Origin of the sequence: Streptomyces sp. NPDC007856 (assembly GCF_042868225.1) — a bacterium.
GTDB lineage: Bacteria > Actinomycetota > Actinomycetes > Streptomycetales > Streptomycetaceae > Streptomyces.
This window is the reverse complement of the sequence record NZ_JBIAEC010000007.1, coordinates 1-224,822: the sequence shown is the minus strand read 5'-3', so window position 1 is coordinate 224,822 and position 224,822 is coordinate 1. Positions and strand designations below refer to the sequence as shown.

General features: G+C 71.4%; 199 protein-coding genes, 3 tRNA genes, 11 pseudogenes and 2 riboswitches (1 of these 215 running past the window's edge). Of the genes and pseudogenes, 114 read left to right on the top strand and 99 right to left on the bottom strand.

Annotated elements, in window-relative coordinates; all coding sequences use genetic code 11:
• The 17 genes from ACFYOH_RS19075 to ACFYOH_RS18995 all read left to right on the top strand — a co-directional run.
• Positions 1 to 311: the 3' end of a DUF5941 domain-containing protein gene (locus tag ACFYOH_RS19075; RefSeq protein WP_388626933.1), read on the top strand. The gene continues 1,489 nt to the left of window position 1, outside the view; only the last 311 of its 1,800 coding nucleotides appear in the window; its start codon lies off the left edge, out of view; it ends in the stop codon at positions 309 to 311.
• Positions 308 to 1,060, top strand: coding sequence for a sugar phosphate nucleotidyltransferase (locus tag ACFYOH_RS19070; RefSeq protein WP_388626931.1), 753 nt, complete (start codon positions 308 to 310; stop codon positions 1,058 to 1,060). Before ACFYOH_RS19075 ends, ACFYOH_RS19070 begins: the two co-directional genes overlap by 4 nt.
• Positions 1,048 to 2,109, top strand: a complete 1,062-nt coding sequence (locus ACFYOH_RS19065) for an iron-containing alcohol dehydrogenase family protein (RefSeq protein WP_388626930.1) — start codon at positions 1,048 to 1,050, stop codon at positions 2,107 to 2,109. The genes ACFYOH_RS19070 and ACFYOH_RS19065 overlap by 13 nt, the downstream gene beginning before the upstream one ends.
• Positions 2,087 to 2,866 (top strand): CDP-alcohol phosphatidyltransferase family protein, encoded by a 780-nt coding sequence (locus tag ACFYOH_RS19060; RefSeq protein WP_388626928.1) that lies wholly within the window; start codon positions 2,087 to 2,089, stop codon positions 2,864 to 2,866. The genes ACFYOH_RS19065 and ACFYOH_RS19060 overlap by 23 nt, the downstream gene beginning before the upstream one ends.
• 8 nt (positions 2,867 to 2,874) lie before the next feature.
• Positions 2,875 to 3,747: a glycosyltransferase family 2 protein gene (locus ACFYOH_RS19055; protein ID WP_388627206.1), complete on the top strand. Its 873-nt coding sequence runs from the start codon at positions 2,875 to 2,877 to the stop codon at positions 3,745 to 3,747.
• Positions 3,748 to 3,807: 60 nt separating this feature from the next.
• Complete coding sequence (locus ACFYOH_RS19050; protein WP_388626926.1) at positions 3,808 to 4,737, top strand: ABC transporter permease; 930 nt, start codon at positions 3,808 to 3,810, stop codon at positions 4,735 to 4,737.
• A 79-nt stretch (positions 4,738 to 4,816) separates the two neighbouring features.
• Positions 4,817 to 5,557 (top strand): ABC transporter ATP-binding protein, encoded by a 741-nt coding sequence (locus tag ACFYOH_RS19045; RefSeq protein ID WP_388627204.1) that lies wholly within the window; start codon positions 4,817 to 4,819, stop codon positions 5,555 to 5,557.
• 361 nt (positions 5,558 to 5,918) lie between these two features.
• Positions 5,919 to 6,815 (top strand): squalene synthase HpnC, encoded by an 897-nt coding sequence (gene hpnC / locus ACFYOH_RS19040; RefSeq protein ID WP_388626924.1) that lies wholly within the window; start codon positions 5,919 to 5,921, stop codon positions 6,813 to 6,815.
• On the top strand, positions 6,812 to 7,774 hold the full coding sequence (gene hpnD, locus ACFYOH_RS19035) for a presqualene diphosphate synthase HpnD (protein WP_388626923.1): 963 nt from the start codon (positions 6,812 to 6,814) through the stop codon (positions 7,772 to 7,774). The genes hpnC and hpnD overlap by 4 nt, the downstream gene beginning before the upstream one ends.
• 205 nt (positions 7,775 to 7,979) lie before the next feature.
• Positions 7,980 to 9,413 carry a hydroxysqualene dehydroxylase HpnE gene (gene hpnE / locus ACFYOH_RS19030; protein WP_388626922.1) on the top strand — a complete coding sequence of 478 codons (1,434 nt, stop codon included), beginning with the start codon at positions 7,980 to 7,982 and terminating at the stop codon, positions 9,411 to 9,413.
• Positions 9,413 to 10,549, top strand: a complete 1,137-nt coding sequence (locus ACFYOH_RS19025; RefSeq protein ID WP_388626920.1) for a polyprenyl synthetase family protein — start codon at positions 9,413 to 9,415, stop codon at positions 10,547 to 10,549. Before hpnE ends, ACFYOH_RS19025 begins: the two co-directional genes overlap by 1 nt.
• Positions 10,550 to 10,670: 121 nt before the next feature.
• On the top strand, positions 10,671 to 12,698 hold the full coding sequence (gene shc / locus ACFYOH_RS19020) for a squalene--hopene cyclase (RefSeq protein ID WP_388626918.1): 2,028 nt from the start codon (positions 10,671 to 10,673) through the stop codon (positions 12,696 to 12,698).
• 1 nt (position 12,699) lies between these two features.
• Complete coding sequence (locus ACFYOH_RS19015; protein WP_388626917.1) at positions 12,700 to 13,341, top strand: 1-hydroxy-2-methyl-2-butenyl 4-diphosphate reductase; 642 nt, start codon at positions 12,700 to 12,702, stop codon at positions 13,339 to 13,341.
• A 5-nt stretch (positions 13,342 to 13,346) separates the two neighbouring features.
• Positions 13,347 to 14,372 carry an adenosyl-hopene transferase HpnH gene (gene hpnH, locus ACFYOH_RS19010; RefSeq protein WP_388626915.1) on the top strand — a complete coding sequence of 342 codons (1,026 nt, stop codon included), beginning with the start codon at positions 13,347 to 13,349 and terminating at the stop codon, positions 14,370 to 14,372.
• A 4-nt stretch (positions 14,373 to 14,376) separates the two neighbouring features.
• Positions 14,377 to 15,504, top strand: a complete 1,128-nt coding sequence (gene ispG / locus ACFYOH_RS19005) for a flavodoxin-dependent (E)-4-hydroxy-3-methylbut-2-enyl-diphosphate synthase (protein WP_388626913.1) — start codon at positions 14,377 to 14,379, stop codon at positions 15,502 to 15,504.
• 39 nt (positions 15,505 to 15,543) lie between these two features.
• Positions 15,544 to 17,442 carry a 1-deoxy-D-xylulose-5-phosphate synthase gene (gene dxs, locus ACFYOH_RS19000; protein WP_388626912.1) on the top strand — a complete coding sequence of 633 codons (1,899 nt, stop codon included), beginning with the start codon at positions 15,544 to 15,546 and terminating at the stop codon, positions 17,440 to 17,442.
• Complete coding sequence (locus ACFYOH_RS18995) at positions 17,439 to 18,824, top strand: aspartate aminotransferase family protein (RefSeq protein ID WP_388626911.1); 1,386 nt, start codon at positions 17,439 to 17,441, stop codon at positions 18,822 to 18,824. The genes dxs and ACFYOH_RS18995 overlap by 4 nt, the downstream gene beginning before the upstream one ends.
• 82 nt (positions 18,825 to 18,906) lie before the next feature.
• On the opposite strand, the gene ACFYOH_RS18990 is transcribed toward ACFYOH_RS18995, so the two are convergent.
• Complete coding sequence (locus ACFYOH_RS18990; protein ID WP_388626909.1) at positions 18,907 to 20,505, bottom strand: alpha/beta fold hydrolase; 1,599 nt, start codon at positions 20,503 to 20,505, stop codon at positions 18,907 to 18,909.
• A 225-nt stretch (positions 20,506 to 20,730) separates the two neighbouring features.
• Here ACFYOH_RS18990 and ACFYOH_RS18985 point away from each other — a divergent pair, with 225 nt between their 5' ends.
• Both ACFYOH_RS18985 and ACFYOH_RS18980 read left to right on the top strand, forming a co-directional pair.
• Positions 20,731 to 21,354 carry a helix-turn-helix domain-containing protein gene (locus ACFYOH_RS18985; RefSeq protein WP_388626908.1) on the top strand — a complete coding sequence of 208 codons (624 nt, stop codon included), beginning with the start codon at positions 20,731 to 20,733 and terminating at the stop codon, positions 21,352 to 21,354.
• Positions 21,351 to 21,473, top strand: a complete 123-nt coding sequence (locus ACFYOH_RS18980; protein ID WP_388626906.1) for a DUF6126 family protein — start codon at positions 21,351 to 21,353, stop codon at positions 21,471 to 21,473. The genes ACFYOH_RS18985 and ACFYOH_RS18980 overlap by 4 nt, the downstream gene beginning before the upstream one ends.
• Before the next feature lie 12 nt (positions 21,474 to 21,485).
• Here ACFYOH_RS18980 and ACFYOH_RS18975 read toward each other — a convergent pair whose 3' ends face one another.
• Entirely contained in the window at positions 21,486 to 22,283 is a 798-nt protein-coding gene (locus ACFYOH_RS18975) for a tyrosine-protein phosphatase (protein ID WP_388626905.1), read from the bottom strand.
• Positions 22,284 to 22,456: 173 nt separating this feature from the next.
• Between ACFYOH_RS18975 and ACFYOH_RS18970 the strand changes: the two genes are divergently transcribed.
• Positions 22,457 to 24,529: an alpha-galactosidase gene (locus ACFYOH_RS18970; protein WP_388626903.1), complete on the top strand. Its 2,073-nt coding sequence runs from the start codon at positions 22,457 to 22,459 to the stop codon at positions 24,527 to 24,529.
• Positions 24,530 to 24,686: 157 nt separating this feature from the next.
• Entirely contained in the window at positions 24,687 to 25,472 is a 786-nt protein-coding gene (locus ACFYOH_RS18965; RefSeq protein WP_388627202.1) for an SGNH/GDSL hydrolase family protein, read from the top strand.
• Positions 25,473 to 25,618: 146 nt separating this feature from the next.
• Here ACFYOH_RS18965 and ACFYOH_RS18960 read toward each other — a convergent pair whose 3' ends face one another.
• Positions 25,619 to 26,233 carry a TetR/AcrR family transcriptional regulator gene (locus ACFYOH_RS18960; RefSeq protein ID WP_388626901.1) on the bottom strand — a complete coding sequence of 205 codons (615 nt, stop codon included), beginning with the start codon at positions 26,231 to 26,233 and terminating at the stop codon, positions 25,619 to 25,621.
• Positions 26,234 to 26,423: 190 nt separating this feature from the next.
• On the opposite strand from ACFYOH_RS18960, the gene ACFYOH_RS18955 reads away from it, so the two are divergent.
• Complete coding sequence (locus tag ACFYOH_RS18955; RefSeq protein ID WP_388626899.1) at positions 26,424 to 27,977, top strand: APC family permease; 1,554 nt, start codon at positions 26,424 to 26,426, stop codon at positions 27,975 to 27,977.
• Between the two features lie 198 nt (positions 27,978 to 28,175).
• Here the strand turns inward: ACFYOH_RS18955 and ACFYOH_RS18950 are convergent, their stop codons facing one another.
• The 4 genes from ACFYOH_RS18950 to ACFYOH_RS18935 are packed head-to-tail and all read right to left on the bottom strand — an operon-like array spanning position 28,176 to position 34,472.
• Positions 28,176 to 30,482: an acetate--CoA ligase family protein gene (locus tag ACFYOH_RS18950; RefSeq protein WP_388626897.1), complete on the bottom strand. Its 2,307-nt coding sequence runs from the start codon at positions 30,480 to 30,482 to the stop codon at positions 28,176 to 28,178.
• Positions 30,479 to 31,663, bottom strand: coding sequence for a Glu/Leu/Phe/Val dehydrogenase dimerization domain-containing protein (locus tag ACFYOH_RS18945; RefSeq protein WP_388626895.1), 1,185 nt, complete (start codon positions 31,661 to 31,663; stop codon positions 30,479 to 30,481). The genes ACFYOH_RS18950 and ACFYOH_RS18945 overlap by 4 nt, the downstream gene beginning before the upstream one ends.
• Positions 31,660 to 33,315 (bottom strand): thiamine pyrophosphate-dependent enzyme, encoded by a 1,656-nt coding sequence (locus ACFYOH_RS18940; protein WP_388626893.1) that lies wholly within the window; start codon positions 33,313 to 33,315, stop codon positions 31,660 to 31,662. Before ACFYOH_RS18940 ends, ACFYOH_RS18945 begins: the two co-directional genes overlap by 4 nt.
• Positions 33,315 to 34,472 (bottom strand): acyl-CoA dehydrogenase family protein, encoded by a 1,158-nt coding sequence (locus tag ACFYOH_RS18935; protein WP_388626892.1) that lies wholly within the window; start codon positions 34,470 to 34,472, stop codon positions 33,315 to 33,317. Before ACFYOH_RS18935 ends, ACFYOH_RS18940 begins: the two co-directional genes overlap by 1 nt.
• Before the next feature lie 232 nt (positions 34,473 to 34,704).
• Here ACFYOH_RS18935 and ACFYOH_RS18930 point away from each other — a divergent pair, with 232 nt between their 5' ends.
• From ACFYOH_RS18930 to ACFYOH_RS18870, 13 genes and pseudogenes are all read left to right on the top strand, one after another.
• Positions 34,705 to 35,871 carry an MBL fold metallo-hydrolase gene (locus tag ACFYOH_RS18930; RefSeq protein ID WP_388626890.1) on the top strand — a complete coding sequence of 389 codons (1,167 nt, stop codon included), beginning with the start codon at positions 34,705 to 34,707 and terminating at the stop codon, positions 35,869 to 35,871.
• Positions 35,872 to 36,435: 564 nt separating this feature from the next.
• Positions 36,436 to 38,757, top strand: coding sequence for an ATP-binding protein (locus tag ACFYOH_RS18925; protein ID WP_388626888.1), 2,322 nt, complete (start codon positions 36,436 to 36,438; stop codon positions 38,755 to 38,757).
• Positions 38,758 to 38,851: 94 nt separating this feature from the next.
• Complete coding sequence (locus ACFYOH_RS18920; RefSeq protein ID WP_388626886.1) at positions 38,852 to 39,286, top strand: roadblock/LC7 domain-containing protein; 435 nt, start codon at positions 38,852 to 38,854, stop codon at positions 39,284 to 39,286.
• 2 nt (positions 39,287 to 39,288) lie between these two features.
• The gene (locus tag ACFYOH_RS18915) at positions 39,289 to 39,660 is read left to right on the top strand and encodes a DUF742 domain-containing protein (protein WP_388626884.1); all 372 of its coding nucleotides are present in this window, start codon (positions 39,289 to 39,291) and stop codon (positions 39,658 to 39,660) included.
• Positions 39,638 to 40,237 carry an ATP/GTP-binding protein gene (locus tag ACFYOH_RS18910; protein ID WP_388626882.1) on the top strand — a complete coding sequence of 200 codons (600 nt, stop codon included), beginning with the start codon at positions 39,638 to 39,640 and terminating at the stop codon, positions 40,235 to 40,237. Before ACFYOH_RS18915 ends, ACFYOH_RS18910 begins: the two co-directional genes overlap by 23 nt.
• A gap of 62 nt (positions 40,238 to 40,299) precedes the next feature.
• Positions 40,300 to 40,875 (top strand): GAF domain-containing protein, encoded by a 576-nt coding sequence (locus tag ACFYOH_RS18905; protein WP_388626881.1) that lies wholly within the window; start codon positions 40,300 to 40,302, stop codon positions 40,873 to 40,875.
• Positions 40,876 to 41,065: 190 nt separating this feature from the next.
• Positions 41,066 to 42,094, top strand: coding sequence for an L-threonine 3-dehydrogenase (gene tdh / locus ACFYOH_RS18900; protein ID WP_388626879.1), 1,029 nt, complete (start codon positions 41,066 to 41,068; stop codon positions 42,092 to 42,094).
• Positions 42,095 to 42,139: 45 nt separating this feature from the next.
• The gene (locus ACFYOH_RS18895) at positions 42,140 to 43,333 is read left to right on the top strand and encodes a glycine C-acetyltransferase (RefSeq protein WP_388626877.1); all 1,194 of its coding nucleotides are present in this window, start codon (positions 42,140 to 42,142) and stop codon (positions 43,331 to 43,333) included.
• A gap of 31 nt (positions 43,334 to 43,364) precedes the next feature.
• Positions 43,365 to 44,267, top strand: coding sequence for a LysR family transcriptional regulator (locus tag ACFYOH_RS18890; RefSeq protein WP_388626876.1), 903 nt, complete (start codon positions 43,365 to 43,367; stop codon positions 44,265 to 44,267).
• A gap of 154 nt (positions 44,268 to 44,421) precedes the next feature.
• Positions 44,422 to 45,006 (top strand): helix-turn-helix domain-containing protein, encoded by a 585-nt coding sequence (locus ACFYOH_RS18885; protein ID WP_388626875.1) that lies wholly within the window; start codon positions 44,422 to 44,424, stop codon positions 45,004 to 45,006.
• Positions 45,003 to 45,533 (top strand): GNAT family N-acetyltransferase, encoded by a 531-nt coding sequence (locus ACFYOH_RS18880; RefSeq protein ID WP_388626874.1) that lies wholly within the window; start codon positions 45,003 to 45,005, stop codon positions 45,531 to 45,533. Before ACFYOH_RS18885 ends, ACFYOH_RS18880 begins: the two co-directional genes overlap by 4 nt.
• A gap of 30 nt (positions 45,534 to 45,563) precedes the next feature.
• Positions 45,564 to 45,923, top strand: a complete 360-nt coding sequence (locus tag ACFYOH_RS18875; RefSeq protein ID WP_388626872.1) for an MmcQ/YjbR family DNA-binding protein — start codon at positions 45,564 to 45,566, stop codon at positions 45,921 to 45,923.
• Positions 45,924 to 46,033: 110 nt separating this feature from the next.
• Positions 46,034 to 46,474, top strand: a pseudogene (locus ACFYOH_RS18870) (MFS transporter); the annotation flags it as partial.
• Positions 46,475 to 46,539: 65 nt separating this feature from the next.
• Here the strand turns inward: ACFYOH_RS18870 and ACFYOH_RS18865 are convergent.
• Entirely contained in the window at positions 46,540 to 47,454 is a 915-nt protein-coding gene (locus tag ACFYOH_RS18865; RefSeq protein ID WP_388626871.1) for a transketolase family protein, read from the bottom strand.
• A 28-nt stretch (positions 47,455 to 47,482) separates the two neighbouring features.
• On the bottom strand, positions 47,483 to 48,190 hold the full coding sequence (locus tag ACFYOH_RS18860; RefSeq protein WP_388626870.1) for a transketolase: 708 nt from the start codon (positions 48,188 to 48,190) through the stop codon (positions 47,483 to 47,485).
• A gap of 125 nt (positions 48,191 to 48,315) precedes the next feature.
• Between ACFYOH_RS18860 and ACFYOH_RS18855 the strand changes: the two genes are divergently transcribed.
• Positions 48,316 to 48,392: transfer RNA gene (locus ACFYOH_RS18855), tRNA-Pro, on the top strand.
• Between the two features lie 28 nt (positions 48,393 to 48,420).
• On the opposite strand, the gene ACFYOH_RS18850 is transcribed toward ACFYOH_RS18855, so the two are convergent.
• The 8 genes from ACFYOH_RS18850 to ACFYOH_RS18815 form a co-directional block, all read right to left on the bottom strand.
• On the bottom strand, positions 48,421 to 49,485 hold the full coding sequence (locus ACFYOH_RS18850) for an MASE1 domain-containing protein (RefSeq protein WP_388626869.1): 1,065 nt from the start codon (positions 49,483 to 49,485) through the stop codon (positions 48,421 to 48,423).
• Between the two features lie 102 nt (positions 49,486 to 49,587).
• Positions 49,588 to 49,902: a SpoIIE family protein phosphatase gene (locus tag ACFYOH_RS18845; RefSeq protein ID WP_388627200.1), complete on the bottom strand. Its 315-nt coding sequence runs from the start codon at positions 49,900 to 49,902 to the stop codon at positions 49,588 to 49,590.
• Positions 49,903 to 49,909: 7 nt separating this feature from the next.
• Positions 49,910 to 50,947, bottom strand: coding sequence for a GAF domain-containing protein (locus ACFYOH_RS18840; RefSeq protein WP_388626867.1), 1,038 nt, complete (start codon positions 50,945 to 50,947; stop codon positions 49,910 to 49,912).
• Positions 50,948 to 51,105: 158 nt separating this feature from the next.
• On the bottom strand, positions 51,106 to 51,900 hold the full coding sequence (locus ACFYOH_RS18835; protein ID WP_388626865.1) for a hypothetical protein: 795 nt from the start codon (positions 51,898 to 51,900) through the stop codon (positions 51,106 to 51,108).
• Between the two features lie 182 nt (positions 51,901 to 52,082).
• On the bottom strand, positions 52,083 to 52,610 hold the full coding sequence (locus tag ACFYOH_RS18830; RefSeq protein WP_388627198.1) for an NUDIX hydrolase family protein: 528 nt from the start codon (positions 52,608 to 52,610) through the stop codon (positions 52,083 to 52,085).
• A 16-nt stretch (positions 52,611 to 52,626) separates the two neighbouring features.
• A complete protein-coding gene (locus ACFYOH_RS18825; RefSeq protein WP_388626863.1) occupies positions 52,627 to 53,802 on the bottom strand; it encodes an amidohydrolase family protein in 1,176 nt (391 codons plus the stop codon).
• A 2-nt stretch (positions 53,803 to 53,804) separates the two neighbouring features.
• Positions 53,805 to 55,208 (bottom strand): glutamine synthetase, encoded by a 1,404-nt coding sequence (locus ACFYOH_RS18820; protein ID WP_388626861.1) that lies wholly within the window; start codon positions 55,206 to 55,208, stop codon positions 53,805 to 53,807.
• Positions 55,209 to 55,301: 93 nt separating this feature from the next.
• Entirely contained in the window at positions 55,302 to 56,114 is an 813-nt protein-coding gene (locus ACFYOH_RS18815; protein WP_388627196.1) for an SAM-dependent methyltransferase, read from the bottom strand.
• A gap of 194 nt (positions 56,115 to 56,308) precedes the next feature.
• Here ACFYOH_RS18815 and ACFYOH_RS18810 point away from each other — a divergent pair, with 194 nt between their 5' ends.
• Complete coding sequence (locus tag ACFYOH_RS18810; RefSeq protein WP_388626859.1) at positions 56,309 to 57,169, top strand: Cof-type HAD-IIB family hydrolase; 861 nt, start codon at positions 56,309 to 56,311, stop codon at positions 57,167 to 57,169.
• A 27-nt stretch (positions 57,170 to 57,196) separates the two neighbouring features.
• Here the strand turns inward: ACFYOH_RS18810 and ACFYOH_RS18805 are convergent, their stop codons facing one another.
• From ACFYOH_RS18805 to ACFYOH_RS18785, 5 genes and pseudogenes are all read right to left on the bottom strand, one after another.
• Positions 57,197 to 58,000, bottom strand: a complete 804-nt coding sequence (locus ACFYOH_RS18805) for an SAM-dependent methyltransferase (protein WP_388626858.1) — start codon at positions 57,998 to 58,000, stop codon at positions 57,197 to 57,199.
• Positions 58,001 to 58,063: 63 nt separating this feature from the next.
• A complete protein-coding gene (locus ACFYOH_RS18800) occupies positions 58,064 to 58,711 on the bottom strand; it encodes an endonuclease (protein WP_388626857.1) in 648 nt (215 codons plus the stop codon).
• A gap of 2 nt (positions 58,712 to 58,713) precedes the next feature.
• A complete protein-coding gene (locus ACFYOH_RS18795) occupies positions 58,714 to 59,058 on the bottom strand; it encodes a DUF3140 domain-containing protein (RefSeq protein ID WP_388626856.1) in 345 nt (114 codons plus the stop codon).
• A 30-nt stretch (positions 59,059 to 59,088) separates the two neighbouring features.
• Positions 59,089 to 59,581: pseudogene (locus ACFYOH_RS18790) on the bottom strand (Dps family protein).
• 84 nt (positions 59,582 to 59,665) lie between these two features.
• Positions 59,666 to 60,475: an alpha/beta hydrolase gene (locus ACFYOH_RS18785; protein ID WP_388626854.1), complete on the bottom strand. Its 810-nt coding sequence runs from the start codon at positions 60,473 to 60,475 to the stop codon at positions 59,666 to 59,668.
• A gap of 154 nt (positions 60,476 to 60,629) precedes the next feature.
• Here ACFYOH_RS18785 and ACFYOH_RS18780 point away from each other — a divergent pair, with 154 nt between their 5' ends.
• From ACFYOH_RS18780 to ACFYOH_RS18770, 3 genes and pseudogenes are all read left to right on the top strand, one after another.
• Positions 60,630 to 61,817, top strand: coding sequence for a thiolase family protein (locus ACFYOH_RS18780; RefSeq protein WP_388626852.1), 1,188 nt, complete (start codon positions 60,630 to 60,632; stop codon positions 61,815 to 61,817).
• A gap of 69 nt (positions 61,818 to 61,886) precedes the next feature.
• Positions 61,887 to 62,493 (top strand): annotated as a pseudogene (locus tag ACFYOH_RS18775) (AMP-binding protein); the annotation flags it as partial.
• A 156-nt stretch (positions 62,494 to 62,649) separates the two neighbouring features.
• Positions 62,650 to 63,423: a sulfite exporter TauE/SafE family protein gene (locus ACFYOH_RS18770; RefSeq protein ID WP_388626850.1), complete on the top strand. Its 774-nt coding sequence runs from the start codon at positions 62,650 to 62,652 to the stop codon at positions 63,421 to 63,423.
• Here the strand turns inward: ACFYOH_RS18770 and ACFYOH_RS18765 are convergent.
• Entirely contained in the window at positions 63,412 to 64,191 is a 780-nt protein-coding gene (locus ACFYOH_RS18765; protein WP_388627194.1) for an HAD-IIA family hydrolase, read from the bottom strand. The two genes, ACFYOH_RS18770 and ACFYOH_RS18765, sit on opposite strands and share 12 nt — an antisense overlap.
• Positions 64,192 to 64,262: 71 nt before the next feature.
• Between ACFYOH_RS18765 and ACFYOH_RS18760 the strand changes: the two genes are divergently transcribed.
• Positions 64,263 to 65,009, top strand: a complete 747-nt coding sequence (locus ACFYOH_RS18760) for a cobalt-precorrin-6A reductase (protein ID WP_388626849.1) — start codon at positions 64,263 to 64,265, stop codon at positions 65,007 to 65,009.
• On the opposite strand, the gene ACFYOH_RS18755 is transcribed toward ACFYOH_RS18760, so the two are convergent.
• The 3 genes from ACFYOH_RS18755 to ACFYOH_RS18745 all read right to left on the bottom strand — a co-directional run bounded on the left by ACFYOH_RS18755 (position 64,996) and on the right by ACFYOH_RS18745 (position 66,927).
• Complete coding sequence (locus ACFYOH_RS18755) at positions 64,996 to 65,490, bottom strand: hypothetical protein (protein WP_388626847.1); 495 nt, start codon at positions 65,488 to 65,490, stop codon at positions 64,996 to 64,998. The genes ACFYOH_RS18760 and ACFYOH_RS18755 overlap by 14 nt on opposite strands.
• Positions 65,491 to 65,574: 84 nt before the next feature.
• Positions 65,575 to 66,348 carry a precorrin-6A synthase (deacetylating) gene (cobF, locus tag ACFYOH_RS18750; protein ID WP_388626845.1) on the bottom strand — a complete coding sequence of 258 codons (774 nt, stop codon included), beginning with the start codon at positions 66,346 to 66,348 and terminating at the stop codon, positions 65,575 to 65,577.
• Positions 66,349 to 66,420: 72 nt separating this feature from the next.
• A complete protein-coding gene (locus ACFYOH_RS18745; protein ID WP_388626843.1) occupies positions 66,421 to 66,927 on the bottom strand; it encodes a DUF309 domain-containing protein in 507 nt (168 codons plus the stop codon).
• Positions 66,928 to 67,032: 105 nt separating this feature from the next.
• On the opposite strand from ACFYOH_RS18745, the gene ACFYOH_RS18740 reads away from it, so the two are divergent.
• A tRNA-Pro gene (locus ACFYOH_RS18740) sits at positions 67,033 to 67,106 on the top strand.
• On the opposite strand, the gene ACFYOH_RS18735 is transcribed toward ACFYOH_RS18740, so the two are convergent.
• Positions 67,072 to 67,935 carry a hypothetical protein gene (locus ACFYOH_RS18735; RefSeq protein ID WP_388626842.1) on the bottom strand — a complete coding sequence of 288 codons (864 nt, stop codon included), beginning with the start codon at positions 67,933 to 67,935 and terminating at the stop codon, positions 67,072 to 67,074. The two genes, ACFYOH_RS18740 and ACFYOH_RS18735, sit on opposite strands and share 35 nt — an antisense overlap.
• 627 nt (positions 67,936 to 68,562) lie before the next feature.
• Between ACFYOH_RS18735 and ACFYOH_RS18730 the strand changes: the two genes are divergently transcribed.
• Complete coding sequence (locus ACFYOH_RS18730; protein ID WP_388626840.1) at positions 68,563 to 69,117, top strand: NAD(P)H-dependent oxidoreductase; 555 nt, start codon at positions 68,563 to 68,565, stop codon at positions 69,115 to 69,117.
• 688 nt (positions 69,118 to 69,805) lie between these two features.
• Here ACFYOH_RS18730 and ACFYOH_RS18725 read toward each other — a convergent pair.
• Positions 69,806 to 71,397: pseudogene (locus ACFYOH_RS18725) on the bottom strand (ISAzo13 family transposase).
• Between the two features lie 242 nt (positions 71,398 to 71,639).
• A complete protein-coding gene (locus ACFYOH_RS18720; RefSeq protein ID WP_388626838.1) occupies positions 71,640 to 71,870 on the bottom strand; it encodes a hypothetical protein in 231 nt (76 codons plus the stop codon).
• A 273-nt stretch (positions 71,871 to 72,143) separates the two neighbouring features.
• Here ACFYOH_RS18720 and ACFYOH_RS18715 point away from each other — a divergent pair, with 273 nt between their 5' ends.
• Positions 72,144 to 73,124, top strand: coding sequence for an Lrp/AsnC family transcriptional regulator (locus ACFYOH_RS18715; RefSeq protein ID WP_388626837.1), 981 nt, complete (start codon positions 72,144 to 72,146; stop codon positions 73,122 to 73,124).
• A gap of 222 nt (positions 73,125 to 73,346) precedes the next feature.
• Here ACFYOH_RS18715 and ACFYOH_RS18710 read toward each other — a convergent pair whose 3' ends face one another.
• From ACFYOH_RS18710 to ACFYOH_RS18665, 10 genes are all read right to left on the bottom strand, one after another.
• On the bottom strand, positions 73,347 to 74,861 hold the full coding sequence (locus ACFYOH_RS18710; protein WP_388626835.1) for a GMC family oxidoreductase: 1,515 nt from the start codon (positions 74,859 to 74,861) through the stop codon (positions 73,347 to 73,349).
• A 114-nt stretch (positions 74,862 to 74,975) separates the two neighbouring features.
• Positions 74,976 to 76,367: an aldehyde dehydrogenase family protein gene (locus tag ACFYOH_RS18705; protein WP_388626834.1), complete on the bottom strand. Its 1,392-nt coding sequence runs from the start codon at positions 76,365 to 76,367 to the stop codon at positions 74,976 to 74,978.
• Entirely contained in the window at positions 76,367 to 77,467 is a 1,101-nt protein-coding gene (locus ACFYOH_RS18700) for a phenazine antibiotic biosynthesis protein (RefSeq protein ID WP_388626833.1), read from the bottom strand. Before ACFYOH_RS18700 ends, ACFYOH_RS18705 begins: the two co-directional genes overlap by 1 nt.
• Before the next feature lie 106 nt (positions 77,468 to 77,573).
• Complete coding sequence (gene phzG / locus ACFYOH_RS18695) at positions 77,574 to 78,221, bottom strand: phenazine biosynthesis FMN-dependent oxidase PhzG (RefSeq protein WP_388626831.1); 648 nt, start codon at positions 78,219 to 78,221, stop codon at positions 77,574 to 77,576.
• A gap of 13 nt (positions 78,222 to 78,234) precedes the next feature.
• A complete protein-coding gene (locus ACFYOH_RS18690; protein ID WP_388626829.1) occupies positions 78,235 to 79,056 on the bottom strand; it encodes a PhzF family phenazine biosynthesis protein in 822 nt (273 codons plus the stop codon).
• Positions 79,057 to 79,067: 11 nt separating this feature from the next.
• Complete coding sequence (locus ACFYOH_RS18685) at positions 79,068 to 79,421, bottom strand: hypothetical protein (RefSeq protein WP_388626827.1); 354 nt, start codon at positions 79,419 to 79,421, stop codon at positions 79,068 to 79,070.
• On the bottom strand, positions 79,418 to 81,283 hold the full coding sequence (locus tag ACFYOH_RS18680) for an anthranilate synthase family protein (protein WP_388626826.1): 1,866 nt from the start codon (positions 81,281 to 81,283) through the stop codon (positions 79,418 to 79,420). Before ACFYOH_RS18680 ends, ACFYOH_RS18685 begins: the two co-directional genes overlap by 4 nt.
• Complete coding sequence (locus tag ACFYOH_RS18675) at positions 81,280 to 81,903, bottom strand: isochorismatase family protein (protein WP_388626824.1); 624 nt, start codon at positions 81,901 to 81,903, stop codon at positions 81,280 to 81,282. The genes ACFYOH_RS18680 and ACFYOH_RS18675 overlap by 4 nt, the downstream gene beginning before the upstream one ends.
• Positions 81,904 to 81,926: 23 nt before the next feature.
• Positions 81,927 to 83,108, bottom strand: coding sequence for a 3-deoxy-7-phosphoheptulonate synthase (locus ACFYOH_RS18670; protein WP_388626822.1), 1,182 nt, complete (start codon positions 83,106 to 83,108; stop codon positions 81,927 to 81,929).
• A gap of 32 nt (positions 83,109 to 83,140) precedes the next feature.
• Complete coding sequence (locus ACFYOH_RS18665; RefSeq protein ID WP_388626820.1) at positions 83,141 to 83,650, bottom strand: PhzA/PhzB family protein; 510 nt, start codon at positions 83,648 to 83,650, stop codon at positions 83,141 to 83,143.
• A gap of 354 nt (positions 83,651 to 84,004) precedes the next feature.
• Here ACFYOH_RS18665 and ACFYOH_RS18660 point away from each other — a divergent pair.
• The 5 genes and pseudogenes from ACFYOH_RS18660 to ACFYOH_RS18640 all read left to right on the top strand — a co-directional run.
• Positions 84,005 to 84,767, top strand: a pseudogene (locus tag ACFYOH_RS18660) (IS5 family transposase).
• Between the two features lie 475 nt (positions 84,768 to 85,242).
• A complete protein-coding gene (locus ACFYOH_RS18655) occupies positions 85,243 to 86,601 on the top strand; it encodes an FAD-dependent oxidoreductase (protein ID WP_388626818.1) in 1,359 nt (452 codons plus the stop codon).
• Positions 86,602 to 86,614: 13 nt separating this feature from the next.
• A complete protein-coding gene (locus ACFYOH_RS18650) occupies positions 86,615 to 87,727 on the top strand; it encodes a hypothetical protein (protein ID WP_388626816.1) in 1,113 nt (370 codons plus the stop codon).
• A 402-nt stretch (positions 87,728 to 88,129) separates the two neighbouring features.
• A complete protein-coding gene (locus ACFYOH_RS18645) occupies positions 88,130 to 88,993 on the top strand; it encodes an oxidoreductase (protein ID WP_388626815.1) in 864 nt (287 codons plus the stop codon).
• A gap of 198 nt (positions 88,994 to 89,191) precedes the next feature.
• A pseudogene (locus ACFYOH_RS18640) lies at positions 89,192 to 89,566 on the top strand (aminoglycoside phosphotransferase family protein); the annotation flags it as partial.
• A gap of 3 nt (positions 89,567 to 89,569) precedes the next feature.
• Here ACFYOH_RS18640 and ACFYOH_RS18635 read toward each other — a convergent pair.
• From ACFYOH_RS18635 to ACFYOH_RS18615, 5 genes are all read right to left on the bottom strand, one after another.
• Positions 89,570 to 91,582, bottom strand: a complete 2,013-nt coding sequence (locus ACFYOH_RS18635) for a beta-galactosidase (protein ID WP_388627193.1) — start codon at positions 91,580 to 91,582, stop codon at positions 89,570 to 89,572.
• A 26-nt stretch (positions 91,583 to 91,608) separates the two neighbouring features.
• Positions 91,609 to 92,496, bottom strand: coding sequence for a carbohydrate ABC transporter permease (locus ACFYOH_RS18630; protein ID WP_388626814.1), 888 nt, complete (start codon positions 92,494 to 92,496; stop codon positions 91,609 to 91,611).
• Positions 92,493 to 93,473 carry a carbohydrate ABC transporter permease gene (locus ACFYOH_RS18625; RefSeq protein WP_388626812.1) on the bottom strand — a complete coding sequence of 327 codons (981 nt, stop codon included), beginning with the start codon at positions 93,471 to 93,473 and terminating at the stop codon, positions 92,493 to 92,495. The genes ACFYOH_RS18630 and ACFYOH_RS18625 overlap by 4 nt, the downstream gene beginning before the upstream one ends.
• 8 nt (positions 93,474 to 93,481) lie before the next feature.
• Positions 93,482 to 94,795 carry an ABC transporter substrate-binding protein gene (locus ACFYOH_RS18620; protein WP_388626811.1) on the bottom strand — a complete coding sequence of 438 codons (1,314 nt, stop codon included), beginning with the start codon at positions 94,793 to 94,795 and terminating at the stop codon, positions 93,482 to 93,484.
• 308 nt (positions 94,796 to 95,103) lie between these two features.
• A complete protein-coding gene (locus ACFYOH_RS18615) occupies positions 95,104 to 95,895 on the bottom strand; it encodes a GntR family transcriptional regulator (protein ID WP_388626810.1) in 792 nt (263 codons plus the stop codon).
• Positions 95,896 to 96,073: 178 nt separating this feature from the next.
• On the opposite strand from ACFYOH_RS18615, the gene ACFYOH_RS18610 reads away from it, so the two are divergent.
• From ACFYOH_RS18610 to ACFYOH_RS18590, 5 genes are all read left to right on the top strand, one after another.
• On the top strand, positions 96,074 to 97,093 hold the full coding sequence (locus ACFYOH_RS18610) for a sugar ABC transporter substrate-binding protein (protein ID WP_388626809.1): 1,020 nt from the start codon (positions 96,074 to 96,076) through the stop codon (positions 97,091 to 97,093).
• Positions 97,093 to 98,169, top strand: coding sequence for an ABC transporter permease (locus ACFYOH_RS18605; RefSeq protein ID WP_388626808.1), 1,077 nt, complete (start codon positions 97,093 to 97,095; stop codon positions 98,167 to 98,169). The genes ACFYOH_RS18610 and ACFYOH_RS18605 overlap by 1 nt, the downstream gene beginning before the upstream one ends.
• Positions 98,170 to 98,172: 3 nt before the next feature.
• Positions 98,173 to 99,078, top strand: a complete 906-nt coding sequence (locus tag ACFYOH_RS18600; RefSeq protein WP_388626806.1) for an ATP-binding cassette domain-containing protein — start codon at positions 98,173 to 98,175, stop codon at positions 99,076 to 99,078.
• A gap of 2 nt (positions 99,079 to 99,080) precedes the next feature.
• Positions 99,081 to 99,989 (top strand): sugar phosphate isomerase/epimerase family protein, encoded by a 909-nt coding sequence (locus ACFYOH_RS18595; protein WP_388626805.1) that lies wholly within the window; start codon positions 99,081 to 99,083, stop codon positions 99,987 to 99,989.
• Positions 99,990 to 100,136: 147 nt separating this feature from the next.
• Positions 100,137 to 100,331 (top strand): hypothetical protein, encoded by a 195-nt coding sequence (locus ACFYOH_RS18590; RefSeq protein WP_388626804.1) that lies wholly within the window; start codon positions 100,137 to 100,139, stop codon positions 100,329 to 100,331.
• A 46-nt stretch (positions 100,332 to 100,377) separates the two neighbouring features.
• Here ACFYOH_RS18590 and ACFYOH_RS18585 read toward each other — a convergent pair whose 3' ends face one another.
• From ACFYOH_RS18585 to ACFYOH_RS18575, 3 genes are read right to left on the bottom strand one after another with little or no spacing between them, the layout of a single operon-like run.
• Positions 100,378 to 101,382 carry a Gfo/Idh/MocA family oxidoreductase gene (locus ACFYOH_RS18585; RefSeq protein ID WP_388626802.1) on the bottom strand — a complete coding sequence of 335 codons (1,005 nt, stop codon included), beginning with the start codon at positions 101,380 to 101,382 and terminating at the stop codon, positions 100,378 to 100,380.
• A gap of 35 nt (positions 101,383 to 101,417) precedes the next feature.
• Positions 101,418 to 102,206 carry an SDR family oxidoreductase gene (locus ACFYOH_RS18580; protein ID WP_388626800.1) on the bottom strand — a complete coding sequence of 263 codons (789 nt, stop codon included), beginning with the start codon at positions 102,204 to 102,206 and terminating at the stop codon, positions 101,418 to 101,420.
• 18 nt (positions 102,207 to 102,224) lie between these two features.
• Positions 102,225 to 103,394, bottom strand: coding sequence for a phytanoyl-CoA dioxygenase family protein (locus ACFYOH_RS18575; protein ID WP_388626798.1), 1,170 nt, complete (start codon positions 103,392 to 103,394; stop codon positions 102,225 to 102,227).
• Between the two features lie 120 nt (positions 103,395 to 103,514).
• On the opposite strand from ACFYOH_RS18575, the gene ACFYOH_RS18570 reads away from it, so the two are divergent.
• Both ACFYOH_RS18570 and ACFYOH_RS18565 read left to right on the top strand, forming a co-directional pair.
• A complete protein-coding gene (locus tag ACFYOH_RS18570; RefSeq protein ID WP_388626796.1) occupies positions 103,515 to 104,546 on the top strand; it encodes a LacI family DNA-binding transcriptional regulator in 1,032 nt (343 codons plus the stop codon).
• Positions 104,547 to 104,560: 14 nt separating this feature from the next.
• Positions 104,561 to 105,148: a poly-gamma-glutamate hydrolase family protein gene (locus ACFYOH_RS18565; RefSeq protein WP_388626794.1), complete on the top strand. Its 588-nt coding sequence runs from the start codon at positions 104,561 to 104,563 to the stop codon at positions 105,146 to 105,148.
• A 95-nt stretch (positions 105,149 to 105,243) separates the two neighbouring features.
• On the opposite strand, the gene ACFYOH_RS18560 is transcribed toward ACFYOH_RS18565, so the two are convergent.
• Positions 105,244 to 105,588: a cupin domain-containing protein gene (locus tag ACFYOH_RS18560; protein WP_388626793.1), complete on the bottom strand. Its 345-nt coding sequence runs from the start codon at positions 105,586 to 105,588 to the stop codon at positions 105,244 to 105,246.
• Between the two features lie 129 nt (positions 105,589 to 105,717).
• Here ACFYOH_RS18560 and ACFYOH_RS18555 point away from each other — a divergent pair, with 129 nt between their 5' ends.
• Positions 105,718 to 106,233: a hypothetical protein gene (locus ACFYOH_RS18555; protein ID WP_388626791.1), complete on the top strand. Its 516-nt coding sequence runs from the start codon at positions 105,718 to 105,720 to the stop codon at positions 106,231 to 106,233.
• A gap of 97 nt (positions 106,234 to 106,330) precedes the next feature.
• On the opposite strand, the gene ACFYOH_RS18550 is transcribed toward ACFYOH_RS18555, so the two are convergent.
• Positions 106,331 to 106,924 (bottom strand): TetR/AcrR family transcriptional regulator, encoded by a 594-nt coding sequence (locus ACFYOH_RS18550; RefSeq protein WP_388626790.1) that lies wholly within the window; start codon positions 106,922 to 106,924, stop codon positions 106,331 to 106,333.
• A 193-nt stretch (positions 106,925 to 107,117) separates the two neighbouring features.
• On the opposite strand from ACFYOH_RS18550, the gene ACFYOH_RS18545 reads away from it, so the two are divergent.
• Both ACFYOH_RS18545 and ACFYOH_RS18540 read left to right on the top strand, forming a co-directional pair.
• Positions 107,118 to 108,545, top strand: coding sequence for an MFS transporter (locus ACFYOH_RS18545; RefSeq protein WP_388626788.1), 1,428 nt, complete (start codon positions 107,118 to 107,120; stop codon positions 108,543 to 108,545).
• A gap of 45 nt (positions 108,546 to 108,590) precedes the next feature.
• Positions 108,591 to 108,664: transfer RNA gene (locus ACFYOH_RS18540), tRNA-Pro, on the top strand.
• A gap of 126 nt (positions 108,665 to 108,790) precedes the next feature.
• Here the strand turns inward: ACFYOH_RS18540 and ACFYOH_RS18535 are convergent.
• The 7 genes from ACFYOH_RS18535 to ACFYOH_RS18505 all read right to left on the bottom strand — a co-directional run bounded on the left by ACFYOH_RS18535 (position 108,791) and on the right by ACFYOH_RS18505 (position 114,066).
• Entirely contained in the window at positions 108,791 to 109,504 is a 714-nt protein-coding gene (locus ACFYOH_RS18535) for an SDR family NAD(P)-dependent oxidoreductase (RefSeq protein WP_388626786.1), read from the bottom strand.
• 59 nt (positions 109,505 to 109,563) lie between these two features.
• Positions 109,564 to 109,968 (bottom strand): YybH family protein, encoded by a 405-nt coding sequence (locus ACFYOH_RS18530; RefSeq protein ID WP_388626784.1) that lies wholly within the window; start codon positions 109,966 to 109,968, stop codon positions 109,564 to 109,566.
• Positions 109,969 to 109,991: 23 nt separating this feature from the next.
• A complete protein-coding gene (locus ACFYOH_RS18525; RefSeq protein ID WP_388626782.1) occupies positions 109,992 to 110,294 on the bottom strand; it encodes a muconolactone Delta-isomerase family protein in 303 nt (100 codons plus the stop codon).
• Between the two features lie 148 nt (positions 110,295 to 110,442).
• Positions 110,443 to 111,063 carry a TetR/AcrR family transcriptional regulator gene (locus ACFYOH_RS18520; RefSeq protein WP_388626781.1) on the bottom strand — a complete coding sequence of 207 codons (621 nt, stop codon included), beginning with the start codon at positions 111,061 to 111,063 and terminating at the stop codon, positions 110,443 to 110,445.
• Between the two features lie 126 nt (positions 111,064 to 111,189).
• The gene (locus ACFYOH_RS18515) at positions 111,190 to 112,275 is read right to left on the bottom strand and encodes an ABC transporter substrate-binding protein (RefSeq protein ID WP_388626780.1); all 1,086 of its coding nucleotides are present in this window, start codon (positions 112,273 to 112,275) and stop codon (positions 111,190 to 111,192) included.
• 55 nt (positions 112,276 to 112,330) lie between these two features.
• Positions 112,331 to 113,209: an ABC transporter permease gene (locus ACFYOH_RS18510; RefSeq protein WP_388626778.1), complete on the bottom strand. Its 879-nt coding sequence runs from the start codon at positions 113,207 to 113,209 to the stop codon at positions 112,331 to 112,333.
• On the bottom strand, positions 113,206 to 114,066 hold the full coding sequence (locus ACFYOH_RS18505; protein ID WP_388626776.1) for an ABC transporter ATP-binding protein: 861 nt from the start codon (positions 114,064 to 114,066) through the stop codon (positions 113,206 to 113,208). Before ACFYOH_RS18505 ends, ACFYOH_RS18510 begins: the two co-directional genes overlap by 4 nt.
• A gap of 237 nt (positions 114,067 to 114,303) precedes the next feature.
• Here ACFYOH_RS18505 and ACFYOH_RS18500 point away from each other — a divergent pair, with 237 nt between their 5' ends.
• Positions 114,304 to 115,968, top strand: a complete 1,665-nt coding sequence (locus ACFYOH_RS18500; RefSeq protein WP_388626774.1) for an ATP-binding protein — start codon at positions 114,304 to 114,306, stop codon at positions 115,966 to 115,968.
• On the top strand, positions 115,968 to 116,657 hold the full coding sequence (locus ACFYOH_RS18495; protein WP_388626773.1) for a response regulator: 690 nt from the start codon (positions 115,968 to 115,970) through the stop codon (positions 116,655 to 116,657). The genes ACFYOH_RS18500 and ACFYOH_RS18495 overlap by 1 nt, the downstream gene beginning before the upstream one ends.
• 34 nt (positions 116,658 to 116,691) lie before the next feature.
• On the opposite strand, the gene ACFYOH_RS18490 is transcribed toward ACFYOH_RS18495, so the two are convergent.
• From ACFYOH_RS18490 to ACFYOH_RS18460, 7 genes are all read right to left on the bottom strand, one after another.
• Positions 116,692 to 118,143 (bottom strand): amino acid permease, encoded by a 1,452-nt coding sequence (locus ACFYOH_RS18490; RefSeq protein WP_388626772.1) that lies wholly within the window; start codon positions 118,141 to 118,143, stop codon positions 116,692 to 116,694.
• 235 nt (positions 118,144 to 118,378) lie between these two features.
• Positions 118,379 to 119,074, bottom strand: coding sequence for a GntR family transcriptional regulator (locus ACFYOH_RS18485; RefSeq protein WP_388626771.1), 696 nt, complete (start codon positions 119,072 to 119,074; stop codon positions 118,379 to 118,381).
• Between the two features lie 33 nt (positions 119,075 to 119,107).
• Positions 119,108 to 120,109, bottom strand: coding sequence for a proline racemase family protein (locus tag ACFYOH_RS18480; RefSeq protein ID WP_388626769.1), 1,002 nt, complete (start codon positions 120,107 to 120,109; stop codon positions 119,108 to 119,110).
• Positions 120,110 to 120,130: 21 nt separating this feature from the next.
• A complete protein-coding gene (locus tag ACFYOH_RS18475; protein ID WP_388626768.1) occupies positions 120,131 to 121,027 on the bottom strand; it encodes a dihydrodipicolinate synthase family protein in 897 nt (298 codons plus the stop codon).
• 100 nt (positions 121,028 to 121,127) lie between these two features.
• Complete coding sequence (locus ACFYOH_RS18470; protein ID WP_388626766.1) at positions 121,128 to 122,516, bottom strand: FAD-dependent oxidoreductase; 1,389 nt, start codon at positions 122,514 to 122,516, stop codon at positions 121,128 to 121,130.
• A complete protein-coding gene (locus ACFYOH_RS18465; RefSeq protein WP_388626764.1) occupies positions 122,509 to 122,811 on the bottom strand; it encodes a (2Fe-2S)-binding protein in 303 nt (100 codons plus the stop codon). The genes ACFYOH_RS18470 and ACFYOH_RS18465 overlap by 8 nt, the downstream gene beginning before the upstream one ends.
• The gene (locus ACFYOH_RS18460; protein WP_388626763.1) at positions 122,808 to 123,977 is read right to left on the bottom strand and encodes an NAD(P)/FAD-dependent oxidoreductase; all 1,170 of its coding nucleotides are present in this window, start codon (positions 123,975 to 123,977) and stop codon (positions 122,808 to 122,810) included. The genes ACFYOH_RS18465 and ACFYOH_RS18460 overlap by 4 nt, the downstream gene beginning before the upstream one ends.
• A 152-nt stretch (positions 123,978 to 124,129) precedes the next feature.
• Between ACFYOH_RS18460 and ACFYOH_RS18455 the strand changes: the two genes are divergently transcribed.
• From ACFYOH_RS18455 to ACFYOH_RS18415, 9 genes are all read left to right on the top strand, one after another.
• The gene (locus ACFYOH_RS18455) at positions 124,130 to 124,252 is read left to right on the top strand and encodes a putative leader peptide (RefSeq protein ID WP_388626761.1); all 123 of its coding nucleotides are present in this window, start codon (positions 124,130 to 124,132) and stop codon (positions 124,250 to 124,252) included.
• Positions 124,253 to 124,316: 64 nt separating this feature from the next.
• Positions 124,317 to 125,207 carry a glutathione S-transferase C-terminal domain-containing protein gene (locus ACFYOH_RS18450; protein WP_388626759.1) on the top strand — a complete coding sequence of 297 codons (891 nt, stop codon included), beginning with the start codon at positions 124,317 to 124,319 and terminating at the stop codon, positions 125,205 to 125,207.
• A gap of 78 nt (positions 125,208 to 125,285) precedes the next feature.
• Positions 125,286 to 125,397, top strand: a riboswitch (SAM riboswitch).
• Between the two features lie 33 nt (positions 125,398 to 125,430).
• The gene (locus ACFYOH_RS18445) at positions 125,431 to 125,580 is read left to right on the top strand and encodes a hypothetical protein (RefSeq protein ID WP_388626757.1); all 150 of its coding nucleotides are present in this window, start codon (positions 125,431 to 125,433) and stop codon (positions 125,578 to 125,580) included.
• Positions 125,581 to 125,766: 186 nt separating this feature from the next.
• Positions 125,767 to 126,747, top strand: coding sequence for an amino acid ABC transporter permease (locus ACFYOH_RS18440; protein WP_388626755.1), 981 nt, complete (start codon positions 125,767 to 125,769; stop codon positions 126,745 to 126,747).
• Positions 126,744 to 127,535: an amino acid ABC transporter ATP-binding protein gene (locus tag ACFYOH_RS18435; RefSeq protein ID WP_388626753.1), complete on the top strand. Its 792-nt coding sequence runs from the start codon at positions 126,744 to 126,746 to the stop codon at positions 127,533 to 127,535. The genes ACFYOH_RS18440 and ACFYOH_RS18435 overlap by 4 nt, the downstream gene beginning before the upstream one ends.
• Positions 127,536 to 127,577: 42 nt before the next feature.
• Entirely contained in the window at positions 127,578 to 128,603 is a 1,026-nt protein-coding gene (locus ACFYOH_RS18430; RefSeq protein ID WP_388626751.1) for an ABC transporter substrate-binding protein, read from the top strand.
• Positions 128,604 to 128,647: 44 nt separating this feature from the next.
• Positions 128,648 to 129,439, top strand: a complete 792-nt coding sequence (locus tag ACFYOH_RS18425) for a GNAT family N-acetyltransferase (RefSeq protein ID WP_388626749.1) — start codon at positions 128,648 to 128,650, stop codon at positions 129,437 to 129,439.
• A gap of 286 nt (positions 129,440 to 129,725) precedes the next feature.
• A complete protein-coding gene (locus tag ACFYOH_RS18420; protein ID WP_388626747.1) occupies positions 129,726 to 130,961 on the top strand; it encodes an LLM class flavin-dependent oxidoreductase in 1,236 nt (411 codons plus the stop codon).
• Between the two features lie 24 nt (positions 130,962 to 130,985).
• Positions 130,986 to 132,368 carry an NtaA/DmoA family FMN-dependent monooxygenase gene (locus ACFYOH_RS18415; protein WP_388626745.1) on the top strand — a complete coding sequence of 461 codons (1,383 nt, stop codon included), beginning with the start codon at positions 130,986 to 130,988 and terminating at the stop codon, positions 132,366 to 132,368.
• A gap of 112 nt (positions 132,369 to 132,480) precedes the next feature.
• Here the strand turns inward: ACFYOH_RS18415 and ACFYOH_RS18410 are convergent, their stop codons facing one another.
• On the bottom strand, positions 132,481 to 133,563 hold the full coding sequence (locus ACFYOH_RS18410; protein ID WP_388626743.1) for a M12 family metallopeptidase: 1,083 nt from the start codon (positions 133,561 to 133,563) through the stop codon (positions 132,481 to 132,483).
• 94 nt (positions 133,564 to 133,657) lie between these two features.
• Between ACFYOH_RS18410 and ACFYOH_RS18405 the strand changes: the two genes are divergently transcribed.
• The gene (locus ACFYOH_RS18405; protein WP_388626741.1) at positions 133,658 to 135,367 is read left to right on the top strand and encodes a LuxR C-terminal-related transcriptional regulator; all 1,710 of its coding nucleotides are present in this window, start codon (positions 133,658 to 133,660) and stop codon (positions 135,365 to 135,367) included.
• A gap of 8 nt (positions 135,368 to 135,375) precedes the next feature.
• Here the strand turns inward: ACFYOH_RS18405 and ACFYOH_RS18400 are convergent, their stop codons facing one another.
• Positions 135,376 to 137,979, bottom strand: coding sequence for a CHAT domain-containing protein (locus tag ACFYOH_RS18400; RefSeq protein WP_388626739.1), 2,604 nt, complete (start codon positions 137,977 to 137,979; stop codon positions 135,376 to 135,378).
• An 85-nt stretch (positions 137,980 to 138,064) separates the two neighbouring features.
• Between ACFYOH_RS18400 and ACFYOH_RS18395 the strand changes: the two genes are divergently transcribed.
• Genes ACFYOH_RS18395 through ACFYOH_RS18385 form a run of 3 tightly spaced genes read left to right on the top strand, consistent with a single transcriptional unit; the run spans position 138,065 to position 140,600 of the window.
• Positions 138,065 to 139,489 (top strand): S8/S53 family peptidase, encoded by a 1,425-nt coding sequence (locus tag ACFYOH_RS18395; protein ID WP_388626737.1) that lies wholly within the window; start codon positions 138,065 to 138,067, stop codon positions 139,487 to 139,489.
• A complete protein-coding gene (locus ACFYOH_RS18390) occupies positions 139,486 to 140,124 on the top strand; it encodes an RNA polymerase sigma factor (protein ID WP_388626736.1) in 639 nt (212 codons plus the stop codon). The genes ACFYOH_RS18395 and ACFYOH_RS18390 overlap by 4 nt, the downstream gene beginning before the upstream one ends.
• A complete protein-coding gene (locus ACFYOH_RS18385) occupies positions 140,121 to 140,600 on the top strand; it encodes a hypothetical protein (protein ID WP_388626734.1) in 480 nt (159 codons plus the stop codon). The genes ACFYOH_RS18390 and ACFYOH_RS18385 overlap by 4 nt, the downstream gene beginning before the upstream one ends.
• 22 nt (positions 140,601 to 140,622) lie before the next feature.
• Here ACFYOH_RS18385 and ACFYOH_RS18380 read toward each other — a convergent pair whose 3' ends face one another.
• The 3 genes from ACFYOH_RS18380 to ACFYOH_RS18370 form a co-directional block, all read right to left on the bottom strand.
• Entirely contained in the window at positions 140,623 to 141,846 is a 1,224-nt protein-coding gene (locus ACFYOH_RS18380; protein WP_388626732.1) for a cytochrome P450, read from the bottom strand.
• Between the two features lie 91 nt (positions 141,847 to 141,937).
• The gene (locus tag ACFYOH_RS18375) at positions 141,938 to 142,717 is read right to left on the bottom strand and encodes an N-formylglutamate amidohydrolase (RefSeq protein ID WP_388626731.1); all 780 of its coding nucleotides are present in this window, start codon (positions 142,715 to 142,717) and stop codon (positions 141,938 to 141,940) included.
• 205 nt (positions 142,718 to 142,922) lie between these two features.
• Positions 142,923 to 145,142: an NADP-dependent isocitrate dehydrogenase gene (locus tag ACFYOH_RS18370; protein WP_388626729.1), complete on the bottom strand. Its 2,220-nt coding sequence runs from the start codon at positions 145,140 to 145,142 to the stop codon at positions 142,923 to 142,925.
• A gap of 135 nt (positions 145,143 to 145,277) precedes the next feature.
• On the opposite strand from ACFYOH_RS18370, the gene ACFYOH_RS18365 reads away from it, so the two are divergent.
• Both ACFYOH_RS18365 and ACFYOH_RS18360 read left to right on the top strand, forming a co-directional pair.
• Positions 145,278 to 145,691 carry a hypothetical protein gene (locus tag ACFYOH_RS18365; protein WP_388626727.1) on the top strand — a complete coding sequence of 138 codons (414 nt, stop codon included), beginning with the start codon at positions 145,278 to 145,280 and terminating at the stop codon, positions 145,689 to 145,691.
• A gap of 47 nt (positions 145,692 to 145,738) precedes the next feature.
• The gene (locus ACFYOH_RS18360) at positions 145,739 to 146,140 is read left to right on the top strand and encodes a hypothetical protein (protein WP_388626725.1); all 402 of its coding nucleotides are present in this window, start codon (positions 145,739 to 145,741) and stop codon (positions 146,138 to 146,140) included.
• A 41-nt stretch (positions 146,141 to 146,181) separates the two neighbouring features.
• Here ACFYOH_RS18360 and ACFYOH_RS18355 read toward each other — a convergent pair whose 3' ends face one another.
• From ACFYOH_RS18355 to ACFYOH_RS18345, 3 genes are read right to left on the bottom strand one after another with little or no spacing between them, the layout of a single operon-like run.
• Positions 146,182 to 146,586, bottom strand: a complete 405-nt coding sequence (locus ACFYOH_RS18355) for a DUF4186 domain-containing protein (RefSeq protein ID WP_388626723.1) — start codon at positions 146,584 to 146,586, stop codon at positions 146,182 to 146,184.
• A gap of 31 nt (positions 146,587 to 146,617) precedes the next feature.
• The gene (locus ACFYOH_RS18350) at positions 146,618 to 146,959 is read right to left on the bottom strand and encodes an SHOCT domain-containing protein (protein ID WP_388626721.1); all 342 of its coding nucleotides are present in this window, start codon (positions 146,957 to 146,959) and stop codon (positions 146,618 to 146,620) included.
• Positions 146,960 to 147,009: 50 nt separating this feature from the next.
• Positions 147,010 to 147,468, bottom strand: coding sequence for a DUF6325 family protein (locus ACFYOH_RS18345; protein ID WP_388626719.1), 459 nt, complete (start codon positions 147,466 to 147,468; stop codon positions 147,010 to 147,012).
• A gap of 293 nt (positions 147,469 to 147,761) precedes the next feature.
• Here ACFYOH_RS18345 and ACFYOH_RS18340 point away from each other — a divergent pair, with 293 nt between their 5' ends.
• From ACFYOH_RS18340 to ACFYOH_RS18315, 6 genes are all read left to right on the top strand, one after another.
• The gene (locus ACFYOH_RS18340; RefSeq protein ID WP_388626717.1) at positions 147,762 to 148,640 is read left to right on the top strand and encodes a YhjD/YihY/BrkB family envelope integrity protein; all 879 of its coding nucleotides are present in this window, start codon (positions 147,762 to 147,764) and stop codon (positions 148,638 to 148,640) included.
• Positions 148,641 to 148,752: 112 nt separating this feature from the next.
• Positions 148,753 to 150,744, top strand: coding sequence for a hypothetical protein (locus ACFYOH_RS18335; protein WP_388626716.1), 1,992 nt, complete (start codon positions 148,753 to 148,755; stop codon positions 150,742 to 150,744).
• A gap of 232 nt (positions 150,745 to 150,976) precedes the next feature.
• Positions 150,977 to 153,589, top strand: a complete 2,613-nt coding sequence (locus tag ACFYOH_RS18330; RefSeq protein WP_388626714.1) for a LuxR C-terminal-related transcriptional regulator — start codon at positions 150,977 to 150,979, stop codon at positions 153,587 to 153,589.
• Positions 153,590 to 153,687: 98 nt separating this feature from the next.
• Positions 153,688 to 155,316 carry an MFS transporter gene (locus ACFYOH_RS18325; protein ID WP_388627191.1) on the top strand — a complete coding sequence of 543 codons (1,629 nt, stop codon included), beginning with the start codon at positions 153,688 to 153,690 and terminating at the stop codon, positions 155,314 to 155,316.
• Between the two features lie 16 nt (positions 155,317 to 155,332).
• Entirely contained in the window at positions 155,333 to 155,851 is a 519-nt protein-coding gene (locus tag ACFYOH_RS18320; protein ID WP_388627189.1) for a hypothetical protein, read from the top strand.
• Between the two features lie 102 nt (positions 155,852 to 155,953).
• Positions 155,954 to 156,151 carry a hypothetical protein gene (locus ACFYOH_RS18315; RefSeq protein WP_388626712.1) on the top strand — a complete coding sequence of 66 codons (198 nt, stop codon included), beginning with the start codon at positions 155,954 to 155,956 and terminating at the stop codon, positions 156,149 to 156,151.
• A 33-nt stretch (positions 156,152 to 156,184) separates the two neighbouring features.
• Here the strand turns inward: ACFYOH_RS18315 and ACFYOH_RS18310 are convergent, their stop codons facing one another.
• The gene (locus ACFYOH_RS18310; protein ID WP_388626711.1) at positions 156,185 to 157,594 is read right to left on the bottom strand and encodes a DUF2252 domain-containing protein; all 1,410 of its coding nucleotides are present in this window, start codon (positions 157,592 to 157,594) and stop codon (positions 156,185 to 156,187) included.
• Between the two features lie 240 nt (positions 157,595 to 157,834).
• Between ACFYOH_RS18310 and ACFYOH_RS18305 the strand changes: the two genes are divergently transcribed.
• The 3 genes from ACFYOH_RS18305 (at position 157,835) to ACFYOH_RS18295 (ending at position 159,543) form a co-directional block, all read left to right on the top strand.
• On the top strand, positions 157,835 to 158,482 hold the full coding sequence (locus tag ACFYOH_RS18305; protein WP_388626709.1) for an HdeD family acid-resistance protein: 648 nt from the start codon (positions 157,835 to 157,837) through the stop codon (positions 158,480 to 158,482).
• 120 nt (positions 158,483 to 158,602) lie between these two features.
• The gene (locus ACFYOH_RS18300) at positions 158,603 to 159,070 is read left to right on the top strand and encodes an SHOCT domain-containing protein (protein WP_388626707.1); all 468 of its coding nucleotides are present in this window, start codon (positions 158,603 to 158,605) and stop codon (positions 159,068 to 159,070) included.
• Between the two features lie 41 nt (positions 159,071 to 159,111).
• A complete protein-coding gene (locus ACFYOH_RS18295; protein WP_388626705.1) occupies positions 159,112 to 159,543 on the top strand; it encodes a hypothetical protein in 432 nt (143 codons plus the stop codon).
• Positions 159,544 to 160,039: 496 nt separating this feature from the next.
• Here the strand turns inward: ACFYOH_RS18295 and ACFYOH_RS18290 are convergent, their stop codons facing one another.
• From ACFYOH_RS18290 to ACFYOH_RS18275, 4 genes are read right to left on the bottom strand one after another with little or no spacing between them, the layout of a single operon-like run.
• Positions 160,040 to 160,582: a hypothetical protein gene (locus tag ACFYOH_RS18290; RefSeq protein WP_388626703.1), complete on the bottom strand. Its 543-nt coding sequence runs from the start codon at positions 160,580 to 160,582 to the stop codon at positions 160,040 to 160,042.
• Positions 160,582 to 161,265 carry a hypothetical protein gene (locus tag ACFYOH_RS18285; RefSeq protein ID WP_388626701.1) on the bottom strand — a complete coding sequence of 228 codons (684 nt, stop codon included), beginning with the start codon at positions 161,263 to 161,265 and terminating at the stop codon, positions 160,582 to 160,584. Before ACFYOH_RS18285 ends, ACFYOH_RS18290 begins: the two co-directional genes overlap by 1 nt.
• Before the next feature lie 25 nt (positions 161,266 to 161,290).
• Positions 161,291 to 161,653 (bottom strand): hypothetical protein, encoded by a 363-nt coding sequence (locus ACFYOH_RS18280; RefSeq protein WP_388626699.1) that lies wholly within the window; start codon positions 161,651 to 161,653, stop codon positions 161,291 to 161,293.
• A complete protein-coding gene (locus ACFYOH_RS18275; RefSeq protein ID WP_388626697.1) occupies positions 161,650 to 162,297 on the bottom strand; it encodes a YqjF family protein in 648 nt (215 codons plus the stop codon). The genes ACFYOH_RS18280 and ACFYOH_RS18275 overlap by 4 nt, the downstream gene beginning before the upstream one ends.
• Positions 162,298 to 162,592: 295 nt before the next feature.
• Between ACFYOH_RS18275 and ACFYOH_RS18270 the strand changes: the two are divergent.
• A pseudogene (locus tag ACFYOH_RS18270) lies at positions 162,593 to 163,292 on the top strand (L-threonylcarbamoyladenylate synthase); the annotation flags it as partial.
• Positions 163,293 to 163,314: 22 nt separating this feature from the next.
• Here ACFYOH_RS18270 and ACFYOH_RS18265 read toward each other — a convergent pair.
• Positions 163,315 to 163,956, bottom strand: a complete 642-nt coding sequence (locus tag ACFYOH_RS18265) for a carbonic anhydrase (RefSeq protein WP_388626695.1) — start codon at positions 163,954 to 163,956, stop codon at positions 163,315 to 163,317.
• Between the two features lie 438 nt (positions 163,957 to 164,394).
• Here ACFYOH_RS18265 and ACFYOH_RS18260 point away from each other — a divergent pair, with 438 nt between their 5' ends.
• On the top strand, positions 164,395 to 165,657 hold the full coding sequence (locus ACFYOH_RS18260) for a SpoIIE family protein phosphatase (protein WP_388626693.1): 1,263 nt from the start codon (positions 164,395 to 164,397) through the stop codon (positions 165,655 to 165,657).
• A gap of 310 nt (positions 165,658 to 165,967) precedes the next feature.
• On the opposite strand, the gene ACFYOH_RS18255 is transcribed toward ACFYOH_RS18260, so the two are convergent.
• The 4 genes from ACFYOH_RS18255 to ACFYOH_RS18240 form a co-directional block, all read right to left on the bottom strand.
• Positions 165,968 to 166,444: an ATP-binding protein gene (locus tag ACFYOH_RS18255; RefSeq protein ID WP_388626691.1), complete on the bottom strand. Its 477-nt coding sequence runs from the start codon at positions 166,442 to 166,444 to the stop codon at positions 165,968 to 165,970.
• 266 nt (positions 166,445 to 166,710) lie between these two features.
• Positions 166,711 to 167,802: a mechanosensitive ion channel family protein gene (locus ACFYOH_RS18250; protein WP_388626690.1), complete on the bottom strand. Its 1,092-nt coding sequence runs from the start codon at positions 167,800 to 167,802 to the stop codon at positions 166,711 to 166,713.
• Between the two features lie 182 nt (positions 167,803 to 167,984).
• On the bottom strand, positions 167,985 to 169,517 hold the full coding sequence (locus tag ACFYOH_RS18245) for an amino acid permease (RefSeq protein ID WP_388626688.1): 1,533 nt from the start codon (positions 169,515 to 169,517) through the stop codon (positions 167,985 to 167,987).
• A gap of 42 nt (positions 169,518 to 169,559) precedes the next feature.
• Positions 169,560 to 170,546 carry a hypothetical protein gene (locus tag ACFYOH_RS18240; RefSeq protein WP_388626686.1) on the bottom strand — a complete coding sequence of 329 codons (987 nt, stop codon included), beginning with the start codon at positions 170,544 to 170,546 and terminating at the stop codon, positions 169,560 to 169,562.
• Positions 170,547 to 170,797: 251 nt separating this feature from the next.
• On the opposite strand from ACFYOH_RS18240, the gene ACFYOH_RS18235 reads away from it, so the two are divergent.
• Genes ACFYOH_RS18235 through ACFYOH_RS18225 form a run of 3 tightly spaced genes read left to right on the top strand, consistent with a single transcriptional unit; the run spans position 170,798 to position 175,130 of the window.
• Positions 170,798 to 172,228 (top strand): FGGY family carbohydrate kinase, encoded by a 1,431-nt coding sequence (locus ACFYOH_RS18235; RefSeq protein WP_388626684.1) that lies wholly within the window; start codon positions 170,798 to 170,800, stop codon positions 172,226 to 172,228.
• Positions 172,225 to 173,703, top strand: coding sequence for an FAD-dependent oxidoreductase (locus ACFYOH_RS18230; protein ID WP_388626682.1), 1,479 nt, complete (start codon positions 172,225 to 172,227; stop codon positions 173,701 to 173,703). Before ACFYOH_RS18235 ends, ACFYOH_RS18230 begins: the two co-directional genes overlap by 4 nt.
• Positions 173,700 to 175,130 (top strand): NAD(P)/FAD-dependent oxidoreductase, encoded by a 1,431-nt coding sequence (locus tag ACFYOH_RS18225; RefSeq protein ID WP_388626680.1) that lies wholly within the window; start codon positions 173,700 to 173,702, stop codon positions 175,128 to 175,130. The genes ACFYOH_RS18230 and ACFYOH_RS18225 overlap by 4 nt, the downstream gene beginning before the upstream one ends.
• Before the next feature lie 32 nt (positions 175,131 to 175,162).
• On the opposite strand, the gene ACFYOH_RS18220 is transcribed toward ACFYOH_RS18225, so the two are convergent.
• Positions 175,163 to 175,927: a crotonase/enoyl-CoA hydratase family protein gene (locus tag ACFYOH_RS18220; protein ID WP_388626678.1), complete on the bottom strand. Its 765-nt coding sequence runs from the start codon at positions 175,925 to 175,927 to the stop codon at positions 175,163 to 175,165.
• Positions 175,928 to 175,966: 39 nt separating this feature from the next.
• Positions 175,967 to 176,941, bottom strand: a complete 975-nt coding sequence (locus tag ACFYOH_RS18215; protein ID WP_388626676.1) for a YbhN family protein — start codon at positions 176,939 to 176,941, stop codon at positions 175,967 to 175,969.
• A 96-nt stretch (positions 176,942 to 177,037) separates the two neighbouring features.
• Between ACFYOH_RS18215 and ACFYOH_RS18210 the strand changes: the two genes are divergently transcribed.
• From ACFYOH_RS18210 to ACFYOH_RS18180, 7 genes and pseudogenes are all read left to right on the top strand, one after another.
• A complete protein-coding gene (locus ACFYOH_RS18210) occupies positions 177,038 to 178,957 on the top strand; it encodes an ABC transporter ATP-binding protein (protein ID WP_388627187.1) in 1,920 nt (639 codons plus the stop codon).
• Positions 178,958 to 179,176: 219 nt separating this feature from the next.
• The gene (locus tag ACFYOH_RS18205; protein ID WP_388626675.1) at positions 179,177 to 180,535 is read left to right on the top strand and encodes a lectin; all 1,359 of its coding nucleotides are present in this window, start codon (positions 179,177 to 179,179) and stop codon (positions 180,533 to 180,535) included.
• 71 nt (positions 180,536 to 180,606) lie between these two features.
• Positions 180,607 to 180,865: pseudogene (locus tag ACFYOH_RS18200) on the top strand (coagulation factor 5/8 type domain-containing protein); the annotation flags it as partial.
• An 81-nt stretch (positions 180,866 to 180,946) separates the two neighbouring features.
• Positions 180,947 to 181,486 (top strand): (2Fe-2S)-binding protein, encoded by a 540-nt coding sequence (locus ACFYOH_RS18195; protein WP_388627186.1) that lies wholly within the window; start codon positions 180,947 to 180,949, stop codon positions 181,484 to 181,486.
• Entirely contained in the window at positions 181,483 to 182,478 is a 996-nt protein-coding gene (locus tag ACFYOH_RS18190; protein ID WP_388626673.1) for an FAD binding domain-containing protein, read from the top strand. The genes ACFYOH_RS18195 and ACFYOH_RS18190 overlap by 4 nt, the downstream gene beginning before the upstream one ends.
• Positions 182,479 to 182,887: 409 nt before the next feature.
• The gene (locus ACFYOH_RS18185) at positions 182,888 to 184,999 is read left to right on the top strand and encodes a xanthine dehydrogenase family protein molybdopterin-binding subunit (protein ID WP_388627185.1); all 2,112 of its coding nucleotides are present in this window, start codon (positions 182,888 to 182,890) and stop codon (positions 184,997 to 184,999) included.
• A complete protein-coding gene (locus tag ACFYOH_RS18180) occupies positions 184,996 to 187,371 on the top strand; it encodes a glycoside hydrolase family 65 protein (RefSeq protein WP_388626671.1) in 2,376 nt (791 codons plus the stop codon). The genes ACFYOH_RS18185 and ACFYOH_RS18180 overlap by 4 nt, the downstream gene beginning before the upstream one ends.
• Positions 187,372 to 187,388: 17 nt before the next feature.
• On the opposite strand, the gene ACFYOH_RS18175 is transcribed toward ACFYOH_RS18180, so the two are convergent.
• On the bottom strand, positions 187,389 to 188,432 hold the full coding sequence (locus ACFYOH_RS18175) for an NUDIX domain-containing protein (RefSeq protein ID WP_388626669.1): 1,044 nt from the start codon (positions 188,430 to 188,432) through the stop codon (positions 187,389 to 187,391).
• Positions 188,433 to 188,581: 149 nt separating this feature from the next.
• Here ACFYOH_RS18175 and ACFYOH_RS18170 point away from each other — a divergent pair, with 149 nt between their 5' ends.
• The 4 genes from ACFYOH_RS18170 (at position 188,582) to ACFYOH_RS18155 (ending at position 193,035) form a co-directional block, all read left to right on the top strand.
• Positions 188,582 to 189,397: a LytR/AlgR family response regulator transcription factor gene (locus ACFYOH_RS18170; RefSeq protein WP_388626668.1), complete on the top strand. Its 816-nt coding sequence runs from the start codon at positions 188,582 to 188,584 to the stop codon at positions 189,395 to 189,397.
• 124 nt (positions 189,398 to 189,521) lie between these two features.
• A complete protein-coding gene (locus ACFYOH_RS18165; protein WP_388626667.1) occupies positions 189,522 to 189,887 on the top strand; it encodes a hypothetical protein in 366 nt (121 codons plus the stop codon).
• A gap of 31 nt (positions 189,888 to 189,918) precedes the next feature.
• Positions 189,919 to 191,655: a cation acetate symporter gene (locus ACFYOH_RS18160; protein ID WP_388626665.1), complete on the top strand. Its 1,737-nt coding sequence runs from the start codon at positions 189,919 to 189,921 to the stop codon at positions 191,653 to 191,655.
• A 159-nt stretch (positions 191,656 to 191,814) separates the two neighbouring features.
• A complete protein-coding gene (locus ACFYOH_RS18155; protein WP_388626663.1) occupies positions 191,815 to 193,035 on the top strand; it encodes a sensor histidine kinase in 1,221 nt (406 codons plus the stop codon).
• Here ACFYOH_RS18155 and ACFYOH_RS18150 read toward each other — a convergent pair.
• Positions 193,032 to 193,898: a GNAT family N-acetyltransferase gene (locus ACFYOH_RS18150; protein WP_388626661.1), complete on the bottom strand. Its 867-nt coding sequence runs from the start codon at positions 193,896 to 193,898 to the stop codon at positions 193,032 to 193,034. The genes ACFYOH_RS18155 and ACFYOH_RS18150 overlap by 4 nt on opposite strands.
• Before the next feature lie 272 nt (positions 193,899 to 194,170).
• On the opposite strand from ACFYOH_RS18150, the gene ACFYOH_RS18145 reads away from it, so the two are divergent.
• Positions 194,171 to 194,440, top strand: coding sequence for a hypothetical protein (locus tag ACFYOH_RS18145; protein WP_388626659.1), 270 nt, complete (start codon positions 194,171 to 194,173; stop codon positions 194,438 to 194,440).
• A 90-nt stretch (positions 194,441 to 194,530) separates the two neighbouring features.
• Here the strand turns inward: ACFYOH_RS18145 and ACFYOH_RS18140 are convergent, their stop codons facing one another.
• Positions 194,531 to 195,295, bottom strand: coding sequence for an alpha/beta hydrolase (locus tag ACFYOH_RS18140; RefSeq protein ID WP_388626658.1), 765 nt, complete (start codon positions 195,293 to 195,295; stop codon positions 194,531 to 194,533).
• Positions 195,296 to 195,558: 263 nt separating this feature from the next.
• A riboswitch (cobalamin riboswitch) is annotated at positions 195,559 to 195,697 on the top strand.
• A gap of 35 nt (positions 195,698 to 195,732) precedes the next feature.
• Here ACFYOH_RS18140 and ACFYOH_RS18135 point away from each other — a divergent pair.
• Positions 195,733 to 195,954, top strand: coding sequence for a CbtB-domain containing protein (locus ACFYOH_RS18135; protein WP_191875862.1), 222 nt, complete (start codon positions 195,733 to 195,735; stop codon positions 195,952 to 195,954).
• Positions 195,955 to 195,975: 21 nt separating this feature from the next.
• A complete protein-coding gene (locus tag ACFYOH_RS18130; protein ID WP_388626655.1) occupies positions 195,976 to 196,728 on the top strand; it encodes a CbtA family protein in 753 nt (250 codons plus the stop codon).
• Between the two features lie 63 nt (positions 196,729 to 196,791).
• Here ACFYOH_RS18130 and ACFYOH_RS18125 read toward each other — a convergent pair whose 3' ends face one another.
• The gene (locus ACFYOH_RS18125) at positions 196,792 to 197,379 is read right to left on the bottom strand and encodes a histidine phosphatase family protein (RefSeq protein ID WP_388627183.1); all 588 of its coding nucleotides are present in this window, start codon (positions 197,377 to 197,379) and stop codon (positions 196,792 to 196,794) included.
• Positions 197,380 to 197,599: 220 nt separating this feature from the next.
• Between ACFYOH_RS18125 and ACFYOH_RS18120 the strand changes: the two are divergent.
• The 4 genes and pseudogenes from ACFYOH_RS18120 to ACFYOH_RS18105 form a co-directional block, all read left to right on the top strand.
• Positions 197,600 to 198,316, top strand: a pseudogene (locus ACFYOH_RS18120) (GMC oxidoreductase); the annotation flags it as partial.
• 163 nt (positions 198,317 to 198,479) lie between these two features.
• Positions 198,480 to 199,319, top strand: a complete 840-nt coding sequence (locus ACFYOH_RS18115; RefSeq protein ID WP_388626654.1) for an SDR family oxidoreductase — start codon at positions 198,480 to 198,482, stop codon at positions 199,317 to 199,319.
• Between the two features lie 35 nt (positions 199,320 to 199,354).
• A complete protein-coding gene (locus tag ACFYOH_RS18110) occupies positions 199,355 to 200,782 on the top strand; it encodes a cytochrome ubiquinol oxidase subunit I (protein ID WP_388626653.1) in 1,428 nt (475 codons plus the stop codon).
• Entirely contained in the window at positions 200,779 to 201,819 is a 1,041-nt protein-coding gene (locus tag ACFYOH_RS18105) for a cytochrome d ubiquinol oxidase subunit II (protein ID WP_388626651.1), read from the top strand. The genes ACFYOH_RS18110 and ACFYOH_RS18105 overlap by 4 nt, the downstream gene beginning before the upstream one ends.
• A gap of 89 nt (positions 201,820 to 201,908) precedes the next feature.
• Here the strand turns inward: ACFYOH_RS18105 and ACFYOH_RS18100 are convergent.
• Positions 201,909 to 203,748: pseudogene (locus ACFYOH_RS18100) on the bottom strand (glycoside hydrolase family 15 protein).
• Between the two features lie 231 nt (positions 203,749 to 203,979).
• Between ACFYOH_RS18100 and ACFYOH_RS18095 the strand changes: the two are divergent.
• Positions 203,980 to 204,315 carry a hypothetical protein gene (locus ACFYOH_RS18095; RefSeq protein WP_388626649.1) on the top strand — a complete coding sequence of 112 codons (336 nt, stop codon included), beginning with the start codon at positions 203,980 to 203,982 and terminating at the stop codon, positions 204,313 to 204,315.
• A 94-nt stretch (positions 204,316 to 204,409) separates the two neighbouring features.
• Here ACFYOH_RS18095 and ACFYOH_RS18090 read toward each other — a convergent pair whose 3' ends face one another.
• On the bottom strand, positions 204,410 to 205,333 hold the full coding sequence (locus tag ACFYOH_RS18090) for an alpha/beta fold hydrolase (protein ID WP_388626647.1): 924 nt from the start codon (positions 205,331 to 205,333) through the stop codon (positions 204,410 to 204,412).
• A 439-nt stretch (positions 205,334 to 205,772) separates the two neighbouring features.
• On the opposite strand from ACFYOH_RS18090, the gene ACFYOH_RS18085 reads away from it, so the two are divergent.
• Positions 205,773 to 208,586 (top strand): SpoIIE family protein phosphatase, encoded by a 2,814-nt coding sequence (locus ACFYOH_RS18085; protein WP_388626645.1) that lies wholly within the window; start codon positions 205,773 to 205,775, stop codon positions 208,584 to 208,586.
• Between the two features lie 201 nt (positions 208,587 to 208,787).
• Here the strand turns inward: ACFYOH_RS18085 and ACFYOH_RS18080 are convergent, their stop codons facing one another.
• From ACFYOH_RS18080 to katG, 7 genes are all read right to left on the bottom strand, one after another.
• Entirely contained in the window at positions 208,788 to 209,777 is a 990-nt protein-coding gene (locus ACFYOH_RS18080; RefSeq protein WP_388626643.1) for a zinc-dependent alcohol dehydrogenase family protein, read from the bottom strand.
• Complete coding sequence (locus ACFYOH_RS18075; protein ID WP_388626641.1) at positions 209,774 to 210,649, bottom strand: carbohydrate ABC transporter permease; 876 nt, start codon at positions 210,647 to 210,649, stop codon at positions 209,774 to 209,776. The genes ACFYOH_RS18080 and ACFYOH_RS18075 overlap by 4 nt, the downstream gene beginning before the upstream one ends.
• On the bottom strand, positions 210,649 to 211,611 hold the full coding sequence (locus tag ACFYOH_RS18070) for a carbohydrate ABC transporter permease (protein WP_388626640.1): 963 nt from the start codon (positions 211,609 to 211,611) through the stop codon (positions 210,649 to 210,651). The genes ACFYOH_RS18075 and ACFYOH_RS18070 overlap by 1 nt, the downstream gene beginning before the upstream one ends.
• A gap of 85 nt (positions 211,612 to 211,696) precedes the next feature.
• Positions 211,697 to 213,061: an ABC transporter substrate-binding protein gene (locus ACFYOH_RS18065; RefSeq protein ID WP_388626638.1), complete on the bottom strand. Its 1,365-nt coding sequence runs from the start codon at positions 213,059 to 213,061 to the stop codon at positions 211,697 to 211,699.
• A 155-nt stretch (positions 213,062 to 213,216) separates the two neighbouring features.
• Positions 213,217 to 213,978 carry a DeoR/GlpR family DNA-binding transcription regulator gene (locus tag ACFYOH_RS18060; RefSeq protein WP_388626637.1) on the bottom strand — a complete coding sequence of 254 codons (762 nt, stop codon included), beginning with the start codon at positions 213,976 to 213,978 and terminating at the stop codon, positions 213,217 to 213,219.
• A 709-nt stretch (positions 213,979 to 214,687) separates the two neighbouring features.
• Complete coding sequence (locus ACFYOH_RS18055; RefSeq protein ID WP_388626635.1) at positions 214,688 to 215,155, bottom strand: pyridoxamine 5'-phosphate oxidase family protein; 468 nt, start codon at positions 215,153 to 215,155, stop codon at positions 214,688 to 214,690.
• 283 nt (positions 215,156 to 215,438) lie between these two features.
• Positions 215,439 to 217,631: a catalase/peroxidase HPI gene (gene katG / locus ACFYOH_RS18050; RefSeq protein ID WP_388626633.1), complete on the bottom strand. Its 2,193-nt coding sequence runs from the start codon at positions 217,629 to 217,631 to the stop codon at positions 215,439 to 215,441.
• Positions 217,632 to 218,076: 445 nt separating this feature from the next.
• On the opposite strand from katG, the gene ACFYOH_RS18045 reads away from it, so the two are divergent.
• On the top strand, positions 218,077 to 218,307 hold the full coding sequence (locus ACFYOH_RS18045) for a hypothetical protein (protein ID WP_388626632.1): 231 nt from the start codon (positions 218,077 to 218,079) through the stop codon (positions 218,305 to 218,307).
• 152 nt (positions 218,308 to 218,459) lie between these two features.
• Here ACFYOH_RS18045 and ACFYOH_RS18040 read toward each other — a convergent pair whose 3' ends face one another.
• From ACFYOH_RS18040 to ACFYOH_RS18030, 3 genes are all read right to left on the bottom strand, one after another.
• Complete coding sequence (locus tag ACFYOH_RS18040) at positions 218,460 to 219,680, bottom strand: metallophosphoesterase (RefSeq protein WP_388626630.1); 1,221 nt, start codon at positions 219,678 to 219,680, stop codon at positions 218,460 to 218,462.
• Between the two features lie 293 nt (positions 219,681 to 219,973).
• Entirely contained in the window at positions 219,974 to 221,944 is a 1,971-nt protein-coding gene (locus ACFYOH_RS18035) for a potassium transporter Kup (protein WP_388626628.1), read from the bottom strand.
• 152 nt (positions 221,945 to 222,096) lie between these two features.
• Entirely contained in the window at positions 222,097 to 222,291 is a 195-nt protein-coding gene (locus ACFYOH_RS18030) for a hypothetical protein (RefSeq protein ID WP_388627224.1), read from the bottom strand.
• A 187-nt stretch (positions 222,292 to 222,478) separates the two neighbouring features.
• Here ACFYOH_RS18030 and ACFYOH_RS18025 point away from each other — a divergent pair.
• The 3 genes and pseudogenes from ACFYOH_RS18025 to ACFYOH_RS18015 form a co-directional block, all read left to right on the top strand.
• Positions 222,479 to 223,596, top strand: a pseudogene (locus ACFYOH_RS18025) (amino acid permease); the annotation flags it as partial.
• A gap of 247 nt (positions 223,597 to 223,843) precedes the next feature.
• The gene (kdpF, locus tag ACFYOH_RS18020; RefSeq protein ID WP_037770757.1) at positions 223,844 to 223,933 is read left to right on the top strand and encodes a K(+)-transporting ATPase subunit F; all 90 of its coding nucleotides are present in this window, start codon (positions 223,844 to 223,846) and stop codon (positions 223,931 to 223,933) included.
• 8 nt (positions 223,934 to 223,941) lie between these two features.
• A partial coding sequence (locus tag ACFYOH_RS18015) for a potassium-transporting ATPase subunit KdpA (protein ID WP_388626626.1) occupies positions 223,942 to 224,822 on the top strand: 881 nt, incomplete at its 3' end.

Sequence of the window (224,822 nt, the reverse complement as noted above, 5' to 3'; positions counted from 1 at the left end):
CAGGGGTGAACGGTGCTCTCCCTGCGGCTTTCGGCCTGGCGGCGGCCGTCGCCTACCATCACTACGACACGGTGTACCGCATCCGCGGCAACGCCGGAGCGCCCCCGGCCTGGCTGGTGCGCGTCATCGGGGGGCACGAAGGGCGGACGCTGCTCGTCACCGTCCTGGCCGCGGTGCTCACCGCCTCGCAGTTCACGGTCGCGCTCACGGTCCTCGCCGTGGCCGTCGCCCTCGTGGTGCTCGCCGAGAGCATCCGTTTCTGGGTCTCCGCAGGGGCCCCAGCCGTACACGACGAAGGAGAACCTGCATGATCGGCCTCGTGCTGGCGGCCGGCGCCGGCCGGCGTCTGCGCCCCTATACCGACACCCTGCCCAAGGCGTTGGTGCCGGTGGGGCCCGCGGGCATAGAGGGCGAACCCACGGTCCTCGACCTGACCCTAGCCAACTTCGCCGAGGTCGGTCTGACCGAGGTCGCGATCATCGTCGGCTACCGCAAGGAGGCCGTGTACGAGCGCAAGGCGGCCCTGGAGCAGAAGTACGGCCTCAAGCTCACCCTCATCGACAACGACAAGGCCGAGGAGTGGAACAACGCCTACTCCCTGTGGTGCGGCCGTGACGCCCTCAAGGACGGCGTGATCCTCGCCAACGGCGACACCGTGCACCCGGTCTCCGTCGAGAAGACACTGCTCGCGGCTCGCGGCGAGGGCAAGCGGATCATCCTCGCGCTGGACACCGTGAAGTCCCTCGCGGACGAGGAGATGAAGGTCGTCGTCGACCCCGAGAAGGGCATGACGAAGATCACCAAGCTGATGGACCCGGCCGAGGCCACCGGCGAGTACATCGGCGTCACCCTGATCGAGGGCGACGCCGCCCCCGAGCTGGCCGACGCGCTGAAGACGGTCTGGGAGGCGGACCCGCAGCAGTTCTACGAGCACGGGTACCAGGAGCTGGTCAATCGCGGCTTCCGGATCGACGTGGCGCCGATCGGCGACGTCGAGTGGGTCGAGATCGACAACCACGACGACCTCGCCAAGGGACGGGAGATCGCGTGCCGCTACTGACCCGGCTGATTCCCTCGCCGGTCGTCGTGGACATCCGCCCGGGTGCCCTGGACGACCTGGCCGGTGTCCTCGCCGACGAGCGCATCGCGCAGTCCGGCCGGCTCGCCGTCGCCGTCAGCGGTGGCTCCGGCACCAAGCTGCGCGAGCGCATCGCCCCCTCGTTGCCCGGCGCCAGCTGGTACGAGGTCGGCGGCGGCACCCTCGACGACGCGATCCGGCTGGCCGGCGAGATGAAGTCCGGCCACTACGACGCCGTGGTCGGCCTCGGCGGCGGCAAGATCATCGACTGCGCCAAGTTCGCCGCGGCCCGTGTCGGCCTGCCCCTGGTCGCCGTGCCGACGAACCTCGCGCACGACGGCCTGTGCTCACCGGTCGCCACGCTCGACAACGACGCGGGGCGCGGCTCCTACGGAGTGCCGAACCCCATCGCGGTGGTCATCGACCTGGACGTGATCCGCGAGGCCCCGGCCCGCTTCGTCCGGGCCGGCATCGGTGACGCGATCTCCAACATCAACGCGGTCGCGGACTGGGAGCTGTCGAACCGGGTCAACGGCGAGAAGATCGACGGTCTCGCCGCGGCCATGGCCCGGCAGGCCGGCGAGGCGGTCCTCAGGCACCCCGGCGGCATCGGCGAGAACGAGTTCCTGCAGGTGCTCGCCGAGGCGCTGGTGCTCAGCGGTATCTCGATGTCGATCTCCGGTGACTCCCGCCCGTCCTCCGGCTCCTGCCACGAGATCAACCACGCCTTCGACCTGCTGTTCCCCAAGCGCGCGGCCGCCCACGGCGAACAGTGCGGGCTGGGCGCGGCCTTCGCGATGTACCTGCGCGGCGCCCATGAGGAGTCGGCGTACATGGTCGACGTGCTGCGCCGGCACGGGCTTCCGGTGCTGCCGGAGGAGATCGGCTTCAGCGTGGACGAGTTCGTCCGCGTCGTGGAATTCGCCCCGGAGACCCGTCCCGGCCGTTACACGATCCTCGAACACCTCGACCTCAAGACGAACCAGATCAAGGACACCTACGCCGACTATGTCAAGGCCATCGGTAGCTGAACTCCGTCCGGTCGTCCACCCCGCGGGGGTGAAGGACCGGCGCAGCGGTGAGCACTGGATGGGACGCCTCTACATGCGAGAGGTCTCCCTGCGCGTCGACCGCTACCTGGTGAACACCAGGGTCACGCCCAACCAGCTCACGTACCTGATGACCGTCTTCGGCGTGCTCGCGGCCCCCGCACTTCTGCTGCCGGGGATCCCGGGCGCCGTGCTCGGCGTGGTGTGCGTCCAGATGTATCTGCTGCTGGACTGCGTCGACGGCGAGATCGCCCGCTGGAAGAAGCAGTACTCGCTGAACGGCGTCTACCTGGACCGGGTAGGCGCCTATCTGACCGACGCCGCGGTGCTCACCGGCTTCGGCCTGCGCGCCGCCGACCTGTGGGGCGGCGGCCGTATCGACTGGCTGTGGGCCTTCCTCGGCACCCTGGCCGCGCTCGGTGCCATTCTCATCAAGGCCGAGACCGACCTGGTCGGCGTCGCCCGCCACCAGGCGGGCAAGCCCCCGGTCAAGGAGGCCGCGTCCGAGATGCGGTCCTCCGGCATGGCACTGGCCCGCCGTGCCGCCGCCGCGTTCAAGTTCCACCGGCTGATCCTCGGCATCGAGGCGTCCCTGCTGATCCTGGTCCTGGCGATCGTCGACCAGGTGCGCGGCGACCTGTTCTTCTCCCGGCTGGGTGTCGCGGTCCTGGCCGGCATCGCCCTGCTGCAGACCCTGCTGCACCTGGTGTCCATCCTCGCCTCCAGCAGGCTGAAGTGAGCACGGCCATGCGGGTCGGGGCCGTCATCATCACCATGGGCAACCGGCCCGATGAGCTGCGGGCCCTGCTCGACTCGGTCGCCAAGCAGGACGGCGGGCCCGTCGAGGTGGTCGTCGTCGGCAACGGCTCGCCGGTCCCGGACGTGCCCGAAGGCGTACGGACGATCGAGCTGCCCGAGAACCTGGGCATCCCCGGCGGCCGCAATGTCGGCATAGCGGCCTTCGGCCCCGGCGGCCGAGATGTCGACATATTGCTGTTCCTCGACGACGACGGCTTGCTCGCCCGCCACGACACCGCCGAGCTGTGCCGCGAGGCCTTCGCCGCGGACCCGGAGCTCGGCATCATCAGCTTCCGCATCGCCGACCCCGAGACCGGCGAGACCCAGCGCCGCCATGTGCCCCGGCTGCGCGCGTCCGACCCGATGCGCTCCTCCCGGGTCACCACCTTCCTGGGCGGCGCCAACGCCGTCCGTACCCGGGTGTTCGCCGAGGTCGGCGGGCTGCCGGACGAGTTCTTCTACGCCCATGAGGAGACCGACCTGGCCTGGCGGGCCCTCGACGCCGGCTGGATGATCGACTACCGGTCGGACATGGTGCTGTACCACCCGACGACCGCGCCCTCGCGGCACGCGGTCTACCACCGCATGGTCGCCCGCAACCGCGTGTGGCTGGCCCGCCGCAACCTCCCCGCCCTGCTGATCCCCGTCTACCTCGGGGTCTGGATGCTGCTCACGCTGGTCCGCCGCCCCTCGCGTCCGGCCCTGCGGGCCTGGTTCGGCGGGTTCAGGGAGGGCTGGACCACTGCGTGCGGTCCTCGCCGCCCGATGAGCTGGCGCACGGTGTGGCGGCTGACCCGGCTGGGCCGGCCTCCGGTGATCTGAGAAGCTTCTCTTACCAGAAGAGAGCAAGCTTCTTACTCAAGAGAGTCCGGATTTCCACTCGTGAGTCACACAACCCATGACGGCGGTGTCGCGGTGAGCGCGGTACCGTCGCCCGACGACGGGCTGACGGCGGCACAGCTCGCCGCCAAGTACGGGCTCGCCGTGAGCGGCGCCCGGCCCTCGCTGCCCGAGTACGTTCGCCAGCTGTGGGGGCGGCGCCACTTCATCCTCGCCTTCTCCCAGGCGAAGCTGACGGCGCAGTACAGCCAGGCCAAGCTCGGCCAGCTGTGGCAGGTGGCGACGCCTCTGCTGAACGCGGGCGTGTACTACTTCATCTTCGGTGTGATCCTGCACGCGAGCCGCGGCCTGTCCCAGGACGTGTACATCCCGTTCCTGGTCACGGGCGTGTTCGTGTTCACCTTCACGCAGAGTTCGGTCATGTCGGGTGTCCGGGCGATCTCCGGCAACCTGGGCCTGGTGCGCGCCCTGCACTTCCCGCGCGCCTCGTTGCCCATCTCCTTCTCGCTGCAGCAGCTCCAGCAGCTGCTGTTCTCAATGATCGTGATGGTCGTCGTGGCGATCGGCTTCGGCAGCTACCCGAGCCCCGCCTGGCTGCTGATCGTGCCGGTCCTGCTGCTGCAGTTCCTCTTCAACACCGGGCTTGCGCTGATCGTGGCCCGCATGGGCGCCAAGACGCCGGACCTCGCCCAGCTGATGCCGTTCATCCTGCGCACCTGGATGTACACGTCCGGCGTGATGTTCTCCATCAACAAGATGATGGAGGGCCGCTCCGAGATCGCGGTCCGGCTGCTCCAGGTCAACCCGGCCGCGGTCTACATGGACCTGATGCGCTACGCACTGATCGACGGCTACGGCGCCTCGAACCTGCCCCCGCACGTGTGGGCCATCGCGCTGTTCTGGGCCGTGGTCGTGTTCGCCGGCGGTTTCGTGTACTTCTGGAAGGCGGAGGAGAGGTACGGCCGTGGCTGAGCAGAACGCCGGGCGGAGCACCGAGCGGAACGCCGACCAGCACACCGGCGAGCACACCGGGGAGCGTCGTCCCACTGTCATCGCGGACGACCTGCACATCGTCTACCGCGTCAACGGCGCCAGGACCGGCAAGGGCAGCGCGACGGCCGCCCTGAGCCGCATCGTCAAGCGCGGTGAGGGGCGCGGGGTGCGCAAGGTGCACGCCGTGCGCGGCGTGTCCTTCGTGGCCTACCGCGGCGAGGCCATCGGCCTGATCGGCTCCAACGGCTCCGGCAAGTCCACCCTGCTGCGTGCCATCGCCGGCCTGCTGCCCGCCGAGAAGGGCAAGGTCTACACCGACGGCCAGCCCTCGCTGCTCGGCGTCAACGCGGCCCTGATGAACGACCTGACCGGTGAGCGCAACGTCATCCTCGGCGGTCTCGCCATGGGGATGTCCCGGGAGCAGATCAAGGAGCGCTATCAGGAGATCGTCGACTTCTCGGGGATCAACGAGAAGGGCGACTTCATCACACTTCCGATGCGCACATACTCCTCCGGTATGGCAGCCCGGCTGCGGTTCTCCATCGCCGCCGCCAAGGACCACGACGTCCTCATGATCGACGAGGCGCTCGCCACCGGTGACCGCAAGTTCCAGAAGCGCTCCGAGGAACGCATCCGGGAACTGCGCAAGGAGGCCGGCACGGTGTTTCTGGTCAGTCACAACAACAAGTCCATCCGTGACACCTGCGACCGCGTCCTGTGGCTGGAGCGCGGCGAGCTGCGCATGGACGGACCGACCGAAGAGGTCTTGAAGGAGTACGAGAAGTTCACGGGCAAGTAGCCCGTTTCGGCCAGGGCCCCGCCGGAAACCGTCCGGTGAGGCCCTGGCCTGCGCAAAGGAACCGTCAACTCCGTTTTCCGGCAGGAATCTTGGAGCCAATCGGTGTGTTGTTGTGATGTGCAGGACACCCCGACGGACCTTGCTGCGTTGTACAACGTAAGCTGTACCGGTGCCGGAAAGCGGCAAGTGGGGCGATAATGCGCGACACCCTGCGCCAGGGCGACCCCGCCGATTGCCGGGCGGCGTGTCCGAAATAGTGTCTATTGGGTCGGCAGTGTAGAACGGGAGATGTGACGGCAATGGCTACGGAAACTCCCCAGCTCAACGCAGCATGTGCCGTCCCCGCGCCGGGCAGCGCCCGATGACGGCCACCGAAACGGCGCCGGATCCGGAACGCGCCACCCTGGACAAGGCCACGAGCGAGAACTTTCCCGTGGCCCCCTTCTTCCTGCCCAGGGCCTGGCGCGACGACCTCATGGCCGTCTACGGCTTCGCCCGCCTCGTCGACGACATCGGCGACGGCGACCTCGCCCCCGGCGGCGCCGACGCCCGGCTGCTCGGCGTGTCGCCCGCCGAGGCCGAGGACCGGCTGGTCCTCCTCGACGCCTTCGAGGCCGACCTGCGCCGCGTCTTCGGCGGCACCCCGCACCACCCGCTGCTGCGCCGCCTCCAGCCCACCGTCCGCCGCCGCTCCCTCACCCCCGAGCCGTTCCTCGGTCTGATCGCCGCCAACCGCCAGGATCAGCTCGTCACCCGCTACGAGACCTACGACGGCCTGCTCGCCTACTGCGAACTGTCCGCCAACCCCGTCGGTCGCCTCGTCCTCGCCGTCACCGGCACCTCGACCCCCGAGCGGATCCGGCTGTCCGACGCGATCTGCACCGCGTTGCAGATCGTGGAACACCTCCAGGACGTCGGGGAGGACCTCGGCCGCGACCGGATCTACCTCCCGGCCGAGGACATGAAGCGCTTTCATGTCCAGGAAACGGATCTCTCCGCGAAAACCGCGAGCGCATCGGTGCGCGCCCTGGTTGCATACGAGGCAGAACGCGCCCGCGTTCTGCTGAATGAAGGCGCCCCCCTGGTGGGTAGCGTCCACGGCAGGTTGAAGCTGCTGCTCGCAGGGTTCGTGGCGGGGGGAAGGGCGGCGATCAGGGCGATCGCCGCCGCCGAATACGACGTACTTCCCGGCCCGCCCCGACCCGGCAAGGTCCAGTTGCTGCGTGAGGCGGGCGTGATCCTGCGAGGAGAGGGGTGATCCGGACCGTGGATTCTCCGTCGCACGTGTCCGCACCGGTACTCGCCGCCTACAGGTACTGCGAGACCGTCACCGGCCAGCAGGCACGCAACTTCGCCTACGGCATCCGCCTGCTGCCCACGCCCAAGCGCCGCGCCATGTCGGCGCTGTACGCGTTCTCCCGGCGCGTGGACGACATCGGCGACGGCGACCTGGCCGACGAGGTGAAGCTGAAGCGGCTGGAGGACACCAGGGCGCTGCTCGCCCGGGTCCGCCAGGACGAGGTCGAGGAGGACGACACCGACCCGGTCGCGGTCGCTCTCGCCCATGCCGCACGCGCTTTCCCGATCCCGCTCGGCGGCCTCGACGAGCTGATCGACGGCGTCCAGATGGACGCACGCGGCGAGTCCTACGAGACCTGGGACGACCTGAAGGTCTACTGCCGCTGTGTCGCCGGTGCCATCGGCCGGCTCTCGCTCGGCGTGTTCGGCACCGAACCGGGCGCGCGCGGCGCCGAGCGCGCACCCGAGTACGCGGACACGCTCGGCCTCGCCCTGCAGCTGACCAACATCCTCAGGGACGTCCGCGAGGACGCGGCCGGCGGCCGTACCTATCTGCCCGCCGACGACCTCGCCAAGTTCGGCTGTTCGGCCGGGTTCGACGGGCCGACGCCGCCGGAGGGTTCCGACTTCGCGGGCCTCGTGCACTTCGAAGTACGGCGGGCCCGAGCCCTTTTCGCCGAGGGCTACCGGCTGCTGCCCATGCTCGACCGGCGCAGCGGCGCCTGCGTCGCCGCCATGGCCGGCATCTACCGCCGGCTGCTGGACCGCATCGAGCGCGACCCGGAGGCCGTGCTGCGCGGCCGGGTCTCGCTGCCCGGACACGAGAAGGCCTATGTCGCCGTACGCGGTCTGTCCGGTCTGGACACCCGGCATGTGAGCCGCCATGTCTCCCCGCGTTCCGTCAGGAGGCGTGCCTGATGGACCTCACCGAACCAGGAGCCATGCGGCAGGCAACCCTCGCCGGCGCCGCGGCGTCCCTGACTGCAGCGCCCCAAAGGGGCGCGGGGCCGTATCCGACATGCGGCTACCGCCGCGTGGGCGCGACCAGCCACGACGGGCCCGCAGACGACCGACGGCCCATCACGGCACAGCCCGCTCAGCGCACCGCACGGAAGGACGCACCATGAGCGACGGCTCCCGTCCCGCACCGGCGCACGGCATCGCGGAACCGGAAGGCGCCGCAGGCCGCCGCGCCGTCGTGGTCGGCGGCGGGCTCGCCGGGATCACCGCGGCGCTCGCGCTCGCCGACGCGGGCGTCCGCGTCACCCTGCTCGAAGGCAGGCCCAGGCTGGGCGGCCTCGCCTTCTCCTTCCAGCGCGGCGACCTGACCGTCGACAACGGCCAGCACGTGTACCTGCGCTGCTGCACCGCCTACCGCTGGTTCCTCGACCGGATCGAGGGCGCGGCGCTGGCACCGCTGCAGGACCGCCTGGACGTGCCCGTCGTCGACGTCGCCAAGCCCGAGGGCAGGCGGCTCGGCCGGCTGCGGCGCGACCCGCTGCCCGTCCCCCTCCACCTGGGGCGCAGCCTGGCCGCCTATCCGCACCTCTCGCTCGCCGAGCGCGCCGCGGTCGGGCGGGCCGCGCTCGCGCTGAAGGGGCTCGACCTCGCCGATCCGACCCTGGACACCCAGGACTTCGGCAGCTGGCTGGCCGCGCACGGCCAGTCGGCGCGCGCCGTCGAGGCCCTGTGGGACCTGGTCGGGGTCGCCACCCTCAACGCGGTCGCGGGCGACGCCTCGCTGGGGCTCGCCGCGATGGTGTTCAAGACCGGTCTGCTGTCCGACCCGGGCGCGGCCGACATCGGCTGGGCCCGCGTCCCGCTGGGCGAACTGCACGACCGGCTGGCCCGCAAGGCGCTCGACTCCGCGGGCGTCCGTACCGAGGTCCGTACACGCGTCACCTCCGTCTCTACCAACGAAAACGGCACGTGGAGCGTTCAGGTTCCCGGCGAGAACCTGGAAACCGACGCGCTCGTCCTCGCCGTACCCCAGCGCGAGGCCCACGACCTGCTGCCGCCGGGTGCCCTCGACGCGCCCGGGCAACTGCTGGAAATCGGCACCGCGCCGATCCTCAACGTCCATGTCGTCTACGACCGCAAAGTGCTCGCGCGCCCCTTCTTCGCGGCCCTCGGCACGCCCGTGCAGTGGGTCTTCGACCGCACCGACGCCTCGGGGCTGACCGAGGGTCAGTACCTGGCGCTGTCCCAGTCGGCCGCGCACGGAGAGATCGATCTGCCGGTCGCCGAACTCCGCGAGCGCTATCTGCCGGAGCTGGAGCGGCTGATTCCGGGTACCCGGGGCGCCGTGGTGAAGGACTTCTTCGTGACCCGGGAGCGCACCGCCACGTTCGCCCCCACCCCCGGCGTCGGGCGGCTGCGGCCCGGCGCCCGCACCAAGGCCCCCGGCCTGTACCTGGCCGGAGCGTGGACCGCCACCGGGTGGCCCGCGACCATGGAGAGTGCGGTCCGCAGTGGAGTGAGCGCGGCCGACGCGGCGCTCAGCGCCCTGGGCCGGCCCCGCCCCCGCCATCTCTTCGAGTTCGAGGAGGCGGCCTGATGCTCGATCAGGAGCCCGCGGCAGGCCCCCGCACCCCCGGTACCGCAACAAGAGGAGAGACTGTGCCCACTGTGCCCCCGGCCTCGACGCCCGTCCCACGGGCCGCGGTGGACGTGACCGCGCTGCTGGAGCGCGGCCGGACCCTGGCCACTCCGGTCCTGCGTGCGGCCGTCGACCGGCTGGCGTCTCCCATGGACACCGTCGCCGCCTACCACTTCGGCTGGATCGACGCCCAGGGCAATCCGGCCGACGGCGACGGAGGCAAGGCCGTGCGTCCCGCGCTCGCCGTGCTCTCCGCCGAGGTCACCGGCGCCGCGCCCGAGGCGGGCATCCCCGGCGCCGTCGCCGTCGAACTCGTCCACAACTTCTCGCTGCTGCACGACGACCTGATGGACGGCGACGAGCAGCGCCGGCACCGCGACACCGTCTGGAAGGTGCACGGCCCCGCCCAGGCGATCCTGGTCGGCGACGCCCTGTTCGCCCTCGCCAACGAGATCCTGCTGGAGCTCGGCACCGTCGAGGCCGGCCGCGCCACCCGCCGGCTCACCACCGCCACCCGCGCCCTCATCGACGGTCAGGCGCAGGACATCTCCTACGAGCACCGCGACCGGGTCAGCGTCGAGGAGTGCCTGGAGATGGAGGGCAACAAGACCGGCGCGCTGCTCGCCGCCTCCAGCTCCATCGGCGCGGTCCTCGGCGGCGCGGACGACGCCACCGCCGACGCGCTGGAGCGGTACGGCTACCACCTCGGCCTCGCCTTCCAGGCGATCGACGACCTGCTCGGCATCTGGGGCGACCCGGAGGCCACCGGCAAGCAGACCTGGAGCGACCTGCGCCAGCGCAAGAAGTCCCTGCCGGTCGTCGCCGCCCTCGCGGCCGGCGGCTCCGCCTCCGAGCAGCTCGGCGAGATCCTCGCCGCGGACGCCAAGAGCAGCGACTTCGAGAACTTCTCCGAGGAGGAGTTCGCGGCCCGCGCGGCTCTCATCGAGCAGGCCGGCGGCCGCGACTGGACGGCCGAGGAAGCACGCCGACAGCACACCATCGCCATCGAAGCCCTCGACGCCGTCGACATGCCCGGCCGGGTACGCGACTCCTTCACGGCGCTCGCCGACTTCGTCGTCGTACGAAAGAGATGATCACTATCGGCCCAACACGCCTCGCGTAGTCGCCGGCCGGTGTCCGAGGATCGACATCAGGACACCGGCCGACGGCGGACCCACAGCAGCACGACTTGCACGACTGCACGAAGGGGAAGCCATGACAGCGACGACTGACGGAAGCACCGGGGCGACTATGCCGTCCCGCGCTGCCGCGGCCAGCGAAACCACCGCCATCACCACACCCGAGGCGGCCGGGGTACAAGAAGCCGCCGCACGCGCCGCCCGGCGCGCCACCGACTTCCTGCTCGCGCGGCAGGACGCCCAGGGCTGGTGGAAGGGCGACCTGGAGACCAACGTCACCATGGACGCCGAGGACCTGCTGCTGCGCCAGTTCCTGGGAATCCGCGACGAGCGGACCACGCAGGCCGCCGCGAAGTTCATCCGCGGCGAGCAGCGCGAGGACGGCACCTGGGCCACCTTCTACGGCGGCCCCGGCGAACTGTCCACCACTGTAGAGGCCTATGTCGCCCTGCGCCTGGCCGGCGACACACCCGACGACCCGCACATGGCGAAGGCCTCCGCCTGGATCCGTGAGCGCGGCGGTATCGCCGCCTCCCGGGTGTTCACCCGTATCTGGCTCGCCCTGTTCGGCTGGTGGAAGTGGGAGGACCTGCCCGAGCTGCCGCCGGAGCTGATCTACTTCCCCACCTGGTTCCCGCTCAACATCTACGACTTCGGCTGCTGGGCGCGGCAGACGATCGTGCCGCTCACCGTCGTCTCCGCCAAGCGCCCGGTGCGCCCGGCGCCGTTCCCGCTGGACGAGCTGCACACCGACCCGGCGAACCCCAACCCGCCGCAGCCGCTCGCCCCCGTGGCGAGCTGGGACGGGCTGTTCCAGCGGCTCGACAAGGTGGTCCGCGGCTACCGCAAGGTCGCCGTGCGCAGACTCCGCAGGGCCGCGATGAACTCGGCGGCCAGCTGGATCATCGAGCGGCAGGAGAACGACGGCTGCTGGGGCGGCATCCAGCCCCCGGCCGTGTACTCGGTCATCGCCCTGCACCTGCTGGGCTACGACCTCGAACATCCCGTGATGCGCGAGGGCCTCGCCTCGCTGGACCGGTTCGCCGTCTGGCGCGAGGACGGCGCCCGGATGATCGAGGCCTGCCAGTCCCCGGTGTGGGACACCTGCCTGGCCACCATCGCCCTCGTCGACGCGGGCCTGCCCGTCGACCATCCGCAACTGGTCAAGGCGGCCGACTGGATGCTCGGCGAGGAGATCGTCCGGCCCGGCGACTGGGCCGTACGGCGGCCCGAACTCCCGCCGGGCGGCTGGGCGTTCGAGTTCCACAACGACAACTACCCCGACATCGACGACACCGCCGAGGTCTCCCTCGCGCTGCGCCGGGTCAGGCACCACGACCCCGAACGCGTGGACCACGCGATCGGCCGCGCCGTGCGCTGGAACCTCGGGATGCAGTCGAAGAACGGCGCGTGGGGCGCCTTCGACGTCGACAACACCAGCCCGTTCCCGAACCGGCTGCCGTTCTGCGACTTCGGCGAGGTCATCGACCCGCCGTCGGCCGATGTCACCGCGCACGTCGTGGAGATGCTCGCCGCAGAGGGCCTCGCCCACGACCCGCGCACCCGGCGCGGCATCGACTGGCTGCTCGCCGAACAGGAGCCGGACGGCTCGTGGTTCGGCCGCTGGGGCGTCAACTACATCTACGGCACGGGTTCGGTGGTGCCCGCGCTGACCGCGGCCGGGCTGCCCGGCTCGCACCCGGCGATCCGGCGGGCCGTGGCCTGGCTGGAGAGGGTGCAGAACGACGACGGCGGCTGGGGCGAGGACCTGCGCTCCTACAAGTACGTCAAGGAGTGGAGCGGCCGCGGCGCCTCCACGGCCTCGCAGACCGCGTGGGCGCTGATGGCACTGCTCGCGGCGGGGGAGCAGGACTCCAAGGCCGTCGAGCGCGGCATCCGGTGGCTCGCGGAAACCCAGCGGGAGGACGGCACCTGGGACGAGCCGTACTTCACCGGCACCGGCTTCCCCTGGGACTTCTCCATCAACTACCACCTCTACCGGCAGGTCTTCCCGCTCACCGCGCTCGGCCGGTATCTGCACGGCGACCCCTTCGAGCGCGGCCTCCTCACCCGGAAGCCGCTGTCCGAGGCGAAGGGGAGTTGACTTGACCACCCGGCCCGCACCCGTCCCGCTGCTGATCGCCTGTGCGCTCGGCATCGAGCGCCTCGCCCTGCGCACCGGGGACACGAGCGGGGCGGACGGGCCGGTCAGCTTCCTCCGTACGGGCATGGGCCCCCGTGCGGCGGAACGCTCCCTCACCCGGCAGCTCGCGGTCCCGGCGCTGGCCGGCGCGGCCGTACTGGCCACCGGCTTCTGCGCCGGGCTCGCCCCCGGCATGCACCCCGGCGACCTGGTGGTCGCGGAGGAGACCCGGGACCCGCGCGGCGCCGTCCCCTGCGTCGGCACCGAGCTGCTCGTCAAGGAACTCGTGCGCATCCTGCCCGGACGCACGGTCCACACCGGCCCGCTCACCGGCTCCGACCATGTCGTCCGGGGCCATGAGCGGTCCGACCTGCTCGCGACCGGCGCGATCGCGGTCGACATGGAGTCGGCGGCCACGCTCCTCACGGCCGTCCGCGGCGCTGAGCGCCCGGTCGCGGCCGTACGGGTGGTCGTGGACGCTCCTGAACATGAACTCGTCCGGATCGGCACCGTACGCGGTGGAATATCGGCTTTCCGTGTTCTTCGTTCTGTTCTTCCCGCATTCTTCGAATGGCACCGTTCTTTGCTGCTCCCCCGGAGGTGAGCCAGATGGCCATGCCGTTGCGTCAGACCGTCAAGGTCGCTACATACCTGCTCGAACAGAAGCTCAAGAAGAGGGACAAGTTCGCCCTGCTGGTCGAGCTGGAGCCGCTGTTCGCGTGCAACCTCAAGTGCGAGGGCTGCGGCAAGATCCAGCATCCGGCGGGCGTCCTCAAGCAGCGCATGCCCGTCGCCCAGGCCGTGGGCGCGGTGCTGGAATCCGGTGCGCCGATGGTGTCCATCGCCGGTGGTGAACCGTTGATGCACCCTCAGATCGACGAGATCGTACGGCAGTTGGTTGCCAAGAAGAAGTTCGTGTTCCTGTGCACGAACGCGCTTCTCATGCGCAAGAAGATGGACAAGTTCAAGCCCTCGCCGTACTTCGCGTGGGCCGTGCACATCGATGGGCTGCGTGAGCGGCACGACGCCTCCGTGGCGAAGGAGGGCACCTTCGACGAGGCGGTCGAGGCCATCAAGGAGGCCAAGCGGCGCGGCTTCCGGGTGACCACCAACTCCACCTTCTTCAACACCGACACCCCGCAGACCGTCATCGAGGTGCTGAACTACCTCAACGACGACCTGAAAGTGGACGAGATGATGCTCTCGCCCGCCTACGCCTACGAGAAGGCCCCCGACCAGGAGCACTTCCTCGGTGTGCAGCAGACCCGCGAGCTGTTCAAGAAGGCCTTCGCGGGCGGCAACCGCAGGAAGTGGCGGCTCAACCAGAGCCCGCTCTTCCTGGACTTCCTGGAGGGCAAGGTCGACTTCCCCTGCACGGCGTGGGCGATCCCGAGCTACTCGCTCTTCGGCTGGCAGCGCCCCTGCTACCTGATGAGCGACGGATACGTGTCCACGTACCGCGAACTCGTCGAGGAGACCGACTGGGACAAGTACGGCCGCGGCAAGGACCCGCGCTGCGCCAACTGCATGGCGCACTGCGGCTACGAGCCGACCGCCGTACTCGCCACGATGGGCTCCCTGAAGGAGTCGCTGCGGGCCGCGCGCGAGACGATGACGAGCGGAAAGCAGGGCTGACGCGATGACCGCCGTGCCCTTGGGCGTTCCCGAGGTACCGGCCCGGCCCGTCGCGCCGCGGCGGCAGTCGCGGCAGATCCACGTCGGTCCGGTGGCGGTCGGGGGCGGGGCCCCGGTGTCGGTGCAGTCGATGACGACGACCCGTACGTCGGACATCGGCGCCACCCTGCAGCAGATCGCTGAACTCACCGCGTCCGGCTGCCAGATCGTCCGCGTCGCCTGCCCCACCCAGGACGACGCGGACGCCCTCGCGACCATCGCGCGCAAGTCGCAGATCCCGGTGATCGCGGACATCCACTTCCAGCCGAAATACGTCTTCGCGGCCATCGAGGCCGGCTGCGCGGCGGTCCGGGTGAACCCGGGCAACATCAAGAAGTTCGACGACCAGGTGAAGGAGATCGCGCGCGCCGCCAAGGACCACGGCACACCGATCCGGATCGGCGTCAACGCCGGCTCCCTGGACCGACGGCTGCTGCAGAAGTACGGCAGGGCCACCCCGGAGGCGCTGGTCGAGAGCGCTCTCTGGGAGGCCTCCCTCTTCGAGGAGCACGACTTCCGGGACATCAAGATCTCCGTCAAGCACAACGACCCGGTCGTGATGATCGAGGCCTACCGGCAGCTCGCCGAGAGCTGCGACTACCCGCTGCACCTGGGGGTCACCGAGGCCGGCCCGGCGTTCCAGGGCACGATCAAGTCGGCCGTCGCCTTCGGGGCGCTGCTGTCCCGGGGCATCGGGGACACGATCCGGGTGTCGCTCAGCGCTCCGCCCGCCGAGGAGGTCAAGGTCGGCATCCAGATCCTGGAGTCGCTCGGCCTGCGGCAGCGGCGCCTGGAGATCGTCTCCTGTCCGTCCTGCGGGCGGGCCCAGGTGGACGTCTACAAGCTCGCGGAGGAGGTCACGGCGGGCCTGGACGGCATGGAAGTGCCGCTCAGGGTCGCGGTCATGGGGTGCGTGGTGAACGGTCCCGGCGAGGCCCGTGAGGCCGACCTCGGAGTTGCCTCGGGCAACGGAAAGGGGCAGATCTTCGTCAAGGGCGAGGTCATCAAGACCGTCCCCGAGTCGAAGATCGTGGAGACCCTGATCGAGGAGGCCATGAAGCTCGCCGAGCGGACGATCCCCGCAGACGAATGAGTTGAGCACAGCACGGCATGGACCGAGAGGGGGCCCAGCGTGAGCATTCTGGAGACCATCCGGACACCACGCGACCTGAAGGCGCTGTCCGAGGCGAAACTCGGCGAACTGTCACACGAAATACGTGAGTTCCTGGTGCAAGCGGTATCGAGGACCGGCGGTCACCTCGGACCCAATCTGGGGGTGGTGGAACTCTCCATCGCACTCCACCGGGTCTTCGAGTCACCGGTCGACCGCATCCTGTGGGACACCGGCCACCAGTCCTACGTCCACAAGCTGCTGACCGGGCGTCAGGACTTCTCCAAGCTGCGCCGCAAGGGCGGACTGTCCGGCTACCCCTCGCGCGAGGAGTCCGAGCACGACGTCATCGAGAACAGCCATGCCTCCACGGCGCTCGGCTGGGCCGACGGCCTCGCCAAGGCCAACCAGGTGCAGGGGGAGAAGGGCCATGTGGTCGCGGTCATCGGCGACGGCGCGCTGACCGGCGGCATGGCCTGGGAGGCGCTGAACAACATCGCGGCCGCCAGGGACCGCCCGCTGATCATCGTCGTCAACGACAACGAGCGCTCCTACGCCCCGACCATCGGCGGCCTCGCCAACCACCTGGCCACCCTGCGCACCACCGACAGCTACGAGAAGGTCCTCGCCTGGGGCAAGGACGTACTGCTGCGCACCCCGATCGTCGGGAACACCATCTACGAGTCCCTGCACGGCGCGAAGAAGGGCTTCAAGGACGCCTTCGCCCCGCAGGGCATGTTCGAGGACCTGGGCCTGAAGTACGTCGGCCCGATCGACGGCCACGACATCAAGGCCGTCGAGTCGGCGCTGCGCCGCGCGAAACGCTTCCACGGCCCGGTCCTGGTCCACTGCCTCACCGAGAAGGGACGTGGCTACGAGCCCGCCCTCGCCCACGAGGAGGACCACTTCCACACCGTCGGCGTGATGGACCCGCTGACCTGCGAGCCCCTCGCACCGGCGGGCGGCCCTTCCTGGACCTCGGTGTTCGGCGACGAGATCGTGCGGATCGGCGAGGAACGGGACGACGTCGTCGCCATCACGGCGGCCATGCTGCACCCGGTCGGTCTCGGCCGGTTCGCCGAGCGCTTCCCCGACCGCGTGTGGGACGTGGGCATCGCCGAGCAGCACGCGGCCGTCTCCGCGGCCGGCCTCGCCACCGGCGGGCTGCACCCGGTCGTCGCCGTGTACGCCACCTTCCTCAACCGCGCCTTCGACCAACTGCTGATGGACGTCGCGCTGCACCGCTGCGGGGTCACCTTCGTCCTGGACCGGGCCGGCGTCACCGGCGTGGACGGGGCCTCCCACAACGGCATGTGGGACATGTCCATCCTCCAGGTCGTCCCCGGTCTCAGGATCGCCGCCCCGCGCGACGCGGGCCAGCTGCGGGCCCAGCTGCGCGAGGCCGTCGCCGTGGACGACGCGCCCACCCTGGTGCGCTTCCCGAAGGAGTCGGTCGGCCCCGACATCCCGGCACTCGACCGGGTCGGCGGCATGGACGTCCTGCACCGCGCCGAACGCCCCGAGGTGCTGCTCGTCGCCGTCGGCGTGATGGCCCCGGTGTGCCTGCAGGCCGCCGATCTGCTCCAGGCGCGCGGCATCAACTGCACGGTGGTGGATCCCCGGTGGGTCAAGCCCGTCGACCCCTCGCTGCCGGGCCTCGCCGCCGAACACCGGCTGGTGGCCGTGGTGGAGGACAACAGCCGCTCCGCGGGCGTCGGTTCGGCCGTGGCGCTGGCGCTCGGCGACGCCGACGTGGACGTGCCGGTACGGCGGTTCGGCATTCCGGAGCAGTTCCTCGCGCACGCCAAGCGCGGCGAGGTGCTGGCCGACATCGGTCTCACGCCCGTCGAGATCGCCGGGCGGATCAGTGGGAGCCTGGCCGTCAAGGACGCGGGCGGCCCGGCCAAGGAGAGTGAATGAGCACGGAGTTCGACCTCGGCGCGCTGCTCGCCGAGCGCGGAGCCGAACGCTACGAGCTGCACACCAAGTACCTCAATCCGCAGCTCCCCCGCATGCTGCACACCATCGGCTTCGACAAGGTCTACGAGCGGGCCGAGGGCGCCCACTTCTTCGACGCGGACGGCAACGACCACCTGGACATGCTCGCCGGGTTCGGGGTGATGGGCCTCGGCCGCCACCACCCGGTCGTCCGCAAGGCGCTGCACGACGTGCTCGACCTGGACCTCGCCGACCTCACCCGGTTCGACTGCCAGCCGCTGCCCGGACTGCTCGCCGAACGGCTCCTCGCCCACAGCCCGCACCTGGACCGGGTGTTCTTCGGCAACAGCGGCACGGAGGCCGTGGAGACGGCGCTGAAGTTCGCCCGGTACGCCACCGGCAAGCGCCGCATCCTCTACTGCGACCACGCCTTCCACGGCCTGACCACCGGCTCCCTGTCGGTCAACGGCGAGAGCGGCTTCCGGGACGGCTTCGCCCCGCTGCTGCCCGACACCGCCGTACCGCTCGGGGACCTCGACGCCCTGGCGCGGGAGCTGAAGAAGGGCGACGTGGCCGCCCTGATCGTGGAGCCGATCCAGGGCAAGGGGGTGCACGAGGCGCCACCCGGCTATCTGCGCGCCGCCCAGGAACTGCTGCAGAAGCACAAGGCACTGCTCATCGCCGACGAGGTGCAGACCGGTCTCGGCCGCACCGGCGACTTCTACGCCTACCAGCACGAGGACGGCGTCGAACCCGACCTGGTGTGTGTGGCCAAGGCGCTGTCCGGCGGATACGTACCGGTCGGCGCCACCCTCGGCAAGGACTGGATCTTCAAGAAGGTCTACTCGTCCATGGACCGGGTCCTGGTCCACTCGGCGAGCTTCGGCTCCAACGCGCAGGCGATGGCGTGCGGGCTCGCCGTGCTGTCGGTCATGGAGAACGAGCAGATCGTCGCGGGCGTGCGCAAGACGGGCGAGCTGCTGAAGTCCCGGCTGACCGCACTGATCGACACCTACGAGCTGCTCGCCGACGTCCGGGGCCGGGGCCTGATGATCGGCATCGAGTTCGGCAGGCCCTCCTCGCTGAAGCTGCGCAGCCGCTGGACCATGCTCCAGGCCGCCCGCAAGGGCCTGTTCGCGCAGATGGTCGTCGTACCGCTGCTGCAAAGGCACCGGATCCTCACCCAGGTCTCCGGGGACCATCTGGAGGTGATCAAGCTGATCCCGCCGCTGATCATCGACGAGGCGGACGTCGAGCGGTTCGTGGACGCGTTCACGGCCGTGATGGACGACGCCCACAGCGGCGGCGGCCTGATGTGGAACTTCGGCAAGACCCTGATCAAGCAGGCGGTGGCCAACCGCTGACCGCGCGGTCCGTGCCCGCGCCCGGCACCGGCACCGGCCCGGTGCGGAGCGCGGGCACGGACCCGCCGCGCGAGTCGTACCGCTAGGGTCCGATCTCGAACTGCGGCGGCTTGACGTCCTTGAGGCATCCGGTGTCCGGCGCGGCCGGGGTGTCGAGGAACGAGCGGGTGATCGCCTGCGCGCACGGCGACGCGGCGAAAGTCACATGGGCGGTGTAGGGGACCGTGACGACGGTGGCCCGGCTCAGCGTCCGGGCGACGTACGGCCCGTTGTCCGCCCCCGTCTGGGAGTCGAACCCGCCGGACAGGGCGAGGGTGGGGATGTCGCTGCGCGTGACGTTGCGGACCGAGCGCGGCGCCGCGGGGACGTTCCAGACGGCGCAGTCCGGGCGGAGGAAGGTGAGCTGCGGAGCCTGGGCCAGCACCGAGCGGGGGAACGACGGGAACGCCTCCCGCCCTCCTCGGATCGCCTCGGCCCGGCTCTCGTACGGCACCCATTCACTGCAGAAGACGCCGTAGGCGAGCCCGTGGGACACCCTTCCGGCGGCCTGGGGGCTGAGCTTGCCGCCCGCCCACTGCACGGCGATCCGCTGCGGCCTGCCGTGGGCCAGCTCGTCGAGCGAGCGCGGCACCCCCGGCGCCACGTGGGTGGCGGAGGTCAGCCAGTTCACCAGGGCCCCGCCGTCCAGTACGACCTTCACCGGCGCCCTGCGGCCGGGGACCGTGACCGTCGTGGTGACCGGACGCGCCTCGAGCTCGCGGACGAGGCGGTCGAAGGTGGCCGACAGGTGGGGATAGCGGCGGGCGCACGCGGGCTGTGCGGCGCAGGCCTTGAACAGACCGTCGAAGCCCTGCCGGGCGCTGCTCCAGGTCAGGGCCGAACCGGCCCTGGACGGCGGCAGGATGCCGTCGATGCCGACCGAACGGATGCCCTCCGGGTGCAGCCGCAGGTAGAGGAGCGCCAGGTCGGTGCCGTAGGAGATGCCGAAGACGTTCCACTGCTCGAGGCCCAGGGCGAGACGCAGGTCCGCGTAGTCGGCGGCGCTCTCGGTGCCGTTGTAGGAGCTGAGGCCGATCCCGCGGCGTGCCAGCCGGCCACGGCAGGTCCGGGTCGCCTCGACGTGCAGGCGCTCGGTGGACGGGGCGTCATGGACCAGGCCGACCGCGCGTGCGTTGAACGCGTCCACGCCGGGACAGGTGAGCGCCGGGTCGGCGGAGTACGTCCCCCGCTGGGACATGAGGATCAGGTCCCGGTCGCGGTTCAGGCCGCCGTCGACCGCCATCCGCGCCTCCCCGACCGCGTCGTCGCCGGGTCCGCCGGCGAACCACACGACGGGGTCGGCCTTCGGCTTGGCCGCGGTCGCCGGGACGATCGCCACGCCGAGGGTGATCGTCCGGCCGCCCCGCCGGGTGCGGTTCTCGGGCACCCTGAGCGTGCCGCAGCGGGCTCCCTTCAGCGCGGGGACCGGCTCCGCGGTCTTCGGGCAGGCGCCCGGCACGAAGCGGGCATCACCCACCGTCCGGGCGACGGTGCCGATCGCCGTCCCGCTGCCGGTGCCCTGCTGTGCGTGCGCGGGCGCCGCGAGCAGGCCGATGACGAGGATCCCGGTCGCGACCCGGGCCGACCCGGCCCGGAGCGGAGGCAGCGTGCGGCGACGGCGGCCCGTGGGGGTGAGTGCCATCTGCCCTCCGGTCGCTTCGGGACGATGGTGAACGATCGGGAGGGCGCCCGGGTGATCTGGGCAGGGCGCACCTTTGGACCATAACGGGACCCGCGATGGCGCGCATACGGAGCGCGGATCGTCCGGCGGCCGGATCACGAGGGACAGAGGCGCGCCCAGAACTGGCTCCTTTGCCTCAGAGGCAAGAAAATTGCCCACTGGGCAAGAACGGGGCTGAATGGAGGCATGAACGCCTCAGACGCCGGGCCGCCGGCAGGCCCGGGCGGCGAGTTGCCCGCCGTCGCACCGCAATTGCGGGCACTGCGGCGGCGCGCCGGCCTCACTCTGGAGGTCGCGGCCCGCGCCGCCGGGCTCTCACCGGCCCATCTGTCCCGGCTGGAGACAGGACAGCGGCAGCCGTCGTTGCCGATGCTGCTGGCCCTCGCCCGTATCTACAGTACGACCGTCTCCGAACTGCTCGGCGAGACGGCCGCCGACCGGGACGCGATCGTGCGGGCCGGGGACATGGAGCCGACCCGGGCGGGCGGCTGGACGTACTTCCAGGCCGGGGCGCCCGGCCGCGCCATGCAGGCCCTGCGCGTGCGCGTGCCGTACGGCTCACAGGGCGACGTCGTGCGGGTCCACCCCGGCGAGGAGTGGCTCTACGTCCTGCGGGGCCGGCTGCGGCTGCGCCTCGGCGACACGGTGCACCTGCTCGCGCCCGGCGACAGCGCGCACTTCGACTCGCTCACCCCGCACCGCCTCGCCGCCGAGGACCACGACGGCGTCGAGCTGCTGTTCGTCCACACCCTGCTACAGAGCCCCACGGCCACGCTGTGCCTGGGGCCGCTGACCGGAGAGCTGCCATGAGCGACCTGGAGACGAAGTTCCCCCGTTCCCTGTGGATCCGCCTGATCATCTACATCGCCCTCGGCCATGTCCTGGCCGGGTTCCTCTTCCTGCTGTTCGCGCTGGGCGCGAAGAACTGACGCGCCGGCCGGTCAGTCCAGCAGGCGCTCGCGCAGCGCGTCGCGGGACGCCGGGGTGAGACCGAGACCCCGTTCCAGGTAGGTGTCCACCCCGCCCCAGGTCTCCTCGATGGTCTCGAACGCCGCGTGGAGGTACTCGGCGCGGGCGTCGAAGAGCGGGCTGAGCAGCTCCATGATCTCCGGGGTGTACGCGGTGTCCGCGCTGCCGTTGCGGCGGACCTTGTAGCGCCGGTGCTTGGCGTTGGACTCCAGGTAGTCGGCGACGATCGCCTCGCGCTCCACGCCGAGCGCGAGGAGTGTCACGGCTATGGAGATGCCGGCGCGGTCCTTGCCCGCCGCGCAGTGCATCAGCGCGGGCACGCTCTCCTCGACGAGCGCTCGCAGCACCTGGGAGTGCTCGGCGGTGCGCTCCATGACGATCGACCGGTACGAGGCGATCATCCGGGCCGCCCCCTTGCCGTCGGACAGGATGCCGCGCAGCTGGTCGAGATCGCCGTCGCGGACCATCTTCCAGAACTCGGCGCCGTCCGCCGGGTCGCTCAGCGGCAGGTTCACGTTCCGTACGCCGGGCAGCTCGACGTCCGGGCCCTCCAGCTTCTGGTCGGCCGCGTTGCGGAAGTCGAAGATCGTGTGCAGGCCCAGGGAGGCGAGGAAGGCCGCGTCGTCCTCCGTCGCGTGCGCCAGGTGCCCGCTGCGGAACAGCACGCCGTGACGAACCCGTCGTCCGTCCGTGGTGGGCAGTCCGCCCACGTCACGGAAATTGCGCACACCGGCCAGCTCCGGCTCGGTCGACGGGACCTGCTGCGTCACGGGGGCTCCTCGCGGTCGGGCCCCGCCGTCGCGACTCGCCGGCGGGCACTCCGTCGACCATACGACATCGGTTTCCTCGGGCAAGGAGTTGTCCACAGGCATTGTCACCAGGGGCTGCGTCACCTGATGATGTTGGCACTTGAGCGGATCTGTTGGCACCTGTGAGGTCTTACGTGGTGGACATCGCCGAAGACGGTCGTACCTGGCTCCTCTCGGGGCCCACCAGTAGCTATGCCCTGCATCTCACCGACGCGGACGAGCTGCTCCACCTGCACTGGGGGCCACGCATCGCCCTCGCGGACGCGGACGCCCTCGCCGAGGCCCCACTGCCCGGCTACTGGCCCTTCGAGTCCCCGTTGGACGGCCGCGAGGAGTACCCCGTGGAGGGCGGCCCCCGCTTCGTCCGCCCCGCCCTGTCCGTGCGCACCGAGGAGCGCCGCGGCACCGAGTGGCGTTTCGTGTCGTACGAGACGGAGGGCGACGAGCTGCGGCTGCGCTTCGATGACGACGGCCTCGCCGTCACCCTGCACTACCGGATGCGCGGTGACGTCGTCGAGCGCTGGGTCACGGTGGCGAACGGCACGCACACGCGCGTGGAGCTGCTGCGGGCCGACGCGGCCACCTGGACGCTGCCCGACCGCGACGGCTGGCGGCTGTCCCAGCTGCACGGCCGCTGGGCCGCCGAGTCCCGCCTCACCACCGCCCCGCTCACCTACGGCGAGAAGGCCATCGGCAGCCGCCGCGGCCACACCGGCCACCAGCACCTGCCCTGGGTGGCGCTCGACACCGACGCCACCGAGGAGCTGGGCGAGGTCTACGGCTGCGCGCTCGGCTGGTCCGGCTCCTGGCGTATCGCGGTCGCGCAACTCCCGGACGCGCGCGTGCAGATCACGGGCGGCGCCGGCTACGACGACTCGGGGCTGCTGCTCCTCGAGCCGGGGGAGTCGTACACCACCCCCGTCTTCGCCGGGCTGTGGAGCGACGGCGGTTTCGGCGGCGCGAGCCGCACCTGGCACGCCTACCAGTGCGCGTACGTCATCCCGGACGCCGAGCGGGACCGGCCGGTGCTCTTCAACTCCTGGGAGGCGACGACCTTCGACATCTCCGAGCAGCAGCAGCTCGCGCTCGCCCGCCGGGCGGCCGGGATCGGCGTGGAACTGTTCGTCGTGGACGACGGCTGGTTCGGCGCCCGCACCAGCGACCGCGCAGGCCTCGGCGACTGGACCCCCAACCCCGACCGCTTCCCGCACGGCCTGAAGCCCCTCGCCGACCAGGTGCACGGCCTCGGCATGCAGTTCGGCATCTGGGTCGAGCCCGAGATGGTCAACCCGGACAGCGACCTGTACCGCGCCCACCCCGACTGGGTGCAGTACCAGCCGGGACGGAAGCGGACGGAGCTGCGCAACCAGCTCGTCCTCAACCTCGCCCGCGAGGACGTCCAGGAGTACCTCTGGGAGCAGCTGGACACCCTGCTCTCCAGCGCGCCGATCGACTATGTGAAGTGGGACTTCAACCGCTGCTTCACCGACGCCGGCTGGCCCGGGGAGCCGTATCCGCAGCGCCTGTGGGTGGACCATGTCCGCGCCTTCTACGCCTTGCTGGACCGGCTGCGCGCCGCCCACCCGCAGGTCGCCTTCGAGTCCTGCTCGGGCGGCGGCGGCCGGATCGATCTCGGTGTGATGAGCCGCACCGACCAGGTGTGGACCTCCGACAACACCGACCCGCTCGACCGGCTCGCCATCCAGTACGGCTTCAGCCAGATCCACCCCGCCCGGGTCATGGCCGCCTGGGTCACCGACAGCCCGAACACCCAGCTCAACGGCCGGGTCAGCTCCCTGCGGTTCCGGTTCGTCAGCGCCATGGCGGGCGTCCTCGGGGTCGGCGGCGACCTCAACGAGTGGACCGAAGAGGACCTGGCCGAGGCCGGGCGCTGGGTCGAGCTCTACAAGGAGATCCGCCCGGTCGTCCAGCAGGGCGAGCTGTACCGGCTGCGGCCCCCGGCCGGCGGTCTGAGCGCCGTCCAGTACCTCCTGGGCGAGGAGACGGTGGTCCTCGCCTGGCTCCAGGCGCAGAGCCACGGCGAGCCGGCGCCGGCGCTGCGTCTGCGCGGACTCGATCCCACGGCATCGTACGAATGCCGCGAAACGGATGAGGTTCACCGTGGTGCCGTCCTGCTGCACCACGGCCTGCGCACCGGACTCAAGGGCGACCTGGATGCGACGGTTCTCCGACTGCGCCGCATCTGAGATTCCGGCGCGGGACCAGCGCTATTCCCGAATGGCAAATTATTTGAGGGTGTCACATCTCACCGTTCGTCAACCCCTCCTTACGGTCGCGTAGGTCACATCCGAAGGGGAATCATGGTCCGACGTGGCAGACGATTCGAAGAATGACAACAGATCAGTGATCGGGTCGTACGTGGCGGTGGGGGACAGCTTCACCGAGGGCGTCGGCGACCCGGGGCCCGACGGGGCGTTCGTCGGCTGGGCCGACCGGTTCGCGGTACTGCTCGCCGACCGGCGGCCCGAGGGCGACTTCAACTACACCAATCTCGCGGTCCGCGGGAAGCTGCTCGACCAGATCGTGCAGGACCAGCTCCCGAAGGCCGTCGAACTGGCCCCGGACCTGGTCTCCTTCTGTGCGGGCGGCAATGACGTCATCCGGCCCGGCACGGACCCGGACGAGGTGGCCGAGCGCTTCGAACGGGCCGTGGTCCGGCTGACCGAGACGGCCGGCACGGTCATGGTGACGACCGGCTTCGACACCCGTGGCGTCCCCGTGCTCAAGCATCTGCGCGGCAAGATCGCCACGTACAACGGGCACGTCCGCGCCATCGCGGACCGATACGGATGTCCCGTGCTCGACCTGTGGTCCCTGAGGTCCGTGCAGGACCGCAGGGCGTGGGACAGCGACCGGCTGCACCTCTCGCCCGAAGGGCACACGCGCGTGGCGCTGCGCGCCGGTCAGGTCCTCGGTCTGGAGGTCCCGGCCGACCCGGAGCAGCCGTGGCCGCCGCAACCGCCCCGCGGCACCCTGGAGATCCGCCGCGACGACGTCCACTGGGCCCGCGAGTACCTCGTCCCGTGGATCGGCCGCCGACTGCGCGGCGAGTCCTCCGGCGACCATGTGACGGCGAAGGGCGCCATGTCGCCCGACGACATCAAGATGCGCATCGCCTCGGTGGCCTGACCGCATCGCCGTGCCCCCCACCGTGTGACCTGCGGTGCGGGGCACGGGTGTTCGTGGGTGGTGCGCCCGGCTCAGCCGTCGGCGAGTGTGCCTGCCCGGAGACGGCCCCGAAGCGCGCGTGGCCCCGGCCTCACAGGGCAATGCGCCTAGCGCTCCGTCAACGCCTCCCGGTCCAGGCCCAGTTCCCGTGCCAGCGCGTCGTCGACCCATTCCTGCGCGCGCGTCCGCGGCACCGCTCCCGGGTACGACGTCAGCTGCACGGCGAGCCCGTCCAGCAGCGCGGTCAGCCGCAGCGCGGCGCCGGCCGGATCGGCACAGGCGAACTCGCCCGCCGCCACGCCCTCGGCGATGACCTCGGTGATCGCGGCCTTCCACTGCTTGTCCAGGTCCCGGGTGACCTCCCGCAGGGCGGGCTCCCGCAGGGCCACGGCCCAGCCCTCGATCCACAGCCGCCAGCCCTTGGCCTGCCCGGTCGGCGCGTACCAGCGCACCGCGGCCCGCAGCCGGCGCAGCGCGGACGTCCGCCGGCCCAGCAGCTTGCGCAGGTGCGCGAGATCGTCCTCGGCCGCGTAGGTGAACGCGGCGGCGACCAGCTTCTCCTTCGTCGAGAAGTGGTACAGCACCAGCGCGTTGCTCACCCCGAGCGCCGCCGCGACGTCGGCGATCCTGACCGCCGCCACGCCCCGCGCCTCGATCTGCCCGATGGCGGCCCGCAGCAGTTCCTCCCGCCGCTCGGCCACGCTCAACCGCACTCTCGCCACGCGGTCACCCTACACAGCCGCCTGGACATGCGCCGACGACCTCTTGACACCCCTGTGCGGCCGGGGTCACAGTACCCGCACTACTGACTGCTCGTTCAGTCAGTAAGCGGTCCGCCGCCACAGTCGGCCACCGTGCCAACGCCACCCCCCGCCGTCATAGGAGTCAGCCCGCGCCCGTAGGAGTCCGCCCGTGACCCACGCCCCGACCACCTCCGCGCACCCACAAGGCCCCGACACACCCGATCTCTCCGCCGGCTGGGGCGAGCAGCGCATCCGGCTCCGCAAGGAGCTGCGCCGGCGCGACGTGCTGTTCTTCCTCATCTGCAGGCTCGTCGGCCTGGACACCATCGGCTCGGTGGCCGCCCAGGGCCCCCAGGGCCTGACCTGGATGGCGATCCTCGCGCTCGCGTTCTTCGTGCCGTACGGCCTGCTCGTCGCCGAACTCGGCGCCGCCTTCCCGGTGCAGGGCGGCCCGTACGTGTGGACCCGGCTGGCCCTCGGTCGGCTCACGGCGGGCGTCAACCAGCTGCTGTACTGGATCTCCAACCCGGTCTGGGTGGGCGGCAGCCTGTGCATCATCGCCCTGACGACCTGGGAGGAGTTCTTCACCCCGCTGCCCGGCGCCTGGAAGTACCTCGCCGGGTTCGTGTTCATCTGGGGCGGCGCGCTGGCCGTCGTCCAGTCGGTGCGGATCGGGAAGTGGGTGCCGATCGCCGGTGCCGCCGCCCGGGTCGTGCTGCTGGGCTTCTTCCTCGTCTCGGTCGTCGTCTACGCCGTCCGCAACGGCGTGCACGCCCTGCCCGCCGGCGGCTTCACGCCGACCTACACCGGCTTCGTCGCCCTGGTCCCCGTGCTGATCTTCAACTACGTCGGCTTCGAACTCCCCAGCTCGGCGGCCGAGGAGATGCGCAACCCGCGCCGGGACATCCCGCTGTCCATCCTCCGCTCCGGCCTCGCCGCACTCGTGCTCTACGGCGGCCCGATCCTCGGCATCCTGTTCGTCCTGCCGAGCGAACGCATCGGCAGCCTCGGCGGGTTCATCGACGCCTGCAAGGCCGTCTTCACGGTCTACGGCGGCTCGATCGCGGCGGACGGCACGGTCACCCTCACCGGCTTCGGCGCGGTGTGCGGCGGGATCGCGGCCGCCGGACTCATTGTCGGGCTGCTCACCTCGGGCGTCACCTGGGCCATGGGAGCCCACCGCGCCCAGGCCGTGGCCTGCGCGGACGGCGCCGGCCCCGCCTGGCTCGGCCACATCTCCGCCAAGCACGGCACTCCGGTACGGGTGAACCTGCTCTCCGCCGTCCTCGCCTCCGCGCTGTTCGTGACCGCCCTCAACCTCACCGGCGGCGACGGCGAGAAGTACTTCGCGGCGGGCCTGGGCCTGACCATCTCCACCACCTTCATCTCCTACGTCATCACGTTCCCGAGCCTCGCCGTCCTGCGCCGCAAGCACCCGGACGTGCCCCGCCCCTACGCCGTCCCCGGCGGGCTGCTCGGCGCCCGCCTCATCAGCGGCCTCGCCACCGCCTTCGTGGCCTTCACGGTCGTCGTCCTGATCTGGCCCGGCTTCGGCGTCGGCTGGTTCGGCACCGGCGGCAGCCCCGCGGACTCACTCCCGCACTCCTTCGCCGGGCAACGGGCGGCCTACACCCTCAGCCAGGTCGTACCGCTGGTGCTGTTCGTGGCCATCGGGTTGGGCTTCTATGCGGCGGGGGCGCGAACGCGCAGGGAGAAGGGGTAACGGGCGCTCCGCGCTTGTTTCGACATCGCGGGCGGGCGATCGCGGAGGGCTTCGCGGCCGAGGGGCGCCGGGAGGCCCTCCGTGATCGCATGTCGTCGTTTCGGGCCGCAGCGCAGGCGTGGCACTTCCGCCGGTATTCGTCCGCGCCATGACATCGTCGTACAGGGTCGCCGAGGCGCCCCCCGCTGTCAGCTTCCGTCATGCGCCCCGGACGACCGCATGCGCGTCCAGGGCGAGCGCGCCGTCCGCATGCACCAGCAGCGGGTTGACCTCCAGCTCGGTGAACTCCGGGTGTGCGGCGGCCACTTGAGTGATCACGCACAGGGCGGTCGCGGCGGACTCCAGGTCGACGGGCGGGGCGCCGCGCCAGCCGGTCAGCAGGGGTGCGTGGCGCAGCCCGACCAGCAGCGCACGCGCGCGTGCCGGGGTGAGCGGGGCCAGGGCGAGCGCGGTGTCGGCGTGCAGTTCCGCGGTGACGCCGCCGATGCCGGCCAGGGCGACCGGGCCGAACGCCGGGTCGTGCCGGACGCCGACGATCAGCTCGTGGGCGTGTGCCGGTGCCGCCATGGCCTCGACGGCGTAGCGTGCGGCGCCGGTGGACGCGCGCATCCGGGCCAGGGCCGCGCGTACGGCATCCGGGTCGCCGAGGCCCAGCGCGACCCCGCCGGCCTCCGTCTTGTGCGCGAGGCCCATCGCCTTGAGCACGACCGGGAAGCCCACGCGCCGGGCCGCCGCGACCGCCTCCTCCTCGGAGTCGGGCACGAACTCGGCCTGGGGAAAGCGCAGTCCGTGGGCGGCGAGCAGGGCGCGGACGGTCTCGTAACCGCCGTCGGGCGCGGGTGGCGCGGAGCGGGGGAGAGGTGGCGGGTCGGTCGCCGCCGCGGCGGCGAGCCGTACGGCCCCGGTGAGGGCTGTGGCCGCCTGCTCGATGCGCTCGTACACGGGTGTCCCGCGCTCGCGCAGGACGGCGAGGGCAGGGGTGTCGCGGGCCATGGTGTGCACGAGCAGCGGGCGTCCGGTACGGGCGGCGGCGTCGGCGAGCGCGCCGGCCACCTCGCACTCGTGGGCGGTGCGTTGGGGGTCCGCGCTGGCGTAGTCGCCGAAGTAACCGGTCAGGACGACCGCGTCGGCCTCCCCGCTGCCCAGCAGTGTCTCCGCCACGCGCGCGTAGCTGCCGAGATCGGCCTCGCCCGCGCCCGCCAGGTCGACGGGGTTGCTGCAGCCGGCGGCGGGTGGCAGCGCCTCGGCCACGCGGCGCACCGTGGCGGCCGACAGTTTCGGCACCCGGGCGCCGCGCATCGCGAACGCGTCGGCGGCGAGGGCGCCCTGACCGCCGCTGTCTCCTACGATCGCGATGCGGAGGGCGGCGGGACAGCGGGTGTCGGTCAACGGCGGTTGGCCAACGGGCGTTGGCGGGGATGGGGTTGGCTGGGGAACGCCGACCCCGGCCGGGGGGTGTCGACGGTCGCCGGCCGACGCGGCCAACGCCTGTTCGCCAACGTCTGTTTGCCCACATGCGTTGTCCCCCGCCGCGGTCTGCCCACGCCTGTTCGCCAACAGACGTTGGCCATGGAGCGTTTGCCCACCGGCGTTGTCCGACCCCCGCCCGCTCCTCCCGGCCCCCGGCAACCACCCGCGCACGGCCGGCAGACACACCGCCGTGTCCACCAGCTCGCCCGCCGAATCCAGCAGCAGCGCGCCGCTGTCCCGGCAGACGGCCGCCACCGTGTCGTACGAACTGACCATGGCGCCCGTGTGGGAGGCGGCGGCGCCCGCGGCGGCGGGGCTGCGGCCGACCGTGAGCAGCAGGACCGGTTTGCCCGCCGCGTGCGCGGCCCGCAGCACCCGGGCGAGACGGCGGCCGTCGCGGAAGTCCTCCACGTAGGCGGCGAGCACCCGGGTGGGCGCGTGCGTGACGAGCGTCTCCAGGGCCTCCGCCGCGTCGATGTCGCGCTGGTTGCCGAGCGAGACGAACCGGGAGAAGCCCTGTCCCGCGCGGGCGAGCAGCCGCCCGATCTCCAGCGCGAGGTTCCCGCTCTGCGACACCAGGCCAACCGCGCCCGCCGGGAACTCGCCCCAGCTGAGCCGCAGTTCGCTGCCCGTGTCGACCAGACCCATGCAGTTGGGGCCGAGCAGCCGGGCGCCCCGGGCGGTCACCTCGCGGGCCAGCGCGCGCTCCCCGGCCGGGTCCCCGCCGGAGGTGATGACGGTGAAGTGGCGGGCGCCGGCCGCCAGGCCCTCGGTCACCACGGGCCGTACGTGCGCGGGCGGCACGGCCACCACGACGTGCTCGCAGGCGAGCCCGGTGAGCCCGGCCCGGAACGGCACGCCGTCCAGGCTGCCGCCCCGCCGGTTCACCAGGTGCACCGCCCGCCGCGCCCGCCCGGCCAGTGCCCCCTTGGCCAGCCAGTAGCCCCACTTCCCGGGCTGCGCGGAGGCGCCGACGACGGCGACCGAGGCGGGGTCGAACAGCGCGTCCGGGGAAGGCGCGCCGGAGCCCCTCACCGGTACCACCCGAAGCGGTCCGCGATCATCGGCAGCCGGTCGGTCACCAGGGCGTGGGCGGCCGCGCGCGGAGTCGTGCCGTCGGCGTCCGCACGGTCGAGGATCAGGCCGATCAGGGCGCGCATGGAGCGCCGGATGTGCGCGAAGGCCTCGTCGGCGTCCGCGCCGATGTCGCCGAACAGGGTCCACCACCACCAGGCGTTCGTACCGGAGTTGACCACCACGTCCGGCAGCACGGTGACCCCCCGCGTGGCCAGCAGCTCCTCCGCCTCCGGAAGTACGGGCATGTTGGCGGCCTCCACGATCCAGCGGGCGCGGATCCGGTCCTGGTCGGCGGTGTCGATCGCGTACGACACGGCCGCCGGTACGAGCACCTCCGCGTCGGCGGACAGCCAGGCGTCGCCGGGCAGTTCGCGGTCGCCGGGGCGCAGCACACGGCGGTCCACCGCGCCGTAACCGTCCCGCGCGGCCAGCAGGGCCTCGACGTCCAGCCCGGCGGGATTGGCGATGGTCCCCTTGATGTCGGCGACCGCCACCACCGTCAGCCCCGCGCGTGCGAGGAACCGCGCGGTGGCCCCGCCCATCGTGCCGAGCCCCTGTACGGCCACCCGGGTGCCCGGGTAGGGGACGCCCGCGCGGTCCAGCGCCGCGAGCACCGACTCGGCGACCCCGCAGCCGCCGGCCAGTTCGTCCAGACCGATGCCGTCCACCTCGACCGCGAAGGCGGCCGCGAGCCGCTCGCGGGCCGCCGCCTCGTCGTCCAGCAGCGGGTACACGGCCTGGATGGAGGAGACCAGACCCGCCTCGGCCGCCGCGCGGTCGACCAGGTCCTGGGTGAGGCCGAGGTCCTCGCCGGTGGTCCAGAAACTCTCGATGTACGGGCGCATGGCGCGCAGATAGCGCACCAGAAGTCCGTACGCCTGCGGGTCCTGGGGGTCGCAGTCGATGCCGCCCTTGGCGCCGCCGAGGGGCACATAGCGCGCCTCGGGGTCGTAGTGCAGCGCCTCCTTCATCGTCATGCCGCGGGCGAGCCCCGCCACCTCCTCCAGCGTGCAGCCGGGGCGCATCCGCAGTCCGCCGCTGGCCACGCCGCGCACCAGCCGGTCCACGACCAGGAAGCCCCGGCGGCCGGTGACGTGGTCGGTCCAGACGAGCGACATCAGGGGAGCGGTGGCGGTCATGGGGTCTCCTCGGGGACGGTGATCAGGGTGGGGCCGGGCCGGTCGAGGGCCTCGGTCACGGCACCCGCCAGCGCGGCCGGGTCGCACGCGCGCGTGCCGTGTCCTCCATAGGCGCGGGCCAGGGCGGGCAGGTCGACCGGCGCGAGGTCCACCGCGGCCGGCGCGTCGCCGCGCGCCCGCATCTCGTCGCGGATCTCGCCGTAGCCGCCGTTGTCGAACACCACTATGGGCAACGGGAGTCGGAGCTGTGCGGCGGTCGCCAGTTCCTGCACCGTGAACTGCAGTCCGCCGTCCCCGCTGAGTGCGAGCACCTGTCGGTGCGGCTCGGCGACCTTGGCGCCCAGCGCTGCGGGCAGCGCGTAGCCGAGGGTGCCGAAGCCGGTGGGGTGCAGATACCGGCCCTCGGGGCCGACGGGCAGGTGGGGGAGAGCGCCGTAGTAGCAGCACTGGGCGCTGTCGGAGGTGATGACGGCATCGGCCGCCAGCACCGCACGCACCGCCCGCAGATACGGGATCCAGCGGGCGTCCCGCGCGGCCGTCTCGGTATCGCGCGCGGCGCGCAGGGCGGCCACCTCGCCGGCCACGCGCGTGTGCGGCTTCTTTCGGGGTACGCGCGCGTGCCGGTCGTCCGGCAGTTCCGTCAGCAGGGCCTCCAGGGCGAGCCGCGCGTCCGCCACGAGCGGTACGTCCACCGCGGCGCCCGCGTACATCTGGTCCGGGTCGAGATCGACGCGTACGAGCGTGCCGTCCAGGGGCGGTGGGGCGGTCCAGAAATCGGACTCGGACAGCTCCGTGCCGACGGCGAGGACGGCGTCCCGCGTGGCGAGCCACTTCTGCACGGCCAGGCTGTGCAGGGAGACGCCGAGGGACAGCGGATGGGTCTCCGCGACCGTGCCCTTGCCGGCCGCCGTGGTCACGACGGGCGCGCCCAGGCGCTCGGCGAGGGCGAGACACTGCGCCCGCGCGCCGACGGCTCCGCCGCCGAGCACGAGCGCGGGGCGGCGGGCGCCGGAGAGGGCCGTGACGGCGCGTCGTACGGCCGCCGGGGCGGGCGCGGGCAGTAGGGCGCACGGGGCCCGCCGGACGGGCCCCAGCACCTGGGTCGCCGTCAGCAGGTCCAGCGGCACCTCGATGTGGGCGGGGCGCGGGCGCCGGATGCGGAACAGGGTGAAGGCCCGGGCCACGGCCGCGTCGATCTCCGCGACCGACGAGACCCGGTGACTGAACGCGGCGACCCCGCGCAGGGCGTCGGTCTGGCTGCGCATCTCGTGCAGCGCGCCGGTGGCCAGCCGGGGATGGCCGAGCGGCATGCCCGGCGAGACGACCAGCAGCGGCACGCTGTCCGCGTAGGCCTCGCCGACGGCGGCCGCCGCGTTCAGCAGGGCGGGCCCGGTCGTGGTGAGCACGACCCCCGGACGGCCCGTCACGCGCGCGTACCCGTCGGCCGCGTACCCGGCACCCTGCTCGTGGCGGGGCGTCACATGGTCGATGCCGTAGGCGGGCAGATGCCGGTGGATCTCCAGATTGTGGGTGCCCGGGATGCCGAAGACGCGGGTCACGCCGTGCGCCCGCAGGGCCCGTACGAGCGCCTGGCCGCCCGTCAGCAGGCCGTCGGCGGCGGCCTGGGACACCGGCTCGGCGAGAGCGCCCATCACAGACTCCGCGCGATGACGAGCCGCATGATGTCGGAGGTGCCCTCCTCGATCTCCTCCAGTTTGGCGTCCCGCATCCACTGCTCCACCGGGAACTCCCGCGAGTAGCCCCAGCCGCCGAGCGTCTGCACGGCCGCCCAGGTGCAGTACGCGGCTGTCTCCGACGCCGTCAGTTTGGCCATCGCGGCCTCCGCGGTCGCCTCCAGACCCGCGTCCAGCCGGCGGGCCGCCCGCCAGGTCATCAGCCGGGCCTGCTCCACGCGCGTGCGCATGTCGGCGAGCCGGAAGGCGACCGCCTGGTGCTCGATGACCGGCTTGCCGAACTGCCGCCGCTCACGGGCGTAGTCGCGCGCGTACTCGTACGCCGCCCGGGCCACGCCCGTCGCCGCCGCGCCCAGCACCGTACGGGAGATGTCGAAGGTCCGCATCAGCCCGACGAAGCCCTCGCCCTCCGCGCCGAGCCGGTGCTCCTCGGGTACGAACGCGTCCTCGAAGAAGATCTCCCGGCAGACGATCGCCCGCTGCCCCATCTTGCGCATGGGCTCGCCGAAGGTCATCCCCTCGGTGCCCTTGCGCAGCAGGAAGGCGCTGACCCCGCGCGAGCGCCGGGTGGGGTCGGTCTTGGCGAAGACCACGTAGCTCTCGGCCTCGCCCGCGTTCGAGATCCACGCCTTCTGGCCGTGCAACCGGTAGCCGCCGGCCGTGCGGTGTGCGGCGGTGACGATCGACGCGGCGTCGGAGCCGGCGCCGGGCTCGGTCGTCGCCAGCGCCGTCATCGGGGTGTCCGGTCCGGCGAGGGGCGTCAGCCACTCCTGCTTCTGCTCCTTGGTTCCGAGTTCGAGGACGGGGTCGGCGAAGAAGCCGTTGGAGCACAGCAGGTTGCCGATGCCCAGGTCGCCCACGCACAGCTCCTCCTGGACCAGGCACTGGGTGAAGACGTCGGTGAAGCCGCCCCCGCCGTACTCCTCCGGCAGCATGAACCCGGTGATGCCGACCTCGGCGGCCCTGCGCCACAGGTCCCAGGGTGTCTCCACGTCGGCCTCGTCCACGGCACGCGCGCGTGGCCGTATCTCCTCGCGGGCGAAGGCACGGGCGAGATCGACGACGTCGCGCTGTTCGGGGCGGAGCGGGACCAGCTCGGTGGGGAGGTCGGACATGGTGCCTCCAATGCGGCCGCGGACGGTGGTCGGCGAAGGGCGCAGGGCAGAGCTCCACTGAACGCTCTACTGAATCGTGAGTCAGTATCCGGAGCCGGTCCGTGACCTGTCAACGTGCTGAACCGAGGTTCAGTAGCGTGCCGCCGGGCCCGCTGAGGTGCCCCCGCCGGGGCCGGACTGTCGGAGGGGCCGACCATAATGGGGAGCCTCACCCACTCCACCGGGAGGTACCGTGACCGGACTGCGTTCCTCGAGCTCCGGGCTCCGCGCCCTGCGGCCCGCGGCCTTCGGCGCGGAACCGGGCGGAGAGCGCCTGGCACGCATCCGCCGCTCCCTCCACTTCAAGGACGGTGTCTTCCAGAACCCGGGCGGCACCGCGCGCACCCGGCCCTCCGGCTCCACGCTGGACCTGGCGAAGGTGTTCCTCGACAAGGAAACCCGGCCCCTTCGGGCCCCGAAGGGCACCGTCCCGGTGCATCCCACCACCTTCGCCGACCTGGCCAAGCCGCCCGCCACCGGACTGCGGCTGACCTGGATGGGCCATTCCAGCGTCCTCGCGGAGATCGACGGTCACCGGGTGCTGTTCGACCCCGTATGGGGCGAGCGCTGCTCCCCGTTCCCCTTCGCCGGCCCCAGGCGGCTGCACCCCGTGCCGCTGCCGCTGGCCGCGCTCGGCGAGGTCGACGCGGTCGTCATCTCGCACGACCACTACGACCACCTGGACCTGCCCTCGATCAAGGCGCTGGCCGGCACCGACACCGTCTTCGCCGTGCCGCTCGGCGTCGGCGCCCACCTCGAACACTGGGGCGTCTCCCCGGACCGCCTGCGCGAGCTGGACTGGCACGAGTCGACGCGGGTCCGCGGCCTCACCCTCACCGCGACGCCCGCCCGGCACTTCTGCGGCCGCGGCCTGCGCAACACCCAGCACACGCTCTGGGCGTCCTGGGCCGTCGCCGGCGAGGAGCACCGGATCTACCACAGCGGTGACACGGGCTATTTCGAGGGCTTCAAGGACATCGGTGCCGAGCACGGCCCGTTCGACGCCACGATGATCCAGATCGGCGCCTACAGCGAGTTCTGGCCCGACATCCACATGACCCCCGAGGAGGGCCTGCGCGCCCACCTCGACCTGCAGGGCGGAGCACCGCACGGCGCGCTGCTGCCGATCCACTGGGGCACCTTCAACCTGGCCCCGCACCCCTGGGCCGAGCCGGGTGAGTGGACGAAGGAGGTCGCCGAGGAGGCCGGCCAGGCGGTGGCCCTGCCCCGCCCGGGCGAGCCCTTCGAGCCGGCGGGCAAGCTCCCGGCGGAGGCGTGGTGGCGCGGCGTCTCCGGGGAGCTGCGGCGCACCTGGCGCTCGGTCGGCGCGTTCGTGGCGGAGCCGCCCGCTCGCAGGTGACGCCGCTGAGCCGTCAACTCCGAGGGGCGGGGACGCCTCGGTCGCCCGCCGGGCCTCAGCGTGGCTGTCGCCCTCGGCGACCGTGACGGGCTCGCTGCCCTGACCATGCGCCGCCAGGCGGCCGACCTGGGCGGCCCCGCGCCGACGCCGGCGCCGTACCGGCCGAACCGCCCCCGCGGGCCGGACTGCGCCGGGTGGCCCGGCGCCCGAGGACCTGGCTCCAGCTGACCGAGCCCATGCTCGCCGTCCTCGCTCGCGCCGGATTCGACGACGCCGTACGGAGGTCTTCAGTCCCCACGCCCCAGCCAAGGCCAAAGCGGATACTCTCCGTAATAGTCCGCCGCGACGACGATCGCGTCGTCGTGATGGATTCTGCACGAGTCGTATCGATGTGTTTCGGGTTCAACTCCCGTGCTTGACCGGGTAATCGGTCTGTCGTACGAGGCCTCATACCAGAGCGGGACCAATCCTGCGGGACTTTGTCAACTGCCCCCCGCACATGAGGGGGAGGCGACTACTGTCAGTGGCCGCATGGCAGCCCGACGGACTAGTACGAGGACGCAGATGTCTCACCTCCGAGCACCGGTCGCCCGTGCCGACCGCCGCGAGGGCGGCCGGCACGGGCGACCGGTCGCCCGACCCGCTCCCGCACTGCCCGAGACGCACATACGGCCCCAGCTCATGCGGCTCGCCGTGCTGCCGCCCCTCGCGGTCGCGCTGAGCGCCACCGCCGCCGTGCTGTTCAGCATCCGCTCCTCCGGCGCGCGCACCGGGCCCGTGCTGTGGGCCGTACTGGCCGGAGCGGTCACCGTGGCCGTCGCCGGCATCCTCATCGCCGCCGTGGCCGCCGACCGGGCCGCCCGTTCGGTCTCCGACCGCGTCGACGCGCTGCGCCGCACCGCCGCGCGCGGCGAGGCCGACCTGCACGCCCTGGTCGACGCGCTGCGCCAGGGGGAGGCCCCGCCGCAGCGCACATCGCGCCGCCGCCCGCCCGAGGACGCCGACGACTTCGAACTGCTCGCCGCCGACCTGGCCCGCGCGCACGACGGCGCCGTCACCGCCGTCGTGCGCGCCGCCCAGCTCTCCAGCCAGGCGGGCAGCGAGCAGAAGCTGGAGGTCTTCGTCAACCTCGCGCGCCGGCTCCAGTCCCTCGTGCACCGGGAGATCTCGATCCTCGACGACCTCGAGAACGAGATCGAGGACCCCGACCTGCTCAAGGGCCTGTTCCACGTGGACCACCTGGCCACCCGCATCCGGCGCCACGCCGAGAACCTCGCCGTGCTCGGCGGCGCCGTCTCCCGGCGCCAGTGGAGCAACCCGGTCAGCATGACCGAGGTCCTGCGCTCCGCCATCGCCGAGGTCGAGCAGTACTCGCGGGTGAAGCTGGTGCCGCCGATCGACGGCGAACTGCGCGGCCACGCCGTCGCGGACGTCATCCATCTGCTCGCCGAACTCATCGAGAACGCCTCGGTGTTCTCCGCCCCCCACACCCAGGTGCTGCTGCGCGCCAACCTCGTCACCTCCGGGCTGGCCGTGGAGGTCGAGGACCGCGGGCTCGGCATGCCCGTCGGCGAGCAGAACCGGATGAACGCCCTGCTCGCCGACCCCGACCAGGTCAACGTCGCCAGCCTGCTGGCCGACGGCCGGATCGGCCTCTACGTCGTCTCCCAGCTCGCCCGGCGGCACGGCATCCATGTGCGGCTGCAGACCAACATCTACGGCGGTGTGCAGGCCGTACTCGTGGTTCCCCAGGCGTTGTTGGGCACGGTGCCCGGGGCGGGCGGCGTGGTCGCCGGCACGATCGCCGATGCCGCCACCGGGGCGGGCGTGCACCGGCCGCAGGATCCGGCGGACACCGGGGCGTCGCCGCAGGTACGGCTGCCGGGCCAGAGCGGTGCACAGGGTCAGGGGCAGGCCGGTGGGTTCGGCCGGCGGCAGGGGCACGGGCTGGGGCAGGAGCGGGGGCCCGCGCCGGCGCCCGCAGCTGCGCCTGCGCCTGCGCCTGTGCCGGGAGCGCGGTCCGGGGATGCCGGCTCCGCGCGCGGCGGTGCCGGGCCGGACGCCGAGCCCGCCGCCGGCTCGAGGGCCGTGGCCGGGGCAGGCCCCGTAGCGGGTTCCCCGGGAGAGGGCGGCTCACCGGGCGACCCGGCTCAGCTGACCGGCCGGCGGCGGCACGCCCAGCGCGGGAGCGGGCGGCGCGACGCCGGGAGCGGGGACGTACGGCCCGGTGAGAGCGGTGACGGCCGGCGGAACGGAGGTGGCCTCGCGCCGCTTCCGGTGCGGGGCGCCCGGCAGGACCGGCCCACCCCCGCCGAGGCCGTGCCCGGCATCGGCAGCGGGGACCGGGCGGCGATCGAGGCGCACGCGGGCATCCTGCCCACCCCGCGCAGCGGCACCGTGCGCGGCACCATGAACAAGCCCCAACTGCCCCGGCGCCGCGCGCAGGAGCACATCGTCCCCCAGTTGCGCGGCGGCCCCGTACCCCGCCCGGAGGGCGACACCGTCCCGGGTCACGACCCGGGGCTGATGGCGGCCTTCCAGCGCGGGATCGGACTCGCCGAGGCGCAACAGCACATGGCGAGCCGGGAGCCCGCCCGTCCGGACGCCGACCAACTGGACTCCGCCCTCCTGGGCTCAGCCCACATGGACGCCAGCCATGCCGCAGTCCCCCTGATGAGCCATCACATCCGGCCCGCAGCAACAGAGTTCACCGACCCACCCCGTGTGCAGCCGGACCCCATGGGCTCAGACCATACGAGCTTGGACCACATGGGCCCCGACCACATGGACCCCACCCCCATATCGCAGGGGCGGCGCACCCACGCGCCCGCATCCGACGGTGCTCGTGGCGCCGGCCGGCCCGACGGGAGCGCCCCGGCCGGCTGACGCCCGCACCGTACCCACCCCCCCATCACCGACGACCATTCCCCCCAACCGCCAGCGCTCCCGAAGACCTCGTACCCCAAGGAGTCGATCCACCATGGCGAGCGATGCGCCGACCGCCCACGCATCCGACCTCGACTGGCTGCTGAGCGGCCTCGTGCAGCGCGTACCGCACACCACCAGCGCGGTGCTCCTGTCCTGTGACGGGCTGGTGAAGTCCGTGCACGGCCTCGACATCGACAGTGCCGACCACATGGCGGCCCTGGCCTCCGGCCTGTACTCCCTCGCCCGCAGCGCGGGCGTCCGGTTCGGCGACGGCGGGGAGGTCCGCCAGGTCGTCGTCGAGCTGGACTCGACCCTGCTGTTCGTCACCACCGCCGGCTCCGGCACCTGCCTCGCCGTGCTCGCGGGCCGCGAGGCCGACGCCGCCGTGCTCGGCTACGAGATGGCGATGCTCGTCAAGAGCGTCCGCCCCTACCTGGTGACGGCCCCCCGGCAGCACGCCGTCGAACCCACGGCGACGAGGCCTTGAGCGTGGCCGCAGCCGGCGACGGGCCGTGGCTGGACGACGCGGCCGGACGGCTGGTGCGCCCGTTCACGGTCAGCAACGGACGCACCGAGCCCAGCATCGCCCTGGACCTGATGTCACAGGTGATGGCCACCGGCGTCACCCCGCTCGGCTATCTCGGCCCCGAGCACGCCCAGGCGCTCGACCTGTGCCGGGCGCCCGTCTCGGTCGCCGAGGCCGCCGCGCATCTGAAACTGCCCGCGGTGGTCACCAAGGTGCTGCTCTCGGACCTCGTCGACTGCGGGGCGCTGACCACCAAGCCCCCCGCTTTCCACCACACACCCACTGACCGGTCTCTGCTGGAGGCAGTGCTCGATGGACTACGACGACAGCTCTGACCCGTTCCCGACCGCGCTGAAGATCCTGGTGGCGGGCGGGTTCGGGGTCGGCAAGACGACCTTCGTGGGCGCGGTCAGCGAGATCGCGCCGCTCAGCACGGAGGAGCTGCTCACCACGGTCAGCGTCGGCACGGACAGTCTCGACGGCGTCGAGAACAAGATGGAGACGACGGTCGCCATGGACTTCGGCCGGATCACCCTCGATCCGGACCATGTGCTGTACCTGTTCGGCACGCCGGGGCAGGAGCGGTTCTGGTTCATGTGGGACGAGCTGTCCGAGGGCGCGCTCGGCGCGGTGATCCTCGCCGACACCCGCCGGCTGCAGGACTGCTTCGCGGCCGTGGACTTCTTCGAGGAGCGCGGACTCGGCTTCATCGTCGCCATCAACGAGTTCGACGGCGGCTACCGCTACGACCCCGAGGAGGTGCGTGCCGCCATCGACCTGGACCCCGCGATCCCCGTCGTCAGGTGCGACGCCCGGATCTCCAGCTCCGGCGTGCAGACCCTGCTCACGCTCGTACGCCACCTCCTCGCCCACGCCCCCGCGACGGCGCCGAGCCATGGCGCCCACATGTGATCCCGCACTACCGTCCACGGAGTTCCCCCCATGAGGTACGCCCACAGCGCCGGAGCCCGGCCATGACCTACGAGCCGCCCCGGCCGGTCCGGGGTCTGCTGCTCACTCCCGAGGACAAGGAGGCCCCGGCCCGCGTCCACCGACTGCGCCTGCTCGGCCTGGCGGACCGTCCCGACCCGGCGCTGGACGCCTTCGCGGACCATCTCGCCCGGCTCACCGGCGCGCCCTACGCCATGGTCAACTTCGTCGGCGAGGACCACCAGTTCTTCGCCGGCCTGTGCGTCCCCGCCGTCGCGCCGCCGGTCCGGGAGGACGGCAGCAGGCCGGAGTTCGGCCGGGTCCTGCCGCGCGAGCACGGGTTCTGCCCCCATGTGGTGGTCCGCCGCAAGGCGCTGGTGCTCGAGGACGTCCGCGACTATCCGCGGTTCGCCGGAAACCCCGTGGTGGACGAGTACGGCATCCGCTCCTATCTCGGCGCCCCGCTCATCGACAGCTCCGGCATGGCGCTCGGCACCGTGTGCGCGGCCGACACCGAGCCCCGCGTCTGGGGCCGGTCCGGCCTGGAGACGATCAAGGCGCTGGCCGCCGATCTCGTCGTACGCCTCGAACGGAGCGCCGAGGACGGGTTGCCCCTGTGACGGGCCGGGGCGGCCCTTTGGCCGCCGGTACCTGAGGCGTGAAGGAAAGCTGAGGCGGCGGTTAAGAAAAGCTCGATGGACCCGCGGCCCGCGCATACGGCAGATTGCAGGGTGATTCCACCCCTCTGACCCGGTGCGGGCGTCTTCGGCATGCCCGCGGGCCGGGATCTCACCCACAGGAGCCGCACGCGTGAAGGCGCTGGTCAAGGAGAAGGCGGAGCCGGGGCTCTGGCTGACGGACGTCCCGGAGCCCGAGATCGGCCCGGGTGACGTACTCATCAAGGTCATGCGGACCGGTATCTGCGGCACCGACCTGCACATCCGGGCCTGGGACGGCTGGGCGCAGCAGGCGATCAGGACCCCGCTCGTGCTCGGCCACGAGTTCGTCGGGCAGGTCGTCGAGACCGGCCGGGACGTGAGTGACATCCGCATCGGCGACCGGGTCAGCGGCGAGGGCCATCTGGTGTGCGGCAAGTGCCGCAACTGCCTGGCCGGCCGTCGCCATCTGTGCCGAGCCACGGTCGGCCTCGGTGTCGGCCGGGACGGTGCCTTCGCCGAGTACGTCGCCCTGCCCGCGAGCAATGTCTGGGTGCACCGGGTCCCCGTCGACCTCGATGTCGCCGCGATCTTCGACCCCTTCGGCAACGCCGTGCACACCGCGCTGTCGTTCCCGCTGGTCGGCGAGGACGTGCTGATCACGGGCGCCGGACCGATCGGCCTGATGGCCGCCGCCGTGGCCCGGCACGCGGGCGCCCGCAACGTCGTCATCACCGACGTCAGCGAGGAGCGCCTGGAGCTGGCCCGCAAGATCGGCGTGAGCCTCGCCCTGAACGTCGCGGAGACCTCCATCGCCGACGGACAGCGGGAGCTGAGTCTGCGCGAGGGCTTCGACATCGGCCTGGAGATGTCCGGCCGCCCCGAGGCCATGCGGGACATGATCGCCAACATGACGCACGGCGGCCGTATCGCCATGCTCGGCCTGCCGGCGCAGGAGTTCCCGGTCGACTGGGCCCGGATCGTCACCTCGATGATCACCATCAAGGGCATCTACGGCCGCGAGATGTTCGAGACCTGGTACGCGATGTCGGTGCTGCTGGAGGGCGGCCTGGACCTCGCCCCCGTGATCACCGGCCGTTACGGCTACCGCGACTTCGAGGCGGCCTTCGCCGACGCCGCGATCGGCAAGGGCGGCAAGGTCATCCTCGACTGGACCGCGTAAGCGACGTCAATCCCCAGCCGCGCCAGCACTTTCAGGAGCTTCCCCATGTTCGACACCGTCCGCGACGATCTGCGCGCCACCCTCGACGAGATCCGCGCCGCCGGCCTGCACAAGCCCGAGCGGGTCATCGGCACCCCGCAGTCCGCGACCGTCAACGTCACCGCCGGCGGCCGCCCCGGCGAGGTCCTCAACTTCTGCGCCAACAACTACCTCGGCCTCGCCGACCACCCCGAGGTGATCGCCGCCGCCCACGAGGCCCTGGACCGCTGGGGCTACGGCATGGCCTCGGTCCGCTTCATCTGCGGCACCCAGGAGGTGCACAAGGAGCTGGAGGCCCGGCTCTCCGCGTTCCTCGGCCAGGAGGACACGATCCTGTACTCCTCCTGCTTCGACGCCAACGGCGGCGTCTTCGAGACCCTGCTCGGCGAGGAGGACGCGGTGATCTCCGACGCCCTCAACCACGCCTCCATCATCGACGGCATCCGCCTGTCCAAGGCCCGCCGCTTCCGCTACGCCAACCGCGACCTCGCCGACCTGGAGGCGAAGCTCAAGGAGGCGTCCGACGCGCGCCGCCGGCTGATCGTCACCGACGGCGTGTTCTCCATGGACGGCTATGTGGCCCCGCTCCGCGAGATCTGCGACCTCGCCGACCGCTACGACGCGATGGTCATGGTCGACGACTCGCACGCCGTCGGCTTTGTCGGCCCCACCGGCCGCGGCACCCCCGAGCTGCACGGCGTCATGGACCGCGTCGACATCATCACCGGCACCCTCGGCAAGGCCCTCGGCGGCGCCTCCGGCGGCTATGTCGCCGCCCGCGCCGAGATCGTCGCCCTGCTGCGCCAGCGCTCCCGCCCGTACCTGTTCTCCAACACCCTGGCCCCGGTGATCGCCGCCGCCTCCCTGAAGGTCATCGACCTGCTGGAGTCCGCCGACGACCTGCGGGTCCGGCTGAACGAGAACACCGCCCTCTTCCGCCGCCGTATGACCGAGGAGGGCTTCGACATCCTCCCCGGCGAGCACGCCATCGCCCCCGTGATGATCGGCGACGCGGCGAAGGCGGGCCGCATGGCCGAGTTGCTGCTGGAGCGCGGTGTGTACGTGATCGGCTTCTCGTACCCGGTCGTCCCGCAGGGCCAGGCCCGCATCCGCGTCCAGCTGTCCGCCGCGCACTCCACCGAGGACGTCAACCGCGCGGTCGACGCCTTCGTCGCGGCCCGCGCCGAGCTGACGGCCTGAGCAGGGCGGACGCCTTGCGATAATTGACGGCATGATCGAGGCACGGCGGCTCCACATCCTCCGTGCGGTGGCCGACCACCGCACGGTCACCGCGGCGGCCGCCGCGCTCTATCTCACCCCCTCGGCCGTCTCCCAGCAGCTCACGGCCCTGGAGCAGGAGACCGGCCACCGCCTGGTCGAGCGCAGCGCCAAGGGCGTACGGCTCACCCCGGCCGGCGAGATCCTGCTCAGCCACACCAACGCGGTCCTCGCCCAGCTGGAGCGGGCCGAGGCGGAGCTGGCCGCCTACGGCTCGGGTGAGGCGGGCACGGTCACCGTGGCCGCCTTCGCGACCGGCATCGCCCAGGTCGTGGCCCCGGCCGTGGCCCGGCTCGCGCACACCGCGCCCGGCATACGCATCCGCGTCCAGGACGCCGAGGGCGACGCGAGCCTGCCCATGGTCCTGGACCGGCAGGTCGACGTGGCGGTGGCCGTGGAGTACCGGGGCGCCCCGCCCGCCGACGACCCCCGGCTCACCCACGTCTCGCTCTACGCAGAGCCGTTCGACGCGGTCGTACCCGTCGGCCACCGCCTCGCGGACGCAGCCGAGGTGCCCCTCGCCGAGCTGGCCAAGGACCCCTGGATCGGCCCGTACCCCGGCAACCCCTGCCACGACGTGGTCGTCCTCGCCTGCGAGAGCGCCGGCTTCCAGCCACGCCTGGAGCACTCCTCCGACGACTTCCGCGCGGTCGTCGCCCTGGCCTCGGCCGACGCGGGCGTGGCCCTCGTACCGCGCTCCGCGCTGAACGGCATGGACCTCACCGGCGTCGTCGTACGCCCCGTCGACGGCGTGGCCCCGACCCGCCGCGTCTTCGCCGCCGTACGGCGCGGCGCCGAGGGGCATCCGCTGATCCGCCAGGTGCTGGACGCCCTGCGGGAGGCGGCCCGGGCGTAGGGAACCGGCATCGGCCGCACGCAGTCTGGGAGGCCATGCGTGTGACGATGAGCCTCCCGGCCCGTCCTTCTACACCCAGGGCGTGTTCGACGGCATGCGGGGATGGGCCGGCATCCTCCGGAGCTCGTCTCATATATGGCATAGCATCTCTGATATGAAACAGGACGATGTCGCAGCAGGCCCGGAGCCCGTCGACGCCCGGCTCGGCGCCCGCCTCGCCGAGCTGCGCGCCGACCACGGCTGGTCCCTGGGGGAGCTGGCCGAGCGCAGCGGGGTGAGCCGCTCGACCCTGTCACGCGCCGAACGCGCGGAGATCAGCCCCACCGCCGCCGTGCTGAACCGGCTCTGCCATGTCTACGGCCGCACGATGTCCCAGCTGCTCAGCGAGGTCGAGGCGGCACCCGCGCCGCTGGTCCGGGCCGCCGACCAGCCGATCTGGGAGGACCACGGCTCCGGATTCGTCCGGCGGTCCGTGTCCCCGCCGCACGCCGGGCTCCGCGGCGAACTGGTCGAGGGCCGGCTCGCACCGGGTACCGACATCGCCTACGACCGCCCGCCCGTGACCGGTCTGGAACAGCATCTGTGGCTGCTCGACGGCGCCCTGGAGGTGTCCGACGGGGAGCAGGTCCACCATCTGGACCCCGGAGACTGCCTGCGGATGCGCGTCTTCGGCCCCACCCGGTTCCGGTGCGCCGGCCCCGTCGAGGCGCGGTACGCGCTGGCGGTGGTGCGGCCATGAGGGTGGAGCGCTGGAACGCCGCACAACTATGCGAGCGGGCGGGGGAGTTGGCGCAACTGCTGACCGACACCGTGGCCGGTGGCGCCTCAGTCGGCTTCCTCGCGGCACTGACGCACGAGGAGGCCACCGCCTGGTGGCGGCGGCGGGCCGAGGCGACGGCGGCGGGCCGGCTCGCCGTCTGGGCGGCGCTCGACGGCACCGGCCGCCCGGCCGGAACCGTGAGCCTGGCCTACCCCGACAAGCCGAACAGCCGCCACCGCGCGGAACTGGTGAAGCTGATGGTGCACCGCAGCGTGCGCGGGCAGGGTCTCGGCCGCCGCCTCCTCGCCACTGCCGAGGACGCCGCCGCGGCCACGGGCATCACCCTGCTCCACCTCGACACCGAGACCGGCAGCCCCGCCGAGCGCCTCTACCGCTCGGCCGGCTGGACCCGGGCCGGTGTCATCCCCGACTACGCGGAGAGCCCCGGCGGCGAACTGCGTCCGACGACCCTGTACTACAAGCGGCTGGAGCCGCCGGCCGGGTGACTGTCAGTGCCGGGAGCTACCGTGCGTTGCATGCCGGATGCCGAAGACGTACGCCGTATCGCCCTGTCCCTGCCGGACACCACGGAGAAGGTCGCGTGGAGCATGCCCACGTTCCGGGTGGCCGGGAAGATGTTCGCGACCCTGCCGGAGGACGAGACGTCCATCGCCGTGCGCTGCCCCAAGGAGGAGCGCGACGAACTGGTCCTGGCCGAGCCGGAGAAGTTCTGGATCGCCGACCACGAGGCCCAGTTCGCCTGGGTCAGAGCGAGACTCGCCGCGCTGGAGGACGAGGACGAGCTGCGCGATGTCCTCGCCGACTCCTGGCGGCAGGCCGCACCGCCCCGACTCCTCGACGAGCACCCCGAGTTGGGGCTGCCTTCCGGGGAGTGAAATCCCCCGTGCGCGGGCGCCGGGCGTGGCATCATCCCGCGCGGCGCAGCCGGGCGCGGCACCGCAGCAGACGGCGGGGAGGGAGCATCCGCGATGACAGGAACGGACTCACCGCCCTCGGCGCGGGCACGGTGGTCGGCGGCCTGCTCGCCCTGCGGCTGCGGCCCCGCCGGATGCTCCGCGCCGGCGCGCTCTCCCTGTTCGCCTTCTTCGGCTTCCCGGCGGCCGTCGGCGCGGGCCTCGGTGTGCCGGCGATGGCGGCGGGGGCGGCCGTGGCGGGCGCCGGGATGTCGTTCTGGGGCGTGATGTCGGCGACCAGTGTGCAGACCCAGGCCCCGCCGGACGTCCTCAACCGCATCCACGCCTACGACGTGGCCGGCTCCCTCGCCATGATGCCGGTGGGCCAGGCCCTCGCCGGCCCGGCGGCCGATGCCCTCGGCGCCGGACACGTCCTGCTCATCTCCGCCGCGACCAGCCTGGCGGTGGCCATCGCGCTGCTCGCGGTCCCCGCGATACGCGACCTGGTCCGAGCGGACGCGCCCGCGCGCTGAGCGCCCCGAAGGGTCGCGGGGAACTGCGCGATCAGCCCCTGCGCACCCGCAGTCGCGCACGGTGCTCAGCCGGTCCGGCGGGTGGGTGCCAGGAAGCGCCCGATCCGGTCGCGCAAGGACGCCGGGTCGAGCCCGTGCGCGGCCACATGCTCCTCGACCGTCCCGTAGCGGCGCAGCTCGCGGCGGCCCACGCCGAGGCCCAGGACCCGGTGCGGCACGTCCGTGAGCGCTTCGCTCACCGCGGTCGTCGAGGTGCCCGCGAGATACGGCTCGACCAGGACGACATCGGTGCCGGCCGACTCCGTGGCCCGGCGCAGGCCCGCCGCGTCGAAGGGCCGTACGGTCGTGGCATACAGGACCGACATGTCCAGGCCCTCCGTGGCGGCGAGGACCGAGTCCAGCACCGGGCCCACCGCGAGGACCACACCGCGACGGCCCTCGCGGACCGTGACGAAGTGCCGGCCGTCGATCCGCCGCCCCTGCCGGTTGGCCTGCACGGACAGCCGCACGTACACCTTGTCGTCGCCCGCGGCGACCGCGTGGTGCAGCAGTGTCTCGGCCTCGTCCGGATGCCCGGGCACGTGCACGGTCCAGCCGTCCAGCGTGTCGAGGAGCGCCACATCGCCCGGCGCCATGTGCGTGTAGCCGCCGGCCGGCCAGTCGAAGGAGGCGGCCGCGCTCACCAGCACCGCCCCGGTGTCCTGATGCCCGAGATCCAGCTTGACCTGCTCGAACGGCCGCTCCACGAGGAAGCTGGCGAAGGTGTGCACCACGGGCCGCAGCCCGGTGAGCGCCAGCCCTGCCGCCGCCCCGACCAGCAACTGCTCGCGGATGCCGACGTTGATGACCCGGTCCGGATGTCGGGCCATGGCCTCGCGGAAGCCGTCCTTGCCGATTTCGGCGAGGACCACCGCGACGTGCGGGTCCTCGTCCAGCAGCCGGGAGACGACGGGTGCGAAACGGTCACGCATGGTGTCCATCAGGGTCTGCCTTTCCAAGGGGTGGGAGTCAGGCGTTCTTCGGCTCGACGCGGGCCACGACCACATGCGGCCGCCCGGGATGCGGCGCGGTGAACGCGGCGTACAGCGCCTCGTGATCGCGCCCGTCGACGGTCACCGCCGACCAGCCCGCCGCCTCGAACCGGGCGGCGATCCCGCCGGGCAGGGCGTGGCTGGCGGAGGAGTTGTCGACCACGATCGTGTGCAGCCGCTCCAGGCCGGCCGGCCCGGCGAAGGCGATCGCCTCGTGGTTGCTGCCCTCGTCCAGCTCCGCGTCCCCGATCAGCACCCAGACCGCCGGGTCGTGCAGCCCCTGCGCCCGCAGTCCCAGCGCGCTGCCCACCGCGATCGGCAGCCCGTGCCCGAGCGAGCCGCTGCCGATCTCGGCGCCCGGCACCAGCACCCGGTCCGGGTGATGCCCGAGCGGGGAGTCGTACGCCCCGAACCCGGGCAGCCAGTCCACCGGCACGAAGCCCTTCGCGGCCAGCACCGCGTAGTACGCCATGGGTCCGTGCCCCTTGCTGAGCAGGAACCGGTCGCGGGCGGGATCGTCCCGCCGGTCCGGTGTCACCCGGAGCACCCGGTCGTAGAGCACCCACAGCACATCGAGGGTGGAGGTGGCCGCCGGTCCGTGCTTCTCGTCGCCGGTCATCAGACTCATCAGGCCGGGCAGGTCGTCGTAGCCGTGCGCGTGGCTTTCGTCCGCTGTGATCGTCATGCCGACGATCGTGCAACCTCAACCAAACTTGAGGTCAACCGGGAAACCGGTGCGCGATCAGTGAGCCGAGTGCGGTATTGTTTCCCTGCGCGTTTCGACCGGGGAAACCCCAGGTCAAACGGCACCGGGACGTGGCGCAGCTTGGTAGCGCACTTGACTGGGGGTCAAGGGGTCGCAGGTTCAAATCCTGTCGTCCCGACCAGCTTTCCTGCCGGTCGGAGGCCGTTTCCTCAGAGATGGGGAGACGGCCTTTGTCGTGTCCGCCCGTCTCCGGCCGCCTTCTCGCCGTTCGCCTTCTCCTCGTCCGCGTGGGGGAGGGCGGGGCGGTGGTCGCCGGCGGCGATCCTGGCCGCCAGCGCGGCGAGCTGCCCGACGGCCCACGCGATCTCCCGCTGGTTCTGGCTGCGCTCGCTGACGACCGCCGCGAGCAGCAGCGCCGTCAGCGCGGCGGAACCGTTGAAGGCCTGCAGGGTGATCATCTTGGTGAGCAGGTCGTGCCCGGCGAACGGGCCCGATCTCTCGGCACCGGCGATGATGGCGAAGGTCGACACGGCCAGCGCGCAGGGCGCGGCCCCGGCCAGCTGGAAGCGGAAGGCCGCCCAGATCAGCAGCGGGAACCCGAGGAACAGCAGGGGCGTGTGACCGGTCACGAGGAATCCCACCACGCCCGTGGTCGCCACGAGCAGCAGCGCCTCCGCCCACCGGGACGTCCGTGCGTTCCTCGGCCGGTGTGCCGAGCGGAGGACGAGCAGGACCGGCGTGACCACCAGAACGCCCATCGCGCCGCCGGTCCACCAGACCGACCACGTCGGCCAGAAGTCGCCGGGGCGCAGCACCCCGGCGAGGGCCAGGGTCCCGCTGCCCGTCGTGGCGCTGACCAGCATCCCGGTGAACGCACCGAGAAAGATCAGCGCGAGCGCGTCCCGCAGACGGTCCAGCTCCGCACGGAAGCCCGTACGGCGGAGCAGCAGATAGGAGCAGACGGGCGCGAGGGTGTTCCCCGCCGCGATGGCGAGCACGGCCGGGAGCGACGGCCCGAGCGAGATGTTGACCAGGAAAGCGCCGAGTGCGATACCGGGCCAGACCCGTGGGCCGCGCAGGAGCAGGCTCGCCACCGCGATACCGCTCGGCGGCCACAGCGGGATGACCTGGCCGCGCACCAGCTGCTGGAGCAGCCCCAGCCTGGCCGAGCCGTAGTACAGCGCGGCGATGACACATATCTCCGGGGCTCCGGACCACTGGTCCGGAGCCCCGGATGCCGCGCGACAGCCATTGGGCGACCTCCGCTCCGACATCGCCCCGAACACTCGTCCGAACCCATCGTCCGTCGGATCCCCCGGATCCTCCACACGGGCCGACCGGCCCCGAAGCGGTGACGGGTGCGGTGACCCGCGAGGTCAGGCGGGCGGGGTGCGCAAGGCGAGGATGGCCATGTCGTCGTGACCGTCGCTGGGTGGTGATCGGCCAGTGTCCGGACGAACTCCGGCAGGGGGAGGTCGGCATGAACCGAGGCGAGACCCGCCAGTTCGCTCAGACTCTCGTCGATGGAGTGGCCGGGATGCTCGATCAGCCCGTCGGTGTAGAAGACGACGCAGCCCGTCGGTGTAGAAGACGACGGTGGCCTCCGGGGGCAGGAGGCGGGTGTGGTCCGGGCGGGGCTGCTCGGTGTCGACACCGAGGGGCAGTCCGGGCTCGGCGAGCAGATAGGTCACTCGGCGCTCACGGGTGACCACCAGCGGCGGAACGTGACCTGCGGTGCTCCAGTTCAGTCACCAGCCGGATCCCTCCGGTTGGATGCGGGCCAGGGTCGTGGTCGTGACGCGGTTGTTCGTGATCATCTCCAGGGTCCGGTCGAGCTGGGCGAGGACCGCGCCGGGCGGGACTGCTCTGCTCGAACACGAGAGCGCGCAGCATGTTCCGGGTGGCGGCCATGGCGGCCGCGGCCTGCAGATCGTGGCCGACCACGTCGCCGATCACGACCGCCACGACGTGGTCGGGCAGGGGGATGGCGTCGTACCAGTCCCCGCCGAGCTGACTGGGCTCGGCGGCGGGCCGGTAGATGGCGGCGGCGGCGAACGGCCGCAGGCCGGGCAGGGTCGGCAGCAGAAGCCGCTGGAACTGCTCGGCCCCGAGACGAATCCGTTCGAACAGGCGGACGTTCTCGATCGCGATGCCTGCCGCACTGGCCAGGGCCACGACGACGCGCTCGTCGTGCATGTCGAAGGGCTGTCCGTCGGTTCGCTCGGAGAGGTAGAGGTCGCCGTAGATCTCGCCGCGCACGCTGATGGCGACGCCGAGCAGGGTGCGCATGTGCGGGTGGCCGGCCGGGAATCCGGCGGAGGAGGGATGGGCCTGGATGTCGTCGATCCGCAAGGGGTCGGGGTATCGGATCAGGTGCCCGAGGACGCCCAGACCACGAGGCAGTCCGGCCTCGGCCAGCGCCTCGCGTTGCCGCTCGGTCACACCGGCCGAGATGAACTGCCCCAGGCGTTCTCCGGACTCGTCGAGCACGCCCAGGGCGCCGTAGCGGGCGCCGACCAGCTCCGTCGCGGTCGTCACGATGCGATGCAGCACCGCGGGCAGCTCCACCTCACGGCTGATGGCCATCACCGCGTCCAGCAGGCCCTGCAGCCGGTCCATGGAGGACAGCAGGGCACGCAACTGCTCGTCGATCCGGCCCAGCTCGGACCGCAGACGCATGTGCAGGTCGGGGACATACGGCTCGCCGGTCCGTCTCCCTGCCTTCTCTCCCGCCATTCCGGCCTGCTGACACGACCCTGGTCCGTGCGGGACGGCGGCATCACCTTCGATTGTGGCATCGGCGCCCTGATCGCGGGGTGTGACGGCGGCCCGCACCGCAGGGGAAGGGCCTCGCCGGCGCTGCCGAGCGAGGCCCTTCACCGTGCCGGGCGGGTTCAGGCGTTCTGGACGTCCTGACGTGACACGGCGAGGTAGCCGACCAGCGCGAGAATGGCCACCGTCCAGGACAGCGTCACCGGGCCGAGTCCCCAGTCCAGGCCGCCGCGCTTGCCGGGCAGGGCCATCCAGTCGGCGATGGAGGCGCCGAGCGGGCGTGTGATGACGTACGCCGTCCAGAACGCGGTCACCGCGCCGAGCACGCGGGCGCGGTGGGCGAGGGCCGGGACGCAGATCGCCACGGCGAACAGCACGACCGAGCCCAGGTAGCCGAGGCCGATGGTCGCGGTGAGGTCGCCCGCCGCGGTGCCCAGCGCGAACGTCGCGAGGACGGCCGCCCAGTAGAAGGTCTCGCGGCGCCGGGTGCGGATGGTGTGGATGGACAGGGTGCGCTCGGACGCGTACCAGAGGGCGAAGACGGCGGCCAGGGCGATCATGAACAGCGGGGTGGACAGGGTGTACGGGATGCCGACGACGACGTGGAGCGCATCCGCGGCCATCGTGCCGAACACGCTGACCATGACGATCGCCGTCCAGTAGATCCAGGCCACGTACCGGCGGACGGCGAACTGGAGCACGAGCGAGGCGACGAACGCAAGGCCGCCGAGGCCGACCGCGGGGATGTTGCCCAGCGTGTGGGCCAGGAAGTCGGAGGCGGTCTCGCCCATGCCGGTGGTGAGGACCTTGATGATCCAGAAGTAGACGGTGACCTCCGGCACCTTGTTCGCGCTCTCACGTATGCGCGCGCGTACGTGCCCGCGGGGGCGGTCGTCCAGGACCTGCTCTGTGCTCATGGCCTGCACTTTCGCACGCCCAACTGACGTTGCCCCAGATGCCTTTGCCATTGTTTTGAGGCTTCTGGTGCTGCTGTTGCCACGCGCCGCCGCGAGCCTGAACGCAACCTGAACGCGTCGGGGAAGCCCCTGGCCGGCGGCCTGACCGCCTGATAGACAGGCAGGTCAGGCGGCCGGGGGCGTCACAAGGCCAGCCCCACGTGGGCGAGCGCCTGCTTCAGCAGCACCCCGTGCCCGCCCGGCATCTCGCTCTGCACCGCCGGGGAGACGGCCTCCTGCGGGCTGAACCAGACCAGGTCCAGCGCGTCCTGCCGGGGGCGGCAGTCGCCGCTGACCGGGACGATGTAGGCGAGGGACACCGCGTGCTGGCGTGGGTCGTGGTACGGCGTGATGCCCGCGGTCGGGAAGTACTCCGCGACCGTGAAGGGCTGCAGGGAGGCGGGGACCCGGGGCAGGGCCACCGGGCCCAGGTCCTTCTCCAGGTGGCGCAGCAGGGCGTCGCGGACCCGCTCGTGGTGCAGGACGCGGCCGGAGACCAGGGTCCGGCTGACCGTCCCGTCCGGGCCGATCCGCAGCAGCAGTCCGATGCTGGTCACTTCGCCGCTGTCGTCCACGCGCACGGGCACGGCCTCGACGTAGAGGATCGGCATCCGGGCCCTGGCCATTTCCAGCTCGTCCGTGGACAGCCAGCCGGGCGTCGTCTCGGTCATGTCAGACATTGCTTGATCATACTTTCCGGGTGGGGCGCCCGCTGGGATCGCGGGCCGGGTCGGATACGGGCGGTCCGTACAGGCGCAGGGCGTTGTCGCGGCCGGTCCAGGCCGCGATCCGCAGGGCGTCGGGCAGACTCAACTCGTCGGCGTCGACACGGGCTTGCAGCAGATCGGCGAGCCCCTGCCGGAAACACAGGGCGCCGAGGTGGTGGAATTCGGCCACCCCGTAGGCGTCGGAGCTGTACAGCAGTTTGCGGAACGGGGTGATCTCCAGGGCCTCCTCCAGGACCGCCCGGCAGCGGGCCGGGCCCGTGTGGTGCAGGGCCAGGCCCACGTCCAGGTACACCTGCTCGAACACCGCGGCCAGATAGGCGGCCTGGCGGTGGTACGGCCAGCAGTGCAGCAGCAGCACCGGGACCGTGCCGGACGTGAGCCGCAGCCAGTCGGTCAGCAGGGCCGGGTCGGCGTGGTGCAGCCGCAGGTCGGCGTCGCCGAAGCCGGTGTGCAGCTGCAGCGGCAGGCCGAGGTCGACGGCGGTCCACAGCAGATGCCGCACCAGGACCGGATCGGTGAGCCGGCCCCCGTTCTCGAGCCAGCGCCGGGCGGCCCCGGTCACCTCGGCGTCCGCCGGGCGCGCCGGGTCCAGGGCGAAGCCGGTGCGGTAGGCGGCCACCGACTTCACCGCCACCACGCCCGGCCGGCGTACGGCGTCCTCGGCGGCGGCACGGAAGCGGGTCGCGTACTCGCCCGGCTCGACGCCCCCCGCCGCCACCGCCTCCGCCACCTGCTCCAGGCGTACGACCTCGAACGCGGCGGCGCCGGACGTCTCCGCCAGCTCGGCCGGTGAGGTGAGCGGGTGCGGGGCGTAGCCGGTGTCCACGAGGAACACCCCGGCTCCCGCGGCGCGCAGGAAGCGGCGGTTGACCTCCTGCGGGCCCAGTTCCGCGCGGCGGGCCGCATAGTCGGCCGGCGGCGCGTGCCGGGGCAGGTCCAGCAGGGGCGCGCAGTGGCGGCGTACGGCCACGCCGGCCGGTGTGTCGAACGGCGAGACGCCGGGCCAGGCCGCGCCCTCGGTCAGCAGCGAGGCGAATTCCCCGGGCGCGAGGCCGGCCGTCACGGCGCCGTGGCAGTGGTGGTCCACCAGCTCCAGCTCGGCGAGGGCCTCGTGGACCGGTCCCTGCGTCGCCATGGTCAGTACACCCAGCGGTAGGCCGCCGCCACTCGCGCTTCGTCCAGGTCCTCGACGGCCGCCGCCTCCCCGAGCCGTACGGCGGTCACCGCGTCCGCGAGGACCGGGCCCAGCGCGGCCCGCAGCACCTGGTCGGCCCGGAACCGCTCGACGGCCTCCGGCAGCGACTGCGGCAGCCGCCGTACCCCGAGAGCCGCCGCCTCGTCCGGGCCGTAACGGGCCGGGTCGCCGGTGATCTCCTCCGGGAGGGCCAGGGACGAGTCGATCCCGTCCAGGCCGGCGGCGATGACACAGCCGAGGGCGAGATAGGGGTTGGCGGCCAGGTCGACCGGTTTCACCTCCAGGTTCGCCTCCTGCTCCCGGCGGCCCGCCGAGCCGGTGATCACCCGCAGCGCGGCCTCACGGGTCTCCCGGCCCCAGGCGGTGAACACGCCCGCCCACTGGGAGGGTCTGAGCCGCAGATAGCTGGCGGGGCTCGGCGCGGTGACCGCCGTCAGCGCGGGCAGGCGGGCCAGGATCCCGGCCGCGAAGGACTCCGCCTCGGGCGTCATGCCGTGACGGCGCTCCCCGCCCGCGTGCAGGTTCACGCCCTCGCGCCAGCAGGAGACGTGGACATGGCCGCCGTTGCCGACGCCCTCGGCGGACACCGCGGGCGAGAACGACACCCTCAGGGCATGCCGCTGCGCGACCGCCCGGATGGTCTGCCGGACCAGCACGCTGCGGTCGGCCGCCGCCACCGGGTCCAGCGCGCCCGCCGAGACCTCGAACTGCCCGGCGGCGTACTCGGGATGCAGCTGGTCGACGGGCACGCCCTGGGCGTCGAACGCGGCCAGCAGATCGGCGGTGTAGTCGCTCAGCTCGACCTGCCGGATCGCGCCGTACGCCGGGCCGGACACCGCCGACACGAACTCCCCGGGCGGTGCCGAGCCGAGCCCGACCGCCCACTCGACCTCGATCGCCGCCTTGAAGGCGAGGCCGTGCCGCTCGGCGGCGTCGGCGACGATCCGGCGCAGAAAGGTTCGGGCACAGCCGGGGTGCCGCTCTCCCTCCTGGGTGATCCGGTCCACCGGCGCCCACGCCCAGCCGGGCTGCCCGGCCAGCTCCACCAGCCGGTCCAGATCCGGATACAGCCGCAGGTCACCGTCCGGGGAGCCGAGGACGTCGGTGGTGACGATCGAGTCGTCGGCCAGAAAGGTGTCGAACACCGGCGACATGCCGACACCCCAGGACACGGCCGCTTCCAGCCGCGCCGTCGGGACCGTCTTCACCCGGCAGACGCCCGCGGTGTCCACATAGGCCAGCACGATCCCGCGTACGCCCCGCGCGGCGAGGTCGGCCGTGAGCCCCGCGACCCGGCGCAGATCCTCCGGGCGCCCGCCGGGCACGGGGTCGGCAAGCGTGGTCATACGTCCTCCTCGGCCATATGTCGTCCTCGGCCATACGTGGTCCTCGGCGCCGGTCCGTCCGTGCCGGCGCCGGTCCACCTGCCCGTGCCGGCCTCAGGGTTTCACGGCCACGGCGCCGAACTGCGGCACCGCGGCGGCGGATTCCGCCCCGGCGCGCCACTGCGAGCAGGGCACCAGACCCGGCTCGACCAGCTCCAGGCCGTCGAGGAAACCGGCGATCTCCTCGCGGCTGCGGGCGGTGATCGGCGGGGTGGCGTTGGCGTTCCAGAACTCCATCGCGGCCCGGTTGCCCTCGCCGCCCACGTCGGCGTCGTACGTCGGGTGGGTGAGGACGAGGTGGCTGCCCGAGGGCAGCGCCGCCAGGAGCCGCCGCACGATGTCCCGCGCCTGGCCGGTGTCCAGGACGAAGTTCAGGATGCCCAGCATCATCAGCGCGACCGGCCGGGTCAGGTCCAGGGTCTCGGCGGCGCGCTGCAGGATGCCTTCAGGGTCGTGCACATCGGCGTCGATGTAGTCGGTGACGCCCTCGGGGGAGCTGGTGAGCAGCGAGCGGGCGTGCACGAGCACGATCGGGTCGTTGTCGACGTACACGATCCGGGACTCGGGGGCGATCCGCTGCGCGATCTCATGGGTGTTCTCGACGGTCGGCAGGCCGGTGCCGATGTCCAGGAACTGCCGCATCCCGCGCTCGGCGGTCACGAACCGCACCGCCCGGGCCAGGAACGCCCGGTCCGCGCGGGCCACGGCCCGGATCACCGGGAACATCCCGGCGACGTGCTCACCGACCCGCTGGTCGACCTCGTAGTTGTCCTTGCCGCCGATCCAGTAGTTCCACACCCGGGCGTTGTGCGCCACGGAGGTGTTCAGCCTCTCCGGTCCGGCCGTCGGGGAGTGGCCCTCGGTCACGTCGCCGCCCTTCTCCGGTTCTCGGTTCTCCGCCGTCATTGTGCCGCCCGGTGATCGCGCTGTCCCGGGAAACGCGCACCGTGGGCGGTTCGGGGCGGGTCCGGGACGTTTCGGTGCATCGGGGACCGGCTCCGGGACGTTTCGGCCCATGAGGAAGACTGGACCGGTACGCCGTCCCCGACCGGAAGCAGGACATGCCCGCCACGCCCACGCCCCTCCTGGACCACCCCGGCCCGCCCGCCGGCCGCGCCGACATCCGGCTGATCGTCACCGACATGGACGGCACGCTGCTGGACGACGCCAAGCGGATCCCCGACGGGCTGTGGCCGATGCTCGCCGAGCTGCGCCGGCGCGGTGTGCTGTTCAGCCCGGCGAGCGGCCGCCAGTACGCCACGCTGGCCCGGCAGTTCGCATCGGTCGCCGAGGGGATGGTGTTCATCGCGGAGAACGGCACGTATGTGGTCCGCGACGGCGTGGAGCTGAGCTCCGACACGATGCAGAAGTCCGTCGCCGCCGGGGTGGCCCGTACGGTACGACGGCTGGTCGCGGACGGCGAGGACGTCGGCGCCGTGGTGTGCGGCAAGCGGTCGGCCTACGTCGAGCGGACCGACGAGGCGTTCCTGGCGGAGGTCCGCAAGTACTACGCCGTGCACCGGATCGTCGAGGACGTCACCGCCGTCGAGGACGACGTGATCAAGGTCGCGCTGTTCGACTTCGGATCCGCCGAGCACACCACCGCCCCGGCGCTCGCCGAGTTCGCCGCCGGCCACCAGGTCGTGGTCTCCGGCGAGCACTGGGTGGACGTCATGAACCGCACCGCGGACAAGGGCACCGCGCTGCGCGGCCTGCAGCGGGCGCTCGGCATCACACCGGCGCAGACCATGGTCTTCGGCGACTACCTCAACGACCTGGAGATGCTCGACGCCGCCGAGTGGTCCTTCGCCATGGCGGGCGCCCACCCCGAGGTCGTCCGCAGGGCCCGCCACCTCGCCCCGTCCAACAACGACAACGGCGTGCTGCGCACCATCGCCCATGTGCTCGGGATCACCGTGTAGCGGTGTGCGCGACCCGGGCGGTGCCGGTCAGCGGACGATGCCGACTCCGCCGTACAGGGAGACCGGGCCCGCGCCGTCCGGTGCTTGCGCGTGCCGCCAGCCGTCGACCGGGACGACACCCGGTTCCAGCAGGTCGAGTCCCTCGAAGAAGGCGGCCACCTCGTCCCGGGAACGCGCGATCAGGGTCACCCCGCCGGCGGCGTACGCGGCGATGCCCTTCCCGACGTTCTCCGGCTCGAAGTCGGCCGTCATCATCGACACCACCAGGCAACTGCCCGGTGCCAGCGCCTCGACCAGCGTCGACACCACCTCGTGCGCGCCGTCCTCGTCGGCGACGAAGTGCAGCAGCGCGATCAGGGACAGGGCCACCGGACGGCCGAAGTCCAGGAGGTGGGCGGCCTGTTCGAGGATGGCGCGCGGATCGCGGGCGTCGGCCTGCACATACTCCGTCACGCCCTCGGGGGTGCCGCGCAGCAGCGCGCCCGCGTGGGCCAGCACGATCGGGTCGTTGTCGACGTAGACCACGCGGGCGTCGGGCGCCACCGACTGGGCGATCTGGTGCAGGTTCGGCTCGGTCGGTATGCCGGTGCCGATGTCCAGGAACTGGCGGATGCCGGCCTCGGCGAGCGCGCGCGTGGCCCGCTGCATGAACGCGCGGTTGGCGCGCGCGGCCCGGGGTGCGCCGCCGCCGTCCACCGCAGCGATCTGCCGGCCGAGCCGCTCGTCGACGGGGTAGTTGTCCTTGCCGCCGAGGAACCAGTCGTACACCCGCGCCGGATGCGGCCGTGTGGTGTCGATGTGCTGTGCGGCCGCCGGCTCGGTCCCCGTCACGTGCTGCTCCTTCACGCCCGCCGAATGCACTCCCGATCGAATGCGAGCAGCAGTCTGACACGATCATGATGCGCGGCGCAGACAGTCTTCGGCCACCTCCTTGTCGAGTGCGGCCCGCACCAACGCGGCGGCCAGCACGGCCGGTTCGGTCTTCCCCCCGAGCTCGGTGAGCTTGTCCGGGTCCTTCGGCAGGCCGAGCCGCTGTGCCCCGGAGAGTGCCTTGTCGTCCAGATAGGGCGCCACTTCCGGCCATACGCGCTGGGCCTCGCGCAGGAAGATGTCGGCACCGGCCGGACCGACCCCCGGCTCCTCCTGGAGCAGCCGCTTGAGTTCCCCGGTGTCGCCGTGCGCCTCCGCGTGCAGCCGGCGCAGGTCGCCGGACCAGCGGTCCAGCAACAGCGCGGCGCCGTCGCCCAGTTGGGTGGCGGTGCGCTCGTCGTAGCGCCGGTAGCCGCCGCGGCCGAGCGTGTCCACCCGCTGCTGCCAGTCCGCGTCGGCCATGCGGCGCGGGCTGTCCAGGTGGTCCTCGTGCAGGGCCTGCGCGGCGGCCACCGCGACGGAGGCGCGGATCCGGGCGCTGAGCAGCAGGGCCAGCACCAGCAGCCGGTACAGCGGCTGCGGTGTGTCCTTCAGCTCGATGCCCGCTTCCTCGGCGTAGGTCCGCCCGTATTCCGACAGCAGTTCGTGCAGGACCCTCTCGTCGCGGTTCATGGCTACGGCTTGAGCGGATCGTGGCCCAGTGTCATCAGCTGGTGCCGGCGGCGGGTGTCCTCCGGCGCCCTTTCGGGCTCCGGCTCGTCCGCCATGTCCACCAGGTCTCCGACCGTGTCGACGACCTTGTGCATCACGCGGACGTCGTCGTCGGTGAGGTCGGTACGGCGCTTCTGGAGGATAGCGAGGACATGCTGTCCGGTCTCCGTGCCCGCCTCATCGGGCAGTGGCTCGGTCGCCTCGTCGGCGTCCCGGACCCGCAGCCAGGCCGCGAGCTCCGCCGAGGTCATGTTCACCACGCGGTGGAAGTCCTCCCACAGCGCTTCGATTTCGAGGGAGTCGGCCATGGGTCTCCCCTTCCGTCCGGAGGTGTCGGGCTAGCTGGAGGCGGGCTCGCGCGGATGGTTCTCGGCCTCGAACATCCAGCGCTGCTTCTCCAGGTCGGCGGTGACGGAGATCAGCAGGTCCTGGGTGACCGGGTCGGGCTCCGCCGTGGCGGCGATCCGCTCACGGAGCCGGCCGACGGCCGCTTCGAGCGCCGACACCATCAGCTCCACGACCTCGGTGTCGCGCAGCCGGCCGTCCTTGGTGCCGGGCAGTGCGAAGGTCGCGGCGACGGTCTCGGGCCGGCCGTTCCGGGGGCACGCCCAGTGCGGCGGCGCGCTCGGCGACCGTGTCGGAGTGGGCGCGGGCCGTCGCCACCACCTCGTCGAGCTGGAGATGGATCGACCGGAACCGCGGGCCCACGATGTTCCAGTGCGCCTCCTTCCCGATCAGGGAGAGTCCGAGCAGGTCCACCAGGGTGTTCTGCAGGGCGGTCCCGGTGACGCCGAGCGCCTCCTCGGGCAGCGTGCTCTTCATCACCGCCATGGTGCGTCCGTCCCCTTTCGTCGCTTGCGTTCGGTCGTGTCCGAAACGGCGGGTGCCCAGCGCTCGGGGGAGCAAACAGCCTGATCAGCGGGGCAGTGACCGGTCCAGGAAGCGGATCACCTCGGCGAAGACCGCCTTCTTGTCGGTCTCGTGGAACACCTCGTGCCGCGCCCCGGCGAAGACCCGCTCGGTCAGCCCGGAGCCGGCCAGCCGCTCCACGCCGATCCGGCTGCCGGGCAGCGGCACCAGCCGGTCGTCGTCCCCGTGCAGCCACAGCAGCGGCAGCGGGCCGATGTCACCGCCCCGGTCGACGGTCTCCAGGGTGCGCGCGAACGCCTCGAGCGTCGGTCGCTTCATGGGCCCGTGCCACACCAGCGGATCGGCCGCGTACTCGGCGCCGACGGCCGGGTCCCGGGAGAGCGCGGCCGGGCTCACCGGGGTGTCCGGGATCTCCGGCAGGGCCAGCAGCCGCCCGGGCAGCTCCCAGGCGCCGATCACCGGCCCGGACAGGATCAGCACGCTCAGTTCGGTGCCGTACCGCTGGGCGTAGCGGGCCGCGATCAGCCCGCCCATGGAGTGGCCGACCAGGACGAGCGGCAGGCCAGGGTGCGCGCCCCGGGCGAGGTCCGCCACCGCGTGCACATCGGTGACCACGTCCTCGAAGTCCTCGATCAGCACCCGCTCCCCGGCCGACCTGCCGTGGCCGACGTGATCGGGCCCGTACACGGCCGCCCCATGCCCGGTGAGCACGGCCGCGAGCTCGTCGTACCGGCCCGCGTGCTCGCCGTATCCGTGCACCACCAGGGCCAGGTACCGGGGTGCCGGGTGCGGCCACTCGCGTACGGCGACCGGGCCGTGGGCGCCGTCGAGGGTGTGTTCGCGGACGTGGTGCATGTCTCCTCCGGGTGTGTCGGTGAAGCTCCGGGGGGATCTTCCCAGCGGGCCGGTCGGAGGTCTATAGTCCAAAACTAGCAGTGCTAATTAAGTGTCCCGAGTGGTCCGCCGATCGACAGCGCCGTCGATCGGTCGTAGGTCAGGAGTCGAAGCCGTGCGTCCCGTCCACTTCGCGGCCGCCCGCCGCACCCCCATCGGCAAGCTGCGTGGAGCCCTGTCCTCCGTCCGGCCCGACGACCTGGCGGCGACCGTGATCCGCCACCTTGTGGCCGAGGTGCCCGCCCTCGAACCGGCCCGGATCGACGACGTCTACTGGGGCGCGGCCAACCAGGCCGGCGAGGACAACCGCAACGTCGCCCGCATGGCCGCCCTGCTCGCCGGACTGCCCGAGTCGGTGCCCGGCGCCACCGTCAACCGGCTGTGCGCCTCCGGCCTCGAAGCGGTCACCGCCGCCGCCCGCACGATCGCCGCCGGCGAGGCCGACATCGTGATCGCGGGCGGCTCCGAGTCCATGAGCCGCGCCCCCTTCGTGCTGCCCCGGCCCGACGAGGCGCTGCCGCAGCGCATCGAGACCTACGACACCCGGCTCGGCTGGCGCCTGGTCAACCCCGCGATGAAGGACCTGCACGGCCTGCTGTCCATGGGCGAGACCGCCGAGGAGGTCGCCGAGCGGTACGGCGTCTCCCGCGCCCGCCAGGACGAGTTCGCCCTGCGCAGCCACCAACTCGCCGCCGCCGCCCGCAAGAACGGGCACTTCGACGACGAACTCCTGTCCGTGGAGCGGCCGGACGGCATCACGGTCGAGCAGGACGAGTGCGTCCGCGAGGACACCTCGCTGGATAAGCTGTCCAGGCTGAAGCCGGTCTTCCGCGAGGGCGGCACGGTCACCGCGGGCAACGCCTCGCCGATGAACGACGGCGCGGCCGGGCTGCTCCTGGTCAGCGAGGAGGCACTGAACGAGCTGGGCCTGGAGTCCCTCGGTCGCTATGTCGCGGGTGCCTCCGCAGGCGTCCACCCCGACGTGATGGGCATCGGCCCGGTCCCCGCCACCCGCAAGGTCCTGGCCCGGGCCGGCTGGGACATCGCCGATCTCCAGGAGGCCGAGTTCAACGAGGCGTTCGCCGCCCAGGCGCTCGCCTGCGTCGACCAACTGGGCATCGACCCCGACCTGGTCAACCCCACCGGCGGAGCCATCGCCCTCGGCCATCCCCTCGGCTGCTCGGGCGCCCGCATCCTGACGACGCTCCTGCACCGCATGCGCCGCACCGGCGCCGCGCGGGGGCTCGCGACCATGTGCGTGGGCGTGGGGCAGGGGAGCGCGGTGCTGGTCGAGCGGCACTAGCGCCTTTCCTGCCGGGGGGGCCGGTCAGTCGAGCCGCAGCAAGGAAACGGAGCAGCACTCCAGGCAACCCTGTCCGTCGCCGCCGTCCTCGCCGAGAACGCCCGGCGTCGCCCCGAGAAGACGGCGCTCGTCGAAGGCGAGCTGCGGCTGTCCTTCGCCCAGGTGTGGCACAGGTCCCCGGCCCGGGCGGGCGCGCTCACCGGGCTCGGGTACGGCCGGGCGACCGGGTGGCGTTGATGGCCCCGAACACCGCCGAGTTCCCGGTCGCCTACTACGCGATCGCCGCGCCGGGCGGGGTGGTCGTCCCCGTGCACCTGCTGCTGTCGGCCGGCGAGGTCGAGCACGTGCTCCGGGACAGCGGGGCGACGCTGCTGCTCGTGCACCCGGCCCAGGCGGCGACCGGCCGGGCCGCCGCCGAGGCCACCGGCGTCGAAGTGGTCGTCCCGGGCGAGGAGTTCGACAAGCTCGCCGCCGACGCCGAGCCCCTGCCGTCGTACGTCACCCGTGCCACCCGGCGGTGATCTTCTACACGAGCGGGACGACCGGAGTGTCGAAGGGCGCTGTGCTCAGCCACTTCAACCTCGTGATGAACGCGACCTCCCCCAGCTCTCGGCTTCGCTCGAGCCGAGGGGCCCCCATCGCCTTCGACGCCAACGACATCCGTGCCGACGACATCTGAAGGTGCTCGAGCGGGAGCTGCGGGCGCAGTACGCGGAACGGTCATAGCGGGCGGCACGAACGGGTCATAGCGGCTGAAGCGGTCGCGGCAGGGGCCACCAGGCGAGACGGTCCTTACGCCGGAGGCTTGTCAGGACATAGCATCGGCCCCCGCATGAACACGATGACGCTCTGGCACATATCCGGCTGGGGGTTCGCGGCGCTCGCCTTCGCGGCCCTCCTCGTCGGCTTCTCCAAGACCGCGGTGAGCGGGGCCAACACGGTCAGCCTCGCCGTCTTCGCCGCGGTCCTGCCCGCCCGCGCCTCCACCGGCGTCCTGCTGCCCGTACTGATCGCCGGTGACGTCCTCGCCGTGCTCACCTACCGGCGGCACGCCCACTGGCCCACCCTGTGGCGGCTGTTCCCGGCCGTCGCAGCCGGGGTGGTGGTCGGCACGCTGTTCCTGATGTGGGCCGACGACGGGATCGTACGGATCTCGATCGGCGCGATCCTGCTGCTGATGGCGGGGGTGACGGTGTGGCGGCGGCGCACGGCGGACGGCGGGGCGGCACCGGAGCAGGTCACCTCGCGCGCCGGCCGCGCGAAGGCCCGCTCGTACGGCGTGCTCGGCGGGTTCACCACGATGGTCGCCAACGCGGGCGGCCCGGTGATGTCGATGTACCTGCTGTCCGCCGGGTTCCGGAAGCTGGGCTTCCTGGGTACCTCGGCGTTCTTCTTCCTCATCGTGAATGTCTCGAAGGTGCCGTTCAGCGCGGGCCTGGGCCTGATCGACGGCCGTTCGCTGCTCCTCGACGCGGCACTCGCCGTGTTCGTCGTCCCCGGTGCGCTGTTCGGCAAGTGGGCTGTGAGCAGGATCAACCAGCGGCTCTTCGAACAGCTCGTGATCGCGGCGACAATCGTGGGCGGGGTGCAACTGCTACTGCGCTAGCCCCAGCAGAGCCGGGAGGTCCGCGAAGGAGTCCAGCACCCGGTCCGGTGTGCCGCTCGCCCCCTCCAGCGTCTCCTGCTGGAACTTCCCCGTGCGCACCAGCACCCCGGTGAGCCCCGCCCGTTGCGCCGCGAGCACGTCCGACTCCACGTCGTCGCCCACCATCAGCGCCTGCCCGGCGTCCACCCCCAGCCGGGCCAGCGCCGCCTCGAAGAACGCCCGGGACGGCTTGCCCGTCACCTCCGCCTCTGTACGCGCGGCCTGCTCCAGCCCGAGCAGAAAGGCACCGGAGTCCAGCTGCAGCCCGGCGTCGGTCCGCCAGTACAGGTTCCGGTGCATGGCGACCAGCCGCGCACCCCGCTGGAGGAACCCGAACACCCGGTTGAGCGAGGCGTAGTCCAGCTCCGGCCCGGCACCGCCGAACACGACCACCTCGGGATCGTCGTCCACCAGGGTGACATCGCCCAGGTCCTCCGCGATGTCCCCGCTGTTGAGCAGCGCGCAGCGGGCGCCCGGGAAGTGCTCGGCGAGGTGTGCGGCGGTGACCGCGGGCGCGGTGAGGACGTCCTCGGCGCGCACCTCGAAACCGGCCCCGCTCAGCGTCTCGGCGATCGACGCCCGGGTCCGGGACGTCGTGTTGGTCACCAGCGCCACGCCGAGCCCCGCCGCGCGGATCGCGCGCAGCGCCTCCACCGCGCCCGGCAGCGGCTTCCAGGAGACGGTGAGAACACCGTCGATATCGATCAGCACGCCACGCACGGAATCCATGACCTCCATGACCCAAGACCGTAGCGACCCGCCCCGCGGACCGTCCCGTACCACCTCGTACCCTCACCCCTATGCCCGCGCACGTCCTGATCCTCGGCGGCACCACCGAGGCCCGCCGACTCGCCGCCGATCTCGCCGCACGGCCCGGGATCCGGGTGACGACGTCCCTGGCCGGCCGGGTCGCGCGGCCGGGAGCGGTGGCGGGCGAGGTACGGATCGGCGGCTTCGGCGGTGCGCAGGGCCTGGCCGACTGGCTGCGCACGCAGCACGTGGACGCCCTGGTCGACGCCACCCATCCCTTCGCCGAGGCGATCACGGCCAACGCGGCGCACGCGGCGGCGGCCACGGGAGTTCCCCTGGTCGTCCTGCGCCGCCCCGGCTGGCGACCGGGCCCCGGCGACCGCTGGTACGACGTCCCGTCCCTGGCCGGCGCCGCCGAGGCGCTGCCCGGCCTCGGCCGCCGGGTGTTCCTCAGCACCGGACGCCTGGGCCTCGCCGTGTTCGCCCACCTGACGGATCTGCACTTCGTCGTACGGTCGGTCGACCCGCCCGAGCCGCCCATGCCGCCGGACACCGAACTGGTCCTCGCCCGCGGCCCGTTCACCGTCGCCGACGAGACGGAGCTGCTGCGCGCCCATCGCATCGAGGTGCTGGTGACCAAGGACAGCGGCGGCGAGGCCACGGCCGCGAAACTGACGGCGGCGCGTGAACTCGGCCTGCCCGTCGTCGTCGTACGGCGCCCCCCGCTCGCGCAGGGCGTGACGGCGGTGTCCGGCGTGGCGGGCGTACGGGAGTGGCTCGGGATCAGCCCTGAGTGAGGACCGACTTCCGGATCCGGTCGACGGTGCGCAGCACCTCGTCCCGGTTCTTGGCGGACTTGATCCACACCGGCAGCCTGGCGACCAGGGTCATCTTCTGCCCGGTGTCGTACCAAGGAGCGCGCTCGCGCAGATCGGCGGCGGCACAGCGGCGGATCAGGTCGAGGTGCCGCAGGTCGTACGCCCACAGCCGGCCGTGCCGGGTTTCCCGCTGGAGCCACAGACGGGTGCGGAAGTAGGGGTCCTCGGCGGGTCCCCCCGAGCCCGCCCACGGGCCGATGCCCCGGCCCTCCCACGTCCGGGACAGACCGCAGGAGCGGCAGACCAGACGCCGGGGCGCGAACAGCGGCCGTGCTTCGGGGTGCGGTTGCCGCTCGACGCGGGCGACGCGGTCACAGCGCGGGCAGTGGACCAGGATCGAGTCCAGGAAGTCGTACTCCGTGCTGCGTGGATCGCGGAAACGGACGGGAGAGCCGGACATGGCCCGAGTATGACCAAGCCCGGTGCCCTGCTCACCCGGTTTTCGGCTTCATACGACCGTTTCCCCGGCCCGGGGCCGGCGCCGCTACTGATCCCCGGGGTTTCTGCGCAGCAGATACGTGTCCATGATCCAGCCCTTGCGCTCGCGTGCCTCGGCCCGCACCCGCTCGATGCGCGGACCGGCCTCGGCGATCGGGCCGGAGACGAGGAGCTCGTCCGGGGTGCCGATGTAGGCCCCCCAGTAGATGTCGATGTCCTCCCCGGCGTACTCCCGGAAGGCCTGGTGCGCGTCCAGCATCACGACCACGTCGTCCACGCCCTCGGGGAAGCCCTCGGCCAGCCGCCGCCCGGTGGTGATCTGCACCGGCCGGGCCACCCGGTTCAGGCCCGTGCGATGCCGGGCGACCAGCGCGGAGACACTGCTGATGCCGGGTATGACGTCGTACTCGAACGCGACCGCGCCGCGCTCCAGCACCTCCTGCAGAATCCCGAGCGTGCTGTCGTACAACGCCGGATCGCCCCACACCAGGAAGGCGCCGGTGCCGTCCTCGCCCAGCTCCTCGGCGATCAGGCGCGCGTAGATCCCGGCGCGGGCGCTGCGCCAGTCCTCCACCGCCGGCGAGTACGCCGACCCACCCGCCTTCCGGTCCCGCTCCGGGTCACGGGCCTCCACCACCCGGTAAGAGCCCGCGGGCAGATGCGCTTCCAGCATGTCCCGGCGGAGCTGGGTCAGATCGCTCTTCACCTCGCCCTTGTCGAGCACGAAGAACACGTCCGTGCTCCGCAGCGCCTTGACCGCCTGCAGGGTCAGCTGGTCGGGGTCGCCCGCGCCGATACCGATGACATGAATCTTTCGCACGCCCCGAGTCTGCCGCATGCCACTGACAGCGGGTGCACCGCGTCCACACACCCTGCGACGGCACCGGTTCCGTCAGGAACGGAGCCGGGGCGCCTCGCCCTCCGCGTCCACGGGTCCGCCCCCGCTCTCCACCCGCGCCGCCAGCTCGCGCGCCCACCGGGTGAGCCCGGCGAGATCGATCCCGTACGGCCGGTCCTCGCCCTGCTCCGTCTCCCAGTCCGCAAGCGCCCCCGCGCCCCTCCGCAGCAGCCGTGCCCCGCCGACGGCGTTCCCACGCGCCGCGTGAGTGAGGCCCACCGCCAGCTGGGCGAGCCCCCGCCACAGCGCGCGCTCCTCCTCGGGCCCCGACTTCCAGGCGTCCTCGAACACCTCGTGCGCATGGAACGGCTTCCCGGTGTCCAGCAGCGCCTGCGCCTCGGTGACCGTCTCCTGCGGCCGCCGCACGACACCCTCCGGCTGCCGGGGAACCCCCTCGGTGCCGTAGGGCAGCGGCCGGCCGAGCCCGTCCCGGGGCCGCGCGCTGCGTGCCCTCCCCTCCGGGTCCCGGTCCCTGGCATCCGATGCACCCATGTTCGTCATACGACCGATTGTCCCCGGCTCTCCCCGGGCCCTCTTCGGCCCACCCCCGAAGGTGGGGTAAAGTTCTGTTCGCGCGATCACGCGGGTCACCGCGAGTGAGCGCAACGGGACGTGGCGCAGCTTGGTAGCGCACTTGACTGGGGGTCAAGGGGTCGCAGGTTCAAATCCTGTCGTCCCGACTGTGAAGTCGGTTGGGCCGGTACTTGGGAGACCAGGTGCCGGCTCTTTCTGTTGCCGGGTCAGCTGGTGGTCGCATGGTGGTCGCCGGGCCACATCGGCCAGTCCGCGGTGGGGTCGTCGGTGGGCGGGTTCGGGTAGGGGGCGCGGCCGGTGGGGGCGGGGACGTGGGCGTCCGGGGCGGCGGGCGCGGCAGGCGGGTGTGCCGAGTTCTTCGCGGTCGGCGTTGTCGAGGATCCAGGGGATGCCGTCCCCGGGGAACGGCAGGTTGTTCACGGTGGCCACCTTGATCCGGCGGATCTCCGCGCGGCCGTGGCCTGTGCCCCGGACCCGGCCCTGGAGTGGGATGTCCTTCCAGGGAGGGGTCTTGAGCTGCCTGCGGAGCTTCTTCATGTTGCCCTTGACGATGACGATGTAGTGGGCCTGGCGTCCCAGCCGGTAGGCGGCGTGCTCGCGCTGGGTGTGCAGGGCGGCGGCGGTCACCGCGACCCCGGCGAGGTCGGCGACGGTGTCCAGCAGCGGCTGGAAGCGGGTGATCTCGCTGGTTGTCGCCGACGTCGAGCTGGGCCAGGACCAGGCCGGTGGCGTGGTCCAGGGCGGCGAGCAGGTGGATCTTCCGCCCGCCGGCCTTCGCGGCGCCCCGCAGGCTCTTGCCGTCCACGGCCAGCGCGCGCGACCCGGCCGTATGGGGGCAGCGGTCCGCGAGCCGGCGCCCGACCGCCGCGGCGAGGGCGTCGCCGTCGATCCGGGCCGGCAGTCGCCGCACCCGGACTCGGAGGGCCGTTGCCGGGCGGGGAGCACCGGATCGGGGACGCCGACCTCGGCGAGCACGTGGGCGGGCGCGTCGGTGATCCACTCGCCTACCGCCGGCAGGGAGGTGGCCCCGGCCAGGACCGCGCACGCGGCCAGGGCGAGGACGACGGCCAGCGGTGGCGCACCCCGCGCGGATCACGTGGGTCCGGCACCTCGGCGAGACGTTCCAGCAGGCCCGGGGCCTCGCCGGGCAGCACCGGCGCTGCCCCGCGGAGCTGCTCAAGAGCGGGCGTTCTCGGCGATGATGCGCAGGCAGGCACGGTCTTCCACTCGGATCACGGGCGTAGAGAACTCCATGATCTGGGAGACCGCGCCTGTCACGCTTCCCGGCCCGTCCTGCCCGACAGACCGTCACGAACCGGACGCCCGCCGACTGTGCCGAAGCCCCGGGGCGTTGGGGGTGCGCGTGAATATCCACCACCGGGACGGTCGCCGGTGGAACGAGTCCGTCAATATTGCGTGACAAACGCCGCTCGGATCACCGACCGCCTTTACTTACAGAGACACAGCCGCTCGTTCCGAGACGATCGCCCTCTCAAAGCGCTCGAGAAGAACGCATGACCGCGGACACGGCCGACCCGCTCGCCAACATTGACAGTGATGACGCACACGGGTTCGCGTCCTACACGAGAAATGGAACAGTCAGTGACCACCAATCGCACCCTCGTCATTGTCGCCCACCCGAACCTCACGGAATCCCGTGCCAACGCCACCCGGCTCGCCGAGATCAAGGACCTGGACAACGTCACCGTCCACGACCTCTACGAGGCTTACCCCGATTTCAACATCGATGTCGCACGCGAGCAGCAGCTGCTGCGCGAGCACGACACCGTCGTTCTCCAGTTCCCGGTCTACTGGTACAACGTAACCTCGATGCTCAAGGCGTGGTTCGACGCGGTGCTGGTTTACGGTTTCGCCTTCACCTTCGACGGTTCCGCCTCCGCGCTGCACGGCAAGAAGGCTTGGCTGGCCGTCACGGTCGGCAGCACCCCGGAGACCTACGCCGCGGAAGGCCTCGCCCGACGGACCCTCGAGGAGTACCTCGCCCCGGTCGTTCAAACGCTGCAGTTCTGCCAGCTTGACTACCAGGGTTTTCACGCCGTCTACGGCATGATGTTCGACCCGTCGGACGAGAACCTCATCCTGGACGCCAAGGAATACCGCAGGCTCATCGCGACCAGTGAGACGCCGGTCGGCTGACCTCGATTATTCGTGAATTCTTCGAGCTTTCACGAGTGATCACGATGGTTGCTCCGGGGCCCAGCCCCAGGCCGCGCATTCCTTCACGCCACCGCCGCTTCCTTCGCTGAACTCGACGGGAGTTCAGCGAAGGAAGCTCGACTCAGGCTCGGTGAAGCAGACGCGGAGATCCTTCGATTTCGCCACCAAGTCGCGCTGCTCGAGCGTCGCGTGACCGCGCGCCCGAAGCTGACATGGGCGGATCGGGCGTTGTTCGCCGCGTTCCTGGCTCTGATACCTCGAGCCCAGCACGGGGCCTGCGACTTCCCGTCAATCCCGCGACGATCCTCAAGTGGCACCGGAACCTGGTGAAACGACGCTGGACGGAGAAATCGCGGCGCAAGAACCCGGGGCGTCCGCGCCGGCATCCCTCGATCACGAGGCTCGTGCTGCGCATGGCCCGCCAGTACGACGGCTGGGGGTATCGGGGAGTTGGCAGGTCTCGGGATCACGGTGGCGCCCTCCACCGTCTGGGAGATCCTCACGAGGCACGGCATCGACCCGGCCCCACGACGTAACGGACCGAGTTGGGCTACGTTCCTGCGCTCCCACGCTGAGCCCTGGGGGCTGCCGGAAAATTACTTCGGGATCTTGGTGCTCTCCGGGACGAGGGTGTGTCCGGCGATGGCGGCGAGTTGCTCGGCGGTGGTCACGGTGATGGCACCAGTGGGTACGGTGGGCCCGAGAGCCGCGAGGTCGCGGCCGACGTCGCGGACGGCGGGGCGCCGATCATGGCCTCGGAGACGCCGAGGAGGGACGCCAGCGGCGGCTGGGGCAGGGACCAGCGGGTCTCTTGAGGACGCAGACCAGGAGGCGGTCGGCGATGGAGAGGTAGCGACTGCCGGTGCCGGGGCCGGTCTTCTTGCCGGGGATCATGATCGGCGGGTGCTCGTCCCGGTAGTCGCGGTAGCGGCCGAGCAGAGTCTGCCAGGCGGCGGGCTCCATGCCGGTCAGGCTGGGATGGTGCAGCTATGCGGGAGCCTTGTCCTCCGCGGGGAAGCGGCCGAACTCCGGTGCCGGGCGCGGGGGTTCGGGTCCGAGCGGCTCGGGTCGGATGCTGTAGTTCCAGGTGCCGTGCCACTCGTGCGGCTCCAGGGGGAGCCGGTCCATGACGTGGTCGGGCACGGTGGTGCCGGTCGGGTGGGCGCCGGGGTCGAGTTCGGCGCGGACGGTGGGCCCGGTGCGGGTCGTGGTCGCGCCGATGGTGTTAACGACGACTTCATGGCTCGTGAGCGGCCTGCCGCGCCAGTTGGTGATGATCCGGGAGAACAGGCGGTGCTCGATCTTGTTCCACTTCGATGTCCCCGGAGGGAAGTGGCAGACCATGACCTCCAGGCCGGCCGCGCAGGTGAAGTCGGCGAGCTCCTTCTTCCAGGCCCGCACCCGGCAGCCGTTCGCTCCGCCGGCGTCTGCGGTGATCAGCAGCCGGGTCGCGTCCGGGTAGCGGGCCCGTCCCTCCGCCTCCCACCAGCGGCGCAGGGTGGCCACGGCGAACGCCGCGGTGTCCCCGTCGTAGCCCACCGAGACCCACCCGGCGTCCGCGGCCAGGTCGTAGATCCCGTAGGGCATCGCCTTCTGCGCGCCCTTCTCCGGGAAGTCGTGCGTGCGGACCCGCGCGGGCTGACCGGCGCGGTGCCACTCACGACCGGCCACCGCGTAGTCGCCGAGCACCTCCTTCTTTTTGGTGTCCACGCTGAGCACCGGCTCGCCTGCCTGCGTGAACTCGCAGACCTTGTCGTTGATGTAGCGGAACTGGGCATCCCGGTCGGGATGCCGGGCACCCTCGGTGGTCCGCGAGGCCGCCCGCAGGCAGAAGCCCTCCTCCTTCAGCATGGCGGCCACGGTGTCCGCGCCGATGCGGTGCCCCTTTGCCGACAGTTCGGCGGCCAGTTTGCGGGTCGACTTCGTCGTCCACCGTAAGGGGGACTCCGGATCTCCGCGCTTCACGGGCTCCACCAGCGCCAAGAGCGCGGCTACCAGGCCGGGGTCGTGCTCGCGCAGCCGCTTGCGCCCCGCCCCGGGCCGACGCACGCGCACCGAGGGCGACATCCCTGCGTCCAGTTCAGCAGCCCCGCGCGAGACGGTGTCCTCCGAAACCCCTGCGGCACGCGCCACCACCCGGATCCCGCCGCGTCCCAGCGCCCGCGCATCCGCGCCGAGTACCAGACGTCGGCGTCGCTCATCCAGATGCGGCAGCAACCGTGCGAACTTCTCCACCAGCGCCGCCTCGATCCCCTCCATCACACCGGGATCCTACGAGGCAACCACCGCACACAACACCGAAGTTATTAATCGTCAGCCCCCCCGGGCAGACCGTCATACCCACGCAGAGCGAGAACATGTACACTCGCCTCCTAGATTGACCTAGTGGGTTCCGCCGATCGAGCCCTGGCGATGAGTCAGGACCCCGGCGCGTCCCTCTTGACCTATCGATTTGACCTATCGATGTCCACCTCGTGGTGATGGTCATGGTGCGTAGTGGTTCATGAGCTGGTCGGGGGGCTGGTGTAGTGGCAGCGGCTGCATTGGAATGCCAGGTCGTGCAGGGTGGAGAGGTTCCCGGGCAGCCGCGCAGTGCGGGCCTGGCGGCGCTCCTCCTCGAAGGTGCCTTCCAGAACGTGGTGCCGGTACTCGGCGGACCAGTGCAGCTGTTGACGAGCCGCCAGGTCACTGAGTCTCGCGTCCGAGGCCGGCAGGCTGGTGATACGGAACACGTATTCCTCAAACCACGATCGTGCGACTCCATGCCCGCGCGTCAAGTCCGGCAAAGCATGACCGATCACGAGAACTGGCTGACCATCACCATGGCACGGAACTCGCCGGGGCCCTGGTGATGAAAAACGCCGTCGCCGACAGTCAAGTCCTTGACGAGGTCATGCCACATGCTACCCGGGGGGAAACTGGTGCCGCAAACCGTGCTGAGCGTTCCTGGCCCTAGACGGCCAGTGGGCGATTTTTCTGAGCCAACGGTCCCCGCAGTCGATGAATTGGACCACTGTATTATTCATGCCCTGCGTATCGACGGTCGGGCGCCGTTCAGCCGGATCGCCGAGGTTCTGGGCGTCTCCACGCAAACAGTCGCTCGTCGCTACGGGCGACTGAGCAGCGAGCTGTCGCTTCGCGTTGTCGGGGTGGCGAACCCGCGGCAAGCGTCAGGTGGGAAGTGGATTCTGAGGCTCACGGCCAGCCCGAACACCGCTCAGAGTGTCGCGCAGAGCCTGGCTCGGCGGGACGACACCACCTGGGTGCGGCTCGTGTCCGGGGGAACCGAGATCTGCTTCGTCATGAGCTCCGCGGCGCACCATACGCTGCTGTTCCGCGAGATCCCCCGTGTGGCCAACATCGCCGAGGTGTCGGCGCACCGCCTGCTGCATACCTACTTAGGCGGTCCCACCGCCTGGCAGGGGCACACTACCGCTCTCACCAACGAGCAGCAGGAACAACTGTGCCGAGCACTCGACTCGTCAGATGACGCTGACGAGCCCAAGTTCCGCTCATCCCTGACCCAGGCGGACTGGCACCTCCTGGCCGCGTTGCAGAACAACGGCCGCATCAGCTACACAGACCTCGCCGCCGAGACCGGCCAGTCTCCCTCGACCATTACGCGCCGACTCGCTGCTTTGCAGGCCAGCGGCATGCTCACCTTCGACGTCGAGATAAGTGCGGAGGTATACGGCATCACCACGCAAGCCCTGCTGTGGATGTCGGTCGCCCCCGCGCACCTGAACCAGGTAGCGAGCACCCTGATCCAGCACAGGGAGCTAGCCTTCCTGGCCTCCACCACCGGCCCAACCAACCTGGTGGGCCTCGTCCTGTGCAAGAGTCCCAGTGAACTGCATGACTACCTGGCCGATAGGCTCAGCGCGCTGGACTCCATCCGCATGCTCGAAACAAGTCCCGTCCAGAGGACCCTGAAGACCTGCAGTCCGTTCCTGCAGAGCAGCCCCAGACGCAGCAATTCAGCCTGACGCGGGTTCCGAGCCTCCACGTGGCCTGGCGCCTGCGTGAAGTGCGCCGAACCACCGCACCCATCGGATGCGGCGCTCGCCGCGCCCCAAGCCGAGCTTCCCTGGCTGAACTCCCGTCGGGTTCAGCCAGGGAAGCGGCGGTGACGTACAGGAACGCGGGGCCTGGGGCTCGGCCCCAGAATGATCAAGGTGAGTGGCCGGCCTCTCGGCAGCCTATGGGTATCAGTGGTTGTAGCCGAGGTGGGCGATGCGTTCGGCGAGCATGATCGTGGTGAGGTTGGTGACGCTGGAGGGCACGTACGGGATGATCGAGGCGTCCACGACACGCAGGGCGGCGAGTCCGTGCACGGCTCCGCGGGAGTCGACGACGGCCTGAGGCGAGTCGGCGGCACCCATAGGGGCGGTGGAGGTGGGGTGACCGTAGATGGAGAGGCTGGATTCGATCACCCGCGTCAGTTCCTCGGCGTCGTCGGGCAGTTCGCGCGGCATCAGAAGCCCTGCGAGCGACGGCGCGAGTGCCGGGTCGCGGGCCAGATCACGGGCGATTCGTACGCCTTCGAGCATGCGTCGGCGGTCGCGCTCGGTGCCGAGGTAGTTGTGGTCGATCAAGGGCTGGGCAAGCGGATCGCGGCTGGCGAGGCGCACCGTGCCCTGCGCGTCGGGGAGCACGAGAGCCGTGGACAGGGCGATGACGCCGCCGGCGGGCATGAACGGAGCCCCGTTGGGATGCACGGCGACGACGTTCAGGTCGAGTTCACCGTCCGCGGCCTCGCTGGAGGCGGTCCACAGCAGCGCGCCGAGGGCCGGAGCCATCTCCCCTCGTCCCGGGGCGAGTGCATAGACCGCGGGGCAGAAAGGGTGGTCTTGCAGGTGTTGTCCGACGGGTAGGTCGGCGAGGGGCTCGATGCCGAGAGACGCCAGTTCGCCGGCGGGGCCGATGCCGGAGCGCAGCAGGATCGCCGCGCTTCCATAGGTCCCGGCAGAGAGGATCACCTCGTCGGCATTGTGCACGGTCCCGTCGGCGGTGACCACTCCGGTCGCAGTGCCACCGCGGAACAGGACCCGGTCGACGGTGACGGCGCCGTGCACGGTGAGATTCGGGCGAGCGCGCACCTCAGCGGTGAGGTAGACCAGTGCGGTGTTCTGTCGGATCCCATCGAGGACGTTGACCGCGAAGGCTCCGACGCCGTCCTGCTCGGCACCGTTGAAGTCGGTGATCCGCTTGTGGCCAAGGGCGACTGCGGCGTCGATGAAGCCACGGTGCGCGGGGGTCAGCTCGGAGTCGGTCAGTTGGCGCACGGGCATCGGCCCGCTTCGCCCGTGAAACTCGTCCTCGCCGGTGGGGGTGTTTTCCAGGGCGCGGAAGTACGGCAGCACGTCAGCGAAGCTCCAGTCGTCGAGCCCGTTCCCGGCCCAGCGGGCGAAGTCGCGGGCGCGGGCGCGGAGGGCGGCGCCGGCGTTGACGGCGGAACTCCCGCCCATCACCTTGCCGCGCAGAGCGACCATCGAGGGGCTCAGTCGCCCGCCCCGTGAGGTGTATCCCCAGTCGTGATCGAGATCGGCGATGCGGTTGGCGTCGAGCAGCGCGTCGGGGAATTGGGTGGGGCCGTAGTCCGGCCCGGCCTCGAGCAGCACGACGCGCCGGGCGGGGTTCTCGCTCAGGCGCGCGGCGAGCACTGCGCCGGCCGACCCGCCGCCGACGATCAGGACGTCGGCCGGTTCGACGGAGTGGGACAAGGTATGACCCTTTCGATCTCGTTGGAGTTGGAGGGAGCGTCCCGGTGGCGAGCCGCCGCGGGCGATATCGGAACCACGCTCACGGTGCGAACGTGAACGTTGCCGGAACCACTTTCAGTGGCGGCTGGCAGGCACGGGGAGTCCGTTCCGGATGACGCCCTTGTTCCGCATGAGGAAGTCGGCCAGGTAGCCATCGTGCGGTACCGAGGGATCCATCCAGTAGGTGTGCTGGCTTCCCAGGTACAGGTTGCTGATGGTCGGCTCGTCGAGCAGGCGGTCGATGAGCTGGGTGTCGTGAGTCATCGCGTTGAGCACGAGCGTGTTCTTCAGCGGCTCCGTACCGGCCTCGGGTGTCCACGGCGCGATCCACACGCAAGGGAACGGCAGTTCCACGCCTGCCTGCGGAGCGGCTGGATCGTCGAGTTGGTGGACGGCCGGCATCAGCGCGGCGCTCCCGTCCCCGAGTTCGCCCACGATGCCGTCGCCGCCGAGCCAGGGCCGGGCGCCCGCAGCCTTCTTGAGCAGGTGCGTTTCGATCGCCTTGGCGACCGCGACCGGCTGTACGGGGAGTACGGCCTTGTCGTCCTCGGGCGGCAGACAGGGCATCGCGGACAACCGCGCCGCGACGGCCTCGGCGAGCGGAGTCGGGTCGCCCTCCACGAAGATGGCCGTCGTGTTCACGCATCCCGTCCCGCCGTGGCCGCTCACGGACGCGACGATCACGTCCAGGTGGTCGCGCCAGTCCACATCGGCCGTGATGAGGATCTTCGACCGACCCGGCCCCTGCGGCAGCACCGTCGCGGCCTCGCCGTACTTGCGGGTCACCTCCTCGCCGCCGTACACCATCCCCAGGTCGGCGCCGCGCAGAATGGCGTCGGCACCGGCGTGGTCGGTGGGCAGGAGCACCACCTGGTCGTCGGCGAATCCCGCGCTCCGCAGTGCCGTCACAAGCCGGTGCGGCGTGAAGGGATCGCGGCTGGACGGGCGGACCGCGACGCGGTAGCCCAGCGCCAGTGCCTCCGGCCAGATGCTGTGGGTGCCGGGATGGTTGCCCGCGGCGTGCACGGCGAACACGTCTCCGCGCCGTGCCCACACCGAACGCCCGGTCCGCGTCAGCGGATCGCGCCAGTTGTCGACCGCCCCCTGTGGGCGCGCGTACTGGACGCTCGAATGAGCCTTCGCCACCCGCTCGGCGACCGTCGTGGTCGCCCCGACGACGGAGGAGATCGGGACACCACCGACCCTACTGACAGCGTATTGGTACTCCTCGACGGTCAGGCCGTCGATCGTCGCGGTCGCGAAGAGCGTGGCCGCACGGATCATCGCGTCGGCCCGTTCGTCGGCCGGCATGGCGCTGCCCCGGCGCAGCGCCGCCATGGTGCGGTTGACGTACAACGGCGGCACGAGGCTCAGTTCCGCGAGGGCAGTGCCTGCCACATCGGTGACCGTCTGCCTGTTGCTGGCGCGGAAGGCGCCCGTTGCACCGAGCGCGGGCAGGTCGATCATCAGTAAACCCCCTCGATGACGTCCTCGTCCTCGAACACCGCGACCGTGGAGATGTCGGCGACCGAGTCCCCGACCAAGTCGTTCACCTGCGGAATGCGAGTGGCAAGGTCACGTTCCAGGTTGCTGGGCAGCAGGAAGGACTTGCTGACGTGGTTGACCAGCACCCGGCCCCGCTCTCCGTAGGGCACCGGCTCTAGGCTCTTCGAATCGACGACCGTGAAGGTCACGTAGGGGGAGAACGAGTCGAAGACGCACGGATCGTCGAGGGAGATCCCGGCACGCTCGCCCGCAACCCCGATGATCATCGTGCTTCCGTACTCGCCGCACAGCGCGACCTCGGGGAACACCTCGGTCTTGAAGATGCGCCGGGAGTCGGCGTCCATCTGAGTGCCTCCCCACCTGATGCACTTCACCCGCTCGTTCACCAGGGCGACCAGCTTCTCGTTCCTGGCCAGCCGTTCCAGCAGCGGGGGCGTGATGGTGAGCAGGCCGACGTCCTGCGTCCGCAGGACGTCGGCGGCCTGGTCGATGAGGTGCTGGGCGTAGGCGTCGACCTGCCCGAACTGACCGTCGGCGATGAGCCGCTTCACCCAGCGCGGATCGAGGTCGATCGTGAAGCCATGGCGGCCGTGCGTGACGGCGTGCTGCCGGAACAGGGTGCCCACGACGTGCGGCCCGGTCGGGATGACTCCCAGCCAGTTCCCTCCGCGCGGCACACCGTGGCGGTCGAGGTTCGCGTTGCTCCAGCTCACCATGCGGTCCAGCCAGTCCCGCATCAGCACGACCCGCTTCGGGGCGCCGGTGGTGCCGCCGCTTTCGAAGAACCCGACCACGTCGGGCTGGCTTCCGTATCCCCTGGGAATCAGGTCCTCGCCACGGACGTCGCGAAGCTCCGCAGCCACGTTCGGGAAGAGCCGGAGGTCCTCGTACGTCTTGACATCGGCTCGCGGATCGAAGCCGAGCGTAGCGGCTCGGTCCAGCCAGAACTTGCAGCCGGTCTCGGGATTGAAGTGCCACTCCATGGCGGCACGGATGAACTCGTCCGGATCGGGCTGGACATCGAACGGAAGATCCAGGATCTGTTCCGCGGTAAAAGGCATGGTCTCTTCCTCATGGAAAGGGTCGGGCGTATCCGGGCACGACGACGATGCCGCCAAAGCGGTGAAAGGCGGTGAGCGCCAGGAGGGTTTGTCGAAAGAGCGGGGACTACGGTTGCAGCCGGCTCGTACGCCACTCGAGCGAGTCGCGGTCATAGCGCAACCTGCGGTGCAGCCGATCCGAGCTCGCGGACCAGAATTCGACGACGTCGGGCTGCAGCCGGTAGCCGACGAAGAACTCCGGCCGGGGCTGGGGCGACCCGGTCAGTTCCAGGCTGCGTGCCCTGGCGCGCAGGGCCTCGACGTCCTCCAGGTCCTCCAGCGGCTCACTCTGCCGGGTGACCGTCGACATGGCGTGCAACGGAATCGGCCGGGCGGACCACAGGGCGTCCGACTCGGCCTCGGGCAGGAGCACGACGGGACCGGAGAGAATGATCTGCTGACCGGTCTCTCTCCAGTACAGCAAACCCGACGCCCACCCCGTAGCAGCGAGTTCGCGTCCCTTCTGGCTGCAGCTGTGGCTGGTGAACACCAGACCGAGGTCAGTGACATCGGTGATGGCGACTATCCGGTTGGAGGCGCGGCCGCGGGAGTCCGCGGTGGCCAGCGCCAGCGCGCTGGGCTCGCGGACTCCGCTTTCCCGTGCCTCGGAAAGCCAGCTGCGCACCAGCTGGAGAGGCTCCGACGGCGGCTGGTCGTACTCGGGGAAGGAGAGGTCGACCTTCCCGCTGAGGGACTCGTATCCACTTGCGTCCATGAAAGGTCCCCCGCTAGACGTTGATTGTTCCCTCGGCAACCATGACGGCGTGCCCGCCGACGTGGACCGAACTGACTGACTCGCCGACCCCCTCGGCGGTCGCCCTCATGACCGACGGGCGTCCCATTTCCACGCCCTGGGTAATTTTGATCTCCTGCCCGTATTCGGCGAACCCGTGTCTGGCCAGGTGAATCGCGAGAGGCCCGGCAGCGGAACCGGTCGCCGCGTCCTCGACCACACCGTAGGCGGGGGAGAACATCCGCGTCCGCCAACCCCCGTCTGCCTTGGCGAAGCAGTTGGCGGCCATATCGGGGAAGCGCGAGAGGGCGCGATGATCCGGGTGGAGAGCGGAAAGCGCTTCGACGTCGCTCAACCCCACGAACACGTGACGCGGCCCGTTGCGGTAAATCTCGACCGGGGCCGTCGATGACCCGACCCCGAGTGCGGCCAGGAGCTCCGTGGCGAGATCGTAGGGCTTCGAACTGGGAACCGGCTGCTCCATCTGGACCCACGCGGCGCCGTCGCGGGTGCCCAGCTCGAACGGGATGACACCCATCGCGGTCTCCAGCCGCAGCCTGTCGCGTCCCCACGCCCGACCGAGCGCGAAGGCTGTGCCGAGCATCGGGTGCCCTGCGAACGGCAGTTCGTTCACCGGAGTGAAGATCCTGATCCGTGCGTCGCCGCCTTGCTCGGCCGGCAGCACGAAGGTGACCTCGGAGAGGTTCATCTCCTTCGCGATGCGTTGCATCGTCTCACCGGTCAGGTCCTCGCTGTCGAAGAAGACGGCGACCGGGTTGCCGAGCAGCGGCTCGCTGGCAAAGGCGTCTACGACCATGTATCGGTGCATTATCGGCGCTCCACAGCTTGTGCCGGTATCGAGGGCCCGGCGGAGAAGGCGAGGCCGAGAGAGTCGATCCCCTCGGCCACCGCTGCGACGTCGAAGCTGGCGCGGTGGTCGGGTGCGTACCCGATCAGCTCGGCCGCACGGTTGGGGGGCAGCTGCTGATCTGCCGGAACGTCCGGATCCCACCACATGACCGCGCCCCAACGGCCGCGTTCACGGTCGGCGATCCACAGCTTCAGGCGCAGTCCCTTGACCTCGTGCCACGGCTCGACGGAGCCGTCACGAAGGTCCTTCTCCAGGGATTCGACGGTCTGGTGGGACCTGGCCAGGTCCCACCAGACGACATCCACTCTCATCGGCCGAGCACCCCCTGTATCGCCTCTCTGATGATGCGCGGGCCGTCGACGGTGAGCACCGACTCGGCGTGGAACTGCATCGAGGCGAAGCCCGGCCCGCGTAGCGCGTTCACCTCGCCGGTCTCCTGGTCTCGGCTCACCTCGACCACGCCGATCCCTTCGACGGTTCGCTCGCTCACCGCGCTGTGCGCGGCGAACGTGTTGTAGAAGCCGACTCGTTCGGGCACGCCGAACAGTTCGATCTCACGCTGTACGCCCTGGTTGGGTACCTCGCGGCGGTGCAGCTCGAAGCCGAGCTTCGTGCTGAGCACCTGATGGCTCAGGCACACGGCCAGCATCGGCCGGCGACTCGCCAGCGCGGTGTCGATCGACTGCCGCAGCTTGGCGATCTTGGGGTGGGAGGTCATCCGCGGATCTCCCGGACCGGGACCGAAGACCGTCAGGTCGTAGGCCGCCACGTCGTACGGCTCGTCGAAGCGGCGGACCTCCACGGACAACCCCAGTGACCGCAACTGCTGGTCGAGCATCGCGGTGAAGGTGTCCTCCGCGTCCACGACCAGTGCCGTCATGCCGTCCAGCGAGGCCCCGGCCGACGGGCGGTCATCCTTGTCCCGGAGCCAGAAGTCCGCGATCCCCTCGTTGCGGCGCTCCAGGGCGGCGCGGACCTCCGGGTTGGCCGCGTAGCCGGATGAACGGTCGGACTTGAGCGCGTTGAGCAGGGTCGCCAGCTTGATGTGGGTCTCGGCGGCCTCAGCCATCGGGTCGGAGTGGCGCACCAGTGTGGCCCCCACGGAAATGTTCATCCGGCCGCCGGGATCGATGTCGGCCGTCCGGATCAAGATCGCCGAGTCAAGTGTCTGCTGTCCGGCCGCGTCCCGTCCGATCAGCGCGGCGACCCCGCTGTAGTAGCCGCGTCCTTTCGGCTCGTAGCGCGAGATGACCTTGGCGGCGCTCTCCAGCGGGCTTCCGGTGACGGTCGGGGCGAACATCGTCTCGTGCAGGACCTCGCGCACATCGCGGTTGGTCCTGCCCTCGATCAGGTATTCGGTGTGCGCCAGCCGCGCCATTTCCTTCAGGTACGGCCCGTGGACGCGCCCGCCGTCATCGCACAGCCGGGCCATCATCTTCAGTTCCTCGTCGAGGACCATGTAGAGCTCGTCGGTCTCCTTGGTGTCGGCGAGGAACTCCATGACCCCCTGCAGGCTGGGGCCGCCGGACGGATACCGGTACGTGCCGCTGATCGGGTTCATGACGGCCGTGCCGCCGACGAGCGAGACGTGGCGCTCCGGTGTCGCACCGACGAGAGTGTTGCGGCCGGTGTGGATGATGAAGGTCCAGTAGGCCTTCTCCTCGCGCTCCAACAGCCGCCGGAAGAACGAGAGGGCGCTGGTCAGCGAGTAGTCGCCGATGTCCGCGACGAACGAGCGCTTCATCACGAAGTTGGCACCCTCGCCGGTGCCGATCTCCTCGGTGACGATCTGACGCACCATCTGCGCATAGGCGTCGTCGTCCACGTCGAAGTGTCCGTCGGCCAATTCCGTCGGGACCTGCGGGAAGCCGGCGAGCGCTTCGGCAACCGGCACCGTGTCGCGAGCGGTGAGGCTCATCCCGAGCAGGGGCGTGGCGTCGTCCCGCGCGGCGAAGCCGCGATCGGCCAGCTGCCGGTAGGGGACGAGCACCAGCGTGTCGAGCGCGGGACCCGGCCCGGAGTCGTCGGCCAACGGGATGTCGTCCAGCGACTTGTACTCGGTCACCTGGCCGGTCAGGACGTCCAGCGCGCCGGCGGAGCCGCTTTCGGGACGGTGGATGATCGCGAAGGCGGGCAGTTCCAGCGCGAGAACCTGCTCAAGCAGGGCGCTCATGCGAGCACGTCCTCGGTTCGGACCACCATGGCGCAGCACCGTGCCGCGTATTCGAGGGTCATCTTGTGGCGGTCTTCGGAGAAGTCGCCCAGCGCGTCGGCGACCAGGAAGGGCTGGATGTCGTTGGAGAACGCTTCCAAAGCGGTCGACAGCACACCGATGTGCGCGTAGACGCCGCAAATGATCAACTGGTCACGCTGTAGCGCGCGCATGCGCTGCAGCAGCTCCGACCCGAAGAACGCACTGTAGCGCCATTTCGTGCTCATCCAGTCGTCCGCGTCGGGTTCGAGTTCGGGCACGACCGCGCGGTCGGCCTCGGCAGTGCGCATGCCGGGGCCCCAGAAGTCCTTCAGGAGCCCACGTTGCCGGTCCGTCATTCCGCCGGGCTGGGCGGTGTAGGCCACCGGCACCCCCAGCGCTCCGCAGCGCTTCTTGAGGTCGGCGATGTTACTCACCAATTCGCTGCGCATGCCGTCCTCAAAGGGCTTGAGGAAATAGCTCTGCATGTCGTGGATGAGGAGCACCGCCCGGTCCGGGTCGACGGTCCAGCGCACGGTGTTTTCCGGCAGCGCATCCCTCGGCGGCAGTCTGTAAGGCGCGATCGGCGGTATTCCCGTCATCAACGGCTCCCTCTCTAGGAATCTCAGTACTCGGACCACGCCGAGACCACCTTGATGGCCTGACGGGTGTTGAGTCGCGGATCACACAGGCTGGTGACGGGACCCGACCCCAGCTCGGCCGTGTCCAGCACGCACTCGGTCACGTCGTCGGGGGTCGCCTCGAGGTGAAGCCCCCCGGCCGCAACCCCCGACAGGTCCAGGACCCGCCGGAAGCCGCGGACTTCCCGGGCGACGGTTTCCACGAGCCGGTATTTGGTGCCGTCAGCCGCGCAATCGGTGTTCCCGTGCATCGGGTCGCTGAGCCAGACCACCGGGTGCCCGGCCGACTTCACGGCCTCGACGAGCCGGGGCAGCCTGTCAGCGACGAGGTCGGCGCCCATGCGCACGATGAGTGAGAGCCGGCCCGGCTCCCGCTCCGGGTCCAACCGGTCGCACAGCTCGACGATCTCGCCGGCGGTCATTGACGGGCCGACCTTGCAGGCAACCGGGTTGACCACCTGGGCGAGCAGTGCGACGTGCGGGCCGTCGATCTGCCGGGTCCGCTCGCCGATCCACGGCCAGTGGGTGGAGACGAGCAAGGGCCGACCGCCGTCGAGCTCTCGGAGCATCGACATCTCATAGTCCAGAAGCAGCGCTTCATGGCTGGTCCAGACAGCAGATCCGTCAAGCCGAGGTGCTGACCCGACCCACCCGAGCTGCGTCATGATCTCCCGCGCCGCCATGTAGCCCGTGAGCATGCGCAGTGGATCGGGGCGCCTGCTCTCGTGGGTAGGCTCCGGCCCGTTGATCATGTGCCCGAAGAAGGACGGCAGTTCGTCATCGCCGATTTTTTCGACCTGGCTGGAGCGGGGCTTGGAGAACTGCCCTGCGATCCGCCCGACCCGCAGCGTCTGCTTGCCGGTGGCGGTCTCCAGGCTCTGGGCGAGCAGGTCGATGAGTTCGGTCTTGGCTTGAATGTGCCCAGCGGTGCACTCGGCTGGGTCCTCCGCACAATCCCCGGCCTGCAGCACCTGCGTCTCGCCGGCGGCGGCGCGGGCCAGGTGGGAGCGGAGGTTCTCTACCTGCGCCGCGGTCACCAGCGGTGTGACGGATGACAGCATCGCTCGTACGAGCTCGACCTGTGAGGGATTGTCCCATTCGGGCTGGTGGCGCGCCTGGGACCTCTCGATGTCGGCAAGGATGTTTCCCACAACGACCTTCTCCATTGGTTGACAAGAAGACGCCCGGCGAACGGCGTTCAGGTCGGTATGTCGGCCCGCTTGACCTGAGGGACGGCGATGCCCAGCGCCCTGAACTGCTGGCAGGGGTTCATGAACTCGCGCTGGCGCTTGATCTTCCCGTTCTCGAACAGGAAGGAGTGCAGGAAGTGATTGCGGTAGTAACCGTCGGGATAGTCGGGGAAGCGGATCGTTCCCTCACCGTCGCATTCGACCCAGAACTGGTTGGGGTCCTGCGTGTCGAAGATCTCGATGTTCGTCCAGGCCCAGTCGGGGAAGCACTTGAGCGACCATTGGGCGTGGTCACCCAGTCGATCCCGGCCCGTGATGACGATCGGCTCTCCGGTTTCGGTCGTCCAGAGACCACCGGTGCCGTCCTCGGTGAACAGAAGGTGCCGGCGCAGGCGATCCTGCCCGCGGGTATTCATGTACTGCTCCACGATCGCACGGTTGCTCGCTCGCAGTTCCGCGTCGCCGCGGGACTTCGACAACGTATCGGTGGTTTCAGCGGTGCCGGTGATGTCGACCATTGGCTCTTCCTGTAGTGCCGGAGTAAAGCGGGATCACCGCGCGCACAAGGGCAGACCCAACCAGTCATGACGACGCCGAAAGAGCACAATCATGCATTGGTTCATGAGATTTCTGTTGAACCCCCCTCCCGCGCACGGCGGGTAGGCGAAATCTTGTTCATACCCCGGCCGGTTCGGGAAGCCGATCACCGCTGTCTGACCGAAAAATTCCAGCCGGTATCACCGTCTGAAGGATCTGCTCCATGGCGGGCGCGACTCTGCCTGAGTTCTCGTAACACGATCTTGTGGCTGTGGGCTGGTGGGCCGTGTCCGGTGTGACGATTCGTCCGTTGTGGTGGTGTGAGTGCACCGTGGATGGTCGATGACGAGCTGTGGGCGCTGATCGAGCCGGTCCTGCCGCCGTGGCCGGAGCGCTCCCCGGGACCTCGGCCGGTGGACGACCGGCTGTGCCTGGAGGGGATCCCGTTCGTGCTGTTCACGGGCATCACGTGGCAGCAGCTGCCGCCTGAACTGGGCTTCGGCTCGGGGCAGACCTGCTGGCGCCGGCTGTGCCGGTGGACGGAAGCGGGAGTGTTCGACCAGGTCCACCGGACACTGCTCGCGGAGTTGAACACGGCCCGGCGGATCGACTGGACGCGCGCCTGCGTGGACTCCTCCCACGTGCGGGCGAAAAGGGGGGTGTCGGGGTTGGCCCGTCGCCGGTCGATCGCGGCAAGTCGGGCAGCGAACACCACCTGATCCGCGACGGCAGGGGCACGCCGCTGAAAGTGATCACGACCGGCGGCAACGTCCCCGACATCACCCAGGCACTCGCCCTGGTCGACGGCGCCCCGTCCGCGGCCGGCCGACCGGGTCGGCCACGCAAGCGGCCCGAGTCCCTTCCCGGTGACAAGGGTTGCGACGGTCGGCACGTCCGACGCGAGCTGACCCGGCGTCGGATCCGCCTGTCATCTCCCGTCGAGGCGAGCCCGACATCCGCGGCCTCGGCAAGCTCCGCTACGTCCTCGAGCGGACCTTCGCCCTGCTCCATCAGTTCAAGCGGCTCGCCACCCGCCGGGAACGACGCCTCGACCTCCACGACTCACTCGTCTCACTCGCATGCGTCCTCATCTACTGACGAAGGATCAACATGCCGACAGCGTGATCCAGTTACGAGCTCTGAGCCCGATCCACCGATCGGGGCTCAGAGCGACGGCCAGTCGACCGTCCGGGAGTCGGCCCGCCCGCCGGCCGGCCTGCACTCCTGTCCCTTGTGCGAGGGACGCCCGCGACTACTTCGGCAGCCCGGAGCTCCGGCCCGGTACCGGCGCCCGGACACGTGCCGCCAGCCTGGTCGCCGACGCGCTGGAGCCTCGCATCCGACGTGAATTTCGGCCAAGCGAGCCGCGCTCGATGGAACGAACAAGCCAATACTGCGCCACGTGCGGTGGCCAAACCTATGGGGCACCTACATTCGCGGTGCACACCGAACAACTCGACGATTTCCATATCGAAGGATTCGGGAAACTAGCGCCCGAGTATTGGCCGCGACCACCCATATATGGGTATGGCATGCCCCACACAAGACACTCGCCCAACCAGAAGGAACTCCAGTGAAGCGTATCGGTGAACATGCGGTGGTGCTGGGCGCGAGTATCTCGGGTCTGCTTGCCGCCCGGGTGCTCTCCGAGGCATTCGACCGGGTAACGGTGGTAGAGCGTGACCAGCTGCCGGAGGGGCAGCGGACTCAGCGGCGAGGTGTGCCGCAGGGCCGCCACGCTCATGGCCTGCTCTCCAAGGGTGCGAAGATCTTCGAGGAGCTGTTCCCCGGGATACTCGCCGACTTCGTTGCCGGTGGCGCGCCCGTCATCGACGGACCTGCCGAGCTGCGGATGAGCTTGGGCGGGCACTTGTTGTGCATGGACGGCGAGTACGCCGATCTGTCCCGCACCTACCAGCCGAGCCGGCCGCATTTGGAGAGTCGGCTCCGCGCCCGGATCGGGGATCTTGCGAAGATCAAGCTCATCGACGAGTGCCAGGTCACCGGCCTCGAGACCACCTCGGACAACGGCGCTGTCACCGGTGCGCGGGTCAGGTACGTGAGCAGCGGCTCCGAGGATGTGATCCCCGCCGATCTGGTGGTGGACGCAACCGGCCGGTCCGGACGGACCACCAAGTGGCTGGTCGAGATGGGATACGAGCCGCCGCTCGAGGAGCATATCGACGTCGACATCATGTACACCAGCCGGTATCTGCGGCCGGCCCCTGGTTCGATGGGCCGTGAGAAGGTCGTGATCATCGGGCACGCACCGGGGAGCCCCAAGGGCGCGGAATTCCTGGAGGAAGAGGACGGCCGCTGGGTCCTGACGCTGATCGGTTACCGCGACCACCATCCGCCGACCGACCCGGCCGAGTGGGTGGAGTTCGCCAGGCCGTTGGTTCCCGAACACGTCTTCGCGGCGATCCGCGACGCCGAGCCGCTCAGCGAGATTTCCGCGCACCGGTTCCCGGCGAGCGTGCGCCGTCGCTATGAGAAGCTGACCCGGTTCCCGAGCAGGCTGCTGGTGGTGGGCGATGCGATATCCAGCTTCAACCCCATCTACGCCCAGGGGATGACCGTGGCCTCGCTCCAGGCGATGGCGCTGCGTGACTCGCTGAGCGGTGACCTGGATCAGGTCGCGCAACGATTCTTCCGCAAGGCCGCCAAGCCCATCGGCGTCGCCTGGAAGATGGCCACCGGCAGTGACCTGGCCCTGCCTCAGATCGAAGGCCCGAGGCCACTTCCCGTGCGGCTCATCAACTCCTACATGGACAAGGTGCTCGCCGCAGCCGAAACGGACATGGTCGTGACCGAGAAATTCCTGAAAGTCCAGTACTTGCTCGAACCGCCGACAACATTGTGCACCCCGGGCATCATGTGGCGCGTTTTGGCGGGAAATCGCCTGCGGCGCTTCCCGGCACACACCAGTTAATGGAGGTAACCAAATGCCCGTCTCCATCGCCGACAAAATCCTTCGGCTCTCCCTGACCACGTTCCCGTTCATCGATGCGTCACAGTTCTTTCCGGCGCTCTCCACGTACAAGGTTGACAGGGCCTTCGATCTCACCGAGTTCGAGGAGGCCATGACGCACTTCTTCCGGGGGAATCCGCTCTTCTCCAAGTGCCACCTGGTGGAGCTGACCTTCGACACTCCTGAGGATTTCCCCCTATCGTCCTTCCAAGAGCTCCTCGCGGAAAAGTACGAAAGCTACTACGACAGCTTTCTGCTCGCCTCCGTCACCTATCGCTCCGACCCGCACCTGCAGGGAATCTTTACCTGCATTCCGTTTCCGCTGCAAGACGGGTACAAGGTTTTCCGATTCCACCAGGCGCTGATGAAGACCCTGAAGACTCGGCAGGACGGCTTCCAGATCGCCCAAGGCCTCGCAGAGCTGGGGATCCGGGCTGATGAGCTGGCAGAATTCTTGCCGCCCGCTGAGACTTCGCCCTCCGGTGCGAGCAAAGAACTCCCCGTCACGTTCGCCGAAGGCTCTGCCTCGCCGGTCAAGATCGGCCCCTTCTTGGAAAAAATGAAGGCGGATTTCCTTGACCGCGACAGCGCAAACATGTTCGTCCTCAAGAACAGTCTTTACTCGCCGAAGCTGCCCCTTGGCAACACGCTTCGGTTTCTGACGGTGCCGCGAAGCGTAATCGCGCAAAGCACGGGAATCCAGATCCGTGACTACTATCGCGCCGAGGAGCAACGGCAGATAGACGCACTGTCTCGCGTCGAGCGGCGAGAAGACTTCATTGAAGCCGGCCAGGCCCGAATCGGGAAGATGATTGCCACGCCCGACGTCTTTGCCGTCAACAACTACGGCAATGTATCGGCGCACGACGGCTCGGACGCCCATGCGGACCGAGGCACGCTCGTGAAGTACGAGTGGCATATGCCGCTCATCGTCTTGGGACTTACCGTGGGCGAGAGGTCCGGACTCTCGTGGACGATCACCATTCGCGACAAGGCGTTCAACTTTGCGACGGTCCGTCGAACTTCCCCGCAGGATGACATCGCCAAGGCGGCTATCGGAGACAATCCGGCAGCCTCCGTCGCATGAACCGCCGGATGTGCCGCTAGTATCTGCGTGCTGCTTCAGGAGGATTGGGCGCGGCCGTGAATGCATCGGGCGCGGCGCTCGCCGTACCTCACGGCGAGCTTCCTTGGCTGAACTCCCGTCGAGTTCAGCCAAGGAAGCGGCGGTGACGTGCAGGAACGTGGGGTCTGGGGCTCGACCTCAGAGTCGATAACTTGATTATTTGTGAAAAACTCGAAGAGTTCACGAACACTCAAGGCCCGTTCGTCTTCTACCGGTCGGGTGGCCAGGGGCTCGCGCCCCTGGCACCCGACCGCGTCTTCCACCCGACCGCGTCCCTGCCTCCGCCGCAAATGTGGAAACTTGCCCGATGGACGCGCCGAGCGATCCGCAACGATGCCGCGAACAGACCCGAGAGGCCTTCCGATGAGTGTCCCCGCCCTGCAGACGCTAACCCTCGCCGACGACCTGAGCATCACTCGGATGGGATACGGCGCGATGCAGCTGACCGGTCCCGGTGTCTTCGGACCGCCCAAGGATCGCACTCAGGCGATCGCCGTGCTGCGCGCAGCGGTCGAGCTCGGCATCACCCACATCGACACCAGCGACTTCTACGGGCCGACTGTCGTCAATGAACTGATCAAGGAGGCACTGCACCCCTACCCGGCCGGTCTACACATCGTCACCAAGGTCGGCGTCCGCCGCAGCGCTACCGGCGGCTGGATCACCTCCCTGGACCCCGCCGACCTCAAGGCCCAGGTCCACGAGAATCTCCGGCACCTCGGCCTGGAGACCCTGGACGTGGTCAACTTGCGCACGGCCGCATTCGACGGTGACGGGTCCTCCATCGCCGAGCCGTTCGGCACCTTGGCCGGCCTGCGTGAGCAGGGCCTGATCCGTCACCTCGGCCTCAGCGGGATCACCGACGCCCAGCTCACCCAGGCCCAGGCCATCGCCCCCGTGGTCACCGTCCAGAACCGGTACAACCTGGTCGACCGCGCCGACGACGACCTCGTCGATCGCTGCGCCGAGGAGAACATCGCCTACGCCGCGTTTTTCCCCCTTGGCGGCGGATTCCACCCACTGCGGTCACGGACCCTGCGCGACGTCGCCCGCCGCCTTGGCGCCTCCGAGCAGCAGGTGGCGCTCGCCTGGCTGCTGCAGCGCTCGCCGTCGACGGTGCTGATCCCCGGAACCTCCTCCGTCGCTCACCTGCGGGAGAACATCGCCGCGGCTGACCTGCAACTGCCCGACGAGGCGATCGCCGAACTCAACACCATCGGGCAGTGACCCTGTGGGCCCTTACTGATCGCTTTCAGCAGGTCCTCCGGGACGGACGGTTCTACTGGAGGGACAGCCGGATTTGCTACGAGTGCTCGGACGAGGGCTTTGCGGGTAGACGGCCTCCGCCAGACCTACGGTGGGACGGTCGCCGAGACCGCTGGAATGCTGCGTGTCCGGGCCGCGTCGGACTCGCGAGGAGCCCCGACGCTCGTCCACGGTGACCTGCACGCCCGCAACATCCTGCGCGCCGACCGCGAGCCGTGGCTCGCGGTCGACCCCAAGGGATCCGCGGGCGACCCGGCGTACGACGGGGGCACGCTGCTGAAGACCTACGGGGTGCACCGGGCCACGGCCGGTGACCTGCCGAAGGACGTGCGGCGCGCTCTCGACGTGTTCGCCGAGGCCGCCGCGCTCGATCGCGAGCGCGTCCGGCGCTGGGCCCAACTGCACGCCGTTCAGGCCGCGTTCCACCGCCGTCGGCATGGATTCCGCAGGGCCGGCCAGGGGGTGCGGCTCGATCGGCTCATCGCCCTCGCCGACCACCTGGCGGTCCTGCTCACGGAAGCGGACTCCCGGTGAGGGTCACCGCGGTTCCCGTACGACGGCGACCTCGCCCGGCGGGACCCTCACCGAGTCGTGCAGCTCCTTGCCGGTGAGGAGTTCCGTCGCCCCCGGTGCGATCGGCACCTCCGCGCCCTGCCCGGCGTGGTCGATGACGAACAGGTAGTCCGCCTCCGGGCCGCGCCGGCGGACCACCTCCACACCGGGCGGGGCCGTACGCACCGGTTCCACGCCCGCCTCGCCCCGGACGCGGTCCAGCAGCGCGGCCAGGGTGGCCGGGTCCGGAAGCGTGGCCAGGTACCAGGCGGCGCCGGTGCCGTGCGGGCGGCGGGTCACCGCGGGGACGCCGGACAGGGGGCCGTCGGCGTACGACGCGACCGCCTCGGCGCCCTCCAGCCGCAGCCGCTCCGACCACAGCGTGCCCGCCGCACCGTCCGGCACCGCACCGGAGAGCGCGACCTGCTCGCCGGGCAGCAGCGGGAACGGTTCGTCCGAGCGGACGCCGAGTACCTCGCGGAACGCGCCCGGGTAACCGCCCAGCCGAACATGGGAGTTGCCGTCCACGGCCCCGCTGTGGAAGCCCACGGCGAGGGTGCCGCCGCGCTCGGCGAACGCCGAGAGGTTCGCCGCGCCTTCGTCGTCCACCAGGTACAGGCTGGGCGCCAGGACCAGGCGGTAGGCGGACAGGTCCGCTTGCGGCCGTACGAAGTCCACCGCCACGCCCGACCGCCACAGCGGCTCGTACCAGGCCCGGACCAGGTCGGCGTAGCGCAGCTCGCCGCTGGGCTGCGAGGGCAGTTCCAGGGCCCAGCGGGCATCCCAGTCCCAGACGATCGCCACCTCGGCCGGACTCGTGCTGTCCCGCACCTCCGCCAACGCCCGCAGGTCCGCGCCCAGTCGGACCACGTCCCGCCAGATCCGGCTGTCGGTGCCCGCGTGCGGCACCATCGCCGAGTGCCACTGCTCCGCACCCGCCTTCGACTGCCGCCACTGGAAGTACGCGATGCCGTCCGCGCCGCGCGCCACGTGCGCGAGCGCGTTGCGGCGCAACTCGCCCGGTCGCTTAGCACGGTTGACGGGCTGCCAGTTCACCGCGCCGGTGGAGTGCTCCATGAGCAGCCAGGGGCCGCCCGCGAGGGAGCGGGTCAAGTCGCCGCTGAGCGCGATGTCGATCTCCGACGCCGGATCGGTGGACATCAGGTAGTGGTCGTTGGAGACGATGTCCAGCTCCGGTGCCCAGCGCCAGTAGTCGAGCGCGTCGAAGTTGAACATCACCATGAAGTTGGTGGTGGCCGGGATCGACGGTGCCGCCGCCCGCAGCACGTCCCGTTCCGCCGTGCACAGCGACAGCAGCTCGTCGGAGCAGAACCGGCGCCAGTCCAGCTGGTGGGTCGGGTTGGGTACGGCGCCGGTGGCGCGCGGCGGCAGGATCTCCTCCCAGTCGTAGTACCACTGGCTCCAGAACCGTGTCCCCCAGCCGTCGTTGAGCGCCGCCAGGTCGTCGCCGTAGCCGGCCCGGAGCCAGCGGCGGAACGCGGCCGCGCTGGTGTCGCAGTAGCAGGCCGCGTTGTGGCAGCCGTACTCGTTGTGCACGTGCCACATGCGCACGGCAGGGTGGTCCGCGTACCGCTCGGCGAGCGCGCCCGCGATGCGCAGCGCGGCCTCGCGGTAGGCGGGGGAGGACGGGCAGAAGGTCTGCCGGCTGCCGTAGGAGAGGGTGCGGCCGTCGCGGTCGACCGGCAGCGCCTTTGGATGGGCGCGGAAGAACCACGCCGGAGGCGCCGCCGTGGGCGTGGCCAGATCGGCCGCAATGCCGTTCTCGTGCAGCAGGCCGAGGACCTTGTCCAGGCGTGAGAAGTCGTACACGCCCTCGGCCGGCTCCAGCAGCGCCCAGGAGAAGATGCCGACGCTGACCAGGTTCACCCCGGCCTCGCGCATCAGGCGCATGTCCTCGGCCCACACCTCCTCGGGCCACTGCTCGGGGTTGTAGTCGCCGCCGTAGGCGAGGCCGGGGACGGACAGGGTGCGCTTCACGTCGTTCTCTTTCACGTGCGGGTGTCTCAGCCCTTGTTGGAGCCCAGGGTCAGGCCGCTGACGAACTGACGCTGGAGCGCGAAGTACACGACCAGGGTCGGGATCGCGGTCAGCAGCGAGCCCGCGGCGACCAGGTTGGGGTCGGTGAAGTACTGGCCGGAAAGGTTGTTCAGGGCCGAGGTGATCGGCATGTTCTGGCCGGTCGAGATCAGCACCAGCGCCCAGAAGAAGTCGTTGTAGATCCAGATCGACAGCAGGGTCGCCAGGGCCGCCATCGCCGGCTTGCACAGCGGCAGCGTGATCTGCCAGTACAGCCGCCACACCGAGGCGCCGTCGACCAGCGCGGCCTCCGTCAGCTCGTGCGGCAGCGAGCGCATGTAGTTGCTCAGCACGAACGCGCAGAACCCGGACTGGAACGCCACATGGATGAGGACCAGGCCGAGCGCGGAGTCGTACAGTTTGCCGCTCTGGGTGATGCCCGGCAGGTTCGTCAGCAGGTACAGCCGGTACAGCGGGGTGATGATGACCTGCTGCGGCAGCAGGTTGCCGGCCGTGAAGACCAGCAGCAGGGCGAGGTTCAGACGGAAGTCGAACCGGGCGACGTAGAACGCCACACAGGAGGACAGGAACAGCGTCAGCAGCACGGCCGGGATCGCGATGACCAGCGTGTTGCCGAAGTAGTGCAGCATGTCCGACTGTTTGAACGCGTTCGTGAAGTTCTCGAACGTCAGCTTGCTCGGCCAGGAGACGTAGCCCTTGGCGCTGGTCTCGCTGTACGGCCGCATGGCCGAGAAGATCGCCCACAGCAGCGGCGCCAGCCACGCCAGCGCCGTGCCGGCGAGGAAGACGTGCAGCAGGACACGGGCCGGGCGGATCGGGGCGCGCCGCTTCAGCGGCAGAGTGGTGCTGCTCATGCGCGCCGCTCCTTCCGGAAGGTGGCGATCAGATACGGGATGATCACCGCGAGGGAGATCACCAGCAGGACGACGGCGATGGCGGAGCCGTAACCGATGCGGCTGGACTCGCCGATGATGTTGTTGGTGACCAGGATCGACAGCAACTCCGTGCCCTGGGCGCCCTTGTTGAAGACGAAGACCAGGTCGAAGGCGCGCAGTGCCTCGATGATCGTGACGACCAGCACGACCGTGTTGGTCGGGCGCAGGGTCGGGAAGATGACGCTCTTGAACGTCTGCCACTCGTTGGCGCCGTCCAGCGCCGAGGCCTCCCTGAGGGAGGGGTCGACGCTCTTCAGGCCGGCCAGGTACAGGATCATCATGTAGCCGGTGTGCCGCCAGGACGCGGCGATGAGGACCGCCCACAGATTGAGGTGTGGGTCGCCGATCCAGTCGATGTAGTGGCCCGGCTTGTTGGCGCCGATGATGCTGTTGATCAGGCCCGTGTCCGGGTTGTAGATCAGCTGCCAGACGAAGCCGATGCAGGCCATCGAGATGACGACCGGCAGGAAGAAGGCGGTCTGGTAGATCCGGCTGAAGCGGATCCGCTTGTCCAGCTGCACGGCCAGGAAGAGGCCGAACGGCGTCGGGATCAGGATCAGTACGACGAACCAGATGATGTTGTGCTGGACGGCGGGCCAGAACTGCGGGTTGTCGTTGAAGAGTTGTTTGAAGTTGTCCAGGCCCACCCACTTGATCGAGTCGAACCCGATGCCGTCCCAGGTGGTGAAGGCGAGGAAGATCGAGGCGATGGCCGTGACCCACACCAGGAGCACGTGCAGGATCGTCGGCACGCCCGCCATCAGGGCGAGCGTGAACCGGTCACGGCGGGTCAGCAGGCGGCGATGGCCGTGTGTGGCCCGCGTGCGCGCGGGCGAGGCGCCCGGAGGCGGCACGGCGGCCGCCTCCGGGGACTTCGTGGTCGTATCGGTCGTCATCGGGCCGCTCACTGGGACGCGAAGATGGTCTTCTTCTGGCGCTCGATGGACGACAGCAGGCTGTCCACGCCCTTCGGGTTCTGCAGGAACTTCTGCAGTCCTGGCTGCATCACCGTGGAGGTGAAGTCGGGCCGGGAGTCGCGGTCCATGAACTGGGTGAGGTTCTTGGCGTTGCCGATCATGTCGAACGCCTTCTTCTGCAGCGCCGAGTACGCGGAGGTGCTGGCCTTGTTCGATGCGGCGACCACGCTCGGGTCCGTCTTGAGGTACATCTCCTCGGCAGCCGGACTGCCCAGGTACTCCAGCAGCTTCACGACACCGTCGTGGTTCTTCGGGGACTTGCTCACCATGAAGCCGTCGGTGGGCGCCTCGACCGTCTCCTGGCCGTACGCGGAGTTGATCTCCGGGAAGGGGAAGAAGTCGAGGTCGTCCAGGTCGGCCTTGTTGGTGAACTGCTGGGCCACGAAGGAACCGAGGAGGTACATGCCGGCCTTCTTGGACACCAGCGTCTGCGCGGCGTCCTCCCAGGTGCGGCCCATGAAGCCGTCCTGGTGGTAGGGGAGGAGCTCGCTCCAGTGGTCGAAGACGGCCTTCACCTTGGGGTCGGTCCAGGCCGCCTTGCCCGCCATCAGCTGGACGTGGAAGTCGTAGCCGTTGAGGCGGAAGTTGATCTGGTCGAAGGTGCCCATCGCCGGCCAGGCGTCCTTGTCGCCGAAGGCGATCGGGACCAGGCCGTCCTTCTTCATCTGCTTGCACAGGGCGACCAACTGGTCCCAGGTGGTGGGGACCTGGTAGCCGTGCTGCTGGAAGACGCTCTTGCGGTAGAAGATCGCCCAGGGGTACGTCGTCAGCGGCACGAAGTAGTACTTGCCGTCCTGGCCCTTGCTGAGCTTCTTCATCGCGTCCGGGAAGTTGTCCCCGATCTTCGCCCACACGTCGTCGATCGGCGAGGCCAGACCCTTCGCCGCGAAGAACTGCATGCGGTAGCCCGCGAACCAGTTGAAGACGTCGTCCGGCGTGCCCTGCAGATACGAGTTGATCTGCTCCTGGAAGGTGTTGTGGTCCTTGGTGTTCACATCGACCGTGATGCCGGACTGCTTCTTGAAGTCGGCGTACACGGCCGCGAAGGCCTTCTTCGGCACGGCGTCCGAGGCGTTGGAGCCGAGGGTGACGGTCTTCGGGTCCGAGGCGGAACCGCTGCCTCCGCAGGCGGACAGCAGGGGTATGCCGGCACCGGCGAGCAGCGCGGCACTGCCTGCTCCGCGCAGAACGGAACGACGGCTGGGACCCGGGACGGAGAGACCGGAGGGGGAGAGGCGCATGGCGGCTCCTGAGGAATGCAGGGCTCGGTCAAGGGGATGAGTCGATCACCGAAAGGTCGTCGAAACCGATCAGAAACCAACTCGACCGAACATCGTGGGCGTAATAACAGCCCCATGTCCGCTCATGAGTCAATAGGTCGGCCCGTCCTGGGCTGTCTCTTGCCCGAAACGTAATCGTCACTGTTACCTGCGTGTTCACCGGGGCGCAGAGCCGACAGCCCCCACGGCACGGGCGGCCGTGGGGGCTGTGTGAACACGGGTGATTCCGTTTCGGGTGCTGACCAGCGGTTCGGATCCGGGCCGGCGGTTCAGGTACGGACCAGTAGCTGGAAGTCGAAGGCGTACCGCGACGCCCGGTACACATGGCTGCCGTACTCCACCGGGCGGCCCGTGACGTCGTACGCGGTGCGCCGCATGGTGAGCAGGGCCGCACCCTCCTTCTCGTCGAGCAGGGCGCCCTCCTCGGCCGTCGCCCCGCGGGCGCCGACGGACTGACGGGCGCTGTGCAGGACGATTCCGGCCGACCGCATCATGCGGTACAGGCCCGTCGACTCCAGCTGCTGTGTGGGGAGTTCGAGCAGCGAGGCGGGCAGGTAGTTGCACAGGAACGCCACCGGCTGGCCGTGGGTGCGGCGCAGCCGCTCCAGGACGGTGACCTCGGCGCCCTCCGCGAGCCCGAGCACGGCCGCCACCTCCGCGCTCGCCGGGACCCGTTCGTTGCGCAGCACACGGGTGGTCGGGCCCTGGCCGGCCGACTCCAGGTCGTCGTAGAGGCTGCTGAGCTCCAGCGGCCGTCTGACCTTGCTGTGCACGACCTGCGTGCCCACGCCGCGGCGGCGTACCAGCAGTCCCTTGTCGACCAGGGACTGGATCGCCTGGCGCACGGTGGGGCGGGACAGGCCGAGGCGTACGGAGAGGTCCACCTCGTTGCCCAGGAGGTTGCCCGGGGCCAGCGTGCCGTGTTCGATGGCCGCCTCCAACTGCTGGGCGAGCTGGTAGTACAGCGGCACCGGGCTGGTGCGGTCCAGGGCGAAGCTGAGGGAGTCGACCGCGCGATCACCCGGTGCCGTTCGCTGCGGGGTGCGGTGTACTGGGCTCATGTCTCTCAGGTGTAGGTCCCGGAAGCCGAGAGTGTCAATGGTTTGTACTTACATTCGAACCTTCTTCTGAAATGATGTCTTAACAAAGTATTGACAGCAGGCGCCCCAGGGACTTGGATCGCGTCCCAACGCAACAGCGTCCCTTCCCCCGTCGCACGCACAGTGAGGTGCAGGAAAGATGGACCGCTCTTCCCCCTCCCGCTCCCGCAGACTCGTCCCGGTCGTGGCGGTAGCCGCCGCGGCGGCCCTGACCCTCGCCGGCTGCGCCAGCAGCCACGGCGGCAAGAAGGCCGAGGAGGCGGCCCAGAACGCCTCGGCGGGCAAGGCCAACACCCCGCGCATGACCGTCGCCCTGGTCACGCACCAGGCGCCCGGTGACACCTTCTGGGACACCGTCCGCAAGGGCGCCGAGGCCGCCGCCGCCAAGGACAACGTCAAGCTCGTCTACTCCGCCGACCCCAACGCCGGCAACCAGGCGAACCTGGTGCAGAACGCGATCGACCAGAAGGTCGACGGCATCGCGGTCACCCTGGCCAAGCCGGACGCGATGAAGAGCGTCATCGGCAGGGCGGAGCAGTCCGGCATACCCGTCGTGGGCCTGAACTCGGGTCTGAGCGACTGGAAGAGGCTCGGGCTGCTGGAGTTCTTCGGGCAGGACGAGAGCGTGGCGGGCGAGGCGTTCGGCGACAAGCTGAACACCACCGGCGCCAAGAAGGTCGTCTGTGTCATCCAGGAGCAGGGCAACGTGGGCCTCACCCAGCGCTGCGACGGGGTGAAGAAGACGTTCAAGGGCACCACTGAGACGCTGTATGTGAACGGCACCGACATGCCGTCCGTGAAGTCGACCATCACGGCCAAGCTGAAGCAGGACAGCTCCATCGACACGGTCGTCACCCTCGGCGCGCCCTTCGCCCTCACAGCGGTGCAGTCGGTGGGCGACGCGGGCAGCAAGGCCAAGGTGGCCACCTTCGACTTGAACAAAGACCTGGTGAAGGCCGTCCACAACGGCTCGATCGAGTTCGCCGTCGACCAGCAGCCCTACCTGCAGGGCTACCTGGCCGTCGACGCGCTGTGGCTCTACAAGAACAACGGCAACTACAGCGGCGGCGGGGTCCAGCCGGTGCTGACCGGCCCGGCCTTCGTCGACAAGTCCAACGTCGACAAGGTCGCCGAGTTCGCCGCGAAGGGCACCCGGTGATGAGCATGGCCCAGCAGGCTGAACCGGCCCTCGGCAGGCCGTCGGCGTCCGGCCCCCAGCGGACCGACGGCCGCACCGCACGCCGCCCGCTGGCGCTGCGGCTGCTGGCCCGCCCCGAGGTGGGCGTCTTCCTCGGCGCCGCCGCCGTACTGGTCTTCTTCCTGATCGTCGCGCCCTCGGTCCGCCAGGGCAGCTCGATGGCGACGATCCTGTACCAGTCCTCGACCATCGGCATCATGGCCCTGCCGGTCGCCCTGCTGATGATCGGCGGTGAGTTCGACCTCTCCGCGGGCGTCGCCGTGATCACTTCCGCGCTGACCGCGGCCATGCTCAGCTACCAGCTGACCCTGAACGTGTGGACCGGCGTGATCGTCGCCCTGGTCGTCTCACTCGCTATCGGGTTCTTCAACGGCTGGATGGTGGTCAGGACCGGCCTGCCCAGCTTCCTGATCACCCTGGGCACCTTCCTGATCCTGCAGGGCGTGAACCTGGCGGTGACCAAGCTGGTCACCGGCAATGTGGCCACCGACGACATCAGCGACATGGACGGCTTCGACCAGGCGAGAAAGGTCTTCGCCTCGTCCTTCGACGTCGGCGGGGTGCAGGTGAAGATCACCGTGGTGTGGTGGCTGGTGTACGCCGCGATCGCGACCTGGGTGCTGCTGCGCACCAAGTACGGCAACTGGGTCTTCGCCGTCGGCGGCAACAAGGAGTCGGCGCGGGCGGTCGGCGTCCCGGTGGCCTTCACCAAGATCTCGCTGTTCATGCTGGTCGGGTTCGGCGCCTGGTTCATCGGCATGCACCAGCTGTTCTCCTTCAACACCGTGCAGTCCGGTGAGGGGGTCGGCCAGGAGCTGATCTACATCGCCGCGGCCGTCATCGGCGGGTGTCTGCTCACCGGTGGCGCCGGCTCCGCGATCGGCCCGGTCTTCGGGGCGTTCATGTTCGGCATGGTCAACCAGGGCATCGTCTACGCCGGCTGGAACCCGGACTGGTTCAAGGCCTTCCTGGGCGTGATGCTGCTCGGCGCCGTCCTGATCAATCTGTGGGTCCAGCGCACGGCGACCCGGAGGTAACCGATGAACGACAACAAGACCCACGGCACCGTCGTCCAGGACGCGCCGCCCGCCGCGGAGGGACTGCTGGTCGAGCTGCGCAGGGCGGGCAAGTCCTACGGCAACATCCGCGCCCTGCACGGCGTCGACCTGAAGGTCCACGCCGGTCAGGTCACCTGCGTCCTGGGCGACAACGGCGCCGGCAAGTCCACCCTCATCAAGATCATCTCCGGGCTGCACCAGCACACCGAGGGCGAGTTCCTCGTCGACGGGCGACCGGTGCGGTTCTCCACCCCGCGCGAGGCCCTGGACCGCGGCATCGCGGCGGTCTACCAGGACCTGGCCACCGTGCCGCTGATGCCGGTGTGGCGCAACTTCTTCCTCGGCTCCGAGATGACGCGCGGTCCCTGGCCGCTCCGGCGCCTGGACATCGCGAAGATGAAGAAGACCGCGGACCAGGAACTGCGCAACATGGGCATCGTCCTGGACGACCTGGAGCAGCCCATCGGCACCCTCTCCGGCGGCCAGCGCCAGTGCGTGGCCATCGCCCGCGCCGTCTACTTCGGCGCCCGCGTCCTCATCCTGGACGAGCCCACCGCCGCCCTCGGCGTCAAGCAGTCCGGCGTGGTGCTGAAGTACATCGCCGCCGCCCGCGACCGCGGCCTCGGCGTCATCTTCATCACCCACAACCCCCACCACGCCTACATGGTCGGCGACCACTTCAGCGTCCTGCGCCTGGGCACCCTGGAGCTGTCCGCCTCCCGCGCCGAGGTCAGCCTGGAGGAACTGACCAACCACATGGCCGGCGGCGCCGAACTCGCCGCACTCAAGCACGAACTGGCCCAGGTACGCGGCGTCGACACCGAGGAACTCCCCGAGGAGAGCGACCTCACCGCACCCGTCGCGCCCTCCGTGGAAGGAACCCCCTGACCATGGCCACCCCCACCCCGCTGGACCGTATCCGGGTCGGCTCGGCCCCCGACTCCTGGGGCGTCTGGTTCCCCGACGACCCACTGCAGGTGCCCTGGGAACGCTTCCTGGACGAGGTGTCCCAGGCCGGCTACGAATGGATCGAACTCGGCCCCTACGGCTACCTCCCCACCGACCCCGCCCGGCTCAGGGACGAGGTGGCCCGGCGGAACCTGAAGGTCTCGGCGGGCACGGTCTTCACCGGGATGCACCGCGGCCCGTCCGTCTGGGCGGAGACCTGGGCGCACGTCAGCCAGGTCGCCGCGCTCACCCAGGCGATGGGCGCGCGGCACCTGGTGGTCATCCCGTCATTCTGGCGGGACGACAAGACCGCGGAGATCCTGGAGCCGCCCGAGCTGACCGCCGAGCAGTGGGCGCACCTGACCAAGGGCATGGAGCGGCTCGGCCACGAGGTCAAGGAGACGTACGGCCTGGACATCGTGGTCCACCCGCACGCCGACACCCACATCGACACCGAGGACCACGTCGAGCGCTTCCTGGACTCCACCGACACCGAGCTGGTCAACCTGTGCCTGGACACCGGGCACTACGCCTACTGCGGCGGGGACAGCGTCAAACTCATCGAGACCTACGGCGAGCGCATCGGCTATCTGCACCTCAAGCAGGTCGACCCGGACGTTCTCGCCGAGGTGATCGCCGGCGAGGTGCCGTTCGGACCGGCGGTGCAGCGCGGGGTGATGTGCGAACCGCCGTCCGGTGTGCCCGAGTTGGGGCCGGTACTGGCGGCCGCGCAGCGGCTCGGCGTGGAGCTGTTCGCGATCGTCGAGCAGGACATGTATCCGTGCGAGCCGGACAAGCCTCTGCCGATCGCGGTGCGGACGCGGCGGTTCCTGCGGTCCTGCGGGGCCTGAGCCGAAACCCTGGACACCGGGCTCCCGTCAGAGGGCCCGGTTCCTGCGTAACGGCAACGGATTCGGCCGGAAACCGGCCGGGAACAACCGGGGGCACGCGGACGTTGTCGGGACGACGGGGGATGCCCGCGGAGACGGGAGGACGAGATGACCAAGGCCAGTGAACCCCGGGAGATCGCGCAGGACACCATCGACGCGGCGGTGCTCCGCCGCACCCGCTTCGGCTCACTGCCGGAGCGGATACGCCCGGAGGACACGGTCGAGACCAAGCCGGCCACGGTGCCGGACCCGGCGCGGGACACGTACAACCCGGACGAGTGGCTGATCCGCTACTGCGGCTGAGACACGGATACGGCGCCGGGCGCACGCCCGGCGCCGTCCGGTTGCCTCAGACCTGTCGCACCTCGGCGATGGTCACCGGCCGGTGCTCGTGCAGCGACAGGGTGCAGGCCTCCGCGACCCAGCCCGCCTCCAGCGCGTCCTCGACGGTGCAGGGGGAAGGGCGGGTGCCGGCCACGACCTCGGTGAACGCGCTGAGTTCGGCGCGGTAGGCGGCCGTGAACCGGTCCATGAAGAAGTCGTGCGGGGTGCCGGACGGGAAGGTCACACCGGGCTCGACCGAGCGCAGCGGGAGCTTGTCGTCCAGGCCGACGGCAATGGAGTCGGCGAAGCCGTGGAGCTCCATGCGGACGTCGTAACCCCGGGCATTGTGGCGGGAGTTGGAGACCACCGCGATGGTGCCGTCGTCCAGGGTGAGGATCGCGCCGGTGGTGTCGGCGTCGCCCGCCGCCTCGATGTAGTCGGCGCCCCGGTTGCCGCCGACCGCGTACACCTCGATGACCTCGCGGCCCGTCACCCAGCGGATGATGTCGAAGTCGTGCACCGAACAGTCCCGGAAGATGCCACCGGAGGCGGCGATGTACGCGGCCGGCGGCGGCGCCGGATCCAGGGTCGTGGAGCGGACCGTGTGCAGCTTGCCCAGCTCACCCGCCTGAACGGCGGCGCGCGCGGCGGTGAAGCCCGCGTCGAAGCGGCGGTTGTAGCCGATCTGGATCGGCACCTCGCTGTCGCGCACGGCCTTCAGCACCTCGACGCCCTCGCTCATCGTCTTGGCGACGGGCTTTTCGCAGAAGACCGGGACTCCGGCCTCGACGCCGGCCAGGATCAGGGCGGGGTGGGCGTCGGTCGCGGCCGCCACCACGATGCCGTCCACGCCGGCGGCCAGCAGCGCCTCCGGCGAGTCCACGACTTCGGCGCCGAACAGCTCGGCGGCGGCCTTGGCGGCGTCCGCGAACGGGTCGGTGACGACGAGCGACTCGACGGCGTCCAGTCCGGAGAGGGTCTCGGCGTGGAAGGCGCCGATGCGGCCGAGGCCGAGGATTCCGATGCGCATGGTGCTCCTTGTGTACGAATGTTCCGTCAGGGAAGTCAGTCGAGTCCGCCGAGAACGTTCTGGTCCCAGTCGATCACCGACCCCGTGACCACCCCCGACCGGTCGGACAGCAGGAAGACCACGAAGTCGGCGATCTCCTCCGGTTGGCCCAGCTTGCCCATCGGCAGCTTCGCCGCGGCCTGCTCGCGCCAGTCGTCGCCGGCCCCGTGGAAGGCGCGCTGGGTGGCGTCCTCGCCCTCCGTCGCGGTCCAGCCGATGTTCAGGCCGTTGATCCGGATCCGGTCCCAGCGAAGCGCGTGCGCGGCGTTGCGGGTCAGGCCCACGAGGCCGGCCTTGGCGGCGACGTACGGCGCCAGGAACGGCTGGCCCCCGTGCGCCGACGAGGTGATGATGTTGACGATCGTGCCGGGCGCCTTGCGGGCCACCATGTCGGCGACCGCCGCCTGCATCGCGAAGAACGGCCCCTTGAGGTTGACCGCGATGTGCGCGTCGAACAGCTCCGGGGTCGTGTCCAGCAGCGTGCCCCGGGAGGTCAGACCGGCGGAGTTCACCAGGCAGTCGATGCGGCCGTAGGCGTCCACCAGCTCGGCGACCGCCGCCCTGGCCTGCTCGGCGTCCGCCAGATCGGCGCGCACGAACCTCGCCTTGCCCCCGGCCGAGGCCAGTTCGGCGACCAGCGCCTCACCCGGCTGGGTACGGCGGCCGGTGACCGCCACCACGGCGCCCTCGCGGACGGCCGCTCGCGCGATCGCGGCACCCACCCCCTGGCTGCCGCCGTTGACCAGGACGATCTTCTCCCGGAGGAGTCCGTCGAGAAGTCCCATGACCTGCCCCGCCCTTCCTCAGCTCTCTCGTCGTTCGGCAGCGGCCCGCAGCTCCGCACGGAGCCGCTCCGGGGCCCACCCCTCGCGCACCGCCCGCCGCAGCAGGTCCGCCTGCGCCGGCGGGGCCAGACCGCCGACGACCGGTGGGTCGCTGTCCAGGTTGGTCGGGAAGGGATAGCCCTCGGCGCTCGCCGCGATCACGTTCTCCAGCCACTTCTCGCCGGCACCTTCGGCCGCCCGCCGCAGCAGCACCGGGAACACCGCGTTCGCCACCGCCTCCCGGTCCACCGTCTCCATCGCGCGCCCGAAGGCCGAGGACACCTGGAGCAGATTGGCCGTGCGCCGCACGTCCGCCGTGCGGTTGGTGCCGGCGGCGTGGAAGAGCGCCGGATTGAAGAAGGCCGCGTCGCCCTTGGCGAGCGGGAGTTGCACGTGGTGCCCCTCGAAGTACGCCTGGAACTCCGGGAGCCGCCAGGCCAGATAGCCCGGCTCGTACCGCTGCGAGTACGGCAGATAGCGCGTCGGGCCCGATTCCACCGGCATGTCGCAGTGGGCGACCGCGCCCTGGAGGGTGAGCACCGGGGAGAGCCGGTGCACATGCGCCGGATAGGCGGCAGCGGCCGCGTTGCTGAGGAAGCCGAGGTGGTAGTCCCGGTGCGCGGTCTGCCCCACGCCACCCGGGTTGACCACGTTGACCTGCGAGGTCACCTGGTAGCAGGGACCCAGCCAGGCCGCGGAGACCAGGGCCAGCAAATCGTTCGCGTAGTAGTCGGCGAACGCCTCCGCGTCGTACAGGGCCGTCTTCTCCAGTGCGTTCCACACCCGGTCGTTGGCGCCCGGCTGCGCGAAGTGGTCGCCGGCGGTGGCCCCGGAGGCCCGCTGCTCGGCGATCAGTGCCTCGAACACGGCCGTGACCCGGTCGACGACCGCCGGCTCCGGGTAGGCACCCTGGACGACGACGATGCCGGGACCGTCGGCGAACGCCCGCACCAGCTCGGCCCGCAGGGCGTCCCGGTCCTCGGTGGCGCGCAGCCGCTCACCCTCGTAGACCAGAACGTTCTCCGTCACCGAGGCGGCGTGCGGGTAGTCCGCGAGGGGGGTCGTCCGGTCGATCAGGGCGCGGAAGGCGTCCAGGTCGCAGTCCTGCTCGGACAGCCAGGCACGTCCTGGCACGGAGACGACGGACATCGGTGTCCCTTCGATCACGGCTTTCGGCCACGGCGACGACGCGGCCCTGTCATTCTTGTCATGACAAACCCCTCGAACAACCAGCAGACAGCCATCAAAAACCCCTCAAGGAGCAGGCCCATGGGCCACCCGTTCCCGATCCGGGAGATCGCACGTCAGGCGGGTCTCAGCGAGGCCACGGTGGACCGTGTGCTGAACCGCAGGGGAGGGGTGCGCGAGAGCACCGCGCAGGAGGTGCACCGGGCCATCGCCGACCTCGACCGGCAGCGCACCCAGGTGCGGCTGGTCGGCCGTACCTTCATGGTCGACATCGTGGTGCAGGCGCCGGAGCGGTTCAGCAGCGCCGTACGCGCCGCCCTGGAGGCCGAACTGCCGTCCCTGCACCCGGCCGTGGTGCGCTCACGCTTCCACTTCCGGGAGACTGGTCCGGCCGCCGAGCAGGTCAGGACGCTGGAGCGGATCGCCCGGCGCGGCTCCCAGGGCGTGATTCTCAAGGCGCCGGACGTCCCCGAGGTGACCGCCGCCGTGGGGCGGCTCACCGCGGCCGGCATCCCGGTCGTCACCCTGGTCACCGATCTGCCCGCCAGCGGCCGGATCGGCTACGTCGGCAGCGACAACCGGGCCGCCGGCGCCACCGCCGCCTATCTGATGGGACAGTGGCTCGGCGACCGGCCCGGCCATGTCCTCACCAGCCTGAGCAGCGGCTTCTTCCGCAACGAGGAGGAGCGCGAGATGGGGTTCCGCAGCGTGATGCGGGCCCGGCATCCCGAGCGCACCCTGGTGGAGATCGCCGAGGGGCAGGGCCTGGACGCCACCCAGTACGACCTGGTCCGCGCCGCCCTGCAACGGAACCCGGAGATCCGGGCCGTGTACTCCATCGGCGGCGGCAACAACGCCACCCTGCGCGCCTTCGCCGACCTCGGCCGTGCCTGCGCGGTGTTCATCGCCCACGACCTCGACCACGACAACACGCGACTGCTGCGCGAGCACCGGCTGTCCGCCGTGCTCCACCACGACCTGCGCCAGGACATGCGGGAGGCCTGCCACCTCGTGATGCGGGCGCACGGCGCGCTGCCTCCGGCCGGCCCGGCGCTGCCGTCCGCCATCCAGGTCGTCACGCCGTACAACATGCCTGCGCCGGCAGCCGAGTGAAGGGGGGCGATGCGGTGACCCGCACCGAGCCCGTGGAGATCGAGGGCACACCGATGGTGGCGACCCTCGTACCGGGCGGCGAGATCGGGCTGCTGGCCCTGCACGGCAGCAACGAAGGGGGTACGGCCGAACTCGCGGACCTCGTGGCCCGCCGCTGCGGCGCCACCAGCCTCGTCTTCACCCAGCCGGGGGTACGGCAGCCCGTGCACATCCCGTCCGCTCGCATGGCGGCCGACCACTGCGTGTTGCTGCGGGAGTTCCTGGAGCGGGTCTCCGTCACGGTCTCCCTGCACGGCCACATGCGGCCCGAGGCACCGCACACCGTCTTCCTCGGCGGCGGCAACCGGGCCGCGGCCCGCGTCCTCGCCGAAGCACTGGCCGCCGAGGCCCCGCAGTTCCCGGCCGTCACCGACCTGGCGGCCGTCCCGGCCGACCTGCGCGGCGTGCATCCCAGGAACCCGGTCAACCTGAGCCACCTGGGCGGGGTCCAGGTGGAACTGCCGCTCCTGGCCCGCACGAGCGGGGGAGCGGACATTCCGCCGGGGGTGGTGGCCGAGGCGCTGACCGCTGGAGTCAGGAGGCTGAGCGGGCAGGCGCCCTGAGCGGTCGCGCCCCACAGGGGCGCGGGGAACTGCGCGACCGGCCACGACGGCGCGGCAGACGCATGGCGACACACCGCGGCACCCGCGACCGCGGCTCACAGATTGATCGCGTAAGCCTTGCGCAGCGTCTCGTGCACGGTCCACGTCGTACGGTCGCCCGCGCGCAGCACCGCCATGTCGCCCGGCCCCACCGTCAGCGTCGGCCCGTCCTGGACCTCGATCGTCGCCGAACCGCTGATCACGACGAACAGTTCGTCGGCCTCCGTGTCGGTGACCACGCCCGGCGTGATCTGCCAGATCCCACGGATCTGCCGGCCGTCCGGGGACTCCCAGAGCACCTTCCCGGTGACCTCCGGGTCGCCGGAGACGATCTGCTGCGGGTCGAGGGGCTCGGGTTCGAGGTCGGCGTCGGGGATGTGGAGGGCGAAGCTGTGCGTCATGCGGCGAGCCTAGCCATCGCCGACCCGTGCCGAAGTCGACAGAGTGTGGGGCATCGGAGCTGGTGGGAGGACACTTCGTCGGTCCGTGCGGACTGGCGGGGTGGCGCGGCACGGGTGATCGTGGGGGACATGGCTGACTCCACGGCGGTCGGCGCGGCACAGCCCCGGCGGCCCGACACACGCGAGGCCGTCCTGTTCGGGGGTGTGTACGGCGCCGTGCTCGCCAGCTCGCTGGTGGCGGCGCTCACCCAGTACGGGCACACGTCGGCGAAGGTCCGTGGCTATGACGCCGCCTGGGTGCTGGTGACCGCGCTCGCCTCCGCCCTCGCCCACGGCTACGCCCACTACATCGCCGAGCGCACCCCGCACCGCCGCTGGGACGTGCTGCGCTCCATGTCGGGGGAGTGGCCGCTGGTCGTGGCCGTGCTGCCCACGGTCTTCCTGCTGGTGGGCGCCTACTGGCACTGGTGGCCGGCGAAGGGCGTCGAATACGTGGCGTTCGTGCTCAACACCCTGATCCTGTTCGCGCTCGGCCTCCTCACCGCCCGCTGGTCGGGGCGGAGTTGGCCGATGGCGGTCCTGATGGGACTCGGGGACGCGCTGCTCGGCCTGATCGTGGTGGTGGCGAACGCGCTGATCAAATAGGGCAAGTCTCAGGCGTGCGGCGACCGGACCTTCCCAGGTGCACGGCGGACCGCGCGACCAGCCCCCGCGGCGCCGCGTCCGCGGTGCAGCCCGCGGTTCATCGGCGATCCCCGCGGCCGGCGGTCCGCACCCCGTCCAGCGCGATGGCGAGCACCCGGTCGCGCTGGGCGTCGTCGTCGAAGGCGGTGGCCGTGATCCCGGCGACCATCCGCAGCAGATCGACGAAGTCCATGTCCGCCCGGGCCACGCCCGCCCGCTGGGCGCGCTCCAGCAGCGGCCCTCCGGCGGCGTACATCGAGTCGCGGCAGCTCTGGAAGATCTCCGACTCGTCGTTCAGTGCCTCGCGCACCGCGCGCTTGGTGACCATGTAGCCGGCGAACCGGTCCAGCCACGCCGTCAGGGCCTCCCACGGCTCCAGGTCCGCGACCTCCACGGCCGCCTGGCACAGGACGTTGACCTCGTCGGCGTAGACGCTCTCGAACAGGTCGCGGCGGGTGGGGAAGTTCCGGTACAGCGTGCCGATGCCGACGCCCGCGCGGCGGGCGATGTCCTCCAGGGAGGCGTCCGAGCCGTGCTCGGCGAACGCCTCGCGGGCGGCGGCGAGCAGGGCGTCGTAGTTGCGGGCGGCGTCCTTTCGGTGCGGCCGGCGGGCCGCCACGATCTCGCCGACGGGGAACGGCGTGGCCGTCACTGCTGCCTCCCAGGGGCATCGATGAACCGGAGGATTGCATCCGGTTCAGATTGAACCGGAGGTATGCCTCCGCTAGAGTGGAGGAGTACCTCCACTTTAGCAGTGCGGGGGCGACTCCGCCCTGGGCAGACGTGCCCGGCAGTACATGCCCCCTTCTCCCGTCCACAGCGCTCCCCCTCGGAGAGGCTCGCTCATGCCCCGCAAGTCCACTCGCCTCACCTTCGCGGTCCTCGCGACCGGTGCGGGCGTGTTCTCCATGCTCCAGTCGCTGATCGCGCCGGCCCTGCCGACCGTCCAGCACGCCCTGCACGCCTCCCAGTCGACCGCGACCTGGGTGATGACGGCCTATCTGCTGTCCGCCTCCGTCTTCACCCCGATCCTCGGCCGGGTCGGCGACCTCGTCGGCAAGAAGCGCACGCTCGTCGGCGTCCTGCTCGCCGTCCTCGCCGGCTGTCTCGTCGCCGCGCTCGCCCCGAACATCGGGGTCCTCATCGTCGCCCGGGTCGTCCAGGGCGTCGGTGGCGCCCTGTTCCCGCTGTCCTTCGGCATCATCCGCGACGAGTTCGCGCCCGCCGCGGTGAGCGGCAGCATCAGCAACCTCTCCGCGGTCATCGCCGCCGGCGGCGGAGTCGGCATGGTGGCCGCCGGACCGATCGTCTCCGCGCTCGACTACCGCTGGCTCTTCTGGATCCCCGTGGCGATCGTCGCCGCGACGGTCCTCATCGCCGTGGCGTACGTCCCCGAGTCGCCCAAGCGCGCCCAGGTCAAGGTCAGCTGGTACGGCGCCACGCTGCTCTCCGCGTGGCTGGTGGCCCTGCTGCTGCCGCTGAGCCAGGCCGGGCAGTGGGGCTGGGGTTCGCCGAAGGTGCTCGGCCTGTTCGCCGCTGCCGTCGTGCTGTTCGCCCTGTGGCTCACGGCCGAGGCCCGCTCCCGCACCCCGCTGATCGACCTGCGCGTGATGCGGCTGCCCGCGGTGTGGACCACCAACGCCGCCGCCCTGCTCTTCGGCGCGGGCATGTACGCGATCTGGTCCTTCCTGCCGGGCTTCGTCCAGACGCCGTCCGCGGCCGGTTACGGCTTCGGAGCGAGCGTCACCGCCTCCGGTCTGCTCATGTTGCCCATGCTGCTGGCGATGTTCCTCTCCGGCGTCCTCTCGGGCCGCCTGGAGCCCCGCGTCGGCGCCAAGGCGCTCCTCACCACGGGTGCCGCCCTCGGCGCACTGGCCTGCGGCTTCCTCACCCTCTGGCATGACGCCCAGTGGCAGATCGCCGTCGTGGCCGGGCTGTTCGGCCTCGGCATCGGACTGGCCTTCGCCTCCATGGCCAACCTCGTCGTCGGCAGCGTCCCGCCCGAGCAGACCGGCGCCGCGACCGGCATGAACGCCAACATCCGCACCATCGGCGGCTCCATCGGCGCCGCGCTCACCAGCGTCCTGGTCACCGGCCGCCTCCAGCCCTCCGGCCTGCCCTACGCCTCCGGCTACACGCACGGCTGGGCCCTGCTCGCCCTCCTCTGCCTGGCCGCGGCCGGCGCAGCCCTCCTCGTCCCGGCCCGCCGCCAGGGCCGTACGAGCGTCCCCGCCAGGGCGGGCACGACACGAGCACCCGCCCAGGTGCGGTAGGGTTGACCTGCGTGATCACACGGGACACCCCGGGTGAGACCGCAACGGGACGTGGCGCAGCTTGGTAGCGCACTTGACTGGGGGTCAAGGGGTCGCAGGTTCAAATCCTGTCGTCCCGACTGTGTGAAGTCGTAGGTCAAGGGCCGTTTCAGAGGCGATCTGAAACGGCCCTTCGATCGTTCTCGGGGGCCGGTTGGCCGGTGAGCGGGCGTATGGGCAACGCCCCTTGGGACTGGTGCCCGGTGTCAGTGGCCGGCGCTCTGGCCGCCGTCGACGTGGAGGATCTCCCCCGTGACGAAGGGGGAGTTCTCGAGGTAGACGACCGCGTCGACGATGTCGCTGATCTCGCCCATCCGGCCGATCGGGTGCAGCGCGGCGAGGGTGTCGTGGTAGTCCTCGTGGTGCATGGGGGTCTTGATGACGCCGAGTGCGACGGCGTTGCTGCGGACGCCGCGGGCGGCGTATTCGATGGCCAGTGCCTTGGTGGCGGACTGCAGACCGCCCTTGGTCAGGGAGGCCAGCACCGAGGGGACCGCGGAATTGGCGTGGTCGACCAGGCTGGTGGTGATCTGGACGACGTGCCCGCCTCCCTGGCGGACCATCTGCTCGACGGCGAGCTGGGTGATGCGGAAGAACCCGGTCAGGTTGACGCCGGTGACCGCGTCGTAGTCCTGCTGCGTGTACTCGGTGAACGGCTTGGCGACGAAGATGCCGGCGTTGTTGACCAGGGTGTCGATACGGCCGAAGCGCTCGAGCCCGGCGGCGATGACATGTGCGGCGGTGGCAGGGTCGGCGATATCGCCCTGAACGGTGAGGAGGTCCGGATCCTGCGAGGCGGCGATGCCACGGGAGGTGGCGACGACGGCGTGTCCGAGCCTGCGGTAGGCGTCCACCAGGCCGGCACCGATGCCCTGCGACGCGCCGGTGATGACGGCGACCTTCTGGTCGGGAGTGTTCATGGTGGTTCTTTCCAGTGAAGGTGGGGAGGGGGAGGGGACCGGTTTTTCGAGACCGGCCGTCAGTGAGACGAGTAGATCGGTCGACTATTCGTGGGCGCGAGTTTGGACACCTGATAGTGAGCGATGTGCCACTGGTCGGCTGTACGTCTGAGGATCACGCCGAGAGTGACCCTGAGCGTCGGCCGGTCGGTGAATGAGAAGTCGACGCCCAGCCAGCCGAGCAGGACTTCCTCGGCCAAGTGCCGTGTCTCCAGCACCCGGTAGTCCGCCGTCAAGCCGAGAGGCTGGGAGTCGTAGTACTCGGCGACTCCCGGACGGCCCACGGTGTAGGGATGAAGTCCCTGGAAGATGGCGTCCTCGGTGAAACATGAGGCCAGCTGCTGCGGTTCATGCGCGTCGACCGCGGACTTCCACCGGTCCATGACGCCACGCAGGATCGATTCCTGTGCTGCCGTGTTGTTCATGAGGGTCCTCGTCGTCTCGTCCATCAGGCGGTCCAGCCGTTTGTGCCAGGGTCGTTGGGGTGCGGCTGTACGGCGGTGACCACCGCGGTCATCCAGGGCCACAGGGGCAGGGTGCCAAGGACCCTCTCCCGCAGATCCGCTTCGTCGTCGGCACGCCACACACCGATGCTGCGGAGTTCGCCCAACGGGCGCCACAGCCGGACCAGGCGTCCCGTGGCTGCGAGCTCCTTCGCCCGGACGGCCTCGGCGGCGCGGCGCCGGCTGACCTCGGTGGTGTCGGTGCCCTCGGGCACGCTCGTGGTGAGTTCGACCAGGAACTCTTTCATGATCCTTTTCCTCTCGGTTCCGTGCGGGATCCGACCGGTCGATGACTATAGTAGACCGGTCGTCTAGTTGTTGGGACAAGGACGGACTCGCGATCAGGAGCCAGCTCGCGGCGCGGCGACATCCCCCGTGACTCGGGGCCGGGCCAAGTCAGGAGTCGACGGCCGCCACGTCCGGACGGCGTGCGGAGAGCAGCGACAAGCAGTTCTCCCACAGGGCGTCCAGGTGCTGCGTGTTGTTGTAGAGCTTGGCGAACAGCACCTGGCCCTCGAGCTGGGCGACCACCGACCGGGCGGCCTCCCGGGTGTCCCCGACGGTGACCTCCCCGCGCTCCACGGCTTCGGCGATGACCTTCTCGACCATCTCCACCTGGGCCTCGAAGATCTGCTGCAGGCGTTCGCGGATGGGCTCGGTCTGGTTGCTCAGCTCCAGGGTGAGGTTGCCGAACATGCAGCCGGAGACGGTCCCGCAGCTCTGCTGGCCTGCGCGCAGCTCTGCCTCCGTCTCCTGGAACAGCCGGCGCAGCCGTGAGAGCGGCTCCGCCTCGTTGTGCAGGGCCCGGGCCCAGTCGTTGCGCTGGGCCTGCCAGTGCTCGTCCAGCACGGCCAGGGCAAGGGCTTCCTTGGACTCGAAGAAGTAGTAGAAGCTGCCCTTGGGCACGCCGGCGGCCTTGCAGATCTCAGCCACGCCCAGCGCGGAGTAGCCGCGCAGCTCGATGAGCGACTGCGCGGCGGTGAGGATCTTCTCCTTCGCATCACTGGTACGTCCCATGACCCGGAGTATACGACCGATCGCCTGGCATTAATGGACCGGTCGGCTATCTCGGCGAAGGCCGTGCCGGAGTGATCCGGCACGGCCGCTTGGTGATTCCCGTCAGTCTCCCGTGTGGACGGAGACTCAGCCGGACGTCCCCGCCGGGGTCGTCGTCGTGGTGAAGCCTTCCTTCTTGTTGGCCGCGATGGCGAAGTCATTGGTGAACGTCGTACCGAGGTTCACCTTCGAGGTCGCGTGGCCCACCAGCTCCTCCGTGGACAGGACGTTCTTGGGGCCGCCGGCCGGCATGATCCCGTCCGGGAGGAACTGGCCCTTGTCCTGGGTCAGGGCCGAGATGTAGTCGGCCTTGGTGACCAGCTGGTTCTGCACGAACGACTGCGGCAGTTTGTCGGCGATGTCGGACGCGCTGTGCTTGTCGATCCAGTGCAGGGTGGCCACGAGCGCGTCGACGACCTTCTGCACCGCCTCCTTGTGCGAGTTCACCCAGTCGGTACGGGCGATGACACCCGCGGCCGGCCAGGCGCCGCCCGTCGCGGTCGTCGCACCCGAGGTGGTGGCCACGTCGACCGCCGAGTAGCCGATGCCCTTCTTCTGGATCGCGGCGACCGTGGGCTGCGTCGTCATGACACAGGCCACCTTGCCGTTCTGCAGCGCGGCGATGGCGGTGGAGCCCGCGCCGACCCCGATGCGGTGGAAGTCGGCGGTCTTGACGCCCTTCTTGGCGGCCAGGAACTGGGTGAGCGTGTCGGTGCCCGAGCCGAGGTCGGTGACGCCCAGGGTCTTGCCCTTGAAGTCCGCGGCCGAGTGCACCCCGCTCTTGGTGCCGCACATCTCCCGCTCGCCCGGCGCGCCGGACAGCTGGACGACGTCCTCCACCGCCTTGCCCTTCACCTGGAAGTCGATCGTGTGGTTGTACCAGGCGCCCGCCATGTCCACCTGCCCCGAGGCCATGGCGTCCTCGGCGCCGGTGCCGCCGTCCTGCTCGGTGCTGAGCACGACGTCGACGCCGTACTTCTTGTAGAAGCCGAGGTTCTGGGCGAGCTGGTACGGCAGGTAGATCTGCTTGTCGATGCCGCCGACCATGATCTTGACGGTCGGGGTACCGCCGGAGCCGCCCGAGCCGGAGCCGGAGGAGCTGCTGGAGCACGCGGAGGCCGCGCCGAGGGCGAGGACGGTGACGAGGGACGCGGTGAGGGTTCTCTTGAACATGGCGGCTCTTTCGTTGTCGGTCTTTCGGGAGCGGAAGGTGCGAAGGGCTGGGAAATCAGAGGCTGTTGGCCGCGGAGGGGGCCGGGGGGCGCCAGGAGAGGAGCCGGTGCTCGAGCTTGCCGATCAGCCACTCCGCGCCGAGCACGATCACCGCGATGACGAGCATCGTGGCGAACACGCCGTTCGGGTCGAAGTTGTTCTGCGCGGTCTTGATGACGAGTCCGAGGCCGCTCTGCGCGCCGAGCACCTCGCCGACCAGCGCGCCGACGATGGCGAAGCCGAAGGCGCTGTGCAGGCTGGCGATGATCCAGGTCAGCGCGGACGGCACGATGACATGCCGGATGATCTGCAGCTGGGAGGCGCCGAGCACCCGGGCGTTGGCGAGGATGTTGCGGTCGACCTCGCGGACGCCCTGGAAGGCGTTGAAGAAGACGATGAAGAACACCAGCACGGCGGCGAGCAGGATCTTCGGGGTCACGCCGATGCCGAAGGCGACGATGAAGATCGAGCCGAGGACGATACGCGGGATGGCGTTGACCATCTTGATGTAGGGACCGAGCACGTCGGACAGATAGGGGCTCTGGCCCAGGACGACGCCGAAGACGACTCCGGTGCCGGCACCGAGGGCGAAGCCGATCAGCGCCTCCTGGATGGTGGTCCAGATGTTCGCGTAGAAGGACCCGAACTCGGTGCCGTTCTGGAAGAGGTCGATCAGCCGCTGCCAGATCCCGGACGGCTGCCCGAAGAAGAACGGGTCGACGATGCCCCAGGTGGTGAAGGCCTGCCAGCCGCCGATGACGAACGCGGCGAGGCCCAGCCGGCCCGCCCACACCAGTACGACCCGACGTCGTGCGGCCCGTTTGGCGGCGGACGCGGCCGAGGCGGGCCCGCCGTCGGCGACCGGGACGGTGGAAGCGGTGGACGTCGTACTCATGCCTTTCCTCCTGAGGTGCGTGCGTAGGCGCGCTCCACCTCTTCGCGCAGCGTGTCCCAGATCTGGTGCTGGAGTTCGATGAAGCGGGGCTGGTAGCGGATCTCCTGGACCGAGCCGCGCGGCCGCGGCAGGTCGATGTCGAAGACGGCCTTGACCGACCCGGGGCTGGACGTCATGACGACGACCCGGTCGGCGAGCGCCACGGCCTCGTCGAGGTCGTGGGTGATGAAGATGACGGAGGGCCGGATCTGCTCCCACAGGTCCAGCAGCTCGGTCGACATGATCGCCTTGGTCTGCACGTCCAGGGCGCCGAACGGCTCGTCCATGATCAGGATCTTGGGTTCGTTGATCAGCGCCGCGGCCATCGCCACGCGCTTGCGCATACCGCCGGAGAGCTGGTGCGGATAGCGGTCCTCGAAGCCGGAGAGGCCGACGCGGCGCAGCCAGTCCCGGGCCGAGGCCTGGGCCTGCTGCTTGGGCACGCCGCGGAAGACCGGGCCCATCAGCACATTGCCGAGGACCGTCTTCCAGGGCAGCAGCGCGTCCGCCTGGAACATGAAGCTGACGCCGTCGGTGATGCCGTCCACCTCACGGCCGCCGACCTTGACCGAGCCCTCGCTGGGCCGGTCGAGGCCGGACACCATGCTGAGTGTGGTCGACTTGCCGCAGCCGGTGGGACCGACCACCGCACAGAACTGACCCGGCTCCACGGTGAACGAAACGCCTTGCAGCGCCGTGAACACCTCACCGGCAGGGGTCAGGAATCGCTTGGTGAGCCCGGAGATCTCGATGCGCGCGTCCTCGCGCACTGCTGCATCGGCGATCGGGCTCCTCGCGACATCGTTTCGCGAAGCCATGTGAGGCCGTCTCCTTCCACACCTCGTGGGGTCGAGGAAGGCAGACGCTAGAGGCCACCCAGTGTTACGTCGCTGTTTCCCAGGTATCTCGCGAAAGCCGCGTTAACCGGGGTTTTGCTCATTCTGCTCAGTGATACGGGGCTGGGCAGGATTTCGGCCATCGGGCACAATCACGCCACCACGGGTGCGGCGCAGGGCCGGCCCGGCACCCGGCGGGACAGAGGCGAAGAGGCACCTGTGACACCCATCCGTATGCGGATCGGGCGCGGTGGGAGGGGGAGACTCTCCGCGCGGATCCTCACCAGCCAGCTCGTCATCCTGGCGCTCACCGGCGCCATCGGCTTCGTCCTGTTCGCCTTCGCGCAGCGCTCCGCACTCGACCGCACCTACGAGGAGCGGGCCGTGGCCATCGCGAAGACCGCGGCCGCGGACCCGCAGATCCGGCGGGCCATGGAGTACGGCGACGGCGGTGCCGTCGTGCAGACCGCCGCCGAGCGGATCCGCAAGGCGTCGGGGGCGTCGTACGTGGTGGTGATCGACCTGCACGGGATCCGCCACTCGCACCCCATGCCGGAGCTGGTCGGCTCGCCGGTGACCGAGCCGATCGTGGTGCTGGACGGCCGGACGCACGTCGGCACCGACCAGGGCGCCACCGGGCGGTCCGCCAACGGCAAGGCCCCGCTGAAAGGGCCGACGGGCAAGCTGGTCGGCGAGGTGTCGGTGGGCATCCCGGAACGACATGTGCTCAGCGAGCTGTGGCGCGAGCTGCCCACCTTCGGCCTGTACGCCGCGATCGCCACCGCGCTCGGTGCCGCGGCCGCGTATCTGCTGGCCAGACGGCTGAAACGGACCACGTTCGGGCTGGAGCTGGAGGAGATCGCCGGACTGCTGCAGGACCGCGAGGCGATGCTGCACGGCATCCGCGAGGGCGTGGTCGCCTTCGACCCCGACGGCCGGATCACCGTCGTGAACGACGAGGCCCGCCGGCTGCTCGGCCTCGGCACCGCACTCGGCAGCACCGTCGAGCAGGTCCTGCCCGACGGCCGGCTGCGCCGCGCCCTGGACGGCACCCTGACCGGCACCGACGTCAGCGTCCTGACCGACGAGCACTGCCTCGTCGTCAACCGCATGCCGGTCACCCTGCACGGCCGTGAACTCGGCGCCGTGGTCACCGTACGGGACCGCACCGAGCTGGTCGGACTGCTGCGCGAACTGGACTCCGTGCGCGGCCTGACCGACGCGCTCCGGGCCCAGCAGCACGAGTTCACCAACCGCATGCACACCCTGGCCGGCCTGCTCGACATCGGGGAGTACGACGACGCCTACGAGTTCGCCGTCGGCGCGGCCGGCGCCGGCCAGGCGCTCACCGAGTCCGTGCGCAAGCGGATCGGGAACTCGCTCATGGTCGGTCTGATCGTGGCCAAGACCACCGTCGCCACCGAACGCGGCGTACGGGTCGTGCTGACCGACGACTCGGCCCTCCGCCAGGACCCGCCGCACCTGCACCGGCTGCTGACCATCGCCGGCAATCTGCTGGACAACGCGGTCGACGCGGCGGGCGAGGGCCCGCGCCCGGCGGGCGGCCGCGAGGTACGGCTCACCCTGACCGAGAGCTCCCACGAGATGCGGGTCCGGGTCGCGGACACCGGTCCGGGGATCCCGCCGGATTCGGTCGAGTCGATCTTCGAGGACGGCTGGTCGACCCGGCCGGAACGGGGCACCGCCCGGCGCGGCCTCGGACTGGCACTGGTGCACCGGCTGGTGCAACGGCACGGCGGCACCATCACGGTCAGCGAGGGGCCCGGCGCGGTCTTCACGGTCGTACTGCCCCTGCCCGAGACGGCCTCGGCGCCGCGGGGCGCACTGTTCACCACGGCGTTGCCGGTGGGAGGCGAGCACTGATGATCCGGACCCTGGTCGTGGACGACGACTTCCGGGTGAGCCACATCCACAGCGAGTACGTGAGCCGCGTCCCGGGATTCGGCGTGGTCGGCGAGGCGGCGAGCGTCGCCGAGGCACTGGAGGCGGTCCGCACCCTGCGCCCCGACCTGCTGCTGCTCGACATCTTCCTGCCCGACGGCAGCGGACTCGACGTGCTGCGCCGGCTCACCGGGGACGAGGGCGGAGCCCGGCCCGACGCCCTGATGATCACCGCGGACCGGGACATCGAGTCGGTGCGCACCGCCATGAAGCTCGGTGCCGTGGGCTACCTGGTCAAGCCGTTCGGCTCACCCGACCTGGGCGAGCGGCTCACCGCCTACCGGGAGCTGCAGCACCGCGTGGAGGTGCTCGGCCCGGCCGCCGAGACGGACCAGGCCGATGTGGACGCCCTGTTCAGCGCGGCCCGGCCGCCCGCCGTGCCGCGGGTACCGGCCAAGGGCCACTCCGCGCCCACCCTGACCCTGGTCCACCAGGCGCTGCGCGCCGCGAGCGGTCCGGTGTCGGCGGCGGAGGCGGCCGAACTCACCGGCGTCTCCCGCGCCACGGCCCAGCGCTATCTGTCCTACCTGGTCAAGGAGGGCATGGTCCGCCTGGAGCTCCGGTACGGCGCGGCCGGGCGTCCGGAGCACCTCTATCGCATCGTCATCTGAAGCGGCGGACCCGTCCTCCCGACGACCGGCTTTTTCACCGGGCGCGGGATGCGGCCTCGGCCGGCTCCACCGGCCTCCGCTGCCGCCGCGCCGCCATCACCGCGTAGACCAGGATGCCGACGAACAGGAACAGCACGCCCTGGTACACGGCCGCATAGCCGGCGCCCGCCATCAGCCAGACGGAGAAGGCGGCCGCGGTCGCGGTGATCACCGAGTCCCGCACCAGCCGCGGCCGGTCCACCGACCTGCCGGAGACCAGGTGGAAGAGCTGCGCCGCCGTCGCCAGCAGGTACGGCACGGTCGCGGTGAACGTGGTGACGAGGACCAGGACGTCGAAGACCTTCGCCGAGCCCGACAGGTAGTTGTACGCCGTGAGCAGCGAGGACAGGACGACGGTGACGCCGACGCCTACCGTCGGCACGCCCCGGCGGCGGCGCGCGAAAGCGGCCGGGAACAGGCCGTCCTGGGCCGCGGCGTACGGGGTCTGCGCGCTCAGCAGCGTCCAGCCGTTGAGGCAGCCCGTCATCGACACCAGTGCCGCGAGCGCCACCGCCGTACCGCCCCAGCTGCCGCCGAACATCGTGTTCACGGCGTCGGAGAAGGGGGCCGTGGAGGCCACCAGCCGGTTGTGCGCGACCGTGCCGAAGACGGACAGCGTGCCCAGCAGATAGACCAGCGCGGCGCCCGCGGTGCCGATCACGGTGGCGCGCCCCACGTTGCGGCGGGCGTCCCTGACCTCACCGGCGCTCACGGCGGCGGACTCCACCCCGAGGTAGGAGAAGAGCAGCAGGGCGGCGGAGGCGGAGACGGCTCCGATCGCGCTGTGCCCGCTCGTGTTGAACGGCCCGAGCCGGGACGGGTCGAAGAAGAACAGGCCGCCGACCGCGACGAGCAGCAGCGGCACGAACTTCAGCACCGTCGACACCAGCTGGACCGCGCCCACGTACCGGGTGCCCGCGAAGTTGGCGAGAGCGGGCAGCCACTGCAGGGCCAGGGCGGCCAGGCACGCGCTCCACTTGTGGTCGTTCACCGGGATCAGCACGTCCAGGTAGCCGACGGCGGCGACGGCGAGCGCCGCGTTCGACACCCAGGTGGTGATCCAGTACGCCCAGGCGGCGAGGAATCCGGCGAAGTCGCCGAAGGCCTCGCGGGTGTAGACATAGGGGCCGCCGGTACGGGGGTCGCGCGCGGCGAGCCGGCCGAAGACCAGCGCGAGCGCGATGGCCCCCACGGTCAGCACACCGAAGGCGATCAGACTGACCCAGCCGTACGGGGCGATGGAGGCGGGGAGCAGGAAGATCCCGCCGCCGATGATGTTGCCCATGACCAGCGCGGTCGCGACCGGCAGGCCGAAGCGGCGGGCGTGCTTGCTGGTGGTGCCGTGGGCGTCGGCGACGCCGATGGTGTCGCGAAGGTCTCCGACGACGGCCGTGAGGTCCTCGGAAGGAGCCGGAGCCGGCTGCGGGGCGGTTCCGGTGACGTGCATGGGTGGTGCGCCTCTCATCGAACAGATGTCCCAGGGTCGCCGGGACGCTGCAATGGTCCGGTATGCCCGTACCCACCGCAAAATCGCCGCTTCTTGTGCCGTCCGGCCCCGCTGACGGTGGAAAATGTGCACGAGGACGGCGCTTGCACCGCGAGATGTTCGGCGCCCGAGGGGTGGACGCGCGCTCCCTCCTCCGACAGCCCGCGCGCCCCCGCGCTCGGACCGGCGGCCTCGGCTAACCGCGGTCCGCGCCCTCGGCCCACAGACTGCGCACATGCCCCAGATGCCGGGTCATGATCGTGTGTACGGCCTTCTCGTCCCGTTCCAGCAGGGCGTCGAGGAGTTCCAGGTGCTCCTCGGCCGAGGCGAGCAGCCGGCCCGCCTCCACCAGTGCCGTCAGACCGTAGAGGCGGGAGCGTTTGCGCAGGTCGGCGACCACCTCGACCAGATGGGCGTTGCCCGCGAGGGCGAGCAGGCCCAGGTGGAAGCGGGTGTCGGCCTCGACATAGGCGATCAGGTCGCCCGCCACCGCCGCCGTGACGATCTCGCGGGCCGCCGGACGCAGCGCCTCCAGCGAGACGCGGTCGGCGGTGCGGGCCAGTTCGACCACGGTCGGGATCTCGATCAGGGCGCGGATGTGCGTGTACTCGTCCAACTGCTTGTCGGAGACGACGGTGACCCGGAAGCCCTTGTTGGGCACGGTGTCGACGAGGCCCTCCTTGGCCAGGTCCAGCATCGCCTCCCGCACCGGCGTCGCCGAGACGCCGAAGCGGGCGGCGAGCGAGGGCGCGGAGTAGACCTCGCCCGGCCGCAGCTCGCCGGCGATCAGCGCGGCGCGCAGCGCGTCGGCGACCCGCTCGCGGTAGCTGCTGCGCCGGCCGCCCAGCCGGGGGAGTGCGGGCATCTGCGTGCCGCGCGTGTTCGGTGCCATGTCACGCATCACCGGGGGAGTCTAGAGGACGGGCTAGAGGACGAAGCCCTCCGGGAAGGGGTCGGTGGGGTCCAGGAGGTACTGCGCGGTGCCGGTGATCCAGGCACGGCCGGTGAAACTGGGCAGGACCGCCGGGCGGCCCGCGACCTCTGCCGTGCCCAGCAGCCGTCCGGTGAACCGGGTGCCGATGAAGGACTCGTTCACGAACTCGGTGTGCAGCGGAAGTTCGCCCCGCGCGTGCAACTGCGCCATGCGCGCGCTCGTGCCCGTGCCGCAGGGGGAGCGGTCGAACCAGCCGGGGTGGATGGCCATCGCGTGGCGGGAGTGGCGTGCCGTCGCGCCGGGCGCGTAGAGGTGGACGTGGTGGCAGCCGCGGATGGAGGGATCCTCCGGATGCACCGGTTCGGCCTCGGAGTTGATGGCGTCCATCAGCGTCAGGCCGGCCGCGAGGATGTCGTCCTTGCGGGCGCGGTCGAAGGGCAGCCCGAAGGCGTCGAGCGGGAGGATGGCGTAGAAGTTGCCGCCGTACGCGAGGTCGTAGGTGACCGTGCGCCCGTCGGGCAGGGTGATCTTGCGGTCCAGGGCCACGGCGAACGACGGCACGTTCTTCAGGGTCACGTTCCGCGCGGCCCCGTTCTCCACCGCCACCTCGGCGACCACCAGCCCCGCCGGGGTGTCGAGCCGGATGGTGGTCACCGGCTCCACCACCTCCACCATGCCGGTCTCGACCAGCACGGTCGCCACCCCGATGGTGCCGTGCCCGCACATCGGCAGATAGCCGGAGACCTCGATGTAGATGACGCCCCAGTCGCAGTCGGAGCGGGTCGGCGGCTGCAGGATCGCGCCGCTCATCGCGGAGTGGCCCCGCGGTTCGTTCATCAGCAACCGCTTGATGTGGTCGCGGTGTTCCCGGAAGTACAGCCGCCGTTCGTTCATCGTCGCACCCGGTACGGTGCCGATCCCGCCGGTGATCACCCGGGTCGGCATGCCCTCGGTGTGCGAGTCGACGGCGTGCAGGACGAGTTTGCTGCGCATGGTCCGACTCCCTTTCCCGGCTTATGCGAGGCCCGCTGCGACGGCCTTCTCGGTGGCCGCGCGGACCGCCGCCTCCTGCTCGGGAAGCAGCGGCACGCGCGGCGGGCGCACCGGGCCGCCGTACCGGCCGACGACGTCCATGGACAGTTTGATCGCCTGCACGAACTCCACCCGTGAGTCCCAGCGCAGCAGCGGGTGCAGCTGCCGGTACAGGGGCAGGGCGGTGGTCAGGTCCCCGGCCGTCGCGGCACGGTACAGCTCCGCCGAGGCCCGGGGGAGTGCGTTCGGGTAGCCGGCCACCCAGCCCTTGGCGCCCGCCACGGCCAGCTCCAGCAGGACGTCGTCCGCGCCGATCAACAGGTCCAGTTCCGGGGCGAGTTCGGCGATGCGATAGGCGCGGCGGACGTCTCCGGAGAACTCCTTGACGCCGTGGATGTGGCCCTCGCCGTGCAGCCGGGCGAGGAGTTCGGGCACCAGGTCGACCTTGGTGTCGATCGGGTTGTTGTACGCCACCACCGGCAGCCCCGCGCGGGCGACCTCGGCGTAGTGGGCGAGGACGGAACGCTCGTCAGCGCGGTAGGCGTTGGGCGGCAGCAGCATCACCGAAGCGCAGCCCGCCTCGCCCGCCTGCTCGGCCCAGCGCCGGGCCTCGGCCGAGCCGTACGCGGCGACACCCGGCATCACCCGATCGCCGCCGATCGCCGCCACGGCCGTCTCCACCACGCGGGCGCGCTCCTCGGGGGTGAGCACCTGGTACTCGCCGAGCGAGCCGTTCGGTACGACACCGTCACAGCCGCCCGCCACCAGCCAGGCGCAGTGCTCGGCATAGCGGTCGTAGTCGATCGAGAGGTCGTCGCGCAGCGGGAGGGCGGTGGCGACGAGCACGCCGCGCCAGGGGCGGTTCGGTGACTGGGCCATGCGGGGATCCCCCATTCAATGAGGTGTGACATATTACTGAGTGCCGTGACCTGTGGACAGGTCTTGGTCCGGCTCGGTAGGGGTGATTCGGTCCGGGTGTTCAGTCCTCCGGCAGCGCGGCCAGGACGCCGAGCGGTACAGGCCGGGCGAAGGGCCGGCGGCCCGGAGTGAGCGGGCATCCGGTCAGGCCGGCCACCGCGGGTGCGCACATCCGGCCCTGGCACCAGCCCATCCCGGCCCGGGTGAGCAGTTTCGCGGTGCGCAGATCACCCGCGCCGAGCTTGCCGGCGGCCGTACGGACCTGACCGGCGGTGACCTCCTCGCACCGGCACACCACCGTGTCGTCCGTGATCCGGTCCGCCCAGCCCGGCGGCGGCGCGTACACCGCCTCCAGGGCCGCGAAGAACGCCCGCTGTCGGGTCCTGGCCCGGGCGGCCGCCGCCCAGGACCGCGGGTCGGGGGAGGTGCCGCGCAGGCGGGCGGCGATCGAGCGGCCCGCGATGTGTCCCTCGGCGAGCGCGAGGGCCGCGCCGCCGATCCCGGTGGTCTCGCCCGCGGCCCAGACCCCGGGCACGTCGGTGCGCTGCTCGTGGTCGACCCGTACGTCCGTGCCGGTCAGGGCGCAGCCGAGGGTCTCGGCGAGGTCGGTGTGCGGCAGCATGCCGTGTCCGACGGCGAGGGTGTCACAGGGGATGCGGCGAGCGCTGCCGGTCCTGATCCGCCCCTCCCTGTCCAGCGCCGCGACGGTGACCGCCTCCAGGCGGTCGGTGCCATGCGCCTCCAGCACGGTGTGCCGGGCCAGCATGCGCACCTTGTGCCGCACCAACTGCCCCGCGTACCAGGCGGCTTCGGCGAGCTTGCCGGGCTCCGCCGCCAGGGCCGGTGTACGGCGCAGTACGGCCCCGGGGTCGGCGGCCTCGACCAGCGCGGCCACCCGCGCCCCGGCCGCGGCGAGCCCCGTGGCCACCGGCAGCAGCAGCGGTCCGGTGCCGCCGACCACGACCCTGCGGCCGGGCAGCACCAGGCCGCCCTTGAGCATGGCCTGCGCGCCGCCCGCCGTGACGACACCGGGAAGCGTCCAGCCGGGGAAGGGCAGCACGCGCTCGTACCCGCCGGTGGCGAGCAGGACGGCGTCGGCGCGGACGGCGACCCCCTCGTCCTGGTCGGGACCGCGCAGGGCGTGCACCGCGAAGGTGCCCGACTCGCGTACCACGCACCACACATGGTGGTCCGTCAGGTGCGTGATGTGTCCGGCGGCGATGTGCCGGTCGATGCCGTCCCGCAGCCGCTCCCAGGTCTTCCACTGATGGTGCAGGGCCTCGGGGCGGCGAGCACCGAGGGCCCGGGCGGGCTGCCGGTAGAACTGGCCGCCCGCCCGCTCGGCCGCGTCGACGAGGGTGACCCGTACGCCCCGTGCGGTCGCCGCCAGTGCCCCGGCGAGCCCCGCCGGGCCCGCCCCGAGGACGGCGAGATGCGCTCGCTCAGTCATCGTCCCGTCCCGTTCCCTCCTGGGTGCGGATCGCATCGCCCGGCCGCACCGGCACCAGGCAAGCCCGTTGGTTCACGCGTCCGTTGACGGTCACCAGGCAGTCGAAGCACACCCCGATCCCACAGAACACCCCGCGCGGCCGGCCGGCCCCGCGGGTGCTGCGCCAGGCGGTCACCCCCGCCGCCCACAGCGCAGCCGCGACCGTCTGCCCGGGCAGGGCTGCGAGGGGCCGCCCTTCGAAGGTGACGGTGAAGGCCTCGCCGGGGCGGGCCCGGGCCAACTCCAGGGGATTCACGGTGCGTCGCCTCCGTCGGTGTCGTATCCCTCGAACCGCTCCGGCCGGAACGGCGTGAGATCCAGCTCCGGTGTCTTCCCGGTGAGCGCCTGCGCGATCAACTGCCCGGTGCCGGGGGCCAGTCCGATGCCGGCGCCCTCGTGTCCGCAGGCGTGGAACAGCCCCGGCGCGCGGGGGTCGGGGCCGATCGCCGGGAGGTGGTCGGGCAGATACGGCCGGAAGCCCGCGTACGTCCGCAGCGCGCGCACCCGCTCCAGGAACGGGAACAGCCCTATCGCCCCGGCCGCGAGCGCCCGTACCGCCGGAAGCGACAGCGAGCGGTCGAAGCCGACCCGCTCCCGGCTCGCGCCGATCAGGACAGGACCGGCGGCCGTGCCCTCCACCACCGGCGAGGTGCGCAGGGCCGCCGAGTCGCTCGCGACGTCGGCCACATAGTCCGCGGCGTACACCTTGTGCCGCACCATCCGGGGCAGTGGCTCGGTGACCAGGACGAAGCCGCGCCGAGGGAGCACCGGCAGCCGGACGCCGGCCAGCGCCGCGAGGTCGCCGCCCCAGGTGCCTGCCGCGTTCACCACCGCCGGTGCGTGCAGCTCGCCCTGGTCGGTGCGGACGCCGGCCACCGTGCCGGCGGCCGTGCGCAGCACCCCGGTCACGGTCCACCCCGTGTGCAGGCGGGCGCCGGAGGCGCGGAGCAGATGGGCGGCGGCGAGGGCGGGCATCACCTGGGCGTCCTGCGGATAGTGCACCCCGCCTGCGAGGCCGGGGGCCAAGTGGGTTTCGAGGGAGGGGAGTCGGTCTGCGGTCACCGGGTCGGCCCTGACTCCCGCAGATCGCTGGCCGTCCGCGAACGCGTGCAGTGCGGCGAGGGTTTCGGGGGAGGAGGCGACCACGAGGCCGCCCTTGGGCTCGTACTCGACCGCCGCTCCCAGCTCGTCGCCCAGCCGTGTCCACAACCGGGCGGACAGCAGGGCGAGATCCAGCTCGGGGCCCGGTTCCTTGTCGGAGACGAGCAGGTTGCCCTCGCCCGCGCCGGTGGTGCCGCCGGCCACCGGGCCCCGGTCCACCACCCGCACATCGAGCCCGGCCCGTGCGGCGTACAGGGCGCAGGCCGCGCCGACCATGCCGGCTCCGACCACCACGACATCGCAGGTCAGTCCCTTTGCCACGGCAGTACTATGTCACATGGTGCCGATTCTGAGGAGACCTCGCACACTCTCGGCCGGTCGCGCACATGTCCCAGGCGTGGACGCCCCCTTGACGTCGCCTGATGCCGGATCGACACTCCAGGGTGGGAACCCTAGTGAACGGGTAGGGAATGATGACGCGCCTCGGAACGGTCACCGGCCTAGCGGGCCGTACGCCGTTGCGCGCGCCCCTGCTCACCTCCCGCCGGCACATCGACCTGCTGCGCGTCTGCAGCGCGATCAGCGCCCACCGCTGAGCCGAGGCGCTGCGCGCCCATCGGCCGACGCCGCACGTCCGCACGCCCACCACCGGGGAGACGCATGTCCATCACTCCGCTCGCCACCCTTCCGTCCGCCCACCGCACCGCCCCCGTCTTCCGGGGCCGGATCGGGCGGGACGCACGCAGCGGCGGCCACTACGCCGTGCCGCACCGCTACCGGCTCCATCTGTCGACCGCCTGCCCCGACGGGCTGCGTCTCGCCGTCGGGCACAGCCTCCTCGGTCTGGACGGCAGTTGTCCGGTCACGGTCCTGCCCGCCGTACCGGACTGTCCCGGCGGCGGCCACTCCGCGCTCCGCCCGCTGTACGAGGCGAGCGCCCATCGCTACACCGGCCCGGCCCTTGCGCCCGTGCTCAGCGACGACTGGTCCGGGCGTATCGTCAGCACCCAGGCCCGGGACATCCTGCGCGACCTCGACCGTTTCCCGCACGAGGGCCGCGCCGCCCTGTACCCGAGCGGCCTGGAGTCGGTGATCGAGGCCGTCGAGCGGATGTGCGCCGAGGGGATCGAACAGGCCGCGCAGCGCGCCGGGCAGGCCGGCGTCGACCCCGCGGGGCGGGCCGCCGCCCTGGACGTGCTCCTGGGCACCCTGGGCCGGCTGGAGAACCGGCTGGCCGGAGAGGAGCACCTGGTCGACGACCGGCTCACCGCCGCCGACGTCGAACTATGGGTCAGCCTGGTGCAGTTGGACACCGTCCACCGCTGTCACCTCGACGCCTCCGCCGTCCAGCGCATCGCCGGCCACCGCGCCCTGTGGGCCTACGCTCGCCGTCTGGCCGCCCATCCCGCCCTCGGCCGCCATCTCGACCTCGACGGCATCTCCCGCCGCCACCACGGCCGTTGCCGGGGTCTGGAGGCCGCCGGGGCCGCCGTCCAGATCCTGGACTGGGCGGGCCACGCCGCGGACGCCGAGGACACTTCCCGCAGGTGAGAAACGGTCGGGAGGCGTCCACTCCGCGGACGGTTGTTGACATTCGAACGGACAACTGCCTTACTTACGGCTCAGAACGGTCATGAGCGTCAGCGCCAAGCCCTGGCTCGCTGACCGGCAACCCTCGCATCGCGGTGGGGTGCCCCAGGTGACGACCGGACCGGAATGACGTTTTCGGTAAGCGCGAGGGCCCCGCGGGGCCGGAACAGTGACAGGTGGTGCCATGTACGCAGCTCTCAGGACGGCCGCGAGCCGCGCCCAGGGCTGCGTACGGTCGTACGCCGGGCTCCTCGTCGCCGACCGCGCCGTCGATCTGCTCCGCGTCAACAGCGCACTGTGTACCGCACCGGGCTCTGCCCGCTGCCGGGGCTGACGACCCTTTCCAGCCCTGCATTCTCCAGCCGCCGTGTTCCTGACGCACACCGCTGCGCCGGTGTGCCGTTGCCCGCCCTGCCCACGGTTCCCGTCCGCCGCCGTGCGCCGCCTCGTGCCGTAGTGCCGTCGCGGCGCCCGCGCCCGCGCGCCGCGACCGGGGTGTCCGACTCCGCCGGAGCCCGCCATGAGTGAACCCCCAGGCGCCGCCGTCTCCCTCGCCGAGGCGCCACCAGCCGACATACAGTCAAAATTTCTAAAGCCACAGCGAGTTCAGCCGTTGAGTCGTCCCGGCCGATGGATCGCCGGCGCCGTCGTCCTCGTGCTCGTCGCGCAGTTCCTGCACGGACTGGCCACGAACCCGTTCTACCAGTGGGACCGCTTCCGCTACTGGTTCCTGCGCCCCACCGTCCTGGACGGACTCCTCGTCACCCTCGAAGTCGCCGCGCTCAGCGCCGTCTTCGGCCTCCTCGGCGGCATCCTGCTGGCCCTCGGCCGGCAGTCCGGCAGCCCCGTGCTGCGCGCCGTGAGCTGGACCTACACCTGGCTGCTGCGTTCGGTGCCGCTGATCGTCGTCCTGATCTTCCTCTACAACTTCTCGGCCCTGTACAAGACGGTGAGCCTCGGCATCCCCTTCGGCCCCGCCTTCGTCACCTTCGACGAGTCCAGACTCGCCACCGACATGACGGTCGCCGTGGTCGGGCTCAGCCTCAACGAGGCGGCGTACGCGGCGGAGGTCGTCCGCGGTGGCATCCTCTCCGTCGACCAGGGCCAGCACGAGGCGGCGGCCGCGCTCGGCCTGCCCAGGGGCTACCAGTTCACCCGGATCGTCTTCCCGCAGGCCCTCAGGTCCATCACGCCGAACTACGTCAACCAGCTCATCGGCCTGATCAAGAGCACTTCGCTGGTGTTCTACGTGTCGCTGCTCGACCTCTTCGGCTCCGTGCAGACCATGGGCAGCACCTACCCCGGCGACATCGTGCCGCTGCTGCTGGTCGCCACCGTCTGGTACCTGATCCTCACCAGCGCCGTGTCCGTCGTCCAGTACTACGTCGAGCGGTACTTCGCGCGGGGCGCCACCCGCGCCCTGCCGCCGACCCCGCTTCAGAAGGCGCGCGCGGGCCTCGCCGAGTTCCGGGCCCGGCTGCGCAGGGAGGCCGCCGTATGACCGCCACCGCCACCCTGGAGACCACCCCGGCCGCGCTGGAGGTCCACGACGTCCACAAGTGGTACGGCACCCATCGCGTCCTGGACGGCATCGACCTGACCGTGCGGCCCGGCGAGGTCACCGTCGTCATCGGGCCCTCCGGGTCCGGCAAGTCCACGCTGCTGCGGGTCATCAACCACCTGGAGAAACCCGAGGTCGGCCACGTCAGCGTCGGCGGCGAGCTCATCGGCGTCAAACGCGGCAACGGCGGCCGGCTCAAGGAGCTCAGCGAGCGCGCCATTCTGGCCCAGCGCGGCCGGATCGGCTTCGTCTTCCAGAACTTCAACCTCTTCCCGCATCTGACCGTCCTCGACAACGTCGCCGCCGCGCCCGTCGCCACCGGCCGGCTCGCGCGGTCCGAGGCCCGCGAACTCGCCCGGGAACTGCTCAGCCGGGTCGGCCTCGGCGACCGTACCGGCGCCTACCCGCGCCAACTCTCCGGCGGACAGCAGCAGCGCGTCGCCATCGCCCGCGCCCTCGCGCTGCGCCCCGGCATCATCCTCTTCGACGAGCCGACCTCCGCGCTCGACCCCGAGACGGTCGGCGAGGTGCTCTCCGTCATCAAGGACCTGGCCACCAGCGGCACCACCCTGGTCATCGTCACCCACGAGATCGGCTTCGCCCGCGAGGTGGCCGACCGGATCGTCTTCATCGACGGCGGCCGGATCGTCGAACAAGGCCCGCCGGAAGAGGTGCTGGACCGGCCCCGCCACGAACGGACCCGCGACTTCCTCGCCAAGGTCCTCTGACCTCCCCGTGACCCCCGTAGCTTCCGAACGACAAGGACAGCCATGCGCAGCCACCTCTCCCGAAGCAGCCTGACACGCGGCATCACCGCCGCGACCGCCGCCGCCACCCTCGCCACCGGGCTCGCCGCCTGCGGTGGCAACAGCGACGCGGCCACCACCACCGACAGCGCCAGGTCCGACGAGGTCGTCGTCGGTCAGGTCTCCAACGGCGCCGCCAGGCAGACCGCCATCAAGGTGTCCGAAGTGAAGTCCATCAGCGCCGAACTGCCCGCCTCCATCCGCAAGAGCGGCAGACTCGTCATCGGCGAGGGCGCCCTGCCGGCCGGGTTCCCGCCGCTGGCGTACGTGGGCAGCGACCAGAAGACCCTCACCGGCTCCGAACCCGACCTCGGCCGCCTGGTCGCCGCGGTTCTCGGCCTCAAGCCGGAGCTGAGGAACTTCACCTGGGAGAACCTCTTCGTCGGCATCGACAGCGGCAAGGTCGACGTCGCTTTCTCCAACGTCACCGACACCGAGGAGCGCAAGAAGAAATACGAGTTCGCCTCCTACCGGCAGGACAACCTCGCCTGGGAGGTGCCGAAGAAGAGCACCTGGAACTTCGACGGCAACTACGAGAACCTCGCGGGCAAGACCGTCTCCGTCGGTTCCGGAACCAACCAGGAGAGGATCCTCCTGGAGTGGAAGGCCAAGCTGGCCAAGGAGGGCAAGAAGCTCGACGTCAAGTACTACCAGGACCACAACAGCACCTACCTGGCCCTCGCCAGCGGCAAGATCGATGCCTACTTCGGCCCCAATCCCGGTATCGCGTACCACATCACCCAGGTCGCGAACACGCCCAACGCCACCCGCAACGCGGGCAAGTTCTCCGGCGCGGGCGAGACCCTCCAGGGCCTGATCGCGGCGACCGCGAAGAAGGACAGCGGTCTCGCCAAGCCGCTCGCCGACGCCATCAACTACCTGATCAGGAACGGTCAGTACGCCGAGTGGCTCAAGGCCTACAACCTCTCCAACGAGGTCGTCGCCAAGTCCGAGGTGAACCCGCCGGGGCTGCCGCTGGACAACTCCTGACCCACACAGCCCCGTTCGAGTCAAGTGGAGAGGACTCCGCCTCCGTGCCCCAGCAGACCGACCTCCGCGGAGGCGGAGCCCCGTCCGGCACCCATGTGCTCGACAACGCAGTCTGGGCCGCGCTGTCCGGTCCGCACGCCCACCTGGCCGAACGCCTCGGCCGTGCGGCACGCTACCGGGACGGCCTCTACGCCTTCGCCGCGCTCGCCGACCCGGCGGACCCGGCCGCCTGGGACGACCTGCGTGTCCTCGTCGGCCCCGGAACCGCTGTACGGATCAAGCCCGTCGACCGGGTGCCCGACGGCTGGCGGGTCGAAGTCAGCGGGGAGGGCGTGCAGTTGGTCGACACCGCGCTGCGCGCCGAACCCGCCCCGGACGCGGTACGGCTCGGGCCCGCCCACGTCCCCGAGATCCTCGGCCTCGTCGCCCGGACCCGGCCCGGCCCGTTCCTGCGGCGGACCGTCGAGATGGGCACCTACCTCGGCATACGGCACGAGGGGCGGCTGATCGCGATGGCGGGGGAGCGGCTGCGGCTGCCCGGCTGGACCGAGATCAGCGCCGTGTGCACCGACCCGGACCACCGCGGACGGGGGCTGGCCACCCGGCTGGTGCGGGCGGTCGCGTGGGGGATCCGGGAGCGCGGGGACAGCCCGTTCCTGCATGCCGCCGCGGACAACACACCGGCGATCCGGCTGTACGAGTCGATCGGGTTCACCCTGCGCCGCCGCTCGCGGATCGTGCGGGTCCGCAGCGAGGACACACGCGAGCGGGTTCGCGGCGTGGGAGCAATCGCGGACGGCCGGGTGGGAACAACCGCGGTCGGCTGCGCGTTGTGACTCATGACGAGATCCGCGAGGCGGTCGCCCAACCGGCCCGCCCCGCCCGACGGACGGAGGTGACGGGCGTGACACGTGTACTCCTGCTGCGCGCTCCGCGCCCGTACCGCTCCGTCCGTCTGATATCCCGGCCGCACATAGATCTCCAGCGCGTGTCCGCCGCGCTCTGTCGCCACTGACCTTCTCCCCGGCCTGACGAGCCCCAAGGCCCGGGTCCGCCCCTGCCGCGCTCACCCTCGCCGACGTCTGCCCTCGCGAGCCGGTGTTCTCGCCACGGACATCCGTCATGGACATCAAGGAAGGCACCGACGTGTCCTCAACTCCCGCTTCCCCTCTGCATCTTGCCGTCGCCCTGGACGGCACCGGCTGGCACCCCGCCTCCTGGCGTGAGCCGGTCGCCCGCCCCCGGGACCTGTTCACCGCCGGCTACTGGGCCGATCTGATCGCCGAGGCCGAACGCGGCCTCCTCGACTTCGTCACCATCGAGGACGGCCTCGGGCCGCAGTCCGCGGACTTCCTCGACCCCGACGAGCGCATCGACCAGGTGCGCGGCCGGCTGGACGCGGTCCTCGTCGCCTCCCGAGTGGCCCCGCTCACCCGGCACATAGGTCTGGTCCCGACCGTGGTGGCCACGCACACCGAGCCGTTCCACATCTCCAAGGCGATCGCCACCCTCGACTACGTCAGCACCGGCCGCGCGGGGCTGCGGGTGCAGATCAGCGCCCGCCCGAACGAGGCCGCCCACTTCGGCCGCCGTACCATCGGCCGGATCGAGGCCTACGACAGCCCCGCCGCACAGGACATCGTCACCGAGCTGTTCGACGAGGCCGCCGACCATGTGGAGGTGGTGCGCCGGCTCTGGGACAGCTGGGAGGACGACGCCGAGATCCGGGACGCGGCGACGGGCCGCTTCATCGACCGGGACAAGCTGCACTACATCGACTTCGAGGGCCGCCACTTCAGCGTCAAGGGCCCCTCGATCACCCCCCGCCCGCCCCAGGGCCAGCCGCTGGTCACCGCCCTCGCCCACTGGACCGTCCCGTACCGCCTCGTCGCCCGCCAGGCCGACGTCGGCTATGTCACCCCCCACGACGCCGAGCAGGCCCGGGCGATCGTCGCCGAGATCCGCGCCGAGCAGCGGGCGGCGGGCCGTATCGGGGACACCCTGCACATCTTCGGCGACCTCGTCGTCTTCCTCGACGACAGCCGGGCCGAGGCCGAGGCCAGGCGGGAGCGGCTGGACGCGCTCGCGGGGGAGCCGTACACCGGCGACGCCCGGATCTTCACCGGTACGGCCAGCCAACTCGCGGAGCTGATGGGGGAGTTGGCGGCGAGCGGTCTGACCGGGTTCCGGCTGCGGCCCGCCGTCGCCGGGCACGATCTGCCCCGCATCAGCCGTGACCTCGTGCCCGAACTGCAGCGCCGGGGCCGCTTCCGGGAGGCCTACGAGGCCGACACCCTGCGCGGCCTGCTCGGCCTCGCCCGCCCCGCCAACCGCTATGCCGCAGCAGCCATCGCCTGAGCAGCCGGAGAGGACGACCGCACCATGAGCAAGCCGCTGAAGCAGATCCATCTGGCCGCCCACTTCCCCGGTGTCAACAACACCACCGTGTGGAGTGACCCGGCCGCCGGCAGCCACATCGAGTTCAGCTCATTCGCGCACTTCGCGCGGACCGCCGAACGCGCCAAATTCGACTTCCTGTTCCTCGCCGAGGGACTCAGGCTGCGCGAACAGAGCGGCAAGATCTACGACCTGGACGTCGTCGGCCGCCCCGACACCTTCACCGTGCTGGCCGCACTGGCCGCCGTCACCGACCGGCTCGGCCTGACCGGCACCATCAACTCCACCTTCAACGAGCCCTACGAGGTGGCCCGCCAGTTCGCCAGCCTCGACCACCTCTCCGGCGGCCGTTCCGCCTGGAACGTGGTCACCTCCTGGGACGCCTTCACCGGCGAGAACTTCCGCCGCGGCGGCTTCCTGCCGCAGGAGGAGCGCTACTCCCGCGCCAAGGAGTTCCTCGCCACCGCGCACGAACTCTTCGACTCCTGGCGTGGCGACGAGATCGTCGCCGACCAGGCCACCGGCACCTTCCTGCGGGACGCCAAGGCCGGCGCCTTCGTCCACCAGGGGCAGCACTTCGACATCCACGGCCGGTTCAACGTCCCGCGTTCCCCGCAGGGCCGCCCGGTGATCTTCCAGGCCGGCGACTCCGACGAGGGCCGCGAGTTCGCGGCGTCCGACGCGGACGCGATCTTCAGCCGCTACTCCACGCTGAAGGAGGGCCAGGCCTTCTACACCGACGTCAAGTCCCGCCTCGCCAGGTACGGCCGCCGCCCCGACCAGCTGCTCATCCTGCCCGCCGCCACCTTCGTCCTCGGCGACACCGACCAGGAGGCCGCCGAACTCGCCCGCGAGGTGCGCCGGCAGCAGGTCAGCGGTGCGACCGCCCTCAAGCACCTGGAGTTCGTCTGGAACCGGGACCTGTCGGCCTACGACCCGGAGGGCCCGCTGCCCGACGTCGACCCGGTGGTGAGCGAGGAGCACATCTCCCGGGGCCGCGCCCAGGTGCGGATGTACCGGGACCCGATCGCCATCGCCCGTGAGTGGCGGCAGCTCGCCGAGGCCAACAAGTGGTCCATCCGCGAGCTGGTCATCAACACCGGCAACCGGCAGACCTTCGTCGGCTCCCCGGCGACCGTCGCCCGGACCATCAACGACTTCGTGCAGGCGGACGCCTCCGACGGCTTCATCCTCGTCCCGCACATCACCCCCGGCGGCCTCGACCCCTTCGCCGACAAGGTCGTACCCCTGCTCCAGGAACAGGGTGTGTTCCGCGCCGACTACGAGGGCACGACCCTGCGCGACCACCTCGGCCTCGCCCACCCGGACGCGGACTCCGGCGCCTCGCGCCCACGGGCCGCATCCTGAGGTCCTCGCGGTCACCGCGCACAGCGTGGTCGCGGTCGTCACCTCCCCCGTAGGTGACGACCGCGACCGCTCCCCCGGTGCCGGACATGTGGTCGGTGTCGTCCGTGTGCTGTCACCAGCACATGACCGCCGTCTCCCCCGAACCCCAGGTGGAGTAGAGGCGGACGCGGACGACATAGCGGCGGCCCTTGACGAGCCGGACCCCGACGGCGGCGTTGTCCGGCGTGCCGCCGTCGTCGTGGCCCGCGAGGAAGCGCGGCACCCCGTCGCGCTCCTCGAAGACCACGAGCATCGCGTCGGCGTCGCCGAAGGTGCCCACGGTGTAGTCGCGGGTCTCCGGCGGCTCGACGGTGAAGTCGGCCTGCTCGCCCGGCCCGAGGCCGAGCGGGGCCGACCGGAACGGCAGCAGCTCGGCCGGCCCGGCCGGGTCGGCGGGCGGGTACCAGCGCAGCACGAACTCCTTGTCGGCCGGGGACGGGTCACCGGACGGAGACAGCCCCCCGCGGTACTGCTCCGGCTCCAGCACCAGCCCCGGCCCGAACGGGAACGTCATCACCGACTGCGGATCCCACACCGAACCGCTCGCCTCGCCCGCGTCCAGCTCGCGCAGGACGTTCGTGTACGCCGTCTCCCGGCTCCAGAAGTTCGGCGGGCCCGCCAGCTCGGCGTACACGGCCTCGTCGTCCCAGTGCAGCCCGGCGTACGGGCTCTGGTGCTCGTGCACCATGCCGAGCGCGTGCCCGATCTCGTGCAGCACCGTGCCGCGCTCCCCGGGCCCGGCCACGTCCCAGCCCAGGTTCATGGTGCGTTCGCTCCGGCCGACCGACAGCGCCTCCCGGCCCACCGCCGACCAGGAACCGCCGCCGGCCTGGAAGCCGATCCGCAGCTCAGCCTCGCGCGGGTCGCCGACCTCGGCGAACGTCACGCCGATGCCGAGTCCCTGCCACTCGCGGAAGGCTTCGCGGACGATGTCCCGCTGCTCCTCGCCGCCGGCCCACGGCACCCGGCGCAGCTCACCGGTCCCGGGGACCGGGATCACCGAGGCGTCGGAGCCGCCGTAGAGGTAGTAGTGCAGGACGGTGCCGTTGACCCACATCCGCCGCCCGGCGAGCAGCGCGTCCTGCCGCTCGGCGGTCAGCCCCGGTGCGAAGCACGGGGCCGGCCGCCGTGGGAGCGAGCAGAGGCGTCGGGTCATGCGGCCAGCGTGCCCGCCCCCGCGGCCGGGCGCTTGAGTCGGGGGCTACTCAAGTCGCCCTGTATCAAACCTGAGTACCCGCGCTCTGCATGGTGTGAGGACTTACGAGCAGGACGCCAAGACGCTTCAGCTGCCCTGGCCGTTCACCGGGCGGGAGGACGAACTGGAACTGGTCCGCGCCTCGTCGGCCGGCGGCGGGCACGGCATCGTGGTGACCGGGCCGGCCGGCCACGGCAAGACCCGGCTGATCAGGGAAGCGGTCCGGGGCACGGAGCACGCCCTGGTCACCGGCACGCCCGAGACCCGGGGCCTGCCCTTCGCGGCGTTCGCCCACCTGCTGCCCGACACCGTCTCGCTGCACCGCGCGGTGCGGATCCTGTCCGGCGTACGGTTCCTCGTCGTGGACGACGCGCATCTGCTGGACGAGGCCTCCGCCGCCCTCGTCCACCAGCTCGCCGTGCACGGCCGCACCCGGCTCGTCGTGGCCGCGGTGGACGGCGTGCCCGCGCCCGGCGCGGTCTCCCGGCTGTGGACCGGTGAACTGCTGCCCCGGCTGGCCCTCGAACCGCTGCCCGGCGAGGACGTCGCCCAGCTGCTCGCCGCCGCCGGGCTGGAACCGCTCACCGTCCGCCGCCTGCACCGGATGTGCCGGGGCGATCTGCGGCTGCTGCGCGACCTGGTCGCCGCGCTGGGCAGGACGGGGCGGCTGATTCCCGTGCCTGGTACGCAGGAACGGGCCTGGCGGGGGCCGCTGCCGGTCACCGCGGCCGTACGGGAGCGGCTCGCCCCGGTGCTCGAACGCTCCCGCTCGGATGAACGGGACACGTTGGAGCGCCTGGCCTTCGCCGAGCCGCTGCCCCTGCCGCTGGACGACCTCGAACCGGAGGTCCTGGAGCCGCTGGAGGCCGACGGGCTGATCCATGTCGACGACCAGGACGGCGCGGTCACCCTCGCCCACCCCCTGCACGGGGCGGCCCTGCGCGCCACGGTCGGCCGGCTGCGGGCCCGTCGGCTGGCCGGCGCGCCGCGCGACCACGGTCCGGCCCTTGAGGCCGAACGGCGGCTCCTGGTGCGGGCGATCGAGCGGCTCGATGTGCGGTCGGTGCCCACCCCGATGGGGGAGTGGCTGGTGGCGGAGGGTGCGGTGCTCCCGGCCGGGTACGCCGCCGTGCGCGCCCGGTTCGCATGGCTGCGAGGGGAGGTCCGGGACGCCGCCGCCTGGGCGCGGGAGGGGCTGCGGGGCGCGCCGGGAGATGACGGATGCCGTGCGGAACTTCGCCGGGCCGGTGGGGAGTCGGGCCCGAGCGGGGAGGACGACGTGTACGCCCGGTACGACGCCGTACGCCTCGGTTACCCGGAACGGGCGGCCGGGCGGTTGCCTGCGGGGAGCGTGTTCGCGCGGCACGCCGACGCGCTGGCGCGAAGGGACGGGGACGGCCTGGACCGGGCCGCCGAGGCCCTGGGAGAGCACGGCTTCCTGCTGTTCGCGGCCGAGGCCCGGGCGCAGGCCGTGCGGGTGCACCGCGATCCGCGTGCCGCGCGGGCGTCCCGGACCCGCGCGGTGGCGCTCGCGCGGCGCTGCCAGGGCGCACGGACGCCCGCCTTGGCCGGGCTGGTCCTCGGCGAACTCACCGCCCGGCAGCGGCAGATCGTCGCGCTCGCGGCGGCGGGGCTGAGTAACCGGGAGATCGCCGAGCGGTTGACCCTGTCCGTGCGGACGGTGGGGAATCATCTGTACAGCGCCTACAGCCGTCTCGGCACCGCCGATCGGGGAGCGTTGCCGTTGCTCTGTGCATCGGCGTGAGGGCGTTCTCACGCCGCCCCGAAGGCCGCGAAGGCCCATCCCGTCGCCTGGTGCACCGCGTCTCCCGGCAGCGCGCTGCGGGCATCCCGAAGTGCCTCCGCCAACGAGAGCCCCGCGCCCAGGCCCTTGTGCAGCGCCAGCATCAGGGGGACCACGGCGGCGTCGTTGACCGGTGCGCTGCTCGCCACCACCCCGGCCGTGCCGAGCGGCAGCAACGCGGTGACGAGACCGAGGAGTTCGTCGGCGCCGACGGAGGCGAGGCGGGCGGTGTCGCAGCTGGAGAGAATGATCCGGTACGGGCTGCGGGTGAGCCGTTCGAAGTCGTGCACGATCAGCGGGCCGTCGGCCATGCGCAGGGCGGAGAACAGCGGGCTGTCGGCGCGGAACGTGCCGTGGGCCGCGAGGTGGGCGAGTGCCGCGCCGTCGAGGTGTTCCAGGACCCGCGGGACCTGGGCGGCGTCGCCCTCCAGGACGGTCGCCGTGCCGTAGCGGGCGGCCAGTTCCGGTACTTCCGCGCCGCCGGTGGCGAGGCCCGGTCCGCGCACCAATACATGCCGGCCGCCCGGCGGCGGCTCGGTCTCGCGGGCACGCAGCCAGCTGCCCGCCGACGGGGACACGCTGAGCACCCTCTCGCGCAGCGCGGGCAGCAGCGCCCACGGCACCCGGTGCAGCGACCCCGGTGGCACGACCACCACCGGGCCCGGGCCAAGATGCGGTACAGCCCCGCCAAGCAGCAGTTCCTGCAGCCGCAGCCCCGCCGCCTCCACCAGCGGCAGCCGGGCCTCGGCGCCGGGGTGGGCGAGGCGCCGCAGCCCGGCCTGGACGTACTCGGCCTCGGCCACCGCCTCGGCCAGCGGGCCGCCGGTGAACCGCCGCACCCGGCCCTGTCCGCACAGCAGGACGTGCACCCGCCCGCCGACCACGGCGAGTTCGACCAGGCGTGCCTCGCCGAGCCGGTCCAGCAGCCGGGCCACCTCGAAGCGGTCGCCCTCGTGCGGCGCGGAGCCGCGTATGTGGTGGGTGCGGGAGCGGATCTCCCGTTCCAGGCGCCGCTGTTCGCGCTCCAGCGCAGGCACCGGACGGCCCTCCATCCGGGCCTCCTCGGCGCGGGCCGCGATCTCCCGGTAGGCGGTCAGACCGCTCAGCAGTGCCGGGTCGGCGGGCGGCCGGGTGGGCGGGGCGGACAGCACGGTCGCCCGCCAGCGCTCGCTCCATTCCAGCAGCCGGCGGGGACCGCCGTGGGCGAGGCTCACCTCCTGGGCGAGCGCCGCCAGTTCGGCGCCCTGCGCGGTGGCGTGCGCCCGCAGCTCGGAGGCGCCGAGGGTCATCCGGTGGTCGTCCAGCACGTCCAGGCCGCGCCGGCAGGCCTCCAGCACGCCCCGCCGGGACCCGGCCGCGCGCGCCCGGAGCGCCTGCGCCGCCCAGCCCGTCACCCGGGCCGGCGGCGGGCCGCCGTACCGGCTGCGCGCGGCCACCGCCAAGTGGCGTTCGGCGTCGGCGGTCCAGCCCAGTGCGAGCGCGATCCGGCCCGCGAGGAGGGAGGCCTCCGGTGCCGCGGGGGAGCCGAAGGAGGCCAGCTTCTCGGCGACCGCCGCCGCGTCCGCCACCAGCCGCCCCGAGCGGCGCCCGGCCGCCACCCGCGCCTCGATCAGCACCAGCCGGGCGTGCTGCTCCCACCACATCCGGCGCTGCGCCGCGAACAGCCGTACGGCGACGGCGGCGCGGGCCACGGCGGTGTGCGCGTCCCCGGCCGAACGGGCGGCCCGCGCGGCGGCCAGCAGCAGCTCGGCCTTGCGGGTGGACTGCCCGCCGATCCGGTCCAGCAGCGCGATCGTCGCGTCCGCCTCGGCGAGCGCCTCCGGGGCGAGGCCGGCCGCCATCAACACCTCGCAGCGGCGCAGGGCCAGCATGTAGGTGGGCGTGCCGAGTTTCGCGTACCGCTCCTCCGCCTCGTCCAGCAGCCGCAGCGCGGCCGGGATGTCCCCGGACCGGAAGGCGGCGAGCCCGCGGCTCTCCACCGCGTCGGCCTTGTCGTGCTCCTGGCCGGTGGTGTCCCACAGCCGCTCGGCCGCCGTGAAGTCGGCGACCGCCCGGTCCACCGCGCCGAGCGCCAGATGCACGGTGGCCCGCAGGGTCAACGCCCGCGCGGTCCAGATGTCGTCCCCGAGCTGCCGCAGCACGGGTAGCGCCCGCCGTACGTCCTCCAGCGCCTCCCGGTGATGCCCCAGCACCCACCACACATATGCCCGCCGGTACAGCACCCGGGCCCGGGTGTGCCCGCTGCCCCGGGCGACCCCGCGCTCGAAGGAGGTGAGCCCCTGCCGCGTGCGCCCCGCGTGCACCAGTGCGACCCCGAGCGTGGCGAGCACATCCGCCTCGCGGTCGGCCGACTCGGCGCGCGCGGCCAGGTCCCGGGCTCGGCGCAGATGACGGAGCGCGATCCGCAGATCCCCGAAGTCCCGCTGCCAGATGCCGAGCACCTGGTGGGCGACGCTGGCGTGCAGCGGCGGCGGACCGGCCCCCAGCACCTGTTCCGCGCGTGCCCGGGCCTCGCCCGGGTCGGCGAACACCAGGGGCAGCAGTTCGAGAACCGACTCGCTTCCCGCCGTCACGTCTCGCATGGTAGTGGCCACCTGTATCAGACGGTGGCCCCGCGACTCTCACTGTCGAACACCGTCTTCAGGGGGAGGACAGGCCATGGCTCCACAGCGGTTCCACGAGCAGTTCGAGCACATCCAGCGCTCCATGCCGGACACATCCCTTGCCATGGGGCCGGATGACGACGCCCACTTCCTCTACGAGAAGGGCGTCGTCCTGGCCCGGGACGGCGAGGAGGCCCGGGTCGTCGAGGACGCCGTGCGCGCCCACTTCACCGCGACCGAGGGGCTGCTCCCCGACCATGTCCGGCGGGACGGCCCGGAGAACAACCGCACCGGCGTCACCCGCATCCGGGTCACCGATCCGAGTTCCGGTGACGACACCGTCCCGCACGCGCTGCGCGCCGTGCGGGAGGCCGAGGACCGCCAGGGGCGCCGGCTGGTGAGCCGCAACCATGTGGTGCACGTCGCGGTCAACGCGTGCCCCGGCGACGAGCCGGTGCCGGTCGCGCGCACCCAGATGGCCAACCCGGCCGCCGCCGACGGCGGTTACGACGCGGACAGCGCCGTCGGGGTCCTCGTGATCGACACCGGCCTGGTGCACGACCACGGCTCCTGTTCGCTGCTCGCCCACACCACGGGCGACGCCCAGACGGCCGAGACCGACGCCGACGGCGTGCTGCGCCAGTACGTCGGCCACGGCACCTTCATCGCCGGAATCCTCGCGGCCGTCGCGCCCAGCACCGACATCACCGTCCGCGGCACCCTGAACGACGCCGGGGCGATCCTGGAGTCCGAGTTCGGCGCCCGGCTCTTCGAAGCGGTCGACCAGGGCGGCTGGCCCGACATCATCAGCCTCTCCGCCGGCACCACGACCGAGAGCGGCGACGGCCTGCTCGGCCTGGACGCGTTCATGCGCGAACTGCGCGAGCGGCGCACCCTGCTGGTGGCCGCCGCCGGCAACAACGCCAGCGACACACCGTTCTGGCCCGCCGCCTACGCCGCCCTGCCCGAGTACGCCGACAGCGTGCTCTCGGTCGGCGCCCTCCGCGCCGACGGCGACGGCGCGGCCTGCTTCAGCAACCACGGCCCCTGGGTGCGGGTCCACGCCCCCGGCGAGCGCCTCACCAGCGCCCTCACCGGCTTCGACACCCCCGTGCCGTACATCTACCAGCACTCCACCTACGACGCCTGCCGGTTCGGCTTCGACTACCCGTGCACCTGTCAGTTCCCGCGGCACACAGGCGTGCTGAGCGAGGGCCGGGAGAGCACCGGGGCCAAGCCGGACCAGGTGATGTTCGACGGCCTCGCGCAGTGGAGCGGCACCTCCTTCGCCACTCCGGTCGCCGCCGGTCTCGTCGCCGCGCTGATGGCGGCGCAGGGGGAGCGCGACCCGCGCACCGCGCTCGCCCGGCTGCTCGCGGCCACCACCGACACCGCCGTGGTGCGGGGGGCGCATGTCCCGGCGCTCCGGCCGGCCGGCTGGCTCCCGGTCCCGGTCGTGGCCCCGGCCGTGCCCGTATGAGGTCCGGAACGCTCCGCTCCACGGCGTACGATGACGTGCCGTACACGAGGGGTGGAGCCGTGGACCGAACAGAGGTCGGCGCGCTCGTCCAGTCCGCCGTCGACGGGGACGCCGCGGCCTGGAAAGCGCTGGTGGAAGGGATGAGTCCGCTGGTGTGGTCGGTCGTGCGCGCACACCGGCTCTCCGACGCCGACGGGCACGAGGTCTACCAGACCGTGTGGTTCCGCTTCGCCCAGCATCTGGGCCGGATCCGCGAACCCGACAAGGCGGGTTCCTGGCTGGTCAGTACGGCCCGCCACGAGTGCCTGAAAGTGCTCAAGAGCCTGACCCGGCTGACCCTGACGGACGATCCACGGGTGCTGGACCGGGCCAGCGACGAGCGGACCCCGGAGGAGTCGCTGATCGACTCGGAGGAGGCGGCGGACCGGGCCGAGCGGGTGCGCCGCCTGTGGCAGGAGCTGGACGGCATGGGGGAGCGCTGCCGGCAGCTGCTGCGCGTGCTGGTGGCCTCCCCGCCGCCCAGCTACGGTGAGATCTCGGCCGCGCTCGGTATCGCGGTCGGCAGCATCGGACCGCTGCGCCAGCGCTGTCTGCGCCGGCTGCGGGCCCGGATGGACGCACGGGGTGCGGCGTGAACGACGACCATCGGTTTCCGGAACCGGGCACGACGGACGAGGAGTTGGCGGACTCCCTGCTGGAGGAGGAGCTGCGCCAGGCGGCCGCGGTGCTCGACCCGGTCCCGGACACTCTGCTCCAAGTGGCCCTGGACGCCTATGTCTTGCACGACCTGGACGCGCGGATCGCCGAGCTGACCTTCGACTCGCTGGTGGACGCGCTGCCGGTCCGGGGTATGCCGGACACCCCGCGGATGCTGACGTTCAGCGCGGGCGAGGTCACCGTCGACGTCGAGGTCACCGAGGACGGGCTGATCGGCCAGGTGCTGCCGCCGCAGTCCGCGCGCATCGAGGTGCTCGGCGGCCCGCGGACCGCTCTCCCGGTCGCGGTGGACACGCTCGGCCGCTTCACCAGTGACACACCACCGGCCGGCCCGTTCGCCCTCAGGCTGCGGACCGGCACGGAGGTGATCGTCACCGAGTGGCTGCGGGCCTGACCCCGCTCAGGACGTCACGACGTCACACGGACCAGGTCACGGGCAGCGTCCGCGGCCCGCGGATCATCGTCCTGTGCCGCCATCGCACGTCCTCGGCCGGCACCGCGAGCCGCAGCCCGGGCAGCCGGTCCAGCAGGGTGTCCACCAGCAGCTCGGTCTGCAGCCGGGCGAGCAGCGTGCCGGTGCAGAAGTGCGGGCCGTTGCCGAACGCCACGTGCGGGTTGGGATCGCGGTCGGGGTCGATGCGGTCCGGGTCCGGGAAGACGGCCGGGTCGCGGTTCGCGGCGAGGTAGGAGACGTAGACCGGCTCGCCCGCGGCGATCCTGTGACCGGCGATCTCCACGTCCTCCAGCGCGATCCGGGCGAGCCCGACCGAGCTGCGGTGCGGGATCCACCGGAACAGCTCGTCCAGCACGGGACCGCGGGCCTCGGGCCGCGCCCGCATCCGCTCCATCAGCTCCGGCCGGGTCAGCATCAGGTACAGCATCTGCCCGCAGTTGTGCGTGACCGCCTCGCCGCCGATCTGCAGCGGGCCGGCCAGCCCGACGGCCTCCTCCTCGCTGATCTCCCCGCGCGCCACGGCCCCGCCCAGCATCGAGTAGACGTCCTCGCCGGGGCTGTGGGCGCGGGCCCGGACGGTCGTGGTGATCCACCCGTACAGGCCCTCCTTGGCCCGGCCGGCCGCCTCGGCCCCGTTGGTGGAGATGATCTCGCGGGTCCAGGCGTGCACCTGCGCCCGGTCCGCGGCGGGCACCCCCATCACCTCGCTGACCACGGTGAGCGGGAACGGCTCCAGCACCCGCTCCATCAGATCGGCCGGCGGGCCGTCCCGTACGACGGACTCCACCAGCTCGTCCAGGACCGCCTGCGCGCGGGGCCGCAGCCGCTTCATGGCGCTCACCGTGAAGGCGCCGGCGACCGGCTTGCGCAGCCGGTTGTGGTCGGGCTGGTCGGCCCAGGCGAGCGAGCCCGGGCGGGGCGCGAAGTTCGGCGCCATGCGGGTCACCTGGCGGCCGGTCACCTCGGCGCGGCTGAAGCGCGGGTCGTTGGTGATCAGCTTCACGTCGTCATGGCGGGTCGCCAGCCACGCCCAGCCCTCGCCGAACGGCAGCCGGATCCGGGTCAGTGGACCCTCGCGCATCAGTCCGGCGAGGACCGGGTCGAAGTCCGTTCCGTCCAGGTCGGGTGTGGGCCAGTCCCGTACGGGCGGCGGGGCGTGGCCGGTGAGCGTGGTCTCCTCGGTCATGCGCACCACATTGGTATGGGGGCGGGGCGTTGTCCTGTCGGAGTGCGCCAGGTGGGGGGCCGGGCGCCTGATGGAGTGCCGCTGGGGCGCTTCAGACCGCGTCCACGAGCCCGGCCAGCGCGCCCGCCAGCCGTTGAAGTCCCGGGCCGGCCGGTCCGCCCGGCTCCGCCATGTAGGTGTCCCGGCGGATCTCCACCATCAGGGCGGTGACCCGTGCATCGGTGCCGTAGAACTCCAGGGGCACGTACGTCCCGGCGAAGGGGCTGTCCAGTCCGATACCCCCGCAGTCCGCGAACGCCTTGCGTGCCGCGTCCGTCAGCTCCGGCGGGGTGTGGAAGGGATCGGTCCCCAGGCACACCGGTGGACGCGGCCCGGTGCCGTGCAGCTCGTAGGGCAGCGGCTGGGTCGGATAGGAGTGCACGTCGATGATGACGGCCCGCCCGGCCGCCGCCAGCCGTTGTGCGACCGCCTCGGTCATGGCCCGCGCGTAAGGCCGGAAGTACCGCTCCAGCAGCGGCCCCGGATGGGTGTCCGCGGGCCGTAGTTCGCTCCGGTGCGTGGTCCGCGTGTATACGGCGCCCATGCCGACGGCCGTCATCTCCTCGCGCTCGTCCGGGAACCGCTCCGGGTCCACGACCAGGCGGGACAGCCGGTTCACGAGCCGCCATGGCGTGACGGCTGCGAGGCCCGCGGCCCGCTCGGCGAGCTCGGCGGTGTGCGCGTCCGTGATGTGGTCCAACTCCCGCTCCAGCGCGGCGTCGTCCAGCACGATCCCGCCGCGCACGTCCTTGGGGATCGCCCGCGCCGAGTGCGGCACGTGCAGCAGGACGGGCGACTCGGGGGCACCCGGCAGGAGTTCGAAGGAGGACACAGGTGGCTCCGGGGGCGTCGTCAGCGGCGTGGTGCGGCAACAAGGTGCCACAGCGGTAACGCGTCTGGGAGGGCGATCCGGCTCGCCTGTGCGAGCGCGGGGCACCTGCTTGGCCCGCCGCCCCGCACATGCCTCCGCCCCGGCCGGTGTTGCTGCCGGCCGGGGCGGAGGGCCACTCACGAGGGCGGTTCAGGCGCCGCAGGCACTAGCGCAGGGACGCCAGCGCCTCGTTCCAGGTGGCCGACGGGCGCATGACGGCGTCCGCCTTGGCCTTGTCGACCTGGTAGTAGCCGCCGATGTCGGCCGGCTTGCCCTGGACGGCGATCAGTTCGTCCACGATCTTCTGCTCGTTCGCGGCGAGGGTCTCGGCGAGCGGAGCGAAGGCCTTGGCCAGGTCGGCGTCGTCGGTCTGCCGCGCCAGCTCCTGCGCCCAGTACAGGGACAGGTAGAAGTGGCTGCCGCGGTTGTCGATGCCGCCGACGCGACGGGTCGGGGACTTGTCCTCGTTGAGGAAGGTCGCCGTGGCACGGTCGAGGGTGTCGGCGAGGACCTTGGCACGGGCGTTGCCGGTGGCCGTCGCGTACTGCTCGAAGGAGGGGACGAGCGCGAAGAACTCACCGAGGGAGTCCCAGCGCAGGTAGTTCTCCTTGACCAGCTGCTGGACGTGCTTCGGCGCGGAGCCGCCGGCGCCGGTCTCGAACAGGCCGCCGCCCGCCATCAGCGGGACGACCGACAGCATCTTGGCGCTGGTGCCCAGCTCCAGGATGGGGAAGAGGTCGGTGAGGTAGTCACGCAGGACGTTGCCCGTCACGGAGATGGTGTTCTCGCCGCGGCGGATGCGCTCCACCGACAGCTTGGTGGCCTCGACCGGGGACAGGACGCGGATGTCCAGGCCCTCGGTGTCGTGCTCCGGCAGGTACTGCCGGACCTTGGCGATGAGCTGCGCGTCGTGGGCGCGGTTCTCGTCCAGCCAGAACACCGCCGGGTCGCCGGTGGCGCGGGCGCGGGTGACGGCCAGCTTGACCCAGTCGCGGATCGGGGCGTCCTTGGTCTGGCAGGCGCGGAAGATGTCGCCCTGCGCGACCGGCTGCTCGATGAGCACCGTGCCGGCCTGGTCGACGAGGCGGACCGTGCCCGCGGCCGGGACCTCGAAGGTCTTGTCGTGGGAGCCGTACTCCTCGGCCTTCTGCGCCATCAGGCCGACGTTCGGCACCGAGCCCATGGTGGACGGGTCGTAGGCGCCGTTGGCCCGGCAGTCCTCGATGACGGCCTGGTAGACACCGGCGTAGGAGGAGTCCGGGAGGACGGCGAGGGTGTCGGCCTCCTGGCCGTCCGGGCCCCACATGTGGCCGGAGGTGCGGATCATCGCCGGCATGGAGGCGTCGACGATGACGTCCGAGGGCACGTGCAGGTTGGTGATGCCCTTGTCGGAGTCGACCATGGCGAGGGCCGGGCCCTCGGCGATCTCGGCGTCGAAGGAGGCCTTGATCTCGGCGCCCTCGGGCAGGTTGTCCAGGCCCTTGAGGATGCCGCCGAGGCCGTCGTTCGGGGTGAGGCCGGCCGCCTTGAGGGTTTCGCCGTACTTCGCGAACGTCTTCGGGAAGAAGGCGCGCACCACGTGACCGAAGATGATCGGGTCGGAGACCTTCATCATCGTGGCCTTCAGGTGCACGGAGAACAGGACGCCCTCCTGCTTGGCGCGGGCGACCTGCGCGGCGAGGAACTGCTCCAGCTCGGCGACGTGCATGACGGAGGCGTCGACGACCTCGTCCTTCAGCACTGGCACGGACTCGCGCAGCACGGTGGTGGTGCCGTCCTCGGCGACCAGCTCGATCCTCAGCGCGCCGTCCTCGGCGATGACGACGGACTTCTCGGTGGAGCGGAAGTCGTTCTCACCCATGGTCGCCACGTTGGTCTTGGACTCGGGGGTCCAGGCGCCCATGCGGTGCGGGTGGGTCTTGGCGTAGTTCTTCACCGAGGCCGGGGCCCGGCGGTCGGAGTTGCCCTCACGCAGCACCGGGTTGACGGCGGAGCCCTTGACCTTGTCGTAGCGGGCGCGGATCTCGCGCTCCTCGTCGGTCTTCGGGTCGTCCGGGTAGTCCGGCAGCGCGTAGCCCTTGCCCTGCAGCTCGGCGACGGCGGCGCGCAGCTGCGGGATGGACGCCGAGATGTTCGGCAGCTTGACGATGTTGGCCGCGGGGGTCTTGGCCAGGTCACCCAGCTCGGCCAGGGCGTCCGGGATGCGCTGGTCCTCGTTCAGGTACTCCGGGAAGTGGGCGATGATGCGTCCGGCCAGCGAGATGTCCCGGGTCGTCACGGGCACACCGGCCTGCGAGGCGTACGCCTGGACCACCGGCAGGAACGAATGCGTCGCCAGGGCCGGGGCCTCGTCTGTGTAGGTGTAGATGATGGTCGAGTCAGTCACCGGGTGCTCCGCTCCACGTCTGCAACATTGCTCGACATCAAGATATCTCGTGATCGGGTTCGGCTCGACAGGGGTCCCGGCCGGAAAACGTCGCGCGTCGGCGCAACCGGTAGCCGCCTTTGGCGGCCATGACAAATGATCGCCCGCGGACCACGGGTGATCGTCGCCCGCGGACCACGGGTGATCGTCATCGACCGGCGGCCGGACCGACCGCACGGCCGCCCGAGCAAAGGCGACCATGAGATATCGCAGCAGAGTGACGGTCCCGGCGGCCGCGCTGATGGGGACGGCGGCGGCACTGACGGTGGGCGCACCGGCCCGGGCGCGCCCCTCCGCGCCGGCGTCGGCGGCGCGCATGGCGGCGCGCATGGCGCGGCGCGCACGGCCGTGGCGGCCCCGGGCCCGGAGACCCTCGACGACCCGGTGTTCCCCTCCCTCGGCAACAAGGGCTACCGGGTCTCGTCCTACGCACTGGACTTCGCGTACGACGCCGCGACCAGGAAGGCCGACGCGACCGCCACCCTGAGATCCGTACCGACCGCCCGCTGACCCGTTTCTCGCTGGACGCCCTCGGCCTGGACATACGCTCCGTGCAGGTGGCCGGTGCCGCCGTGTCCTTCGCGCAGGTGGGCGAGAAGCTGCGGATCACGCCCACCACGCCGCTGGACGCCGGGCTCTCGGTCCCGGTCGTCGTCACCTACTCCGTCGACCCCCGCGCCACCCTGGCCCACACCGCCTGGGTGCCCACCCCCGACGGCTTCGCGATCTGCCCGCAGCCGAACTCCGCGCGCACTGTCTTCCCGCCAGCTGGTCGGCGAGGACGTCTTCCACGCCGTCGAGCGCGCCTTCCTGGACCGCTGGGCGACTGGCTGTACGGCACGAAGACCCCGCGCATGCCGGGCCACCCGGACTGGACGGTGACCCCGGTCACCTCGTCGCTCATGGCCCCGCACAGCAGGCGCGGCGGCCACTGGCACGAGAACTCCGCGACGCTCTGACGCGACGTTCTCGGCAGCGGCGTTCTCGGCCGGCGCCGCGATCAGCGCCGGCGGGCGGGGCCGGGGCCGGTCCCGCCCGTCATCTCCCGCTCGATCCACCGGCAGATCACGTCCACCACGTACACGTGCTCGGCACGGGTCAGCTCCCGTCCCTTGGGAATCCCGTGCCAGCGCTCCAGACAACCCCGGCAGCAGGTGGCCGTCGCGTGCTGGGCGACGAAGACCGGGTGGCCGCGGTACGGCGTCTGCTTGCCGTCCTTGTACGGCTCGGCGGGCGCGAGCCGCCTGGCGATCAGGTCGTAGGCGTGCCACCGGATCGTCGCCGGGCCCTTGAGCCCGGCGGTCGCCCGGTCCCGGCCGCGCAGGCGGAACCCGGCCCGGAACGGCTGCCGGGCGAGGGCGTCGAGGCGCTGGTCCAGGGAACGGGGGTCGGGCGAGGTGGTCATGCCGCTACGAGCGTACGTCGGGGGACGCGGCTCAGCCCAGGAGCAGGCGCTTCTGGCTCGCGAACTCCTCGTCCGTCAGGACCCCCTGGGCCTTCAGGTCCGCCAGCTGCTTGAGCTGATCGATCTTCGCGGTCATCTCGTCGGGGGCTGCGGCGGCCGGTGCGGCGGGAGCGGGCGGCGCAGCCTGCTGCGGCTGCTCGTACTGCGGCTGTGTGTACTGCGGTTGCGCGTACTGCTGCTCGTACTGTTGCTGCCGTTCGTAGTCCTGCTGCGCCCACCGGCCGGCCTGCCGGCGTGAGACACGGTTGGACACGGCGGTGGCGGTACCGGCGACGACGGCCGTGCGGGCGACGCCGCGAAGCAGTCCGGGCATGTTCGGTCATCTCCCAAGGGTCGATGCGGCGGGACGCGGGACACTCCGCTTCAGGCGGCCGCGGAGCCGCCGGGCGGCACCGTCTCCTCCGTGGCGTCCAACGCCGCCAGCAGGGCCTGCACCGGAATGCGGCCGCTCGCGACGAGCTGCGCCCCGCTGCGCCTGAGCGCGCCGGCCAGGGGAGCGGCCCACAGGTTCTCGTAGATCAGCACCGCGGCCGAGTTGCCCGGCTCCAGCGCGTTGGCCGCCTCGTCGAGGTCGCTCTGGTCGAGCACGCGGGCGGAGGCTCCCTCGAAGACCGTCAGATCCGTTTCGTCGCCGAGGTCCTGCAACTCCAGTGCGACGACCGAGCTGTCGGTCTCCTTCCGCACGAAGGCGAGGTCGATGATCCGGATGATCCGGCGGTCGACGAGATCGACCAGCAGCGGGAACGCCTCTCCCGTCATTCGGTTGCCGGGGAACTCGATGACCAGGTAGTCGACGGGCCCCATCTCTTCGACGCTGTCCATGACTTCTCCTCATGAGGCGCAGGGGATCGGTTCCGCTCGCCCGCCCGTGGCCCCCCGGCGGCGGCCCGCGGCCGACGCTCGCCCCCCGTTGCCTCTCCAGTCCACCACGGGGCGCGAGGGGCCGCATATGCGGCGGGCGGCGGGCAGCGGCCCACCGGACGACCCCCGGGTGCCGCGGGACGCTCGGCGCTCCACGCTGGTCCCAGCGAAGGGAGCCATGTCATGCCGACCGTCGGGGTGCCGTCAGCGGGCGGGGGCCGGGCGTGCCCGCAGAGTTGCCCCCCGGGACCCTGATGGCGACGGCACAGCGTGCTCGGAAGCTGACCGGCTGGGCGAAATCGGTGCACCGGCGGGCGGAAAGCCGGTTCCCCGTGGTCACCCATCTCGCGGACCGGATGGTGTCCGTGAATATCTTCGACTCCGGTACGCGCCTCGCGGCGCAGTGCTTCCTGACCGCGGTCCCCCTGCTGTTCGTCATCGCGGCGTACGCCCCGGAGACGGTCCGCCACCAGTTGGTCGCATCGGTGACAGCGCTCTTCGGGCTGACGGACGCGACGCGTGCCGAGCTGGAGCAGGCGCTGCAGCCCACGTCCGGCGACCTGAAGCAGACCACCGGTGTGGTGGGCGGACTGATGGTGCTGCTGTCGGCCACCGCCGTCAGCCGGGCGATGCAACGCCTGTGCAAGCGAGCCTGGGAGATCCCGCGCACCGGAACCCGGATCGCTCCCTGGCGGTGGCTGGCCTGGCTGGGCCTGTGGGTCGGAGTCCTGGTGCTCCAGGGCCCTCTGCGTGACGGCTTCGGGGTCGGCGTCTGGCTCGGCATCCCCCTCACCTGGATCAGCCAGGTGGGTTTGTGGTGGTGGACCCAGCATCTGCTGCTCGGCGGTCTGGTCGGCTGGAAGCCCCTGCTGCCGGGCGCCCTGGTCACGGCGACCGTCCTCACCGCGTTGGCCGTGACCGCGCGTGTGTACATGCCGCGGGCCCTCGACCGCGCCCTCGCCGACTACGGCCCCGTGGGGTCCGTGTTCGTGCTTCTGTCCTGGCTGATCGTGGTGTGCGTCGCCGCGGCCGTCGCCGTCAGCGTGGGCGCCGTACTGGCGCAGGAACCCTTCCTGGCGGACCGCCTCGGCAGCCCGCCTCCGCGGCGCGACCGTGCGGCGGGGGACTCGTGAGGCCTCGTTTTTTGGGGGGTGCGGTGTCGCCCGTCCGGTCCACCCGGGGCGCGCAGCGGCCACGAGGCTGACGCAATGGGGGTGTCAGCCGCACCACTGCGCCGGAGGCCCCGTGACCAAGCCGCCCGCCCCCCAACCACCAGAGCCGGACCCGCCCGGGCCGGGGGACGCGCAGGGCCGGGACGCGGCCGGGCACGGGCCGGGGGATGCGCAGGGCGGGGACGCGGCCGAGCACCGGCCGGGGGATGCGCAGGAGCCGGCCGCGGCCGCCCAGCGGACCCCGGACGCGCAGGGCCGGGACGCGGCCAGGCACGGGCCGGGGGACGCGCAGGGCCGGGACGCGGCCGGGCACGGACGGAGGGACGCGCAGGGCCGGGACGCCGCCGCGCATCGGCCGGAGGATGCGCAGGGCCGGGACGCCGCCGCGCATCGGCCGGAGGATGCGCAGGGCCGGGACGCCGCCGCGCATCGGCCGGAGGATGCGCAGGAGCCGGCCGCGGCCGCGCACCGGCCGGACAGCGGCTCGGATCGGTCGAATCCGGGCTCGGATCGGCGGGACGGCGGCTCGGGCCGGGCGGATCCGGGCTCGGGCCGGGCGGACAGTGGCTCGGATCGGCCGGATGCGGGCTCGGATCGGCGGGACGGCGGCTCGGGCCGGGCGGACAGTGGCTCGGATCGGCCGGATCCTGGCTCGGGCCGGTGGGACAGCGGCTCGCGCGGACCGAGCGGGCCGGGTCGGCCAGGCGGGCCGGGTGGCGAGGCGGACAGGCCGGGGCAGGACCCGCAGCGGGCCTACCCGGTGCCACCCGCGTCGGGCCGTGCAGGGCCGCCGGCGGGCCGCCCCGCGGGCTCCGGCGCCGGGCGCGTCGGGCGCAGCGCCGCCTCGGCCGTGCTCCTCGTGCTGACCTGCATCCTCGTACCCGTCGCGCTGCTCGCCACCTGGGTGCACGACATCGCGCTCGACACCGACCGCTATGTGTCCACGGTCGCGCCGCTCGCCACCGACCCCGCCGTCCAGGACGCGGCGGTCCACCGGATCACCGAGGCGGTGGGAGCCCACGTCGACGGCAAACGGGTCGCCGGGGACATCGCCCACTGGCTGCAGTCCCAGGGCCTGCCGCCGCTCGCCGCCGACGCGATCAGCCGGCTCGGACCGCAGATCGACTCCGCCGTCGACACGGCCGTGACCAGGATCGCCACCCGCGTCGTCCACAGCCACGCCTTCGCCACGGTGTGGCTGGGCGCCAACCGCGCCGCCCACAACGCCGTCGTACACGCCCTGACCGGCAAGGGACGCGGGGCGTTCGGGGTCAGCGACGGCACCGTCACCCTGGACGTGGGCACCGCCGTGGACCGGGTGAAGAAGGAGCTCGTCGACGCCGGCCTGAAACCCGCCGCCAGGATCCCGCAGGTGAACAAGCAACTGGTGCTGTTCCACTCCGACGAACTCGTCAAGTTCCGCAAGGGCGCCCGCCTCCTGGACGTCGTCGGGAACTGGTTCCCGGTGCTCGTCGTCCTCTTCGGCGCCACCGGGGTGTTCCTGGCCCGCCACCGGCGCCGGGCCCTGGCGCGCACCGCGCTGGGCGCCGCCTTCGCCTGCCTGGTGGTGGCCGTCGGCCTGGTCGTGGCGCGCGCCTACTACCTCGACCACCTGCCGCCCCAGGTGCAGTCGAGGGCCGCGGCGGCCGCCGTCTTCGACACCCTGCTGGGCTTTCTGCGGGTCAGCCTGCGTACGGCCATCGTCCTGGGCGTCGTCATCGCCCTGGGCGCCTATCTCGTCGGTCCGGGCCGGCTGCCCGTGGCCGTCCGCGGCTACTCCGACCACACGGCGGACTCCGCGGCGCGCTGGGCGGCCGGCCATCACATCAGCGCCGGGCGCGTCGGCGCGTACGCGCTGGCCTACCGCCGGGCCGTCACGCTGCTCGCCCTGCTGATCGTCGCGCTCGTCTTCGCGCTCTGGGACCATCCGACGGTGCTCACCGTCCTGCTGCTGGTCCTCGTACTGCTCGCCGTCCTCGCGGTGCTCACGCTGCTGGCGGCCGCGGGCCGCGTCCAGCTCGACGCGGCCCGCGGCAAGGCGGGTCCGGCGGGCGACCGGCACTGACGGCGTCACGTGCCGCAGCCGACCGACGGCCGCGGCCCCGTCCCGGGACCCTCGGGCGCGGTGCGGGGAGGCGTGCGCAGGGCCGGCCGGCCCTGTGCGATCTGCGGGCGGGCCGGAAAGCTGGGATCCTGATCGGGTGGAGCCCGCTCCGCAAGCCCGACGACAGGGCGGTGACCCTGTGACGAGGCGGCAGAAGCAGACGAGGGGACCGGCTGTCACACCCGTCGATCCCTTGGGCGAGCCGTTTCTGCAGACCCGGTTCGCCCTGCCGGCCACGCCCGTCACGTTCCTGCGCCGCCCGCGGCTCGCCGAACGCCTCGACCAGGCCTTCGAGACTCCCCTGACGATGGTCAACGGCTCGGCCGGCGCGGGCAAGACCCTGCTGGTCGCGGACTGGGCCGCCCGGCTCGGACAACCGGTCGCCTGGTTCACCGACGGGGCGGGCAACCAGGGCTGCGGAGTCTTCTGGGCCTATGTGCTCCAGGCCCTGCGGGCCGCCGGAGTACCGCTCCCCGCCGACCTCGGCTGCCCCGGCGAGGCCCATCGCGTGGACCACAAGCTGCTGGCCCGTCTCGCCTGCGAACTGAGCGGGCGGGAGCGGCCCGTCGTCCTGGTGCTGGACGAGTTCGACCGGGTGACCTCCGCACGGACCGCGGAACAGCTGGAGTTCGTCCTGCACCACTCCGGGCAGGGGCTGCGACTGGTCCTCGTCACCCGCACCGAGCCGCTGCTGCCGCTGCACCGCTACCGGGCGGCCGGGGCCATGACGGAGATCCGGGACGCCGAGCTGGCCTTCACCGTCGACGAGGCCGCCGCGCTCCTGGACCTGCACGGGCTGCGGCTTCCCACGGCGGCCACCCGTGCCCTGGTGGAGCGCACCAGGGGCTGGGCCGCCGGGCTGCGGCTGTGCGCCCTGGCCGCCCGGCAGAGCCCGGACCCCGAGACGTATCTGAAGGACTTCGAGGCCGGCCGCAGCCCGATCGCCGACTTCCTGCTGGCAGAAGTGCTGAAACGGCAGCCGGCCCGCACCCAGGACCTCCTGCTGCGCGTCAGCGTCGTGGAGCGGTTCACCCCGGCACTGGTGGCGGAGCTGACCGGGCGCGGCGGCGCCGAACAGGCCCTCGCCGAACTGCACGGCCAGAACGCGTTCGTGGAGGACCTCGGGCACTCGTGGTACCGCCTGCACCCGCTGTTCGGCGAGATCCTCCGGGTCCATCTCAGGGTCCGCTCGCCAGGGCTGGAGACCGAACTCCACCGGTGCGCCGCGCGGTGGCTGCGCGACTCCGGCGCCCTGCCCGAGGCACTGGCGCACGGCGCCGCCGCGGGCGACTGGAACTTCACCGCTCAGGCCCTCGTCGACGACCTGGCGATCGGCCAGCTCTTCACCGGCCTGCGCGCGAGTGACCTTGCCGAGCTGTTCTCCCGGATGGAGCCCGAGGCGACGACCGCGGCGGCCGACCTCGTGCGGGCCGCGTGCGAACTTTCCGAGTACGACGTGGCACGCGGCCTGGTCCATCTGCGCCGCGCCGAGGAGCGCCTCGCCGCGCGGACGGACCCCGCGGGGCGGCTGAGCTGTGCGCTGCTGCAGTCCCTGGCGGGCCGGCTGACCGGCTCGCCCGGCATGGCCGAGCAGGCCGCGACGACGGCCGGGGAACTGCGCGGCGAGGTCCCCGCCCACCTGCTGGAGAAGCACCCCGAGTTCACCGCCCTGCTGCTGACCCACCTGGGCTCGGCCCGGCTGTGGGCCGGGCGTTTCGAGGAGGCGCGCGCCGCGCTGTCCGAGGTGGCCGGATTCCCCAGTGGTGTCTCCACGGCGCTGCCACGCGAGGACTCCCTCGCACAGCTGGCGCTGATCGACTACCTCGACGGACGGCTGTGCCCGGCGGAACGCAAGGCACGGGCGGCCCTGCGCGAAGCGGAGAAGTACGGCCTAGGCCGCCCCCGGTCCTGCGGCTCGGGCCTCGGCCGACTGGTGCTGGCGGCCGTGGCCGTCGATCGCGGCGAACCGGACCAGGCCCAGGCCCTCTTGGACGAGGTGGCCGAGTCGGGAACCCCGGCCGATCCGGTGACGGCCGCCGGCCGGGCGCTCGCGACGGCACGGCTGCTGCTGTCGCGGGGTGAGCCACGGGCCGCCGCGGCGGCGGCCGACCTCGGCGTACCGGCCCTGGTGGCCTCCCCCTGGGCGGCGGCGCAGACGGCGCTGATCGCCTCCGCCGCCCAGTTGGCGGAGGGCCGCCCGGACAGCGCCCTGAAGATGCTCGACGACGTCTCCTGCGACGACGATCCCGTGTGCGCGGCGGAGCTGGCCTGGGCCCGGTTCGCCGCGGGCGACCGCGAAGCGGCGATCGAGCTGCTCGACCGCGTGCGGACGCAGGGCCGCACCGCTCCGAGAGCGACCGTCCGGGCCGCGCTGGTGCGCGCCGAGGCCGCTCAGGATTCCGACGTCGCCACCGCGCGCACGCTGCTCGCCCAGGCCCTGCGGGAGGCCCGGCGGGAACGGCTGCGGCGCCCCTTCCTCGAAGCCGGACCGCGTATCCGGCACCTGCTGGAGACACCGCCGCTGCAGGGCCTGGCCGCGGGCTGGCTGACCCCGTCCGGCCGGGCCTCGCCCGGCGGACCGGGGACGGCCGTGGAACCCTCGTCCCCGGTCGTCGAGGAGCTGAGCGGGCGCGAACGCGAGGTCGTGGGCAGGCTGGCCGACCTGATGTCCACCGAGGAGATCGCCGCCGACCTGTACGTCTCGGTCAACACGGTGAAGACCCACCTCAAGAGCGCCTACCGCAAACTCGGTGTGAACGGGCGCGCCGAGGCGGTGCGCCGGGCCCGCGAGCACGGACTGATCTGACCGGGACCCGGGCGTCTCGCCCGTGACGGGTGAGGCGCGCGACAGCACCGCACGCTCCCCTGAGAGTGACGGGAGTACGCGGCGAGGCGGTGGACACCATGGGACACTGGCGCACTCTGATGGTGTTGGGTACGGCCCAGTTCCTGATGGTCCTGGACACGTCCGTCATGAACGTCTCCATCAGCCGACTGGTCGAGGACTTCCACACCGAGGTCACCGCCATCCAGGCCGTCATCACGCTGTACGCGCTGGTCATGGCCGCCTTCATGATCATCGGCGGCAGGCTCGGCGACATCCACGGCCGCCGTCGTCTGTTCCTGCTCGGCCTGATCGTCTACGGCACCGGTTCGGCACTCACCGCCCTCGCGCCCACCCTGTGGATGCTCGCCCTGGGCTGGTCGGTGATCGAGGGACTCGGCGCCGCGATGGTGCTGCCCGCGATGGCGGCCCTGGTCGCCGAGGCCTACCGCGGCAAGGAACGGGCCGTCGCCTACGGCGTGATCGGGGGACTGGCGGGTGCCGGCATCGCGGTCGGCCCGCTGCTGGGCGGCTGGGTGACGACGTATCTGACCTGGCGGCTCGTCTTCGCGGGCGAGGTCGTGGTCGTCCTCGTCGTCCTGCTCTGCCACCGGGTGATCAAGGAGGCCGAACGGACCGTACCGCCGCCCCGGCTGGACGTGGTCGGCGCGGTGCTCTCGGCGGGCGGGCTGGGGCTCGGCGTGCTCGCTGTGCTGCAGAGCAGCACCTGGGGCTGGGTGCACCCGCGCAACCCGCCCTTCACCGTTCTGGGCTTCGCGCCCACCCTCTTCGTCGTCGCCGCCGGGGTGGCCGTACTGGCCCTGTTCGTGCGCTGGGACCGCAGGCGGGAGGCCGCGGGCGCCGACCCGCTGGTGCACCTGTCCCTGTTCGGCCGGCCGCCCCTGCGCTCCGGTCTGCTCACCCTGCTGAGCCAGAACCTGATCCTGCTCGGACTGTTCTTCACCATCCCGCTGTACCTGCAGGTGGTCCAGGGATTCGACGCCTTCCAGACGGGGCTGCGGCTGCTGCCGGTGTCCGTCACGATGCTCGTCACCTCCCTCGGAGCCGCCCGGCTCGGCCGCACCATGGGGCCGCGCCGGGTCGTCCGGCTGGGCCTGCTGACGCTGGCCGTGTCCATCGTGTGGCTGCTCGCCACCATCGAACCGAAGATCGACAACGCACAGTTCGCCGGCGCCATGGCGGTGCTCGGCATCGGCATGGGGCTGCTCGCCTCCCAGCTGGGCAACGTCGTCCAGTCGAGTGCCGGTGAGACGGAGCGCAGCGAGGTCGGCGGCCTGCAGTTCACGGCGCAGAACCTGGGTTCGGCGCTGGGCACCGCGCTCATCGGGTCGATGCTCATCGGCGCGCTGGCGCACGCGTTCACCGCCGGGGTGGAGAGCCACCCCCAGCTGTCGGCCCAGGCCAAGCAGCAGACCGGTGTCGCGCTGGAGGCCGGGATCAGCTTCGTGCCCACCGCCCAGGTGCGCGTGGCCGCCCAGCGCGCCGGCCTGCCACCGTCCGAGGTCGACGCCCTCACCTCCGCGTACGCCTCGGCACAGCTCGACGGTCTGAAGGCGGCGATCCTCGCCACCGGAGGCATCACGCTCGCGAGCCTCCTCGTCACCCCGCACCTGCCGACCGCGCCGGCCCGCCGGCCGCAGTCGGCGGAGGGTGGCGCATCGGCGGGAGTGGCCGGTGCCACGCAGTGAGCACGAAGGCAGGGCGATGTCCCCCACCGGCCGTACCGAGGCCCGGGGACGCCGTGCCGAGCGCCGAGCCCACGCCGACTACACGGGTGCCGTGTACGGATCGATGCTCGCGGCGTCGGTGGTGATCGGCGCCGGCGCACTGGGGAAGTTCCCCCGCGTGGAACTGGGCGTCCTGCTGCTGCTCACCGGCCTCGTCTTCTGGGTGGGGCACGTCCACGCCCAGCTGTTCGGCGCTCGTCTGGCACAACAGGCGCTGGACCGGCCGACCGTCCTGCGGGTGTGCCGGGAGGAGTGGCCGATCGTCAAGGCGGCCGTCCCGCCCGCCGTCGCCGTCGCCGTCAGCCCGCTGCTCGGCCTGGGCGTCGACGGCGCGGTCTGGCTGGCGGTCGCCGTCGCCGTGGCCGGTCAGGTGGGCTGGTCCGCGGTCGGCGCACGGCAGGCGGGTGCGTCCTGGCGGCTGGTGGCCGGCACCGCCGCGGTCAATCTGCTGCTCGGCCTGGCGATCACCACGTTCAAGATCGCCCTGACGCACTAAGCCGGAGCCCCCGGATCACCTGTGCCGGGTGAGGCCCGGTGCCGCCGGGCGGAGCAGGATCGGGGGCGAGACCGCAGCAGGCCCGCGGCGGGAGAACGGCCCATGCGCTACGAGATCCGCGTCGATGGACACATGTCGGAGACCCTGACCAAGGCCTTCCCTGAGCTGGATCATGTGACGATGTCCGGCCAGACGGTGCTGTTCGGTCCCGTCATCGACGAGGCGCATCTGTACGGGCTGCTGAACCGGTGCCAGTCGTTGGGCCTTCGGGTCGTGGAGATGCGGCAGCTGCCCGAGTGAGAGCCGCTCGCCGGCCGTCCGAGCGGCCGTCCCTCACAGATCGGCCGCCGCGATCCGGCCCGAGCGCACCGCCTCGCCCAGCGCCTCGAAGTCCCGCTCGGTGCGGTCGGCGTAGGCCTGCGCGAACCCGGTCAGCGCGCGGTCGAAGCGGTCCCCGGCGCCGAGATAGGCGGCGATGGCGACGGGATCACCGGACCGCGCATGGGCCCGCGCCAGGGCGGCCCCGCACACCTGGCCGGACAGATTCAGCAGATCCGGGTCCCAGGTCTCCGGCCGGGGGCTGCCCTTCCAGTCCCACAACTGCCGTACGTAGAAGTCCCGGTCGCACCCGTCGAGGCCCACGACGTGCGTCCAGCCCAGGAAGACGTCACTGGCCGCCTGGAGGAGCCGCTGCCCGGCCACCACCCGGTGGCCCTGGTTGTCGTACCGCTCGCCGCCCGTGTACGCCGCGAGCACCGACTCCTGGGCCTCCTTGGCCTGCAACAGCAGCGGATCGTCGTCGTCGCGGCCGAGCAGCAGCAGGATCCAGCACCGGGTGCCGACACCGCCGACGCCCACCACCTTCCGCGCCATGTCCACCAGCCGGTAGTGCCGCAGCAGGTGCCGCCGGTCCGCGGGCAGGGTGCGCGTGTACGACTCCAGCAGCGCCTGGAACTCCTTGTCCTGCTCACCGGGGGAGGGCGCGCTCCGCAGCTCCCGCAGGGGGGTGAGCAGCGGCGGGTCCGCGGCGATCCGGCGGCCCTCGGGCGTGAGCCGGGTGAGTTTGGCGAAGGCCCGCAGATGCGTCCGGGAACGGGCGCGGGCGGCCGCCTCGGCCGTACGGCGCCTGCTCTCCGCGTCCATCGAGGCGGCCAGCAGGTGGCGCATCCGGTCGGCGTCGTCCCGGGCGTACCAGATGTCCAGGGTGCGCATGCCGGCGAACCCCCTCATCCGTTCCCGGTAGGCCCGCACGCAGGCGCGCACCGCGTCGTCCTGCTCACTCTCCGTGAAGCCGTTGTTCCGCGCCGCGACGGCGAGACTGGCCGCCAGCCGCTTGACGTCCCATTCGAACGGGCCCGGGAACGTCTCGTCGAAGTCGTTGATGTCGAACACCAGATGCCGCTCCGGCGAGGCCAGCAGCCCGAAGTTCAGCAGATGGGCGTCCCCGCACAACTGGACCTGGAGCCCGGTGCCGGGCAGCCGGCCCAGGTCGGCCGCCATGACCGCCGCCGCGCCACGGTAGAAGCGGAAGGGGGATTCGAGCATGCGGCCGTAGCGGATCGGCACCAGCTCCGGTACGCGCGTGGCCGACTGACGCTCCAGGACGTCGACCACGTCCGGACGGTCCGGCGCGGCCTCGAACACGCCGTGGCCCGAGCGCGGCGCGCGCTTGCGCGCCCTCCTGCCCCAGGCCGCGCGGTCGGCCGGAGACGAGGCGACGGTGTCGGCACTCGGTGCGGTCATGATCCACCCTCCTGGTCCTGCGGCCTGCCTCCCGCCGGGGGGCTTCCGGCTCTCGCGGCGACCGGGGAACACCGGCCGTGGGCCCGTCCGCTCCACCCCACCGCCCGGTCCGCGCGGAGGGATCACCCGCGGTGGGTGATCCGGCGCACCAGCCGCCGCGGGAATGCTGTCGGCTCCGGGGCCGCGGGCCGCCCGCGGGCAGTCCGTGCGCGGCCCGCGCCGAGCGCGCGAGGAGGAGCCATGACCGAACCGCGTGGACAGGAACCGCGGGCCGGGCTGTCGTATCCGCCCGGCGGGACGGGCACCGGCGCCGCACAGGCCATGACGGTGATCGCCCGTTCCTGGACCTGGATCCTGGCGTCGGCGATCCTGACGTTCGCGGCGGGCGTGCTGGTCCTCGTCTGGCCGGGCGAGACACTGCATGTACTCGCCGTCCTCATCGGCCTCTACCTGCTGCTCGGCGGCGCGATCCGGTTCGTGACGGCGTTCGCGCGGGAGAACCACGGAGACCGGCTGCCCGGACTGCTGGTCGCGGTGCTGTACGTCCTGGCCGGCGTGCTCTGCCTGCGCCATCCGCTGCAGACCATCACCGCGCTGGCGCTGGTCGTCGGGCTCGTGTGGCTGGTGTCCGGCCTGCTCACCCTCTCCACCGGGATCGCCGCCCGGGACCTGCCGCACCGGGGTGTCGTCCTGGGCGCCGCGCTGCTCGGCATCGTGGCCGGGATCGCGGTGCTGGCGCTGCCCGCCGAGTCGGCGCGGGCGCTGACCCGGCTGCTCGGTCTGTGGCTGGTGCTGCTGGGCCTGGTCGAGCTGGCGGTCGCCTTCGCGTGGCGGGCGGCGGTGCGCGGGAGCGGGGCGCTGCCGGGCGTTCGCGGCCCGATGGACTGACCGGGCGCACGATCACCCGCCTCGGGTGAGGACGTGCCGCTGCGAGCGTGTGCATGGTGAGAACGGCGGAGACCGGCCCGGCGAACCCCCGCGAGCCGGTGCCCTGGATGGAGGAAAGACATGAGCGCGCAGAACTACCTCGCGTACGACTATCCGGTGCTGGGTGTCTTCTGGTCCATGCTGGTGTTCTTCCTGTGGATCATGTGGTTCGTCCTGCTGTTCCGGGTCATCGTCGACGTCTTCCGTGACGACGGCATGAGCGGCTGGGCCAAGGCCGCCTGGACGCTCTTCGTGGTCGTGGTGCCCTTCCTGGGCGTCCTGGTCTATCTGATCGCCCGCGGCAAGGGCATGGGGGAGCGGGAGGTGGCGCAGGCGCGCGCCCAGCAGGAGGCCTTCGAGTCCTACGTCCGCCAGACCGCGCAGGGCGGGACCGGCACCAGCAGCGCCGACGAACTCGCCAAGCTCTCCGAGATGCGCTCCCGCGGTGACATCACCGACGAGGAGTTCCGCAGGGCCAAGCAACTGGTCCTCAGCGACACCGGCCCGGCCCGGCGCTCCGAGAACCTCCACGCCTCCTCCGGGGGCTGACCCGCGCCCACGAGAACGACACGAACGAATCGAGGCCCCCTATGACCACGACACCCCGCGCCCATGCCCATACCCGCACCGCCAAGCAGGCGTGGGCGGGTGGCCTGACCTCCTTCGCGGGCGTCATGCTGCTGCTCGCCGGGCTGCTCGGCGTGTTCCGGGGCATCATGGCGATCGCCCGGGACAACGTCTTCGTGACGACACCGAACTACGTCTTCAAGTTCAACCTCACCAGCTGGGGCTGGATCCACCTGGTCCTGGGCGCGATCGCCGTGATCGTCAGCTTCGGCCTGTTCACACCGTCGATGTGGGCACGCGTCGCCGGCGTGGGCATCGCCGGGCTGGTGATCATCGCCAACTTCCTGTCCCTGCCGTACTACCCGGTGTGGTCCGTCGTGATGATCGCGCTGTCCGGGTTCATCATCTGGGCCCTGTGCGTGGTCCAGGGCAGGGAATCCGCCGAGAGCCCGTAACAGGGTCCTGACCCGCACGACCGGCACCGCACGGAGTGGCACCGGCTCGTGCGGGCCGGCCTGTGCGGGCCCGGCCAGGATCCGCGAGTCGCTGCTTCTTCCTCGACGAGCTTGAGGCGATCATCCGCGAGTGGATCACTGGGATCCATCACCGGCGCCACCACCGCGGACTGTGCATCCCGGAGGTGCCGGGGCTGAAGCTGAGCCCTACCGCAGCCCAGGAATCAGGCACCACCTCCTGCGGATCGAGCGCATGGTCGGCTTCACCATCATCGAACGCACCCGCCCGCTCACCGCAACACCGCGCGGACAGGCGTACCTGGGGAGAGCCGCACAAGTCCTCGCCCCGCCCTCATTCGGCTGCGGAACAGCCGTTCGCGCTGCGGAGGCGTGATCGTCTGGCTGCCGGGTTCGGCGGAAGACACGGGCTTCCCGACGCTGCGGCTGTGCTGCTGAGCGCCGTCAGGTGTCGTGAGCCAGCCCGTGGCGCCGTCACTCAGTCAGCCGTTGTGCGGAGTGCCGCTTCGGCTTGGCGGATGCGCCATTCCTCCACGGTGTCCAGCTGTCGTCGGGCTCGCTCCAGCAGCCTGTCGAGCAGGGCTGGATCGAGGCGTTCGTCCGTCCCGGTGAGCCGGCGCAGGGTCTGCCATCCGGCCGCCTTGCCCTCCACCCCCAGCCGCAACGCCTCCAGCTCCAGCACGGTGCTCAGCGGAGAGCGTCGCACCAGGCGGCCGTTGCCCTTCAGCCGTGCCAGTTTTTCCACGACCCAGCCCGCGGAGACCTTGTAGCGGTGTACGGGGACACCCAGGTCCCGCATGATGCCGACAAGCGCCGTGCGGTCCTGGGCGATGTCGGTGGCGACGGGCCCGAGCGCGCGGCCGAGCGCGGAACCACGGGTGACACGTGCCAGGTGGCCGGCCCGCTGGGTGCCCGCGGTGGCGCCGGCGAGGTGGTCGTTCAGATAGATGCCGAGCAGCTTCATGTCGGCGCCGCGTGCGGGCGGGTGGCGCCGAGGTGAGCTCCGTGGTGGGGCGTTCATCAGAAGCCTCCTTCTTGTGCGGGTGGCTGCCGTGTAGCCGGGGATGCAAGAGGTTCGGGTGTGCGCGGTGTACTCACCGTCGTCGTGACGCGTACGAGACAGGGCGGGCGGGGCGTGGAGCCGAAGCCGAACCGTACGGGCGGTTCCACCGCGGTGAGGGCGCCGAGGTGGCGGCCCTGGAGGATCACGGTGGCCGCGGTGATCAGATGCAGATCGCGGGTGCCGTACCACTCGCGTCGGCCGGCGCCGGCCGTGCCACGGGTGCGCACGCCCAGGAGGAGGCGGGCGAGCGGGTCCGTCACCACCGTCCAGAAGGGCCGGGCGGCCAGGACATCGGGGACCGTCCGCAGGAGCAGCCCCACGGGGCCGCGCCGGCCGCCTGTGAACCGGAGGTCGAGGAGCGGGCCTGCGGTGACCGTCCAGTCGGCGCCGGTGACGTGGACGCGTACGGGTTCGATGCGGACCTCGTCGAAGGCGTAGGTGCCGGCGATGAAGTCCGCCGTCTGCCGGGTGGGTGCCAGCAACAGGCGGTGGCCGTCGGTCCGTTCGAGCATCACGTCGCTGAATGGCCCGAAGGAGGAGCGGGGCCAGTGGCCGAGGATCAGGCGGGCGCCGGACGCCGTGCCGATCCCGGCGATCCAGCCGTCGAAGCGCCACCGGGTAGTCCGCGGGGATCGGCGCATCAGGGTGCCTCGGGGGTGGTCGGGTTCATCCGCCCGCGGGCGGCCCGAGTCGGCCGCACCGGCGCCATGCCAGGAGCCATCCGGCCTGCATCGCCGCGTCCAGCAGATAGGTCGGACGGATCCGGCCGATGGGCACGTACACCAGGTCGACGGCCAGGAGGGTCACGGCCGTCCCGAGGCCCGTACGGCGGGCCTGGCGCACCGCACCGGCCGGGGTGAACAGCATGCTCCAGCCTGCCGTGGCCAGCAGCCCGGCTGTCGTGCGCTGGAGCCATTCCTCGGACTTGGGTCCGAAGACGCACTCGAAGCTGCGCAGGTGCAGCAGCGGCCAGCCGCCCCCGACCAGGTTGAACAGCCCCTGGGCCCGCGCCACGAGCACCGGGTTCATCCCTGTCTCCTCACTGTCGGCCGCACCGGGCGCGAGACCCCGAAGCGGACCTTGTGGACGCCGTCGGAGAAGTGCACCAGCGGCGCCTGTGCGGGCGGCGGCAGCCCGGCCGCCCGGGTGAGGGTCTCTTGGAGGTCTTCCAGGCGCGCCGCGCGCAGCGGCCAGGGCTCGTGCTCGACGGGCGTCTGCCAGAGCACGCCGCAGCCCCGTGTGAAGGCCCGCCACCGCGACCTCAGCCACACACCCCGCGGGCTCGGCCGGACCGGCTCGCCCGGACGGACCACCACGCGGTACGACGGCCCGCCACGCCCCCGCGCCCCGGCGTAGGTCACTACATCACCGCCCCGCGACAGCGTCAGGTGCCCGAGGTGGTACGGCGCACCGATCGCACGGGCGGCCAGCATGACCGGGGAACTCACCTCGAGGGTCAGGAACCACAGGCCGACCCTGCCGCCCCGTTCACGTACACATGTGCGCAGGTTGGTCTCCGCGAAGGAGGGCAGAGCAGCAGGTACACCCGGCGGGCGCACACGGGCCATCACGAACGGCGTGAGGCTCACCCACGCCCACTGATCATGGGTGTCCACCGTCAGCCCGTCCGGCAGCAGACGCTGTACCTGCTCGGGAGAGTAGGCCCAGTGCACGAACGTCTTGGTGAGCCAGCCAGCGCGAAGTGCCCGGAGATACACACGATGCTCTGGGTCCATAGGACACCACACGCACCGACTCCCCAGGAGGTCCGCATCAAAACTCGACACGACCCGATGCGGACATGGGGTGTCTGGGCCAGCAGGGCCCCCACTGCGCTTCCGCACTGAGCCGTCCTCGCCCGGCACCTGGGGGGATGGCCAAGCCGTCACCTGCGCCCGGATCCCGCGAGTTGCGGCGGGGTCCGGTGGTGCGACGGCTGGTGCCGGGTGGCGCCGATATTGATCATCCCTCGAAGCGACGGGTGGCTTGGAGACGGTGGCCGTGCGCGTGCCCGACCACCCCGTCGCCCTCGCGCTGCTGTCCGCCTTCGGCGGCGGTGTCACGGCCCCCTCCCCCAACCGCTTCGGCCAGGTCAGCCCCACCACCGCGGACCACGTCCGTGCCGAGCTCGGCGAGGCGGTCGACCTCGTGCTGGACGGCGGCCCCTGCGAGGTCGGCGTCGCGTCCACCATCGTCGACGCCACGGGCGAGACCCCGAGCATCCTCCGGCCCGGCGGAGTGACACTCGAGGCCCTCGAAGCGGTGCTCGGGCACCCGCTCGCGGTCCCCTCGACGAGCCGTGTCCGGGTGCCGGGCCGGCATCCGTCGCACTACGCGCCGCGCGCGCGAGTCGTCCTCGTCGAGCCCGAGAAGGTGATCGCCGAAGCGGAGCTCGCGCAGGAGCTGGGGCACCAGGTGAGTGTCTTCCTTCCCCCAGCCTTCGCCGATGCTGCGGTGAAGGCGCACGCCGTGGTGGCTCTCCCGGGTTCGACGGCCGCCTACGCGCGCAGCCTGTACGGGTTCCTGCGCGACCTCGACCAGCAGGGGTGCGACCTCATCGTCGCGTCCTTGCCGACGGAGGAGGGCCTGGGACTGGCGATCGCCAACCTGGCTCCGCCGCGCCGCAGGGCCCCGGCCCTCCTCGGTCACCGACCCCCAGCAGCACTGAACAGGGTGGCCGGCCGCGGGTTTCACCGTGTGGGGGCAGCAGCCCTGCTCAGGCCGTGGGAGGCGACCAGTTGCGCACTGCCGTCGGCCAAGCGATAGGACAGACCCACCACGGCAAGTCGGCCGGCGGCCACTCGCTCGGCCAGCACGCGGGAGCGTTCCATCAGCAGATCGACGGTGAGCCTTATGTGCTCGGCCAGGATCTCCTCGGGCTGCTCGCGTCCGGCGGCACGGGCCGCCAGCACACTCGGGGTCACCCGCTCGACGACGTCACGGACGAAGCCGGCGGGCACCTGGCCGCCGTCGGCGGCAGCGCGGGCAGCCGCGATGGCCCCGCACGAGTCATGGCCCAGCACCACGACCAGCGGGCAGTCCAGCACACTCACGCCGTACTCGATACTTCCCAACGCCTCCGCACCGACGACATGCCCGGCGTTACGGACCACGAAAAGATCCCCGAGCCCCTGGTCGAAGATGATCTCGGCGGCCAGCCGCGAATCGGAGCAGCCGAACAGCACCGCGAAGGGATTCTGGGCCGGGGCGGTCTCGGCGCGGCGTGCGGCGTCCTGGTTGGGATGCTCGGGCGAGCCGGCCACGAACCGGTGGTTGCCGGCCAGCAGCATCTCGAAGGCATCCTCGGGAGTCGGCGTCAGGGTCTCAGTCATGGTGGAAGGCTACGGCCGACCCCGCCAAATCGCGCGGCCGGGTCCACGCGTGGCGGCCTGCACACCCTCCGCAGCCGGCACTCCCAGACGCAGGGCGGTGTCGCTCTTGGTGGCCGGCTGCGGTGCGCCGCGCAGCCGCTCCACCCACAACCGCCCGCACCACCTGGCCCTCAAGCCTCTTCCCGCGACGCTGTCACTCGCCGATAGGCGAGGTCCCGCAGGGCAGGGGGTGTACGCCATAGGAGTGGAGCTGCCGGGGCGGCCGGTGGCCTCCCGCGCGGGGCCGAGACCGCCGGGCCAGGAGACCACACAGCGAGACGGTGCGCACGCCGGATGGGGGTACGCAGCCGCCAGCCCCGCTTGCCCCTGAGGAGCTCGGCGGGCGCGGGGGCAGGGACTTTCGTAGATTGAAGAGGGGCAACTCGCTGGGGCACACGTGTGACGGCACCGGAGATCGACTACACGGCGGTGTTCGCCGTCCTTCCGAGCCCGTGCCTGATGCTGGGCACGGACCTGGTGATCGCCGCTGCCAACCCGGCCTTCTGCGAGGGGACCGCACGTAGCCCGACTGAGCTGGTCGGGCAGTACCTCTTCGACGTCTTCCCGGACAACCCCGCCGACCCGGAGGCCGACGGGATGGAGACGCTGAAAGCCTCACTGCACAGGGTGCTGTCCTCGGGCCGGACGGATCACATGGCGCTGCAGAGGTACGACATCCCGGTCGTCGGCAACCTCGAGGTGTTCAAGGAGCGGTGGTGTACCGCGATCAACGTGCCCCTCCTCGCCCCCGACGGCAGGGTCGCCTGGATCCTCCACCGGTCCGAGGACATGACCGACGTCGTCCGCGCCCGCCGGACGACACACCTGCCGTCGGTCCGCCCTGGCCGGGAAGCGGCCATGGAAGCCGAGCTGTACGCCCGGGCGCGGCAGCTGCAACAGCTCAATGAGGAACTGCAACAGGCGCACGCCCGTGAGCGGCGCATCGCCGTCGCTCTGCAAGAAACCATGCTCCACACTCCGGACCTTGGCCGGCACCCGGACATCGCCGTGCGCTACCTGCCCGCCGTCGGAGCGCTGAATGTGTGCGGTGACTGGTACGACACGGTCGACCTGCCCGCGGACCGCTTCGCCGTCGCGGTCGGCGACGTGGTCGGCCACGGACTGATGGCCGCCACCGTCATGGGCCGACTGCGCAGCGCGCTGAGCGCCGCCACCCGCACCGTCCACGGCCCCGCCCAAGCACTGGAGGTCCTCGGCCTGTACGCCCGCTCGGTCGAGGGAGCACTGGCCGCCACCGCCGTCCAGGTCCTCGTCGACTGCCACAGCCACCTGCTCATCTACAGCAGCGCCGGCCACCCCCCGCCCGTCCTGCTGCACCCTGACGGCACCTGCGAACTCCTCGACCAGGCCACCGACCCCCCGCTGGGCGCCCGCCCCGAACACGTCCCCCGCCCCCAGGCCAACAAGACCTACGCCCCCGGAGACACCCTCATCCTCTACACCGACGGCCTGATCGAACGCCGCGGTGAGGACATCGACGCCGGCCTGACCCGCCTGACCGACATGCTCGCCACCTGCACCGAGTTCGGGGCGGAACACCTCGCCGACGCCCTCCTCGCCGGCCTGGACCTCGCCAGCGGCGCCGACGACGACATCGCCATCGTCGTCGTCCGCCTGGACCGAACGACCCGACCGTACTGACCGGGACGGTGCTGGAGATTGTGAAGGCCGTCTGCCCGCGGCCGGTCGGCAGATGATGTGATCAAGCGTCAAGTCGGCATGGGCAGCCGGGGGCCGGCCGCGTCTTCGGGGAGTACAGCCGGCCCAGCCGCATTCCTTGCCGCCTCTCCGTCATGCACACGAATCGGAATCAGCAACTCACGGTCAGTCGCAGGCCTATTGGCGATCACGACCAGCCTGGCGGCCAGTGCGGCGAAGCGGGGGCATCTGCGCCACCCGGCGCCCCAGCTTGTCTGTCAGGCACGCACAGCCCTGGATCCGGCGGACCGACTCACAGCACCTGGCGGCCGGCAAGGTCTCCGCCGGGATCATCGGCGAGGACGACAGCCGCCGTGATCCGCTTGCCCACCTGTTCACGGTGGACGGCGAAGCTCCGGCACACCGCCATCACGATCTCCAAACCGTGCTGACCGATCCGGTCAGGGTCCGCTGCCAGCACCGACGGCAGCATCGTGCTGCTGTCCCAGACACTGACCTCGACGGTTCCCTCCTCGATCTCCAGCGTCAGCAGGCAGGGGCCAGGCGCGTACTTGCGGGCATTGGTCACCAGCTCGCTGACCACCAGCTGGACCATGCCCATCGCCCGGCCGGAAACCGGCAGCCCATGAACGGCCTGCAGGTTCATGAGGAACGACCGGGCCAGGTCACGGGCCTCGGCGATCCCCTCACTGCCCTCGAACGCCGCAGCCACCAATACCGGCCTGTCGACCAGCGACTCTCTGCCGTCGCCTTCCGCCGCCTCGTCCATTCAGCCGCCTCACACTGACCCCGCCGCCTCACAGCGCATACCCCCTCAACCCCGCCACGGGCACGGCCACTGAGCGGATGGTCTCGACGGCATCTCTTCAGGGCCCGGGCGAGAGGGCTGGGCAGGCGTTGTGAATGATCTACGCCACGAAGCCGCCGATTGCGCATCAAACGACGACAGTCCTGCGCCGCCCCGCTGCGCACGTCGGCAACACAGCAGGCCGAAGGTTCGCCGTTGCCAACGATTCCGCGGACCCTGGACCCGGCCTAGTCGCCCCGGCCGGGCCCCGGTGCCAGTTCCTCCCCGCTGCGCTGCTGCGGGATCACCACCGCGCCCTGCTGCAGCGCCACCGTCCGGGTGGGGGCCGGGATGCTGATGCCCTCCGCGCGGTAGCGGCGGTGCAGGCGCTTGATGAACTCGTGCTTGATGCGGTACTGGTCGCTGAACTCGCCCACGCCGAGGATCACCGTGAGGCCGATGCGGGAGTCGCCGAAGGTGTGGAACCGGACCGCGGGCTCGTGTTCCGGTACGGCGCCCTCGACCTCGCGCATGGTCTCCGCGACGACCTCCGCCGTCACGCGCTCCACGTGCTCCAGGTCGGCGTCGTAGCCCACCCCGACCTGCACCAGCACCGTCAACCGCTGCTCGGGATGCGTGTAGTTGGTCATGTTGGCCTTGGCGAGCTGGCCGTTGGGGATGACCACCAGGTTGTTGGACAGCTGGCGGACCGTCGTCTGACGCCAGTTGATGTCGACGACGTACCCCTCCTCGCCGCTGCCGAGCCGGATGTAGTCGCCCGGCTGGACCGTCTTGGAGGCCAGGATGTGGATGCCCGCGAAGAGGTTGGCGAGGGTGTCCTGCAGGGCGAGGGCGACCGCCAGACCGCCGACGCCCAGGGCGGTCAGCAGGGGCGCGATGGAGATGCCGAGGGTCTGCAGGACCACCAGGAAGCCGATGGCGAGGACCAGGACCCGGGTGATGTTGACGAAGATGGTCGCCGAGCCCGCCACGCCCGAGCGGGACTGGGTGACCGTGCGGACCAGACCCGCGATCACCCGGGCCGCGGACAGGGTCACCACGAAGATCAGCCACACCTCCAGGGCCTGGTTGGTGTGGTGCTGCACGGTCCGGGTCAGCGGCAGCACGGCCGCGGCCGCCGCCCCACCGCTCGCGATCGCCGCCCACGGCACGACCGATCGCAGGGCGTCCACGATGACGTCGTCGCCGCTCCAGCGGGTCCGCTTGGCGTGTTTGGCGAGCCAGCGCAGCAGGGTGCGGGACATGAAGGCGAGCAACAGGCCCGCCGCGAGGGAGATGCCGGCGAGGACGAGGTCGTCCAGGGTCAGCGCGCGGTTCACCGGACACCTCCGGGGCACGCCCGTGCTGCGGAGTTGCGAAGTCTCGTCACGTAGTCACCTGCTCGATGTGCGGGATGTGCGATCGCGCCGGCCGGGGAACCCCGTCGACCGGCGCGATCGCTCATCCTGCCGTATCCGCAACACCAGTTCGTACCTGGACCGGCACTCTCGGCGCGGGTGGCTCAGACGATGCCCTCCGCGAGTTCGGCCTGGTCGCGGTCGCTGCCGTACGCGGCGGCGGTGGGCGTGCCGTACGAACGGCGGGCGATGTACCACCAGACGGTCGCGAGGACCAGGACGACGGCGAGCGCCACCGACGCGTAGTTCATCGTGTCGACGGTGACCGGCGAGGCCTGCGGCAGGCAGAACAGCACGGTCACACAGGCCACCCAGATCACCGCGATCCAGCCGATCGGCCGGCTCCAGCGGCCCAGATGCCACGGCCCCGGCCGGAAACGGTCGCCCGCGCGCAGCCGCAGCAGCACCGGGATGGCGTAGGCGGGGGTGATGCCGATGACGTTGACGGCGGTCACCGCGTTGTACGCCGTCGTCGAGTACAGGGACGGCAGGGCGAGGACACCCGCCACGACGACGGACAGCCACACGGCGGCGACCGGTGTCTGGGTGCGGCCGCTCACCTTGCGCCACAACTGCGAACCGGGCAGCGCGCCGTCGCGGCTGAACGCGAACACCATCCGGCTGGCCGCGGCGACCTCGGCGTTGCCGCAGAACAGCTGAGCGACGATCACCACCAGGAGCAGCGCGCTCGCGCCACCCGTGCCCAGGCCGTCGAGCAGGATCTGCGCGGGCGGCACACCCGTGGCGGTGTTGCGCGTGGCGTCGTAGTCCTGGATGGCGAAGGTCAGACCCGCGAGCAGCACGAAGCCCGCGATCCAGGACGCCCAGATGGACCGTACGATGCCGCGCGCGGCGGACACCGAGGCCTGCGAGGTCTCCTCCGACAGGTGCGCGGAGGCGTCGTAGCCGGAGAAGGTGTACTGCGCGAGCAGCAGGCCGATCGCCGCCACGTAGATCGGATTGTGCCAGCCGGTCTCGTTGACGAACTTCGTGAACACGAAGGACGCCGACTGGTGGTGGGCGGGGACGATCGCGAGCGCGCCCACGATGAGCGCGACGCCCGCCAGATGCCACCACACGCTCACCGAGTTCAGCAGGCTCACCAGACGGACACCGAACAGGTTCAGCACCGCGTGCAGCAGCAGGATGGCGCAGAAGATCAGCATCGTCCTGCCGGGCGTCGGCGTGAAGCCCCACTGCAGGTTCGCGAACGCGCCGGTGAACAGCGCGGCGCCGTAGTCGATGCCGGCGATCGCGCCGAGCAGACCGAGCAGATTCAGCCAGCCGGTGTACCAGCCCCAGCGCCGGCCGCCGAGCCGGTCGGCCATGTAGTACAGCGCGCCGGACGTCGGATAGGCGCTGGTGACCTCGGCGAGCGCGAGACCGACGCACAGCACGAACAGACCGACGCCCGCCCAGCCCCACAGCATCACGGCGGGGCCGCCGGTGTTCAGGCCGAAGCCGTACAGGGTCATGCAGCCGGACAGGATCGAGATCACCGAGAAGCTGATCGCGAAGTTGCCGAAGCCGCCCATGCGGCGGGCCAGCACGGGCCGGTAGCCGAGTTCGCGCAGCCGCTGCTCCTCGTCCTGCTGGGGCAGGCCCGGGGAGGGCGCGGGATCGGGGGTGGGGGACATGCGGGGGACCTCCGGGTCAAGAAGGGCGGGGACAGGGGCCGTTCACGTGCGTGAGCCGTCCGCGGCCGCCCGGCAACGGTCCCGGGCCTGGACGAAGACCTCCACGGCACGGTCGCGGCCGGGAGTGCGGTACATCCAGGGCGGCGGCGTGAAGTACGGGCCGATGGCGTCGAACACCCTTGCCGCGTCGGGGAATTGCAGCGAACCCCACAGGGCGTGGGCGAGGTGGTTGAGGTCGGGCAGCGAGCGATCGGCGCGAGGGGTGTGCTCGAACCAGGAGTGCAGGGCGCGCCGCGTCTCGCGGGCCGCGTCCTCCGCCACCCAGTGCAGGTCGAGCGCCGCGTCGTGCCCGCTGTCGCGCCGGTAGCGCTCGACGCGGACGTACAGCGGCAGCAGATGCAGCGCCGAGCCGGGCGGGGCCTGCGCGGCGGCCCACTGGGCGTAGCCGGTGGCCTCCGCGATCCGGCCCGAGCCGCCGCGCGCGTACAGGAACTGGAGCATCCGGTGGTGGGCCTCGCGGTTGTACGGGTCGCGTTCGTGGGCCTCGGCCAGCAGCCCCCAGGGGCCCGGCGGCAGCATCGGCTCGGGCGCGGGCGCCCGGTGCTCCTCCCAGCGCTGCTCCGGATCCAGCTGGGCCAGCGCCAGCAGGCACACCCAGGGCACCGGGTCCCGCGGGGCGATCCCGGTGGCGGACTGGGCGGCGTCCCAGGCCTCGATCCACAACTCGTGGGTGCGGCGGTGCCTCTCGCGCCGGGCGCGCAGGGCCCGTTCCACCCCGACCCGCGCCTGCATCACCGCGGCGTGGACGCTGTCCGGCTCCTCCATGAGCCAGGCGCGCACCACGTCGGTGCCGGCGGCGGCCGCCGCGAGGACCTGGGTGCGCTGGGTCCACTGCCGGCCGGGCGGGGTGTCCGTGAGCAGCGTGCGCATGGCCATCCAGCGGCCGGTGCGCAAGTCCTGGAGGGCAGCGCGCAGGGCGTGGTCGGGGCCGGCGGGGTCGTAGGAGGGACGGGGTCCTTCTCTGGCCATCAGCCGTCTGCCCCGGGCCACTGGCACGCGGGCGAGCTGGCGGGGTGGCGTGGCAACAGCCCTCCTGTGGGCGGTGATCGAGGGGTGAGGCGCTGGTCGGCGGTCACTATAGAGGCGCGCGTTCCGCCTTGCCATTGTTGCCAACTCAACCACTTGTTCAGGGCAGTTGGAGACCCGAGGGTGCTTGACGCCGCCTCGCCGCAGCGGCAGGCTGGCGCGGTGATCTTCGGTGCGGAGTGGGGTAAGGCGCGATGACCGGTCCGGTGCTCGCCGTCGACCAGGGCACGTCCGGCACCAAGGCCCTGGTGGTCTGTCCGGAACGCGGCGTCCTGGGTTCCGCCTTCGCCGAGGTCCGCCCCCGGTATCTGCCCGGCGGGCTGGTCGAGGTGGACCCGGCCGAGCTGTACGACTCCGTGGTCGACGCCGGCCGGCGGGCGCTCGCCGAGGCCGGCGAGGACGTCGTGGCGCTGGGCCTGGCCAACCAGGGCGAGACCGTCCTCGCCTGGGCCCCGGCCGACGGCCGCCCGCTCACCGACGCCCTGGTGTGGCAGGACCGGCGCGCCGAGACCGTGTGCACCGAACTCGCCGACCACGCCGAGGAGTTGCGGCAGCTGACGGGGCTGCCGCTCGACCCGTACTTCGCCGCGCCCAAGATGGCCTGGATCCGCCGCCACCTCACCCGCGAGGGCGTCGTCACCACCTCCGACGCCTGGCTGGTCCACCGCCTCACCGGTGCCTTCGCCACCGACGCCGCCACCGCCGGCCGTACCCAGCTCCTCGACCTGGACCGCGCGCAGTGGTCACCGAGGGCGCTGGAGATGTACGGCCTGGCGGGCGAGCGCCTGCCCGAGGTGACCGACACCGCCGGGCCGGTCGGCACCACCACGGCGTTCGGCCGCGAGATCCCGCTCACGGGGCTGATCGTCGACCAGCAGGCCGCCCTGCTCGCCCAGCGCGTCACCGCACCCGGCGCCGCCAAGTGCACCTACGGCACCGGCGCCTTCCTGCTCGCGCACACCGGCGACCGGCCCCGGCGCGGCACCTCCGGACTGGTCAGCTGCGTCGCCTGGCGGCTCGCCGGAACCACCGCCTACTGCCTGGACGGCCAGGTCTACACCGCGGCCTCCGCCGTCCGCTGGCTCCGCGACCTCGGGGTCATCTCCTGCGCCGCCGACCTCGACCCCGTCGGCGGCGCCGTCCCCGACAGCGGCGGCGTCACCTTCGTCCCCGCCCTCGCCGGACTCGCCGCCCCCTGGTGGCGCGGCGATCTGCGCGGCTCGCTCACCGGACTCGGCCTCGACACCGGACCCGGCCACTTGGTGCGCGCCCTGTGCGAGGGCATCGCCGCCCAGGTCGCCGAACTCGCCGACGCGGCCGCCGCCGACCTCGGTGCCCCGCTGCACAGGCTCCGCGTCGACGGCGGCCTGACCCGCTCGGCCCTGCTCATGCAGACCCAGGCCGACCTGCTGCAACGCCCGGTCGAAGTCTCGCCGCTGCCCGACGCGACCGCACTCGGTGCGGCCGCCCTCGCCCGGCTCGGCGCGGACCGTACCCTGGGCGTCGAACAGGCCCTGCCCGACTGGAAGCCCGCCGCCGTGTACGAACCCCGCATCACCGCCGACCAGGCCGCCGAACGCCGCGCCGGCTTCCGGGCCGCCGTCGCGGCCCTGCTCGGCTCATGACCGTCACCACGGAAGGCCCGCTGCCCGCACGCACGTACGACGTCGCGATCGTCGGCGCCGGGGTCGTCGGCTGCGCCATCGCCCGCGAGCTCGCCCGCCACCCGAGCCTGGGCGTCGCCCTGGTGGAGGCCCAGGACGACGTCGGGCAGGGCACCTCCAAGGCCAACACGGCGATCCTGCACACCGGTTTCGACGCGGCCCCCGGAACCCTGGAGGCCCGGCTGGTCCGCGAGGGCTACCACCGGCTCGGCGCCTACGCGGCCGAGGCCGGCATCCCCGTCGAACGCGTCGGCGCCCTGCTGGTCGCCTGGGACGAGGAGCAGCTCGCCGCTCTGCCCCGGCTGGCCGCCAAGGCCGAGCGCAACGGCTACCACGACACGCGCCGGCTCGGCCCCGAGGAGCTGTACGCCCGCGAGCCCCACCTCGGCCCCGGAGCGCTCGGCGCCCTGCACGTGCCCGGCGAGAGCATCATCTGCCCCTGGACGACGACCCTGGCGTACGCCACCCAGGCGGTCCGCGCCGGAGTGGATCTGCATCTGAAGACCGCCGTGCACGACCTGAGCCGGGACGCGGGGCATCTGCTGACCACCTCCCGCGGCACCCTGCGCGCCCGCTATCTGGTGAACGCCGCCGGACTGCACGCCGACACCCTCGACCGGCTGCTCGGCCGCGAGGACTTCACCGTCACCCCGCGCCGCGGCCAGCTCCTGGTGTACGACAAGTTCGCCCGCCCGCTCGTCCGGCACATCCTGCTGCCCGTGCCGACCGCGCTCGGCAAGGGCGTCCTGGTCGCGCCGACCGTCTACGGCAACGTGCTGCTCGGCCCCACCGCCGAGGACCTGGACGACAAGCGGGCCACCGGCTCCACCGCCGACGGCCTGGACGGGCTGCGGGCCAAGGGCCGGCGGCTCCTGCCCGCCCTCCTGGACGAGGAGGTCACCGCCGTCTATGCCGGGCTGCGCGCGGCCACCGGGCAGGAGGACTATCGCATCGCCGCCCACCCCGAGCAGACGTACGTCACCGTCGGCGGCATCCGCTCCACCGGACTGACCGCGTCCCTGGCCATCGCCGCCCATGTCACCGGCCTGCTGGCCGACACCGGACTCGACCTCGGCCCGGTGCGCGAACCGGAGCCGGTGACCATGCCCAACCTCGGCGAGGCCTACCCGCGCCCCTATCAGCGCCCCGAACTCATCGCCGCCGACCCCGAGTACGGCACCCTCGTCTGCCACTGCGAGCGAGTCTCCCGCGGCGAGATCCGGGACGCCCTCGCGAGCACGATCCCGCCCCACACCCTGGAGGGCCTACGCCGCCGTACCCGCGCCCGTGCGGGCCGGTGCCAGGGGTTCTACTGCGGGGCGGCAGTGCGGGGGCTGTTCGAACGGGGCTGTCCCGAGGGCGAGCCGGGGGCAGAGAAGCCGGCCGGCGGGGAACCGGTGCGGCGCCGGAAGCCGTTCGGGAGGGGGCGGCCATGACGGACGTACGCCGTGTCGACGTTCTCGTCGTCGGTGCCGGCCCCGCCGGACTCGCGGCCGCCGCACGGCTGGCCGCCTCCGGGGCCGGGCGCGTGGCGGTCCTGGAGCGGGAGGCCGAGCCGGGCGGGGTCCCACGGCACTGCGCACACGGCGGCTTCGGCACGCGGACGCGTCCGCTGACCGGGCCCGGATACGTCCGGCGGCTGACAGAGGCCGCCGTGCGGGCGGGCGCGGTGATCCGGACCGGGGTGACGGTCCTGGACTGGGTGGCGGCCGGGCCGTCGGCGAACGTGGAGGCCACGGACGCGGGGGCGGCAGGCGCCTGCGGCGCGGGGCTGGGCGCTGCGGACTCCACGGTCGCCGGGGGATCCGAACCGGGGCCGGGCGCTCGGGACCGCGGCGCGGCCGGGATGTTCGAGGCCCCCGACGGCCCCGCCGGAGGTGCGGTGGTCAGCGCCGTCGGATTCCGTGCCGCTGCGGTGCTCACGGCCGTCGGTCCCGGTGGGCCCGAGATCATCGAGGCGCGGGCCGTCGTGTTGGCCACCGGCGCCCGGGAACGCCCGCGTACCGCCCGGCTGGTGCCCGGCACCCGACCTGCCGGTGTCTACACCACCGGCGAACTCCAGCAGGCGGTCCACCTGTTCGGGCAGCGCATCGGCACCCGCGCGGTCGTCGTCGGCGCCGAGGAGGTCTCGTACGCCGCGGCCGCCACCGTGCGCGCGGCCGGGGCCGAGGTCGTCGCGCTGGTCACGGAACACCCGCGGGCCCAGACCGGCCGGGCCCGCGCCGGCTCGGCCCGGCTGTACGACCGCGTTCCACTGCTGACGCACACCACGGTCACCGAACTCCTCGGCCACGGCCGCCTGTCCGGGGTCCGCGTACGCCATCGCGACGGCCGTACCACCGCACTGGCCTGCGACACCGTCGTGTTCACCGGAGACTTCGTCCCCGACCACGAACTCGCCCGCCGCGGCGCCCTCGCCCTGGACCCCGGCACCCGAGGCCCCGCCGTCGACGGCGCGCTGCACACCTCGCGCCCCGGCGTCTTCGCCGCCGGGAACGTCCTGCACGCCGTCGAACGCGCCGGCACGGCGGCCGACGAGGGCGTACGGGTGGCCGGTGCCGTCCTGGCCTTCCTCGCGGGCGCCCCCTGGCCGGAACGGGGAGTCCCGCTCGCCGTCGAGGCTCCGCTGCGCTGGATCGCCCCGAACCGCATCACCCCCGCCGCCCCGCCCGCCCGTTACCTCCTGCGCACCAGCGCCCAGCTGACCCGCCCGGTCCTCCAGGTCCACCAGGACGGCCGCCTCCTGCACGGGGAGCGGCCGGGCCTTTGGACCGCGCTGCCGAACCGCACTCTGACCCTCACCGCACGCTGGACGGAGCGAGTCGACCCGAAGGGCGGCGAGACAGTGGTGAGCGTGGGCTGAGCGGGCCGACCGCCCGTGCCCTGCGCGGCCCCTCACAGATCCGTGAACGACCCGTGCCGCCCGGACCCGGCGGCGAACCGGGCGGCGCCCTCCGCGCTCTGCGCCAGCACGCCCAGTCCGTACCGGAGTTCGCCGCGCAATGCCGTCTCCTCGTCCAGCCCCTCCTGGTCGAGGACCGACGCGCGGTCGCTGCGCAGGCAGGACTGCGGGAAGCGGGCGATCGCCGCGGCCAGTGCCTCGGCCTCGGCGCGGGCGCGTCCCGTCGGTACCACGCGGCTCACGAGCCCCATCCCGTAGGCCTCGCGGGCCGGTACCGGGCGGCCGGTGAGGATCATGTCCATGGCCCGGCCGGTGCCGATCAGCCGGGGCAGCCGTACCGTGCCGCCGTCGATCAGCGGCACGCCCCAGCGGCGGCAGAACACCCCGAACACGGCGTCCTCCTCCGCGACCCGCAGATCGCACCAGAGGGCGAGTTCGAGGCCGCCCGCGACCGCGTGCCCGGCCACCGCCGCGATCACCGGCTTCGACAGCCGCATCCGGGTCGGCCCCATCGGGCCGTCACCGTCCTCGGTCACCCGGTTGCCGCGCTCGGTGCCGATCGCCTTCAGGTCCGCCCCCGCGCAGAACGTGCCGCCCTCACCCCACAGCACCGCGACCCGAGCACCGTCGTCCGCCTCGAACTCCCGGAAGGCGTCGGCGAGTTCCGCGGCGGTGGGACCGTCCACCGCGTTACGGGCCTCGGGCCGGGAGAGGACGACCGTGGTGACGTACTCCGTGCGCTCCACGCGGACCGGCATGGGAAGCCCTCCTTGTTCTGGTCGGAAGGCCACTCTGCCTCAGATGACCTTGAACCGGACCAGCGCCCCCAGGGTCAGCGCCCCCGGCAGCAGCGGCACCCACACGGTGATGATGCGGTAGGCCAGCACCACCGCCGTGGCCACCGCCGCCGGTCCGCCCACCGCGACCAGGGCCACGATCAGGGCCGCCTCGACCGAACCCAGGCCGCCCGGTGTCGGTACCAGCGCCACCGCGACGGTCGCCGCGAGGTAGGCGAGCGCCATGTGCGCCACCGGCACCGGCAGCCGGAGCGCCTGGCCGACCGCGGCGAGACCGGCCGCCTGCAGCGCGGGGAAGGCCAGCGAGCCGCCCCACAGGGCCAGGGCGCGGGCCGGCCGGGTGTGCACCGACCGTGCCTCGCCGAGGGCGTCGCGGAGGAAGCCGTACACGCGGGTGCGCAGCGGTCGTACGAGGGGCACGACGGCCGCCGCGACCACCAGCAGTCCGGCCGCGCCCAGCAGCAGCGGCACGGCCGAGCCGTCCGGCAGCAGGGGGCCGAGCCGCAGCGCGTCCGGGAAGGCGAGCAGCAGCACGGACAGCAGACCGAGCCGGCCCACGGACTCGGCCAGCAGATACAGCGCGAGCGCGGCCGAGGAGCGGGCCAGTGGCACCCCGCACACGGTCATGAAGCGCAGGTTCACCGCGCCCGCGCCCAGCCCGGTGGGCAGCAGATGGTTGGCCGAGGCCGCCGCGAACTGGGTGGCCAGCAGCCGCCCCTTCGGCAGCGGCTGCACCACCGCGCCCTGCCGGGTGAACGCGGCGGCCACCCAGGTCAGACAGGTGGCCCCGGCCGCCGCGAGCAGCCATGGCCAGGAGGCGGTGCGCAGCTGGCCGAAGCCCTCGGCGAGCAGGGAGCGGTTGCGCACGGCGACCAGGGCGACGAGTGCGAGCGGCACCAGGCACACCGCCTGGCGGACGGGGACGCGACGGGGGAGTCGTCCCCCCGGGGGCGGGGGAAGCGGGACGGCAGTCACATCAGCAGAGGTTCTCCGCGCCGCCCCAACAGCGGGTGAAAAGGCAGGAACATTGACCTCAACGAAGCTTGAGGTTCTACGTTCGTTCCCATGAGCATGGAGACCACCGCATGGATGCAGCTGCACAGTGTCATGAGCGCACAGGCCGAGCGCCGTCCGCTCGCCCGCGCCACACTGCGCCGTATCGCCACCTTCGCCCGCCCGCACCGCGCGGGCATCGTCCGGTTCGTACTGCTCGGGGTGGCCACGGCCCTGCTCGCCGTGGCCACCCCGGTGCTCGCCGGCCGCGTCGTCGACGCGATCGTGGCGGGGCACGACTCCGCCACGGTGATCCGGCTCTCCCTGCTCATCGCGCTCGTCGCCTTGGCGGAGGCGGGGCTCGGCGTCCTCGGACGGCGCCTGTCGGCGACGCTCGGGGAGGGACTCATCCTCGACCTCAGGACGGCTGTGTTCGATCATGTGCAGCGCATGCCCGTCGCGTTCTTCACACGGACTCGTACGGGAGCGCTGGTCAGCCGTCTCAACAACGACGTGATCGGCGCCCAGCGGGCCTTCGCCAACACCCTGTCGGGCGTGGTCAGCAACCTGGTCACCCTGCTGCTCACCCTCGCGGTGATGCTCACCCTGTCCTGGCAGATCACCCTGCTCGCACTGGTGCTGCTGCCGGTGTTCGTGCTGCCGGCCCGCCGCATGGGAACCCGGATGGCACGCATGCAGCGCGAGGCGGCGGCGCTGAACGCGGCCATGGGCACCCGGATGACCGAGCGCTTCTCCGCACCGGGTGCCACCCTGGTCAAGCTGTTCGGCCGCCCGGAGGAGGAGTCGGCGGAGTTCGCGGCCCGCGCCACCCGGGTCCGTGACATCGGCGTCCGCACGGCCACGGCCCAGTCGGTCTTCATCACCTCCCTCACTTTGGTCTCCGCCCTCGCTCTGGCCCTCGTTTACGGCCTCGGCGGCTGGTTCGCGCTGCACGGCACCCTGCAGGCGGGCGCGGTCGTCTCCCTCGCGCTGCTGCTGACCCGCCTGTACGCCCCGCTTACCGCCCTCGCCGGGGCCCGGGTCGAGGTGATGAGCGCGCTCGTCAGCTTCGAGCGGGTCTTCGAGGTGCTGGACCTGAAGCCGCTGATCGAGGAGAAGCCGGACGCCCGCGAGGTCCCCGAGGGCCCGGTCGCCGTCGAGTTCGACGACGTCCGCTTCTCGTATCCCTCGGCCGACCAGGTCTCCCTCGCCTCCCTGGAGGAGGTCGCCGCCCTCGACACCCGCGGCGGCTCCGAGGTCCTGCACGGCGTTTCCTTCCGCGCCGAACCCGGCCAGACCGTCGCCCTCGTCGGCTCCTCCGGCGCCGGCAAGTCCACCATCGCCCAGCTGCTGCCGCGCCTGTACGACGTCGACGCGGGCGCGGTCCGCATCGGCGGGGTCGACGTCCGCGACCTGACCGCCGTCTCGCTGCGCGGCACTCTCGGCATGGTCACCCAGGACGGGCACCTCTTCCACGACACGGTCCGCGCCAACCTGTGGCTGGCCCGCCCGGGGGCGACGGACGACGAACTCTGGGACGCCCTCGGCCGCGCCCGCCTGGCCGACGTCGTACGGTCCCTGCCCGACGGCCTCGACACGGTGGTCGGTGAGCGGGGCTACCGCCTCTCCGGCGGCGAACGCCAGCGCATGACCATCGCCCGCCTCCTGCTGGCCCGCCAGCGCGTGGTCATCCTGGACGAGGCCACCGCCCACCTGGACAACACCTCCGAGGCGGCCGTCCAGGAAGCCCTCACCGAGGCCCTGGAGGGCCGCACCGCCGTGGTCATCGCCCACCGCCTGTCCACGGTCCGCGCCGCCGACCAGATCCTGGTCGTGGAGTCCGGCCGGATAGTGGAACGCGGCACGCACGAGGAGCTACTGGCGGTCGGGGGCCGGTACGCGGAGCTGTACCGAACCCAGTTCGCGGCACGGGAGGACGACCTGACCGCACCGCCGGAGGCGACGGAAGCGCTGGACGAGGCGGTTGAGTTGGCGTAGGGGGCTGTGGTGAGGGGGTGCGGGGGCGGTCGGTGGAGGGGACCGCGGTGTTCGGCGCCCGACGTCCCGGCGTGCGTGGCGAGTTGCTGCCGTACCACTTGACTGCACTGGTCCGGACCTTTAGTTTCACGCCTTAAACAAAGCCTGCGCACGCCCCAACGTCCTCTCTGTTCACCGGCGTTGGCGCGTACCCCCCACGTGAAAGGCCCGCTCCCACCCATGGCCAGACCTCTTCCCGCAGCAGTCTCCCTCGGTGTCCTCGCGCTGTCCGCCGGACTGCTCACCGCTTCCCCCGCCCAGGCCGCCACCGGTGCCATCACCGGGCTCGCCGGCAAGTGTCTCGACGTCGCCGGGGCCAACTCGGGCGACGGCACGCCAGTCCAGCTCTACGACTGCAACGGCACCAACGCCCAGCAGTGGACGGTCGGCACCGACGGCACCATCCGCGCCCTCGGCAAGTGCCTCGACGTGACCGGCAATTCGACCGCCGACGGCGCCAAGGTGCAGCTGTGGAGCTGTACCGGCGGCGCGAACCAGAAGTGGACCGTCACCGCCGCCCACGACATCGTCAACCCGCAGGCGAACAAGTGCCTCGACGTCACCGACGACAACTCCGCCAACGGCACCCGGACACAGATCTGGAGCTGCAGCGGCGGCGCCAACCAGAAGTGGAACGCGCCCGGGAGCGGGGGCGACGGCACCCCGTCCGCGCTCATGGCCGTCGCACCGTACCTCTACAACGGCTGGGGCAGCCCGCCCAACCCGGCCACCATCACCCAGGCCACCGGCGTGAAGTGGTTCACCCTCGCCTTCGTGCTCAGCAACGGCTACTGCAATCCGCAGTGGGACGGCAGCCGTCCGCTGACCGGCGGGGTCGACCAGCAGACGATCAACACCGTGCGGGCAGGCGGCGGTGACGTGATCCCCTCCTTCGGCGGCTACAGCGGCAACAAGCTGGAGAGCTCCTGCTCCAGCGCGAGCGAACTGGCGGCGGCCTACCAGAAGGTCATCAACGCCTACGGCCTGAAGGCGATCGACATCGACATCGAGGCCGACGCCTACAGCAGCGCGACCGTGCAGCAGCGGACCGTGGACGCGCTGAAGACCGTGAAGGCGAACAACCCGGGGCTGAAGGTGTACATCACCCAGGGAACCGGGCAGAGCGGGCCCGACACCAGCCTCATCGACCGGGCCGCGTCCTCCGGGCTGACCGTGGACGCCTGGGCCATCATGCCGTTCGACTTCGGCGGCGCCGGACAGAACATGGGCAACCTCACCACGCAGGCCGCCGAGGGCCTGAAGAACGCGCTGAAGAACGCCTATCACTACAGCGACGACCAGGCCTACCGGGACATGGGCATCTCGTCCATGAACGGCGTCACCGACAACAACGAGACCGTCACGGTGAACGACTTCCGGACCATCCTGGCCTACGCCCAGGCGCACCACCTCGCCCGGCTCACCTTCTGGTCCGCCAACCGCGACCGGCCGTGCACCGGCGGCCCCGCCGACAGCTGCTCCGGCGTGAGCCAGTCCGACTGGGACTACACCCGCGTCTTCGCCGCCTACACCGGCTGATCCCGCCACCCCCCACCAGGAGAATCCGTGTTCGCTCGTCCACGCCGCAGACCGACGGCCGTCGCCCCCGGGAACCAATCGTCCTCGGCCTCGGGCTCGCCACCTTCGTCCCGGACAACGGCATCACCGCGTTGAGCGTCGCCGACGTCGACGGCGTCAAGATCGAGGACCTGTTCTTCGACGCCGGCACCACCGGCTCGAAGACCCTGGCCGAGGTCACCAGCCTCCTCGTGGACAGCAAGAACGTCATCGGCGACCACATGTGGATCCGGTGCGCCGACCACGGCAGCGACGTCGATGTACGGCCTGTTCGTGGAGCACTTCCAGAGGCCTCCCGGACGTGTGAGGCGCCGTCGCGTGGATACGCGGACTGGACGGACACCAGGGCCCGTCCGGAAGGCCAACCCTGCCATGACCAGCGAAAACCAGCTCTCTCCCGAGTCGGAGATCACCCTCCGGGTCAACGGGAAGCCCCACACACTGCACGTCGACCACCGGCGTGTCCTGCTGGACCTGCTCCGTGAAGACCTCGGTCTCACCGGGGCGAAGAAGGGCTGCGACCACGGCCAGTGCGGTGCCTGCACCGTGCTGGCCGACGGCCGTCGCGTCAACAGCTGCCTGCTGCTCGCGGTCGCCCTCGACGGCAGCGAGATCACCACCGTCGAGGGCCTCGGCGGGGACGGCGAGGAGCCGCACCCGCTGCAGCGGGCCTTCCTCGACCGCGACGCCTTCCAGTGCGGCTACTGCACCCCGGGGCAGATCTGCTCCGCCGTCGGCATGCTCGCCGAGGCCGCCGCCGGCCACCCCTCCCACGTCACCGACCCCGCGGCCCCCTCCGGCCGGCCCGTCCCGCTGGACCGGCCCGAGATCCGCGAGCGCCTGAGCGGCAACCTGTGCCGCTGCGGCGCCTACCCACGCATCGTCGAGGCAGTGGAGGACGTGATCCGGTGAACGGCTTCGGATACCTCAGGCCCGGCAGCGTCGAGGAGGCCGTCGAGGCGTACGCCACCCACCCCGGCGCCCGCTATCTGGCCGGCGGCACCAACCTGGTCGACCTGATGAAACTCGGCGTGGAGCGGCCCGCCGTCCTCATCGACGTCGGCCGGCTGCCGCTGGCCGGCATCGAGGAGTTGCCCGACGGCTCCCTGCGCGTCGGCGCCACCGTCCGCAACAGCGACCTGGCCGCCGATCCGCGCGTCCGCGACCGCTACCCGGTGCTGTCCCAGGCGCTTCTCTCCGGCGCCTCCGGGCAGTTGCGCAACGCCGCCACCACCGGCGGCAATCTGCTCCAGCGCACCCGCTGCCCCTATTTCCAGGACCTGGACAAACCCTGCAACAAGCGTGTGCCCGGCAGCGGCTGCGGCGCCCGGCAGGGCGTGCACCGCGACCACGCCGTCCTCGGGCACTCGGAGCACTGCATCGCCACCAACCCGTCCGACATGGCCGTCGCCCTCGCCGTGCTGGACGCACAGGTCGAGCTGTACGGCACCGAGGGCATCCGACGGCTTCCGGCAGCGGAGTTCCACCGGCTGCCGGGGGAGCATCCCGAGCGGGACACCTGGATCGGCCCGGGCGAGCTGATCACCGGGGTACTGCTGCCGTCGGCCACCGCCGGGCTGCCGTCCGCGTACCGCAAGGCCCGCGACCGTGCCTCGTACGCCTTCGCCCTCGCCTCCGTGGCCGTCGTGCTGCGGGTCGCGGACGGCGTCGTCGACCACGCGGGGATCGCCTTCGGCGGGCTCGCCCACCGGCCCTGGCGGGCCCGGCACACCGAGCTGGCCCTGTTGGGCGGCCCGGCGACCCCCGCCGCCTTCGAGGGAGCCGTGGCGCTGGAGCTCGCACACGCCGAGCCGCTGCGGGACAACGCCTACAAGGTGCCCCTAGCCCGCAATCTTGCCCTGGACGTCCTGAAGCGTCTCGCCCCCGCACCGGCGGTCGCCTGAGCCGGCGCAACAGGAGCGAGCAGACCAGGAGGAACCCATGACCGGCAACTCCCCGGCCACCCCCACCGAACACCGGGCCGCCCGGAACCCGACCCCTGACGGGGCTTTCCCCGAGCACCGGCCGGGTGGGGGTCCGGCCCCCGGCGCCCCCACCGGGGCCCTCGGCGAGCGCCGGCCGGGTGGGGAGCCGGGCCCTGGCAGCGCGCCGGGTACTCCCGGAGAGTGCCCGAACGCCCGCAATAGGGCCTCGGGCGGGGCAATCGCTGGGCGCCGGTCAAGTGGGGACCCGGCCCCCGGCGGCCCCCCGGAAGGGGCCCCGGCCCCGGACAGCGCCCCGGACGCGCGCGTACAGCGCCGCGACGCACGGAGCGTGCCCCCGGGCACCCCCACCGGGTCGCTCGCCGAGCGTCTGTCAGGAGGGCACCCCGGTGGTGCGCTGGGTGTGCCCGCCGAGCGTCGGGAAGGGCGGGAGAAGGTCACCGGTGCGGCCCGCTACGCCGCCGAGTACGCGCTGCCCGGCCGTGCCCACGCCTGGCCCGTGCCGGCCGCGATCGCACGGGGCCGGGTCACCGCCGTCGACACCTCGGCCGCCCTCGCCCTGCCCGGGGTCCTCGCCGTCCTCACCCCCGACGACGCCCCGCGCCTCGCCGCACCCGAAGACGCCACGCTCGCCGTCCTGCAGGGCCCCCAGGTGCCGCACCGGGGCTGGTGCGTGGCGCTGGCCGTCGCCGACACCCTGGAGGCGGCCCGCGCGGCCGCCCGGGCGGTACGCGTCACCTACACGGCCGAACCCCACGACGTCGGTCTGGACCCCGGGCATCCGCACGCCTACGAGCCGGAGGAGGCCAACGCCGGCTATCCGGGCCGGGTCGAGCACGGCGACCCGGAGGCCGCCTTCGCCGCCGCCGAGGTCCGCGTCGATGCCACCTACCGGGTGCCGCCGCTGCACAATCACCCCATGGAGCCGCACACCAGCACGGCCCACTGGGACGGGGACCGGCTCACCGTGTACACCTCCAGCCAGGGCGGTACGACCGTGCGGGAGGTCCTCGCCCAGCTGTTCGAGCTGCCCGAGGACCGGATCACCGTCGTCACCGAGCACGTCGGCGGCGGCTTCGGCTCCAAGGGCACCCCGCGCCCCGACGTCGTCCTCGCCACCATGGCCGCCCGGCGCACCGGCCGGCCCGTCACCCTCGCCTACCCCCGCCGCAACCTGCCCACCACCGTCGGCCACCGCGCCCCCACCGTGCAGCGGCTGCGGCTCGGCGCGAGCGCGGACGGCCGGCTCACCGCCGTACTGCACGAGGCGACCACCCACACCTCCCGGGTGAAGGAGTTCGTCGAGCAGGCCGCGGTGCCCTCCCGCATCATGTACGCCACCCCGGCCCTGCTCAGTACCCACCGGGTGGTCCCGCTCGACGTGCCCAGCCCGTCCTGGATGCGCGCCCCCGGCGAGGCGCCCGGCATGTACGCCCTGGAGTCGGCCGTGGACGAACTCGCCTACGCCCTCGGCATGGACCCGGTCGAGCTGCGCATCCGCAACGAACCCGAGCGTGAGCCCGACAGCGGCAAACCGTTCAGCAGCCGGCACCTCGTGGAGTGCCTGCGCGAGGGCGCCCGCCGCTTCGGCTGGGCCGAGCGCGATCCACGCCCGGGTGTGCGCCGCGAGGGCCCGCTGCTCATCGGCACCGGCGTGGCCGCGGCCACCTACCCGGCCGCGGCTGTCCCGGCCACCGCGACCGCCCGGGCCCTGCCCGACGGCACCTTCGTCGTCCGGATCAACGCCACCGACATCGGCACCGGGGCCCGTACCGTCCTCGCCCAGATCGCCGCCGACGCCCTCGGCGCGCCCCTCGACCGGGTCCGCACCGAGATCGGGCACAGCGACCTGCCGTCGGCCTGGCTCGCCGGCGGCTCCATGGGCACCGCCTCCTGGGGCTGGGCCGTGCACGAGGCGTGCGCCGAGCTGGCCTCCCGGCTCGCCGCACACACCGGGCCGCTGCCCGCCGAGGGCATCGGGACCCACGCCGACACCGCCGGAAAGGCCGACGCCGACAGCCCCTACGCCCGGCACGCCTTCGGCGCCCACTTCGCCGAGGCCGCCGTCGACACCGTCACCGGAGAGACCCGGGTACGGCGGCTGCTCGGCATCTTCGCCGCCGGGCGGATCCTCAACTCCCGCACCGCGCGCTCGCAGTTCACCGGCGGCATGACCATGGGCCTCGGCATGGCGCTCACCGAACACAGCGCGATGGACCGCGCGTTCGGCGACTTCACCGAGACGGACCTCGCCTCCTACCACCTGCCCGCGCACGCCGACGTGCCCGGCATCGAGGCCGACTGGATCGACGAGGACGACCCGCACCTCAACCCCATGGGCAGCAAGGGCATCGGCGAGATCGGCATCGTCGGCACCGCGGCCGCCATCGGCAACGCCGTCCACCACGCCACCGGCATCCGCTTCCGTGAACTGCCCCTCACCCCCGACCGGATCCTCACCGGCCTGTTGTCCGAGGAATGACCGTGACGGGGCCGACCTGGGAGTACGAGGGCTACCGGCCCGAGGAGGAACGCCTGCGGGAGTCCCTGTGCACGCTGGGCAACGGGTACTTCGCCACCCGCGGGGCACTGCCCGAGTGCATCGCGGACGACGTCCACTACCCGGGCACCTATGTGGCCGGCTGCTACGACCGGCTCACCTCCGAGGTCGCCGGACGCCGGGTCGAGAACGAGGACATGGTCAACCTCCCCAACTGGCTGCCGCTGCGCTTCCGCCCGGCGGGCGCCGCCTGGCTCACCCCGGACTCCGACCCCGTCACCGAGCACTATGTGACCCTGCATCTCGACCCCGGCCTGCTGGAACGCCGCACCAGCTACGGCCTCGACGGCGGCGCCACGCTCCATGTGCGCCAGCTCCGCCTGGTCCACCTGGCCGACCGTCATATCGGAGCCCTGCGCACCGAGTTCACCGTCGAAGGCCAGGGCACCGAGCTGGAGGTCGAGGCCGCGCTGGACGGACGGGTCACCAACTCCGGCGTGGCCCGCTACCGGGACCTGGACGGCCGGCACCTCACCCAGATCCGGACCGGCCTCGCCGCACACGGCGCGATGTGGCTGCGCTGCCACACCCGCACCTCCCGCATCGAATGCGCCCTGGCCGCCCGGCTGGCCACCGACGCACCGGTGGCGACGGCCCACGAAGCCCTGCGCGCGGTCCAGCACGTGAAGCTGCGCCTGACACCCGGCCGTACCGTCACCGTCGACAAGACGGTCGCGCTGCACACCTCGCACGACCCCGCCATCGGTGACCCGCTGGACGCGGCCGTCGAGCGCGTCGGCGCCGCCCCCGACTTCGACGCCCTGCTGGAGACGCACACCGCGGCCTGGGAGCAGTTGTGGCGGCGCACCGCGCTCGAAGTGCCGGGGGAGGCGGGCAGCATCCTGCGGCTGCACCTGTTCCACGTGCTGCAGACCCTGTCGCCGCACACGGCCGACCTCGACGCCGGTGTCCCCGCCCGCGGACTGCACGGCGAGGCCTACCGCGGCCATGTCTTCTGGGACGAACTCTTCGTCCTGCCCTACCTCAACCTGCACCTACCCGAGGTCTCCCGGGCCCTGCTCCACTACCGGCACCGGCGTCTCGACGCCGCCTGCCACGCGGCCGGCGAACTCGACCGGCGCGGCGCGCTCTACCCGTGGCAGAGCGGCAGCGACGGTCGCGAGGAGGCCCCGGAAGTCCACCTCAACCCCCGCTCCGGCCGCTGGGTGCCCGACCACTCCCGGCTCCAGCACCACGTCGGCTCGGCAGTGGCCTACAACATCTGGCAGTACTGCGAGGCCACCGGGGACACCGACTTCCTGCACGGCGAGGGCGCCGAGATGCTGCTGCAGATCGCGCGCTTCTGGGCGGACTCGGCCGGTTACGACGACCGCCTCGGCCGGTACCGCATCCGGGGCGTGATGGGCCCCGACGAGTACCACGACGCCTACCCCGGCGCGCCCCGGCCGGGACTGGACGACAACGCGTACACCAACGTCACCGCCGCCTGGGTGCTCGCCCGCACCCTGGACCTGCTGAGCACCCTGCCCGAACCGCGCCGCCGCGAACTCACCGAGAGCATCGGCCTGGACGAGGACGAGCCCGCCCACTGGGAGGAGATCTCCCGCACCCTCCACATCCCCTTCCACGACGGGGTGATCAGCCAGTTCGAGGGCTACGGCGACCTCGCCGAGCTGGACTGGGACGACTACCGCAAGCGGTACGACGACATCCGCCGGCTCGACCGGATCCTGGAGGCCGAGGGCGACACCGTGAACCGCTACAAGGCGTCCAAACAGGCCGACGTCCTCATGCTCGGCTACCTCTTCTCGACGGCCGAACTCCGCGCCCTCTTCGACCGATTGGGCTATCACCTGGACGAACACACCTGGATCGCGACCGTCGACCACTACCTGCACCGCACCAGTCACGGCTCCACCCTCAGCGGCCTGGTCCACGGCTGGATCCTGACCCGCGCCCGCCGCGCCGACGCCTGGGCGTTCGTCCAGGAGGCGCTGCGCGGCGACATCGCCGACCTGCAGGGCGGCACCACCGGCGAGGGCATCCACCTCGGCGCCATGGCAGGCACCCTCGACCTCGTCCAGCGCGGACTGACCGGCCTGGAGACCCGCGACGGCGCCCTGTGCCTCGACCCGGTCCCCCTGCCCGAACTCTCCTCGTACGGCTTCGCCATCCGCTACCACGGTCACTGGGGCGTCCATCTCCACCTGCGCAGCGGCCTGCTGGAGATCGCCGTGCCGGACTCCGACCGCGCCCCCATCGACGTCTGCCTGCGCGACCGGGTGGTGCCGGTGGGTCCGGGGGAGGCGGCACGGCTGGTGGTCCCGGACTGACACCGTTCAGCCGTCCGTCACCGGACCGTCACCGGGTACCGGTGCACGGGCGGCAGCCCGGGCAGCAGACCCGGCCACACGGTGTCCAGGACATGTGCGCTCGGCGTGAACAGCGGCCGCCCGAGCCGCGGCAGATCGCCGACCTCATGCCACTCCCAGCGGCGGATCAGCCGCGGCTCGGTGACGACGGGTTCGCCGGTGAAGGCGGTCACCCGGACGGCGGCCGTCACCCTCGGGATGCCGTGCACGTAGTCCATCAGGATCGCCCGCACCCGCGTCCCGGCCGGGTCGGCCTTCAAGGACGTCTCCTCCTCCAACTCGCGGACGGCCGCCGCGGCGAAGTCCTCGTCCGCGTCGTTCTTGCCGCCGGGCAACTCCCAGACGCCTCGCACCGACCAGCCCAGCAGCACCCGGCCCGCCGCGTCCGTGACGACGGCACCGGCGCCGGTGAGGGCGTGCGGGGACGGGCGGCCCTTGCCGGCGTATCCGGGCGTGGTGGGGGAGGGGCCGCGCAGGACCAGCAGCGCCAGGCCGTCGGCGTCGTAGCGGTCGGCGGCCGCCCAGCCGGTGCGCAGCAGACCGATCTCCTGCTCGTCCAGGGCGATGCCGCGCCGGTCGTCCGGCACCGCGTCCACGAGCGGCGTGATCACACACAGCGCACCGCCCGGGCGCAGCCGTTCGCGCAGCCGGTTCAGCACCCGGGTGCGGTCGCGGACGAAGGCCCAGCCGAGCCGGATGGTGATCAAGTCATAGGCGTCGGAAGGAAGTTGACCGAGATCGTCTCGCTCGATGTCCAGGCGGCGGTACGTCACGCCCACCGCCTCGGTGCGCCGGGCCTCCGTGAGCGCGGCCTCGGACCAGTCGACGGCGTCCACCCGGTAGCCGGATCCGGCCAGATGTCGGGCGAGTTCACCGAGTCCGCAGCCGACGTCCAGCGCGAGTCCGCCCGCGGGCGCCGGGACGTGCTCCGCCAGCAGCCGCCGTTCGGTGTCACCCAGCTCCCGGAACCGGCCCCCGCCCGCGTAGTGCGCGTCCCACTGGTCGTGCCTCACGTATGCCACCGGTCCTCCTCGGGTCGCTCGTTTCCCCGGACTTCGGGATCCTCGCCCGGCGGCGCCCGCTGTACACAGGCGTGCGCGATCTCGACGCGGACGGCCCGGCGGACCACCATGCACCGGTAAGCGGTTGGAGCGGGAAGGAGACGGCGGAGATGAGCGCGAGCGACGCTCCCCTGCGTGTGCTGGCGGTGGACGACGAGGAGCCCGCGCTGGAGGAACTGCTGTACCACCTGGAGCGCGATCCCCGGGTCGGCACCGTGGTGCCCGCGGCGGGACCCACCGAGGCGTTGCGCCGGCTCGGCCGGGCCCTGGCGGACGGGCCGGACGGCGAGGAAGCCGTCGACGTCGTCTTCCTGGACATCAACATGCCGGGCCTCGACGGCCTGGAACTGGCCCGTCTGCTGGGCGGGTTCGCCGCGCCGCCACTGATCGTCTTCGTCACCGCCCACGACGACTTCGCGGTCCGCGCCTTCGACCTCAAGGCCGTCGACTACCTGCTCAAGCCCCTCCGCAAGGAACGCTTCGCCGAGGCCGTACGCCGGGTCGCCGAACTGGTACGGGCCGGGCAGGGCCCCCGGCCGGCCGCCGCTCCCGCCACGACCGCGCCCGAGCAGGCACCCGCCTTCGGTGATCAGGTCCCCGTCGAACTGGGCGGGGTGACCCGGTTCGTGCCCATCGCCGACATCACCTATGTCGAGGCCCAGGGCGACTACGCGCGACTGCACACCCCGCACGGCAGCCACCTGGTCCGCGTCGCGCTGTCCACCCTGGAGGAACAGTGGCGCGCACGCGGTTTCGTGCGCATCCACCGCAGCCGGCTCGTCGCCCTCGGCCGCATCGAGGAACTTCGCCTGGACGGCGGCAACGTGACCGTACGGATCGGCGACCGCGTGCTCGCCGTGAGCCGGCGCAACGCCCGGGAGCTACGGGACCTTCTCGCCAAACACGCGGCGGGCAGGGCCCGTTGAGCAAGGGAGGCGGTTGCCGGGTGACGGACCTGTGGCGATTCTCGTCCACCCGCTGTCTCGGCGGGGTCCCGCTGCGTACACTCGCCGCAGCACAAGGTGATCACCGCTGCGTCGGGAGTGCGTCATGGGTGCGGAATCCGTCCCTCGCAGAGAGGTGGTCACCGGACGGCCGCGCCCTTGCGCCGGTACGACCGCCCCGCGCCCGGACCCCTCGCCGCACTCGGAGGAACGGCTACGGCGATTGATGCGCCATCAGTTGCGGGCCGCCCTCGCCGCGATGGCCCTTCTCGCTCTCCTGCTCGGCCTGCTTCCCGTGCTCCTGCGCGTCCTGCCGTTCGCCGACGCCGCACCCCGCGTCCCCCTCGCCGTCTGGCTCCTCCTGGGCGTGGCGCCGTACCCCGCCCTGCTGGCCATCGGCGCCTGGTACGTCCGCCGCGCCGAGCGCAACGAGACCGCCCCGGCCGCCGCCGCTCCCGCGGAACACCCCTGACCATGCGTCGACTTCCCGCCGGGACCGGCCGGTGAACCAGACGTACGGCATCGTGGGCGTGACCGCGGTGATCCTCGCCACGGTCCTCGTCGGCGCGCTCGGCCTGCGCATCTCCCGTACCACCTCCGACTTCTACGTCGCCTCGCGCACCGTCGCCCCCCGCCTGAACGCCTGCGCGGTCAGCGGCGAGTACCTGTCAGCCGCCTCGTTCCTCGGCGTCGCCGGACTCGTCCTCGCCCAGGGCGTCGACATGCTGTGGTTCCCCATCGGCTACACCGCCGGGTTCCTGGTCCTGCTGGCCTTCGTCGCCGCCCCGCTGCGCCGCTCCGGCGCCTACACCCTGCCCGACTTCGCCGAGGCCCGGCTGGAGTCCCGGGCGGTGCGCCGGATCGCCGGTGTGCTGGTCGTCGGCATCGGCTGGCTGTATCTGCTGCCCCAACTGCGCGGCGCCGGTCTCACCCTGCGGCTGCTCACGGGAGCGCCCGGCTGGCTCGGCGGTCTGGTCGTCGCCGCCGTGGTGACCGCGGCCGTCGCCGCGGGCGGGATGCGCAGCATCACCTTCGTCCAGGCCTTCCAGTACTGGCTGAAACTCACCGCCCTGCTGGTGCCCGTGGTGTTCCTGCTGCTCGCCTGGCACGGCGATCACGCCCCGGCACCCGCCTGGGACGACCGGCCCGTCTTCCACCGCTCCACCGAGGTGCGCGTCGACCGGCCACTCACCCTCACCGTGCGCGAGCCGGTCCGGGTGACCGCGTCCGGCACCGTCGACGGCCGTGCGCCGCGCGGGGCTTCGCTGCGGCTCGGCGAGGGCCGGCACCGGATCGGCGCGGGGACCGCCCTGCGCTTCCCGGCCGGCGCCCGCGTCCCCCTGCCGGACCGGGCCGCCGACCGTGCCGCGCCCTCCAGTTGGGCCGAGCCGCTGTCCTCGGACCGCGAACAGCACGGCCTGTACGCGACCTACGGGCTGATCCTCGCCACCTTCCTCGGCACCATGGGCCTGCCGCACGTCGTCGTCCGCTTCTACACCAACCCCGACGGCCGCGCCGCCCGCCGCACCACCGTCAGCGTGCTCGCCCTGCTCGGCGGGTTCTATCTCCTCATCCCCGTGTACGGCATGCTCGGCCGCCTGTACGCCCCCGATCTGCTCCTGACCGGCGACACCGACGCCGCGGTCCTCGTCCTGCCGCAGCGGCTGCTCGGCGGGGTCGGCGGAGACCTGCTCGGCGCCCTCGTCGCCGGGGGCGCCTGCGCGGCGTTCCTCTCCACGGCGTCCGGGCTCACCATGTCCGTCGCGGGCGTCCTCGCCCAGGACGTGCTGCCCACGCTCGGCGTCCGCCACTTCCGCCTCGCCACGCTGCCCGCGATCGCGGTGCCGACCGCCGCCGCGGCGATGGTGAGCGATCTGCCCGTGGCGGACGCGGTCGGACTCGCCTTCGCCGTCTCCGCTTCCTCCTTCTGCCCGCTGCTCGTCCTCGGCATCTGGTGGCGCGGCCTGACCCCGCCGGGCGCGATCGCCGGGCTCGTCCTCGGCGGCGGCTCGGCGTTCACCGCGGTGACGGCCACCATCTTCGGCCGCGCCCGCTCCGGCTGGCCGCACACCCTGCTGGCGTGGCCCGCGGTGTGGTCCGTCCCCGTGGGCTTCGCCACCATGGTCCTGATCTCCCTGGCCACCCGCAGCCGCGTCCCACCCGGCACCGCCTCGACCATGGCCCGCCTCCACCTCCCCGAACCCCCGGCCCCCTCCCGCCCCGAACCGGCGACGACCTGACCGAGGAGCCGTTGTGCAGACCAGCGACAGAGACCAGGACGCCATGGGGCGCACCGGCCGTCCCGCAGTGCGAGTCGGGCGTTCCGGCAGGTGCGCGGCGCTCGGCGGCGCCCTCCGGCACTCCACCACCCACCCCGCCGCCCTGAACCCCCGTCGCCCATGACCGTCCTCGGCACCGCGGCGCTCGCTCTCGCCGCGTTCGCGCTGTTCGTGCTCGGTGCCGCCCTCGGGCACGGGGCGGCGCGCCGGCAGCAGGAGCACTCGCCCGACAGCGAGGGGGCGTCGCGCGCCCTGGCCCACGTCCTGCACACCGCCGCGCTCGCCGCGGCCCCCCTGCGCGCCGGGCTCACCCCGGACACGGCTCGAAAGACGGTCCGCAGACTGCGCGCCCTGCTCGGCACCCCCGCCCTCGCCCTCACAGACGACACCGGCGTGCTCGCCTGGGACGGCGCCGCCGAACACCACCGGGCGGAGGTGACGGCGCAGCTCGCCCACCCGTCCCGCGCCCGGACCTTCCCGCTGCCCTGCGACGACACCGGCTGCCCCGTCCGCTGGGGCGCCCTGGTGCCGCTCCCCGCCGACGGCGGCACCCCCGGCGCCCTCGTCCTGCTCGCCGCCGGCGAGTCCACCGCTCTCGTCCGCGCCGGCGAGGAAGCGGTCCGCCGGCTCTCCCTCGAACTCGAACTCGCCGGGCTCGACCGGGCCCGCACCAGCGCCCACGAGGCCGAGGTCCGGGCCCTGCGCGCCCAGATCTCCCCGCACTTCATCTACAACTCCCTCGCGAGCATCGCCTCCTTCGTCCGCACCGACCCCGAGCGCGCCCGGGAACTCCTGCAGGAATTCGCCGACTTCACCCGCTACTCCTTCCGCCGCGGCGGCGACTTCACCACCCTCGCCGAGGAGTTGCGCTCCATCGAGCAGTACCTGGAACTCGCCCGTGCCCGCTTCGGCCGCCGACTCACGGTCACCCTGCGCATCGCCCCCGAGGTGCTGCCCGTGACACTGCCCTTCCTCTGCCTGCAGCCGCTCGTCGAGAACGCCCTCAAACACGGTCTGGAGGGGTCCGTGGAGCGCATCGGCGTCACGATCATCGCCGAGGACGAGGGCACCGAGGCCCGGGTCGTCATCGAGGACGACGGCATCGGCATGGAACCGGAACGCCTGCGCGCCATCCTGCGCGGCACGGCAGGACCCGCCGCCGGCATCGGCCTGAACAACGTCGACCGGCGGCTGCGCCAGGTCTACGGCGACGACCACGGCCTCGTCATCGAGACCGGCCTCGGAGCGGGCACGAAGATCACCCTCCGCGTCCCGAAATTCCGCCCCGGCATCCAGGCCCGGCCCGCACAGCCCGAGGCTGAAGGAGGGTTCACGGCCTAGGCGTCCCGGCGGCGGTCCCGTCTCTCAGGGAGCTGCTGGAAGCCGGCTGACTTGTAGGTGGCGACGGCGCCGGCATTGGCGCTCGGGGTGCAGACGACCGCGCTCGACGAGCCCAGCTCCCGGAGTGCGGCGGCCGCCGCGACACAGATCGCCCGGCCGTAGCCGTGACCGCGGTGCTCCCCGTCCACGCCCATCGGCTCGAGCAACCCGGGCCTGCCCGGGCCGGCCGACCACACCGTCACCGCCGCCACCGCGTTGCCCAGATCGTCGTACGCGACCAGACACCGGGCGTCGGCGTACGGCAATGCGGCCGCCATCGCGTGCCAGCGCTGGTCCGTGAACGTCGACCTGTCGAACGCGGCCCGGTGTACGGCGGTCCGCGCGTGGACCTGTTCCGGTCCGACCACCGCGATCCGCACGCCCGGATCGGGCACCGGCGCCGTGAGATCGCGGCGCAGCGGCGTCCACGGCTCGTCCCCGTCCCAGCCGTCCTCGAACAGCAGATCCTGGACCAGTGCGCCCGTGGGCGCCTCGACGTACACCCTCCCGGCCGGCAGTACGCCGCGCTCCGGCTCGGTCACGTCCTCGACCAGCCGCTGCGCCAGCTCCTCGTCCCGCTGGGCGTCCGGTGCCGTCGTCAGCCGCAGCAGATCGCGACCGTCCAGCAGCCCGATGGCGAGAATCCGTCCGTCCCGGCGCCAGGTCCGGACCGCCGCGGCCGTCGCCTCCGCGCCGAACCGCCAGAACCAGCCCAGATCGCCCGGATGCAGTTGCATCGGCGCCTCGTCGTACTGCCACTCCCGCAGCACACCCACAGCTTCGCTCAGCCCATCGACTCCCGGCATGCCCAGCACGATCGCCATACGCCCGATCCCACACCAAGGCGCCGACAGTCCGCACCCGGTTTTCGGCCGGGGCGGTCGGGATGTGCTCAGCCGTCGGCGCGGACCAAGACGGGCTTGAGGCGTTTCTCGGGCACGGCCTCGGGGAGTTGCTCCGATCGAAGACGTGGGAGACGACACGGGCGGGGTCCACGCGGCCGGAGCCCATCCGGTCGCCGGACCCGCGCCCTTCTGGCCTGTGGCGCGGCGTCGTCGTCGACAGCGAGTTCCGGGCCGGCTGCCCCGTGCCGGCCGTGTCCGTCGACGAACCGCCGGCCGAGGAGATCCCGCCGGCCCGGGTCGCCGCCGGAGTGTTCGAGGACTGGCAGCGGCTGCTGACCGAGGCGCTCGCGGCGCACGGCGCCGATCCCGGCTGCCGGGCGCCCGTTCTCGCTTCCGTCGTCGTGGCGTCCGTCGAGGGCGCCATCGTCAGGTGCCGCGCCCAGCGCAGCATGCTGCCCCTCGACCGGGTCGCCCGGAAAGTCGAAACGCTGCTCACCGACGCGGTCACTCGCACGGCCTGACGGCTCGGGGCCGCGCATGGACGCACAGCCCCGACCCAGGGGCACGGCAACGGCACCCGACCGGCAGGCCGGGCGCCGCCACCGCTCATGTCAGGCCGGCACGGGGGCCGTTCGGCCGAGATGCCGGGCGAAGAACCGGACCGCGCTGGCGGCCTCGAACCGGGGCAGCTCCTTGTGTCTGCCCGCGTTGGCGTGCAGGGTCTTCTCCGTCGAGGCGAAGGCGTCGAACAGCGCCAGACTGGCCTCGCGCGGGATGTGTTCGTCGTCCCACTGCATGTCGTACTCGATCGGGACGGTGATCTGCTTGGCCTTCTCCGCCAGGACGTCGGGCCAGTGCTGACCGAAGACCGCGGCGGTGATCCTGGGTTCGACCGCCACCAGCGGCACGCCGATGGCGGTGCCCATGTTGATGCCGAAGTAGCCGACCGGCCCGTCGGCGCCGATTTCCGGAAGCTCCTGGAGGGCGTCCAGGGTCGCCTGCCACTCGGGCACGGCGAGCTCCGCCAGGTGGGCGTTGTAGCGGACGACGATCGGGCCCTCCGGCTCGCCCGCCGCCCTCGCCCGGAACAGCTCGGCGATCTCCTGCTCGTCATGTGCCGTGCGCGGCCGGTCGCCGTGACCGGGCGCGTCGATGACCGCGACATGGAAGCCGCAGCCGTTCACCAGGAGTTGGGCACGACCGGCCATTGCCGGATGCTTCTTGTGGTTGCCGCCGCCATGGCCCATCAGGACCAGGGGCGCACGGTCCGCGCCGGAGGCGGGGGACCAGAGGACACCGGGGACCTCGCCCACGGTGAAGTCGCGTTCGATCATGCCGTTGACGGACGACTCGGCGATGAACTTCAAAGATGTCATGGCATGTTGCCTTTCGGGAGTGCCTGGTGTCGAGGCGCTCCCGGCGACACCTACGTCGATCGCCCGACCGTGACGACGAGGGGGAGCACCCACACGAATACAGCCTTCATGGGTCTCACCTCCTCGGCCTTGATCACGGGCAACCGCAAGCTACCAGACCGATGATCAGCCCGCCCAACCTTTTTCCCGCCACGTGCGTGGCGCGCGGACACACCTGGTGGAGAGGAAGATCACTTGGCGGGGAGGCGGTCTTGGCCATGCGCGCGTGGCGCGGTACGGTCGGTCCGATATCGACGACGGCGAAACGGAAGCCGGTGGGAATCCGGCACGGTCGCGCCACTGTATGCGGGACCCGCGAGGGGCTCGTGAGTCAGACCCGTGGTCGTCGTCCTGTGCACCACCGAGATGGGACGCGAACTCCCAGAGGAGGTCCTGCCATGGCGCAGACCGTCGCCCAGCCGACAGCCACCACCCCCGTCGTTCCCGCCAAGCTGCCGCTGAAGGCGATTGCTCCCTGGGCGGTCTTCTTCGGCATCCTCATGCTGGTCCTGCTCTACTTCGTCGGCGCCGAGCAGGGCGCCACCTCCGTGTTCAACGGCACGGACGTCCACGAGTGGGTGCACGACGCCCGCCACCTGCTGGGCTTCCCCTGCCACTGACGCGACGAACACCGCGCGCCCATGAACTCCGCAACCGTACGGAACCTTCTCGTGCGGGGCATGCTCGCCGGCCTCGCGGCCGGCGTGCTCGCCCTGGTCGTGGCCTACGTGCTCGGTGAGCCGAACGTCGACACGGCGATCAGCTTCGAGCAGGCCCACTCCCACGAGCACGAGATGGAGACCGTCTCCCGCTCCCTGCAGTCGACCGCCGGCCTCGCCACCGGTGTCCTCGTCTACGGGGTCGCCTTCGGCGGCATCGCCGCGCTCGCCTTCAGCTTCGCCCTCGGCCGCGTGGGGCGCTTCGGCCCGCGCGCCACGGCACTGCTGCTGTCGGGCTGCGCGCTGCTCGCCGTGTACGTCGTGCCGTTCCTGAAGTACCCGGCCAACCCGCCGTCGGTCGGCAACCCTGACACCATCGGCAAGCGGACCACCCTGTACTTCCTGATGATGCTGCTCGGTGTCCTGCTCGCGGTCGCCGCCACCCTCCTGGGCAAAAGGCTCGCGCCGCGCCTGGGCACCTGGTGGGCCACGGTGGCCGCGGTGGTCGCGTTCACCGTCGTGATCGGCCTGGCGTACCAGTTCCTGCCCGTCGTCAACGAGGTGCCCAAGGGCTTCCCGGCCACCCTGCTGTGGCGCTTCCGGCTCTCGGCACTGGCGATCCAGACCGCCCTGTGGGCCGGATTCGGCCTGGTCTTCGGTGAGTTGGCCGAACGGCTGCTGAACCCCAAGCCGGCGACGGCCGCGAAGCGGCGAGCGGTTCCGGCCGCGCACTGACTCCTCGCGTACGACAGAGGGGCCCGGCGGAACCGTCCGCCGGGCCCTTGCCGTCCCTCCTGCCTAGTCAGCCTCCGGCGTCGGCGTGCCAAGCGGACACCCCAGACGCAGATTCCACCGCCCGGCCCGGCCGCTGAGTTCGGTCAGGGTCAGCGGCAGCACGTCGAGGCGCCAGAAGAGCGCTGCGGGCAGGTCCAGTGCGTCGACGACCGCCGCCCGCACCACCTCCGGCTCGACCACGGCGAGCGTACGACCCGTCAGGTCCTGTGCGCCGGCCAGCCACCGCGCGACCCGCCGGCACAGATCCCGCACGGACTCACCCCCGTGCGGTGCGCACTCGGGATCGGAGAGCCAGCGGCCCACCGCCTCCGGCTCGGCGGCCCCCACCTCTTCCAGGGTGCGCCCGCGCCAGCGGCCCACGTCGAGACCCGCCAACTCCGGTTCCGGCACGCCGTCGAGGCCCAGTGCCGCGGCCGTCTCCCGGCAGCGCACGCCGGGGGAGGCGAGGACACGGGCCGCGGAGGGCAGGGCTGCGGCCGCCGAGCGGGCACGTGCCGCTGCGCTGCAGTCGATCGAGCCGCCGTCGTCGAAGCGGGCCTGCCGCAGTGACGCGCTCATGGCGGGGGACAGGAGAAGAACTCGGCTGGTCACGTGGTTCAGAGGTACCAGCATGGGCGAACGACGCACAAGATCCGGCTGATGAGCGGATCAACCGGGGATGTGTGGCGCACCGCGCGGACTGGCGATCATGGGGCGTTCGGTTCCCCCGGAAGAACAGGTGGCGGCACGTGATATTTCCCGTTCCCTCCATCGACCGGCGCCGGCTGCTCGGCCGCGTCCTTCCCGCCGCGGTCGCGACCCTGCTCACCGGGACGACCGGCATCCGAACGGACTGGCGAACAGCTCGGGCGTCGTGGGCCGGCACTACATGCGCCACAACAACCTCGCGCTGATGGCCGTTTCGAAGGAACCCAACGACACCCAGTTCCAGAAGACCCTCGCCCTGCACGACTGGTACCTGGGCGCGGACGACTGGGACTATCCGCTCGGCGGGATCCAGATGCTCGGCAAGTCGGACGCCGAGCAGATCCACGGCGAGGCGCCCCGCTGGGCCGGATCGGTGGTACCGGACATGCAGTTCGAGGTCCTGGCCCATCACGCCGTCGACTTCTGGCTGTGCGGAGAGGACCTGCCGCAGCCGGACAACCGGGTGACCCTGGAAGGCGACGGCCGGATCCGGCTCACGCTGGACGAGGGGAACAACATCGCCGGCCTGACGCGCCTGCGGCACAAACTGCAGCACATCCTCGGCCATCTGGGCATGCATGAGCACCGACTGCTGTCCCGCAGCATCTACCTGCACAAGGGCATGCCGATCGGCGCCACCGCACACCAGGCAGGCACCGTGCGTTTCGGCACCGACCCGGCGTCCTCGGCCCTGGACGTCCACTGCAAGGCCCATGACCTGGACAATCTCTACGTCGTCGACACGAGCTTCTTCCCGAGCATCGGCGCGGTCAATCCGTCCCTGACGGCCATCGCGAACGCCCTTCGCGTGGGCGACCACTTGCTGGAGCGGCTGGGCTGACCCGCCACGGCGCAGGGAGCCGACCGGGCGAAGATGCTCAGCCGGGCAGCGCAAGACGGTCCACGCCGGGATGCCGCCGCCCCTGCGCGGTGCTTCGGTGATGCCTGGACCTCCGGGCGACGGACCCGGCGGACATGGGCACGCAGTGGAGGAGCAGGACATCGTGAGTTCCACCGAGGGCGCACCCCAGGGCGTGGTCCCCGCCCACCTGCTGCGGGGACAGAAGGCACTGGTGACCGGCGCGAACTCCGGAATCGGCAGGGCGACGGCCATCGCCCTGGGCCGGGCGGGTGCCGATGTCGTGGTGAACTACGTGGCCGGCCGGGAGGACGCCGAGAAGGTGGTCGAGGAGATCACCGGCTTCGGGGTCCGCGCGGCCGCCTACGAGGCGGACGTGTCAGACGAGCAGCAGGTCGTCGCCATGATGGACCGCATGGTCCGGGAGTTCGGCACGATCGACATCCTGGTCGCCAACGCCGGACTGCAGCGGGACGCGCCGGTCACGGAGATGACCCTCGCCCAGTGGCAGAAGGTCCTGGACGTCAACCTCACCGGGCAGTTCCTCTGTGCCCGCGAGGCGACCAAGGAGTTCCTGCGCCGCGGGGTGGTCCCCGAAGTGTCGAGTGCCGCCGGGAAGATCATCTGCATGAGCTCGGTCCACCAGATCATCCCCTGGAGCGGTCACGTCAACTACGCGTCGTCCAAGGGCGGCGTGCAGATGATGATGGCGACCCTGGCCCAGGAACTCGCCCCGAAACGGATCCGGGTCAACGCGGTCGCGCCCGGAGCCATCAAGACCCCCATCAACCGCAGCGCCTGGGAGACCCCCGAGGCGCAACAGGACCTCATGCGGCTGATCCCCTACAGGCGGATCGGCGACCCCGAGGACATCGCCCACGCCGTCGTCGGCCTCGCGTCCGACCTGATGGACTACGTCGTCGGCACCACCCTGTACGTCGACGGCGGGATGACGCTCTTCCCGGGCTTCGCCACCGGCGGCTGACCCACCACCCGTGTCGGCCTCCGGAGACAGCTCATATGCACACGGTCCTGCTGCTGGCGGACGCGCCGGCGCAAACGCTGCCGGCCCGATCGATGATGGCCTTCACCCTGGCCTCGCACATCGTCCTGGTACCCCTCGGCGTGGCGCTGCCACTGATCACACTCATCACCCATGGCTACGGTCTGCGCCGTGACGACGCCACCGCCCTGCTGCTGGCACGCCGGTGGTCGGCCGTCATGGCGGTCCAGTTCGCGATCGGTGTCGTCACCGGCACCGTGCTGTCCTTCGAGTTCGGGCTGCTGTGGCCGGGCATGATGGGCCGGTGGGGCGATGTCTTCGGCATCGGGTTCGGCGTCGAGGCCTGGGCGTTCTTCCTGGAGGCCGTGCTCCTCGCCATCTACCTCCACGGCTGGCGGAGGCTTCCCTCCCGGACCCACTTCCTGCTCGGACTCCCCCTGCCCCTCGTGGCCCTGCTCGGCGCCTTCGGCATCCTGGCCGCCAACTCGTGGATGAACACCCCGCGGGGCTTCACCCTCGACGCCGCCGGCGACCCGGTCGACGTGAGGATCTGGAAGGCGGTCTTCACCCCCATGTTCGGCCCGCAGTACTGGCACTTCGTCATGGCGATGTTCATGACGGCGGGCTATGTCGTGGCCGGTGTCTACGCCGTCGGATGGCTGCGCGGCCGCCGGGACCGCTACCACCGGCTGGGTTTCACGATCCCCTTCACGCTCGCCGCCGTGTGCACACCCGCGCAGTTCGTGCTCGGCGACTCCATCGCCCGGCAGGTCTTCCACAAGCAGCCGGTGAAGTTCGCCGCCATGGAGATCGTCTGGAAGACCGACACACACCAGCCGGAGTACCTCTTCGGCCGGCTGCATCCGGACGGCAGCATCTCCGGCGGCATCCGGATCCCGCAGCTCGACTCCATCCTCGCCGGATTCCACGCGTACACCAAGGTCACCGGACTGACCTCGGTGTCCGCCCATGACCGGCCGACGGCCACTCAGGCCACCATCGCCCACTGGGCCTTCGACATCATGGCCGGGATCGGCTCCCTGCTGGTGCTGCTCGCCCTCTGGTACGCGGCGATGTGGCTGCTGCGCCGCCGGATGCCCGCGAGCCCCTGGTTCTTCCGGGGCGCGGCCGTGGCCGGCCTCGCCTCCGTCGTCGCCGTCGAGTGCGGCTGGATCACCACCGAGGTGGGCCGCCAGCCGTGGATCGTGTACCAGAACATGCGGGTCGCCGAAGCGGTGACGGCCACGCGCTCCACCAGTCTGTGGATCATGTTCGGTCTGGTCGTGCTCGTGTACGTCTTCGTCTTCGGGTCGTTCCTCGCGGTGCTGCTGAAGATGCGCGCCCGCTGGCGGCTCGCCGACCCGCCGGGCGGACCGCGGCCGCCCGAGGAGACACCGGAGACGGACACGCCGTACGGGCCGCGCCCCGCCGGGAGCCGACTGTGATCGCCGGAGCCGTCGCCGTTGTCCTGCTGCTCGCGATCGCCGCCTACGCCTGCGGCGGAGGAACGGACTACGGAGCCGGCTTCTGGGACCTGACCGCGGGCGGAGCGGAGCGCGGCAAGCGCCCGCGCCGGCTGATCGACCACGCGATGGAGCCCGTCTGGGAGGTCAACAACGTCTGGCTGATCTTCGCACTGGTCATCATGTGGACGGGATTCCCCGTCCTCTTCCAGCGGGTGTTCACCACGATGTGGCTGCCCCTGGCGCTGGCTGCCGTCGGCATCGTGCTGCGCGGCGCCGGCTTCGCCCTGCGCAAGCCCGTCCGACGGCTGGCCGGCCGGCGCCTGTACGGCGCGGTCTTCGCCGTCGCCTCACTGCTGACGCCGTTCTTCCTCGGCGCCGCGGCCGGGGGAGTGGCCTCGGGCCGGGTGACCGCCACGACGACGGCGTCGACCGACGCCTGGGCCAATCCGACGTCCCTGCTGTTCGGTCTGCTCGCCATCGCGGCCACGGCGACGCTCGGCGCGGTCTTCCTCGCCGCGGACGCCCGCCGCTACGCAGCGGAGGACCTGGACCGGTACTTCCGCGGGCGGGCCCTCGCCGCCCTCGGCGCCGTTTCGGTGCTCGCCGTCATCACCCTGTTCGTCACCCACGGCGACGCGCCGCACGTGTGGCACGGGCTCACCCACGGCGTGGGGCTCTTCTTCGTCGCCGCGGCCGTGCTGGCTACGCTCGCCACCGTGTGGTCGCTGACCCGTCCCTCCGCGGCGTGGTCCCGGGTCACGGCGGTCGGCGTGGTCGCGTCGGCCGTCATCGCCTGGGGCATGGCGCAGCGCCCCTACCTCGTCCCGACCTCGCTGACCGTCGCCGAGGGCGCGGGCGCGCACACCACACTGCGCTGGCTCGCGGTCGTCACCCTCGTCGCCATCGTGCTCGTCATCCCCGCGGTCGCCCTGCTGTACTGGCTGGACACCCAGGGCGAACTGGAGGGCCTCACCGACGCCGACCTGTGCGGCGACGCCGCCATCGACGAGGTCTGACCCGCTGCCGGGCCGGCCCGCACGCCCGCCGCGCACGGTGAGAGCCCGGTGAGCGCCGACGACATCGGAGGGCTGAACCCCGGTGTGCACTACCGCCGGTCGAGCGCCTCATTCAGGGTGAGGGCCGAGTCGATGAGAGCCAGATGCGTGAACGCCTGTGGGAAATTGCCCAGCTGACGACCCGTCAGGTCGATCTCCTCGGAGTACAGGCCCAGATGGTTGGCGTACCCCATCATCTTCTCGAACACCAGCCTCGCCCGGTCGGTCCGCCCCGCGCGCGCCAGGGCGTCGACGTACATGAACGTGCACAGCGAGAAGGTGCCCTCGGAGCCGCGCAGGCCGTCCGGCGAGGCGTCGGGGTTGTAGCGGTAGACCAGGCTGTCACTGACCAGTTCCCGTTCCATGGCGTCCAGGGTCGACGCCCACATCGGATCCTCCGGCGTGAGGAAGCCGACCGTCGCCATGCGCAGCAGCGCGGAGTCCAGGACCTCACTGCCGTAGTGCTGGACGAAGGCCTGCCGTTCCTCGCTCCATCCCTTCGCCATGACCTGCTCGTAGATGGCGTCCCGCTCGCTGCGCCAGCGCCCGGACGCCGACGGCCACCCCTTCGACTCGGCCAGTCGCAGGGCCCGGTCGAACGCCACCCACGACATGACACGGCCGTAGGTGAAGTCCTGGCGACCGCCGCGGGTCTCCCAGATGCCCTCCTCCGCCTGGTCCCAGTGATCGGCCAGCCAGTCCAGGTCCGCCCGCATCGAGGTCCACCCCCCGTGCCCGACCTGGAAGCCGTGCCGGTGCGCGAAGTAGATGCTGTCCAGGGCCTCGCCGTAGATGTCCAACTGGAGCTGCGTCGCGGCGCCGTTGCCGATCCGCACCGGCGCGGAACGCGCATAGCCCTCCCAGTGGTCGAGGATCTGCTCGTTCAGGTCGGAGGAGCCGTCGACCTTGTACATGATGTTGAGCGGACCCGTGGTCCCCTCGCTGCCGACCCGCTCCTTGACCCGGTCGCTCAGCCAGATGATGAACGCCCGGGCCTCGTCCGTGAAGCCCAGTCCCAGCAGGGCGTACACGGAGAAGGAGGCGTCACGGATCCAGGTGAAGCGGTAGTCCCAGTTGCGTTCGCCGCCCAGTTGCTCCGGCAGGGCCGCCGTCGGGGCGGCCACCACGGCGCCACTGGGGGCGAACGTCATGAGCTTCAGCGTGATCGCGGAACGCTCCACCACCTCCCGCCAGCGCCCGGTGTACCGCGACTGCGCCAGCCAGGAGCGCCAGAACGCCACTGTCTCGTCGAAGAGCCGCTGGTGTTCGTCACGGCGTACCTCCGCGGGCGGCCCCTCGGCGCCCATCTCCAGAACCAGCCCGCGCAGATCGCCGGCCCGCAGGTTCAGCGAGAGGTGCAGGTCGGCGTCCCGGTCCGTGAGCACGTCCACGAGCCGCTCGTCGTCCGGTTCGCGGATCGGGTGCACAGTGAGTTCCGTGCCGTCCGCCGCGGCGAAGACCGCTCCGTGCGGGGTGAGGTGCAGCGCGTGGGGCATGCGCCCGTAGTCGAACCGCGGGGCGATCTCCACCTCGAACGTCATGCTGCCGCGCACACAGCGGACCAGGCGGGACCAGCCGGTGCCGGGCGGTGACCGTCGTACCGGTCACGGGCATGAAGTCGAGCACCTCACCGGCGCCCGCCTCAGTCATGAACCGGGTCACCAGGACCGCCGTGTCGGGGAGGTACAACTGCCTGGTCGCATGGGTCAGATGCGCCGGCCGTACCGTGCAGTGCCCACCCTTCTCCTTGTCCAGGAGCGCCCCGAACACACTCGGCGAGTCGAAACGCGGGGAGCAGAACCAGTCGACCACTCCCGCGGTGGTCACCAGTGCCGCGGTCTGCAGATCTCCGATCAGGCCGTGGTTCTCGATCAGCGGGTAGTCGTCCATCGAGGCGCCCCTTTCGGTGTGCGTCTCACCCGGATGGGCCCACTCGATCAGCGTAAGCCGGGGGTCCCGCTCCGGCCACGGGGCCGGTACGAGGCCCCGGCTACGGCCCGGGTGCTGCGGACGGTCGTCCTCCTCACCGTGCGACTCCGTAGCATCTGGCGGATAGTGAGGAGCGGACAGTGAAGAAGGGACGAGATCCCCGGCAGCTCCCCGCACCTCAGGAGGCGCTCGATGCCCCCTTCACGGTTGTTGGCCGCGCTCACCGGCATCACACTGCTCGGCGTCGCGCTCACCGCCTGCCAGGACCAGGCGTCCGGTCAGATCGTGGCGCGGAACGGCATCAGGCTCGTGGAGACCGTCTCCAACCCGCCGATCCACGGATGTCACCGATTCCCCGAAGGCGTGACCCACGTCAACAATCAGACACAGAGCAGCCTGCTCCTGTACACGACACCGGACTGCACCGTGCCGAAGGGTGAGCAGAGCGACTACCTGGACATCGGGGCGTCGGACCGGTTCGTCAGGAGCACCGGCTTGTGGCGGAGCTTCTCCTTCGCCCCTGGCTGACGTCCTGTCACCATGTCGGCGGGGACGTCGTTACGACTCCGAGGGCGGCCAAGTCGGCGAGGCCGGTGGTGACCTGACATGAATTCAGGCGCGGTCACTGTGATGCCGCGACCGATGCCGCCGTGAGTCTGTCCACGGCCTTCGCGACCGCCTCGGGGCTGGAGATCATCGTCAGGTGCCGGGCGCCGGGGATGAGCGTGGCGGGCGGTGCGCCGATGCGCCGGGCGGTCTGCTGCGGCGTCTGCCGGGTGAACACGTCGTCCTCGGCGCCGAACACCACCGACTTGGGCAGGCGGACCGCGGCGAGCCGAGCCACCTGGTCCGCGGGCAGACCCGGCACGCCCGAGGCTAGCATGCTCCAGAGCGCGCTCTCCGCGCCCGGCACCCGGAGCGGGCGTCGCCACTGATCCAGACCGGCGGCGTCCAGGCGCGGACAGGCAGGTCCGCACTGTGCGTCGTACACGCTGCGGATCAGTGAGTCGATGCCGAGCCCGAGCCGCAGCAGACTGGTGCGGTACGGGTCGACCAGCACGTACTTGAAGGCCGGCGGCGGCCCGGCACCCGCGTCGAGGGCGTCGCCGTCGAGGAGCATCACACCGCCCAGCCGGCCAGGGGCCCTGAGCGCCGCCTCGGTGACCACGGCCGCTCCGCTGGAGTGCCCCACCAGCAGCGGGCGCTCGCCCGGACCGCCGAGGTGCATGGCGTCCAGGAAGCCCAGGAGTTGCCGGGTGAAATGGTCGACGGTGTACGGGCCGTGGCGCTCGCTGTATCCGTCGCCCGTCAGGTCGAGCGCGTACACCCGGTGGTCGCGGGCGAGCAGCGGGGCAAGGCGTGACCAGGTGTCGACGGTTTCGAAGGCGCCGTGCACCAGGACGACCGGTGGGCCCGCCGTACCCCAGGTCTGGTAGCGCGTGCGGATGTCGGCGGCCTGCACGTACCTGAGCCCGCGCGGCGGCGTGGCGCGCCCGGCCGTCACTCCGTTGTAGACGAACGAGGCCACTGTGACGGCGGTCAGCAAGACGGCACAGCCGAGCGCGGCGCGCCGAAGCCACCGCCGCAGCCGGGAGCGGCGTGGCCGATGCGCGCGCTCGGCAGGGAGCGACGGCGGAGCGGATGCCGGAGGGGCGCCCCCGTCTCCGTCGCCATCCCCGGGTTCGGCGCCGACTCGGCGAAGATCAGCTGTCACGGCCCACAGCATCGCCCATGGCACACCCACGGTCATCCTGCGGGGGGAGCCATCGCGACTGCTCCGCCGGGTGTAGTGAAGTGCCGGGCGTACGGGAGGGCCCACCACGAAGGCATTTTTGTACAGCTCAGAGCCCTGTCGGCTTGCAGAGGTCAGCCGCCCACGGCGTCGCCGCCTGGCAAGCCTTGCCTTGGTCGAGTCTTCGCTTGTCGCTGGAAAGCGCGACAATTGTCTATATATCTTCTCCGTCGCCGGAGGGATGTGGGCATTGGTGGTCTGGTGGCCCGGGCGGGGACTGCGGCCGGGCGGCCGTAGGCGCAAGCTCTCGCAGCGGATCCTTCTCGCCCTGCTGCTGATCCTCGCGGTGATGAGCGCTGTCGGATTCGCATTGTTCGCATTCGCCCAGCGCGCTCGCCTGGACGCTCTGTACGAGCAGCGGGCGGTGTCGATCGCGCGGATCGCGGCCGGCAATCCGCAGATTCGCAGCGCGATGGCCATCGGAGCGCCGCCGACGCGTCATGGCGTCGTACAGAACGTGGCCCACCGCATCGCCGCGGACTCCGGTGCCTCCTACGTCGTGGTGATCGATCTGCACCGTGTCCGGCATTCGCATCCCCTTCCTGCCTTGATCGGCCAGCGGATCTCCGATCCGATCGTGGTCCGGGACGGAAAGTCGCACACGAGGATCAACGTGGGCGCGACGGGCCGCTCGGCCAACGGGATAGCGCCGCTGTATGCGCCGGGTAACGGTCACCGTCTGGTGGGAGAGGTCTCGGCCGGCATTCCGGAGGCCCAGGCCTCCGGCGAGCTGGCGCGTGAGCTGCCCGCCTTCGGCATCTACGCCGGGATCGCCCTGGCGGTCGGAGGAGGCGCCGCCTTCCTGCTGGCCGCCCGGCTCAAGCGGAGCACGTTCGGACTGGAGCTGGAGGAGATCGCGGGCCTGCTCCAGGACCGGGAGGCCACGCTGCACGGCATCCGGGAGGGCGTGGTCGGCCTCGACCCGCGAGGCCGGATCACGGTGGTCAACGACGAGGCGCGGCGGCTGCTCGGTCTCACGGGGGATGCCGAGGGACGGCCCTTGGACGAACTCGGGCTGGACCGAGCGGCGGTCGAGCTGCTGGCTCCGGGACGCGTTGTCAGCGACGAGGTGCTCACCGTCGGGGAGCGGTTGCTGGTGGTCAACTGCTGGCCCACGGGGCGCGACGGCGGCCCGCCGGGGAGCGTGGCCACGCTGCGGGACTCCACCGAACTGCGGCTGCTCTCGCAGAAGGCCGAGGCGGCTCGTAGGCGCCTGCAGTTGCTGTATGACGCCAGCGGGTCCATGGGGACCTCACTCGACGTGAAACGTACCGCCGGAGCACTTGCCAGAGTCGGGATACCGCACTTCGCCGACTTCGCCGTGGTCGATCTGGTGGAGGGCGTCCTGCACGGCGAGGAGCCGCCGCCCGACGGTAGCGTTCCGATGCGCCGGGTGGCTGTGCACGGCATTCGCGACGAGCATCCCTTCATCCAGCTCGACGAGGTCTTCGAGCTGGATCTCGCCACACCGCAGGCGTGGGCGTTCGGCCACCGGCAGGCGGTGCTGGAGCGTGATCTCGCTGCCGCGCAGTCGTGGCGAGCCCAGGACCCGGCGCGATCGGAGGCCATCCTCGAATCCGGCGTCCGCTCGCGCATCATGGCCCCGCTGCGTGCCCGTGGTGTGCTGCTCGGCGTGGCGTACTTCTGGCGCATGCGGGAGCGTGAGCCGTTCGACGAGGACGATCTGTCGCTGGCCGAGGAGCTGGTGGCCCGCGCGGCGGTGTCCGTCGACAATGCCCGCCGGTACACCCACGAGCACATGATGGCTGTTGCTCTGCAGCGCAGCCTGCTGCCGCGCGGCATGCCCGACCAGAACGCCGTCGACCTCGCCCACCGGTATCTGCCGGCCCAGTCCGTGGGCGGCGACTGGTTCGACGTCATCCCGCTGCCCGGCGGGCGGGTCGCACTGGCGGTGGGCGATGTCGTCGGTCACGGCCTGCACGCGGCGGCCACCATGGGCCGGCTGCGAACGGCCGTGCGCAACTTCTCCGCACTCGACATCCCCCCTGATGAACTGCTGTGGCATCTGGACGAGCTCGTCGCACGGATCGACGAGGAGGACGCGACCGACGACGGCGTGCCGGGGGTCACTGGCGCATCCTGCGTGTACGTGATCTACGACCCGACCACACGGGCCTGCACCATGGCACGCGCCGCGCATCCGCCGCCCGCGGTGGTGATCCCCGACGGCACCGTGGAGTTCCCGGACGTGCCGGCCGGGCCGCCTCTGGGCCTGGCAGCGCTGCCGTTCGAAACCACTCGGCTGCGGCTGCCCGAGGGCAGCCAGATCGTGCTGTACACCGACGGGCTGATCAAGACCCGCGACCGCGACGTCGACGAGAGCCTGGCCCGGCTGAGCGCCGTCCTCGGCGACGCGAGCCGCACTCCGGACCAGACCTGCACCGCGGTGCTGGACGCGCTGCTGCCCGCACGCCCCAGCGACGACGTCGCCCTGCTCGTCGCCCGGACCCGCGCCCTGGCGGACGACCGGATCGCCGCCTGGGAGGTGCCCTCCGATGCCGCCGCGGTGGCGGATGTGCGGGCCAGGGTCAACCGCCAGCTGTCGGAGTGGGCGCTGGACGAGCTGGCGTTCACCACCGAACTCATCCTCAGCGAACTGGTCACCAACGCCATCCGCCACGCCACCGGGCCGATCCGGGTACGCCTGCTGTACGACCGCAGCCTGATCTGTGAGGTCTCGGACACCAGCAGCACCTCGCCCCACCTGCGCTACGCGGCCACTACCGACGAGGGCGGCCGAGGGCTCTTCCTCGTCGCCCAGCTCGCGACCCGGTGGGGCACCCGGTACCTGTCCACCGGCAAGATCATCTGGGCCGAGCAGGCGATCCCGGCACCAGTGGCGGACACCGCCGCACCACAGGAAGGCGACTGTTGCGACAGCCCCCGCGCGGGTGCGGGTACCACCCCTGGCATCGCCTGCCGGTGTGTCAGCAGTCGTTCCAGGCCTGTGCTGCCTGGGTGGACGACCGCCCAGCGGCCTGCTTGATCTGTTCAGCGTCGGTGGGGTGGTGCTGAACGCGCAGGGCCAGGCGGTCTTCTGGGGTCCGGAGGCGGAGGAGCTGGGCACGGCCTAGCACGCCGCGGTTGTAGCGGGCCAAGGCCGGGGCCGCTGTGTCCCCCCTGCCGATCAGGACCCCAGGCGCCGGCTCCGTGCGGGCCCGGCCTCCGCCGCGGTCGGTACTCGTGCTCACGGCAGTACCTGGATCTTCCGGCCCTTCCCGGCCTGGAACTGCCGCAGAGCATCGGCGTAGTCCGCCAGCGGCAACCGGTCGCTGATGAAGATCTCCGGGTCGAGCACTCCACCGGCGAACAGTTCGGCGGCGCGTTCGTAGCTGTGCAGGACCGCCATCGAGCCGGTGATGGTGATCTCCTCGTTGTAGATCCGGTACGGGTCGATGGTGGCCCGGGTCGCGTAGTCCGCGACCCCGAACTGGAGGTAGGTGCCGCCCTTGCCGACCCGGCCCAGGGCGTCCTGGATGGCACGGGCGTTGCCGGTGGCGTCGATGACCACATCCCAGCCGCGCGGGCGCTCGAGCGCGTCGGCGGTGGTCACGGCGTTGCTGCAGCCGAGCGTGCGGGCGGTGGCGAGCCGGTCCTCGTTGACGTCGACCATGTCGACGGTGGCCGCGCCGGTGCGCTTGGCGAGTTCGAGCATCATCAGGCCCATGGTGCCCGAGCCGTAGATCAGTACATTGCTGGCGAGCGTGCTGCGCAGGATGTCGTAGCCGCGTACCGCGCAGGACAGCGGTTCGATGAGGGCGGCGTCCTGGGTGCGGACGTGTTCGGGGAGTTTGACGCAGTTGGCGGCGGGGGCGGCCGTGTACTGTGCCGCGCCGCCGGGGACGGTGACACCGATGGCGTTCCAGCGCTCGCACATGTTGCCGCGCCCGATACGGCAGTAGTGGCACTCGTGGCAGTACAGAGAGGGGTCGACGGCGACCCGGTCGCCGACGGCCAGGTCGCGTACCCCGGAGCCCAGGGCGACGACCTCGCCGGCGAACTCGTGCCCGGGAACAATGGGCAGGGTGGGAGCGAACTCGCCCTGCAGGATGTGGAGATCGGTGCCGCACAGGCCGCAGGCGGAGACCTCGATCACCACCTGCCCGGGGCCGGGTGTGGGGTCGTCGACGGTCTCGACGCCGACCTGGCCGGGCGAGCTGATGACGGCGGCTTTCACTTGACTGCTCCAAGGGACAGGCCCTGGACAAGCTTGTCCTGGGCGGCGAATCCGGCGATGAGAACCGGCAGGGAGATGCAGACGGCGGCGGCGCACACCTTGGCCAGGAAGAGGCCCTGGCTGGTGACGAAGCCGGTGAGGAACACGGGTGCGGTGCCGGCGACGACGCCGGTGAGCACACGTGCGAAAAGCAGTTCGTTCCAGCTGAAGATGAAGCAGATCAACGAGGTGGCGGCGATGCCGGGGGCGACGACGGGTGCCACGATCCGGGCGAGGACGGTGGGCAGTGCGGCGCCGTCGATGGAGGCCGCCTCCAGGATCTCGACGGGGACTTCGGCGAGGAAGGAACGCATCATCCATACCGCGATCGGCAGGTTCATCGAGGTGTAGAGGATGATCAGCAGCGCGACGTTGTCGAGCAGGCCGCTGTTCTCGGCGATCAGGTAGATCGGCAGCAGTCCGGCCACCGCGGGCAGCATCTTGGTGGACAGGAAGAAGAACATCGCGTCCGTCCACTTGCGCACCGGCTTGATGGACAGCGCGTAGGCGGCCGGGATGGACAGCACCAGCACCAGGAGCGTCGACATGAGGCTCGCGGAGAAGGAGTTGATCAGCGGCGGCCAGGGGGAGACGCCGGTACTCGCGCCGAAGAACTCCCGGTAGCCCTGGAGGGTCAGCGGCGCTCCCACGCTCGGTGGGTTGGTGGCGGCGTCGGACTCGCTGTGCAGCGAGGTGAGCACCATCCAGGCGACCGGGAGGAAGAACACGACTCCGCAGAGCCAGGCCAGCAGGCCGAGTGCGCCGCGGCGGCGCCGGGCCGCGGAGCCAGGGCTGCCCGTGGTGCGCCGGCGGGTGGCGATGGTCCCGGCCATCAGCGGGTCTCCTCTCGGAGCAGGGACGAGACGGTCCTGAGCGCGAAACTGCCCACGAGGAGGGAGCAGACGACGACGATGACGCCTTCCGCGGAGGCCTGCCCGTAGTCATGCGCCTGGTAGAAGGTCTCGTAGACGGTGTAGGGCAGGTTGGCGGTGCCCAGTCCGCCGCCGGTGAGAGTGAAGACGGCGTCGAAGTTCTGCACCACGTAGATGCTGCCGAGCAGTGCGGCCAGCTCCAGATAGCGGCGCAGATGAGGGAAGGTGAGGTAGCGGAAGACCTGCCAGGTGGTCGCACCGTCCACGCGGGCCGCCTCGACGGCGTCCATGGGGCGGCTCTGCAGTCCGGCCAGCAGGATCAGCATCATGAAGGGCGTCCACTGCCAGATCAGCGAGGCCTCCACGGACATCAGCGGCAGTGCGGACAGCCAGTCGGGCTGCGGCGCGTTGTCGCTGCCGAACAGACTCCACAGCCAGGTCAGCGATCCGTTGACCAGCCCGTAGGTGGCGTTGTACAGCGCGTGCTTCCACAGCAGCGCGGAGGCCACGGGCACGACGAGGAACGGTGTGATCAGCATGGTCCGGACGATGCCGCGGCCGCGGAACTGACGGTCCAGCAGCAGAGCCAAGCCCAGGCCCAGTACCAGACTGACCAGCACCACGGTGACCGTCAGCATGACGGTCGTCAGCAGGGACGAACGCAGCTGCGGGTCGGTCACCGCGTCCTTGTAGTTCTGCAGCCCCGCGAAGGCCCGGTTGCCGGGGTCGAGGGCGTTCCAGCGCATGAACGAGATCACCAGAGTGCCGACGAACGGCAGTTGGGTGACCACGATCATGAAGATCAGGGCCGGGAGCAGCGGGGCCCGCCGGGCCCATGCTCCCCGGGATCGCGGTGGGGGTGCCGCCTGCCCGGCGGTCCGCGGTGCCCGGGTACGCCCGGTGAGCGAGTCAGTGAGGGTCATCGGTGTGTCTCCGCTGTGCTCCCGTCCCCCGGTCCCGCGTGGGCGGGACCGGGAGGCCGGGAACGTCGGGTGGGTCGGGCAGGGATCACTTGGCCGCGTACTTGGCGGCGACCTTCTCGGCGAGCGCCTGGCCGGCCTTCAGCGCCTGATCGACACTGGTCTTGCCGGCGATGGCGGAGCTGATCTGCTGGGAGACCTGCGTGCCCAGATCGGTGAACTCGGGGATGCCGACGAACTGGATACCGGGCGCGGGCCGGGGCTGCACACCAGGGTTCTGCGGGTCGGCGGCCTTCAGCGCGCTCGCGGTGGCGCCCGCGAAGGCCGACGCCGCGGCGACGTACTGCGGGTTGGTGTAGGTGGAGCTCCGCTTGCCCGCCGGGACCCGGGACCAGCCGAGCTTCTTGCCCACCAGGTCCTCGTACCGCTTGCTGGACGCCCAGGAGATGAACTTCCAGGCGTCGTCCTGGTGCTTGCTCGCCTTCTGCAGGCCCCAGGCCCAGGTGTAGAGCCAGCCCGAGCTCTTGGTCCGGTCGACCGGTGCGGGCGCGTAGGCCATCTTGCCGGCCACCGGAGACCCGCCGGCTTCGAGCGACCCGGCCGCGGAGGTCGCGTCGTACCACATGGCGACCTTGCCCTGTTCCATGTCGTTGAGGCACTCGGCGAACCCGGACTGCGGGGCGCCCGCTTCACCGTGGGCGCGCACCAGGTCGACGTAGAACCTGGTCGCCTTCGTGAAGGCGGCGCTGTCGACCTGGGCCTTCCAGTCCTTGTCGAACCAGGTGCCACCCATGGTGTTGACCACCGTGGTCAGCGGAGCCATCACCTCGCCCCAACCGGGCAGGCCGCGCAGGCAGATGCCCTTCATCCCGGGCTTGGCGCCGTCGGCCCTGGCGGCCAGGGCGGCCACCTGCTGCCAGGTGGGGTTGGCCGGCATGGTCAGCCCCTTCTCCTTGAAGACGTCCTTGCGGTACATCAGGAAGGACGACTCGCCGTAGAACGGCTCGGCGTATATCTGGCCGGACACCGTCAGGGACTGCCGCATGGAGGGCAGGATGTCGCTCTGGTCGAAGGCGGTGTCCTTCTGCGCGTACGAGGTCAGCGGGGCGAGCCAGCCGTTCTTGGCGTAGATCGGAGTCTCGTAGTTGCTGATCGTGGCCACGTCGTACTGGCCGGCCTGGCTGGAGAAGTCCTGGGTGATCTTGTCGCGGACGTCGTTCTCGGGCAGCACCGTGAAGTTGACCTTGATGCCGGTCTGCTTGGTGAAGTTGGCCGCCGTGAGCTTCTGCAGGTCCGCCATCTGCGGGTTGTTCACCATCAGCACGTTGATGGAGTGCGAGCCGGAGCCACCCCCCGCGCCGCCGGCGCCCGCGCACGCCGTGAGTAGCGCGCCGCACATGGCCAGTGCGCCCAGCGGCACAGCGCGCCGCAGAACAGTCGGTCTCGAAATCATGATCGTCCCTTTCATGAAATGTCGGGTGTGGGCAGCGAAGAGGAAGTGAAGGTGGGATCGGGCAGACGGTGGTGTTCGGCCGTGCAGGCAGGGAGGTGCCGTCGGCGCGGCTCCGGCGGAGCCGTCCCTGGTGGTATGGGGGCGGGCTGAGTTGGTCAGACCCGGTGGACGCGGGGTCCCATCAGTGAGTAGCGGTGCGCCTCGGCGCTGGACAGTGCGGTGTCGGTGACGATCGCCTCGAAGTCGCCCACGCCGGCGAAGCGGCAGAAGCTGCTCGCGCCGAACTTGCTGTGGTGCCCGATGAAGACGCGTCGGCGCGACACGGCCAGCGCCTTGGCCTTGACGTCGGCCACCACCGGATCGGGGGTGGTCAGGCCGAGCTCCCGGGAGATCCCGTTCGACCCGAGGAAGGCCAGGTCGATGACGAATCGCTCGAGCATGGCGCAGGCCCATGAGCCCACCGTGGCCAGGGTCCGCGTCCGGACACGGCCTCCGAGGAGCAACACGGTGACATGCGGGGAGTCCACGATCGCGGCTGCTGTGGACAGCGACGCGGTGACGACGGTCAGGGGCCGGTCGCCCGGCAGGAGCGCGGCGAGGAGCTGGGGGGTGTAGCCCTCGTCCACGAACACGGTCTCCGCGTCACCGAGGAGCTTGACCGCCTCCGCGGCGATCCGGCGTTTGTCCTTGACGTGCAGGGTCTCTCGTTCGGGGAGGCCCGTCTCGAAGCCCGCGCCCTCGACGGGATAGGCGCCGCCATAGGTGCGGCGGAGCAGGCCCCTGCGTTCCAGGACGCTGAGGTCGCGACGGATGGTCTCCGGCGCGACAGCAAGGTCGACGGCCGTGGTGGTGACCTCGACACGCCCCTGGTGACGAGCGAGCGCGAGAATCCGGCTCTGACGCTCTTCGGCGTTCATCGCACTCACCTCGCCTTCCGTACCCGGTCCGGGCGCGGCGTGCCCGGTCTTGCCGCACATTTATACCAATCACCTTTTCGAGCAAACCGGCCCGCAATGGGCCTGAAACCGCCCGATGATGCCTGAAGTGATTGAGCGAAACCCCAGGTCACGACCCTGTCGCGCATTTTGTTCTATTCATTGGCGCCCGTGTGGGCCACCTGCAGTGCCCGGTTCGGGCGGACGGCGAAATGAAATCGACCTCATCAATGCTCGGCAGACGGTGTCCAGGGCCAGGTAGTACCAGCAGTTGTCCAGGACGGGGGCGTCGATGCCGGAGCCCCAGTCCCCCCACCTGCACGGACAGTTCGCTGGCCCGGATGACTGACGGGATCGGCGAGTAGAGCGCCCCGTTGTCCTTCTGCCAGGCGGTCAGCTGGGCGACCGCCCTCGCGCCGAGCGCATGCGAACGGCGCTCATCCAGGCCGGCGCCTCGAACTGCCGTCGTCGCAGTGGTCGGTCTGGATGCCGATCACGAGCCGGCCGGGGCGTCCACCTTCAGTGCCGAGGTTGCCGTCGGGTGCGCCACCGCCGAGCCATATGGCGCCGTAACCGAGCTTTTCGACCTCTACTGCCTGTTCAGGACTGAGCCACATCAAGGGCCGGAAGGCGCAGAGTACTCCGGCTGTGGATCGTGATCCGAGAGAGGCGCGTCGGCGAGGGGCGGCCGTTATTCCAGCCACATCCCGTCGCGCATGATGACTCTCCCGCGTAGTTCCGGCTCGCCGCGCCAAGCGCGCACAGTCCTCGGGACCACGCGTACGTACAGAAAGGAACCCTCTTCCACGCGGGGATCCCACCCGAACTTGTCGGCGAACGCCTCCGCCGCGTCTCCGGGCACCTCCTGGTCCGGGAAGCACTCCGCCTCACCCTGGAGGAGCACCACGTCGAAGGTGTCCGGTAGTGCCAGTCGCACGCGCGGCTCTTCGCGGACGTTCCGCGCAGTCACGGAAGTGGCGCCGGTGCACATCCACACTGCTCGCCCATCCCACAAGAACCACAGCGGCACCTGGTGCGGCCCGTGATCAGGGTGAGCCGTCGACACCCATACATCCCGCTCGGTGACGAGCCGTTCCAGAGCATCGCGCATACGCTCCGCCGTCTGGCGACGAACGATTCCCGTGGCCCCGGTCTCCATGGGGACCGACCCTAGCCAGGCAGGCGCGAAGCGCGCCTGAGGCGCAGGACCTACTCCCAGCGACCGATGAACCCCTCAGCCTTTGGCTCGGAGCGGACGCCGCCAACTCGGGTCAGGGGTTCCTCAGGGGCGAGACCAGGGACAGTCCGGAGGCGTGGATGCCACGAACGGCCCTAGCGTCGGTACGGCGGCTCTCCGAGCGGGCGCTGACGGTCGCCTGGAGGTCGGCATCGGCTTCGCGCACGTCCCGGTCGGCCGATGAGGGCCGACCGGGACGTCGGGCTCAGGCGAGGTCGAACCGGTCGAGATTCATCACCTTGTTCCACGCTGCCACGAAGTCGCGTACGAACTTCTCTCCGGCATCCTGGGACGCGTAGACCTCCGAGACGGCTCGGAGCTGGGAGTGCGCACCGAAGATCAGGTCGACGGCGGTGGCGGTCCACTTGACCTCGCCGGTGGCGCGATCCCGGCCTTCGAACACGTTCTCGTCCGTAGCCGACGCCTTCCACTCCGTGCCCATGTCGAGCAGGTTGACGAAGAAGTCGTTGGTCAACATTCCTGGCCGGTGGGTGAAGACACCGTGGGGGGACCCCTTGAAGCCGGTGTTCAGGGCCCGCATGCCGCCGATCAGCACCGTCATCTCGGGAGCGGTCAGCGTCAGCAGGTTGGCGCGGTCCAGCATGAGGGTCTCCGGCGACAGTTTCTCGCCTGCCGGAAGGTAGTTGCGGAAGGCATCCGCCTTGGGTTCCAGCACGGCGAACGACGCCGCATCGGTCTGCTCCTGCGAGGCGTCCGTACGCCCCGGTGCGAACGGAACCGTGACGTCGTACCCGGCGTTCCTCGCGGCCTGCTCGACGGCCGCGCACCCGCCGAGGACGATCAGGTCGGCGAGGGAGACCCGCGTTCCGCCGGTCTGCGAGAGGTTGAAGTCCTGCTGGATCCTCTCGAGCGTGCGCAGTACCTCGGTCACCTCGGGGAGGTTGTTGAGTTCCCAGTCCTTCTGCGGCGCGAGCCGGATTCGCGCTCCGTTCGCCCCGCCGCGCTTGTCGGTGCCGCGGAAGCTCGCCGCCGACGCCCAGGCGGTGGTGACCAGCTGGGAGACGGAAAGGCCCGAGGCGAGGATCCTGCCCTTGAGGGCAGCGATGTCCTCGTCCCCGACCAGTTCGTGATCGACGTCGGGAACGGGGTCCTGCCACAGCTGCGGCTCGGGAATCCACGGGCCGAGGTAACGCGAGACGGGTCCCATGTCGCGGTGCAGCAGTTTGTACCACGCCTTGGCGAACGCCACCGCGAGGTCGTCCGGGTTCTCGTGAAACCTCTTCGTGATCGGGCCGTAGACCGGGTCCACCTTCAGCGCGAGGTCCGTCGTCAGCATCATGGGGGCGTGCCGCTTCGACGGATCGTGGGCGTCGCGTACGGTGTTCCTGGCCGAGGGGTCCGAGGGAGTCCACTGGTGAGCACCGGCGGGGCTGCTCGTCAGCTCCCACTCGTACCCGTAGAGATTGTCCAGGTAGCCGTTGTCCCACTTGGTCGGCTCGGTGGTCCAGGCGCCCTCCAGACCACTGGTGATCGTATGGGAGCCCGTGCCGCTGTTGTACGTGTTCCGCCAGCCGAGGCCCTGCTGCTCGATGGGGGCCGCCTCGGGTTCCGGGCCGACATAACTGGCATCGACCGCGCCATGACACTTGCCGAAGGTGTGGCCGCCGACGATGAGTGCGACCGTCTCCTCGTCATTCATCGCCATGCGCCCGAACGTCTCCCGCACGTCCCGGGCGGCGGCCATCGGGTCCGGGTTTCCGTTGGGCCCCTCCGGATTGACGTAGATCAGTCCCATCTGTACGGCGCCGAAGGGACCGGCGAGTTCCCTGTCGCCGCTGTAGCGCTCATCTCCGAGCCATGTGTCCTCCGGCCCCCAGAAGATCTCCTCGGGTTCCCAGATGTCCTCTCGCCCGAAACCGAACCCGAACGTCTTGAATCCCATGGATTCCATGGCACAGTTTCCGGCGAAGACCAGAAGATCGGCCCAGGAGATTTTCCGGCCGTACTTCTGTTTGACCGGCCACAGCAGACGGCGCGCCTTGTCCAGGCTCGCGTTGTCGGGCCAGCTGTTGAGGGGGGCGAAGCGCTGTGCGCCGCTGCCGCCACCGCCGCGGCCGTCCTCGATGCGGTAGGTTCCCGCGGCATGCCAGCTCATCCGGATGAAGAGCGGCCCGTAGTGACCGTAGTCGGCAGGCCACCAGTCCTGGGATGTCGTCATCACCTCGAAGACGTCACGCTTCAGGGCGTCGACGTCGAGAGTCGCGAACTCCTTCGCGTAGTCGAAGTCCTCGTCCATCGGATTGGATCGAGGCGAGTGCTGGTGGAGAACCTGAAGGTCCAGCTGATTCGGCCACCAGTCCCGGTTCGTCCTGGGCCGCCGAGTCGGTGTGGGCGTCGGCGAGGGGATTGCCGGATTCTCGCTTTCACTGCCGGACATGCCCGTCCTTCTTCCTGTCTCGGTGTTCCTTCTGCCGGCTGCCGCTCTTGACGTCGTCGGCTTTGCTGGTGTCGAGCACGTCGACCCACACAGTCAGCGCGCCACGGCGCCCACCGGCTGGAAATTGTGCTGTGCCGCGTCCGTATGGTCGCGCATCGCAGACCACACCTCTATGAAACACGCAGAACACCCCGCATGACAGACGTGAGAGAAGGGGCGGCCTTTCCGCTCCCGTGCCGACATCCGACGCAAGCCGAATCGAATACGACAGCCCTTGATCGTCGTCTGCGGCACGCAATACCACTCGCGGCCTCCAGGTCAGCAAACGGTCAGCATCAGCCCGGACGGCTCCCGGCCTGCTGACCTGCACCCGCGGCGGGGACCTGCTGCCCCGCCCGGCGCCCCGCTCGGAAGCTTGACACGTGGCTCGACAGCTCGCTCGTGGATGGAGTCGTTCTTCAAGGAGTGCGGTTGTGCTCTCGGCAAGCAGCGTGAAGAGGCCCGCTACGACACGCAGGACGACGCGATCGAGCGCCTTACGCAGATCCAGTGGCGGCCGCGGCAGCGAATGACGGAGTACTCCACGGGCTGGCACGTCGACAGCTCCATCAACGTGCGCATGATCCCCCCTCTTGGATCGAGGCTTTTGCATGGTACAGGCGTCACGCGTCGCTGACCTGCGTAAACGTGGCCGCGTAGGCCTCGTTGGAGCCGTCGGCCCGGGAATGGTCCGGATCTTGTCCTCAGCGAGACGGGCCTGGTCATCTGTCGACGCCGCACCCGTCGGCTCGTGGACAGCTCCAAGCGGAAGTGTCGGCCCGCCGAGTGCTACATCGAGGTGGGCAGGTGCGGGGAGCGGAGTACGAGCAGGGTGATCTCGCTGGGGGCGAAGACGCGGAAGGGCGGGCCCCAGAAGCCGGTGCCGCGGCTGGTGTAGAGGAGGGTGCGGGTGCCGTGGTGGCTGAGGCCGGCGAGGGCGGGCTGGTCGATGCGGACCAGGTGGTGGAAGGGCCATATCTGGCCGCCGTGGGTGTGGCCGGAGAGTTGGAGGTCGATGCCGGCGGCTGCTGCCCGGTCGACGAACTTGGGCTGGTGTGCCAGGAGCAGGACGGGCAGGTCGGGGTCGGCGCCGTCCAGGGCTCCGGCGAGGTGGGCGCGGTGGCCTGCCAGGCCGGAGGACTCGGCGGTGACGTCGTCCACGCCGGCGACCACGAGGGTGTCGCCTCCGCGTTCGAGCAGCAGATGGCGGTTGCGCAGCGGCTCCCAGCCCAGCTCGTCCATCAGGTCGACCCAGCCCTGGGCCTGGCTGTAGTACTCGTGGTTGCCGGTGACGTATACCCGGGCCCGGGTGGCCCGCACGGTAGCGAGTGGGGCGGCCTGGGCGCGGCGGCGTTCGGCCGTGCCGTCCGCGATGTCGCCGGTGTGGCAGACCAGGTCGGCCTCCAGGGCGTTCACCGTCTCGCACACCCGTGCCGACCAGCGGGCGCGATCGAGTGGGCCATAGTGGGTGTCGGTGATCAGGACGACGCGGATGCCGTCCAACCCGGCACCCAGCCGAGGGAGTTGCACGTCGAGGCGGCGCACGCGCGGCACGCGGCGGGCCTCGGCGTACCCCCAGGCGAGCAGTACGGCGGTTACGCCGAGGACGGCCCACGTGACGATCCGGGCCCGCTCCTGACTCTCGCCGACACCGGCCACGGTCAGGGCGAGCCGCAAGAAGACGCCGAGCAGAACGGACCAGGTGAACAGAACCCAACTGGTGCCCAGCAGGGTGTCACCGACGATCGCCGCCCGGTCCTGCTGGCGCCGGCCGTGGCCGCGCACCATCGCGAGCGGCATACATATGAGGCCGAGGGCGAACAGCACGGTGCCGACCAGCGTGACGGGCAGCGGCCAGCGCTGGCCGCCGTACAGGAGCACCCAGCAGGGCACGGCCCACAGCAGGACGGGGGCGATCAGGGGGATGTAGCGCATCAGGCGGTGCAGCCGGCTCTGCCGCGGCGCTTGCGCCTCACCCTCGGCGGGCCGGGTGTTGCTGGTGGCGGTCACGCTTCCCCTCCCTGACCAGGCTGTCGTTCCGCGCACTGTATCCGGTCGCCCTCGGGCCGGCCGGACCGGCGTTCATGGGAGCGGCCCTGAAGGGTTCTCCAGAGCGTGGGGACGGAGGGTGCCCATCAGGTGAGGGGCGACCGGGCGGAGCTCGAAAACCAGGCGCTGGCGACCTTCGCGGCGCACTCCGGCTCCGGAACCGATTGGCCGGAAGTTCACCGCGTGTACCGGGTGGAGCGGTGCCACCTGTCCGTCTCCGCCCGATCGCCGGGCGATCAGCGGCTGGAGCGCGTCTACACCTCGATGTGTGCGCCCATGATGACCGTGCGGTCGCGGGGCAGGCCGAAGTACTCGGCGGCGTCGGCCGTGATGTAGGAGGTGGCGATGAACAGCCGCTTGCGCCAGGGCGCCATCGTCGGTGACTTGCCGCGCCGGAGATCGATCTTCGACAGGAAGTAGGACGCCTGGTCGAGGTTCAACGGTCCTTCGGTCTGGGCCGGGGTGAGCATGGCCAGGGTGCTGGGTACGTCCGGTGTCTCCATGTAGCCGAACCGGGCGGTGACGTGGATGATCCCGTCGTCGGCGTAACCGAGGTCGTCGACGACGATCCGCTGGTCGGCCGGGACGCGGGGCACGGGCTCTGTCTCAAGCGAGAGGATCACGACCTGGTCGTGGCGCACGTGGTTGTGCTCGACGTTGGCCCGCATGGCCAGGGGCGCGGTCTGCTTGCCCCGGTTGAGGAACACGGCCGTGCCCGGGATCCGGAGCGGCGACACCTTCTCCGAGCGGAGGTCTTCGATGAACTCGGGGAGTGGTCCCTCGAGTTGTGCCCGTTCGGCGGTGACGATCTCGCGGCCGCGTTGCCAGGTCGTCATGACGGTGAACGCGGTGATGCCGATCAGCAGCGGCAGCCACGCGCCGTGGACGAGCTTGGTCATGTTGGCCGCCACGAACAGCAGGTCCACGAAGAGCAGCACGGCGCCGCCGATGGCGACCAGCCATCTGGGCGTACGCCACTTCGCCCGGGCGACGTAGAAGAACAGCAGGGTGGTGATGGTGATGGTGCCGGTGACCGCCATGCCGAACGCGAAGGCCAGCGCCGCGGAGCTGCGGAAGGCGAAGACGAGGGTGAGGACCGAGACCATCAGCATCCAGTTGATCCAGGGGACGTAGATCTGGCCGATGGTCGACTCGGAGGTGTGCGCGATCCGCAGCCTCGGCAGGTAGCCGAGCTGGGCGGCCTGGGAGGTGACCGAGTACGCGCCCGTGATCACGGCCTGGGAGGCGATGACGGTGGCCGCCGTGGCGAGCACGACCATCGGCCACTGTCCCCAGGTGGGCACGAGCAGGAAGAAGGGGCTGCTGGTGTTGTGCGGGTCGGCGAGGATCAGGGCGCCCTGGCCGAGGTAGCTCAGGATGCAGGCGGGGAAGACGAGGAACATCCAGGCGCGGGTGATCGCCCGGCGGCCGAAGTGCCCCATGTCGGCGTAGAGCGCCTCGGCGCCGGTGACCGCGAGCACGACCGCGGCCAGGGCGAAGAAGGCCGTGCCGAAATGGCCGAACAGGAAGCCCAGGGCGTAGGTCGGCGAGAGCGCCCTGAGGATGGCCGGATGGTCGGCGATGCCGGCGACACCACAGGCCCCGATGGCCGCGAACCAGGCGATCATGACCGGTCCGAACACCCGGCCCACCGCGGCGGTTCCCCTGCGCTGCACCAGGAACAGCACCACGATGATCACCGCGGTGATGGGTACGACAGCGCCGCCCAGCGACGGCTGGACGACCTTGAGCCCCTCGACCGCGGACAGCACCGAGATCGCCGGGGTGATCATGCTGTCGCCGAAGAACAGGGACGCGCCGAAGAGGCCCAGCGCGGCCAGTACGGCGGCGGTCCGTCCGGCCCGTCGCGAGCTCCACCGCCGTACGAGGGTGATCAGAGCCATGATGCCGCCCTCGCCGTCGTTGTCGGCGCGCATCGCCAGCAGCACATAGGTGACCAGGACGATGATCACCACCGACCAGAACACCAGCGACACCACCCCGTACACGTTCTGAGTGGTGACGGGGACGGGGTGCGGGTCGGTCGGATTGAACACGGTCTGGAGGGTGTAGATCGGGCTGGTGCCGATGTCACCGAAGACCACACCGAGAGCACCGATGACCAGCGCGATGCGCACCGTGTCGTACGCGCTCGCATGATGAGCCTCGGGCGTGCGCGACGGGAATCCGTCATCCGGCGCGTTTGCCTGTCGGCGGTCGGTCATGGTGATCCTCCTCGTTGCGGACCGCTGCCTACGGGCCCGGTGTATCGGAGCTACATCGCTATTCGTGCATGTCACGGGGCCTGACGTGAAGTGTGTTCGGGGTGCTCGCACAGGTCGCGGAGAGCGGGTCTGCCGACGCGCCGGCAAGCTACTCAGCTCGCCAGGCGTCGTGCGGGCTCACGCCCGCTGGCTTGATGACGACGGGTGTTACCTCGCTGGCCCTTGTGCGGGGGTTCCGGCTCGGCGTGCGGGCCGGTGTGGCCGCCGGCCTTGCCCATGTCGGACAGGCCCTCCAGCATCCATGTCCGCAGGCGGCTGGTACTGGGAGGGTGTTCGGTCGTGGCCATCGGCGCGCTCTCCTGATGTGCGGCTCAGCGTGGGGTTCCGGCCATCACGCGGACGGCGGCACCAGCGTAAGCAAGGAGTGACGCATGGGCCCACGTGTATGTCCTCCTAACGCGTCAAGACCGCGTTAAGGCCAAGCGCGTCGCGTGCCGCGCGCCTTAGGACCGGACACCCAGCGTCATGTCGTACGCATCCGCCCTGCCCTCCTTTCGTGTACCGCGCGTGCGTCGGGCCCAGCGGGCGGAGATCGCCTTGGGCGCCGTACTGGGCCTGATGCTGATCGGCCTGTCGGTGCTGATCGGGCGCTTCCACCTCCAGCCGGTGGCGGGCGTCACGGTGCTGGCGCAGCTCGCGGATGCCTCGCTGGGCCACAACTGGGCTTTCTACGTCATCCAGTTCGCGACGATGATCCTGCTGGCGCTGTCGGCAAACACGTCCTTCGGCGGGCTGCCGGTGCTGCTGAAGCTGCTGGCACGTGACAACTATCTGCCGCATGTGTTCGCGTTGAAGGCCGACCGCCAGGTCCACCGGCACGGCGTGCTGGCCCTCGCCGTCGTCTCGGCCGCGCTCTTGGTCTTCTCCGGCGGGGACACCAACACCCTGGTGCCGATGTTCGCGATCGGTGTCTTCGTCGGCTTCACGATCGCCCAGGTGGGCATTGGCGCCAGGAGCGGGGCCGTGGCCGGCGCGGGAAGGCGCTGCTGAACGGCTTCGGCGCGCTGCTCACCGGTGTCTCGGCGGTCGTCGTCACGGCGAGCAAGTTCGCGGAGGGGGCCTGGCTGATCGTGGTGGCGCTGCCGCTGCTGATCGCCGCCTTCGTCGCCGTCCACCGTGCCTACGACCGCATCGCCGAGCGACTCGGCCTGGGCCGCGTCCCCGAGCCCCCGCACCGCGACCGCTCCCTGGTGATCGTCCCGGTGTCCTCGCTGTCCCGGCTCACCTCCGAGGCACTGACGGCGGCCGCCTCCCTCGGCGACGAGGTCCGTGCCGTCACCGTCGGCTACCCGGACCCGGAGGACCGCGCCCAACTGCACGCCCTGGAGCGAGCCTGGGCCGCGTGGGACCCCGGGGTGCCCCTGGTGCGGCTGTCCTGCGAGAGGCGCAGCCTGGGCCGTCCGATCGCCGCGTACGTCCGTGAGGTGGCCGCTGCCGAGCCGGCCACGCGGGTCACGGTGCTGATCCCGGAGGCGGAGCCGGAGCGGCTGTGGCAGCGGCTGCTGCAGAACCAGCGGGGTGCGGTGGTCGCGCACGCCGTGCGGCGGGAGACGGACGCGGTGATCTGCCGGCTCCGCTTCCGGCTGCTCTGAGGAGAAACGCTCTATTACTGGCCGGTAGGGATCGGTGGCCGTAAGAGTCCCGTCAAAGCCGTGGGCGAGGCCGTAAGGGTGCCGTCAACGAGTGTCCAGATCCGGCCAGGGAGGGGGTTTCCTCTAACCGTCCTTGTTCCACCCCCGAACCTCTTCAGGAGTTCGCGATGGCCGATCTGGCCTTCGTCGTCACCGTGCTCGCGGGTTTCGCGCTGGTGGCTCTCGTCGCCCGGGGGGTGACGAAGCTGTGACCGTCGAGAACGTCGTCGGCCTGGTCGTGGCCGTCGCTCTGCTGGGCTATCTCGTCCTCGCCCTGATCTTCCCGGAGAGGTTCTGAAGCCAGACATGAGTCCAGAAGTCGCAGGCTTCCTCCAGTTGCTCGCCCTCATAGGCGCGCTGGCGCTCGCCTACATCCCGCTTGGCAACTACATGGCCAAGGTCTACTCCTCGAAGAAGCACCTGCGGGTGGAGAAGTGGGTCTACCGGGCCATCGGTGCCAATCCCGACGCCGAGATGACCTGGCCCGCGTATCTGCGCGGTGTGCTGGCCTTCTCCGCCGTCAGCGTCCTGTTCCTGTACCTGCTGCAGCGGCTGCAGGGCGTGCTGCCCGGCTCGATGGGGTTCTCCTCGGTCAATCCGGCGCAGTCGTTCAACACGGCCGTGTCGTTCGTGACCAACACGAACTGGCAGTCGTACTACGGCGAGCAGACCATGGGGCACGTCGTGCAGACCGTCGGTCTGGCCGTGCAGAACTTCGTGTCCGCTGCGGTGGGTATCGCGGTCGCGGTGGCGCTGGTGCGGGGTTTCGCGCGCTCGCGCACCGGTGAGCTGGGGAACTTCTGGTCGGACTTGGTGCGCGGCACGCTGCGGATCCTGGTGCCGGGTGCCGCGATCGCGGCGATCGTGCTGGTGGCGTGCGGTGCGATCCAGAACTTCTCCGGGATCCACGAGGTCGGTCAGTTCATGGGCGGCTCGCAGCAGTGGAACGGCGGCGCGGTCGCCTCGCAGGAGGCCATCAAGGAGTTCGGCACCAACGGTGGCGGTTACTTCAATGCCAACTCCGCCCACCCCTTCGAGAACCCCACCCCGTTCACGAACCTGTTCGAGATCTTCCTGCTCCTGGTGATCCCCTTCTCGCTGACCCGCACCTTCGGCGTGATGGTCGGCAACGTGAAGCAGGGTTACGCGATCCTCGCCACGATGTTCACCATCTGGCTGGGCTTCAC

Excerpts from the sequence above, each read along its gene's own strand:
- ACFYOH_RS18325 (WP_388627191.1), top strand. The coding sequence starts at position 153,688 with ATGGGACACTGGCGCACTCTGATGGTGTTGGGTACGGCCCAGTTCCTG.
- ACFYOH_RS18420 (WP_388626747.1), top strand. The coding sequence starts at position 129,726 with ATGGACATCAAGGAAGGCACCGACGTGTCCTCAACTCCCGCTTCCCCT.
- shc (WP_388626918.1), top strand. The coding sequence starts at position 10,671 with ATGACAGCGACGACTGACGGAAGCACCGGGGCGACTATGCCGTCCCGC.
- ACFYOH_RS18795 (WP_388626856.1), bottom strand. The coding sequence starts at position 59,058 with ATGGCCGACTCCCTCGAAATCGAAGCGCTGTGGGAGGACTTCCACCGC.
- ACFYOH_RS18395 (WP_388626737.1), top strand. The coding sequence starts at position 138,065 with ATGGCTCCACAGCGGTTCCACGAGCAGTTCGAGCACATCCAGCGCTCC.
- ACFYOH_RS18940 (WP_388626893.1), bottom strand. The coding sequence starts at position 33,315 with ATGGGCGCTCTCGCCGAGCCGGTGTCCCAGGCCGCCGCCGACGGCCTG.
- ACFYOH_RS18745 (WP_388626843.1), bottom strand. The coding sequence starts at position 66,927 with ATGACGAACATGGGTGCATCGGATGCCAGGGACCGGGACCCGGAGGGG.
- ACFYOH_RS18110 (WP_388626653.1), top strand. The coding sequence starts at position 199,355 with ATGCACACGGTCCTGCTGCTGGCGGACGCGCCGGCGCAAACGCTGCCG.
- ACFYOH_RS18450 (WP_388626759.1), top strand. The coding sequence starts at position 124,317 with ATGTCCATCACTCCGCTCGCCACCCTTCCGTCCGCCCACCGCACCGCC.
- ACFYOH_RS18155 (WP_388626663.1), top strand. The coding sequence starts at position 191,815 with ATGACCGTCCTCGGCACCGCGGCGCTCGCTCTCGCCGCGTTCGCGCTG.
- ACFYOH_RS18905 (WP_388626881.1), top strand. The coding sequence starts at position 40,300 with ATGACCTACGAGCCGCCCCGGCCGGTCCGGGGTCTGCTGCTCACTCCC.
- ACFYOH_RS18255 (WP_388626691.1), bottom strand. The coding sequence starts at position 166,444 with ATGGACGAGGCGGCGGAAGGCGACGGCAGAGAGTCGCTGGTCGACAGG.
- ACFYOH_RS18670 (WP_388626822.1), bottom strand. The coding sequence starts at position 83,108 with ATGGAGAAGGTCGTTGTGGGAAACATCCTTGCCGACATCGAGAGGTCC.
- ACFYOH_RS18350 (WP_388626721.1), bottom strand. The coding sequence starts at position 146,959 with ATGCCCGGACTGCTTCGCGGCGTCGCCCGCACGGCCGTCGTCGCCGGT.
- ACFYOH_RS18860 (WP_388626870.1), bottom strand. The coding sequence starts at position 48,190 with ATGACGATCACAGCGGACGAAAGCCACGCGCACGGCTACGACGACCTG.
- ACFYOH_RS19055 (WP_388627206.1), top strand. The coding sequence starts at position 2,875 with ATGCGGGTCGGGGCCGTCATCATCACCATGGGCAACCGGCCCGATGAG.
- ACFYOH_RS18290 (WP_388626703.1), bottom strand. The coding sequence starts at position 160,582 with ATGAACGCCCCACCACGGAGCTCACCTCGGCGCCACCCGCCCGCACGC.
- ACFYOH_RS18430 (WP_388626751.1), top strand. The coding sequence starts at position 127,578 with ATGCGCAGCCACCTCTCCCGAAGCAGCCTGACACGCGGCATCACCGCC.
- ACFYOH_RS18415 (WP_388626745.1), top strand. The coding sequence starts at position 130,986 with ATGAGCAAGCCGCTGAAGCAGATCCATCTGGCCGCCCACTTCCCCGGT.
- ACFYOH_RS18925 (WP_388626888.1), top strand. The coding sequence starts at position 36,436 with ATGTCTCACCTCCGAGCACCGGTCGCCCGTGCCGACCGCCGCGAGGGC.
- ACFYOH_RS18205 (WP_388626675.1), top strand. The coding sequence starts at position 179,177 with ATGGCCAGACCTCTTCCCGCAGCAGTCTCCCTCGGTGTCCTCGCGCTG.
- phzG (WP_388626831.1), bottom strand. The coding sequence starts at position 78,221 with ATGGACGCAAGTGGATACGAGTCCCTCAGCGGGAAGGTCGACCTCTCC.
- ACFYOH_RS18675 (WP_388626824.1), bottom strand. The coding sequence starts at position 81,903 with ATGACGGGAATACCGCCGATCGCGCCTTACAGACTGCCGCCGAGGGAT.
- ACFYOH_RS18320 (WP_388627189.1), top strand. The coding sequence starts at position 155,333 with ATGTCCCCCACCGGCCGTACCGAGGCCCGGGGACGCCGTGCCGAGCGC.
- ACFYOH_RS18935 (WP_388626892.1), bottom strand. The coding sequence starts at position 34,472 with ATGTCCGACCTCCCCACCGAGCTGGTCCCGCTCCGCCCCGAACAGCGC.
- ACFYOH_RS18570 (WP_388626796.1), top strand. The coding sequence starts at position 103,515 with ATGGGCCACCCGTTCCCGATCCGGGAGATCGCACGTCAGGCGGGTCTC.
- ACFYOH_RS18150 (WP_388626661.1), bottom strand. The coding sequence starts at position 193,898 with ATGGCGATCGTGCTGGGCATGCCGGGAGTCGATGGGCTGAGCGAAGCT.
- ACFYOH_RS18545 (WP_388626788.1), top strand. The coding sequence starts at position 107,118 with ATGCCCCGCAAGTCCACTCGCCTCACCTTCGCGGTCCTCGCGACCGGT.
- ACFYOH_RS18890 (WP_388626876.1), top strand. The coding sequence starts at position 43,365 with ATGATCGAGGCACGGCGGCTCCACATCCTCCGTGCGGTGGCCGACCAC.
- ACFYOH_RS18610 (WP_388626809.1), top strand. The coding sequence starts at position 96,074 with ATGGACCGCTCTTCCCCCTCCCGCTCCCGCAGACTCGTCCCGGTCGTG.
- ACFYOH_RS18195 (WP_388627186.1), top strand. The coding sequence starts at position 180,947 with ATGACCAGCGAAAACCAGCTCTCTCCCGAGTCGGAGATCACCCTCCGG.
- ACFYOH_RS18300 (WP_388626707.1), top strand. The coding sequence starts at position 158,603 with ATGAGCGCGCAGAACTACCTCGCGTACGACTATCCGGTGCTGGGTGTC.
- ACFYOH_RS18555 (WP_388626791.1), top strand. The coding sequence starts at position 105,718 with ATGGCTGACTCCACGGCGGTCGGCGCGGCACAGCCCCGGCGGCCCGAC.
- ACFYOH_RS18445 (WP_388626757.1), top strand. The coding sequence starts at position 125,431 with ATGTACGCAGCTCTCAGGACGGCCGCGAGCCGCGCCCAGGGCTGCGTA.
- ACFYOH_RS18240 (WP_388626686.1), bottom strand. The coding sequence starts at position 170,546 with ATGGCCAGAGAAGGACCCCGTCCCTCCTACGACCCCGCCGGCCCCGAC.
- ACFYOH_RS18530 (WP_388626784.1), bottom strand. The coding sequence starts at position 109,968 with ATGAACAACACGGCAGCACAGGAATCGATCCTGCGTGGCGTCATGGAC.
- ACFYOH_RS18170 (WP_388626668.1), top strand. The coding sequence starts at position 188,582 with ATGAGCGCGAGCGACGCTCCCCTGCGTGTGCTGGCGGTGGACGACGAG.
- ACFYOH_RS18035 (WP_388626628.1), bottom strand. The coding sequence starts at position 221,944 with ATGACCGACCGCCGACAGGCAAACGCGCCGGATGACGGATTCCCGTCG.
- ACFYOH_RS18920 (WP_388626886.1), top strand. The coding sequence starts at position 38,852 with ATGGCGAGCGATGCGCCGACCGCCCACGCATCCGACCTCGACTGGCTG.
- ACFYOH_RS18690 (WP_388626829.1), bottom strand. The coding sequence starts at position 79,056 with ATGGTCGTAGACGCCTTTGCCAGCGAGCCGCTGCTCGGCAACCCGGTC.
- ACFYOH_RS18560 (WP_388626793.1), bottom strand. The coding sequence starts at position 105,588 with ATGACGCACAGCTTCGCCCTCCACATCCCCGACGCCGACCTCGAACCC.
- ACFYOH_RS18440 (WP_388626755.1), top strand. The coding sequence starts at position 125,767 with ATGAGTGAACCCCCAGGCGCCGCCGTCTCCCTCGCCGAGGCGCCACCA.
- ACFYOH_RS18210 (WP_388627187.1), top strand. The coding sequence starts at position 177,038 with ATGGAGACCACCGCATGGATGCAGCTGCACAGTGTCATGAGCGCACAG.
- ACFYOH_RS18280 (WP_388626699.1), bottom strand. The coding sequence starts at position 161,653 with ATGAACCCGGTGCTCGTGGCGCGGGCCCAGGGGCTGTTCAACCTGGTC.
- ACFYOH_RS18265 (WP_388626695.1), bottom strand. The coding sequence starts at position 163,956 with ATGACTGAGACCCTGACGCCGACTCCCGAGGATGCCTTCGAGATGCTG.
- ACFYOH_RS18515 (WP_388626780.1), bottom strand. The coding sequence starts at position 112,275 with ATGTTCAAGAGAACCCTCACCGCGTCCCTCGTCACCGTCCTCGCCCTC.
- ACFYOH_RS18480 (WP_388626769.1), bottom strand. The coding sequence starts at position 120,109 with ATGCGCAGCAAACTCGTCCTGCACGCCGTCGACTCGCACACCGAGGGC.
- ACFYOH_RS18315 (WP_388626712.1), top strand. The coding sequence starts at position 155,954 with ATGCGCTACGAGATCCGCGTCGATGGACACATGTCGGAGACCCTGACC.
- ACFYOH_RS18865 (WP_388626871.1), bottom strand. The coding sequence starts at position 47,454 with ATGGACACCATGCGTGACCGTTTCGCACCCGTCGTCTCCCGGCTGCTG.
- ACFYOH_RS18895 (WP_388626877.1), top strand. The coding sequence starts at position 42,140 with ATGTTCGACACCGTCCGCGACGATCTGCGCGCCACCCTCGACGAGATC.
- ACFYOH_RS18295 (WP_388626705.1), top strand. The coding sequence starts at position 159,112 with ATGACCACGACACCCCGCGCCCATGCCCATACCCGCACCGCCAAGCAG.
- ACFYOH_RS18135 (WP_191875862.1), top strand. The coding sequence starts at position 195,733 with ATGGCGCAGACCGTCGCCCAGCCGACAGCCACCACCCCCGTCGTTCCC.
- ACFYOH_RS18840 (WP_388626867.1), bottom strand. The coding sequence starts at position 50,947 with ATGGCGGGAGAGAAGGCAGGGAGACGGACCGGCGAGCCGTATGTCCCC.
- ACFYOH_RS18525 (WP_388626782.1), bottom strand. The coding sequence starts at position 110,294 with ATGAAAGAGTTCCTGGTCGAACTCACCACGAGCGTGCCCGAGGGCACC.
- ACFYOH_RS18580 (WP_388626800.1), bottom strand. The coding sequence starts at position 102,206 with ATGGGACTTCTCGACGGACTCCTCCGGGAGAAGATCGTCCTGGTCAAC.
- ACFYOH_RS18835 (WP_388626865.1), bottom strand. The coding sequence starts at position 51,900 with ATGAGCACAGAGCAGGTCCTGGACGACCGCCCCCGCGGGCACGTACGC.
- ACFYOH_RS18590 (WP_388626804.1), top strand. The coding sequence starts at position 100,137 with ATGACCAAGGCCAGTGAACCCCGGGAGATCGCGCAGGACACCATCGAC.
- ACFYOH_RS18830 (WP_388627198.1), bottom strand. The coding sequence starts at position 52,610 with ATGACCGAGACGACGCCCGGCTGGCTGTCCACGGACGAGCTGGAAATG.
- ACFYOH_RS18475 (WP_388626768.1), bottom strand. The coding sequence starts at position 121,027 with ATGGCCCAGTCACCGAACCGCCCCTGGCGCGGCGTGCTCGTCGCCACC.
- ACFYOH_RS18800 (WP_388626857.1), bottom strand. The coding sequence starts at position 58,711 with ATGAACCGCGACGAGAGGGTCCTGCACGAACTGCTGTCGGAATACGGG.
- ACFYOH_RS18380 (WP_388626732.1), bottom strand. The coding sequence starts at position 141,846 with ATGACCGAGGAGACCACGCTCACCGGCCACGCCCCGCCGCCCGTACGG.
- ACFYOH_RS18365 (WP_388626727.1), top strand. The coding sequence starts at position 145,278 with ATGATCGCCCGCGGACCACGGGTGATCGTCGCCCGCGGACCACGGGTG.
- ACFYOH_RS18310 (WP_388626711.1), bottom strand. The coding sequence starts at position 157,594 with ATGACCGCACCGAGTGCCGACACCGTCGCCTCGTCTCCGGCCGACCGC.
- hpnC (WP_388626924.1), top strand. The coding sequence starts at position 5,919 with ATGACGGCCACCGAAACGGCGCCGGATCCGGAACGCGCCACCCTGGAC.
- ACFYOH_RS18770 (WP_388626850.1), top strand. The coding sequence starts at position 62,650 with ATGAACACGATGACGCTCTGGCACATATCCGGCTGGGGGTTCGCGGCG.
- ACFYOH_RS18850 (WP_388626869.1), bottom strand. The coding sequence starts at position 49,485 with ATGTCGGAGCGGAGGTCGCCCAATGGCTGTCGCGCGGCATCCGGGGCT.
- ACFYOH_RS18485 (WP_388626771.1), bottom strand. The coding sequence starts at position 119,074 with ATGGCACCGAACACGCGCGGCACGCAGATGCCCGCACTCCCCCGGCTG.
- hpnH (WP_388626915.1), top strand. The coding sequence starts at position 13,347 with ATGGCCATGCCGTTGCGTCAGACCGTCAAGGTCGCTACATACCTGCTC.
- ACFYOH_RS18595 (WP_388626805.1), top strand. The coding sequence starts at position 99,081 with ATGGCCACCCCCACCCCGCTGGACCGTATCCGGGTCGGCTCGGCCCCC.
- ACFYOH_RS18885 (WP_388626875.1), top strand. The coding sequence starts at position 44,422 with ATGAAACAGGACGATGTCGCAGCAGGCCCGGAGCCCGTCGACGCCCGG.
- ACFYOH_RS18065 (WP_388626638.1), bottom strand. The coding sequence starts at position 213,061 with ATGATTTCGAGACCGACTGTTCTGCGGCGCGCTGTGCCGCTGGGCGCA.
- ACFYOH_RS18575 (WP_388626798.1), bottom strand. The coding sequence starts at position 103,394 with ATGTCCGTCGTCTCCGTGCCAGGACGTGCCTGGCTGTCCGAGCAGGAC.
- ACFYOH_RS18230 (WP_388626682.1), top strand. The coding sequence starts at position 172,225 with ATGACCGTCACCACGGAAGGCCCGCTGCCCGCACGCACGTACGACGTC.
- katG (WP_388626633.1), bottom strand. The coding sequence starts at position 217,631 with ATGTCCGGCAGTGAAAGCGAGAATCCGGCAATCCCCTCGCCGACGCCC.
- ACFYOH_RS18700 (WP_388626833.1), bottom strand. The coding sequence starts at position 77,467 with ATGCCTTTTACCGCGGAACAGATCCTGGATCTTCCGTTCGATGTCCAG.
- ACFYOH_RS18340 (WP_388626717.1), top strand. The coding sequence starts at position 147,762 with ATGGCGACGGCACAGCGTGCTCGGAAGCTGACCGGCTGGGCGAAATCG.
- ACFYOH_RS18140 (WP_388626658.1), bottom strand. The coding sequence starts at position 195,295 with ATGACATCTTTGAAGTTCATCGCCGAGTCGTCCGTCAACGGCATGATC.
- ACFYOH_RS19025 (WP_388626920.1), top strand. The coding sequence starts at position 9,413 with ATGCTCGATCAGGAGCCCGCGGCAGGCCCCCGCACCCCCGGTACCGCA.
- ACFYOH_RS18630 (WP_388626814.1), bottom strand. The coding sequence starts at position 92,496 with ATGAGCAGCACCACTCTGCCGCTGAAGCGGCGCGCCCCGATCCGCCCG.
- ACFYOH_RS18095 (WP_388626649.1), top strand. The coding sequence starts at position 203,980 with ATGCCCCCTTCACGGTTGTTGGCCGCGCTCACCGGCATCACACTGCTC.
- ACFYOH_RS18665 (WP_388626820.1), bottom strand. The coding sequence starts at position 83,650 with ATGGTCGACATCACCGGCACCGCTGAAACCACCGATACGTTGTCGAAG.
- hpnE (WP_388626922.1), top strand. The coding sequence starts at position 7,980 with ATGAGCGACGGCTCCCGTCCCGCACCGGCGCACGGCATCGCGGAACCG.
- ACFYOH_RS18875 (WP_388626872.1), top strand. The coding sequence starts at position 45,564 with ATGCCGGATGCCGAAGACGTACGCCGTATCGCCCTGTCCCTGCCGGAC.
- ACFYOH_RS18055 (WP_388626635.1), bottom strand. The coding sequence starts at position 215,155 with ATGGAGACCGGGGCCACGGGAATCGTTCGTCGCCAGACGGCGGAGCGT.
- ACFYOH_RS18225 (WP_388626680.1), top strand. The coding sequence starts at position 173,700 with ATGACGGACGTACGCCGTGTCGACGTTCTCGTCGTCGGTGCCGGCCCC.
- ACFYOH_RS18760 (WP_388626849.1), top strand. The coding sequence starts at position 64,263 with ATGCCCGCGCACGTCCTGATCCTCGGCGGCACCACCGAGGCCCGCCGA.
- ACFYOH_RS18600 (WP_388626806.1), top strand. The coding sequence starts at position 98,173 with ATGAACGACAACAAGACCCACGGCACCGTCGTCCAGGACGCGCCGCCC.
- ACFYOH_RS18510 (WP_388626778.1), bottom strand. The coding sequence starts at position 113,209 with ATGAGTACGACGTCCACCGCTTCCACCGTCCCGGTCGCCGACGGCGGG.
- ACFYOH_RS18180 (WP_388626671.1), top strand. The coding sequence starts at position 184,996 with ATGACCGTGACGGGGCCGACCTGGGAGTACGAGGGCTACCGGCCCGAG.
- ACFYOH_RS18130 (WP_388626655.1), top strand. The coding sequence starts at position 195,976 with ATGAACTCCGCAACCGTACGGAACCTTCTCGTGCGGGGCATGCTCGCC.
- ACFYOH_RS18620 (WP_388626811.1), bottom strand. The coding sequence starts at position 94,795 with ATGCGCCTCTCCCCCTCCGGTCTCTCCGTCCCGGGTCCCAGCCGTCGT.
- ACFYOH_RS18435 (WP_388626753.1), top strand. The coding sequence starts at position 126,744 with ATGACCGCCACCGCCACCCTGGAGACCACCCCGGCCGCGCTGGAGGTC.
- ACFYOH_RS18520 (WP_388626781.1), bottom strand. The coding sequence starts at position 111,063 with ATGGGACGTACCAGTGATGCGAAGGAGAAGATCCTCACCGCCGCGCAG.
- ACFYOH_RS18685 (WP_388626827.1), bottom strand. The coding sequence starts at position 79,421 with ATGAGAGTGGATGTCGTCTGGTGGGACCTGGCCAGGTCCCACCAGACC.
- ACFYOH_RS18705 (WP_388626834.1), bottom strand. The coding sequence starts at position 76,367 with ATGATCGACCTGCCCGCGCTCGGTGCAACGGGCGCCTTCCGCGCCAGC.
- ACFYOH_RS18045 (WP_388626632.1), top strand. The coding sequence starts at position 218,077 with ATGGAGTCGTTCTTCAAGGAGTGCGGTTGTGCTCTCGGCAAGCAGCGT.
- ACFYOH_RS18755 (WP_388626847.1), bottom strand. The coding sequence starts at position 65,490 with ATGTCCGGCTCTCCCGTCCGTTTCCGCGATCCACGCAGCACGGAGTAC.
- ACFYOH_RS18455 (WP_388626761.1), top strand. The coding sequence starts at position 124,130 with ATGACGCGCCTCGGAACGGTCACCGGCCTAGCGGGCCGTACGCCGTTG.
- ACFYOH_RS18615 (WP_388626810.1), bottom strand. The coding sequence starts at position 95,895 with ATGAGCCCAGTACACCGCACCCCGCAGCGAACGGCACCGGGTGATCGC.
- ACFYOH_RS19070 (WP_388626931.1), top strand. The coding sequence starts at position 308 with ATGATCGGCCTCGTGCTGGCGGCCGGCGCCGGCCGGCGTCTGCGCCCC.
- ACFYOH_RS18535 (WP_388626786.1), bottom strand. The coding sequence starts at position 109,504 with ATGAACACTCCCGACCAGAAGGTCGCCGTCATCACCGGCGCGTCGCAG.
- ACFYOH_RS18305 (WP_388626709.1), top strand. The coding sequence starts at position 157,835 with ATGACCGAACCGCGTGGACAGGAACCGCGGGCCGGGCTGTCGTATCCG.
- ACFYOH_RS18765 (WP_388627194.1), bottom strand. The coding sequence starts at position 64,191 with ATGGATTCCGTGCGTGGCGTGCTGATCGATATCGACGGTGTTCTCACC.
- ACFYOH_RS18985 (WP_388626908.1), top strand. The coding sequence starts at position 20,731 with ATGAACGCCTCAGACGCCGGGCCGCCGGCAGGCCCGGGCGGCGAGTTG.
- ACFYOH_RS18825 (WP_388626863.1), bottom strand. The coding sequence starts at position 53,802 with ATGGCGACGCAGGGACCGGTCCACGAGGCCCTCGCCGAGCTGGAGCTG.
- ACFYOH_RS18990 (WP_388626909.1), bottom strand. The coding sequence starts at position 20,505 with ATGGCACTCACCCCCACGGGCCGCCGTCGCCGCACGCTGCCTCCGCTC.
- ACFYOH_RS18625 (WP_388626812.1), bottom strand. The coding sequence starts at position 93,473 with ATGACGACCGATACGACCACGAAGTCCCCGGAGGCGGCCGCCGTGCCG.
- ACFYOH_RS18030 (WP_388627224.1), bottom strand. The coding sequence starts at position 222,291 with ATGGCCACGACCGAACACCCTCCCAGTACCAGCCGCCTGCGGACATGG.
- ACFYOH_RS18390 (WP_388626736.1), top strand. The coding sequence starts at position 139,486 with ATGAGGTCCGGAACGCTCCGCTCCACGGCGTACGATGACGTGCCGTAC.
- ACFYOH_RS18810 (WP_388626859.1), top strand. The coding sequence starts at position 56,309 with ATGCCCGCCACGCCCACGCCCCTCCTGGACCACCCCGGCCCGCCCGCC.
- ACFYOH_RS18235 (WP_388626684.1), top strand. The coding sequence starts at position 170,798 with ATGACCGGTCCGGTGCTCGCCGTCGACCAGGGCACGTCCGGCACCAAG.
- ACFYOH_RS18585 (WP_388626802.1), bottom strand. The coding sequence starts at position 101,382 with ATGCGCATCGGAATCCTCGGCCTCGGCCGCATCGGCGCCTTCCACGCC.
- ACFYOH_RS18410 (WP_388626743.1), bottom strand. The coding sequence starts at position 133,563 with ATGACCCGACGCCTCTGCTCGCTCCCACGGCGGCCGGCCCCGTGCTTC.
- ACFYOH_RS18495 (WP_388626773.1), top strand. The coding sequence starts at position 115,968 with ATGATCCGGACCCTGGTCGTGGACGACGACTTCCGGGTGAGCCACATC.
- ACFYOH_RS18075 (WP_388626641.1), bottom strand. The coding sequence starts at position 210,649 with ATGGCCGGGACCATCGCCACCCGCCGGCGCACCACGGGCAGCCCTGGC.
- ACFYOH_RS18910 (WP_388626882.1), top strand. The coding sequence starts at position 39,638 with ATGGACTACGACGACAGCTCTGACCCGTTCCCGACCGCGCTGAAGATC.
- ACFYOH_RS18220 (WP_388626678.1), bottom strand. The coding sequence starts at position 175,927 with ATGCCGGTCCGCGTGGAGCGCACGGAGTACGTCACCACGGTCGTCCTC.
- ACFYOH_RS18165 (WP_388626667.1), top strand. The coding sequence starts at position 189,522 with ATGGGTGCGGAATCCGTCCCTCGCAGAGAGGTGGTCACCGGACGGCCG.
- ACFYOH_RS18245 (WP_388626688.1), bottom strand. The coding sequence starts at position 169,517 with ATGTCCCCCACCCCCGATCCCGCGCCCTCCCCGGGCCTGCCCCAGCAG.
- ACFYOH_RS18980 (WP_388626906.1), top strand. The coding sequence starts at position 21,351 with ATGAGCGACCTGGAGACGAAGTTCCCCCGTTCCCTGTGGATCCGCCTG.
- ACFYOH_RS18680 (WP_388626826.1), bottom strand. The coding sequence starts at position 81,283 with ATGAGCGCCCTGCTTGAGCAGGTTCTCGCGCTGGAACTGCCCGCCTTC.
- ACFYOH_RS18785 (WP_388626854.1), bottom strand. The coding sequence starts at position 60,475 with ATGCACCACGTCCGCGAACACACCCTCGACGGCGCCCACGGCCCGGTC.
- ACFYOH_RS18650 (WP_388626816.1), top strand. The coding sequence starts at position 86,615 with ATGCCCGTCTCCATCGCCGACAAAATCCTTCGGCTCTCCCTGACCACG.
- ACFYOH_RS18060 (WP_388626637.1), bottom strand. The coding sequence starts at position 213,978 with ATGAACGCCGAAGAGCGTCAGAGCCGGATTCTCGCGCTCGCTCGTCAC.
- ACFYOH_RS18505 (WP_388626776.1), bottom strand. The coding sequence starts at position 114,066 with ATGGCTTCGCGAAACGATGTCGCGAGGAGCCCGATCGCCGATGCAGCA.
- ACFYOH_RS18355 (WP_388626723.1), bottom strand. The coding sequence starts at position 146,586 with ATGACCACCTCGCCCGACCCCCGTTCCCTGGACCAGCGCCTCGACGCC.
- ACFYOH_RS19060 (WP_388626928.1), top strand. The coding sequence starts at position 2,087 with ATGTCAAGGCCATCGGTAGCTGAACTCCGTCCGGTCGTCCACCCCGCG.
- ACFYOH_RS18285 (WP_388626701.1), bottom strand. The coding sequence starts at position 161,265 with ATGCGCCGATCCCCGCGGACTACCCGGTGGCGCTTCGACGGCTGGATC.
- ispG (WP_388626913.1), top strand. The coding sequence starts at position 14,377 with ATGACCGCCGTGCCCTTGGGCGTTCCCGAGGTACCGGCCCGGCCCGTC.
- ACFYOH_RS18995 (WP_388626911.1), top strand. The coding sequence starts at position 17,439 with ATGAGCACGGAGTTCGACCTCGGCGCGCTGCTCGCCGAGCGCGGAGCC.
- ACFYOH_RS18945 (WP_388626895.1), bottom strand. The coding sequence starts at position 31,663 with ATGACCGCCACCGCTCCCCTGATGTCGCTCGTCTGGACCGACCACGTC.
- ACFYOH_RS18470 (WP_388626766.1), bottom strand. The coding sequence starts at position 122,516 with ATGACTGAGCGAGCGCATCTCGCCGTCCTCGGGGCGGGCCCGGCGGGG.
- ACFYOH_RS18880 (WP_388626874.1), top strand. The coding sequence starts at position 45,003 with ATGAGGGTGGAGCGCTGGAACGCCGCACAACTATGCGAGCGGGCGGGG.
- ACFYOH_RS18645 (WP_388626815.1), top strand. The coding sequence starts at position 88,130 with ATGAGTGTCCCCGCCCTGCAGACGCTAACCCTCGCCGACGACCTGAGC.
- ACFYOH_RS18070 (WP_388626640.1), bottom strand. The coding sequence starts at position 211,611 with ATGACCCTCACTGACTCGCTCACCGGGCGTACCCGGGCACCGCGGACC.
- ACFYOH_RS18605 (WP_388626808.1), top strand. The coding sequence starts at position 97,093 with ATGAGCATGGCCCAGCAGGCTGAACCGGCCCTCGGCAGGCCGTCGGCG.
- ACFYOH_RS18820 (WP_388626861.1), bottom strand. The coding sequence starts at position 55,208 with ATGACCACGCTTGCCGACCCCGTGCCCGGCGGGCGCCCGGAGGATCTG.
- ACFYOH_RS18345 (WP_388626719.1), bottom strand. The coding sequence starts at position 147,468 with ATGGACAGCGTCGAAGAGATGGGGCCCGTCGACTACCTGGTCATCGAG.
- ACFYOH_RS18490 (WP_388626772.1), bottom strand. The coding sequence starts at position 118,143 with ATGCACGTCACCGGAACCGCCCCGCAGCCGGCTCCGGCTCCTTCCGAG.